At 72.3% G+C, this 220,871-nt stretch carries 231 protein-coding genes, 4 tRNA genes and 2 pseudogenes (1 of these 237 cut by a window edge); 179 read left to right on the top strand and 58 right to left on the bottom strand.

Annotation, left to right across the window (positions count from 1 at the left end; translation table 11 throughout):
* Positions 1-378 precede the first annotated feature (378 nt).
* From ABEB06_RS17095 to ABEB06_RS17080, 4 genes are all read left to right on the top strand, one after another.
* Positions 379-1,188, top strand: a complete 810-nt coding sequence (locus ABEB06_RS17095) for a sugar phosphate isomerase/epimerase family protein (protein WP_345701876.1) — start codon at positions 379-381, stop codon at positions 1,186-1,188.
* A gap of 55 nt (positions 1,189-1,243) precedes the next feature.
* Entirely contained in the window at positions 1,244-1,999 is a 756-nt protein-coding gene (locus ABEB06_RS17090) for a class I SAM-dependent methyltransferase (protein ID WP_345697724.1), read from the top strand.
* An 84-nt stretch (positions 2,000-2,083) separates the two neighbouring features.
* Entirely contained in the window at positions 2,084-3,928 is a 1,845-nt protein-coding gene (gene ilvD / locus ABEB06_RS17085) for a dihydroxy-acid dehydratase (protein WP_345697723.1), read from the top strand.
* 50 nt (positions 3,929-3,978) lie between these two features.
* Complete coding sequence (locus tag ABEB06_RS17080) at positions 3,979-4,488, top strand: hypothetical protein (protein WP_345697722.1); 510 nt, start codon at positions 3,979-3,981, stop codon at positions 4,486-4,488.
* Positions 4,489-4,495: 7 nt separating this feature from the next.
* Here ABEB06_RS17080 and ABEB06_RS17075 read toward each other — a convergent pair whose 3' ends face one another.
* Both ABEB06_RS17075 and ABEB06_RS17070 read right to left on the bottom strand, forming a co-directional pair.
* Complete coding sequence (locus tag ABEB06_RS17075) at positions 4,496-5,746, bottom strand: SCO2583/SCO2584 N-terminal domain-containing protein (RefSeq protein WP_345697721.1); 1,251 nt, start codon at positions 5,744-5,746, stop codon at positions 4,496-4,498.
* 116 nt (positions 5,747-5,862) lie between these two features.
* On the bottom strand, positions 5,863-6,294 hold the full coding sequence (locus ABEB06_RS17070) for a hypothetical protein (RefSeq protein WP_345697720.1): 432 nt from the start codon (positions 6,292-6,294) through the stop codon (positions 5,863-5,865).
* A gap of 190 nt (positions 6,295-6,484) precedes the next feature.
* Here ABEB06_RS17070 and proC point away from each other — a divergent pair, with 190 nt between their 5' ends.
* The 9 genes from proC to ABEB06_RS17025 all read left to right on the top strand — a co-directional run bounded on the left by proC (position 6,485) and on the right by ABEB06_RS17025 (position 14,216).
* Positions 6,485-7,306 (top strand): pyrroline-5-carboxylate reductase, encoded by an 822-nt coding sequence (gene proC, locus ABEB06_RS17065; protein ID WP_345697719.1) that lies wholly within the window; start codon positions 6,485-6,487, stop codon positions 7,304-7,306.
* Between the two features lie 48 nt (positions 7,307-7,354).
* Positions 7,355-8,008, top strand: a complete 654-nt coding sequence (locus ABEB06_RS17060; protein ID WP_345697718.1) for an HAD family hydrolase — start codon at positions 7,355-7,357, stop codon at positions 8,006-8,008.
* A gap of 97 nt (positions 8,009-8,105) precedes the next feature.
* Complete coding sequence (locus ABEB06_RS17055) at positions 8,106-9,317, top strand: MFS transporter (RefSeq protein WP_345697717.1); 1,212 nt, start codon at positions 8,106-8,108, stop codon at positions 9,315-9,317.
* A 17-nt stretch (positions 9,318-9,334) separates the two neighbouring features.
* Positions 9,335-10,522, top strand: a complete 1,188-nt coding sequence (locus ABEB06_RS17050) for an acetoin utilization protein AcuC (RefSeq protein ID WP_345697716.1) — start codon at positions 9,335-9,337, stop codon at positions 10,520-10,522.
* Positions 10,519-11,418, top strand: coding sequence for a phosphatase (locus ABEB06_RS17045; RefSeq protein ID WP_345697715.1), 900 nt, complete (start codon positions 10,519-10,521; stop codon positions 11,416-11,418). The genes ABEB06_RS17050 and ABEB06_RS17045 overlap by 4 nt, the downstream gene beginning before the upstream one ends.
* Before the next feature lie 127 nt (positions 11,419-11,545).
* Positions 11,546-11,755: a helix-turn-helix domain-containing protein gene (locus ABEB06_RS17040; RefSeq protein ID WP_253796863.1), complete on the top strand. Its 210-nt coding sequence runs from the start codon at positions 11,546-11,548 to the stop codon at positions 11,753-11,755.
* Positions 11,756-11,880: 125 nt separating this feature from the next.
* Positions 11,881-11,979, top strand: coding sequence for a 30S ribosomal protein bS22 (locus ABEB06_RS17035; protein WP_003948845.1), 99 nt, complete (start codon positions 11,881-11,883; stop codon positions 11,977-11,979).
* A 142-nt stretch (positions 11,980-12,121) separates the two neighbouring features.
* Positions 12,122-13,204, top strand: a complete 1,083-nt coding sequence (locus tag ABEB06_RS17030) for an NAD-dependent epimerase/dehydratase family protein (protein ID WP_345697714.1) — start codon at positions 12,122-12,124, stop codon at positions 13,202-13,204.
* 7 nt (positions 13,205-13,211) lie between these two features.
* Positions 13,212-14,216, top strand: coding sequence for a lysophospholipid acyltransferase family protein (locus ABEB06_RS17025; RefSeq protein WP_345697713.1), 1,005 nt, complete (start codon positions 13,212-13,214; stop codon positions 14,214-14,216).
* A gap of 49 nt (positions 14,217-14,265) precedes the next feature.
* Here ABEB06_RS17025 and ABEB06_RS17020 read toward each other — a convergent pair whose 3' ends face one another.
* The 3 genes from ABEB06_RS17020 to ABEB06_RS17010 form a co-directional block, all read right to left on the bottom strand.
* Positions 14,266-15,453, bottom strand: coding sequence for a DUF5667 domain-containing protein (locus ABEB06_RS17020; RefSeq protein WP_345697712.1), 1,188 nt, complete (start codon positions 15,451-15,453; stop codon positions 14,266-14,268).
* A 255-nt stretch (positions 15,454-15,708) separates the two neighbouring features.
* A complete protein-coding gene (locus ABEB06_RS17015; protein ID WP_345697711.1) occupies positions 15,709-16,587 on the bottom strand; it encodes an ECF subfamily RNA polymerase sigma factor, BldN family in 879 nt (292 codons plus the stop codon).
* A gap of 479 nt (positions 16,588-17,066) precedes the next feature.
* On the bottom strand, positions 17,067-18,005 hold the full coding sequence (locus ABEB06_RS17010) for an HAD family hydrolase (RefSeq protein WP_345697710.1): 939 nt from the start codon (positions 18,003-18,005) through the stop codon (positions 17,067-17,069).
* Positions 18,006-18,101: 96 nt separating this feature from the next.
* Here ABEB06_RS17010 and ABEB06_RS17005 point away from each other — a divergent pair, with 96 nt between their 5' ends.
* The 7 genes from ABEB06_RS17005 to hemB all read left to right on the top strand — a co-directional run bounded on the left by ABEB06_RS17005 (position 18,102) and on the right by hemB (position 25,302).
* The gene (locus ABEB06_RS17005; RefSeq protein ID WP_345697709.1) at positions 18,102-18,374 is read left to right on the top strand and encodes a glutaredoxin family protein; all 273 of its coding nucleotides are present in this window, start codon (positions 18,102-18,104) and stop codon (positions 18,372-18,374) included.
* A 124-nt stretch (positions 18,375-18,498) separates the two neighbouring features.
* Positions 18,499-19,176, top strand: coding sequence for a 3'-5' exonuclease (locus ABEB06_RS17000; protein WP_345697708.1), 678 nt, complete (start codon positions 18,499-18,501; stop codon positions 19,174-19,176).
* Positions 19,177-19,277: 101 nt separating this feature from the next.
* A complete protein-coding gene (locus tag ABEB06_RS16995; RefSeq protein WP_345697707.1) occupies positions 19,278-20,141 on the top strand; it encodes a redox-sensing transcriptional repressor Rex in 864 nt (287 codons plus the stop codon).
* A 106-nt stretch (positions 20,142-20,247) separates the two neighbouring features.
* Positions 20,248-21,648 (top strand): glutamyl-tRNA reductase, encoded by a 1,401-nt coding sequence (locus ABEB06_RS16990; RefSeq protein WP_345697706.1) that lies wholly within the window; start codon positions 20,248-20,250, stop codon positions 21,646-21,648.
* A gap of 41 nt (positions 21,649-21,689) precedes the next feature.
* Positions 21,690-22,664, top strand: a complete 975-nt coding sequence (gene hemC, locus ABEB06_RS16985) for a hydroxymethylbilane synthase (RefSeq protein ID WP_345697705.1) — start codon at positions 21,690-21,692, stop codon at positions 22,662-22,664.
* Positions 22,661-24,283, top strand: a complete 1,623-nt coding sequence (locus tag ABEB06_RS16980) for a bifunctional uroporphyrinogen-III C-methyltransferase/uroporphyrinogen-III synthase (protein WP_345697704.1) — start codon at positions 22,661-22,663, stop codon at positions 24,281-24,283. Before hemC ends, ABEB06_RS16980 begins: the two co-directional genes overlap by 4 nt.
* 38 nt (positions 24,284-24,321) lie before the next feature.
* A complete protein-coding gene (hemB, locus tag ABEB06_RS16975; RefSeq protein WP_345697703.1) occupies positions 24,322-25,302 on the top strand; it encodes a porphobilinogen synthase in 981 nt (326 codons plus the stop codon).
* A 72-nt stretch (positions 25,303-25,374) separates the two neighbouring features.
* Here the strand turns inward: hemB and ABEB06_RS16970 are convergent, their stop codons facing one another.
* The 3 genes from ABEB06_RS16970 to ABEB06_RS16960 form a co-directional block, all read right to left on the bottom strand.
* Complete coding sequence (locus tag ABEB06_RS16970) at positions 25,375-25,635, bottom strand: hypothetical protein (RefSeq protein WP_345697702.1); 261 nt, start codon at positions 25,633-25,635, stop codon at positions 25,375-25,377.
* Positions 25,636-25,843: 208 nt separating this feature from the next.
* Positions 25,844-26,188, bottom strand: a complete 345-nt coding sequence (locus ABEB06_RS16965) for a rodlet layer protein (protein ID WP_345697701.1) — start codon at positions 26,186-26,188, stop codon at positions 25,844-25,846.
* A 149-nt stretch (positions 26,189-26,337) separates the two neighbouring features.
* Complete coding sequence (locus ABEB06_RS16960; RefSeq protein WP_345697700.1) at positions 26,338-26,682, bottom strand: rodlet layer protein; 345 nt, start codon at positions 26,680-26,682, stop codon at positions 26,338-26,340.
* A gap of 300 nt (positions 26,683-26,982) precedes the next feature.
* On the opposite strand from ABEB06_RS16960, the gene ABEB06_RS16955 reads away from it, so the two are divergent.
* The gene (locus ABEB06_RS16955) at positions 26,983-27,693 is read left to right on the top strand and encodes a hypothetical protein (protein ID WP_345697699.1); all 711 of its coding nucleotides are present in this window, start codon (positions 26,983-26,985) and stop codon (positions 27,691-27,693) included.
* An 80-nt stretch (positions 27,694-27,773) separates the two neighbouring features.
* Here the strand turns inward: ABEB06_RS16955 and ABEB06_RS16950 are convergent, their stop codons facing one another.
* From ABEB06_RS16950 to ABEB06_RS16935, 4 genes are all read right to left on the bottom strand, one after another.
* On the bottom strand, positions 27,774-28,163 hold the full coding sequence (locus ABEB06_RS16950; protein WP_345697698.1) for a hypothetical protein: 390 nt from the start codon (positions 28,161-28,163) through the stop codon (positions 27,774-27,776).
* A 105-nt stretch (positions 28,164-28,268) separates the two neighbouring features.
* Complete coding sequence (locus ABEB06_RS16945) at positions 28,269-28,535, bottom strand: chaplin (protein ID WP_345697697.1); 267 nt, start codon at positions 28,533-28,535, stop codon at positions 28,269-28,271.
* Positions 28,536-28,617: 82 nt separating this feature from the next.
* Positions 28,618-28,860, bottom strand: a complete 243-nt coding sequence (locus ABEB06_RS16940) for a chaplin (protein ID WP_345697696.1) — start codon at positions 28,858-28,860, stop codon at positions 28,618-28,620.
* A gap of 311 nt (positions 28,861-29,171) precedes the next feature.
* The gene (locus ABEB06_RS16935; RefSeq protein ID WP_345697695.1) at positions 29,172-29,423 is read right to left on the bottom strand and encodes a chaplin; all 252 of its coding nucleotides are present in this window, start codon (positions 29,421-29,423) and stop codon (positions 29,172-29,174) included.
* A 244-nt stretch (positions 29,424-29,667) separates the two neighbouring features.
* Here ABEB06_RS16935 and ABEB06_RS16930 point away from each other — a divergent pair, with 244 nt between their 5' ends.
* The 3 genes from ABEB06_RS16930 (at position 29,668) to ABEB06_RS16920 (ending at position 32,601) form a co-directional block, all read left to right on the top strand.
* On the top strand, positions 29,668-29,907 hold the full coding sequence (locus tag ABEB06_RS16930; protein WP_345697694.1) for a chaplin: 240 nt from the start codon (positions 29,668-29,670) through the stop codon (positions 29,905-29,907).
* Positions 29,908-30,151: 244 nt separating this feature from the next.
* Positions 30,152-31,813 carry an RICIN domain-containing protein gene (locus tag ABEB06_RS16925; protein ID WP_345697693.1) on the top strand — a complete coding sequence of 554 codons (1,662 nt, stop codon included), beginning with the start codon at positions 30,152-30,154 and terminating at the stop codon, positions 31,811-31,813.
* A gap of 95 nt (positions 31,814-31,908) precedes the next feature.
* Positions 31,909-32,601 (top strand): hypothetical protein, encoded by a 693-nt coding sequence (locus ABEB06_RS16920; protein ID WP_345697692.1) that lies wholly within the window; start codon positions 31,909-31,911, stop codon positions 32,599-32,601.
* Between the two features lie 754 nt (positions 32,602-33,355).
* On the opposite strand, the gene ABEB06_RS16915 is transcribed toward ABEB06_RS16920, so the two are convergent.
* Positions 33,356-34,228, bottom strand: coding sequence for an aldo/keto reductase (locus tag ABEB06_RS16915; RefSeq protein WP_345697691.1), 873 nt, complete (start codon positions 34,226-34,228; stop codon positions 33,356-33,358).
* 11 nt (positions 34,229-34,239) lie between these two features.
* A complete protein-coding gene (locus ABEB06_RS16910) occupies positions 34,240-35,166 on the bottom strand; it encodes an NAD-dependent epimerase/dehydratase family protein (protein WP_345697690.1) in 927 nt (308 codons plus the stop codon).
* A 72-nt stretch (positions 35,167-35,238) separates the two neighbouring features.
* On the opposite strand from ABEB06_RS16910, the gene ABEB06_RS16905 reads away from it, so the two are divergent.
* The 5 genes from ABEB06_RS16905 to ABEB06_RS16885 all read left to right on the top strand — a co-directional run bounded on the left by ABEB06_RS16905 (position 35,239) and on the right by ABEB06_RS16885 (position 39,534).
* On the top strand, positions 35,239-35,757 hold the full coding sequence (locus ABEB06_RS16905) for an Lrp/AsnC family transcriptional regulator (RefSeq protein ID WP_345697689.1): 519 nt from the start codon (positions 35,239-35,241) through the stop codon (positions 35,755-35,757).
* A gap of 41 nt (positions 35,758-35,798) precedes the next feature.
* The gene (locus ABEB06_RS16900) at positions 35,799-36,326 is read left to right on the top strand and encodes a hypothetical protein (RefSeq protein WP_345697688.1); all 528 of its coding nucleotides are present in this window, start codon (positions 35,799-35,801) and stop codon (positions 36,324-36,326) included.
* A gap of 73 nt (positions 36,327-36,399) precedes the next feature.
* The gene (locus ABEB06_RS16895; protein ID WP_345697687.1) at positions 36,400-37,155 is read left to right on the top strand and encodes a sugar isomerase domain-containing protein; all 756 of its coding nucleotides are present in this window, start codon (positions 36,400-36,402) and stop codon (positions 37,153-37,155) included.
* Positions 37,152-38,120: an N-acetylglucosamine kinase gene (locus tag ABEB06_RS16890; protein ID WP_345697686.1), complete on the top strand. Its 969-nt coding sequence runs from the start codon at positions 37,152-37,154 to the stop codon at positions 38,118-38,120. Before ABEB06_RS16895 ends, ABEB06_RS16890 begins: the two co-directional genes overlap by 4 nt.
* Positions 38,121-38,310: 190 nt before the next feature.
* Positions 38,311-39,534 carry a serpin family protein gene (locus ABEB06_RS16885; RefSeq protein ID WP_345697685.1) on the top strand — a complete coding sequence of 408 codons (1,224 nt, stop codon included), beginning with the start codon at positions 38,311-38,313 and terminating at the stop codon, positions 39,532-39,534.
* Positions 39,535-39,538: 4 nt separating this feature from the next.
* Here the strand turns inward: ABEB06_RS16885 and ABEB06_RS16880 are convergent, their stop codons facing one another.
* Positions 39,539-41,011 carry an MFS transporter gene (locus ABEB06_RS16880; RefSeq protein WP_345697684.1) on the bottom strand — a complete coding sequence of 491 codons (1,473 nt, stop codon included), beginning with the start codon at positions 41,009-41,011 and terminating at the stop codon, positions 39,539-39,541.
* Positions 41,008-42,648 carry an FAD-dependent oxidoreductase gene (locus ABEB06_RS16875; protein WP_345697683.1) on the bottom strand — a complete coding sequence of 547 codons (1,641 nt, stop codon included), beginning with the start codon at positions 42,646-42,648 and terminating at the stop codon, positions 41,008-41,010. The genes ABEB06_RS16880 and ABEB06_RS16875 overlap by 4 nt, the downstream gene beginning before the upstream one ends.
* Positions 42,649-42,731: 83 nt before the next feature.
* On the opposite strand from ABEB06_RS16875, the gene ABEB06_RS16870 reads away from it, so the two are divergent.
* Positions 42,732-43,310: a helix-turn-helix domain-containing protein gene (locus ABEB06_RS16870; protein ID WP_345697682.1), complete on the top strand. Its 579-nt coding sequence runs from the start codon at positions 42,732-42,734 to the stop codon at positions 43,308-43,310.
* Between the two features lie 45 nt (positions 43,311-43,355).
* Here ABEB06_RS16870 and ABEB06_RS16865 read toward each other — a convergent pair whose 3' ends face one another.
* Together ABEB06_RS16865 and ABEB06_RS16860 are read right to left on the bottom strand one after the other, a co-directional pair.
* Positions 43,356-44,069, bottom strand: coding sequence for a DsbA family oxidoreductase (locus ABEB06_RS16865; RefSeq protein WP_345697681.1), 714 nt, complete (start codon positions 44,067-44,069; stop codon positions 43,356-43,358).
* Between the two features lie 85 nt (positions 44,070-44,154).
* A complete protein-coding gene (locus ABEB06_RS16860) occupies positions 44,155-44,796 on the bottom strand; it encodes a TetR/AcrR family transcriptional regulator (RefSeq protein WP_345697680.1) in 642 nt (213 codons plus the stop codon).
* Positions 44,797-44,925: 129 nt separating this feature from the next.
* Here ABEB06_RS16860 and ABEB06_RS16855 point away from each other — a divergent pair, with 129 nt between their 5' ends.
* Positions 44,926-45,360 carry a hypothetical protein gene (locus ABEB06_RS16855; RefSeq protein ID WP_345697679.1) on the top strand — a complete coding sequence of 145 codons (435 nt, stop codon included), beginning with the start codon at positions 44,926-44,928 and terminating at the stop codon, positions 45,358-45,360.
* 100 nt (positions 45,361-45,460) lie between these two features.
* Here the strand turns inward: ABEB06_RS16855 and ABEB06_RS16850 are convergent, their stop codons facing one another.
* The gene (locus ABEB06_RS16850; protein ID WP_345697678.1) at positions 45,461-46,021 is read right to left on the bottom strand and encodes a mycothiol transferase; all 561 of its coding nucleotides are present in this window, start codon (positions 46,019-46,021) and stop codon (positions 45,461-45,463) included.
* 159 nt (positions 46,022-46,180) lie between these two features.
* Between ABEB06_RS16850 and ABEB06_RS16845 the strand changes: the two genes are divergently transcribed.
* Positions 46,181-46,957, top strand: a complete 777-nt coding sequence (locus ABEB06_RS16845; RefSeq protein ID WP_345697677.1) for a hypothetical protein — start codon at positions 46,181-46,183, stop codon at positions 46,955-46,957.
* A gap of 53 nt (positions 46,958-47,010) precedes the next feature.
* Here the strand turns inward: ABEB06_RS16845 and ABEB06_RS16840 are convergent, their stop codons facing one another.
* Positions 47,011-47,655, bottom strand: coding sequence for a TetR/AcrR family transcriptional regulator (locus ABEB06_RS16840; protein ID WP_345697676.1), 645 nt, complete (start codon positions 47,653-47,655; stop codon positions 47,011-47,013).
* A gap of 57 nt (positions 47,656-47,712) precedes the next feature.
* On the opposite strand from ABEB06_RS16840, the gene ABEB06_RS16835 reads away from it, so the two are divergent.
* Entirely contained in the window at positions 47,713-49,110 is a 1,398-nt protein-coding gene (locus ABEB06_RS16835) for an aldehyde dehydrogenase family protein (RefSeq protein ID WP_345697675.1), read from the top strand.
* 73 nt (positions 49,111-49,183) lie between these two features.
* Positions 49,184-49,732: an LURP-one-related/scramblase family protein gene (locus tag ABEB06_RS16830; RefSeq protein WP_345697674.1), complete on the top strand. Its 549-nt coding sequence runs from the start codon at positions 49,184-49,186 to the stop codon at positions 49,730-49,732.
* Positions 49,733-49,793: 61 nt separating this feature from the next.
* On the opposite strand, the gene ABEB06_RS16825 is transcribed toward ABEB06_RS16830, so the two are convergent.
* On the bottom strand, positions 49,794-50,282 hold the full coding sequence (locus tag ABEB06_RS16825) for a hypothetical protein (RefSeq protein WP_345697673.1): 489 nt from the start codon (positions 50,280-50,282) through the stop codon (positions 49,794-49,796).
* 384 nt (positions 50,283-50,666) lie between these two features.
* On the opposite strand from ABEB06_RS16825, the gene hemL reads away from it, so the two are divergent.
* The 7 genes from hemL to ABEB06_RS16790 all read left to right on the top strand — a co-directional run bounded on the left by hemL (position 50,667) and on the right by ABEB06_RS16790 (position 57,558).
* On the top strand, positions 50,667-51,998 hold the full coding sequence (gene hemL, locus ABEB06_RS16820; RefSeq protein WP_345697672.1) for a glutamate-1-semialdehyde 2,1-aminomutase: 1,332 nt from the start codon (positions 50,667-50,669) through the stop codon (positions 51,996-51,998).
* Positions 51,999-52,066: 68 nt separating this feature from the next.
* Entirely contained in the window at positions 52,067-52,717 is a 651-nt protein-coding gene (locus ABEB06_RS16815) for a histidine phosphatase family protein (protein WP_345701875.1), read from the top strand.
* A 128-nt stretch (positions 52,718-52,845) separates the two neighbouring features.
* Positions 52,846-53,448 (top strand): TlpA family protein disulfide reductase, encoded by a 603-nt coding sequence (locus ABEB06_RS16810; RefSeq protein WP_345697671.1) that lies wholly within the window; start codon positions 52,846-52,848, stop codon positions 53,446-53,448.
* Positions 53,445-54,221, top strand: coding sequence for a cytochrome c biogenesis CcdA family protein (locus tag ABEB06_RS16805; protein WP_345697670.1), 777 nt, complete (start codon positions 53,445-53,447; stop codon positions 54,219-54,221). Before ABEB06_RS16810 ends, ABEB06_RS16805 begins: the two co-directional genes overlap by 4 nt.
* A gap of 2 nt (positions 54,222-54,223) precedes the next feature.
* Complete coding sequence (gene resB, locus ABEB06_RS16800) at positions 54,224-55,951, top strand: cytochrome c biogenesis protein ResB (RefSeq protein WP_345697669.1); 1,728 nt, start codon at positions 54,224-54,226, stop codon at positions 55,949-55,951.
* 3 nt (positions 55,952-55,954) lie between these two features.
* A complete protein-coding gene (gene ccsB / locus ABEB06_RS16795) occupies positions 55,955-57,076 on the top strand; it encodes a c-type cytochrome biogenesis protein CcsB (RefSeq protein WP_345697668.1) in 1,122 nt (373 codons plus the stop codon).
* A gap of 95 nt (positions 57,077-57,171) precedes the next feature.
* The gene (locus ABEB06_RS16790; protein WP_345697667.1) at positions 57,172-57,558 is read left to right on the top strand and encodes a hypothetical protein; all 387 of its coding nucleotides are present in this window, start codon (positions 57,172-57,174) and stop codon (positions 57,556-57,558) included.
* Between the two features lie 64 nt (positions 57,559-57,622).
* Here the strand turns inward: ABEB06_RS16790 and ABEB06_RS16785 are convergent, their stop codons facing one another.
* The 3 genes from ABEB06_RS16785 to ABEB06_RS16775 all read right to left on the bottom strand — a co-directional run bounded on the left by ABEB06_RS16785 (position 57,623) and on the right by ABEB06_RS16775 (position 60,263).
* The gene (locus ABEB06_RS16785) at positions 57,623-57,829 is read right to left on the bottom strand and encodes an acyl-CoA carboxylase epsilon subunit (RefSeq protein WP_345697666.1); all 207 of its coding nucleotides are present in this window, start codon (positions 57,827-57,829) and stop codon (positions 57,623-57,625) included.
* A gap of 58 nt (positions 57,830-57,887) precedes the next feature.
* Complete coding sequence (locus ABEB06_RS16780) at positions 57,888-59,489, bottom strand: acyl-CoA carboxylase subunit beta (RefSeq protein WP_345697665.1); 1,602 nt, start codon at positions 59,487-59,489, stop codon at positions 57,888-57,890.
* 354 nt (positions 59,490-59,843) lie between these two features.
* Positions 59,844-60,263 (bottom strand): PLD nuclease N-terminal domain-containing protein, encoded by a 420-nt coding sequence (locus ABEB06_RS16775; protein ID WP_345697664.1) that lies wholly within the window; start codon positions 60,261-60,263, stop codon positions 59,844-59,846.
* A gap of 83 nt (positions 60,264-60,346) precedes the next feature.
* Here ABEB06_RS16775 and ABEB06_RS16770 point away from each other — a divergent pair, with 83 nt between their 5' ends.
* From ABEB06_RS16770 to ABEB06_RS16755, 4 genes are read left to right on the top strand one after another with little or no spacing between them, the layout of a single operon-like run.
* Complete coding sequence (locus ABEB06_RS16770; protein ID WP_345697663.1) at positions 60,347-61,804, top strand: menaquinone biosynthesis decarboxylase; 1,458 nt, start codon at positions 60,347-60,349, stop codon at positions 61,802-61,804.
* Positions 61,801-62,703, top strand: coding sequence for a menaquinone biosynthesis prenyltransferase MqnP (gene mqnP / locus ABEB06_RS16765; protein WP_345697662.1), 903 nt, complete (start codon positions 61,801-61,803; stop codon positions 62,701-62,703). The genes ABEB06_RS16770 and mqnP overlap by 4 nt, the downstream gene beginning before the upstream one ends.
* 6 nt (positions 62,704-62,709) lie before the next feature.
* The gene (locus tag ABEB06_RS16760; RefSeq protein WP_345697661.1) at positions 62,710-63,204 is read left to right on the top strand and encodes a hypothetical protein; all 495 of its coding nucleotides are present in this window, start codon (positions 62,710-62,712) and stop codon (positions 63,202-63,204) included.
* Between the two features lie 43 nt (positions 63,205-63,247).
* The gene (locus ABEB06_RS16755) at positions 63,248-63,622 is read left to right on the top strand and encodes a VOC family protein (protein ID WP_345697660.1); all 375 of its coding nucleotides are present in this window, start codon (positions 63,248-63,250) and stop codon (positions 63,620-63,622) included.
* Positions 63,623-63,626: 4 nt separating this feature from the next.
* Here the strand turns inward: ABEB06_RS16755 and ABEB06_RS16750 are convergent, their stop codons facing one another.
* Both ABEB06_RS16750 and ABEB06_RS16745 read right to left on the bottom strand, forming a co-directional pair.
* Positions 63,627-64,337, bottom strand: coding sequence for an MOSC domain-containing protein (locus tag ABEB06_RS16750; protein WP_345697659.1), 711 nt, complete (start codon positions 64,335-64,337; stop codon positions 63,627-63,629).
* A 45-nt stretch (positions 64,338-64,382) separates the two neighbouring features.
* Positions 64,383-65,150 carry a cyclase family protein gene (locus ABEB06_RS16745; RefSeq protein ID WP_345697658.1) on the bottom strand — a complete coding sequence of 256 codons (768 nt, stop codon included), beginning with the start codon at positions 65,148-65,150 and terminating at the stop codon, positions 64,383-64,385.
* A gap of 47 nt (positions 65,151-65,197) precedes the next feature.
* On the opposite strand from ABEB06_RS16745, the gene ABEB06_RS16740 reads away from it, so the two are divergent.
* From ABEB06_RS16740 to ABEB06_RS16715, 6 genes are all read left to right on the top strand, one after another.
* Positions 65,198-65,833, top strand: a complete 636-nt coding sequence (locus ABEB06_RS16740; RefSeq protein ID WP_425559635.1) for a UbiX family flavin prenyltransferase — start codon at positions 65,198-65,200, stop codon at positions 65,831-65,833.
* Between the two features lie 120 nt (positions 65,834-65,953).
* Positions 65,954-66,415, top strand: a complete 462-nt coding sequence (locus tag ABEB06_RS16735) for an Lrp/AsnC family transcriptional regulator (protein WP_345697656.1) — start codon at positions 65,954-65,956, stop codon at positions 66,413-66,415.
* Between the two features lie 8 nt (positions 66,416-66,423).
* Positions 66,424-67,392, top strand: coding sequence for a threonine ammonia-lyase (locus tag ABEB06_RS16730; protein ID WP_345697655.1), 969 nt, complete (start codon positions 66,424-66,426; stop codon positions 67,390-67,392).
* 46 nt (positions 67,393-67,438) lie between these two features.
* Positions 67,439-68,602, top strand: a complete 1,164-nt coding sequence (gene mqnE, locus ABEB06_RS16725) for an aminofutalosine synthase MqnE (RefSeq protein WP_345697654.1) — start codon at positions 67,439-67,441, stop codon at positions 68,600-68,602.
* Positions 68,603-68,707: 105 nt separating this feature from the next.
* Positions 68,708-69,676 (top strand): L,D-transpeptidase family protein, encoded by a 969-nt coding sequence (locus tag ABEB06_RS16720; RefSeq protein WP_345697653.1) that lies wholly within the window; start codon positions 68,708-68,710, stop codon positions 69,674-69,676.
* 86 nt (positions 69,677-69,762) lie between these two features.
* Entirely contained in the window at positions 69,763-70,707 is a 945-nt protein-coding gene (locus ABEB06_RS16715; protein ID WP_345697652.1) for a beta-ketoacyl-ACP synthase III, read from the top strand.
* A 181-nt stretch (positions 70,708-70,888) separates the two neighbouring features.
* On the opposite strand, the gene ABEB06_RS16710 is transcribed toward ABEB06_RS16715, so the two are convergent.
* Positions 70,889-71,530, bottom strand: a complete 642-nt coding sequence (locus ABEB06_RS16710; RefSeq protein WP_345697651.1) for a TetR family transcriptional regulator — start codon at positions 71,528-71,530, stop codon at positions 70,889-70,891.
* A 359-nt stretch (positions 71,531-71,889) separates the two neighbouring features.
* On the opposite strand from ABEB06_RS16710, the gene ABEB06_RS16705 reads away from it, so the two are divergent.
* Positions 71,890-74,244, top strand: coding sequence for a serine/threonine-protein kinase (locus ABEB06_RS16705; protein ID WP_345697650.1), 2,355 nt, complete (start codon positions 71,890-71,892; stop codon positions 74,242-74,244).
* A gap of 97 nt (positions 74,245-74,341) precedes the next feature.
* On the opposite strand, the gene galE is transcribed toward ABEB06_RS16705, so the two are convergent.
* A complete protein-coding gene (gene galE, locus ABEB06_RS16700) occupies positions 74,342-75,331 on the bottom strand; it encodes a UDP-glucose 4-epimerase GalE (RefSeq protein ID WP_345697649.1) in 990 nt (329 codons plus the stop codon).
* A 107-nt stretch (positions 75,332-75,438) separates the two neighbouring features.
* On the opposite strand from galE, the gene ABEB06_RS16695 reads away from it, so the two are divergent.
* Positions 75,439-76,593 carry a S1C family serine protease gene (locus ABEB06_RS16695; protein WP_345697648.1) on the top strand — a complete coding sequence of 385 codons (1,155 nt, stop codon included), beginning with the start codon at positions 75,439-75,441 and terminating at the stop codon, positions 76,591-76,593.
* 143 nt (positions 76,594-76,736) lie between these two features.
* Here ABEB06_RS16695 and ABEB06_RS16690 read toward each other — a convergent pair whose 3' ends face one another.
* Positions 76,737-77,909 carry a sensor histidine kinase gene (locus ABEB06_RS16690; protein WP_345697647.1) on the bottom strand — a complete coding sequence of 391 codons (1,173 nt, stop codon included), beginning with the start codon at positions 77,907-77,909 and terminating at the stop codon, positions 76,737-76,739.
* 241 nt (positions 77,910-78,150) lie between these two features.
* Here ABEB06_RS16690 and ABEB06_RS16685 point away from each other — a divergent pair, with 241 nt between their 5' ends.
* The 12 genes from ABEB06_RS16685 to ctaD all read left to right on the top strand — a co-directional run bounded on the left by ABEB06_RS16685 (position 78,151) and on the right by ctaD (position 90,926).
* Positions 78,151-78,558: an NADH-quinone oxidoreductase subunit A gene (locus ABEB06_RS16685; protein ID WP_345697646.1), complete on the top strand. Its 408-nt coding sequence runs from the start codon at positions 78,151-78,153 to the stop codon at positions 78,556-78,558.
* Entirely contained in the window at positions 78,549-79,181 is a 633-nt protein-coding gene (locus ABEB06_RS16680; protein ID WP_393070311.1) for an NADH-quinone oxidoreductase subunit B, read from the top strand. Before ABEB06_RS16685 ends, ABEB06_RS16680 begins: the two co-directional genes overlap by 10 nt.
* Positions 79,178-80,506 (top strand): NADH-quinone oxidoreductase subunit C, encoded by a 1,329-nt coding sequence (locus ABEB06_RS16675; protein ID WP_425559634.1) that lies wholly within the window; start codon positions 79,178-79,180, stop codon positions 80,504-80,506. The genes ABEB06_RS16680 and ABEB06_RS16675 overlap by 4 nt, the downstream gene beginning before the upstream one ends.
* Complete coding sequence (nuoH, locus tag ABEB06_RS16670; protein WP_345697645.1) at positions 80,503-81,462, top strand: NADH-quinone oxidoreductase subunit NuoH; 960 nt, start codon at positions 80,503-80,505, stop codon at positions 81,460-81,462. The genes ABEB06_RS16675 and nuoH overlap by 4 nt, the downstream gene beginning before the upstream one ends.
* Positions 81,462-82,016, top strand: a complete 555-nt coding sequence (locus tag ABEB06_RS16665; protein WP_345697644.1) for a NuoI/complex I 23 kDa subunit family protein — start codon at positions 81,462-81,464, stop codon at positions 82,014-82,016. Before nuoH ends, ABEB06_RS16665 begins: the two co-directional genes overlap by 1 nt.
* Entirely contained in the window at positions 82,013-82,651 is a 639-nt protein-coding gene (locus ABEB06_RS16660; protein WP_345697643.1) for an NADH-quinone oxidoreductase subunit J family protein, read from the top strand. The genes ABEB06_RS16665 and ABEB06_RS16660 overlap by 4 nt, the downstream gene beginning before the upstream one ends.
* A gap of 2 nt (positions 82,652-82,653) precedes the next feature.
* Positions 82,654-83,013, top strand: coding sequence for an NADH-quinone oxidoreductase subunit NuoK (gene nuoK / locus ABEB06_RS16655; protein ID WP_345697642.1), 360 nt, complete (start codon positions 82,654-82,656; stop codon positions 83,011-83,013).
* The gene (locus tag ABEB06_RS16650) at positions 83,010-85,025 is read left to right on the top strand and encodes an NADH-quinone oxidoreductase subunit 5 family protein (RefSeq protein WP_345697641.1); all 2,016 of its coding nucleotides are present in this window, start codon (positions 83,010-83,012) and stop codon (positions 85,023-85,025) included. Before nuoK ends, ABEB06_RS16650 begins: the two co-directional genes overlap by 4 nt.
* Positions 85,026-85,068: 43 nt before the next feature.
* Entirely contained in the window at positions 85,069-86,604 is a 1,536-nt protein-coding gene (locus tag ABEB06_RS16645) for a complex I subunit 4 family protein (RefSeq protein ID WP_425559633.1), read from the top strand.
* Positions 86,605-86,638: 34 nt separating this feature from the next.
* A complete protein-coding gene (locus ABEB06_RS16640) occupies positions 86,639-88,147 on the top strand; it encodes an NADH-quinone oxidoreductase subunit N (protein ID WP_345701871.1) in 1,509 nt (502 codons plus the stop codon).
* Between the two features lie 108 nt (positions 88,148-88,255).
* Positions 88,256-89,113: a zinc metalloprotease HtpX gene (gene htpX / locus ABEB06_RS16635; RefSeq protein WP_345697640.1), complete on the top strand. Its 858-nt coding sequence runs from the start codon at positions 88,256-88,258 to the stop codon at positions 89,111-89,113.
* Between the two features lie 130 nt (positions 89,114-89,243).
* Positions 89,244-90,926, top strand: coding sequence for an aa3-type cytochrome oxidase subunit I (ctaD, locus tag ABEB06_RS16630; protein ID WP_345701870.1), 1,683 nt, complete (start codon positions 89,244-89,246; stop codon positions 90,924-90,926).
* A 65-nt stretch (positions 90,927-90,991) separates the two neighbouring features.
* On the opposite strand, the gene ABEB06_RS16625 is transcribed toward ctaD, so the two are convergent.
* Together ABEB06_RS16625 and ABEB06_RS16620 are read right to left on the bottom strand one after the other, a co-directional pair.
* On the bottom strand, positions 90,992-91,507 hold the full coding sequence (locus ABEB06_RS16625; protein ID WP_345697639.1) for a hypothetical protein: 516 nt from the start codon (positions 91,505-91,507) through the stop codon (positions 90,992-90,994).
* Positions 91,508-91,594: 87 nt separating this feature from the next.
* Positions 91,595-93,142, bottom strand: a complete 1,548-nt coding sequence (locus ABEB06_RS16620; protein ID WP_345697638.1) for an alkaline phosphatase — start codon at positions 93,140-93,142, stop codon at positions 91,595-91,597.
* A gap of 217 nt (positions 93,143-93,359) precedes the next feature.
* On the opposite strand from ABEB06_RS16620, the gene ABEB06_RS16615 reads away from it, so the two are divergent.
* From ABEB06_RS16615 to ABEB06_RS16605, 3 genes are all read left to right on the top strand, one after another.
* A complete protein-coding gene (locus ABEB06_RS16615; protein WP_345697637.1) occupies positions 93,360-93,596 on the top strand; it encodes a hypothetical protein in 237 nt (78 codons plus the stop codon).
* Positions 93,597-93,673: 77 nt separating this feature from the next.
* Complete coding sequence (locus tag ABEB06_RS16610) at positions 93,674-93,928, top strand: LapA family protein (protein ID WP_345697636.1); 255 nt, start codon at positions 93,674-93,676, stop codon at positions 93,926-93,928.
* Positions 93,929-93,970: 42 nt separating this feature from the next.
* Entirely contained in the window at positions 93,971-94,372 is a 402-nt protein-coding gene (locus ABEB06_RS16605; protein WP_345697635.1) for a YccF domain-containing protein, read from the top strand.
* Between the two features lie 24 nt (positions 94,373-94,396).
* Here ABEB06_RS16605 and ABEB06_RS16600 read toward each other — a convergent pair whose 3' ends face one another.
* Complete coding sequence (locus tag ABEB06_RS16600; protein WP_345697634.1) at positions 94,397-95,386, bottom strand: NADP-dependent oxidoreductase; 990 nt, start codon at positions 95,384-95,386, stop codon at positions 94,397-94,399.
* A 182-nt stretch (positions 95,387-95,568) separates the two neighbouring features.
* On the opposite strand from ABEB06_RS16600, the gene ABEB06_RS16595 reads away from it, so the two are divergent.
* Entirely contained in the window at positions 95,569-96,465 is an 897-nt protein-coding gene (locus ABEB06_RS16595; protein ID WP_425559632.1) for a LysR family transcriptional regulator, read from the top strand.
* A 90-nt stretch (positions 96,466-96,555) separates the two neighbouring features.
* Here the strand turns inward: ABEB06_RS16595 and mug are convergent, their stop codons facing one another.
* Positions 96,556-97,122: a G/U mismatch-specific DNA glycosylase gene (gene mug, locus ABEB06_RS16590; RefSeq protein WP_345697632.1), complete on the bottom strand. Its 567-nt coding sequence runs from the start codon at positions 97,120-97,122 to the stop codon at positions 96,556-96,558.
* A gap of 108 nt (positions 97,123-97,230) precedes the next feature.
* Here mug and ABEB06_RS16585 point away from each other — a divergent pair, with 108 nt between their 5' ends.
* Positions 97,231-97,701: a hypothetical protein gene (locus ABEB06_RS16585; protein ID WP_345697631.1), complete on the top strand. Its 471-nt coding sequence runs from the start codon at positions 97,231-97,233 to the stop codon at positions 97,699-97,701.
* A 184-nt stretch (positions 97,702-97,885) separates the two neighbouring features.
* Positions 97,886-98,377 (top strand): hypothetical protein, encoded by a 492-nt coding sequence (locus ABEB06_RS16580; RefSeq protein WP_345697630.1) that lies wholly within the window; start codon positions 97,886-97,888, stop codon positions 98,375-98,377.
* 529 nt (positions 98,378-98,906) lie between these two features.
* Here the strand turns inward: ABEB06_RS16580 and ABEB06_RS16575 are convergent.
* Positions 98,907-99,395: a YajQ family cyclic di-GMP-binding protein gene (locus tag ABEB06_RS16575; RefSeq protein WP_345697629.1), complete on the bottom strand. Its 489-nt coding sequence runs from the start codon at positions 99,393-99,395 to the stop codon at positions 98,907-98,909.
* Positions 99,396-99,610: 215 nt separating this feature from the next.
* Here ABEB06_RS16575 and ABEB06_RS16570 point away from each other — a divergent pair.
* A tRNA-Tyr gene (locus ABEB06_RS16570) sits at positions 99,611-99,691 on the top strand.
* Positions 99,692-99,797: 106 nt separating this feature from the next.
* Positions 99,798-100,184: a hypothetical protein gene (locus tag ABEB06_RS16565; RefSeq protein WP_345697628.1), complete on the top strand. Its 387-nt coding sequence runs from the start codon at positions 99,798-99,800 to the stop codon at positions 100,182-100,184.
* Positions 100,185-100,263: 79 nt separating this feature from the next.
* Here the strand turns inward: ABEB06_RS16565 and ABEB06_RS16560 are convergent, their stop codons facing one another.
* Positions 100,264-101,523: an amidohydrolase family protein gene (locus ABEB06_RS16560; protein ID WP_345697627.1), complete on the bottom strand. Its 1,260-nt coding sequence runs from the start codon at positions 101,521-101,523 to the stop codon at positions 100,264-100,266.
* A gap of 314 nt (positions 101,524-101,837) precedes the next feature.
* Between ABEB06_RS16560 and ABEB06_RS16555 the strand changes: the two genes are divergently transcribed.
* The 9 genes from ABEB06_RS16555 to ABEB06_RS16515 all read left to right on the top strand — a co-directional run bounded on the left by ABEB06_RS16555 (position 101,838) and on the right by ABEB06_RS16515 (position 107,184).
* A tRNA-Thr gene (locus tag ABEB06_RS16555) sits at positions 101,838-101,910 on the top strand.
* Between the two features lie 41 nt (positions 101,911-101,951).
* A tRNA-Met gene (locus ABEB06_RS16550) sits at positions 101,952-102,024 on the top strand.
* Between the two features lie 83 nt (positions 102,025-102,107).
* Complete coding sequence (gene rpmG / locus ABEB06_RS16545; RefSeq protein WP_006604855.1) at positions 102,108-102,272, top strand: 50S ribosomal protein L33; 165 nt, start codon at positions 102,108-102,110, stop codon at positions 102,270-102,272.
* A 122-nt stretch (positions 102,273-102,394) separates the two neighbouring features.
* Complete coding sequence (locus tag ABEB06_RS16540) at positions 102,395-102,853, top strand: FAS1-like dehydratase domain-containing protein (RefSeq protein WP_345697626.1); 459 nt, start codon at positions 102,395-102,397, stop codon at positions 102,851-102,853.
* Positions 102,854-102,858: 5 nt separating this feature from the next.
* On the top strand, positions 102,859-103,281 hold the full coding sequence (locus ABEB06_RS16535) for a MaoC family dehydratase (protein WP_345697625.1): 423 nt from the start codon (positions 102,859-102,861) through the stop codon (positions 103,279-103,281).
* 103 nt (positions 103,282-103,384) lie between these two features.
* Entirely contained in the window at positions 103,385-103,951 is a 567-nt protein-coding gene (locus ABEB06_RS16530) for a TetR/AcrR family transcriptional regulator (protein ID WP_345697624.1), read from the top strand.
* Between the two features lie 86 nt (positions 103,952-104,037).
* Positions 104,038-105,474, top strand: a complete 1,437-nt coding sequence (locus ABEB06_RS16525) for an MFS transporter (RefSeq protein WP_345697623.1) — start codon at positions 104,038-104,040, stop codon at positions 105,472-105,474.
* Positions 105,475-105,532: 58 nt separating this feature from the next.
* Complete coding sequence (locus ABEB06_RS16520) at positions 105,533-105,931, top strand: DUF3291 domain-containing protein (protein ID WP_345697622.1); 399 nt, start codon at positions 105,533-105,535, stop codon at positions 105,929-105,931.
* A 209-nt stretch (positions 105,932-106,140) separates the two neighbouring features.
* Positions 106,141-107,184, top strand: coding sequence for a UDP-N-acetylmuramate dehydrogenase (locus ABEB06_RS16515; RefSeq protein WP_345697621.1), 1,044 nt, complete (start codon positions 106,141-106,143; stop codon positions 107,182-107,184).
* Between the two features lie 17 nt (positions 107,185-107,201).
* On the opposite strand, the gene ABEB06_RS16510 is transcribed toward ABEB06_RS16515, so the two are convergent.
* Both ABEB06_RS16510 and ABEB06_RS16505 read right to left on the bottom strand, forming a co-directional pair.
* A complete protein-coding gene (locus ABEB06_RS16510) occupies positions 107,202-108,230 on the bottom strand; it encodes an adenosine deaminase (RefSeq protein WP_345697620.1) in 1,029 nt (342 codons plus the stop codon).
* A gap of 94 nt (positions 108,231-108,324) precedes the next feature.
* A complete protein-coding gene (locus ABEB06_RS16505; protein WP_345697619.1) occupies positions 108,325-109,560 on the bottom strand; it encodes a pyridoxal phosphate-dependent aminotransferase in 1,236 nt (411 codons plus the stop codon).
* A gap of 218 nt (positions 109,561-109,778) precedes the next feature.
* Between ABEB06_RS16505 and ABEB06_RS16500 the strand changes: the two genes are divergently transcribed.
* From ABEB06_RS16500 to ABEB06_RS16445, 12 genes are all read left to right on the top strand, one after another.
* Positions 109,779-109,851 (top strand) — tRNA-Trp (locus tag ABEB06_RS16500).
* A gap of 143 nt (positions 109,852-109,994) precedes the next feature.
* Positions 109,995-110,357, top strand: coding sequence for a preprotein translocase subunit SecE (gene secE, locus ABEB06_RS16495; protein ID WP_345697618.1), 363 nt, complete (start codon positions 109,995-109,997; stop codon positions 110,355-110,357).
* A 168-nt stretch (positions 110,358-110,525) separates the two neighbouring features.
* Positions 110,526-111,425, top strand: a complete 900-nt coding sequence (gene nusG / locus ABEB06_RS16490; protein ID WP_345697617.1) for a transcription termination/antitermination protein NusG — start codon at positions 110,526-110,528, stop codon at positions 111,423-111,425.
* Positions 111,426-111,594: 169 nt separating this feature from the next.
* A complete protein-coding gene (rplK, locus tag ABEB06_RS16485) occupies positions 111,595-112,029 on the top strand; it encodes a 50S ribosomal protein L11 (RefSeq protein ID WP_345697616.1) in 435 nt (144 codons plus the stop codon).
* Between the two features lie 110 nt (positions 112,030-112,139).
* Complete coding sequence (gene rplA / locus ABEB06_RS16480) at positions 112,140-112,862, top strand: 50S ribosomal protein L1 (RefSeq protein ID WP_345697615.1); 723 nt, start codon at positions 112,140-112,142, stop codon at positions 112,860-112,862.
* A gap of 122 nt (positions 112,863-112,984) precedes the next feature.
* Positions 112,985-113,890: an SCO4651 family lipoprotein gene (locus ABEB06_RS16475; RefSeq protein WP_345697614.1), complete on the top strand. Its 906-nt coding sequence runs from the start codon at positions 112,985-112,987 to the stop codon at positions 113,888-113,890.
* Positions 113,890-114,804: an SCO4651 family lipoprotein gene (locus ABEB06_RS16470; protein WP_345697613.1), complete on the top strand. Its 915-nt coding sequence runs from the start codon at positions 113,890-113,892 to the stop codon at positions 114,802-114,804. The genes ABEB06_RS16475 and ABEB06_RS16470 overlap by 1 nt, the downstream gene beginning before the upstream one ends.
* Before the next feature lie 55 nt (positions 114,805-114,859).
* Positions 114,860-115,657, top strand: coding sequence for an SCO4651 family lipoprotein (locus ABEB06_RS16465; RefSeq protein ID WP_345697612.1), 798 nt, complete (start codon positions 114,860-114,862; stop codon positions 115,655-115,657).
* A 353-nt stretch (positions 115,658-116,010) separates the two neighbouring features.
* Positions 116,011-116,574, top strand: a complete 564-nt coding sequence (gene rplJ / locus ABEB06_RS16460) for a 50S ribosomal protein L10 (protein WP_345697611.1) — start codon at positions 116,011-116,013, stop codon at positions 116,572-116,574.
* Positions 116,575-116,663: 89 nt separating this feature from the next.
* Positions 116,664-117,050, top strand: coding sequence for a 50S ribosomal protein L7/L12 (gene rplL / locus ABEB06_RS16455; protein WP_345697610.1), 387 nt, complete (start codon positions 116,664-116,666; stop codon positions 117,048-117,050).
* A gap of 575 nt (positions 117,051-117,625) precedes the next feature.
* Positions 117,626-121,102 carry a DNA-directed RNA polymerase subunit beta gene (gene rpoB / locus ABEB06_RS16450; RefSeq protein WP_345697609.1) on the top strand — a complete coding sequence of 1,159 codons (3,477 nt, stop codon included), beginning with the start codon at positions 117,626-117,628 and terminating at the stop codon, positions 121,100-121,102.
* Between the two features lie 102 nt (positions 121,103-121,204).
* Positions 121,205-125,098 carry a DNA-directed RNA polymerase subunit beta' gene (locus tag ABEB06_RS16445; RefSeq protein WP_345697608.1) on the top strand — a complete coding sequence of 1,298 codons (3,894 nt, stop codon included), beginning with the start codon at positions 121,205-121,207 and terminating at the stop codon, positions 125,096-125,098.
* A gap of 27 nt (positions 125,099-125,125) precedes the next feature.
* Here the strand turns inward: ABEB06_RS16445 and ABEB06_RS16440 are convergent, their stop codons facing one another.
* The 3 genes from ABEB06_RS16440 to ABEB06_RS16430 are packed head-to-tail and all read right to left on the bottom strand — an operon-like array spanning position 125,126 to position 128,837.
* Positions 125,126-127,351 carry a hypothetical protein gene (locus ABEB06_RS16440; RefSeq protein ID WP_345697607.1) on the bottom strand — a complete coding sequence of 742 codons (2,226 nt, stop codon included), beginning with the start codon at positions 127,349-127,351 and terminating at the stop codon, positions 125,126-125,128.
* Positions 127,348-128,208: a nucleotidyl cyclase domain-containing protein gene (locus ABEB06_RS16435; RefSeq protein ID WP_345697606.1), complete on the bottom strand. Its 861-nt coding sequence runs from the start codon at positions 128,206-128,208 to the stop codon at positions 127,348-127,350. Before ABEB06_RS16435 ends, ABEB06_RS16440 begins: the two co-directional genes overlap by 4 nt.
* A gap of 53 nt (positions 128,209-128,261) precedes the next feature.
* Entirely contained in the window at positions 128,262-128,837 is a 576-nt protein-coding gene (locus ABEB06_RS16430; protein ID WP_345697605.1) for a Pycsar system effector family protein, read from the bottom strand.
* Between the two features lie 132 nt (positions 128,838-128,969).
* Between ABEB06_RS16430 and ABEB06_RS16425 the strand changes: the two genes are divergently transcribed.
* From ABEB06_RS16425 to ABEB06_RS16405, 5 genes are all read left to right on the top strand, one after another.
* The gene (locus ABEB06_RS16425) at positions 128,970-129,662 is read left to right on the top strand and encodes a Crp/Fnr family transcriptional regulator (protein ID WP_345697604.1); all 693 of its coding nucleotides are present in this window, start codon (positions 128,970-128,972) and stop codon (positions 129,660-129,662) included.
* 127 nt (positions 129,663-129,789) lie between these two features.
* Positions 129,790-130,458 (top strand): DUF4097 family beta strand repeat-containing protein, encoded by a 669-nt coding sequence (locus ABEB06_RS16420; protein WP_345697603.1) that lies wholly within the window; start codon positions 129,790-129,792, stop codon positions 130,456-130,458.
* A 73-nt stretch (positions 130,459-130,531) separates the two neighbouring features.
* Positions 130,532-131,692, top strand: a complete 1,161-nt coding sequence (locus ABEB06_RS16415) for a sensor histidine kinase (protein ID WP_345697602.1) — start codon at positions 130,532-130,534, stop codon at positions 131,690-131,692.
* 29 nt (positions 131,693-131,721) lie between these two features.
* The gene (locus ABEB06_RS16410; protein ID WP_345697601.1) at positions 131,722-132,438 is read left to right on the top strand and encodes a response regulator; all 717 of its coding nucleotides are present in this window, start codon (positions 131,722-131,724) and stop codon (positions 132,436-132,438) included.
* A 105-nt stretch (positions 132,439-132,543) separates the two neighbouring features.
* Positions 132,544-133,143, top strand: a complete 600-nt coding sequence (locus tag ABEB06_RS16405) for a hypothetical protein (RefSeq protein WP_345697600.1) — start codon at positions 132,544-132,546, stop codon at positions 133,141-133,143.
* Here ABEB06_RS16405 and ABEB06_RS16400 read toward each other — a convergent pair.
* Together ABEB06_RS16400 and ABEB06_RS16395 are read right to left on the bottom strand one after the other, a co-directional pair.
* Positions 133,109-133,333: pseudogene (locus tag ABEB06_RS16400) on the bottom strand (DUF2201 family putative metallopeptidase); the annotation flags it as partial. The gene ABEB06_RS16405 and the pseudogene ABEB06_RS16400 overlap by 35 nt on opposite strands.
* A pseudogene (locus ABEB06_RS16395) lies at positions 133,307-133,515 on the bottom strand (AAA family ATPase); the annotation flags it as partial. The pseudogenes ABEB06_RS16395 and ABEB06_RS16400, both read right to left, overlap by 27 nt.
* A 112-nt stretch (positions 133,516-133,627) precedes the next feature.
* Between ABEB06_RS16395 and ABEB06_RS16390 the strand changes: the two are divergent.
* The 3 genes from ABEB06_RS16390 to ABEB06_RS16380 are packed head-to-tail and all read left to right on the top strand — an operon-like array spanning position 133,628 to position 136,621.
* Positions 133,628-134,392 carry an SIR2 family NAD-dependent protein deacylase gene (locus ABEB06_RS16390; protein WP_345697599.1) on the top strand — a complete coding sequence of 255 codons (765 nt, stop codon included), beginning with the start codon at positions 133,628-133,630 and terminating at the stop codon, positions 134,390-134,392.
* Positions 134,393-134,395: 3 nt separating this feature from the next.
* Positions 134,396-135,610, top strand: a complete 1,215-nt coding sequence (locus ABEB06_RS16385; protein ID WP_345697598.1) for a cytochrome P450 — start codon at positions 134,396-134,398, stop codon at positions 135,608-135,610.
* A 12-nt stretch (positions 135,611-135,622) separates the two neighbouring features.
* Positions 135,623-136,621, top strand: a complete 999-nt coding sequence (locus ABEB06_RS16380; RefSeq protein ID WP_345697597.1) for an ADP-ribosylglycohydrolase family protein — start codon at positions 135,623-135,625, stop codon at positions 136,619-136,621.
* 211 nt (positions 136,622-136,832) lie between these two features.
* On the opposite strand, the gene ABEB06_RS16375 is transcribed toward ABEB06_RS16380, so the two are convergent.
* The 4 genes from ABEB06_RS16375 to ABEB06_RS16360 all read right to left on the bottom strand — a co-directional run bounded on the left by ABEB06_RS16375 (position 136,833) and on the right by ABEB06_RS16360 (position 141,714).
* Complete coding sequence (locus ABEB06_RS16375; RefSeq protein WP_345697596.1) at positions 136,833-137,939, bottom strand: ADP-ribosylglycohydrolase family protein; 1,107 nt, start codon at positions 137,937-137,939, stop codon at positions 136,833-136,835.
* Between the two features lie 22 nt (positions 137,940-137,961).
* Positions 137,962-139,203, bottom strand: a complete 1,242-nt coding sequence (locus ABEB06_RS16370) for a DUF2786 domain-containing protein (RefSeq protein ID WP_425559779.1) — start codon at positions 139,201-139,203, stop codon at positions 137,962-137,964.
* 130 nt (positions 139,204-139,333) lie between these two features.
* Positions 139,334-140,935: a transporter gene (locus tag ABEB06_RS16365; protein WP_345697594.1), complete on the bottom strand. Its 1,602-nt coding sequence runs from the start codon at positions 140,933-140,935 to the stop codon at positions 139,334-139,336.
* The gene (locus ABEB06_RS16360) at positions 140,932-141,714 is read right to left on the bottom strand and encodes an ABC transporter ATP-binding protein (protein ID WP_345697593.1); all 783 of its coding nucleotides are present in this window, start codon (positions 141,712-141,714) and stop codon (positions 140,932-140,934) included. The genes ABEB06_RS16365 and ABEB06_RS16360 overlap by 4 nt, the downstream gene beginning before the upstream one ends.
* A 210-nt stretch (positions 141,715-141,924) precedes the next feature.
* Between ABEB06_RS16360 and ABEB06_RS16355 the strand changes: the two genes are divergently transcribed.
* From ABEB06_RS16355 to tuf, 5 genes are all read left to right on the top strand, one after another.
* Entirely contained in the window at positions 141,925-142,503 is a 579-nt protein-coding gene (locus tag ABEB06_RS16355) for a DUF1707 and DUF4190 domain-containing protein (protein WP_345697592.1), read from the top strand.
* A 280-nt stretch (positions 142,504-142,783) separates the two neighbouring features.
* Positions 142,784-143,155 (top strand): 30S ribosomal protein S12, encoded by a 372-nt coding sequence (gene rpsL / locus ABEB06_RS16350; RefSeq protein WP_014144289.1) that lies wholly within the window; start codon positions 142,784-142,786, stop codon positions 143,153-143,155.
* A 2-nt stretch (positions 143,156-143,157) separates the two neighbouring features.
* On the top strand, positions 143,158-143,628 hold the full coding sequence (gene rpsG / locus ABEB06_RS16345) for a 30S ribosomal protein S7 (protein WP_033822197.1): 471 nt from the start codon (positions 143,158-143,160) through the stop codon (positions 143,626-143,628).
* A gap of 39 nt (positions 143,629-143,667) precedes the next feature.
* On the top strand, positions 143,668-145,773 hold the full coding sequence (gene fusA, locus ABEB06_RS16340; RefSeq protein ID WP_345697591.1) for an elongation factor G: 2,106 nt from the start codon (positions 143,668-143,670) through the stop codon (positions 145,771-145,773).
* 151 nt (positions 145,774-145,924) lie between these two features.
* Positions 145,925-147,118, top strand: a complete 1,194-nt coding sequence (gene tuf, locus ABEB06_RS16335; protein ID WP_345697590.1) for an elongation factor Tu — start codon at positions 145,925-145,927, stop codon at positions 147,116-147,118.
* 316 nt (positions 147,119-147,434) lie between these two features.
* Here the strand turns inward: tuf and ABEB06_RS16330 are convergent, their stop codons facing one another.
* The 5 genes from ABEB06_RS16330 to rfbA are packed head-to-tail and all read right to left on the bottom strand — an operon-like array spanning position 147,435 to position 152,128.
* Complete coding sequence (locus tag ABEB06_RS16330) at positions 147,435-148,712, bottom strand: acyltransferase family protein (protein ID WP_345697589.1); 1,278 nt, start codon at positions 148,710-148,712, stop codon at positions 147,435-147,437.
* A gap of 53 nt (positions 148,713-148,765) precedes the next feature.
* Positions 148,766-149,722, bottom strand: a complete 957-nt coding sequence (locus ABEB06_RS16325; RefSeq protein WP_345697588.1) for an NAD-dependent epimerase/dehydratase family protein — start codon at positions 149,720-149,722, stop codon at positions 148,766-148,768.
* A gap of 29 nt (positions 149,723-149,751) precedes the next feature.
* A complete protein-coding gene (locus ABEB06_RS16320) occupies positions 149,752-150,654 on the bottom strand; it encodes a glycosyltransferase family 2 protein (RefSeq protein ID WP_345697587.1) in 903 nt (300 codons plus the stop codon).
* A 2-nt stretch (positions 150,655-150,656) separates the two neighbouring features.
* On the bottom strand, positions 150,657-151,256 hold the full coding sequence (locus ABEB06_RS16315; protein WP_345697586.1) for a dTDP-4-dehydrorhamnose 3,5-epimerase family protein: 600 nt from the start codon (positions 151,254-151,256) through the stop codon (positions 150,657-150,659).
* Positions 151,253-152,128 (bottom strand): glucose-1-phosphate thymidylyltransferase RfbA, encoded by an 876-nt coding sequence (rfbA, locus tag ABEB06_RS16310; protein WP_345697585.1) that lies wholly within the window; start codon positions 152,126-152,128, stop codon positions 151,253-151,255. Before rfbA ends, ABEB06_RS16315 begins: the two co-directional genes overlap by 4 nt.
* Before the next feature lie 82 nt (positions 152,129-152,210).
* Here rfbA and rfbB point away from each other — a divergent pair, with 82 nt between their 5' ends.
* The 50 genes from rfbB to ABEB06_RS16060 all read left to right on the top strand — a co-directional run bounded on the left by rfbB (position 152,211) and on the right by ABEB06_RS16060 (position 191,300).
* Positions 152,211-153,188: a dTDP-glucose 4,6-dehydratase gene (gene rfbB / locus ABEB06_RS16305; protein WP_345697584.1), complete on the top strand. Its 978-nt coding sequence runs from the start codon at positions 152,211-152,213 to the stop codon at positions 153,186-153,188.
* Between the two features lie 17 nt (positions 153,189-153,205).
* A complete protein-coding gene (locus tag ABEB06_RS16300) occupies positions 153,206-154,534 on the top strand; it encodes a lipopolysaccharide biosynthesis protein (RefSeq protein WP_345697583.1) in 1,329 nt (442 codons plus the stop codon).
* Between the two features lie 53 nt (positions 154,535-154,587).
* Positions 154,588-154,989, top strand: a complete 402-nt coding sequence (locus ABEB06_RS16295; protein ID WP_345697582.1) for a DUF2304 domain-containing protein — start codon at positions 154,588-154,590, stop codon at positions 154,987-154,989.
* Entirely contained in the window at positions 154,986-155,762 is a 777-nt protein-coding gene (locus tag ABEB06_RS16290) for a glycosyltransferase family 2 protein (protein WP_345697581.1), read from the top strand. The genes ABEB06_RS16295 and ABEB06_RS16290 overlap by 4 nt, the downstream gene beginning before the upstream one ends.
* A 10-nt stretch (positions 155,763-155,772) precedes the next feature.
* Positions 155,773-157,584: a hypothetical protein gene (locus ABEB06_RS16285; protein ID WP_345697580.1), complete on the top strand. Its 1,812-nt coding sequence runs from the start codon at positions 155,773-155,775 to the stop codon at positions 157,582-157,584.
* Between the two features lie 434 nt (positions 157,585-158,018).
* Positions 158,019-158,327 (top strand): 30S ribosomal protein S10, encoded by a 309-nt coding sequence (gene rpsJ, locus ABEB06_RS16280; protein WP_012785157.1) that lies wholly within the window; start codon positions 158,019-158,021, stop codon positions 158,325-158,327.
* A 14-nt stretch (positions 158,328-158,341) separates the two neighbouring features.
* A complete protein-coding gene (gene rplC, locus ABEB06_RS16275) occupies positions 158,342-158,989 on the top strand; it encodes a 50S ribosomal protein L3 (RefSeq protein ID WP_345697579.1) in 648 nt (215 codons plus the stop codon).
* A gap of 4 nt (positions 158,990-158,993) precedes the next feature.
* The gene (gene rplD, locus ABEB06_RS16270) at positions 158,994-159,671 is read left to right on the top strand and encodes a 50S ribosomal protein L4 (protein WP_345697578.1); all 678 of its coding nucleotides are present in this window, start codon (positions 158,994-158,996) and stop codon (positions 159,669-159,671) included.
* Complete coding sequence (gene rplW, locus ABEB06_RS16265) at positions 159,671-159,994, top strand: 50S ribosomal protein L23 (RefSeq protein WP_380230564.1); 324 nt, start codon at positions 159,671-159,673, stop codon at positions 159,992-159,994. Before rplD ends, rplW begins: the two co-directional genes overlap by 1 nt.
* 36 nt (positions 159,995-160,030) lie before the next feature.
* Positions 160,031-160,867: a 50S ribosomal protein L2 gene (rplB, locus tag ABEB06_RS16260; RefSeq protein WP_207810337.1), complete on the top strand. Its 837-nt coding sequence runs from the start codon at positions 160,031-160,033 to the stop codon at positions 160,865-160,867.
* 11 nt (positions 160,868-160,878) lie between these two features.
* Entirely contained in the window at positions 160,879-161,160 is a 282-nt protein-coding gene (rpsS, locus tag ABEB06_RS16255) for a 30S ribosomal protein S19 (protein ID WP_014136283.1), read from the top strand.
* 60 nt (positions 161,161-161,220) lie between these two features.
* Positions 161,221-161,568 (top strand): 50S ribosomal protein L22, encoded by a 348-nt coding sequence (rplV, locus tag ABEB06_RS16250; RefSeq protein ID WP_345697577.1) that lies wholly within the window; start codon positions 161,221-161,223, stop codon positions 161,566-161,568.
* Positions 161,568-162,392: a 30S ribosomal protein S3 gene (gene rpsC, locus ABEB06_RS16245; RefSeq protein ID WP_345697576.1), complete on the top strand. Its 825-nt coding sequence runs from the start codon at positions 161,568-161,570 to the stop codon at positions 162,390-162,392. The genes rplV and rpsC overlap by 1 nt, the downstream gene beginning before the upstream one ends.
* Before the next feature lie 5 nt (positions 162,393-162,397).
* Positions 162,398-162,817: a 50S ribosomal protein L16 gene (gene rplP, locus ABEB06_RS16240; RefSeq protein WP_014136280.1), complete on the top strand. Its 420-nt coding sequence runs from the start codon at positions 162,398-162,400 to the stop codon at positions 162,815-162,817.
* Positions 162,817-163,041, top strand: coding sequence for a 50S ribosomal protein L29 (gene rpmC, locus ABEB06_RS16235; protein ID WP_345697575.1), 225 nt, complete (start codon positions 162,817-162,819; stop codon positions 163,039-163,041). The genes rplP and rpmC overlap by 1 nt, the downstream gene beginning before the upstream one ends.
* Positions 163,041-163,313, top strand: coding sequence for a 30S ribosomal protein S17 (gene rpsQ / locus ABEB06_RS16230; RefSeq protein WP_253797170.1), 273 nt, complete (start codon positions 163,041-163,043; stop codon positions 163,311-163,313). Before rpmC ends, rpsQ begins: the two co-directional genes overlap by 1 nt.
* Before the next feature lie 99 nt (positions 163,314-163,412).
* Positions 163,413-163,784 carry a 50S ribosomal protein L14 gene (rplN, locus tag ABEB06_RS16225; RefSeq protein WP_345697574.1) on the top strand — a complete coding sequence of 124 codons (372 nt, stop codon included), beginning with the start codon at positions 163,413-163,415 and terminating at the stop codon, positions 163,782-163,784.
* 15 nt (positions 163,785-163,799) lie between these two features.
* Positions 163,800-164,111, top strand: coding sequence for a 50S ribosomal protein L24 (gene rplX / locus ABEB06_RS16220; RefSeq protein ID WP_033214113.1), 312 nt, complete (start codon positions 163,800-163,802; stop codon positions 164,109-164,111).
* Complete coding sequence (rplE, locus tag ABEB06_RS16215; RefSeq protein ID WP_345697573.1) at positions 164,111-164,680, top strand: 50S ribosomal protein L5; 570 nt, start codon at positions 164,111-164,113, stop codon at positions 164,678-164,680. The genes rplX and rplE overlap by 1 nt, the downstream gene beginning before the upstream one ends.
* A gap of 3 nt (positions 164,681-164,683) precedes the next feature.
* Positions 164,684-164,869: a type Z 30S ribosomal protein S14 gene (locus ABEB06_RS16210; RefSeq protein ID WP_008747480.1), complete on the top strand. Its 186-nt coding sequence runs from the start codon at positions 164,684-164,686 to the stop codon at positions 164,867-164,869.
* 267 nt (positions 164,870-165,136) lie between these two features.
* On the top strand, positions 165,137-165,544 hold the full coding sequence (gene rpsH / locus ABEB06_RS16205) for a 30S ribosomal protein S8 (RefSeq protein ID WP_030055831.1): 408 nt from the start codon (positions 165,137-165,139) through the stop codon (positions 165,542-165,544).
* 22 nt (positions 165,545-165,566) lie between these two features.
* Complete coding sequence (rplF, locus tag ABEB06_RS16200; protein ID WP_345697572.1) at positions 165,567-166,106, top strand: 50S ribosomal protein L6; 540 nt, start codon at positions 165,567-165,569, stop codon at positions 166,104-166,106.
* Between the two features lie 3 nt (positions 166,107-166,109).
* A complete protein-coding gene (gene rplR / locus ABEB06_RS16195) occupies positions 166,110-166,493 on the top strand; it encodes a 50S ribosomal protein L18 (RefSeq protein ID WP_253797177.1) in 384 nt (127 codons plus the stop codon).
* A gap of 48 nt (positions 166,494-166,541) precedes the next feature.
* Positions 166,542-167,162: a 30S ribosomal protein S5 gene (gene rpsE / locus ABEB06_RS16190; protein WP_030457410.1), complete on the top strand. Its 621-nt coding sequence runs from the start codon at positions 166,542-166,544 to the stop codon at positions 167,160-167,162.
* Entirely contained in the window at positions 167,162-167,344 is a 183-nt protein-coding gene (rpmD, locus tag ABEB06_RS16185) for a 50S ribosomal protein L30 (protein ID WP_014136270.1), read from the top strand. Before rpsE ends, rpmD begins: the two co-directional genes overlap by 1 nt.
* Before the next feature lies 1 nt (position 167,345).
* Positions 167,346-167,798 carry a 50S ribosomal protein L15 gene (gene rplO / locus ABEB06_RS16180; protein WP_345697571.1) on the top strand — a complete coding sequence of 151 codons (453 nt, stop codon included), beginning with the start codon at positions 167,346-167,348 and terminating at the stop codon, positions 167,796-167,798.
* A gap of 231 nt (positions 167,799-168,029) precedes the next feature.
* Positions 168,030-169,337 carry a preprotein translocase subunit SecY gene (gene secY / locus ABEB06_RS16175; RefSeq protein ID WP_345697570.1) on the top strand — a complete coding sequence of 436 codons (1,308 nt, stop codon included), beginning with the start codon at positions 168,030-168,032 and terminating at the stop codon, positions 169,335-169,337.
* Positions 169,337-169,990 carry an adenylate kinase gene (locus ABEB06_RS16170; protein ID WP_345697569.1) on the top strand — a complete coding sequence of 218 codons (654 nt, stop codon included), beginning with the start codon at positions 169,337-169,339 and terminating at the stop codon, positions 169,988-169,990. The genes secY and ABEB06_RS16170 overlap by 1 nt, the downstream gene beginning before the upstream one ends.
* A 109-nt stretch (positions 169,991-170,099) precedes the next feature.
* The gene (gene map / locus ABEB06_RS16165; protein ID WP_345697568.1) at positions 170,100-170,936 is read left to right on the top strand and encodes a type I methionyl aminopeptidase; all 837 of its coding nucleotides are present in this window, start codon (positions 170,100-170,102) and stop codon (positions 170,934-170,936) included.
* Positions 170,937-170,990: 54 nt separating this feature from the next.
* Positions 170,991-171,413 (top strand): large conductance mechanosensitive channel protein MscL, encoded by a 423-nt coding sequence (gene mscL, locus ABEB06_RS16160; protein ID WP_345697567.1) that lies wholly within the window; start codon positions 170,991-170,993, stop codon positions 171,411-171,413.
* Positions 171,414-171,549: 136 nt separating this feature from the next.
* On the top strand, positions 171,550-171,771 hold the full coding sequence (gene infA / locus ABEB06_RS16155) for a translation initiation factor IF-1 (protein WP_003956442.1): 222 nt from the start codon (positions 171,550-171,552) through the stop codon (positions 171,769-171,771).
* Positions 171,772-171,806: 35 nt separating this feature from the next.
* Complete coding sequence (gene rpmJ, locus ABEB06_RS16150) at positions 171,807-171,920, top strand: 50S ribosomal protein L36 (RefSeq protein ID WP_003956441.1); 114 nt, start codon at positions 171,807-171,809, stop codon at positions 171,918-171,920.
* 174 nt (positions 171,921-172,094) lie between these two features.
* A complete protein-coding gene (rpsM, locus tag ABEB06_RS16145) occupies positions 172,095-172,475 on the top strand; it encodes a 30S ribosomal protein S13 (RefSeq protein WP_345697566.1) in 381 nt (126 codons plus the stop codon).
* A 72-nt stretch (positions 172,476-172,547) separates the two neighbouring features.
* On the top strand, positions 172,548-172,955 hold the full coding sequence (gene rpsK / locus ABEB06_RS16140) for a 30S ribosomal protein S11 (RefSeq protein ID WP_345697565.1): 408 nt from the start codon (positions 172,548-172,550) through the stop codon (positions 172,953-172,955).
* A 116-nt stretch (positions 172,956-173,071) separates the two neighbouring features.
* Complete coding sequence (locus tag ABEB06_RS16135) at positions 173,072-174,094, top strand: DNA-directed RNA polymerase subunit alpha (protein WP_030457404.1); 1,023 nt, start codon at positions 173,072-173,074, stop codon at positions 174,092-174,094.
* A 129-nt stretch (positions 174,095-174,223) separates the two neighbouring features.
* Positions 174,224-174,688 carry a 50S ribosomal protein L17 gene (gene rplQ / locus ABEB06_RS16130; RefSeq protein WP_345697564.1) on the top strand — a complete coding sequence of 155 codons (465 nt, stop codon included), beginning with the start codon at positions 174,224-174,226 and terminating at the stop codon, positions 174,686-174,688.
* Positions 174,689-174,808: 120 nt separating this feature from the next.
* Complete coding sequence (gene truA, locus ABEB06_RS16125) at positions 174,809-175,675, top strand: tRNA pseudouridine(38-40) synthase TruA (RefSeq protein WP_345697563.1); 867 nt, start codon at positions 174,809-174,811, stop codon at positions 175,673-175,675.
* Between the two features lie 83 nt (positions 175,676-175,758).
* Positions 175,759-177,435: an ABC-F family ATP-binding cassette domain-containing protein gene (locus ABEB06_RS16120; protein ID WP_345697562.1), complete on the top strand. Its 1,677-nt coding sequence runs from the start codon at positions 175,759-175,761 to the stop codon at positions 177,433-177,435.
* A gap of 207 nt (positions 177,436-177,642) precedes the next feature.
* Entirely contained in the window at positions 177,643-178,086 is a 444-nt protein-coding gene (rplM, locus tag ABEB06_RS16115; protein WP_345697561.1) for a 50S ribosomal protein L13, read from the top strand.
* Positions 178,087-178,133: 47 nt separating this feature from the next.
* A complete protein-coding gene (gene rpsI / locus ABEB06_RS16110; RefSeq protein ID WP_345697560.1) occupies positions 178,134-178,637 on the top strand; it encodes a 30S ribosomal protein S9 in 504 nt (167 codons plus the stop codon).
* Between the two features lie 146 nt (positions 178,638-178,783).
* A complete protein-coding gene (glmM, locus tag ABEB06_RS16105; protein WP_345697559.1) occupies positions 178,784-180,148 on the top strand; it encodes a phosphoglucosamine mutase in 1,365 nt (454 codons plus the stop codon).
* A 130-nt stretch (positions 180,149-180,278) separates the two neighbouring features.
* The gene (locus ABEB06_RS16100; RefSeq protein WP_345697558.1) at positions 180,279-181,394 is read left to right on the top strand and encodes a LamG domain-containing protein; all 1,116 of its coding nucleotides are present in this window, start codon (positions 180,279-180,281) and stop codon (positions 181,392-181,394) included.
* 243 nt (positions 181,395-181,637) lie between these two features.
* The gene (locus ABEB06_RS16095) at positions 181,638-182,429 is read left to right on the top strand and encodes a glycosyltransferase family 2 protein (RefSeq protein ID WP_345697557.1); all 792 of its coding nucleotides are present in this window, start codon (positions 181,638-181,640) and stop codon (positions 182,427-182,429) included.
* Between the two features lie 4 nt (positions 182,430-182,433).
* Positions 182,434-182,964: a hypothetical protein gene (locus tag ABEB06_RS16090; RefSeq protein WP_345697556.1), complete on the top strand. Its 531-nt coding sequence runs from the start codon at positions 182,434-182,436 to the stop codon at positions 182,962-182,964.
* A gap of 35 nt (positions 182,965-182,999) precedes the next feature.
* Entirely contained in the window at positions 183,000-184,103 is a 1,104-nt protein-coding gene (locus ABEB06_RS16085; protein WP_345697555.1) for a glycosyltransferase family 4 protein, read from the top strand.
* Positions 184,100-186,400, top strand: coding sequence for a DUF2206 domain-containing protein (locus tag ABEB06_RS16080; RefSeq protein WP_345697554.1), 2,301 nt, complete (start codon positions 184,100-184,102; stop codon positions 186,398-186,400). The genes ABEB06_RS16085 and ABEB06_RS16080 overlap by 4 nt, the downstream gene beginning before the upstream one ends.
* A complete protein-coding gene (locus ABEB06_RS16075; RefSeq protein WP_345697553.1) occupies positions 186,397-187,551 on the top strand; it encodes a glycosyltransferase family 4 protein in 1,155 nt (384 codons plus the stop codon). The genes ABEB06_RS16080 and ABEB06_RS16075 overlap by 4 nt, the downstream gene beginning before the upstream one ends.
* The gene (locus ABEB06_RS16070) at positions 187,544-188,911 is read left to right on the top strand and encodes a lipopolysaccharide biosynthesis protein (protein WP_345697552.1); all 1,368 of its coding nucleotides are present in this window, start codon (positions 187,544-187,546) and stop codon (positions 188,909-188,911) included. Before ABEB06_RS16075 ends, ABEB06_RS16070 begins: the two co-directional genes overlap by 8 nt.
* Positions 188,911-190,158 (top strand): polysaccharide pyruvyl transferase family protein, encoded by a 1,248-nt coding sequence (locus ABEB06_RS16065; protein WP_345697551.1) that lies wholly within the window; start codon positions 188,911-188,913, stop codon positions 190,156-190,158. Before ABEB06_RS16070 ends, ABEB06_RS16065 begins: the two co-directional genes overlap by 1 nt.
* A complete protein-coding gene (locus ABEB06_RS16060) occupies positions 190,155-191,300 on the top strand; it encodes a glycosyltransferase family 4 protein (RefSeq protein ID WP_345697550.1) in 1,146 nt (381 codons plus the stop codon). Before ABEB06_RS16065 ends, ABEB06_RS16060 begins: the two co-directional genes overlap by 4 nt.
* A gap of 8 nt (positions 191,301-191,308) precedes the next feature.
* Here the strand turns inward: ABEB06_RS16060 and ABEB06_RS16055 are convergent, their stop codons facing one another.
* Both ABEB06_RS16055 and coaA read right to left on the bottom strand, forming a co-directional pair.
* Positions 191,309-192,532, bottom strand: a complete 1,224-nt coding sequence (locus ABEB06_RS16055; protein ID WP_345697549.1) for a cellulase family glycosylhydrolase — start codon at positions 192,530-192,532, stop codon at positions 191,309-191,311.
* Between the two features lie 58 nt (positions 192,533-192,590).
* Positions 192,591-193,580, bottom strand: a complete 990-nt coding sequence (gene coaA, locus ABEB06_RS16050; protein WP_345697548.1) for a type I pantothenate kinase — start codon at positions 193,578-193,580, stop codon at positions 192,591-192,593.
* A gap of 99 nt (positions 193,581-193,679) precedes the next feature.
* Between coaA and glmS the strand changes: the two genes are divergently transcribed.
* The 7 genes from glmS (at position 193,680) to ABEB06_RS16015 (ending at position 200,943) form a co-directional block, all read left to right on the top strand.
* Complete coding sequence (gene glmS / locus ABEB06_RS16045; RefSeq protein ID WP_345697547.1) at positions 193,680-195,536, top strand: glutamine--fructose-6-phosphate transaminase (isomerizing); 1,857 nt, start codon at positions 193,680-193,682, stop codon at positions 195,534-195,536.
* A gap of 132 nt (positions 195,537-195,668) precedes the next feature.
* Positions 195,669-196,037 carry a holo-ACP synthase gene (locus ABEB06_RS16040; RefSeq protein WP_345697546.1) on the top strand — a complete coding sequence of 123 codons (369 nt, stop codon included), beginning with the start codon at positions 195,669-195,671 and terminating at the stop codon, positions 196,035-196,037.
* Between the two features lie 17 nt (positions 196,038-196,054).
* Positions 196,055-197,479, top strand: coding sequence for an NAD(P)H-hydrate dehydratase (locus tag ABEB06_RS16035; RefSeq protein ID WP_345697545.1), 1,425 nt, complete (start codon positions 196,055-196,057; stop codon positions 197,477-197,479).
* Positions 197,480-197,609: 130 nt separating this feature from the next.
* Positions 197,610-198,794 (top strand): alanine racemase, encoded by a 1,185-nt coding sequence (alr, locus tag ABEB06_RS16030; protein WP_345697544.1) that lies wholly within the window; start codon positions 197,610-197,612, stop codon positions 198,792-198,794.
* Positions 198,791-200,146 carry an alpha/beta fold hydrolase gene (locus tag ABEB06_RS16025; protein WP_345697543.1) on the top strand — a complete coding sequence of 452 codons (1,356 nt, stop codon included), beginning with the start codon at positions 198,791-198,793 and terminating at the stop codon, positions 200,144-200,146. Before alr ends, ABEB06_RS16025 begins: the two co-directional genes overlap by 4 nt.
* Before the next feature lie 33 nt (positions 200,147-200,179).
* Positions 200,180-200,692, top strand: coding sequence for a tRNA (adenosine(37)-N6)-threonylcarbamoyltransferase complex ATPase subunit type 1 TsaE (tsaE, locus tag ABEB06_RS16020; protein WP_345697542.1), 513 nt, complete (start codon positions 200,180-200,182; stop codon positions 200,690-200,692).
* Between the two features lie 89 nt (positions 200,693-200,781).
* Entirely contained in the window at positions 200,782-200,943 is a 162-nt protein-coding gene (locus tag ABEB06_RS16015; protein WP_345697541.1) for a hypothetical protein, read from the top strand.
* 17 nt (positions 200,944-200,960) lie between these two features.
* On the opposite strand, the gene ABEB06_RS16010 is transcribed toward ABEB06_RS16015, so the two are convergent.
* Both ABEB06_RS16010 and ABEB06_RS16005 read right to left on the bottom strand, forming a co-directional pair.
* Positions 200,961-201,875: an IS982 family transposase gene (locus ABEB06_RS16010; RefSeq protein WP_345694694.1), complete on the bottom strand. Its 915-nt coding sequence runs from the start codon at positions 201,873-201,875 to the stop codon at positions 200,961-200,963.
* A gap of 81 nt (positions 201,876-201,956) precedes the next feature.
* Positions 201,957-202,526 carry a hypothetical protein gene (locus tag ABEB06_RS16005; protein WP_345697540.1) on the bottom strand — a complete coding sequence of 190 codons (570 nt, stop codon included), beginning with the start codon at positions 202,524-202,526 and terminating at the stop codon, positions 201,957-201,959.
* A gap of 138 nt (positions 202,527-202,664) precedes the next feature.
* On the opposite strand from ABEB06_RS16005, the gene tsaB reads away from it, so the two are divergent.
* From tsaB to ABEB06_RS15980, 5 genes are read left to right on the top strand one after another with little or no spacing between them, the layout of a single operon-like run.
* Complete coding sequence (gene tsaB, locus ABEB06_RS16000) at positions 202,665-203,312, top strand: tRNA (adenosine(37)-N6)-threonylcarbamoyltransferase complex dimerization subunit type 1 TsaB (protein ID WP_345697539.1); 648 nt, start codon at positions 202,665-202,667, stop codon at positions 203,310-203,312.
* 20 nt (positions 203,313-203,332) lie between these two features.
* Positions 203,333-203,812 carry a ribosomal protein S18-alanine N-acetyltransferase gene (gene rimI / locus ABEB06_RS15995; protein ID WP_345697538.1) on the top strand — a complete coding sequence of 160 codons (480 nt, stop codon included), beginning with the start codon at positions 203,333-203,335 and terminating at the stop codon, positions 203,810-203,812.
* Positions 203,805-204,902, top strand: a complete 1,098-nt coding sequence (gene tsaD / locus ABEB06_RS15990) for a tRNA (adenosine(37)-N6)-threonylcarbamoyltransferase complex transferase subunit TsaD (protein ID WP_345697537.1) — start codon at positions 203,805-203,807, stop codon at positions 204,900-204,902. The genes rimI and tsaD overlap by 8 nt, the downstream gene beginning before the upstream one ends.
* Complete coding sequence (locus tag ABEB06_RS15985) at positions 204,899-205,159, top strand: hypothetical protein (protein ID WP_345697536.1); 261 nt, start codon at positions 204,899-204,901, stop codon at positions 205,157-205,159. Before tsaD ends, ABEB06_RS15985 begins: the two co-directional genes overlap by 4 nt.
* A 45-nt stretch (positions 205,160-205,204) precedes the next feature.
* Positions 205,205-206,077 (top strand): polysaccharide deacetylase family protein, encoded by an 873-nt coding sequence (locus ABEB06_RS15980; protein WP_345697535.1) that lies wholly within the window; start codon positions 205,205-205,207, stop codon positions 206,075-206,077.
* Here the strand turns inward: ABEB06_RS15980 and ABEB06_RS15975 are convergent.
* The gene (locus ABEB06_RS15975) at positions 206,053-207,231 is read right to left on the bottom strand and encodes a class I SAM-dependent methyltransferase (protein ID WP_345697534.1); all 1,179 of its coding nucleotides are present in this window, start codon (positions 207,229-207,231) and stop codon (positions 206,053-206,055) included. The genes ABEB06_RS15980 and ABEB06_RS15975 overlap by 25 nt on opposite strands.
* Positions 207,232-207,445: 214 nt before the next feature.
* Here ABEB06_RS15975 and groES point away from each other — a divergent pair, with 214 nt between their 5' ends.
* The 3 genes from groES (at position 207,446) to ABEB06_RS15960 (ending at position 210,573) form a co-directional block, all read left to right on the top strand.
* Positions 207,446-207,751, top strand: coding sequence for a co-chaperone GroES (gene groES, locus ABEB06_RS15970; protein WP_014136232.1), 306 nt, complete (start codon positions 207,446-207,448; stop codon positions 207,749-207,751).
* 98 nt (positions 207,752-207,849) lie between these two features.
* Positions 207,850-209,484 (top strand): chaperonin GroEL, encoded by a 1,635-nt coding sequence (gene groL, locus ABEB06_RS15965; RefSeq protein WP_345697533.1) that lies wholly within the window; start codon positions 207,850-207,852, stop codon positions 209,482-209,484.
* A gap of 84 nt (positions 209,485-209,568) precedes the next feature.
* The gene (locus ABEB06_RS15960; RefSeq protein ID WP_345697532.1) at positions 209,569-210,573 is read left to right on the top strand and encodes a LysR family transcriptional regulator; all 1,005 of its coding nucleotides are present in this window, start codon (positions 209,569-209,571) and stop codon (positions 210,571-210,573) included.
* 34 nt (positions 210,574-210,607) lie between these two features.
* Here the strand turns inward: ABEB06_RS15960 and ABEB06_RS15955 are convergent, their stop codons facing one another.
* Positions 210,608-210,934 (bottom strand): WhiB family transcriptional regulator, encoded by a 327-nt coding sequence (locus ABEB06_RS15955; RefSeq protein WP_345697531.1) that lies wholly within the window; start codon positions 210,932-210,934, stop codon positions 210,608-210,610.
* A gap of 544 nt (positions 210,935-211,478) precedes the next feature.
* Here ABEB06_RS15955 and ABEB06_RS15950 point away from each other — a divergent pair.
* From ABEB06_RS15950 to guaB, 3 genes are all read left to right on the top strand, one after another.
* On the top strand, positions 211,479-212,090 hold the full coding sequence (locus tag ABEB06_RS15950; RefSeq protein WP_014136228.1) for a response regulator transcription factor: 612 nt from the start codon (positions 211,479-211,481) through the stop codon (positions 212,088-212,090).
* A 174-nt stretch (positions 212,091-212,264) separates the two neighbouring features.
* Positions 212,265-212,960 carry an RNA polymerase sigma factor ShbA gene (gene shbA / locus ABEB06_RS15945; RefSeq protein WP_345697530.1) on the top strand — a complete coding sequence of 232 codons (696 nt, stop codon included), beginning with the start codon at positions 212,265-212,267 and terminating at the stop codon, positions 212,958-212,960.
* Between the two features lie 273 nt (positions 212,961-213,233).
* On the top strand, positions 213,234-214,736 hold the full coding sequence (guaB, locus tag ABEB06_RS15940; protein ID WP_345697529.1) for an IMP dehydrogenase: 1,503 nt from the start codon (positions 213,234-213,236) through the stop codon (positions 214,734-214,736).
* A gap of 53 nt (positions 214,737-214,789) precedes the next feature.
* On the opposite strand, the gene ABEB06_RS15935 is transcribed toward guaB, so the two are convergent.
* Entirely contained in the window at positions 214,790-215,386 is a 597-nt protein-coding gene (locus tag ABEB06_RS15935; RefSeq protein ID WP_345697528.1) for a hypothetical protein, read from the bottom strand.
* Between the two features lie 118 nt (positions 215,387-215,504).
* Here ABEB06_RS15935 and ABEB06_RS15930 point away from each other — a divergent pair, with 118 nt between their 5' ends.
* The 4 genes from ABEB06_RS15930 to ABEB06_RS15915 form a co-directional block, all read left to right on the top strand.
* The gene (locus ABEB06_RS15930; RefSeq protein WP_345697527.1) at positions 215,505-216,632 is read left to right on the top strand and encodes a GuaB3 family IMP dehydrogenase-related protein; all 1,128 of its coding nucleotides are present in this window, start codon (positions 215,505-215,507) and stop codon (positions 216,630-216,632) included.
* 167 nt (positions 216,633-216,799) lie between these two features.
* Entirely contained in the window at positions 216,800-218,812 is a 2,013-nt protein-coding gene (locus ABEB06_RS15925; protein ID WP_345697526.1) for a serine/threonine-protein kinase, read from the top strand.
* Positions 218,813-218,924: 112 nt separating this feature from the next.
* Entirely contained in the window at positions 218,925-220,046 is a 1,122-nt protein-coding gene (locus ABEB06_RS15920) for a protein kinase (RefSeq protein ID WP_345697525.1), read from the top strand.
* Positions 220,047-220,214: 168 nt separating this feature from the next.
* Positions 220,215-220,871, top strand: partial view of a serine/threonine-protein kinase gene (locus tag ABEB06_RS15915; protein WP_345697524.1) — the beginning only. 1,101 nt of this gene lie beyond the right edge of the window; the window shows 657 of its 1,758 coding nt (coding positions 1-657); its start codon is at positions 220,215-220,217; the stop codon falls past the right edge of the window.

Below are 220,871 nucleotides of genomic sequence, written 5' to 3'. Positions count from 1 at the left end.
GAGGAGTCATCCGGAGCGGGCCGTGCTGCCGGGCGCCGGCAGGCACGGCCTCCGCGCCCGCGCCGCACGCCCCGGGCGACCGCCGCGCCCGGGCACGCCCCGTCGCCGCTCGCGGACGGCACGCAGGGCAACCCGGCCGTGCCCACCGTGCCCACCGTGCCCACCGCACCCACCGCGCCCCCGGCACCGGGCGCGCCGGGGGAGCAGGCCGCCGGCCGCGTGGCGAAGGCGGCGCGGTCGGTGAAGGCGGCGAAGAGCGCGCAGGTGAAGAAGGTCGCGAAGGCGGTGAAGACCGCCCGCACCGCCCGCAAGGCGCCCGCCCGCCGCGACCCGCTGCTGCGCACCACGGACCGCCTGGTGCTGCCCCCGCACCCGCAGCTGCACGTCCCGGACACCAAGGTCGCGCTGTCCACCGCCTCGGTGTACCCGGCGAACACCGCGATCGCCTTCGAGCTGGCGAGCCGCCTCGGCTACGACGGCGTCGAGGTGATGGTGTGGAACGACCCGGTCAGCCAGGACGTCGAGGCGCTGCGGCGGCTCTCCGACATGCACCGGATCCCGATCCTGGCGGTGCACGCCCCCTGCCTGCTGATCACCCAGCGGGTGTGGTCGACCGACCCGTGGACCAAGCTGGTGCGGGCCCGGGCGGCCGCGGAGAAGCTGGGCGCCGACACCGTGGTGGTCCACCCGCCGTTCCGCTGGCAGCGCCAGTACGCCCGGGACTTCGTGGAGGGCATCGCCAGGATGGCGGGGGAGACCCAGGTGCGCTTCGCGGTGGAGAACATGTACCCGTGGCGCTACCGGGACCGCGAGATGCTGGCGTACGCGCCGGGCTGGGACGTCACCGACGAGGACTACCGGCACTTCACCATCGACCTCTCCCACGCGGCGACCTCGCGGATCGACGCGCTGGGCATGGTCGACCGGATGGACGGCCGGCTGGCGCACGTGCACCTGGCGGACGGCAGCGGCTCCGGCAAGGACGAGCACCTGATCCCGGGCCGCGGCAAGCAGCCCTGCGCGGAGCTGCTGGAGCGGCTGGCCCGGTCGTCGTTCGACGGGCACGTGGTGCTGGAGGTCAACACCCGCCGTTCGGCCTCGCCCGCCGAACGGGAGGCCGACCTGGCGGAGGCGCTGGCCTTCACCCGGCTCCACCTGGCGACCCCGCACCGGCCGAAACGGCCCTGACATTCCGGCCGGCCTCGCCTAGGGTGGGCCCGAACCGACGGGGGGACCAGGGACCATGACCGACATTCAGCAGCACGCGCTCTCCTTCGGCCCGGTGGCCGCGCAGTACGAGGCGGCCCGGCCGTCCTACCCGGCGGAGCTGTTCGACGAGCTGGAGCGGCTGCTCGGCCGCCCGCTGAAGGACGCGGACGTGCTGGACGTCGGCGCCGGCACCGGCATCGCGACCCGGCTGCTGGCCGCCCGCGGCGCCCGGGTGGTGGCGCTGGAGCCGAGCCCGGGGATGGCGGCCCTGCTGCGGCGGGTCAGCCCGGGAATCCCGGTGGTCAAGGGCGTCGGCGACGAGCTGCCCTTCCACGACGCCTCGCTGGACCTGGTCGGCTACGCGCAGGCCTTCCACTGGACCGACCCGGCGAAGTCGATCCCGGAGGCCCTGCGGGTCCTCCGTCCGGGTGGAAAGCTCGCCCTGTGGTGGAACGTCAAGGACCGCGCCACCGGCTGGATCAAGGCCCAGGAGGACCGGCTGGTCGTCGCACTGCCCAACTACCACGCGTACGGCGGGGTGATCGCCGGCGCCGAGCAGCTGACCGAGGCCGGCCTGGCGGTGGAGCACGTCACCCTGCACTGGGAGCGGCAGGTCACGGTGGACAGCCACCTGACCGACCTGACCTCGCGCTCGTACTTCGCGGTGCTCACCGAGGAGCAGCGGGCGCCGGTGCTGGCCGCGGAGCGGGCGGCGCTGCTCGCCGAGTTCCCGGACGGGGTGCTGACCGAGCCGTACGTGCTGGACCTGTTCGTGGCGGGCCGGGCCTGACCGCATCGCGGACAGCGTGTCCGCCGGGCAGGACCGGGGGCGTAGGCTCGACTGACACGGATAGTCTCCGAAGGAGCGGTCGGAATGCCCCAGCTGAGGTCGAACACGGTCACCCAGGGTCGCAACATGGCGGGCGCGCGCGCCCTTCTGCGCGCGGCCGGCGTAGCCCGCGAGGACTTCGGCAAGCCGATCATCGCGGTGGCCAACTCCTTCACCGAGTTCGTGCCGGGCCACACCCACCTGCAGCCGGTCGGCCGGATCGTCTCCGAGGCGATCAAGCGCGCCGGCGGCATCCCGCGCGAGTTCAACACCATCGCGGTGGACGACGGCATCGCGATGGGCCACAACGGCATGCTCTACTCGCTGCCGTCCCGCGACCTGATCGCCGACAGCGTGGAGTACATGGTCAACGCGCACTGCGCGGACGCCCTGATCTGCATCTCCAACTGCGACAAGATCACCCCGGGCATGCTGATGGCCGCGCTGCGCCTGAACATCCCGACCGTGTTCGTCTCCGGCGGCCCGATGGAGGCCGGCAAGGCGGTGCTGGTCGACGGCACCGTCCGCAAGCTGGACCTGGTCGACGCGATCTCCCAGGCGGTCAACGAGAACGTCTCCGACGAGGACATCGCGATCATCGAGGAGAACGCCTGCCCGACCTGCGGCTCGTGTTCCGGCATGTTCACCGCCAACTCGATGAACTGCCTGACCGAGGCGATCGGCCTCTCGCTGCCCGGCAACGGCTCGGTGCTGGCCACCCACACCGCCCGCAAGGCGCTGTACGAGACCGCCGGCGAGACCGTCGTCGCGATCACCAAGCGCCACTACGAGCAGGACGACGCCTCGGTGCTGCCGCGCGCCGTCGCCTCCCGCGCCGCGTTCGAGAACGCCATGGCGCTGGACATCGCGATGGGCGGCTCCACCAACACCATCCTGCACCTGCTGGCCGCCGCCCAGGAGGCCGAGCTGGACTTCGACATGCGCGACATCGACGCCATCTCGCGCAAGGTCCCGTGCCTGTCCAAGGTCGCGCCGAACGGCTCGTACTACATGGAGGACGTGCACCGGGCCGGCGGCATCCCCGCCATCCTCGGCGAGCTGTACCGCGGCGGCCTGCTCAACGAGAACGTCTCCACCGTGCACTCCGCCTCGATGGAGGAGTGGCTGAAGACCTGGGACATCCGCGGCGGCTCGCCGTCCGCCGAGGCCGTCGAGCTGTGGCACGCCGCCCCCGGCTGCGTCCGCTCCGCCGAGGCGTTCAGCCAGTCCGAGCGCTGGGACACCCTGGACACCGACGCCGCCAAGGGCTGCATCCGCAGTGTCGAGCACGCCTACTCCGTCGAGGGCGGCCTCGCCGTGCTGTACGGCAACATCGCCGAGGACGGCTGCGTGGTGAAGACCGCCGGCGTGGACGAGTCGATCTGGCGCTTCCAGGGCAAGGCCGTGGTCTGCGAGTCGCAGGACGAGGCGGTCGAGAAGATCCTCGCCAAGCAGGTCCGCGAGGGCGACGTGGTGGTCATCCGCTACGAGGGCCCCAAGGGCGGCCCCGGCATGCAGGAGATGCTCTACCCGACCTCGTTCCTCAAGGGCCGGGGCCTCGGCAAGGCCTGCGCGCTGATCACCGACGGCCGGTTCTCCGGCGGCACCTCGGGCCTGTCCATCGGGCACGTGTCGCCCGAGGCGGCCTCCGGCGGCGCCATCGCCCTGGTCGAGGACGGCGATTCGATCACCATCGACATCCCGGCCCGCACCATCAACCTCGACGTCTCCTTCGAGGAGCTGCACGAGCGCCGGCTCAAGCTGGAGTCCGAGGGCGGCTACCGCCCGAAGAACCGCGACCGCCAGGTCAGCGCCGCGCTCAAGGCGTACGCCGCGATGGCCACCTCCGCCGACAAGGGCGCCGTCCGCGACGTCTCCAAGCTCGGCTGACGACGCGCCGCACGGGGGCTCTGCCCGCCCACCCGGCCATAATCGGACTCGTGGACGAGCAGAGCACCCCGACGACCGACCGCGACGGCGCCCCCGCACCCGAGCCGCTCCGCTGGTTCGGCACCAGCTGGGTCGACCGCGGCGCGGGCTACTGGCTGCGCCGGGCCGGCGTCTCGCTCGGCGCGCTGGCCGCCGCCGCCGGCGGGGCGCTGCTGCTGCGCTTCGCCGTGCAGGGCGTGCGGATGTCGGACGCCGGGTCGCTGGTCGGCGCGCTGCTGATCGGCGGCATCGCGGTCTGCTCGGCGATGTCCGGGCTGCGCACCTGGAAGCTGCTCACCGAGGGCCGGCAGTCGCTGAGCGGCTGGATGGCCGACCGGTCGCTGGGCGCGGTCTGGGCGATCGGCTTCGTCGGCGCGCTCGTCGCGTACTTCCTCCGCAGCCTGGTCGAGGCCCCCGGCGAGGGCCTGCGGCGCGCCACCCACGACCGGGCCACCGCGACCTGGGAGCGCCGCCGCTCCGCCCGGAACGGACGGAGCGGCGGGAAGAAGCACCGCAGCTGACCGGGGGTCAGCTACGGGTGATGGTGCCGCAGCCGTCGTGCTGCTCCAGCGACTTCGAGCGGTCGTACGGGTCGGTCGTGGACCCGTCCTTGGGCTGCGGGCTGCCCGTCGGCACGCTGGTGGGGAAGTCGGTCTCCAGGTAACCGCTGCCCATCGCGCACACGTTGTTGGCGAAGTCGCTGAAGCCGTGGCCCAGTACCAGCTTGCCGCGCTTCACCTGGTAGCGGGCCGGGTCGTAGAACCGGAAGTCCTGCTGCCGACGGACGATCTCCCGCTCGACCGTGGCCGTCGTCCCCTCGCGCAGCGACACCGGCTTGGTGTCGCCGCCCCCGCCCGACCCGCCGGTGGACGGCGCGGCGGACGGCGCGGACTGCTGCTTGCCGACCTCGGGGCCCGGGCGCAGCGCGTACACGTAGCTGACATCGGTGTGCACCAGGACGCCCTTGTCGCCGTCGCTCTCGAAGGTGATCCGTCCCTGCACCTTCACCCGGTCGGTGACCGGGACCGCCAGCTTCGGGTTGAAGCGGCTGATCCAGGAGGTCGGGTCATTCTCGTCGCTGGGGTGCGCGAGGTACTCCTCGACCATGTCCCGGTCCTTGCGGTCCAGCAGGGACAGCGCGGCCTCCGGGGTGCCGCCGTGCAGGGTGGCCGGGTCGATGTTGGCGGCGACCAGGAACGCCTTGACGTTCTTCAGCTGCTCGGCGACCTCGTCCTTGCCGAACACGCCCACCGCCTGCGCCTCGGGCAGCACCAGGGCGTCCGCGCCCTCCGGCCACGCCTCGGCCGGGGAGCCGGCCCACGGGTGCTCGGCGGTCGGCACGTCCGGGGCGACGCTCGGCGCGGCCGTGGTCGGCCTGGCGGTCTCGGGACCGACCGACGGCAGCGCGGAGGACACCGGGGTGTCGTCGTGGTGGTACCAGTCGCGCAGCTTGTCGATGTTGAGCGCGGCCGCGGTCACCGCGACGGCGAGCAGGACGAACACCGGCGCCTGCCAGTTGCGCCGCCGACGGCGCACCGGGTTGCCCCAGGCGTCCAGCCGGCGGGCCCGGCGGCCGAAGCGGCTGCGCCGGATCTCGGTCACCGGGCGCCACGGCTCCGCCTCCGGCGGCTGGCGCTTCCACTTCTCGGTGAGCATCCGGGCCCGCCCGGACGGCTCCTTCACGGACGCGCCCCGGACGAAGTCGTCGTCCAGGACGAGCCCGTCGAACGGGTCGTCTTCGGCGGCGGGGCGGGGTTCGGGGTCTTCGGCTATCGGCACGGGTCGGAAGTATGCCGACCGGTGCCGACAGACGCTCCACCGGGGAGGGGGGGCGGTGGACGAACAGTGCTCGGTGCGTGCGGAATTGGGATGCTTTGTCGTGCCCCGATCCGCCGTCAGCCCTTCCGGGAGCGCTTCACCGAGCCGACCACACCGGCCACCGCGAGCAGCATGCCGGCCGGCAGCAGCGAGGTGACCAGCGCCTCGAACAGCCCCGCGCTGCTCAGCACCCACAGCGCCACCGTGTTCAGCCCCCACAGCGCGCCGGCGGCCGGCAGCGCCGACTGCCACGGGTGCTCGGCCATCCAGCGGTGCAGCCGCCGGTCGCCCGAGTCCTTGCGCAGCCGGGCGCCGACCGTCCCCACCAGGAAGAAGAAGAACAGGCCGAGACCGGCCGGCCAGGCCAGCATGTCGAGCCCCCAGTCGAGCGTGACCACGTCCACCGCCAGCGCGGCGCCGCCCACCACCGCACCGACCGCGGTGGCCGTCCGCCACGGCCCGAGCGTCGCCGAGGCGACCGCGACCTGACGAGTCTCACGTCGTGACATCTCACCGTGTCCCATGACTCCACGGTGCGCCCCCGACGACCCCGGCACCAGAGCCCGGACCCCTGACTTTCCCCCTACGGGGAGCGCCGGGGTCGGCCCGGCGCGGCTGACCGCACCGTGGACGGATCCGCGCCGGGCGTCCCCCCGGTGCGAGGATGGCCGACAGGAACGGACGTGAGGAGAGCGGCTCATGAGCAGCACGAGCGGACAGAAGATCGCCTTTCTGGGCACCGGCAAGATCGGCGAGGCGCTGCTCTCCGGCCTGCTCCGGGCCGGCACGGCGCCCGCCGACGTGATGGTCACCGCCCGGCGGACCGAACGCGCCGAGGAGCTCACCGCCCGGTACGGCGTCACCGCGGTCACCAACGCCGACGCCGCCAAGCTCGCCGACACCCTGATCCTCGCCGTCAAGCCGCAGGACATGGGCGCCCTGCTCGACGAGCTCGCGCCGCACGTCGCCGCCGACAAGCTGGTCGTCTCCGCGGCCGCGGGCATCCCCACCACCTGGTTCGAGGCCCGCCTCGCGGCCGGCACGCCGGTCGTCCGCGTCATGCCCAACACCCCGGTCCTGGTCGACGAGGGCATGAGCGTGATCTCCGGCGGCTCGCACGCGGCCGAGGCGCACCTCGCCCGCACCGAGGAGATCTTCCGCTCGGTCGGCAAGGCGCTGCGCGTCCCCGAGAGCCAGCAGGACGCCGCCACCGCGCTGTCCGGCTCCGGGCCCGCGTACTTCTACTTCCTCGTCGAGGCGATGATCGACGCCGGCATCCTGCTCGGCCTGCCCCGGCAGGTCGCGCACGAGCTGATCGTCCAGTCCGCGGTCGGCGCCTCGATCATGCTCCGGGACTCCGGCGAACACCCCGTCAAGCTCCGCGAGGCGGTCACCTCCCCGGCCGGCACCACCATCGCCGCCATCCGCGAGCTGGAGAACCACGGCGTGCGCGCCGCGATGCTCGGCGCCCTCGAAGCCGCCCGCGACCGCTCCCGCGAGCTCGCCACCGGCGGCAAGTAGCCGCGCCCGACGGCACCCGGCCGAGAGCCCGCGGCTAGGCTCGGCCGGGTGAGCTACGAGCTGGTGGTCTTCGACAACGACGGCGTCCTGGTGGACAGCGAGCCCATCTCCAACCGGGTGCTGGCCGAGTACCTGACCGAGCTGGGGTACCCCACCACGGTCGAGGACTCCTACCGCGACTTCATGGGCTGCGCCGCGCACACCGTGCACGACGTGATCGGCGAGCGCTACGGCGCCACCCTGCCGGAGGGGTTCGACGAGCTGTTCCACGCCCGGGTGTTCGCCGCGTTCGAGGCGGAGCTGACGCCCGTCCGCGGGGCGGACACCCTGCTGAAGACGCTGCGCGAGCAGGGCGTCCGGTACTGCGTGGCGTCCTCCGCGCACCACGCGTGGATCCGCACCGCCCACCGCCTGACCGCCCTGGACCCGTACTTCACCGACGACCTGCTCTTCAGCGCCCAGGACGTGGGCGTCGGCAAGCCCGCCCCGGACCTGTTCCTGCACGCCGCGAGCACCATGGGCGTCGCCCCCGGGCGCTGCCTGGTGCTGGAGGACAGCCGCAACGGCGTGCTCGCCGCCCGCGCGGCCGGCATGGACGTGTACGGCTACGCGGCGCTCACCGACCCGGCCAGGCTGACCGGCGCGGGCGCGACCGGACTGTTCACCGACCTCGCCGACGTCCTGCGGCTGCTGGCGAACTGATCGCCCCGACCCCCTCCCGCCGGACGCACCGAACGCCTACGCTCGCGCCAACACTTTTCGTACCGGCGGGTAGCGCCGGTGGTGAGCGAGGTCGGCGATGCGGGCAGAGACCACCGGACGCCTGAAGCAGGCGCGCGCCGCCCTGGCGGTGAGCTTCCTGCTGCAGGGCACCACCTTCGCCCTGCTGGTCACCTGCATCCCGGAGATCCAGGACCGGTACGGGCTCAGCGACTCGCTGCTGCCGGTCTTCCTGGCGGCGGTGCCGATCCTGGCCGGCGTCGGCTCCATCACCTCCGAGTGGGTGGTGAAGCGGACCACCGCCCGCGGCGTGCTGCGGGTCGTGCAGCCCGCCGTCTGCGCCGCCCTCGCCCTGGCCGGCTTCGGCGACCGGCTGTGGGCGCTCGCCCTCGCGCTCGGCCTGTTCGGCCTGCTGGTCGGCGCCCTCGACGCCTCGATGAACATGCTCGGGGTCGGCCTGCAGCACCGCTACGGCCGCTCGATCATGCTGGGCTTCCACGCCGCGTTCAGCCTCGGCGGCATCCTCGGCGCCGCGGTCGCCGGCCTCGGCGCGCACTACCACCTGGGCCTGCCGACCCTGTTCGGCGGCGCGGCGGTGGTGCTGATCCCCGCCGCGCTGGTGGCCGGCCGCTGGTTCGCCGGGCCGGCCGAACTGGGCGACGCCGTCCGGGAGGCCGCCGAGGCCGCCGCCCGCTCGATCCCGTGGAAGCCGCTGCTGCCGCTCTGCCTGGCGATGGCGTTCGCGTACATCGCCGACGCCTCGGTCTCCAACTACAGCGTCAAGTACCTCACCGACGGGCTGAACAGCCCGGAGGACCTCGCCAAGCTGTCCTACCTGGGCTACATGGTGGCGATGCTGCTCGGCCGGGCGCTCGGCGACCGGGCGGTGCAGCGGTTCGGCGCGGTGCCGGTGGTCCGCGGCGGGGCGCTGCTGGCCGCCGCCGGCTTCGCGGTCGCGGCGGCCGCGCCCGGCACCTGGGCGGGCATCCTCGGCTTCACGCTGCTGGGCTTCGGCATCTGCGCGATCATCCCGCAGGTCTTCGCCGCGGGCGGGCGGCTCTTCCCGCACGACTCCGACGCCGCGGTGGCCCGCCTCAACCTGTTCAACTACGTCGGCTTCCTGATCGGCTCCCCGCTGGTCGGCGCGATCGCCGACGCGAGCTCCTACCGCTGGGCGTTCCTCGCGCCGATGGTGCTGATCCTGGCGATCGTCCCGCTGGGCGGGTACTTCGCCCCGGAGCCGACCGCGGCCGGGCGTGACGAGGAGCGCGCAGCGCAGAGCGTGGCCTGACCGATAGCGTGGTGCCCATGGTGGACACCCGCTGTGCCCTGCAACTGTTCTGGGACGAGGCCGCGACCGCGTACGACTTCGGTCCGGGCCACCCGATGGACCCGACCCGACTGGCCCTGACCATGCGGCTGGTGGAGTCCCTGGGCCTCGCCCGGGACCCGGCGGTCACCGTCCGGTCGGCACCGGCCGCCGGGGAGTCGACGCTGCGGCTGGTGCACAGCGCCGGGTACATCGAGGCGGTGAAGCGGGCCGCCGCCGACCCGACGGGCGAGGACGCCCCGCACGGCCTCGGCACCGACGACAACTGGACGTTCCCCGGCCTGCACACGGCCTCCGCGCTGATCGCCGGTCAGTCGGTCGCCGCCGCCGAGGCGGTCTGGCGCGGCGAGACCCCGCACGCGGTGAACTTCACCGGCGGCCTGCACCACGCCATGCCGGACACCGCGTCCGGCTTCTGCATCTACAACGACCCGGCGCTCGCCATCGCCCGCCTGCTGGAGCTCGGCGCCGAACGGGTCGCCTACGTCGACGTGGACGTCCACCACGGCGACGGCGTGCAGCAGGCGTTCTGGAACGACCCCCGGGTGCTCACCGTCTCGCTCCACGAGAGCCCCGCCACCCTCTTCCCGCAGACCGGCTGGTCCACCGAGACCGGCGGCCCGGACGCCCCCGGCACCGCCGCCAACCTGCCGCTCCCGGCCGGCACCGGCGACGCGGGCTGGCTGCGCGCCTTCCACGCGCTCGTGCCCGAACTGCTCGCCGCCTTCCGCCCCCAGGTCCTGGTCACCCAGCACGGCGCCGACACCCACGTCGAGGACCCGCTGGCCCACCTCGCGGTGTCGCTGGACGCCCAGCGGGTGATCGCCGAGTCGATCCACCACCTGGCCCACGAGCACGCCGAGGGCCGTTGGGTCGCCACCGGCGGCGGCGGGTACGCGGTGGTGGACGTCGTCCCCAGAGCCTGGACGCACCTGGTCGCCACCGCCGCCGGCCGCCCCGTCGACCCGGCCACCGAGACCCCCGAGGACTGGCGCGCCGAGGTCTTCCGGCTCACCCGGCAGCAGGCGCCGATGCGGATGACCGACGGCGCCACCCCCGACTGGAAGGACTTCCACGACGGCGGCTACGACCCCGGCGACCGCCTCGACCAGGCGATCCTGGCCGCCCGCCGGGCCGTCCTCCCGCACCACGGGCTGATGCCGTGACCGCCCCGGGCCGCACCCCGGCCGGCCGGCCGCCGGTCACCCGCGACGCGCTGCGCGACCACCTGCTGCGCACCCGGCTGGCCGGCCCGGAGGTCCCCACGCCCCGGCAGAACAACCTGCGCCACTACCGGCTGTTCGCGCAGGCCGACCCCAAGGCGCTGATGGGCCTCGACCCCGAGCGCCGCTGGGACGAGGCCGCCGTCCTCGCGATGATGGCGGCCAGGGTCGGCGTCGACCCCGACCCCCGGTACACCGAGGGGCCCGACACCATCGACCCCGAACGCACCCTGGACGCCCTGGACCGCCTCGCCGCGCTGCTCCGGGCCACCGCCGACGCCCGCGGCACCGTGCTGGCGGGCACCGGGCACCCGCAGAAGCTCCCCGGCTTCCACGGGGCGCTCGTGCGGGCGCTCGAAGCGGCCGGGTGCCGCGTGCACGCCCCGGTGCGCGGTCTGCGCTTCCGTGAGCCCACCCCCGAGGGCGAGCGCGGCCGGATCACCGACGCGGTCGGCGCGGTGACCGTGATCCGCGACCTGGACGGCTACCCGGAGTTCGCCGCAGGCCGGTCCGGCGGCGCCCGCGGCCGCGGCGGAACGGCGGCCGGGGAGCTGCGCCACACCCACTCCCCGCAGCCGGTCCGGCTCACCCTGGCCGCCCTCGCCGACGCCGGGCACCCCCCGCCCGACCTGGTGCTCGGCGACCACGGCTGGCTCTGCGGGGCCGGCCGCCTCGGCATCCCCGCGGGCGGCCTCGCCGACTGCAACGACGTCGCCCCGTTCGCCGCGGAGGAGGAGGGCACGGTCGCCGTGGTGGTGCCGGTGGACGACGGGTCCGCGCCCGCCTGCTACGGACCGCTGAGCGACTACGTACTGCAACGGGCGGATCTCGCATTGTAGAAGGACCCGCGGACACCCTCTTCCCACCCGTACCACGCATAACTACTCTGGGGATACGCGTGTGCCGGTGGAGTCACCGGAGGGGAAGCCGGTGCCTTGCACACACGGAAAAGGGTCGGGTGAGGTCATGAGTTCCGGCGAGCGCCCTCTGCAGGATGTCGTCTTTCTGACCGTGGCCGAAGTGGCCGCTGTCATGCGGGTGTCCAAGATGACGGTGTACCGACTGGTACACAGCGGCGAGCTTCCGGCCATCAGGGTCGGCCGCTCCTTCCGCGTGCCCGAGCAGAAGGTTCACGAGTACCTGGAGGAGTCCTACGTGAGGTTGCAGAGCGCGTAGGTCGGACACGTAACCGGGGGCACCGATTACGGCAAACGCGGCGTGGAGGGTAGGCTAAGGCCTCCGTCAGTCGTATGGACTCCCGTCTCTCACGGGCGCGGGTCCGAGTGAGCGAGGAATGTTCCGTGGGCTCTGTCATCAAGAAGCGTCGCAAGCGTATGGCCAAGAAGAAGCACCGCAAGCTTCTGAAGCGCACTCGCGTGCAGCGTCGCAACAAGAAGTAGCACCCACGGCGCCTCGCGTCCTAGGTGTCAGCGACTGCCCGTTCCGGAGAAACCTCCGGGGCGGGCAGTGGCGTTTCCACCGGCGAAACGGCGACGCGGTACGGTGCAGGTCGGGAGCCGAGCGCGAGGAGGATCCGGGAACGTGGGCAAGGTCGTGCTCGTCACCGGTGTGGCCCGGAACCTCGGGGCCCGGTTCGCCGCCGAGATCGCCGCCGACCCGGGCGTCGACCGGGTGGTCGGCGTCGACCTCCAACCGCCCGCCGCCGAACTGCCCGCCAAGGTGCACGTCGCCATGGTCGACCTGCGACGCCCCGCCGTCGCGCGGGTGATCGCCGAGCACGACGTCGACACCGTGGTCCACCTCAACGTGAGCGCCACCGGCCACGGCGGCCGCGCCGCGGTCAAGGAGACCAACGTCATCGGCACCATGCAGCTCCTCGGCGCCTGCCAGAAGGCCCCCGGGGTGCGGCGCCTGGTGGTGAAGTCCACCACCGCCGTGTACGGTTCCGCGCCGCGCGACCCCGCCGTGTTCGGCGAACGGATGCAGCCCAAGGACCTGCCCGCCGGCGGCTTCGCCAAGGACGCCGCCGAGGTCGAGGGCTACGTCCGCGGCTTCGCCCGCCGGCGCCCCGACGTCGCGGTGACCGTGCTGCGCTTCGCCAACATCGTCGGCCCGGCCGGCGACACCCCGCTCGCCGCGTACTTCGCGCTGCCGCTGCTGCCCACCGTGCTCGGCTTCGACCCCCGGCTGCAGTTCGTCCACGAGGACGACGCGGTCGAGGTGCTCCGCCGCTCCGCGCTCGACCCGCGGCCGGGCACCAGCAACACCGGGACCTTCAACGTCGCCGGGGACGGCGTCCTGCTGCTCTCCCAGTGCGCCCGCCGGCTCGGCCGGCCCACCGTCCCGCTGCTGCGGCCCGCGCTCGGCGTGGTGGCCGGGCTGGTCCGGCAGACCCGGCTCGCCGACATGTCCCACGAGCAGCTCCAACTGCTCACCCACGGACGGGTGGTGGACACCTCCCAGCTGCGCGGCACGTTCGGCTACACGCCGGCCTTCAGCACCGCCGAGGCCTTCGCGGACTTCGCCGCCGCGCAGCGCACCGGCCTGCTGCCGCCCGAGCGGCTGACCGCCGTCACCGACCGGATCGCCGGGCTGCTCGGCGACACCCCCCGCACCGACCCCCCGACCGACCGCCGTACCGGCCCTTCCCGGACCAGGAGTTGAGGACGCGATGACCGCCGCCAGGGAGCAGGCCGCCGGTGCGGCGAAGGTGATCCCGATCGAGTCCGCGCCCAGCTGGCACGCGCCCGGGCCCGACCTCGCCGACCGGATCGCCGACGCGGTCGGCGGCGCGCTCGCCGGCCGGCTCGGCGCGACCGCGGAGAAGGTGTTCGGCAAGGGCTGGGAGGACAGGGCCGCGAGCGGGCTCGGCTTCCTGCGCCGCCGCATCACCGGCGACTACGAGGTCGACGAGTTCGGCTTCGACCAGGAGCTGACCGAGGAGGTCTTCCTCTCGCTGCTGAGGCCGCTCGCCGAGAAGTACTTCCGGGTCGACGTGCAGGGCATCGAGAACATCCCCGCCGAGGGCGGCGTGCTGATCGTCGCCAACCACTCCGGGACCGTCCCGCTGGACGCCCTGATGACCCAGGTCGCCGTGCACGACCACCACCCCGCGCAGCGGCACCTGCGGATGCTCGCCGCCGACCTGGTCTTCCTGCTCCCGGTGGTCAACGAGCTGGCCCGCAAGGCCGGGCACACCCTGGCCTGCAACGAGGACGCGCAGGCGCTGCTGGAGCGCGGCGAGGTGGTCGGCGTCTGGCCGGAGGGCTTCAAGGGCATCGGGAAGCCGTTCAGCGAGCGGTACAAGCTGCAGCGCTTCGGCCGCGGCGGCTTCGTCGCCTCGGCGCTGCGGGCCGGGGTGCCGATCGTGCCCTGCTCGATCGTCGGGGCGGAGGAGACCTACCCGATGATCGGGAACCTCAAGTCGGTGGCCCGGCTGCTGGGCCTGCCGTACGTGCCGATCACGCCGACCTTCCCCTGGCTGGGGCCGCTCGGGGCCGTGCCGCTGCCGACGAAGTGGACCATCCGCTTCGGCGAGCCGATCCCGACCGACGGCTACCCGCCGGAGGCGGCGGACGACCCGATGCTGGTCTTCAACCTCGCCGACCAGGTCCGGGAGACGATCCAGCACACGCTCTACAAGCTGCTGGTGCAGCGCCGGTCCGTCTTCTTCTGAGACGGAGACGCCCCGCCGGGGGCGGGGCGTCTCCGTCTCGGGCGTTGCGCTAGCCCAGGGTGAGACCGGGCAGCAGGCCCGGGATCAGCGGCGGGATGCTCAGGCCCTGCTGGGGCTCCGGCGAGGCCGCGCCCGAGGGGCTGGAGCCCGCGTCCTGCGCGCCGGCCGAGGGGCTCGGCGTGGCACCGCCGCCGGTCAGCGGACCGGTCAGCGGGTTGAGGACCGAGCCGAGGCCCGGCGCGGTCGACGGCGCGGTGCCCGTCCCGGACGTGGTGCCGGTGCCGTGCGCGGTGGGCGCGGAGCCGGGGCCGCCGCGCTGGGTGCCCGTCCCCGCCGTGGTGCCGGCGCCGCCGGTGGTGCCGGGGGACTGCTGGGCGCCGCCCGTCCCCCCGCCGGAGCCGCCGGTCGTGCCGGTGGGCTGCTCCAGGCGGAGGGGCGCGACGTCCTCGCTTATGTCCTCGAAGAGGCGGTCGACCTTGCCGGCCTGGGTGGCCAGACCGGACGGGAGCCGGCTCTGCATCGCCGTCCAGCGCGAGTCCTGGCCGCCGGCGAAGCTGGCCAGCTTCTGCATCGGGGCGAGGGAGCCGTTGGACCGGTACACCGAGCGCAGCAGGTCGCGGCCGCGCAGCGCCTCGGCGTGCATGTCGTCGAGCGCGCGGCGGACCTGCTCCACGGTGCCGGGGCTGAGCGCGGTCGGCGAGCCGTCCCGGTTGAGCAGGGACTGCGCCTCGTCGAGCCGGGTGGAGGCCTGCTGCAGGAGCAGGGCGCCGCGCTCGGCGTCGGAGTCGGCCCAGTCCAGGCGGAGGCCTTCGAGGCCGCGCTTCATGCCGTACAGGGCGTCCCCGGGCAGCGCGTTGCCGGCCGCGGCGGCCGCGCCGGCGAAGCTGCCGACGGCGACGGCGCCGACCAGGCCGCCGATCACCAGGCGGCGGCCCCAACGGGTGCGGCGGGCCCGGGCGGCCCGGTGGCCGCGCTGCTTGGGCACGGCCGCCGCGGCCCCGCCGCCGGCCCACTCCTGCTCGAACGCGGCCATCAACTGGGCGCGTTGGACCGTCCGCACCTCGGGGCTCAGCTCGGGCTCGGGCAGTGCGCCGAGCGAGTCGGCGATGGCGAACAGCTCGGCCATCGCGGTGGAGCCGGCCCGGTGCGAGCCGGTGCTCCCGTTCTCAGCCTGGTGGGCCTCCAGCGCCTCGGCGAAGGACTTCGCCCGCCGGTGCTCCAGCACGTTTGCCGTCACGGGCCACACCTCCCTTCGTCGTGTTCGACACCGTGGCCGGCCGGACGGTTGCCCCGGCTGGCCGAAACCACACCATCGGGTGACAGGTCTGGATCCCACTTGACTGAAGACCCGGTGGCGGACTGCACGCTGGCCAACGAGCGGTGTCGGCGGTCGGTTACGCAGCTCTGATCATGTGACCGCCTCTTCACCCGCACGTGTGCGTGCCGGAAGGCCGGTGACGGTCCGTCGGATATCACGGCCCGGATCACGCGGTCACCGGGCGTCGGGCGGCAGCAGCCGGGCCAGGGTGCGGACGGCGCGGTACTGGAGGGTCTTGATGGCGCCCTCGTTCTTGCCCATGATCCGTGCCGTCTCGGCGACCGAGAGGCCCTGCAGGAAGCGGAGGGTGACGCACTCCTGCTGCTGCGGGTTGAGCCGCCGGACGGCCTCCAGCAGCGCGGCGTTGGACAGCGACTCCAGCACGGAGTCCTCCGGGCTGCGCTCGCACTCGTTGGAGTCGAGCATCTCGCCGGTGGTCACCTCCAGCCGGAAGCGGCTGGACTTGAAGTGGTCGGCGACCAGGTTGCGGGCGATGGTGACCAGCCAGGCGCCGAAGTCCCGGCCCTGCCAGGTGAAGGTGCCGATCCGGCGCAGCGCCCGCAGGAAGGTCTCGCTGGTCAGGTCCTCGGCGGTGGCCCGGCTGCCGACCCGGTAGTAGATGTACCGGTAGACGGTGTCGGCGTAGTGGTCGTAGAGCCGGCCGAAGGCCTCGCTCTCCCCGTTCTGGGCGCGCTCGACCAGGTCGACGATCGGGTTGTGCTCGGTCTCGGTGCCGGTGCCCGGCCCGGTGGGGGCCGTCCGGGCGCGGGTCCGCGGGGAGCCGACGGTGGTGGCGCGGCCGCGGCCCGTCGCGGAGCCGGCGGAGGTGCCGGAGGACGTGCCGGTGGCGGTGGAGCGCTGCAGGACGCCGGGGAGCTGCGGGCGGACGGTGACGGGGCGGACGAACGCGGCACCGGCCACGGCGGGTTGGGGGACCAGGAGTTCGAACTCGCGGATCGCGGCCCACAGCCGCTCCAGGCTCGCACCGCGGCGCAGGGTGGCGGTCGACGGGCGGGAGGTGGCTGGCGCGTCGTTCCGGACGGGTGGGTACACGGGACTCCCAGAGGCAGAACTGTGGACGGGATTCACCTCCGCCGGCGCGGAGAGCACACTCCCGACCCCTCGTCAGCGGGGACGCGCGGGTGGCGTGCGTCCAGGAGAGAATAACGCTTTGTGCAATGACAGCTACACCCTGTGGTCGAAGTGGTCGGATGAGGTCCACTTCTTGCGCATATTCACCTGTCACTGATCGAAATTGCCGCCATCCATCCGGCTCAACGTGATCGCCTGTGCGCACGGTGTGACCGATTTCGCTGCGGGGGCGCCGGTTTCCCAGCCTTGGCGCTTCGCAACCCCCGACTTTCCCGAGACGTCGAACGATCAGTTCCGGTCACCGGCGGTCTGATGCGAAGTACCCGCCGGGGTGTCCCGGTTCACGCCTGGGTGTGAGTCCGGATCACCGTCGGGGTGGATCGGATCGCCGCAGGTTGACGGGGGTCCGGGCGGCGGCCCGGCGGGTGGCCCGAGCGGGTTCAGGCGGCGGCCCGGCGGCGGCGCTGGGCGAGCAGCACGGCGGCCGCGCCGGCCGCCACACCGAGCCCGGCGGCGGCCGGCAGCCCGACCCGGGCCGCCTTGCGGCCGGTCCGGAAGTCCCGCACCCGCCAGCCCATCGCGCGGGCGTGCCGGCGCAGCGCCGCGTCCGGGTTGATCACGTACGGGTGGCCGACCAGGCCGAGCATCGGGATGTCGTTCGCCGAGTCGCTGAACGCCGCGCACCGGGCCAGGTCCAGCCGCTCGCGGCGGGCCAGCGCCTGCACCGCGGCCGCCTTGGCCGGGCCGTGCAGCAGCCCGCCGACCAGCCGGCCGGTGTACTCGCCGTCGGCGGTCTCCGCGACGGTGCCGAGCGCGCCGGTCATGCCGAGCCGGCGGGCGATGATCCGGGCCACCTCCTGCGGGGCGGCGGTGACCAGCCAGACCCGCTGGCCCGCGTCCTGGTGCATCTGCACCAGGGCGCGGGTGCCCGGCCAGATCTTCTCCGCCAGCACCGGCTCGAAGATCTCCTCGCAGATCCGCTCCAGGTCGGCGGTGCGCTTCCCGGCCACCAGCGAGAGCGCGGTGTCCTGCGCGTCGGCGATGTGCGCCGGGTCCTCCGAGCCGCGCAGCCGGAAGCAGGCCTGCTGCCAGACGAAGCGGGCGACGTCGCGGCGGGTGACGAACCGGCGGCGGTACAGGCCGACCCCGAGGTAGAAGATCGCGGCGCCGCGCAGGATGGTGTTGTCGCAGTCGAAGAACGCGGCGGCCCGCGGGTCGCCCGGGGTCGGCGTGTGGTCCTCGGCGGGCGCGCGCGGGGCCCTGGCGGCCGGTGCCGCCTCCAGGCCCGCCTCGGCCGCCTCGGCGGCGGCCTCGCCCGCCAGTGCGGTCCGTTCGTCGGGGGAACGCCTTGCCCGGGTGAGCCTTCGCAGCGCGGCCATGGCACCGAGCATAGCCAGCCGGGCGGGTGGATCCCGTGACGGCGGCGTGCAGGCGGGGTTAACGGTGCACGGCGGCCGGGCGGGCAGAATGGGGCGGTGAGCCTGCTGCGACGTGAGAAGAAGAACCCGGCCGAGTCCACCGTGACGCTGATCGGCAAGCCGGGCTGCCACCTGTGCGACGAGGCCCGTGCGGTGATCCTCAAGGTGACCGGGGAGCTGGGCGCCTCCTTCGAGGAGAAGGACATCCTGGCCGACGAGGAGCTGTACGAGAAGTACTGGGAGCAGATCCCGGTCACCCTGGTCGACGGCCGCCAGCACGACTTCTGGCGGGTCGACGAGAAGCGCCTGCGCACCGCCCTCGGCGCCTAGCCGGCCCGGCCCCCGGAGTGGGGTTGCTCACGAAGCTGACGGGATCCTTACGACTTCCTGAATGGTGGGCTTACGATCTAACCCGTTTGTTGTCCGCCGGGGGCTGCCTGCAGAGGAGGGCGCGATGCCCGGCTATGCCGTCGTCGACGTCGAGGCCACCGGCCGTAGCCCGTGGCGCCACCGGGTGGTCGAGATCGCCGTCGTCCTGCTGGACGCCGGGCTGCGGCCGGAGGGCGAGTTCTCCTCGCTGGTCGACCCGCTGGGGCCGGTGGGCCCGACCCACGTGCACCGGATAGCGCAGGAGGACGTGGTCGGCGCCCCGCGCTTCCGCGAGCTGGCCCCGGAGCTGCTGGACCTGCTGGCCGGCCGGGTGCTGGTCGGCCACCACGTGACCTGCGACCACGCCTTCCTGGACCGGGAGTTCGCCCGGATCGGGGTGGTGCTGCCCGCCGTCCCGCTGCTGTGCACCATGCGGCTGGCCCGCGAGCTGCTGCCCGAGGCGGGCGGCTGGGGCCTGGCCGCGTGCGTCCGGGCGGCCGGCCTGGGCTGGTACCCGGCGCACACCGCGCTCGGTGACGCGCGGGCCGCCGCGGGCCTGCTGCGGCACTGCCTGGACGCGCAGGCGGGCCCGCCCGCCGAACTGCCGGTGGCGGCCGCGGTGCCGTGGCCGCGGCTGGGCCGGGCCCGGTCGCTCGACGGCGAGGGGCAGGTCCCGGTGCTGAGCAGGGCGCTGCCGGCCGGGCCGTGGCTGCCCGGTGCCGGGCCGGCGGGCCGGCTGGCGAGCACGGCCGGTGGCGAGTGATGCGTGTCACTGTGCAGGGACAAATCGGACACCATCTTTGTGCACACGTTCACAAACGCATAGCCTGGCTGTCCAAGCCCAGCTTCACCCACAGGAGCACCGTGGCAATCGGCCGACCCTCACCCAGCTCTCCGCAGACGCCCGACTCGGGCGCCGCGCGCCGACCCTCGCGTGCCCGGGGCATCCCGGAGGCGACCGTGGCCCGGCTGCCGCTGTACCTCCGGGCGCTGACCGCCCTGTCGGAGCGCTCGGTGCCCACCGTCTCCTCCGAGGAGCTGGCCGCCGCCGCCGGCGTGAACTCCGCCAAGCTGCGCAAGGACTTCTCCTACCTCGGCTCGTACGGCACCCGCGGCGTCGGCTACGACGTCGAGTACCTCGTGTACCAGATCTCCCGCGAGCTCGGCCTCACCCAGGACTGGCCGGTCGTCATCGTCGGCATCGGGAACCTCGGCCACGCGCTCGCCAACTACGGCGGTTTCGCCTCCCGCGGCTTCCGGGTAGCCGCCCTGCTGGACGCCGACCCGGCCGTGGTCGGCAGCACCGCAGCCGGACTCCCGGTGCGGCACATGGACGAGCTGGAGGAGATCGTGGCCTCCCAGCACGTGTCGATCGGCGTGATCACCACGCCGCCCGGCGCCGCCCAGCAGGTCTGCGACCGCCTGGTGGAGGCCGGTGTGACCAGCATCCTGAACTTCGCCCCGACCGTCCTGACCGTCCCCGACGGCGTCGACGTGCGCAAGGTCGACCTGTCGATAGAGCTGCAGATCCTCGCCTTCCACGAGCAGCGCAAGGCCGGCGACGAGCCGACCTCCGGCGACTCCGTCCTCGACCGCGCCCCCGGCCCGGTCCGCGCCGCCGCGGCCAAACTGCGCCGCGCCGCGGGCGGTACGGCCAAGTCCGACGCGGGCAAGGGCAAGTCGGGCAAGGGACCGGACGGCGACATCTCCGCGGTGATGCCGGCGTGAAGCACAATTCCTGTATCGCAGCAGGGGGGCACGTGAGCGAGCGAAGCGAGCGAACCATCAGCGCTGTGAGTGGCGGAGCCACCACCGAGCGAAGCGAGGTGGGGGCATGAGTCTGCTCGTGGTCGGGCTGAGCCACCGGACCGCGCCGGTCGGCGTGCTGGAGCGCGCCGCGCTCACCGGCGAGACCCCGACGCGCCTGCTGCACGACGCCGCCGCCAGCGCGACGGTCGCCGAGGCCGCCCTGGTCAACACCTGCAACCGGATCGAGCTCTACGCGGACGTGGACAAGTTCCACGCCGGCGTCGCCGAGCTCTCCCAGCTGCTCGCCGCCCGCAGCGGCGTCGACCTGGAGGAGCTCACCCCGCACCTGTACGTCCACTACGAGGACCGCGCCGTCCACCACCTCTTCTCGGTGGCCTGCGGCCTGGACTCGATGGTCGTCGGCGAGGGCCAGATCCTCGGCCAGCTGCGCGACGCGCTCGCCAAGGCGCAGGACGAGCACACCGCCGGCCGCGGCCTCAACGAGCTGTTCCAGCAGGCCCTGCGGGTCGGCAAGCGCGCCCACAGCGAGACCGGCATCGACCGGGCCGGCCAGTCCCTGGTCACCTTCGGCCTGGAGCAGGTCGCCGCCGGGGCCGGCGAGATCGCCGGCAAGCGCGCCCTGGTGGTCGGCGCCGGCTCGATGAGCTCGCTGGCCGCCGCCACCCTGGCCCGGGCCGGCGTGCAGGACCTGCTGATCGCCAACCGGACGGCCGTCCGCGCCGAGCGGCTGGCCGAGATCCTCGGCGGCGGCGCCCGGACGCTGGACTTCGCGAAGGTCCCCGAGGCGCTCGCCGACGTCGACCTGGTGGTCTCCTGCACCGGCGCGGCCGGCACCGTGATCAGCGCCACCGAGGTGGCCGCCGCGATCGCCCAGCGCACCGCCCGGACCCCGCTTGCCTTCCTCGACCTCGCCATGCCGCGCGACGTCGACCACGCCGTCCACGGCCTGCCCGGCGCCCTGCTGGTCGACCTGGAGAGCCTCTCCCACGCGCACGCCGCCGCCCCCGGCGCCGGCGACGTGGACGCGGTCACCCGGATCGTCGCCGACGAGGTCACCGCCTTCGGCCAGGCCCAGCGCGCCGCCCGGATCGCCCCGACCGTGGTCGCGCTCCGCTCGATGGCCTCCGACGTGGTCGCCGGCGAGCTCGGCCGGCTCGAGTCCCGCCTCCCCGACCTGGACGAGCGCTCCCGCGCGGAGATCGCCCAGACCGTCCGGCGGGTGGTCGACAAGCTCCTCCACGCGCCGACCGTCAAGGTCAAGCAGCTCGCCGCCGAGCCCGGCGGAGCCTCCTACGCGGAGGCGCTGCGCGAACTGTTCGACTTGGACCCCGCGGCAGTGCAGGCTGTCTCCGGCACCCCGGTCGGCAGTCAGGCCGGGACGTCGATCCCGGCGGGGGCCCTTCCCGAAATGAGCAGGGGCCCCGCCGCCCAGTCCGGCGCCGTCCCCACCGGGGCAGCCAGATGAACCACCAGTCCGCCCACCAGCACGACCAGGACGATCCCCTCATGAACGGTCAAGAGTCAGTGACGCCCCTGCGGCTCGGCACGCGCCGCAGCGCACTCGCCATGGCCCAGTCCGGCATGGTCGCCCGGGAGGTGACCCGGCTCACCGGCCGCCCCGTCGAGCTGGTCGAGATCACCACCTACGGCGACACCTCCCGCGAGGCCCTCGCGCAGATCGGCGGCACCGGCGTCTTCGTCTCCGCCCTGCGCGACGCGCTCCTCGAAGGCCGGATCGACCTCGCCGTCCACTCGCTCAAGGACCTGCCCACCGCCGCCCCCGCCGGGCTGCTGCTGGCTGCCGTCCCCCAGCGCGAGGACGTCCGCGACGCCCTGGTCGCCCGCGACGGCCTCGCCCTGGAGCAGCTCGTCGAGAAGCTCGCCGGGCACCCCGCCCGGATCGGCACCGGCTCCCCGCGCCGGATGGCCCAGCTCAACGCCTGGGCCGCCGCCAACGGCGCCGCGATCGAGACCGTCCCGATCCGCGGCAACGTCGACACCCGGATCGGCTACGTCACCAAGGGCGAACTGGACGCGGTGGTGCTCGCCACCGCCGGCCTCAACCGCCTCGGCCGCTCCACCGAGATCACCGAGCACCTCGACCCCGAGCTGATGCTCCCGGCCCCCGGCCAGGGCGCCCTCGCCGTCGAGTGCGTCGACCCCGCGCTCGCCCGGCGGCTCGCCGCCCTCGACCACCTGCCCACCCGGGCCGCCGTGGTCGCCGAGCGGGCCCTGCTCGCCGCCCTGGAGGCCGGCTGCTCGGCGCCCGTCGCCGCGCTGGCCGGCTGGACCGGAACCGAGCTGCGGCTGGAGGGCGTGGTCGGCACCGTCGACGGCGCCACCCTGCTGAAGATGACCGCCAACGGCCCGATCGTCCAGGACGGGGCCGCCGAGGAGCAGGCCGCCGCCCTGGGCCGCGCCCTCGCCGCCCGGCTGCTCGCATCCGGCGCGGCCGACCTGATGGGGGAGCGAGTTCGATGACCGCTAATCCTGTTCCGGCTGCCGGCCGCTGCTCCTTCCTGGGTGCCGGTCCCGGCGACCCCGGGCTGCTCACCCTCCGCGCGGTCGACGTGCTCTCCACCGCGGACGTGCTGATCGCCGACCCGATGACCGCCGCCGCCGTGCGCACCCACTGCCCGGCCGGCGTGACCGTCCACCACCCCGCCGAGGACCCCGCCCTCGACGTCGCCGAGCTGGTCGCGGACGCCGTCCGGGCCGGCAAGCACGTGGTCCGCACCATCGACGGCGACCCCGGCCTGGACGGCTGCGCCGCCGACGAGATGCTCTGCTGCGCCTCGGCCGGCATCCCGTTCGAGCTGATCCCGGGCGTCGCCCAGTCGGTCGGCGTGCCCGCCTACGCGGGCGTCCCGCTGCGCGGCGGCCACGGCGCCGACCTGCGCTTCGTCGACGCGGGCGCGCTGCTGGCCGGCCAGCCGGTCGACCTCGGCGCCGCCGAGACCACCCTGGTCGTCCGCACCACCCTGGGCCAGCTGCCCGCCACCGCCAACGCGCTGGTGGCGTGCGGCCGCAAGCCCGACGCGGCGCTGTCGGCGACGCTCTCCGGCACCACCACCCGCCAGCGCACCTTCACCTCCACGCTGGCCACCATCGCCGCCGACCTCAAGGCCGCCCGGGTGCTGCCCTCGCCGGTCTCGGCCCCGGTCGACCCGGCGACGCCGGTGATAGCCGTGGTGGGCGAGCAGGTCGCCCACCGCGCCTCGCACTCGTGGTTCGAGACCAAGCCGCTGTTCGGCTGGAACGTCCTCGTCCCGCGCACCAAGGAGCAGGCCCACGGCCTGTCCGAGCAACTGCGCTCGTACGGCGCGGTGCCGCAGGAGGTGCCCACCATCGCGGTGGAGCCCCCGCGCACCCCGCAGCAGATGGAGCGCGCCATCAAGGGCCTGGTCACCGGCCGGTACGAGTGGATCGCCTTCACCTCGGTCAACGCCGTCAAGGCGGTCCGGGAGAAGTTCGAGGAGTACGGGCTCGACGCCCGCGCCTTCGCCGGCATCAAGGTCGCCGCGGTCGGCGAGACCACCGCGCAGGCCCTGGTCGACTTCGGCGTCAAGCCGGACCTGGTGCCCAGCGGCGAGCAGTCCGCCGCCGGCCTGCTGGAGGACTGGCCGCCGTACGACCCGGTCTTCGACCCGATCGACCGCGTCCTGCTGCCGCGCGCCGACATCGCCACCGAGACCCTGGTCGCCGGCCTGGTCGACCTCGGCTGGGAGGTCGACGACGTGACCGCGTACCGGACCGTGCGCGCCTCGCCGCCGCCGGCCGAGACCCGCGAGGCGATCAAGGGCGGCGGCTTCGACGCGGTGCTGTTCACCTCGTCGTCCACCGTGCGGAACCTGGTCGGCATCGCCGGCAAGCCGCACAACGTCACCGTGATCGCCTGCATCGGGCCGGCCACCGCGAAGACCGCCGAGGAGCACGGCCTGCGGGTCGACGTGATGGCCCCGGCCCCGTCGGCCTCGGCGCTCGCGCAGGCTCTGGCAGACTTCGGGGCCAAGCGCCGCGACACCGCGACCGCCGCCGGCGAACCGGTCTACCGTCCCAGCGAGCGCCGTCCCGGCTCCCGCCGCAAGGCCGCGAGGTAGCGCCCCGTCAGGGGCGTGACCGATCACTCGGAGATCCCATGCCTGCCGAATTCCCGTCCGTCCGTCCGCGCCGCCTGCGGACGACCCCCGCCGTGCGCCGGCTGGTCGCGGAGACCAGGGTGCACCCGGCGGAGCTGATCCTGCCCGCGTTCGTCCGGGAGGACATCAGCGAGCCGAACCCGATCGGCTCCATGCCGGGCGTGGTCCAGCACACCCGGGACAGCCTGCGGCGGGCCGCCGTCGAGGCGGCGGAGGCGGGGGTCGGCGGCATCATGCTGTTCGGGCTGCCCGAGCTCAAGGACGCGGTCGGCTCCGAGGGCACCAACCCCGACGGCATCCTGCAGCGGGCGATCCGCGACGTGGTCGCCGAGGTCGGCGACGAGCTCGTGGTGATGGCCGACCTGTGCCTGGACGAGTTCACCGACCACGGCCACTGCGGCGTGCTCGCCGAGGACGGCAGCGTCGACAACGACGCCACCCTGGCCCGCTACGCCGAGATGGCGGTCGTCCAGGCCGAGGCGGGCGTCCACATGGTCGGCCCGTCCGGCATGATGGACGGTCAGATCGGCGTGATCCGGCGGGCGTTGGAGGAGGCCGGCCACCAGGACGTCGCCGTCCTCGCGTACACCGCGAAGTACGCGTCGGCGCTGTACGGCCCGTTCCGCGAGGCGGTCAACTCCTCGCTCAAGGGCGACCGCAAGAGCTACCAGCAGGATCCGGCGAACGCCCGCGAGGCGCTCCGCGAGCTGGAGCTGGACCTCGCCGAGGGCGCAGACCTGGTGATGGTGAAGCCGGCCATGCTGTACCTGGACGTGCTGCGCCAGGTCGCCGACCGTTCGCCGGTCCCGGTGGCCGCGTACCAGATCTCCGGCGAGTACGCGATGGTCGAGGCGGCGGCCGCCAACGGCTGGATCGAGCGGGAGCGGACCATCCTGGAGACCCTCACCTCGATCCGCCGCGCGGGCGCCGAGCAGATCCTCACCTACTGGGCGGTCGAGGCCGCCCGGATGATCGGGTAGCACCCCCGCGTCGCACGGGGGAGGGCCGGGACACCGATCGGTGTCCCGGCCCTCCCCCGTGCGACGCGGGGATCAGTCGTCGATGACGACGATGCCCTCCTGGCCGCCACCGACCGCGGTGGAGGTCGCCCAGCCCCAGCCGTGGCCGGCCGCGAAGATGTGGCTGGTCTCGGCGAAGCCGGCCCAGTGGCCCGCGACGAAGGGCTCGTCCGCGGTGGCCACGCCCTCCTGCCCGCCGCCGGTCGCCACGTGGGCGTAGGCGGGAGCGGCGACGCCGATCGCCGCGAGCGCGACGACCGAGGTCAGAACGGCCTTGCCCAGCATGCTCTTCATCAGAATCAGTGATCCTCTCTGGTGAAAGACTGTCACTACACGTGATCACACGGCGGGCCCGCCGGAGCGGAGCACGCGCCGCCGCCGCGGCCTCTCACCCGAACGGACGGGATCGGGCGCGGACGTGAAAACCGCCGGGCCCGGGGAGTGGATCCCCCCGAACCCGGCGGCCGTCTGTGGAGCGTCGATCAGATCAACCGGTAGGTGATCAGCCGATCAGGTGGCTGACGCCACCGTCGCCGCTGCCCACGGTGTTCTGGCCGACGACGCAGGTCTGCTCCGGGTTGTTGTTCAGAGCCTTGACCTCGATCGGCACCGCGGCGCCGATGACGGCGACGGCGATGTTGTGGACCTCCGGCAGGCAGAGGTTCGGGTTGTCCAGGGTGTGGGTGTTGGGGCTGTGGTTGCCCTGGGTGCCGGTGGCGTTGGTGCCGCCGTTGCCCTGGAGCGAGGTGGCGGAGCCGTCGGAGTCGGCGATCGCCATCGCGGGAGAGGTGGCGAAGGTGAGGCCGGCGGCGGCGATACCGGCGGCGGCGAGAGCCTTCTTGATCATCTCTGGAGTTCCTTTTCGGATCTGATGGAGGTGGAGCGGGGGCCCGACTCGTGGCGCGAACCGGGCGGGTCGCCGTCCGGCCGGGGGGAGCGGCCGGACGGCGGGAGCCGTACGGAGCGGGGGCTCCGCGGGCTGGCAGTGACGGTGCGTCAGCCGACCAGGTGGGAGACGCCGCCGTCGCCGCTGCCGATGGTGCCCTGGCCGACCACGCAGGTCTGCTTGGGCTGGTTGTTGAGTGCGTCGACCTCGACCGGAACCGCCACGCCGAGGACCGCCACACCGATGTTGTGGATCTCGGGGAGGCAGATGTTCGGGTTGTCCGCGAAGTGGAAGTTCGGGCTGTGGTTGCCCCAGGTGCCGGTGGCGTTGGTGCCGCCGTTGCCCTGGATGGAACCGGCCGAGCCGTCCGAGTTCGCGATGGCGCCGGCGGGGGCGGACGCCGCGGCCAGCGCGGCGGCAGCCAGGCCGACGGACGCGAAAGTCTTCTTGAGCATGGGAGAAACCTCTCTGGAATTGCCGTCCACCGCACTCAACGAGAAGTCGGGCGGGTGGTTGCTAGCCCGTTGGAGCGGATTCGCGACCTGCCGCGCACCCCGTCGTGGCTGCGACGACCGGATCAAAGAATGGCGGGCGGGAAAGTTACGGGGCGGCGTGAAAAATTGCCGACGATCTCCATTCCGCCACGAAGTGCGGTCGGATTATTAGGCCGTTCCGGTTAACTCTTGCTTCTCGCCCGGCCCTGACTCGTTCCGCAGGATGCCCACGCAACAGCCACGCACAGAACGGTGAACAGCATGAAGCTCTCCAAGCGGGCGACCGGTGCCCTGCTGCTGGCGGTCGGCGCCGGCGTCGCGAGCACCCAGGGCCTCGCGCATGCGGCGGCCCCCAAGACCCCCGCTGAGGTGGCGGCGATCGAGAACGACCTCGGCCACCAGGAGGTGCCGTACACCATTCCGCTCGGCGCGGCGACCGACCCGATCCCGCTGCTGCCGGACGGCGGTGAGATCCACGGTTCCTTCCCCACCTCGCCGCTGATGCCGCCGACCGAGACCAACGCCGACCCCAAGCAGCCGATCCCGGACCACATCGTGCCCGCCCTGAACGGCGGCAAGGAGGGCCCGGCGCTCGGCGCCACCCTGCCGCTGCCGGTCGCCGACGAGTCGACCGACCTCGGCACCCTCGGCCTGGACGCGCCGGCGGCGCCGCTCAACCTGGCCGGTCCGGCGGTCGGCCTCGGCCGGCCGGTCACCTTCGTCGAGGGCCGCAGCGGTGAACTCACCGACGCGGCGCTCTCCCTGGACAAGGTGGACCCGCACCTGGTGACCGGCCCGGTGCAGGCCGTCCCGGGCGCCAAGGCGGAGCTGGGCGGCAACCCGGACGAGATCTCGGTGACCGACTCGGTGCAGAACCTCACCGCGACCACCACCGGCACGGTCGGCGGCATCCTCGCCCAGGCCGAGCCGGTGGAGACCGTCGGCTCGGCGATGGACCAGACGGACGTCTAGCTAGCCCGCTGCTCCTCGGCGTGCCGAAGGGCCCGGTACCGCCGGTACCGGGCCCTCCTCGCATGCCGACCGACGGGCCGTCAGAGCGGCAGCGCGCCCAGCAGGGCGCCGGCCACCGGCAGGTCCTTGGCACCGCCGCCGTTGGAGAGCGGACCGGTCACCGCGGAGGTGGCGACCGGCGGCATGCCGTTGTCCGGGGCCACCGCGACGCCGTTGTTCAGGAAGTCGGCCGAGGACCCGGCCCACGGGTCCAGTCGCAGCTCCTTCACCGGTGCGATCGCGTAGCCGAGGCCGCTGGTGGTGCCGCCCACGGCCTGCGCGGCGTCGGTGTTCTGCAGCTGGGTGGCGGGCAGCGGGAGGTCCGCGGGAAGGACCTGTTCGGCCTGCGCGGCGCCCGCGTTGGCGCCGCTCAGCAGCACGGCGGTGCCGATCGCGGCCAGGGCGCCGGCGCCGGTCCTGGTACGGGACATGGGGTTCCTCCGATGGGGGTGTGCGTGCGGGTACGCCTACTGCCCCTCGGCCCGGGTCGGCCGAGGGGCAGTGGACGTGCGGGGCTGTCGATCAGCGGTGGCCGATCAGCAGTCCTCCTCCATCGGAGGGGCGTCCACGTTGGCGCAGGAGTTGCCGAACGCGGGGTTCAGCAGGCCGACGACGTCGACGGAGTTGCCGCAGACGTTCACCGGAACGTGCACCGGCACCTGGATCAGGTTGCCGGAGAGCACGCCGGGAGAGTTGGTGGCGACGCCCTGGGCCTCGGCGCCGGCGTTGGCAACACCGGCGGCGGTCATCACCAGGCCGGCAGCGGCGGCCGAGAGGACGGCGGCCTTCTTCACGTTCTGCATGGGGGTTGATCTCCTAGATCACACACGGGGAGGGGTGCGGGGTGCCGCCGGAGGGCGGCACCCCGCGTCAGCTCTCGCTGAGTCAGCCGATGTTCGCGCAGTGGTTGCCGAACGCCGGGTTCAGCGCACCGATGACGCTGATGGTGTTGCCGCAGACGTTCACCGGGATGTGGACCGGCACCTGGATCAGGTTGCCGGACAGCACGCCCGGGGAGCCGGCGGCGACGCCCTCGGCGGTCGAGGACGCGGCGGCGACGCCGGCCGAGCCGAACGCGAGGCCGGCAGCGGCAATCGACAGGACGGCAGCCTTCTTGAAGTTGCGCATGGGGTTCTTCCTCCGATTTCTGCCCGACTGTTGGAAGGTCGGGAGCCGGGCGAATCAGCATCATCGCCCGGGGATTTCCGGTTGGGCCGTGATTGTCACTCACGCGGCTCAAGACCCGCGTGTCGCACGTGGATTGAGCGAAGCGGAATGCCGCATTGGGGTGCGCCAGGCGTCCGTTCCCCACGGCAGGGAGAGGAGCGCGCGACGGCGCGTCCAGGAGAGCGGTTGCGTCATCCTGGGGTCTGCGGAGCCGGCCCGTCGGGCCGCCGCACGCCGGTGACGGCGGGCGGCCGGACGGGCCCGTCCGGCCGTCAGGCGTTGACGCAGGAGTTGCCGAACGCCGGGTTCAGGAGACCGATGACGTTCACGGTGTTGCCGCAGACGTTCACCGGCACGTGCACCGGCACCTGGATCAGGTTGCCGGACAGCACGCCGGGGGAGCCGGCGGCCACGCCCTCGGCAGACGCGCCGTGGGCGCCGTGGGCCGAGGCCGCGCCGGCGGCACCGAGGAGCAGGGCCGCGGCGGCCGCGGAGCCGAACGCGCCGTAGGCGAGCTTGCGCATGATGCAGTCTCATTTCTTGTGCGGTGAAGCGGTTACGCAGGGAAGAACGACGCAGCGCGCGGAGGGAAACGGGCTGATTCCGCGATCACCCGAATGCGCCGGTTGCGCCGGACGGGTGATTGTCGGAGGCCGGGCGCAACCGAAGTGATCGGGTCTCGTTGCCCGTGGTGCACGCCCTGTGCGCTTCCGTGCTGAGCCTCCAGTGCGCGGCAATTGGAAGATCTGATTTATCGAGGAGACTCATATGAGCGTCAAGAAGGCTGCCGCGGTCGGCGCCGCCGTCGTCGGCATCGTCGCGGCCGGTGCCGGCACCGCCATGGCGAGCGCCGAGGCCGAGGGCGTCGCGGCGAACTCTCCCGGTGTCGCCTCCGGCAACGCCATCCAGGTTCCGGTGCACATCCCGGTCAACCTCTGCGGCAACTCCGTCGACATCATCGGCGTGCTGAACCCGGCGTTCGGCAACTCCTGCGCCAACGTCGGCTGACTCCGGCAGGTCGTCTGACCTGGCCGGTCGATTCCGCACAGCCGAGCCGCCGTCCCCCGCCTCCACCCCTCCTGAGGCGCGGGCGGCGGCTCGGTCGTCGTCCGGCCAACTCCTGCCCGGTGGGGCGGTCCTGACTCTTGTTGCGTTACCTGTCAGTACCTAGCATGTGAGCCTGGCTCATGTTCAACCCATGCTCCCCACCGCCGGCACCCGCCGGCGGACCCCCACCCTCCAGGAGTCATGAGTGACCAGGTCCCCACGGGTCGGCGTGCGCCGGTCCCGGCCACCCGCCCTGCTCGCCACCGCCGCCCTGCTGGCCGCCCTCGGCCTCGGCAGCGGCCTCACCGGCGCCACCGCCGCCGCTGCCGGCGGATCCCCCTCGGCCGGCAGGCCCGCCGCCATCGTCGCGCTCGGCGACAGCGCCATCTCCGGTGAGGGCGCCGGCACCGACACCGGCGACGACTACGTCCCGGGCACCGACACCCCCACCAACTACTGCCACCGCTCCACCAGGTCCGAGATCTTCCAGACCGGCCTGCCCGGCGTCACCCCGATCAACCTCGCCTGCTCCGGCGCCCAGACCGGCGACCTGGTCAGCGACCCCGAGCTGGCGAAGATCACCGGCGGCGGCAGCGGCGACTTCGGCGAGCCCAAACAGGACGTCCAACTCGCCTCGGTGGCGGGCCAGTACGACGTCAAGATGGTGGTCGTCACGATCGGTGCCAACGACGACTTCGACTTCGCCGGGATCATGATGAACTGCCTGGTGCAGTACTTCCCGATCCCCAAGGACAAGGGCTGCCGCGACACCATCGGCAGCGCCGAGATCGCCAGGCGCGCCGAGGGCGTCAAGCCCAAGGTGGTCGCCGCACTCACCAACATCCGCAACACCATGCGCAAGGCCGGCTACGACGACTCCGCGTACCAGCTGGTCTACCAGTCGTACTTCACCCCGATCACCCCGGACATCCGGCGCAACGACTACGCCGGCAAGGTCGCCGACGGCTGCCCGGCCTTCCCCGAGGACCTCGCCTGGGGCCACAACTGGGTGGTGCCCCGGCTCAGCGACGCCCTCCGCGAGTCCGCCGCCCGCGTCCCCGGAGTCCGCTACCTCGACCAGCGGCGGGTCTCCTACGGCCACGAGGTCTGCGCCGAGTGGACCAGCTCGCCGTACGAGTACACCAACGGCGACGTCATCGACCTCTCCGAGAAGACCCGCAACGGCTGCGACTCGGAGATCGGCATCCCCGGCGTCTGCATGAACATGGTGCGCCAGTCGTACCACCTGCGGGTCGCCGGCTACCGCGCCGAGGCCGCCTGCCTGGCGCAGTTCTACGCCCAGCCCGGCCAGCGGGAGGCGTTCTGCACGCTCAACCAGCAGAACACCACCTCGATCGAACCGCTCACCCCCGGCAAGCCCTTCCCCGACGGGCCCGAGGACGGCGCCTGGTACCAGCTCACCAACGCCGCCAACGGCAAGGCCCTCGACCTCAGCGGCGGCGGCACCTACGGCGACTCCACCAACGGGCGGGCCGCGATCACCTATCCGGCGACCGGCGGGCTCAACCAGTCCTTCGTCTTCGAGATCAAGTCCGGCGGCAGCTACGAGCTCGACTTCAGCGGCAACCGCGACATGTGCTTCGACGCCACCGGCGCCTCCACCGCCCCCGGCACCCGCCTGGAGCAGTGGCGCTGCAACGGCGGCGCCAACCAGCACTGGATCCTCAGCCCGGTCGGCGACGGCACCTGGAAGATCGCCGACTCCCAGGACCCGAGCAAGCTGGTCTCGCTCTCCGCCGCCACCGACGGCGGCGGCAACCCGTACGTCGAGCTCGCCAACGACACCGGCGCCGCCGGGCAGCACTGGCAGCTCACCAAGCTCGGCATCGTCTACCTGCACGGCTGAGCGCCCTCACCCGGGCGACGCCACCCCCCGAGCAGGGCGGCCGGGGCTGCTGGGGCCCCGGCCGCCCGCCCTCCCGGGCGGGATAGGGTCGGCGGGTGCCGTCCCCTCTCGCCGACCTGGTCCGCTACGCCGCCGCCCTGGAGCCCGCCGAACTCGCCTGGGCCCACCTCGCCGGACGCCTCGACGCCGAGGACACCCAGTTCCTCGCCTTCCTGCGCCGCTGCGACCTCGACACCCGGGGTCAGGACTTCGCGCTGCTGGAGAACTCCGAGCAGCTCGACGCCGACTGCCGCGCGCTCGCCGCCGGCCGGGACGGCCTCGACCGGGTCTGGGCCTACCTCTGCACCTGTGTCGCCGGCACCCCCGACCCGGCCGGCCGCCAGGAGTTCCTGCTCGACCGCGCCGCCGACGGCCGGGGCATGGACTGGAGCTCCACCACCGCGCTGATGGGCACCGACCGGCCCGAGGAGGTCGACGCGGCCCTCGACCGGTCCGACCCGCTGGCCGGCGTCGCCCTGATCGGCCTCGCCGTCACCCACCCCGACCCGGCCAACATCCTGCCCCGCGTCGCCCGGGCCCTGGCCTCCGACGACCCCGACCTGGTCCACCAGGCCACCGTCGCCCTCGCCCACACCGCCCGCCTCCACGGGACCGTCGACCGCGCCTGCCTCGACCTGCTGCGCCGCCTGCCCCGCGGCAACGAGGCCGACGACGACATCTGGGCCTTCGTCCCCCGCCACCGCCTCCCCTGGTGGCTCTGGCGCTCCCGCCTCCTCCCCGGCCGCTGAGCCCAGCCCCGGACAGGGAAAGCCGCCGGAGCCGAAGCCAGAGCCGTCGGCCGCAAGCCGAGCCGCCAGCAGGACGGCCCCCCGGACGCCGGGCCACCCGGCCGACCCTGGGCCTCGCAGGAATCCGCGCCTCCGAGCCGCCAGCGGGGCAGCCTTCCCGGGCGCCGGGCCGCCCGGCGGAGCCGGAGCCATCGGGCCGTAAGCCGGGCCGCAGGCAGGTTGGCCTCCCCGGGCGCCGGGCCACCCGGTGGACCCTGGAGCCTCGCAGGAACCTGTGCCTCCGGCAGGGTCCGAGCCGCAGGCAGGGTGGCCCTCCCGGGTGCCGGGCCACCCGGCGGAGCCGGAGCTGTCGGCCGTGAGCCGAGCCGCAGGCAGGTCGGCCCTCCTGGGCGCCGGGTCACCCGGCGGAGCCGGAGCCGTCGATCACAAGCCGAGCCATCGGCAGAGCGGCCCTCCGAGCACAGGCCATCCGACCGACCCCGGGCCTAGCAGGAATCCGCGCCTCCGAGCCGTCAGCAGGGGTGGCCCTCCCGGGCGCCGGGCCACCTGGCGGAGCCGAAGCCTTCGATCGCAAGCCGAGCTGCAGGCAGGTCGGCCTTCCCGGGCGTCGGGCCATCCGGCGGAGCCGGAGCTGCCCGCTGCGGGTTGGCCCCGGGCGGGGCCACGCTCCGCGGTGACGGGTGGCCCGGTAGCGCCTGATTCCCGTGGGGATCCCTGCCTCCGGGCGGAGCCCGAGCGGCCGGCGGGGCATCCGTCAGGCGGCGGGCTTGCCGTCCAGCAGGGCGAACTCCTCGGCGTCCAGGTGGAGTTCCGCCGCGGCGGCGGAGTCGCGGACGGTCTCCGGCCGACGTGCGCCGGGGATCGGCACGATGGCCGGCGACTTCGCCAGCAGCCAGGCCAGGCACACCCGTTGCGGGCTCACCCCGTGCCGCTCGGCGACCTCCCGGAACGCCGCGTGCTCCTGCCCGAGCCCGCCCGCGGCGCCGATCCCGCCGAGCGGTCCCCACGGCAGGTACGCCAGCCCGAGCTCCTCGCAGACCCGGATCTCGGCCTCCCCGCCGCGCACCGCGGGCGAGTACTCGTTCTGCACCGACACCAGCCGCCCCGGCCCGAGGATCCGGTGCGCCTCGCGGATCTGCCCGGCGTCCGCGTTGGAGATGCCCACCGCCCGGACCTTGCCCTCGTCCAGCAGCCCGGCGACGGCGCCGACCGACTCGGCCCACGGCACGTTCCGGTCCGGGTGGTGCAGCTGGTACAGCCCGATCGCCTCCACCCCCAGGCGTCGCAGCGAGCCCTCGCAGGCCCGCCGCAGGTGTTCCGGCCGCCCGTCGATCGTCCAGCTGCCGTCCCCGGGCCGTCCCCGTCCGCCCTTGGTCGCGACCAGCACCCGGGACCGGTCGGCGCCGTACCCGCGCAGTGCCCGGGCGAGCAGCTCCTCGTTGTGGCCGATCTCCTGGGCGTGCCAGTGGTACGAGTCGGCGGTGTCGAGCAGGGTGATCCCGGCGTCCAGCGCGGCGTGCACGGTGCTGATCGCCTGCGCCTCGTCCGGTCGGCCCTCGATGGACAGCGGCATCGCGCCGTACCCGATCGCGCCGACCTCGACCGTGCCGATGAACCTGGTGCGCATGGGGGGTGCTCCTATCGAGTGCCGGTGGTGGCGACGGCTTCGGCGACGGCTTCGGCGACGATCTGCGGCAGCCAGTCGGAGGTGTGCGAGAAGCGGTAACCGAGCTCGCGGGCTAGGGAGTTGTCCATACCGTAGTAGTGGCCGAAGGAGAACGGTGACGGCTCCGGCGCGGTCCGCAGCCGCAGTTCGCCGCCGTTCGTCCCGCCGATCGCCCGGCCGATCCGGTCCGCCAGTTGCGCGACCCCGAACTCGCCGTCGGAGCAGGCGTTGACCGGTCCGGTGAAGTCGGCGGCCGCCGTCCAGAGCAGGAAGTCGGCGATCTCCTCGTACTCGACGAAGGAGGACGGCCGGGCCTCGGCGTGCACCGCGATCGGCTCGCCCGCACGGATCCGCTCGACGTAGTGGGCCAGCCGGCCGGTGAAGTCCTCGGCCCCGCCGCCCAGGACGTGGGCGGTCCGCACCGCGACCGTCGGGAACGCCGGGTCGACCAGCAGCACCGCCTCCGCCTGGCGCTTCCCCTCGGCGTACCGGCCCTCGGCGAACTGCGGATCGCTCCAGGGGAGTTCCAGGTCGACCGCGACATCCGCCGGGTCCACCGCCGATTCGGCGAGCGGGGCGTCGGCGTGCAGCGACTGGTACACCTCGATCGTGGAGGTGAGCACGTACCGTCCGGTCCGGCCCGCGAACACCCGCTTGGCGACGGCCGCCTGCACGGGGGTGTAGCAGATCTGGTCGATCACCACGTCGAACCGGCGGTCGCCCAGCGCCGCCCGCAGTGCCGCCTCGTCGTCGCGGTCGGCGACCAGGTGCTCCACCCCGGGCGGCGGGGGAGTGGAGCCCCGGTTGATCACGGTGACCTTCGCTCCGGCGTCGCGGAGCCGCTCGATCAGCCGGCGGCCGAAGTAGCGGCTGCCGCCGATGACGCAGACCTCGTCCATGACGGTGCTCTCCTCTCGTTCCCGGACAGGTACTAGTCTCACGGTGAGTCACCGTCCGATGAAGGGGGATCCATGGGTGTTCCGGCACTTTCGCCAAAAGATCAGCGAGGTTTCCGCGGTTCGGCCGACGCTTCGTCAGCGGGCTTCGACGCGGTCGACCTGAAGCTCCTGGAGCTCGTCCAGACCGAGGGCCGGATCACCCTCAGCGAGCTCGGCCGCCGGGTGTCCATGAGCCCGGCCGCCGTCGGCGAGCGGATCCGCCGCCTGGAGGCCAACGGCACCATCACCGGCTACACCGCGAGGGTCTCCCCGGAACGCCTCGGCTACGGCATCCAGGCGTTCGTCCGGCTCTCCCCGCACGGCGGCATCACGCTGTGCCACTTCCGCACCCAGGAGCTGATCCACCGCCCGGAGATCCTGGAGGTCCACCACGTGATCGGCGAGGACTGCTGGATCCTCAAGATCGCCGTCCGCAACACCGGCCACCTCGAAGAACTCCTCGAGCAGCTCTCCTCCCTGGGCCGCACCACCACCTCGATCGTCCTCTCCTCCCCGGTCGAACGCAGCATCCTCCTCCCGCCCGCCCCGTAACCCCGTTGCCCCGCCCCCGCCCGGCGGCGACCACGGCGCCCATGGACGACAGGATCTGGAACGCGCTGCCCGCCCCCGTGCGAGCCCTGGTCGACGCCCACCTGCGCGACGACCGGATGATTCCGGCCGTCATGGCGGTCAGGGAGGCCTCGGCCGGCCCCGGGCCCGGGCTCCGCGCGACGGTGGACTTCCTGGTGGAACGCCAGGCGGCGCTCGCGGCCCCCGCGCCGACGGCCGCCCCCGACCCGGCGGAACTCGCCGCCCTGGCGGAGGCGCTGCCGTTCCGCCCGGAGGCGGTGGAGGCCGTGTGGCGCGAGCAGGGCGAGGCCTCGTTCGTGCTGCTGCTCGCGGTGGCCTCCGGGCCGTACGCGGAGGCGGAGCTGGCGGCGGTCCGGTCCGGTGCCGAGCTGCGGGGGTCGGGCGGGGTGCCGCCGGGCTCGGAGACCGGCGTGGCGCGTGAGCTGGGTCGGGCGGTGGCCGAGCGGCTGGGCGTGTCGTTCTGGTTCGGCGCGCCCGAGGGGCCCGGCGAGGGCGCGGTGCGGTGGTGGCAGCGCCCCCGGATGGTCTAGTCCACTCGTTGACAGTGGGTCGGGGGCGGTCGATAGTTGGGCAGCATCAGTGACCATGACGAGAGAGGTCCAGATGCCCACACCGTCAGCGGTGGACTTCGCGGCCGCGGCGCACGCCGCGATCGACCGCGTCACCAAGGAGCAGGCCGAGAACGTCGTCCGGGCCGCCGAATTGATCGTCGGTGCGTTGGCCGACGGCGGCATCGTGCAGGCCTTCGGCACCGGCCACTCCGAGGCGCTCGCGATGGAGATCGCCGGCCGGGCCGGCGGCCTGGTGCCGAGCAACCGGATCGCGCTGCGGGACACCGTGCTGTACGGCGGCCGGCCGCTGGAGTCGCTGGAGGGCCCGGACCTGGAGCGCGGCACCGAATCGGCGGCCCTGCTCTGGGAGCTGACCGCCCCGCACCCGGCGGACGTGTTCGTGCTGGCGTCCAACTCGGGCGTCAACGGCTGCGTGGTGGAGCTCGCCCGGCTCGCCAAGGAGAACGGTCACCCGCTGATCGTGATCACCTCCGCCGAGCACACCGCGCGGGTGGAGCCCAAGCACCCGTCCGGCCTGCGCCTGCGCGACTACGCCGACGTGGCGCTGGACAACGCAGCCCCGTACGGCGACGCGGTCCTGCCGATGGCCGGCGGCGGCCTGGCGTGCGGCATCTCCTCGATCACGGCCGCACTGCTCGCGCAGCAGATCGTCGCCGAGGTGATCCGCCGGATCGAGGAGTCGGGCGGGGTTCCGCCGGTCTACCTGTCGGCGAACATCCCCGGCGGCGACGCGCACAACCAGGAGCTGGAGGCGCGTTACGCCGGCCGGATCCGGCGGACGGCGTGACCGGCGGCCCGCTGGTGGTGGGCCTCGACGTCGGCGGCAGCACCACCCGGGTGCTGCTCGCCGATCTGGACGGCACCGTGCTGGGCGCCGCCCGGGGCGAGGGCGGCAACCCGGTCTCGCACGGGGCCGCGGCGGCCGTCCGCGCGGTCGGCGACACGGTCCGCCGGGCGCTCGCCGAGGCGGGCGCCGATCCGGCCCGGGTGGCGTCCGGGGTGATCGGCCTGGCGGGCGGTTCGGTCGCGGGCGGGGCGCTGGACGTGCTGTGGCCCGGGCTCGGCCTGGGTTGCCGCCCCGCGCTGGTGGGCGACGCTGAACTCGCCTACACGGCAGGCACGTTCGCACCGGACGGCTCGGTGCTGATCGCCGGTACGGGCGCGGTCGCCGCCGAGTGCCGGGCGCACACCCCGGTCCGGACGGCGGACGGCCACGGCTGGCTGCTCGGCGACCTGGGCTCCGGCTACTGGCTGGGCCGCGCGGCCGTCGCGGACGCCCTCACCGCGATCGACCGCGCGGACGGCGGCCCGCTCGCGGGCCTGGCCGCCGCCGTCGTGGAGGCACTGGCCGGCCCGCTGCCGGCCGCCGCCAACCTCCGGACCGCGGTGATCGCGGCCGCGCACGCGCACGCTCCGGTCCACCTGGCCAAGCTGGCACCGCTGGTGCTGCGCCGGGCCGCCGAGGGTGACCCGGACGCGACGGCGCTGGTCGAGCGGGCGGCCGGGCACCTGCTCGACACGCTGGCGACCGTCCGCGAACCGGACTCCCGCCGGCCGATCGTCCTGGCGGGCGGGGTGCTCACCCCCGACACACCGCTCACCGCGGCGGTCCGCACACGCATCACCGCCCGGTGGCCGGACGCCGCCCTGCGCCCGGCGGGCGACCCGGCCGGCGCCGCCGCCTGGCTCGCCGCCCGCGGACTCGGCCGCGCGGACGAGCGCCTGCACGCGGCCCTCACCCGGGCGCGCTGAGCGTCCGCCACCGGAACCGGCCGCCGGAACCGGCCGCCGAACCCCGTACGCCGAAGGGTCCGTGCGCCGAAGGGTCCGTACGCCAAAGGTCCTTACGCCGGGCCCGCGCGCCGCGATCGGGCGCGAAATCCGCTCGCCGCCGGTCCGCCCGCGCCCTACGCTCGGGCGGATCGTCCGGGGAGGGAGAACCATGGGCAGCAGCGCGACGGTCCGCGCGGTGAACCGGCTGGCGGCACGGTGGGCGGGTCCGGCGGAGGGCGACAGCACCGTCTTCATGCCGGCCGGGGTGTGGCCGCTGCTGGCCTTCCTGGCGACGGGCGCGCACGGCCCCGCGGTCGCCGAACTGGAGGACGCCCTCGGCATGCGCCGTGACGAAGCCGGGCGCCACGCAAGGGATTTGCTCACCACTCTGCGGACACTGCCCGGCTCCTCGGCCGCCGTCGGCCTGTGGACCTCCGACCTGATCCGCCTGGAGCCGTCCTGGCTGGCGGGCCTGCCCGCGGACGTGCACGGCGTCCTCACCGGCGTCGAGCCGGAGGACCGCCGACGGCTGGACGCCTGGGCGGCCCGGAACACCGACGGCCTGATCGAGTCGATGCCGGTCGCGGTCGAACCCGACACCCGGCTGGTCCTCGCCTCCGCGCTCAGCGTCAGCACCGACTGGATCCGCCCCTTCCACACGACGTACTACCGGCCCTCGGACGGCCCGTGGACCGCGGAAGGGTACGCGTTCCTGGCGCGGACCACCGGCCTGCTCGACCGGGTCGCGGTCGCCGCCACCCCGGCCGGTCAGCTGACCGAACTGCGGGTCCTCGGCGGCAACGGCATCGACGTCCACCTGCTGCTCGGCGAGGAGGGCGCGAAGCCCGGCGCCGTCCTCGACGCCGGTCTCGGCATCCTCGACCGCACCCACGCCCGGGTGACCGGCGACCTGCTGCCGACCGGCAGGCCCGGGCCCGGGCTGGAGGTCACCCGGATCCGGAGCGAGCACCGCGAGCACATGCTGCGGGTGGCGGTCCCGGCGTTCACGATCCGGGCGGACCACGACCTGCTGGCCCGGCCGGAGGTGTTCGGTCTCGCCACCGCCGCCTCCGCGGCGGCCCCGGCCGGCCACTTCCCCGGGATCACCACCGCGGAGCCGCTGTCCATCGGCTCCGGACGGCAGTCCGCGACCGCCGCCTTCGGCCCGGACGGCTTCCGGGCCGCCGCGGTCACCGCGTTCGGGGCGGTGGGGGCCGGCCTCCCGGACCTGCGGTACCGGGTGAAGTCGGTGGCGGTGGCGTTCGACCGCCCGTTCGGCTTCCTGGCCGTGCGCCGCACCTCGCGGCTGGTCCTGGCCGCCGGCTGGGTCGCCGAACCCCAGGCGGCCGTGGAGCCCGAATGGGACGACCCCGACGAGTTCGACGACTACTGACCGCTCACGTCCGCCGCCGGGCGAGCACCCGCCCGGCGGCCGTGACCGCCAGTGCCGCCAGGGTGAGGACCGCGGCGACCGCGAACGCGGCCCGGGTGCCGTCGGCCACCGCGCCCGCCGGAGCGTCGGCGAGGCCGGCGGTGCCGGCGGCCGCCGCGAAGACCGCGGCGAGCGCCGAACTGCCGGTCACCAGACCCAGGTTGCGGGCCAGGTTGAGCAGCCCGGAGACCACCCCGCGCCGGTCGGCGGGGACCTCCGCGAGGACCGCCGTGTTGTTGGCGGTCTGGAACAGGGCGTAACCCACGGTCAGGACGGTGATCGAGCCGATCCAGCCGGCCGCGCCGAACGACCCCGGCAGCGCCGCGAGCAGGACGCATCCGACGGTCATCGCGGTCAGCCCGCCGACCGTGATCCGCCCGGCGCCGAACCGGTCGACGATCCGCCCGGCCGGGATGCCGCTGAGCGCGGTGACCACCGGCCCGGCGGACATCACCAGTCCGACGGCGACGGCCGGCAGGCCGAGCGCCCGCGCCAGGTGGAACGGACCGACCACCAGGGTCGCCATCATCACCGTCGACACCAGGGCGTTGGTGACCAGCCCGGCGCTCAGTCCCGCGTCGCGGAACATCCCGACCCGCACCAGCGGTGCCACCCCGCGGACGTCCCCCCGCGCCGCCGCCGGGGCCCCCGCCCCCGCCCGGGCCTCGATCCGGGCCTCCGTGCGGACGAACAGCACGCCGCCGAGCAGCGCCCCGCCGAGCAGCACCAGGGCGGCCGGGCCGAAGCCGTGCCCCACGGTCATCGCCAGCGCGTACGCGGCGAGGGTCACCGCCAGCAGCAGGGTGCCCGTCCGGTCGAAGCCGGGGACGGCCCCCGGTGCCCGGCCGGTCGCCGGCACCTGGCGGCGGGCGAGCAGCAGCGCGCCCACGCCCAGCGGCACGTTCACCAGGAACACCGCCCGCCAACCGATGCCCGCGATCAGCAGCCCGCCCAGGGTCGGCCCGAGCGCCGTGCCGATCGCCGACACCGTCCCGAGCAGGCCCATCGCCCGCCCGGTCCGCTCCTTCGGCACGGTCTCGCCGACCAGGGCCATCGCGAGTGCGGTCATCGCGGCCGCGCCGAGGCCCTGGACCGCCCGGGCGGCGATCAGCAGCCACAGCGTCGGCGCGAGTCCGGCCGCCACCGAGGCGGCGGTGAAGAGCGCGATCCCGCCGAGCAGCAGCCGCCGACGGCCGTACAGGTCACCGAGCCGTCCGGCCCCGACGACCAGGGTGGTGATGGCCAACAGGTATCCGACCACCACCCACTGGACCTGCTGGAACGGGGCTCCGAACGCCGAACCCAGGGTCGGCAGGGCCACATTGGCGATGCTGGTGCCCAGCGAGGGCAGCAGGACGGCCAGGGCCAGGGCGGCCGTCGCCCACCCGGTCCGGCGGGTCCGCACCCGCGGGGGACCTTCGACGGCCAGGGTTCTCACGCGTCCTCCCGGCGGCGGGCCACCAGCACGGCGTCGCGGACCAGGACGGAGTTCCCGTCGCCGTCCACGACCTCCCGGGTGCGGGTCTCGGCCGCCGCGACCTGCCACCGGTCGGGGTCGAGCGCGGACGCCAACTCCCCGCCGGTGAACAGCGCGTCGGGCACCAGCGCGGACCGGGTCGCGACCCGCAGGTCGCTCGGGTCGTGGCCGACCAGCAACAGGGTGCCGCCGGGGGCGACGGCGTCGGCCAGCCGGGCGTACAGCTCGGTCCGGGCGGCGCCGGGCAGGTGCATGTACTGGGCGGTCACCAGGTCGTACCCGCCCTCGGCGGGCGGCTCCTCCCGCAGGTCGGCCCGGATCCAGCTGACGGACTCGGCGCCGGGGCGGCCGACGGCGTGCGCGGCGGCCCGCTCCAGGGCGGTGGCGGAGATGTCCACCGCGTCGACCTGCCAGCCGCGTTCGGCCAGCCAGAGCGCGTCGGCACCCTCGCCCGCACCCACCTCCAGCGCCCGTCCCGGCTCCAACGAATCCGCCTCGAGCACGAGTTGCGGGTTCGGTCGGCCGCTCCACAGCACCGGGCGCGAGCGGTAGCGCTCCTCCCACGCCTCCTGCTCGAACATCTCGCCGACCCGTGCGCGGTGCTCCGCCACCGCCGCGCGGGTGTCCTCGGCGGTCAGGTCGGCGTTGATCGCCGCACCCGCCTTCAGCCCGGCGGCCGCCGCCGTCACCACCTGCGCCTGGACGTCGGCGACGTTGCCCGCCACCCACACGCCGGGCACGGCGGTCGCCCCGACCGGGTCGGCGGCGATCTGGCTGCCCACCACCAGTCCGCCGAACTCCACCGGCTCCGGGGCCAGTCCGAGGGACTCCAGCAGTTCGGCGCGGGCGGTCACCCGGGCCGTCACCACCAGCGCGTCCAGCGCCACCCGCTCGCCGGAGGCCAGCCGGACACCGGTCAGCGCGTCGTCCGCCGTCTCCAGCTCCGCGACCGGACCGGTCACCACCGGGATGCCGCGGGCCGCCAGCCGCTCCGCCTGCTCGGGCGCGGGCCGCTCGGCCCCGTGCAGCAGGACGACCAGGTCCGGACTCCACTGCCGCCACATCTCGGCCTGGTGCCAGGCCAGCGGACCGGTCGCCAGGACGCCGATCCGCCGGTCGCGGACCTCCCAGCCGTGGCAGTACGGGCAGTGCAGCACGTCCCGGCCCCACCGCGCGGCCAGCCCCGGCACCTCGGGCAGCTCGTCGACCAGCCCGGTCGTCACCAGCAGCCGCCGCGCCCGGATCTCCCGCGAGGCGTCGGAGGCCGGGCCGGTGCCGTCGGCGGCGAGGGTGAGCCGGAATCCGTCCCCGTCGCGCTCCGCCCGGACGACCCGGCCGTCCGTCACCCGGCCGCCGTACCCGGCGACCTCGGCGCGCCCGGCCGCGAGCAGCTCCTCGGGAGGGGTTCCCTCCCTGGTCAGGAAGTTGTGCACGTGTCCGGCCGGTGCGTTGCGCGGCCGGCCGGAGTCCACCACCAGCACCGAGCGGCGCGCCCGGGCCAGCGCGAGCGCCCCGCTCAGCCCGGCCGCGCCACCGCCCACCACGACCACGTCGTACCGCTCCGTCCGCTCCGCCTGCCGCGCGTGTTCCGCCGTCATGAGTGCCCTCCGTGGGAAGCCGGTCGTCCGTCCGACCCCACAGTGCTCCCGCATCCCCGAGGCGGCAAAGTATTGTTGCCGATATGGCAAACAACGACGCGGAGGTGCTGGCCTCCGTCGGCCCGCGCCTGCGGGCCCTGCGGGCCAGGCACGAACTCACCCTCGCCGAGCTCGCCCGGACCACCGGGATCTCGGTCTCCACCCTCTCCCGGCTGGAGTCCGGCGAGCGCAAGCCCAACCTGGAGCTGCTGCTGCCGCTGGCCCGGGCCTACCGGGTGCCGCTCGACGAACTGGTCGGCGCGCCGCAGGTCGGCGACCCCCGGGTGCGGCTGAAGCCGATCACCCGGCACGGCGCGACGATCATCCCGCTCACCCAACTCCCGGGCGGGCCGCAGGCGTACAAGATGGTGATCCCGGTGACCCGGTGCGAGCCGGAGCTGCGCACGCACGAGGGCTACGAGTGGCTGTACGTGCTCAGCGGCAGGCTGCGGCTGATGCTGGCCGAGCACGACGTGGTCCTGAGGGCGGGGGAGGCGGCCGAGTTCGACACCCGGGTGCCGCACTGGTTCGGCTCCACCGGGGACGCCCCGGTGGAGATCCTCAGCCTCTTCGGCGCGCAGGGCGAACGGATCCACGTCCGCGCCAAGCCCCTCACGTCCTGAGCGCCCCGGGCGCCCCGGGCGCTCCTCGCGCCCCGGGTCCGCGGGTCAGGCCTGCGGCACCGCGCACCCGTCCGGACCGCACGCCTCGCCGCCGTCCGCGCCGAGCGTGACCAGCTGCGGGACGGGGCGGGTGGCCCAGGCCTGGTCCAAGGCGCCCGCGAAGGCGGCGGGCGGCTGGGCGCCGGAGACGCCGAGGCGCCGGTCGAAGACGAAGAACGGCACCCCGGTGGCGCCCAGCGCCGTCGCGGTCGCCTCGTCCTCCCGGACGGCCTCCGCGTACGCGTCCCGGTCGGCGATCACCCGGGCGGCGGCCGTCCCGTCCAGGCCGGCCTCGACCGCGAGCTCCAGCAGCCGCTCGTCGCCGAACGCGGAGCGCTCCTCGGCGAAGTTGGCCCGGTAGAGCAGGTCGAGCAGCTGCGCCTGGCGGCCGTGCTCGGCGGCGAAGTGCAGCAGGCGGTGCATGTCGAAGGTGTTCGCGTAGTCGCGCTCGCCGCCGTGGAACTCCAGGCCCTCGCCGTGCGCGTGCTCGCGCACCCGCTGCTCGGCGGCCCGGGCCTGCTCGAGGTCGATCCGGTACTTGGCGGCGATCGCCGGGACGACCGCCTTCGCCTCGCCGCCCAGGCGCGGGTCGAGCTCGAACGAGCGGTGCACCACCTCGACCTGGTCGCGGTGCGGGAACTGCGCCAGCGCGGCCTCGAAGCGGGCCTTGCCCACGTAGCACCACGGGCAGTTGATGTCGCTCCAGATCTCGACGCGCACGGTCTCTCCTCCAGCAGGGGCAAGCGGATGGTCCAGCTCCGGACAACATCCCGTGAGCAGGTGAATATTTCCGCTGGTGAAATGTTCAGCTCGGTGCGGTGAGCTCCAGGCTCGCCGGCACCGCCGCGAACGCCTCGCCGACCCGCTCCGCCAGCACCTCGACCCCGCCCGGCCCGCCCGCGTGGACCCAGCCCCGGGCGGCGATCCGCCACCCCGTGGTGGTCAGCTCGGCCAGCACCTGCGGCCGGATGTCCTCGGCGGGCAGCCCGAGCCGGTCGGCCAGCCGCTCCGCGAGCCGCTGCTCCACCTCGGCGCGGTAGCGGCCCGTGTACGCGAGCAGCGCCGGCTCGGCGAGCACCAGTCGGCGGGTGTCGACGTACCGGTGCGCCCACTCGGTGCCGAGCGCGCCGACCGTCTCGCGCAACACGTCCCGCAGCGCGTCGAGGACCGGGCCGGCGAGCGGCCGCTCCCCGAGCGCGGCCAGGACCGCCGTCCACAGCTCGACCTCGGCCTCGATCGCCGGGGCCTCCTTGGCCGGGAAGACCCGGAAGAAGGTGCTCCTGGAGACCTCTGCCCGGTCGACCAGGTCCTCCACGGTGGTGGCGTCCAGTCCGCGCTCGCTGAACATCTGCAGCGCGGCGGCGGCCAGGGCCTGACGGGTCCGCAGCTTCTTGCGCTCGCGCAGCGGGAGGGCGCGGTCGGTGGCGTGCCGGGGTTCGGGCGTCATGGCGGCAGCCTATCCGAGTCGCAGACCCAATCGACACCCGTTGCAAATTGAGACTCAGTCCCATTAGAGTCTGGGCATCAGAAAGCGGGCCGATCGTGCGGCCCGCAGCCGACTCAAGGGGGAACCGCCATGACCGTCCAGCCCTTCAACAGCCAGGTGATCGGCCAGGCCCACTACGCCGCCCGCGCACTGCTCCAGCGCGAGCTGGCCGGCACCGGCATCGGCTTCGAGCAGAACCTCGCGCTCAACGCGACCGCCGCCGGCGGCGGCACCATCGACCGGGCCGCCCTGGTGGCCCGGCTGACCGGCAGCCTGAAGATCGACAGCGGGGCCGCCGAGACAGCGCTCGCCGGCCTCGCCGACGCCGGCCTCCTGGCGCCCGCCGGCCAGGCCGGGCTCGCCCTCACCCGCGAGGGTGCCGCCCTCCAGGCCCGCACCGCCGAAGCCGCCGCCGCCATCGCGGGCCGCCTCTACGCCGGCATCCCGCCGGAGGAGGCCGCCGTCGCGGGCCGCCTGCTCGCCCTGATCGCCGAACGCGCCAACGCCGAACTCGCCGACGCCTGAGGCGTCCGGGCCTGACGCGTCCGGGCCCGGCCTGCCGACGCCTGACGCGTCCGGGCCCGAGGCGTCCAGGTCTGACGCGTCGGCGCCGGCCGTGCTCCCGCTACTGGCCCACCCGGCCGTCCACGCACTCGCGCAGCAGGTCCGCGTGCCCGCAGTGCCGGGCGTACTCCTCCACCCGGTGCACCAGCAGCTCCCGGATCGAGATCCCGTCCTTGCCGACCCGCCGGCCCAGGTCCTCGTACGCGGCCAGCGCGGCGTCGGTCGCCGCCTGCTCGCGCTCCAGGTCGCGGAACGCGCCCTCGACCACGGCCGGGTCCGCGACGGCACCGTCGAAGTCGCCGTCGCGCACCCCGTAGAGCTTGGGCAGCGGCTCGGGGTCGTCGAGCCAGGTCCGCCAGTCCCGTTCCACCTCGGCGAGGTGGCGCACCAGCCCGAGCAGCGACATCGTCGACGGCGGGACGGACCGGCGCGCCAACTGCTCGGCGTCCAGGCCCTCGCACTTCATCCGCAGGGTCAGGCGGAAGGTCGTCAGGTAGTCGGCCAGGGTCGCCGCCTCGCCCTCGGGGCCGGGCCCGTCGTTGTCGCGGGGGTCCTTGTCCGGGTCGACCCACATGTCGGGGTAGACGGTCGCCTCGGTCCATCGTTCGGGTCGGTCGCTCATGCGCGCATGCTCGCTCATCCGTACCCGCACCGCCACCGAGATTCGCGGCCCGTCCCGGAGCGCGCCACTGACCGTCAAGTGCCGGGACGTGCCCGCAACTTCACGCGCGTCGCGTAGCGTCCTCCGTGCAACGGGCGGAACGGTCGAACGGGGGCGGCGGTGGCGGGAATCAAGGACGTGGCCGGGGCGGTGACCCGCGCCGCGTCGGCGGCGCGGACGAAGGTCGGCGGCGACTGGGCCCGCCGCGCGATCGAGAACCACCCGCGTCCCGCGGTGCCGACCGCCGAGCCGTGGGAGATCTCACTCGCCGGGATGGTCGGCCGGCTCCCGCGCGTACCGGGCCCGGCGGTGAGGCTGCTGCACCTGCTGGACGGGCTCGGCCAGGTCTCGATCGGCCCGAAGCGCATCGGCTTCGACGGCGAGGAGGTCGACTGGGAGAGGGTGGTGGAGATCCGCCAGTACTCGGCGGTCGATCTCCTGCCGGACGTCGTGGTGGAGCGCGAGGTCGACCGGATCCGGGAGTTCCTGCCGCCCGTCCCGGGCCGCAAGTGGCTGGTCACCAAGGCGGCCGAAGGGCTGCTCACCGTCGCGCTCGCGGCGAGCGAGGCCGCCGAGCGGGGGGAGCGGCTGCTGCCCTGCGAGATCGTCCACAAGAACCTGCTCGGCCGGCCGCGGACCATGGCCGGCGGACTCTTCGCGGCGTCCGTCCTCACCACCGTCCCGGAGGCGGGGGAGAGCCTGGTCGCCGCCGCCCGTGCCCGCGGCATCCCGGTCACCATCGCCAAGTCCCCCCGCGCCGGCACCCACACCGAACGCGCCAAGCGCCTGCGGGCCACCTCCACCCGCCTCACCGACAACCTGCGCGCCCTCACCGCCCGCCCCGCCGCCGACCCGGGCGCCGCCCCTCCCGCCCTCGACCGGGCCGGTGACGCCTGACGCCGTCCCCGGCGGAGCCCGCCGCCGCCGGCGGCGCCACCCGGCCTCACAAGTCAGAACACCTGGCCGCCCAGGGCGCGGAGGGCGAAGGGGAGCAGGCGGTCGGCGGTCGCCTCGGCGGTGGCCGGGTCGACCTGGTCGGGGAGCCGGGCGGTCAGGAAGAAGTGGCTGACGATCGGGCCGACGACCACGTCGCCGAGGAGGTCGGTGTCCGCCGGGGGCGGGATCTCGCCGCGGGCGACGGCGCGGCGGACGATCCCGCCGATCCGCCGGTGCACCGGCGCGAGGACGGCGGCGGTGAGCGCCTCCGCGAGGGCGGTGTTGTGGGTGGCCTCGCCGATCAGGGCGCGCAGCACGCGGCCGCCCTCGCCGGTCAGCGCGGCGGCCTTGTCGCGGAGCAGGGCCCGCAGGTCGCCCTCGACGCCGCCGGTGTCGGTGTCGACGTCCAGGCCTTCGCTGTAGGTGGTGGCGGCGGCGATCACCAGGTCCTCCTTGGAGGACCAGCGGCGGTACAGCGTGGCGGTGGAGGTGCCCGCCCGGGCCGCGACGGCGGCGGTGGTCAGGGCCGCGTAGCCGCTCTCGCCCAGCACGGCCAGGGTCGCGTCGAGCAGGGCCCGGTCCCGGCCCGCGTCGCGCGGACGCCCCCGGCGGGGCACGGCGGCAGGAGTAGGCGCGGTGGTGGCGGTGGTGCGGGGCATGGAAATCAGCATACCTTTACGAAACGAAATGGCTTCGTTTCGTATATGCTCCACGGCATGAGCGCTCCCACGGACACCCCCCAGGTCCACGCGGCGGCGACCGTCGCCCGCCTGCACGGCACCTTCGCCACCGGCCGCACCAAGCCGCTCGCCTGGCGCAAGGCCCAACTGCGCGCACTGCGACGCCTCCTGGTCGACCAGGAGGCCGCCTTCGCGGCCGCGCTCCACGCCGACCTCGGCAAGAGCGCCACCGAGGCGTACACCACCGAGATCGGCTTCACGGTCAACGAGATCGACTACACCCTGCGCCACCTCGACCGCTGGCTGCGCCCGCGCCGCGTCCGCGTGCCGCTCTCGCTCCGGCCCGCCCGCGCCCGCGCCGTCCGCGAACCGCTCGGCACCGTCCTGATCGTCAGCCCCTGGAACTACCCGCTGCAGCTGGCCCTCGCCCCGTTCGTCGGCGCGATCGCCGCCGGCAACTGCGCGCTCGTCAAGCCCAGCGAACTCGCCCCCGCGACCTCCGCCGCGCTCGCCCACTGGCTGCCCCGGGTCCTCGACCGGGACGCCGTCGCCGTCGTCGAGGGCGGCGTACCGGAGACCACCGCACTGCTGGAACAGCGCTTCGACCACGTCTTCTACACCGGCAACGGCACCGTCGCGCGCGTCGTGATGGCCGCCGCGGCCCGCCACCTCACCCCGGTCACCCTGGAGCTGGGCGGCAAGAGCCCCGCCGTCGTCGAACCCGGCACCGACCTGGCGGCCGCCGCCCGCCGGATCGCCTGGGGCAAGTTCATGAACGCCGGCCAGACCTGCGTCGCACCCGACTACGTCCTCGCGATCGGCGACGCCGGGCCCGCGATCGAGCCGCACCTGGCCGCGGCGGTCCGCGAGATGTACGGCGACGACCCGGCCGCGGCCGGCGACTACGGACGCATCGTCAACGAGCGCCACTTCGACCGCCTGACCGCGCTCCTGCCCTCCGGCCGGACCGTCACCGGCGGCAGCCACGACCGGGCCGACCGCTACCTCGCCCCGACCGTCCTCGCCGACGTCGACCCCGACTCACCCGTGATGTGCGAGGAGATCTTCGGGCCGATCCTGCCGATCGTCCGCGTCCCCGACCTCGACGCGGCGATCGCCTTCATCACCGCCCGCGACAAGCCGCTCGCCCTGTACGCCTTCACCGCCTCCGCCCGCACCAAGCGACGCCTCGCCGCCGAGACCTCCTCCGGCGCCCTCGCCTTCGGCGTCCCCAACGCTCATCTCGCCGTGCCCGGCCTCCCCTTCGGCGGCGTCGGCGAGAGCGGTCAGGGCCGCTACCACGGCCACCACTCCCTGGAGACCTTCAGCCACCTCAAGGCCGTCCTCGACAAGCCCCTCCCGCTCGACACCCTGCGCCTCGCCTACCCGCCCCTCACCCCGGGCAAGTCCAGGCTCCTGCGCCGCTTCCTCTGACCGGCCCCGGGATGCGGGTGGGGGCCGTTCGGGGTACGAAGGGCGGGCGGGGTGCCGACGAGAGGAGGCCGGGATGTTCGGGGAGCGGCGGGAGCGCCGTCAGGCGAACAGGGCGTTCGAGCACGGCGAGGGGGTCACCCGGTACCGGATGCGGCAGAAGCTGTTCGCGATCGGGGACGACTACTGGATCGACGACGAGTCCGGCGACCACGTGTACAAGGTCGACGGGAAGGCGTTGCGGATGCGCAAGACCTTCCACATCGAGGACCGGGCGGGGCACCGGGTGGCGACCGTGCAGAGCCGGCCGTTGCGGATCCGGGAGTCGATGGAGATCGAGGGCGCGGACGGCCACCGGGTGGCGATGGTGAAGAAGGCGATGGTCGACCCGTTGCGCGAGCGCTGGCGGATCGAGCAGGAGGACGGCCCGGAGCTGACCGTCCAGGGCAACGTCGTCGACCACGAGTACACGATCGAACGCGACGGCTTCAAGGTCGCCGAGGTGTCCAAGAAGTGGTTCCGGGTCCGCGACACCTACGGCCTGGACATCGGTCCGGACACGGACCACGCCACGGTCCTGGCCGCCGCGATCGCCATCGACTCGATGGCCCACCCGGGGGACTGACCCGGGCGGGGTCGGCCGGCGGCGGCCGGCGGAGCAGAGCCGCGCTCGGCCGGGTCCGCCGCTACGGCCAGACCAGGCAGTACAGCTGGTGCCCGGCGTCGTGCAGGCGGTTGGCGAAGTCCTGCCACTCGTGGAGCATCTGGTAGATCACGAAGGCGTCCCGCGGGCCGCGCCGGTCGGGGACGGTGGACCAGATGAACGCGGCGGCGCCGAGCTCGGTCTCGTCGGCCTTGCGGAGCGGTTCGACGACGTTGTGCGGGAGCTGGACGACGGCGTAGTCGGGGTGGAGCACGACCAGTTCGAGCGGCGGCACCTGGTGCAGGGGCACACCGGTGATGCCGGTGAGGACCATGGCGCTCATGGTCTCCGGCTTGATCTTGGTGGAGAGGTGGCCGTTGGTCGAGCCGCTGGTCTCCATGAGGTCGCCGAGCCGGCCGAGCGCGCCGAGCTCGCCCGCGTCCAGTCCGAGGCCGCCGGGGCCCAGTGCGGTGGGGACTCTGGCGGCGGTGGCCCGGTCGGGTGCGCCGAAGTACTTGTAGGTGACCCCCACTCTGCCCTCGCCTCCCCGCCTGCCCCTGCCCGCACCCGCCGCACCCCCGCCAGCGGCCCCGGCAGGCCTGCGGGAACCACCCGCCGCCTCCTCGAAACCGTCCTGCGCCTCGGACACTCGGACCATCCTCACCGGAATTCGCCGGAATCGACAGACCCCCGCACGCTCGGTGTCCTCCGAACGTGCCCATTACCCGTCTTGCGCCGTCCTAGTCATCGCCGTAAGGACAGGCGTACCTCAGACCCTACCTTCGACACGGCCTGTAAAGGCACCAGCACACGGATCATCGTTCCAGATGATCGGGTCCGACATGCAGAACGCAAGGACACGATTTGAGAGCATGTCCGGGTAACCCTCCCGCGGACCCACGGATGAGCGAGCCCGATGAGCGTGCCGATGAGCTACCCGTACGAAGCCCCCCAGTCCCAGTCGCTGTTCGAGCGCGCCTCGGTCGTGACCCCCGGTGGCGTGAACTCGCCGGTGCGCGCGTTCCGCGCGGTGGGCGGCACCCCGCGCTTCATGGTGTCGGGCACCGGCCCGTACCTGACCGACGCGGACGGGCGCGAGTACGTCGACCTGGTCTGCTCCTGGGGCCCGATGATCCTGGGCCACGCGCACCCGGCCGTGGTGGAGGCGGTGCGGCAGGCGGTGTCGCGCGGCACGTCCTTCGGCACGCCCGGCCAGGGCGAGGTGGAGCTGGCCGAGGAGATCGTCTCCCGGATCGCGCCGGTCGAGCAGGTGCGCCTGGTGTCCTCGGGCACCGAGGCGACCATGTCGGCGATCCGGCTGGCCCGCGGCTTCACCGGCCGGGCCAAGATCGTGAAGTTCGCCGGTTGTTACCACGGTCACGTGGACGCGCTGCTGGCCGCCGCCGGTTCCGGCGTCGCGACCTTCGGCCTGCCGGACACCCCGGGCGTCACCGGTGCCCAGGCGGGCGACACCATCGTCCTGCCGTACAACGACCTGGCCGCCGTCGAGCAGGCGTTCAAGGCGCACCCCGGCGAGATCGCCTGCGTGATCACCGAGGCGTCCCCGGGCAACATGGGCGTCGTCCCGCCGCTGCCCGGCTTCAACAAGGGCCTGGCGGAGCTCTGCCGGGCCGACGGGGCGCTGTTCGTCTCGGACGAGGTGATGACCGGCTTCCGCGTCTCCCGGGCCGGCTGGTACGGCCTGGAGGCGGCCCACGAGGGCTGGGCGCCGGACCTGCTGACCTTCGGCAAGGTGATGGGCGGCGGCTTCCCGGCCGCGGCGTTCGGCGGCCGCGCGGACGTGATGGCGTACCTGGCCCCGGCCGGCCCGGTCTACCAGGCGGGCACCCTCTCCGGCAACCCGATCGCCACCGCCGCCGGCCTGGCCCAGCTGCGGCACTGCACCGACGAGGCGTACGCCACCGTGGACCGTGTCGCCGAGCAGGTCTCCGGCCTGGTCTCCGACGCCCTGGCCAAGGAGGGCGTGGTCCACCGGCTGCAGAAGGCGGGCAACATGTTCTCGGTGTTCTTCACCGACGAGCAGGTGACCGACTACGAGACGGCCAAGCGCCAGGAGGCGTTCCGCTTCAACGCCTTCTTCCACGCGATGCTGAGCCAGGGCGTCTACCTGCCGCCGTCGGCGTTCGAGTCCTGGTTCGTCTCGTCCGCCCACGACGAGCGGGCGATCGAGCGGATCGCCGCCGCGCTGCCGGCCGCCGCCCGCGCGGCCGCCGAAGCCACCGCCTGAGCAGTACCCCGAACGCACGGCGCCACCGAGGAGAGAACGTGAGCAAGGACACCACCGTCGTCCACCTGATGCGGCACGGCGAGGTGCACAACCCCGAGGGCCTCCTGTACGGCCGGCTGCCCGGCTACCACCTCTCGGAGCTGGGCCGGCAGATGGCCGACCGGGTGGCCGAGCACCTGGCGGACCGGGACATCACCTACGTGGTGGCCTCGCCGCTGGAGCGGGCGCAGGAGACCGCCGAGCCGATCGGCAAGGCGCACGGCCTGGAGGTCGCGGTCGACGAGCGGCTGATCGAGGCGGACAACATCTTCCAGGGCAAGACCTTCGGCGTCGGCGACGGCTCGCTGAAGAACCCGAGCCACTGGAAGTACCTGACCAACCCGTTCAAGCCGTCCTGGGGCGAGCCGTACATCGAGCAGGTGGTGCGGATGATGGGCGCGCTGGCCGCCGCCCGGGACGCCGCCCGCGGGCACGAGGCGGTCTGCGTCAGCCACCAGCTGCCGATCTGGATCGTCCGCTCCTTCGCCGAGCGCCGCCGGCTGTGGCACGACCCGCGCCGCCGCCAGTGCTCGCTCGCCTCGCTGACCAGCTTCACGTACGAGGGCGACCGGATCGTCTCGGTCGGCTACCGCGAGCCGGCCCGCGACCTGCTCCCGGCGCACCTGGTGGGCAAGGGCAAGAAGGGCGACGCGCCGGTCGCCAAGAGCTTCGGCGCGTAAGCCCGACCACGGTCCAAAATGCCCGGACTAAGTGGATCATAAGGGATGAAACCGCAGGTCATGGGGGGTTCGGCAGACAAGGCCGGACCCCCCTCAAACGGCCCGGAGTCCCATGCGAAACTTTTCACATGTCTGGGACGACCCACCGCCGCCTCCGCCTCGCCGCCGTCCTCGGCGCGGCCAGTGTCCTCGCCCTCGCCGGCTGTTCGAGCTCCGGTTCGACGAGCGGTGACGGGCAGACCGGCTTCATCACCGGCAAGGGCGGCATCGACACCGCCGCGGCCGGCCACCGCACCCCCGCCCCGGACATCTCCGGCACCGGACTGGACGGCTCCGGCACCCTCGCCCTCGCCGACTACAAGGGCAAGGTCGTGGTGCTCAACATCTGGGGCTCCTGGTGCAACCCCTGCCGGGCCGAGGCCAAGGGCCTGCAGGAGGTCGCCCAGAAGTACGCCGACCAGGGCGTCCAGTTCCTCGGCATCAACACCCGGGACACCGACCCGGCCAACGCGGTGAGCTTCGAGAAGAACTTCGGCATCACCTACCCGTCCATCTACGACCCGGACGGCACCCAGATCCTGAAGTTCCCCAAGGGCAGCCTCAACCCCCAGTCGATCCCCACCACCATCGTGGTCGACCGCGAGGGCAGGCTGGCCGCCCGCTCGATGCACGCGATCTCCGCCGAGGACCTCGAGTCGATGATCAAGCCGGTCGTGGCGGAGCCGAAGTGACCACCGACCTCGCGGCCGCCGTCGGGTACAACGACACGGTCGGCAGCGGCGCGCTGCTGCTCGCCCTCCCGATCGCGCTCGCCGCCGGCCTGGTCTCCTTCTTCTCGCCCTGCGTGCTGCCGCTCGTCCCCGGCTACCTCTCCTACGTCACCGGCTTCTCCGCCGCCGACCTCGCGGACGCCCGCGGCGGGCGGCGCGGCCGGATGCTGCTCGGCTCGGCGCTGTTCATCGCCGGGTTCGCGGCGGTCTTCGTCTCGATGGGCGCGCTGTTCGGCTCCTTCGGGCAGACCCTGCTGGACCACAAGCGGGCGATCAGCATCGTGATGGGCGTCCTGACCGTCGCCATGGGCCTGGCCTTCATGGGCCTGCTGCCCGGCTTCACCATGCGCGAGCTGCGCACCCACCGCCGCCCCGCGGTGGGCCTGGCCGGCGCGCCGCTGCTCGGCGTGGTCTTCGGCCTCGGCTGGACGCCGTGCATCGGCCCGACCATGGGCGCGATCCAGTCGCTGGCCTTCACCCAGGCCAGCGCCGGGCGCGGCGCGCTGCTGATGGCCGTCTACTGCCTGGGCCTGGGCGTACCGTTCGTGTTGGCCGCGCTCGCCTTCCGCAAGGCGCTCGGCGCGTTCGGCTGGATCAAGCAGCACTACCAGTGGGTCATGCGGATCGGTGGCGGCATGCTCGTCGCGGTCGGCCTGCTGCTGGTGACCGGGGCCTGGGACGCCATGGTCAACCAGCTCCAGTACCTCACCAGCGACTTCCCGATCGGAATCTGACCGTGAGCGACACCAAGACCGGCCCCGACACGGCGGACGCCGAGCGGCTGACCAGTGCCCCCGAGGAGTCGGACGGGCCGGTCGTCGGGATAGGGATCCGCGGCTGGATGCTGTGGATGTGGCGCCAGCTGACCTCGATGCGGGTCGCGCTGATCCTGCTCTTCCTGCTGTCGCTCGCCGCCATCCCCGGCTCGCTGATCCCGCAGACCGGGCAGAACGCGTTCAAGGTCGAGCAGTGGAAGGCGGCGCACAAGGGCGTCACGCCGGTCTACGAGAAGCTCCAGCTGTTCGACGTCTACAGCTCGGTCTGGTTCTCCGCGATCTACATCCTGCTGTTCGTCTCGCTGGCCGGCTGCATCGTGCCGCGCACCTGGCAGTTCGTCGGCGTGCTGCGCGCCCAGCCGCCGGCCGCCCCGCGCGTCCTGACCCGGATGCCGGTGTACGCCGCCTGGCACACCGGCGCCGACCCGAAGGCGGTCAACGCCGCCGCGTACCGGCTGCTGAAGAAGCGCGGCTTCCGGGCGAACCTGGCCGGCGGCGCGGTCTCCTCCGAGAAGGGCTACCTGCGCGAGGTCGGCAACCTGGCCTTCCACCTCTCGCTGTTCGCCCTGCTGGCCGGCTTCGCCTGGGCCAGCCTGGCCAGCGGCTCCGGCGGCAAGCTGGTGGTCGAGGGCCAGGGCTACTCCAACACCACCACCCAGCTGGACGACTTCACCGGCTCGGCGTTCTACACCGCCGAGGACCTGGACGCCTTCGGCTTCAAGCTGGACGGCTTCACCGCGAAGTACCAGACCAGCGGCGACCAGGCGGGCAGCGCCCGCGAGTTCACCGCGCACATCCGGTACTGGGAGGGGGCGGACGCCACCAGGCTGAAGACCTCCACCATCTCGGTCAACCACCCGCTGGAGATCGGCAGCTCCAAGGTCTTCCTGATCGGCCACGGCTACGCGCCGGTGGTCACCGTCCGCAACGCCAAGAACGAGATCGTCTACCGCGGCCCGACGGCCTTCCTCCCGCAGGACGGCAACCTCACCTCCACCGGTGTGATCAAGGTCAACGACTACGGCCAGGACGCCGGCGGCAAGAAGACCCAGCTCGGCTTCAGCGGGTACTTCCTGCCGACCGCGCCGGAGTCCTTCGAGAAGACCGGCCCGATCTCGATGTTCCCGGGCGCCGCCGACCCGATGCTGGTGCTCACCGCGTACGCGGGCGACCTGCGCTCGGACGCCGGCGTGCCGCAGAACGTGTACCAGCTCGACACCAAGGCGATGACCCAGCTCCAGCAGGACGGCACCATCGCCCGCGCCCGCCTCAAGCCCGGCCAGGGCTGGACCCTCCCGGACGGCTACGGGTCGATCACCTTCGACGGCTACCAGCAGTGGGCCAGCTTCAACGTCTCCCACCGCCCCGGCAACGCGGTCGCGCTGGCCGGCGCCGTCGCCGCCGTCCTCGGCCTGATCGGCTCGCTGTTCGTCCAGCGCCGCCGGATCTGGGTCCGCGCCACCGCCGGACCGGACGGCCGCACCCTCGTCGAGGTGGCGGGCCTGGCCCGCAGCGAGTCCGCGAAGACCGCCGAGGAGCTCGCCGACCTCGCCGTCGAGCTCCAGGACGACGCCCCGGCGATCGACGCACCCGAGCCCGCCACCGAGCCCGCCACCGAGCCCGCCACCGAGCTCTCCGACGGGCCCTCAGACCCGGTTACCCCCGCCGACCCGGACTCCAAGGAGTAGACGGTGCATCTCGCCTCGGTCGACCCGCAGCTGGCCGACCTCTCCAACAAGCTGATCTACTCGGCGATGGCCGTGTACACCCTGGCCATGTTCGCCCACCTCTTCGAGTGGACGTTCGGCGCCAAGGGCGCGGTCGCGGTCCGCTCCGCCGAGCAGTCCTCGCTGGCCGAGACCGTCGCCGCCGCGGACGACTCCGCCAAGGGCGTCCGCAAGGTCACCGTCACCGTCGCGTCCTCCGGCGGCGGCACCACCACGCTCACCCGCACCGCCCTCGCCGACGCCGGCGCCACCACGGTCACCAGCGGCCGCGGCGACGGCGCCCCGGTGGACGGCCCGGGCGCCGCCGGCGGCAGCGAGAAGGGCGACCTGGCGGGCCGGATCGCCGTCTCGCTCACCGTCCTCGGCGCCCTGCTGCACGCCGGCGGCGTGCTCACCCGCGGCCTGTCGGTCATGCGCTGGCCGTGGGGCAACATGTACGAGTTCTCCTGCGCCTTCGCGCTGATGATGATCACCGCGTACCTCGGCCTGCTGGCCGCGAAGAAGAACGTCCGCTGGCTCGGCCTGCCGGTGGTGATCGCCGCGCTGCTCACCCTCGGCATCGCGGTCACCGTGCTCTACACCGAGTCCGAGCAGCTCGTCCCCGCCCTGCACTCGTACTGGCTGGCGATCCACGTCTCCACCGCCATCATGTGCGGCGGCGCGTTCTACGCGGCGGCCGTGGCCACCGTGCTCTACCTCGGCAAGGACTCCTACGAGCGGCGCCTGGCCGCCGGCGCCACCCCGCGGGCCGGCTCCGTCTGGGGCCGCCTCCCGGCCTCCGCCACGCTCGACAAGCTCTCCTACCGGATCAACGCCCTGGTCTTCCCGCTGTGGACCTTCACCATCATCGCGGGCGCCATCTGGGCCGAGGCCGCCTGGGGCAAGTACTGGGAGTGGGACCCCAAGGAGACCTGGTCCTTCATCACCTGGGTCGCCTACGCCTGCTACCTGCACGCCCGCGCCACCGCCGGCTGGCGCGGCCGCAAGGCCGCCTACCTGGCCCTGCTGGCCTTCGCCTGCTGGCTCTTCAACTACTACGGCGTCAACATCTTCGTCACCGGCAAGCACTCGTACGCCGGCGTCTGACCAGAGCCGTGTCACACCGGGGGGCGCCGCGTCGTCTCCCCTGCAGAATCCGAACCAGCCGCGAGGAGGGCCGCACATTGGAGTGCGACGAGGTCATGCTGACCGTCCGAATCACCGCCGCGGAGAGAACACTGCTCCGGCATCTCGCCCAGGGCCACCACAGCGACGTCTCGGAGGTGGTCGCCGACGGCCTGCTGGACGTCCTGCCGGCCCTGCACTGCCCCGCAGACGCCCACCGGCTGCTCGCCGCGGTGGCCGTCCCGGCGCCGTGCGCGCTCACCGTCTGGCTGCCGGCCGCCCTGGCCGACCTGCTGGTGCTCGCCACCGCCCGGGTCGCCCAGTCCACCGGCGTCCGGCTCGGCTCGTCCTGCGCCATGCTCGGAGCCGCCCTCAGGCTCTGGCTGGCCCAGGACCCGCAGCGCCTGGCGGCCAACCTCTCCACCATGCACGCCGGAAGGCCGGCCGCACTCGTCGCCGCCTAGGGGCGAGAAGCGCAGGGGCGCGAGGAACCGCCCGGTTCCTCGCGCCCCTGTCGTGTGCCTGCGCCTACGCGGCCTGCTGCCAGCTGACCGGCGAGTAGTAGGCCGTGCGGCGCTCCAGGCGCTGCCAGTTGGCGATCGGCTCGACCACCGCGGTGGCGGTCGCGGCGGCGGCCTGCTGGGCGGCGGCGCGGGCGGCGAGCACCGCGGTGAGCGCGGCCAGCTCCTCGGCGTTCAGCGAGCCGCGGACGATGCGGACAAGAGGTTCGCTCATGATTCCTGATTCTTTCGCGGCTTGAAGTCTTCCGGGTTCCGATGCGCCGACGGGGGCGTTACATCGGGGGGTTGCCGTGCTTGCGGCTCGGCAGGTCGGCGTGCTTGGTGCGGAGCATCGCCAGCGAGGAGGCCAGCACCGCGCGGGTCTCGGCCGGGTCGATCACGTCGTCCACCAGGCCGCGCTCGGCCGCGTAGTACGGGTGCATCAGCTCGGTCTTGTACTCCTTGATCTTCTGCGCCCGCATCGCCTCGGGGTCCTCGGCCCCGGCGATGTCCCGGCGGAAGATCACGTTGGCCGCGCCCTCGGCGCCCATCACGGCGATCTCATTGGTGGGCCAGGCGAAGGACAGGTCCGCGCCGATGGAGCGGGAGTCCATCACGATGTAGGCGCCGCCGTAGGCCTTGCGCAGGATCAGCTGGATCCGCGGCACGGTGGCGTTGCAGTAGGCGTAGAGCAGCTTGGCGCCGTGCCGGATGATGCCGTCGTGCTCCTGGTCGACACCGGGGAGGAAGCCCGGCACGTCCAGCATGGTGACCAGCGGGATGTTGAAGGCGTCGCACATCTGTACGAAGCGCGCGGACTTCTCGCTGGCGTTGATGTCGAGCACGCCGGCCAGCGACTGCGGCTGGTTGGCGATGATGCCGACCACGTGGCCGTCGACCCGGGCCAGCGCGCAGATCACGTTGGTGGCCCAGCGCTCGTGGACCTCCAGGTACTCGCCGTGGTCGACGATCTCCTCGATGACCTTGCGCATGTCGTACGGGCGGTTGCCGTCGGCCGGGACGAGGTCGAGCAGCGACTCGTTGCGCCGCTCCACCGGGTCGTCGTTCGGCTGCACCGGCGGCATCTCGCGGTTGTTCTGCGGCAGCAGCGAGAGCAGGTAGCGCACCTCTTCGATGCAGGACTGCTCGTCGTCGTAGACGAAGTGCGAGACGCCCGAGACGCTGGAGTGGACGTCGGCGCCGCCGAGGCCGTTCTGGGTGATCTTCTCGCCGGTGACGGCCTGGACGACGTCCGGGCCGGTGATGAACATCTGCGAGGTCTCGCGGACCATGAAGACGAAGTCGGTCAGGGCCGGCGAGTACGCCGCGCCGCCGGCGCAGGGGCCGAGCATCACGGAGATCTGCGGGATGACGCCGGAGGCCCGGGTGTTGCGCTGGAAGATGCCGCCGTAGCCGGCGAGGGCGGTGACGCCCTCCTGGATGCGGGCGCCGGCGCCGTCGTTCAGCGAGACCAGCGGGGCACCGGCCGCGATGGCCATGTCCATGATCTTGTGGATCTTCTGGGCGTGGGCCTCGCCGAGGGCGCCGCCGAAGATCCGGAAGTCGTGGGCGTAGGTGAAGACGGTGCGGCCGTGCACGGTGCCCCAGCCGACCACCACGCCGTCGGTGTGCGGCTTCTTCGCCTCCAGGCCGAAGCCGGTGGCGCGGTGCCGGCGCAGCGGCTCCACCTCGTGGAACGAGCCCTCGTCCAGCAGCAGGTCGATCCGCTCGCGGGCGGTCAGCTTGCCCTTGGCGTGCTGGGCCTCGGTGGCCTTCTCGCTGGGCCCGCGCAGGACCCGCTCGCGGAGGCTGTGCAGCTCGGCCACCCGACCGCGCGCGTCGGCCGGGATCTCGGGGATCTCGTCACCGACCGGCGCATCGTGCAGAACCGTCATCTCGTACACACTCCAAGCTCGCGGGAAGCAGCGAACACTTCTTCACTTACGACACTACGAGGGAGGGCGGCCGCGTTTCGGCGTCGATTCCGTACAAGGTCGGGCGCCGATCGCTGTACAGGGCTGACAGAAGCCCTACGGGTCGATCGGCGGCCCGCGGCCCGCCCGCGGCTTGCCGCGCAGGCGCCGTCCGGGCGCCGAAATTCGCGCGGAGTCCCAGCTCAGGGTAGGTCCGAGGGCGTGGAAAAGGCTGCCGACACGCGCTCCGCCGGTGGCGGGCGGCGATATGTCGGCAGCCGATGACCCGGGTTGTCTGTCAGGTCTGATGGTAGAGATGCACCAAAAGCCGATTGCTCAGCCCTTGGCGCCTCCCTCCGGGTTCTCGTCGCGGCGCAGTTCCTCCTCGCGGCGGCGCAGGTCCGCCTCCCACTGCTTGAGCATGTCCTCGTGGCGGGCGTTGTCGCGCTTGAGGGAGGCGAGGAACTCGGGGTCGTCGTCCGGGGCGACCACCCGGCGCTGCTGCGGCCGCTCGTACTCGGGGTAGCCCGCGGTGGGGCCGGACGGCCACGCCACGTTGCGGCGGGAGCGGGCCCCGGCCCGGTCCTTGCCGGCCACCAGCCAGGCGATCGAGCCGACCAGCGGGAAGAACAGGACGATGATGATCCAGACCACCTTGGGCAGGTGGCGGATCTCGTCCTCGGGCGTGATCAGGCAGTCGATGAACGCCCACACCCACAGCGCCAGCAGCGCCACGGTGGGCAGAATCCTCAGCACGGCGTCGTACTCCCCCGAACGATGAGCAACAGATGGGACCCTCTTGGCGGGGCCAGGTTAGCCCGTACCCGATACTGACAGGTATGGCATACGACGATCTCCGTTCGTTCCTCCGGGCCCTGGAGCGGGAGGGCGACCTCAAGCGGATCAAGGCCGAGGTCGACCCGTATCTGGAGGTCGGCGAGATCGTCGACCGGGTGCAGAAGGCGAAGGGCCCCGCGCTGCTCTTCGAGAACGTCAAGGGCTCCTCGATGCCGCTGGCGATGAACGTCTTCGGCACCGAGCGCCGGCTCGCCAAGTCGCTCGGCCTGAAGTCGCCGGACGACATCGCCGAGAAGATCGCCGGGCTGCTGAAGCCGGAGCTGCCGCAGGGCTTCACCGGCTTCCGCGAGGCCTTCGGCAAGCTCGCCTCGATGGCGCACGTCCCGCCGAAGCACGTGAAGTCCGGCGACGCCCCGGTGCAGGAGGTGGTGCTCACCGGCGACGACGTCGACCTGGAGCAGCTGCCGGCGCTCTTCACCTGGCCGATGGACGGGGGCTCCTTCTTCAACCTGGGCCTGACCCACACCAAGGACCCGGACAGCGGGGTGCGCAACCTCGGCCTGTACCGGCTGCAGCGGCACGACCGGCGCACCATCGGCATGCACTGGCAGATCCACAAGGACAGCCGCAACCACGCCGCCGTCGCCGCCAGGCGCGGCGAGCGCCTGCCGGTCGCGATCGCCTTCGGCTGCCCGCCCGCCGTGACGTACGCGGCGACCGCGCCGCTGCCGGGTGACATCGACGAGTACCTGTTCGCCGGCTTCGTGGCGGGGGAGCGGGTGAAGATGGTCGACTGCAAGACCGTCCCGCTGCAGGTCCCGGCCGACGCCGAGGTGGTGCTGGAGGGCTGGCTGGAGCCCGGGAAGATGCTGCCCGAGGGCCCGTTCGGCGACCACACCGGCTTCTACACGCCGCAGGAGCCGTTCCCGGCGCTGACGATCGACTGCGTCACCATGCGCCGCCGCCCGATCCTGCAGTCCATCGTGGTCGGCCGTCCGCCGACCGAGGACGGCCCGCTCGGCAAGTTCACCGAGCGCTTCTTCCTGCCGCTGCTCAAGGTGATCATCCCGGACATCGTCGACTACGACCTGCCCGAGGCCGGCGGCTTCCACAACTGCGTGATCGTCTCGATCGACAAGAAGTACCCCAAGCACGCGCAGAAGGTCATGCACGCCATCTGGGGCGCCCACATGATGTCGCTGACCAAGCTGATCGTCGTGGTGGACGCCGACTGCGACGTGCACGACTACCAGGAGGTCGCCTGGCGGGCGCTCGGCAACGTCGACTACAGCCGCGACCTGTCCGTCGTCGAGGGCCCGGTCGACCACCTCGACCACGCCTCCTACCAGCAGTTCTGGGGCGGCAAGGCGGGCATCGACGCGACCCGCAAGCTCCCCGAGGAGGGCTACACCCGGGACGGCGGCTGGCCCGAGATGGTCACCTCCGACCCGGAGACGGCCGCCCTGGTCACCAAGCGCTGGAAGGAGTACGGGCTGTGACGACCGCCGCCCTCCCCGAGGTCCCGCAGAACCGGGTCAAGGCCTTCCTGCGGCTGGTGATGATCGAGCACTCGGTCTTCGCCCTCCCGTTCGCCTACATCGCCGCGCTCACCGCGATGTTCCTCGCCGACAAGCGGGTGCACTGGGGCGAGCTGCTGCTGGTCACCGTCTGCATGGTCGGCCTGCGGACCTTCGCGATGGCCGCCAACCGGATCATCGACCGCGAGGTCGACGCCCGGAACCCGCGCACCGCCGGCCGTGAGCTGGTCACCGGCGCCGTGTCCGTCCGCACCGCGTACGTCGGCTCGGCGGTCGCCCTGGTGGTCTTCCTCGCCGCCGCGGCGATGCTCAACCCGCTCTGCCTGGTGCTGGCCCCCGTCGCCGTGGTCCCGATGGTGGTCTACCCGTACGGCAAGCGGTTCACGAACTTCCCGCAGGCCATCCTGGGCCTGGCCCAGGCGATGGGCCCGATCGGCGCCTGGCTGGCGGTGACCGGCACCTGGTCCTGGGACGCGGTGGTGCTGGGCCTCGCCGTCGGCATCTGGATCGGCGGCTTCGACCTGATCTACGCCTGCCAGGACGTCGAGTCCGACCGGGCCGAGGGCGTCCGCTCGGTGCCCGCCCGCTACGGCGTCCCCGCCGCCGTCCGGGGCGCCCGCGCCTGCCACGCCGTCACCACCGCGCTGCTGGTCTGGTACGCCGTCCTCACCGACGCCGGCCCGGCCTTCTGGCTCGGCCTCGCGGTCGTCGCCGGCGCCTTCCTCTACGAGCACACCATCGTCAGGCCGAACGACCTCTCCCGCCTCAACCGGGCGTTCTTCTCCACCAACGGCTTCGTCGGCATCTCGCTCTTCGCCTTCGCCCTGCTCGACCTGATCACCCGGGGTCTCGGGATCTGACGCCCCGTGGCCGAGTACCGCCGTTTCGACCTCAACCTCTGGGCCGAGGCCCCGCCCGAACGGGCCGGGGTGCTCGCGGCCGAGCTGACCGCCGCCTTCACGCCGTACGGCACCGTGCGGGTCGAGGCGCGCGGACCGTACGGGAAGATCCCCGAACTGCTGGAGTTCGAGGTGGTCCTCACTCCGGACGCCGCCCTCGCCGACTGTGCGGCGGCCATCGGGATCGTCGTCGAGGGGGAGCAGGCCCTGTGGTCGCGCCAGTGGGGCGGCCGCCTCCTGCTTCCGAGCGTGCACACCGTCACCGGCTCCGCCGTCGAGTCCGCCCGGCCGCCGCGCTTCACCGAGGGCCAGGCGGTCCGCGGCCCCGACGGGCCGGCGGTGGTGGGCAGCGCGCACACCGACGGCGAGTCCTGGACGTACTGGGTCGAGCTGCCGGACGGCAGCCTCCGGTACCACCCGGAGGCGGACCTCGCGTCGGCGGGGACGCGGGCGCCGGCCTGAGGGATGCTGGGGGCGTGCTGTCGTTCCCGAGGAGTGGTGACCGATGATCGGCAAGCTGCAGTGCGTGGTGCTGGACTGCCACTACCCGAGGGGGTTGGCGCACTTCTACGCCGCGCTGCTCGGCGGCGAGGTCGACCGCCCGGACCCGCGCTGGTCGCTGGACGACGAGTGGTCGACCGTCCACGTCCCCGGCGGCATGGTGCTGGCCTTCCAGCGGGTCGAGGACTACCGCCCCCCGATGTGGCCCGACCCGGCGCACCCGCAGCAGTTCCACCTCGACATCGACGTCGAGGACCTCGACGCGGCCGAGGCCCGGGTGCTGGCCCTCGGCGCCGAGCTCAAGGACACCGAGACCGGCTGGCGGGTCTTCCTGGACCCGGCCGGCCACCCCTTCTGCCTGGTCGCGGCCACCGGCTGAGCGGTCAGCCGAGGGTCAGGGCGTCGCCCAGGCGCAGCCGGCCGGGGCGGGCGACGGTGGCGAGGGCGTCGAGGCGCGTGCCGTGGGCCCGGGTGATCGCCCTGAGGATCTCCGGCGCGTGGGGGAGTCCGGGCTGGGCGGTGCCGCTCATGGCGCAGCGCTCGCTGGCGCGGACGAAGGCGAGCCGGACGCCGCCGCCCAGCGTGCCCTCGCGGCCGAACCAGGCGTCCTCGGCGAACGGCGGGGTGCCGGGCGGGGTGCGCAGCAGGACGTTGGGCCGGAAGCGCCGTTCGTCGACGACGGCGGTGGGGACGGCCGCGCGCACCCAGTCGAGGGTGGCGGTGGTGAGCACGCTGACCGGCAGCTGGTCGAAGTGCGGGACGGCGTCCTCGCGGGCGAGTTCGACGTCGTCCTGTTCGAGGTAGGCGCGCAGGAAGGCGGTGGGGTCGGCGACGGGGGTGCCGAGCGGGTCGATCAGCTCGGGGGCGTCGATCCGGGCGCCGAGCCGGGAGCCGAGACGGAGCAGGCCGTCCATCCGGCGGAAGCGGCGGGTGTTCTTGCCGGAGCCGAGCTTCCCGGAGCCGTCCCGGACGGCGTACAGCCGGTCGCCGGCGAGCCCGCGCCCGTCCACCTCGACGGTGTCGAGCAGCTCGCCACCGGTGGACTTCACCGGGTAGCGCCAGAGCCGTTCGACGACTCCGATGATCTCAGCCATGGCGGGAGCCTAGCGGCGCCCCCGACCCTTGGTCTAGACCTATGGTTACCCTCCGGTCCGGTCGGCGTCCGGCCGGTCGATCCGGGCCACCGCCCGCACGGGGGCGCCGTCCGCCGCCGTCAGCCGCACCGGGAACAGCGAGACCTGCACCGGCAGTCCGGCCGCCTGGGCCTCGATCAGCGGGGTCAGGTCGGTGAGGTTCTCGGCGATCACCCCGCCGCCCTCGCGGCCGAGCAGGATCCGGTGCGCGGCCAGGCTCGGCGGCTCCGGCTCCGGGTCGTGTTCGTCCGTCAGTTCCGCGAGCAGCGCGGCGACCTCCGGATCGGCCGGGCCCGGGTCGGCGGTCGGGTCGACCGAGAGGGCGTCCACGGCGACCGTCCGCACGCCGGCCGCGACGATCGCCTCGGCCGCGGCCGGGGTCAGCCAGGGGTGCGCCAGGTAGTGCTCGGTGCCCCAGTGCCGGGGCCAGCCGGTGGCCAGCAGCAGGACCGTCCCGGCGCGGCAGGCTGCGAGCGCGGGGGCGAGCCGCTCGGCGGTGATCCCGCTGCGCGGGGCGAGCCCGCGCAGGTCGGCGACGACGGCCGGGCCGGTGAACAGCTCCAGCGGCAGGCCGTCCAGCGTGGGCCAGGTGACGTCCAGGTGGTACGGGGCGTCGACGTGCGTGCCGGACTGCGAACCCAGGTGCACGTCCAGCACGTTCACCCCGTCGGCCGCCACCGTGAGCGCGGGCCGCAGCACCACCTCCGGGTCCCCGGGGTACACCGGCATCCCGGAGGTCACCGGGTGCGTGAGGTCGATCAGCGAGGCAGCCATGGGGCGATTTTCGCGCAACCGGCCGGGCCCCTGGTTGCATGTCCCCTATGAGTGAATTGCGCGAGCCGTGGGTGGTCGGGGTCTCCGGTGCGTCGGGGACGCCGTACGCGGCGTCGGTGATCCGGGCGCTGCTGGCGGCGGGCGAGGCGGTCGACCTGGTGGTCAGCCGGGCGGCGCGGCTCACCATCCTGGACGAGACCGGCATCTCCTTCCGCGACGCGCACTGGCGCGAGGACCTGGCCGGCTGGATCGGCACCGACGACCTGGACGACGTCCGGTACTGGCCGGCCGGCGACTTCGCGGCCGGCCCGTCCTCCGGCTCGTACCCGGCGAAGGGCATGCTGGTCGTCCCGGCGACCACCGGCGCCGTCGCCGGCATCGCGCTGGGCCTCTCCAAGGACCTGCTGCAGCGGGTGGCGTCGGTGACCCTGAAGGAGCGCCGCCCGCTCGTGGTCTGCGTCCGCGAGACCCCGCTGAACGGCGTCACACTCCAGCACCTGGTGACCCTGGACGCGCAGGGCGCCGTGGTCCTGCCGGCCTCGCCGGGCTTCTACGCGGGCGGCTCGACCGTCCGCGAACTGGTGGATTTCGTGGCCGGGCGGGTACTGGACGCGGTGGGGGTCCGGCACGAGCTGTACCGCCGCTGGGACGGAGAACTCGGCGGTGCCGCCCGGGGCGCGTGAGAGCGCTCCGGCCGGGAGAGTATGTTCTCTGTGATATCCGGGTCGATCCGCGCACAGCGCCTTGGATTCCGGATAATGATCAGTGGGTCTGGAGAGTTTCGGAAGGACGCGGGCAGGCACATGGACTCTGTGGACAGACAGCTCATCCAGGCGCTCCGGGAGAACGGCCGCGCCTCGTACGCGGAGCTGGGCCGGTTGGTCGGCCTCTCCGGTCCGAGCGTCACCGACCGGATCAACCGGTTGGAGCAGGCGGGCGTGATCACCGGCTACCGGGCGACCGTCAACCCGGCGTCGCTCGGCTACGGCGTGACCGCGCTGATCGGTCTTCAGCTGACCGACGCCGCCGACCACGACGACGTCTCGCACCGGCTCAAGGACCTCCCCGAGGTGGAGGACTGCTGGTTCATCGCGGGTGACGACTCGTACATGCTGAAGGTCCGGGTGCCCGACGTGGAGGGCCTGGAGTCGGTCGTGAAGCGGCTCTCCGGCACCAAGGGTGTCGCGCGTACCCGTACCACCGTCGTACTCTCCACCAAGTGGGAGAACCGGGTGAGCGAACTGCCGTTGAACACGGGGGAGTGACGGGTCGGATGACGCTGGTCGGAGTGGAGGAGCTGCGCGCCGCGCAGCAGCGGATCGCGGGCGTCGCGGTCCGGACGCCCCTGCTGCCCTGCCCCTGGGCGGCGGACGGCACCCGCCGGCTGTACCTGAAGCCGGAGAGCCTCCAACCGACCGGGGCGTTCAAGATCCGCGGCGCCCACAACCGCCTCGCCGCGCTCACCGAGGAGGAGCGGGCCCGCGGGGTGGTCGCCCAGTCCAGCGGCAACCACGCGCAGGCGGTCGCCTACGCGGCCCGGGAGCTGGGCATCAAGGCCGTCATCGTGATGCCCGACACCTCACCCGCCGTCAAGGTGGAGAACACCCGCTCCTTCGGCGCCGAGGTGATCCTGGTGCCCCCGGGCGAGCGGGACACCCTCCCGGCCGAGCTGGCCGAGCGCCACGGGTACGTCTGGGTGCCGCCCTACGACGACCCGTACATCATCGCCGGCCAGGGCACGGTCGGCCTGGAGCTCGCCGAGGACGCCCCGGACGAGCTGGACACCGTGCTGGTGCCGGTCTCCGGCGGCGGGCTGATCTCCGGGACGGCGGCCGCGCTCAAGCTGACCTGCCCGGGCGTCCGGGTGGTCGGCGTCGAGCCCGAGCTGGCCGCTGACGCCCAGGCCAGCCTGCGCACCGGCGTGCACACCGCCTGGCCGGTCGCCGACACCTACCGCACCGTCGCGGACGGCCTGCGCACCCCGTCCGTCGGCACCCTGCCGTTCGCCCACCTGCAGGCGTACGTGGACGACATCGTGACGGTCAGCGAGGCGGAGATCCGCGCCACCGTGGCGCTGCTCGCCCGCCGCGGACGGCTGGTCGCCGAGCCGTCCGGCGCGGTCGCACCGGCCGCGTACTTCCACCGCGCCGAGGAGATCGGCGGCCGGGTGGTCGCGGCGGTGGTGAGCGGCGGCAACATCGAGCCGACCCTCCTCGCGGAACTGCTGGGTACCGAGGCGTAGGCTCGTTCCGGCAACGAATCGAAGTCGGATGGAGGCGGAGCGCCGCATGGACGCAGGGCTCAAGCGCGAGCTGGAGGCGAAGGTCTACGCCGGTGAGCGGCTGACCCGCGAGGACGGCATCGCGCTCTACGAGAGCGACGACCTGGCCTGGCTGGGCGGCCTGGCGCACCACGTGCGCACGCGGAAGAACGGCGACGTCGTCCACTTCAACGTCAACCGCCACCTCAACATGACCAACGTGTGCAGCGCCTCCTGCGCGTACTGCTCGTTCCAGCGCAAGCCGGGCGAGAAGGACGCGTACACGATGCGCATCGAGGAGGCCGTCCGGCTCGCCAAGGCGATGGAGTCGGAGTCCCTCACCGAGCTGCACATCGTCAACGGCCTGCACCCGACCCTGCCGTGGCGCTACTACCCGCGCTCGCTGCGGGAGCTGAAGGCCGCGCTGCCGAACGTCTCGCTGAAGGCCTTCACCGCCACCGAGATCCACTGGTTCGAGCGGATCAGCGGCCTGACCGCCTCGGAGATCCTGGACGAGCTGATCGACGCCGGCCTGGAGTCGCTGACCGGCGGCGGCGCGGAGATCTTCGACTGGGAGGTCCGCCAGCACATCGTCGACCACGAGACCCACTGGGAGGACTGGTCGCGGATCCACCGTCTGGCGCACGAGAAGGGTCTGAAGACCCCGTGCACCATGCTCTACGGCCACATCGAGGAGCCCCGGCACCGGGTCGACCACGTGCTGCGGCTGCGCGAACTGCAGGACGAGACCGGCGGCTTCCAGGTCTTCATCCCGCTGCGCTACCAGCACGACTTCCACGACTCCAAGGACGGCGTGGTCCGCAACCGCCTGATGGAGCGGACCGAGATGGCCACCGGTGCCGAGGCGCTGAAGACCTTCGCGGTCTCCCGGCTGCTCTTCGACAACGTGCCGCACGTCAAGGTCTTCTGGGTGATGCACGGCGTCACCACCGCCCAGCTGGCGCTCAGCCACGGCGCGGACGACATGGACGGCTCGGTGGTCGAGTACAAGATCACCCACGACGCGGACAACTTCGGCACGCCGAACAAGCTCGGCCGCGACGACCTGCTCGACCTGATCCGCGACGCCGGCTTCCGCCCGGTGGAGCGCAACACCCGGTACGAGGTCATCCGCGAGTACGACGGCCCGGACCTGCAGCGCCGCGAGACCCCGCAGGCCATGCGCCTCTGACCGCGCACCCGTGTGCGTCCGGTGGGCCTGGGGGCGCGTATGCTCACAGGCCCATCACACATCTCGGGTTCCGTTTCCGGACGGCGCTCTGGGAGGATCGTCCGCATGTCCGGTTCCCACCGCGCCGCCTCGCACCGCCGCTCGCGCTCCGCGCCGAGCCCGCGCACCGAGGGCCGCGGCGCCGGACGCGCGGCCGACCGGGCCGCCGCCGGGGCGTCCGCCCCCCGGGTCGCGGCCGAGGAGCCGGCCGTCGGCCGCGGGCGCCGGCGCAGGCCCAAGCCGCGCCGGGTGCGCAAGCTGACGGTCTCCACCGCGACACTGCTGGCGCTGGCCGCCGGCTGGTTCACCGTCGGGCCGGGCCGCACCTTCCCGCAGACCACGGCCGCCGCCCCGGACCGCAATCCGGACGACCAGGTGGTGCCGATGCGCGCCGCCGAGATACACACCGAGGCCCCGGCCGCCGACCGCTCCGACCGGACGAAGCTGACCTCGATACCCGGCCTCGGCCCGTCCTGGACGGCGAAGATCCCCGCCGAGACCCGCCAACTGCTGGTCGCCAGCGGCAAGGGCAAGGACTCCTCCGACACCACCGTCACGCTCTGGACCCGCGGCGCCGACGGCGTCTGGCAGGCCGGCCAGGCGTGGCCCGCGCACAACGCGTACAAGGGCTGGACCGCCGAGCACCGCTCCGGCGACCTGCGCAGCCCGATCGGCCTGTTCGCCCTCACCGACGCCGGCGGCCGCAAGGCGAACCCGGGCACCAAGCTCCCGTACGACCAGGACGCCGACTTCGTGATGGGCGGGCGGGGCTTCAACAACGAGCCGCTGGCCGGTTCCTTCGACTACGTGGTCGCGATCAACTACAACCGGGTGGCCGGCAGCTCGCCGCTGGACACCCGGACCCCCGAGGGCGCTGCCAAGGGCGGCGGCATCTGGCTGCACCTGGACCACGGCGGCCCGACCCACGGCTGCGTCTCGCTGACCGAGGACCACATGGTCGAACTGGTCCGCGCCCTCGACCCGGCCCTGCACCCGATGATCGCGATGGGCGACGCACAGTCCCTTTCCGGATGAGTTGTCCGTCCCCTACAGCAACCGGCGCCGGATCCTGTACCAGGGCGTCACCGGGTGACTCACCGGTAACGGGGTTGAGTGGCGGTATGACCGCCTCCCGTATCGTGGCGCTCGGCCACTACCAGCCGCCCAAGGTCCTCAGCAACGACGACCTGGAGAAGCTGGTCGACACCGACGACGAGTGGATCCGCTCCCGGGTCGGAATCCGCACCCGGCACATCGCGGAGGACGAGACCCTGGTCGACCTGGCCGCCGAGGCGGCCCAGAAGGCCCTGGCCCACGCCGGCCGCACCGCCGACCAGGTCGACCTGGTCGTGGTCGCCACCTGCACCGCCACCGAGCGCAGCCCCTACACCGCCGCCGCCGTCGCCGCCCGGCTCGGCATCCCCACGCCCGCCGCGTACGACGTGAACACGGTCTGCTCCGGCTTCTCGTACGCCCTCGCCACCGCCGACCACGCCATCCGGGCCGGCGCGGCCACCCGGGCGCTGGTGATCGGCGCCGAGCGGATGTCCGACACCCTCGACTGGACCGACCGCACCACCTGCGTGATCTTCGGCGACGGGGCGGGCGCCGCGCTGGTCGAGGCCGTCCCGGACGAGCAGGCCGGCATCGGCCCGGTGGTCTGGGGCACCGAGCCCGAGAAGGGCGACGCGGTCACCATCTCCGGCTGGGACCCGACCATCAGCCAGCAGGGCCAGACGGTCTTCCGCTGGGCCACCACCAAGATCGCCCCGCTGGCCCGGCAGGCCGCCCTGAAGGCCGGCCACGACCCGTCCGAGCTGCGCGGCTTCGTCGCCCACCAGGCCAACCTGCGGATCATCGACGCCATCGCCGGCAAGCTCGGCCTGGCCGAGGACGCGGTGGTCGCCCGCGACGTGGTCGACTCCGGCAACACCTCCGCCGCCTCCATCCCGCTGGCCCTCAGCAAGCTGGTCGAGCGCGGCGAGCTGAACAGCGGCGACCCGGTGCTGCTCTTCGGCTTCGGCGGCGGGCTGGCGTACGCCGGCCAGGTCGTGCGCTGCCCCTGACCCGCGGGCACCTTCGAGGACGACGCCGACGGGGCGGCAACCGGACAGGTCCGGTTGCCGCCCCACTGTCGTGTTCGGGCACGTCACGGTACGTCGGCGAACCTCCCCCGAGGACACGGCCGCCGTCCGACACACCCCGGAACAGGAGACCGGGGCCACGCGCCAATCGGCTGGGGAACGGTTACTTCGGCGGCTTCTTCCCGGTGACACCGAGGTACACCTGGAGGGCCAGATTGGGCTTGAGGTCCTTCACCTTGACGCCCCAGGAGGTGAAGGCCTTCTGGTGTTCGGCGGCGGAGGCCAGCAGCGAGACCAGCGCGCCGGCGATCGCCGCCGGATCCACGGTCTTGTCGGTCTTGCCCTGGTTGTTCCGAACCGCTTCGGTCAGCGGGGCGACGACCGAGTTGAGGACCTTCATGCGGATCTTGAAGAACCGCTTGTCCCCTTCGGCGGCACCGAGCGTGACGACTCGGAGAATGGCGTCATTCTTGCGCCAGAAGGCGAGGAATCCGTCCACCACTTCTTCGGAAGTGGTGAAGCCGGTCTTTCCCGCCCAGGACTTTCCATCGACGAGCTCTTTGAGCCCGACGCTGTCCTCGGCCATTTCCTCGGCGATCTCAAGGACGGCGCCCTCGACATCCGGGAAGTACTGGTAGAAGGTCGCGGGGGAGGTACCCGCCATACGGGCGACGTCGATGACCTTGACGTCCCGGTAAGGCGACGTGCTGAGCATCTCGCGGAGGCAGTCGAGCAGCTTCTGCCGCGTCTCCTGTCCGCGTCGCCCGGCGACGCGACCGTCGACGGTGCGAACTTGTCCTGTCATGCCGTCAGCTTACCGTGGCAAGATCTTGGCGCGATTCGGTGATGCGACTATTAGTCCGCATGGGGGTCGGCAATTCCAGGGCATCAGATCACGTTGTAGCCCCCCCGTGTACTGATGACCCCACAGCGTGACGACAAGTCGGCTGATTCGTGATCACTTCGATGCTTCCGGTCGCCGTCGGAGCCCCCGCCGTGACCCTCCGGAGCCCCGGAGGCCCTCCCGCGGGTGCCCCGAGTGGCCGGGAAGGGGCGGGTGTCCCGCGTGTTGGTGGCGGGGGAGATTGGATCCCGGGCGGTGCGCATTGGAGAATCGGTGCGGCGGCCCGACGGGTGGCGGCCCGACGGGGAGGTGGCTGCGGAGTGGACCAGCTGACGGCGCACGATCCGAGGCGGATCGGGCCCTTCGAGGTGCTCGGCCGGCTCGGAGCGGGCGGGATGGGCCTGGTCTACCTGGCGCGGTCCGCCTCCGGCCGCCGGGTCGCGATCAAGACCGTGCGCGCCGAGCTCGCCGAGGACGACCTGTTCCGGGTCCGCTTCGCCCGCGAGATCGAGGCCGCGAAGACGGTCGGCGGCTTCTACACCGCCGCCGTGGTGGACGCCGACGCCGACGCGGCGGTGCCCTGGCTGGCCACCGCGTACGTCCCGGCACCCTCGCTGGAGGACCTGGTCAACCAGTGCGGGCCGCTGCCGGTGGACGCGGTGCGCTGGCTGACCGCCGGCATCGCCGAGGCGCTGCAGTCCATCCACGCGGCCAACCTGGTGCACCGCGACCTCAAGCCGTCCAACGTGCTGGTGGTCGAGGACGGCCCCCGGGTGATCGACTTCGGCATCGCCGCCGGGGTCTCCAACACCCGGCTGACCATGACCAACGTGGCGGTCGGCACCCCCGCCTACATGTCGCCCGAGCAGGCCCGGGACAGCCGCAGCGTCACCGGCGCCAGCGACATCTTCTCGCTGGGCTCGCTGATCGTCTTCTGTGCCACCGGGCACGCCCCCTACCGGGGCGCCAACCCGGTGGAGACGGTGTTCCAGCTGCTGCGCGAGCAGCCCGACCTGTCCGGGCTCCCGGTGGACCTGGTGGACCTGGTGCGGGCCTGCATGAGACCGGCCCCCGAGCACCGCCCGACGCCCGCTCAGATCCAGGCCGAGCTGGCCCCCCACCTGTTCTCCAACGACGCCGCCGGGGAGGCGGGGGATTGGCTGCCGCCCGCCGCCCTCGACCTGATCGAGCGCAAGCGCGGCCGTCGGCCCGTACCGCCGCAGCCGCACCCCCAGCCGCACCCGCACCCGCTGCCGCTCCCTCAGCCCGGGCCGGTCCAGGGCGGTCCGGTGCGGCCCGGCCTCGTCCACGGCGGCCCCGCGCACGGCGGTCCCCACGGCGGCGCCCCCGGCTCCGACCACGTGGCCACCGAGCGGATGGGCGGGCGGCAGGTCCTGGGCCCGTCCGGGGCGGAGGTCCGGCTGCCCGGCGCCAGTGTGGCGATAGGGCCCGGTCCCCGGGCGGAGACCAGCGCGCACGTCGCGCCGTCCCCCGGTACCGACTGGGTGCGACGGACCGGCGCGCCCGGCACCACCGACCCCTCCGGGCGGCCCGGGACGGCCCCGGTGCCGCCGCAGCCCGCCCCGGCGCCGCGCTGGCGGCCCTGGCGGTTCCGGATGTCCAACGACGTCTGGGGCACCCCGGTGGTCGCCGACGGCACCCTGTTCGTCTCCAGCTTCGAGGTGCACGCCCTCGACATCGCCTCCGGACAGCGCCGCTACAAGACCCACGACGTGGCCTGGGCGCTCGCCGTGGACTCCGGCCGGGTGCACGCCGCCGACGGGCCGCACCTGTACACCGTGGACGCCGCCGACGGCACCTCCCGCTGGCGCAACTCGCTGGACGGCTGGATCTACTCGCTGGACGCCGCCGACGGCGTCCTGTGCTGCGGCATCCGGGGCGGCGGCGTGCAGCTGCGCTCCGCCGCCAACGGCGCCGAGCTGTGGCGGGCCGACGACGCCCAGCAGGAGTACGAGAACCCGCAGTCCGGACCGGCCCTGGTGGCCGGCGCGGTCTACTACCAGGGCGGCGGCCGGCTGCGCTGCGTCGACCCGCGCGGCGCCGGGCTGCGCTGGTCGGTGGCGATCGGCGGCGACGTCCCCTCCCGCCCGGTCGAGCGCGGCGGCGTGCTGTACCTGACCTCCGGTTCGCACGTGTACGCGCTGGACGCCGCCACCGGCGCCGAGCGCTGGCGCTTCGACGCGCCCGTGGTGCTGTTCACCCCGCCCGCGGTGGCGGACGGCGCGGTGTACGTCGCGGACTACCTCGGCACCCTGTACGCGCTGGACGCCGCCACCGGACGCGACCGCTGGCGCGGCTCCACCGCCGCCCGGCAGGGCGCCGAACCGGTGGTGCTGGCCGAGTCCACCGCGCTGCTCGGCTCCGGGGACACCCTGTTCGCCTTCGACACCGCCACCGGGCGGGAGCGCTGGCGGTACCAGGCGCGCGGCGAGATCGTCGGCTCCCCGGCGGTCGCCGACGGGCTGGTGCACCTCGGCAGCCGTGACCACTCGCTGCACACCGTGGAGCTCGGCACCGGCCGACTGCGCTGGGAGCTCGGCACCAAGGGCGAGCTCACCGGGTCCCCGGTGGCGGTCGGCGGCCGGGTGTTCGTCGGCTCCAAGGACCGCTGCGTCTACGCCCTGGACTCGTTCTACGGCACCGCGGTGCCGTAGCGGCCGGCGCGGTGCCCGGGCCCCGGCGGGCCCGGGTGCTGGTCCGGGCACTGGTCCGGACGCCGGCCCGGGTACTGGCCGGGGTTCCGGCCCGGGCTCAGTGGCCGGTCCGGGCCCGCGGGTTGTGGTGCAGCCAGGCCTGCCAGGCCGAGGCGACCATCGACTCCACGTCGTGCTCGGCGCTCCAGCCGAACTCCGCGCGGATCCGGTCGGCCGAGGCCACCACCTTGGCCGGGTCCCCGGGGCGGCGCGGGGCGGTCTCCGGGGTGAACCGGCGCCCCGTCACCCGGGCGATCACGTCCAGCATCTCCAGGACCGACACCCCCTCGCCGCGTCCGACGTTCAGGGTCAGCGCGCCGGGCTCCGGATCGGCGTCCAGGTGCCGGACGGCCGCCAGGTGGGCCGAGGCCACGTCCGCGACGTGGATGTAGTCCCGGACGCAGCTGCCGTCCGGGGTCGGGTAGTCGGTGCCGAACACCAGCGGCGCCCGCCCCTCGGTCAGCCGCTGGAAGACCATCGGGACCAGGTTGGCCGCGCCGCGGTCGGCCAGCCCGGCCGTCGCCGTCCCGGCCACGTTGAAGTACCGCAGCGAGACCCCGGAGATCCCGTACGCCCGCGCGCAGGCGGCCAGCAGCCACTCGCCGGCCAGCTTGGTCTCGCCGTACGGATTGAGCGGCGCGCACGGGGTGGACTCGGTGACCAGCTCGACGTCGTGGGGCATGCCGTAGACGGCGGCGGAGGAGGAGAACAGCACCCGCCGCACGCCGGCCGCCACGGCCGCGGACAGGACGGTCCGCATGCCCTCGACGTTCTCGCGGTAGTAGCGCAGCGGCTCGGCCACCGACTCGGCGGGCTGCTTCTTGGCGGCGATGTGCAGCACGCCGCGGACCGGATACCGGCTCAGCACCCGCTCGACGGCCGCCGGGTCGAGGGTGGAGCCGACCTCGAGCGGCACGCCGGCGGGCAGACGGTCCCGCCCGCCGCTGCTCAGGTCGTCCAGGACCACCACCGGCACACCCGCTCCGGTCAGCGAACGCACCACGTGGCCGCCGATGTAGCCCGCTCCTCCGGTGATCAGCCAGGTCATGCCGGGATCCTATGCCCGTCGGCGCAATGCCGGGCGCGCCTGCCGATTGATTCGGACATAAAGGTGAAATGCTGACAAAGTCATTTGAGATCCCGGAGGTTGTCCAGGTGCGCCCGAAGAAGGAACCGACCCGTCCGCTCCCGGCGGGCCCACGCCCCACCGGGCCCAAGCTGTGGCCGGCCCCGGTCGCCGCGCTGGCGCTGGCGCTGGTCGGACTGCTGGTCACCGGCTGCAGCAGTTCGACGTCCTCGTCCTCCTCGTCGCCCTCCGCCACCACGGCCTCGGCCACCACGGCCTCGGCCGGCGCGAGCGGCGCCCCCTCCGCCGCGTCGTCCGGCAGCAACCAGCTGCAGGACGACTACCAGCGGGTGATCGCCAACGTGCTGCCCTCGGTGGTGCAGATCACCGCCGGCGACAGCCTCGGCTCAGGGATCGTCTTCGACGACAAGGGCGACATCGTCACCAACGCCCACGTCGTCGGCACGGCGCAGAAGTTCACCGTGACCCTGGCCAACTCCACCACCGAGCTGGAGGCCACGCTGGTCGGCAGCTACCCGGAGTCCGACCTCGCGGTGATCAAGCTCAGCAGCCCGCCGAGCGGCCTCAGGCCGGCGGTCTTCGGCGACAGCAGCAAGGTCGAGGTCGGCCAGATCACCCTGGCGATGGGCAGCCCGCTGGGCCTGTCCAGCAGCGTGACCCAGGGCATCGTCTCGGCCACCGGACGCACCGTCAGCGAGCCCCAGACCGCGGGCTCGCCCGGCGCCACCATCGGCAACATGGTGCAGACCTCGGCCGCGATCAACCCCGGCAACTCCGGGGGCGCCCTCGCGAACCTCGCCAGCCAGGTGATCGGCATCAACACCCTGGCCGCCGTCGACCAGGAGCTCAACGGCAGTGCCGCCCCCGGCATCGGCTTCGCCATCCCGGCGGCCACCGTGACCAACATCGCCAACCAGCTGATCAAGGACGGCAAGGTCACCAACTCCGGCCGGGCCGCCCTCGGGGTCACCGCCCGGACCTACTTCAACGCCGAGTACCAGCCGGCCGGCGCCGTGCTCGTCTCGGTCACCGCGGGCGGCCCGGCCGCCTCGGCCGGCCTGCAGCCCGGCGACGTGATCACCAAGCTGGGCGACACCCAGATCACCACGCTCGCCTCGCTGACCACCGCCCTGGCCTCCCTGACACCCGGCGACAAGGTCACCGTCACCTACCAGCGCAGCGGCGCGACCAAGACCGCCGACATCACGCTCGGCTCGCTGTAGCCGCAACCGGCTCCACCGGCCCCGGGCCCGGAGCGCCGCCACCGCGCAAGGGCCGGCGGCACTCCGGGCCCGGTCACGTCGGGGCCCGGCTCGCTGCGGCCGGGGCCTGAGCCGGTCGGCAGGGGTCGGTCAGCCAGGATCGGTCAGGCGCGGGTGGCCCGGGTGCGCCAGGGGAGCTCCACGGTCACCGAGGTCGGGCCGCCGGCCGGGCTCTCCACCAGGAAGACACCGTCCACCGCGCCGACCCGCTCGGCCAGCCCGGCCAGGCCGCCGCCCGGCCGGGTGGTCGCCCCGCCGGCGCCGTCGTCCTGCACCAGCAGCATCAGCCGGTCGTCGTGGCGCCAGACGTCCACCGTCGCCGAGCGGGCACCGGAGTGCTTGGAGACATTGGTGAGCAGCTCGCTGACCGTGAAGTAGGCGATGCCCTCGACCGCGGAATCCGGCCGGGCGCCGTCCGGACCGAGCTCGACGTGGACCTTCACCCCGCCCGGGACGGTGCAGCGGGCCGCCACCGCGGAGAGCGCAGCGTCCAGCCCCCGGTCGGTGAGCACCGCGGGGTGGATGCCCCGGGCCAGATCCCGCAGCTCCTGCAGGGCCAGCTTCACCTCGCCGTGCGCCGCGTCGACCATCTTCGCGGCGGACGCCATGCTCTCGGGTGTCACCTCCTCGGTCAGCCGCTCCTTGGCCAGGCCGAGGTCCATCGCCAGCGCGACCAGCCGGGCCTGGGCGCCGTCGTGCAGGTCGCGCTCGATCCGGCGCAGGTCGGCGGCGGCGGTGTCGACCACCGCACCCCGGTCGTCCTCCAGCTCGCGGACCCGCTCGGCCAGCGCGTTCGGACTGACCAGGCTCTCCACCAGCACCCGGTCGACCAGAGCCAGCGCCCGCATCGCCCAGGGCAGCAGCGGCCATCCCACCACCAGCAGCACCAGCGTCAGCGCGAAGCCGAGCACCCCCCACGGCAGCAGCAGCACGCAGTAGATCACCGAGCGCCAGTTCAGCGAATCCGTCAGCGCCGCGATCACCCAGCCCGCCACCCCGGAGCGGGGCACCACCATCGGCCCCGGCTCGGGTATCCCGCTGCCCAGGTCCGCCCGGGCCCGGCCGCGCGCCAGGCGCCCGAACCAGCGGCAGCCCACCAGCCCGGCCGCCAGCAGCGGCAGACCCACCACCGTCACCGCCAGGCCCACACCCACCGAGAGCAGCACGACGGCGAAGACGAACCCGGCGATGCCGACCGGCAGATTCAGCAACTGGTGCCGCACCCGCCGCCACATCGGCGCCCCGTACGGCGACGGGGACTTCGCTTCTTCCGTCATGGCCTGCCTGCACCCACTTCCGGGCTCGATCCGTTCTTCCGTGATCAGCATCCCGGTTGCCGGTACCGCGCCGCCATGGTGCTGAGCTCCGTCTTGACCCTGGTGCTAGCCCCACCCCTCAACCTGGTGCGGTGTCCACCGACCGTCTTGCACAGCGGGCAGGTGGAGGAGTAGACGGACGGTGCACTTAGACTCACGCCCTAGCGATGGTTATGGGTGTGCAAAGAAGAGAGGCGAGCGCATGAAGTGGCAGCCGGTCGCTGCCGACCCTGCCGCGGGCAGTGGCTACTTCGACGCGTACGCGGCGGTGGGCCTGCTCGCCGTCGTCGGCGTGCTCTTCGTGGCCTTGGCGTTCACCGCCAACCGCCTGCTGCGCCCGGTCGTCCACTCGCCGGAGAAGCTGCTGGCGTACGAATGCGGCGTCGACCCGGTCGGCGAGGGCTGGGCGCACACCCAGGTCCGCTACTACGTCTATGCCTTCCTCTACGTGATCTTCGCGGTCGACGCGATCTACCTCTTCCCCTGGGCGACGGTCTTCGCCGCCGCGGGGTACGGGGCGACGACGCTGGTGGAGATGTTCGTCTTCATCGGCTTCCTCGCGGTCGGGCTGCTCTACGCCTGGAAGAAGGGCGTTCTGGAATGGACGTGACCCACAGCCACGCGCACGGCGACCAGGGCGGGCCGATCCCGCTCGGCATGCCGGACCCCGCGCACCCCGGCGCCGCCGTCGAGCAGCGCCGCCTCGGCCCGCTCGCCCGGCTCGCCCCGGACCCGGTCAAGGTCGTCCTCAACTGGGGGCGCCGCTACAGCCTCTGGTGCTTCAACTTCGGCCTCGCCTGCTGCGCGATCGAGTTCATCGCCGCGTCGATGGCCAAGCACGACTTCATCCGGATGGGTGTCATCCCGTTCGCGCCCGGCCCCCGCCAGGCCGACCTGATGATCGTCTCGGGCACCGTCACCGACAAGATGGCGCCCGCCGTCAAGCGCCTCTACGAGCAGATGCCCGAGCCCAAGTACGTCATCTCCTTCGGCGCCTGCTCCAACTCCGGCGGCCCCTACTGGGACTCCTACTCCGTCACCAAGGGCGTCGACCAGATCATCCCGGTCGACGTCTACGTGCCCGGCTGCCCGCCCCGGCCCGAGGCCCTGCTCCAGGGCATCCTCAAGCTCCAGGAGAAGATCGCCGCCGAGCAGCTGCCCGAGCGCTACGCCGCACCCGCGTCCGCGCTGCGCCGCCCGCTCGTCACCGGCCCCGGGGAGGCGGCCCAGTGACCACCCCCGAGCCGACCCCCGCCGAGCCGACCCCCGCGGAGCCGACCGCCGCCGAGCGGACCGCCGCCGCGATCGGCGCGTGGGCGACCGCCGCCGAGGCGTACGACCTGCTGACCGTCGACGTCCCCGCCGAGCACTGGATCGAGGCGCTGACCGCCGCCCGGGACGGGCTGGGACTCACCTACTTCGACTGGCTGAGCGCCGTCGACGAGCTGGCGGAAGGGTTCTCCGTCTCGGCGCACCTGGCGTCCGTCGGCGTCCCCGGCACCGTCCGCCACCTGCTGGTCCGCACCCGCGTGCCGCGCGACAAGGCCGTGCTGCCCACCGCGACCGGCGTGTACGCGGGGGCCGCGTGGCACGAGCGCGAGACCAACGAGATGTTCGGCATCGACTTCGCCGGACACCCGCACCTGATCACCCTGCTGCTGCCGGACGGCTTCGAGGGCCACCCGCTGCGCAAGGACTTCGTCCTCGCCGCACGCGTCGCCAAGGCCTGGCCCGGAGCGAAGGAACCCGGCGAGTCCGACCACGGCGACGGGCCCGCCCGCCGCAAGATGCAGCCCGCCGGAGTCCCCGACCCCAACGAGTGGGGGCCGCTCAAGGGCACCCTGCCGCCGATCGCGGAGCGGCCCGCGCGGGCCGCCCGGACGCCGCGAGCGGCTGCCGCCGGCGCCGCCGCGGGTGAAGGCGCGGCGGCGGTGCGGGCCGACCGTCCGCGACGCACCCGTTCCATCAGCGACGGCTCCGTCAGCCAGACCGAGGAGACCCCGGCCACGGGCGACGCCCCCGCGGTACGGGCCGACCGGCCCCGCCGCACCCGCAGCGTCGACGCCGGCTCCGTCAGCCAGACCCCCGCCGGCACCGAGCGCCCCGCGACCCCGCGCACCCGCTCCACCGACGCCCCCTGGCACACCCCGGTCCCCGCCCACGAACCTCCGGCTGCGAGCCCGGCTGCGCCGAGCGCGAAGCCGGAGGTTGCTGAGCCCGCTGTGCCGCAGGCCCCCGCCAGCGAGGAGTCGGCGAGGCCGGAGACTGCTGAACCCGCTGCGCCGGAGGCGGCCGAGCCGCAGGCCCCCGCTGGCGCGGGGACGTCTGCGCCTGCTTCCTCGGCTGCGCCGCAGGCCCCCGCTGACGCGGGGACGGCGAAGCCGGAGGCCGCTGCGTCCGAGGCTGCCGAGCCGCAGGCTCCCGCTGGCGCGGGGACGTCTGCGCCGGAAGCCCCCGCCGACGGGGAGCGGGAGGGCGCCGAGCCGCAGGCTCCCGCCGACGCGGAGCCGGGTGCGGATGTGGACGACGACGGTGCGCGGAACGGAGACGGCGCGTGAATCTTCTCGACACGCTGCTGCGCTGCGTCGCGACGCTGGTCGCGTTCCTGGTGCTGCCGCTGGTGGTCGGTCAGACCGAGCACAAGGTGATGGCGCACATGCAGGGCCGTCTCGGCCCGATGTACGCGGGTGGTTTCCACGGCTGGGCGCAGCTGGTCGCCGACGGCGTGAAGTTCGCGCAGAAGGAGGACATCGTCCCCTCCGGCGCGGACCGCCGGATCTTCCGGTACGCCCCGGCCGTCGCGCTGCTCCCGTACCTCCTGGTCCTGCTGGCGATCCCGGTCGGTCCGGGCGGGTTCGTCGGTCAGGCGATCGACGCGGGCATCTTCTTCGTCCTGGCCGTGATGGGCATCGGCGTGCTGGGCTCGCTGATGGCGGGCTGGGCGTCGGCGAACAAGTTCTCCCTCCTGGGCGGCCTGCGCACGGCCGCGCAGCTGATGTCGTACGAGCTGCCGATGCTGCTGGCCGCGGCGTCGGTGGCGATGGCGGCGGGGACGGTGTCGCTGCCGGGCATCGTGGACGCGTTCCACTGGTGGTGGCTGCCGTGGCAGGCGATCGGCGCGTTCGTGTTCTTCACGGCGGGCCTCGCCGAGCTGCAGCGCCCGCCGTTCGACATGCCGGTCGCCGACTCGGAGATCATCTTCGGCGCGTACACCGAGTACACCGGTCTGCGCTTCGCGCTGTTCCTGCTGTCGGAGTACGCGGGCATCGTGGTGGTCTCGGGCCTGACCACGGTGTTGTTCCTCGGCGGCTGGCACGGCCCGTTCCCGGACAGCCTCGGCTGGCTGTGGACCCTGCTCAAGACGTTCGCGCTGGCGTTCGTGGTGATCTGGCTGCGGGTCACCTATCCCCGGCTGCGCGAGGACCAGCTGATGCGCTTCGCGTGGACGGTGCTGATCCCGCTCGCGCTGGTCCAGCTGGCCCTGACCGGCATCATCAAGGTGGCGATCTCCTAATGCCCATTCCCGGTTCCGGTCTGGCCAAGGGCCTGGCCGTCACGCTGCGCACGATGACGCGCAGGAGCGTCACCGCGCAGTACCCGGACGTGCAGCCGGTGCTGCCGCCGCGCAGCCGCGGGGTGATCGCGCTGCTGGAGGAGAACTGCACGGTCTGCATGCTGTGCGCCCGCGAGTGCCCGGACTGGTGCATCTACATCGACTCCCACAAGGAGACGCTGCCCGCCGCCGATCCGAACGCCCGCGCCCGCACCCGCAACGTGCTGGACCGGTTCGCGATCGACTTCTCGCTCTGCATGTACTGCGGCATCTGCATCGAGGTGTGCCCGTTCGACGCGCTGTTCTGGTCGCCGGAGTTCGAGTACGCGGAGACCGACATCCTCGACCTCACCCACGAGCGGGAGCGGCTGCGCGAGTGGATGTGGACGGTGCCCGCGCCGCCCGCGCACGACCCGGGGGCCGAGGAGCCCAAGGAGATCGCCATGGCCCGCAAGGCGGCCGAGAAGCTGGCGGCGGCCGCCGAGGCCGCGGCCGCGGGAGGTGAGCAGGAGTGAGCGCGCTGCTGGCCGCCGCCGGTTCGCTGGAGCCGGCCGCCCGGTCCTTCCTGTCGCCGACCGGGCAGGAGGTCGTCTTCCTGCTGGTCGGTGTCGCGGTGCTCGGCGCCGCTGTCGTCTCGGTGACCACCAAGCAGCTGGTGCACGCCGCGCTGTGGCTGGTGGTGGCGCTGGGCGGCCTGGCCGTCGAGTTCCTGCTGCTGACGGCGGAGTTCATCGCCTGGGTGCAGGTGCTGATCTACCTCGGTTCGGTGGTCGTCCTCGTCCTGTTCGGCCTGATGCTGACCAGGGCGCCGATCGGACGTTCCCCGGACGCCGACTCGGGCAACCGGTGGGCCGCGCTGGCGGTCGGCCTGGCCTCGGCCGCGACCCTGGTCACCCTGGTCGTGGACGCGTTCCGCAGCTCGTGGATCGACCTGTCGGCCGGTGCCGGCTCGACCAGGGCCACCGGCGAGTACCTGTTCCGGTACTGGGTGCTGCCGTTCGAGGCGCTGTCCGTCCTGCTGCTGGCCGCGCTGGTCGGCGCGATCGTGCTCTCCCGGAACGGGAAGGGCCGGCTGCCGCGCCCCCGCGCCGGGCAGCTGCGCGCCGCCGTCCGCTCCGCCAAGGCTCCCGCCGCGTCGAAGGGGCGCTGACCGTGCACCTCGCCTACCCCGCCGTCCTCGCCGCGCTGCTGTTCAGCGTCGGCGTCTACGGCGTGCTCGCCCGGCGCAACGTCGTGCTGGTGCTGATGTCCGTCGAGCTGATGCTCAACGCGGTCAACCTCAACCTGGTGGCGTTCGACACCTGGCTGCGCGACGCGCTGCACGCCGGTCAGGCACTGACCCTGTTCACCATCACGATCGCGGCCGCCGAGATCGGCCTGGGCCTGGCGATCGTGCTGCTGGTGTTCCGCACCCGCCGCACCGCCGACGTGGACCGGATCACCGCCCTCGGCGACCCGTCCGAAGCCGCGGAGCCGTCCGCGGAGACCGAGGAAGCGCAGGCCGTCGCATGAACCTCGCCCTGCCGATCCTGGTCCCCGTGCTGCCCGCGCTCGGCGCGGCGGCCACCCTGGCCACCGGCCGCAAGGTGCCGGGCCTGGCCCGCCCGCTGGCGATCCTGCCGGTCGCGGTCTCGGCCGTGCTGGCCCTCCTGGTCGCCCTGCAGCTGGGCACCGGCACGCTGGACGCCGCCACCCGGCTGACCCCGACCGGCGGCCCGGACATCACCCTGGCCCTGCACCTGGACGGCTTCACCTCGGTGATCTCCGTCCTGGTCGGCCTGGTCGCCACCTGCGTGCAGGTGTACTCCACGGCCTACCTGAAGGACGACCCGCGCTACCCCTCGTACGCGGCCCTGGTCTCGCTCTTCACCGCGGCGATGTTCGTGGTCGTCTACTCCGGCGACCTGATCGTCCTGCTGGTCGGCTGGGAGGTCATGGGCATCTGCTCGTACTTCCTGATCGGCCACCACTGGGAGACCGCGGACGCCCGCTCGGCGTCGCTGAAGGCGTTCCTGGTCACCAAGCTCGGTGACGTGCCGTTCCTGTTCGGCCTCTTCCTGCTCGGCGCGGACGCCGGCACCTTCCGGATCGACGGGGTGCTGACCGCCGCCGCGGACGGGCGCCTCGGCCACCCGACGCTGATCGCGCTGCTGCTGCTCGCCGGCGTGGCCGGCAAGAGCGCGCAGTTCCCGCTGCACACCTGGCTCCCGGACGCGATGGCCGGTCCGACGCCGGTCTCCGCGCTGATCCACGCCGCCACCATGGTCGCGGCCGGCATCTACCTGGTCGCCCGGCTGCTGCCGGTCTTCCTGCTCTCCGCCGCCGCGCTGGTCGTCCTCTCCGTGATGGCGGCCGTCACCATGATCGGCTCGGCGCTGTGCGCGCTCGCCCAGGACGACCTGAAGCGGGTGCTCGCCTACTCGACGGTCGGCCAGCTCGGCTACATGGCCGGCGCCCTCGCCTCCGGCGACCGCGACGCTGCCGTGTTCCACCTGCTCACCCACGGCGCGTTCAAGGCGCTGCTGTTCCTGGCGGCCGGCGTGGTGATCCACGCCGCGCACACCAACTCCATCTCGGCGATGTCCCGGATGCCCGGCCTGCGCCGCCGCGTCCCGGACGCCTACTGGACGATGGGGATCGGCCTGGTCGCCCTGGTCGGCCTGCCGCCGTTCTCCGGGTTCTTCTCCAAGGAGGCGGTGCTGACCGCCGCCGAGCACGCCGCGACCGGCGAGGCGATCACCGGCGGCCTGGCCCCGGCCTCCGCGGTGCCGTCCGCCGCGGGCTGGATCGTGCTGGTGTCCGGCTCGCTGACCGCGCTGCTCACCGCCGCGTACGCGACCCGGCTGTGGCTGGTCGCCTTCCACGGCCGCGCGCTGACCGGCCTCCCGGCCGAGCCGCAGGCCGGCGCCCCCTACTCGCCGGAGATCGACGAGGCCGACCCGGCGAAGGCCGAGCCGGCCGCGATGCGCTGGCCGCTGTGGGTGCTGGCGGTCCCGACCATGGGCCTCGGCATCCTCGGGCTGCGCACCGACTGGCTGCCTGCCCTGCTCGGCGGCAGCTCGCTGCGCCCCTCGGTGGACACCGCCGTGATCGGCACCGGCCTCGCGGTGGCCGGCTTGCTGATCGCGTACGCCGCCTGGCGCTCCGCCGGCGCCCGGCAGGCCGCCCGCGCCCCGCAGGTCGAGGGCCGGGTGCCCGAGCAGGCCGGACCGCCGGCCGTCGAGCAGCTGCCCGCCGACCCCGGACGCAGCCTGCTCGGCCCGCTCTTCGGCCCCGCCCAGCACGGCTTCGGCGTGGACCGGCTGTACAGCGCGCTGTTCGTCCGCCCGACCGGGGCACTGGCCCGACTGGTGCAGTTCCTCGACCGCGAGGTGGTCGAGACGTACGTGCGCGGCGCCGGCAACGGGGCCACCGCGCTCGGCTGGCTGGTCCGCCGGGCACAGAGCGGCAACGCCCAGGCCTACCTGAGCGCGCTGCTCGCCGGAGCCGTCGTGCTCGCCGTCCTGGTGGCGGTCGGCTCATGATCCAGATTTCCCGTCCCGACCCGGCACGCCCTGGGAGCACCCGGTGAACGCAGTCCTCATCGCCCTCCTGGTGCTGCCGCTGCTCGGCGCCGCCCTCACCCTGGCGCCGATCGCCGACCGGCTCGCGCTGCGGCTCGGCGTCGCGGTCACCGGCGCGGCGCTGGCCCTGTCCGTTGTGCTCGCCGCGGGCTTCGACCACGACCGCCCGAGCCGGATGCAGGCGGTCACCGACGTCGCCTGGATCCCCGCCCTGAACGTCCGCCTCCACCTCGGGGTGGACGGCATCTCGCTGCCGCTGCTGGTGCTCACCGCCCTGCTCAGCCTGCTCTGCGCGGTGTACTCCACCAAGCGCCTGCCGAGCGGCGAGGGCGTCCCGGGCGCGCGGGCCTTCACCGGGCTGCTGCTCCTGCTGGAGGTCGGCATGCTCGCCACCTTCGCGGTGCTCGACCTGGTGCTGTTCTTCGTGGCGTTCGAGATCGTGCTGATCCCGATGTACTTCCTGATCGCCCGCTGGGGCAGCGGCGCGAAGGTGTTCGCCGCCAACCGCTTCATCCTCTACACGCTGCTCGGCTCCGCCGTGATGCTGCTCGGCTTCCTGCTGATCGGCCTGAACGCCGGCACCTTCGACATGACCCGGCTCGCCGAGGCGCACGGCAGCGGCCTGAGCCACACCACCCAGGTGGTCGCCGCGCTGGCCATCCTGGTCGGCCTGGCGGTCAAGGCCCCGGCCTGGCCGCTGCACAGCTGGCTGCCGGACGCGCACACCGCCGCCCCGACCGTCGGCTCGGTGCTGCTGGCCGGCGTGCTGCTGAAGATGGGCACCTACGGCCTGGTCCGGGTGCTGCTGCCGATCGTCCCGGACGGCACCGCCACCTTCGCCCCGTACCTGGGCGCGCTGGCCGCCGTCGGCATCCTCTACGGCTCGCTGGCCTGCCTGGCGCTGGCCAGGCCCGGCGCCGAGGGCGACCTCAAGCGGCTGATCGCGTACTCCTCGGTCGGCCACATGGGCTTCGTGCTGCTGGGCATCGCCTCGCTCACCCCGACCGGCGTCAACGGCGCGCTGTTCGCCAACATCGCCCACGGCCTGATCACCGGCCTGCTGTTCTTCCTGGTCGGCGCCGTCAAGGACCGCTACGGCACGGCCGACCTGGACACCCTGGCCGGCACCACCGGCGCCGCCCTCTACGGCCGCGCCCCGCGGATCGGCGCCCTGCTCGCCTTCGCCGCCGTCGCCAGCCTCGGCCTGCCCGGCCTGGCCGGCTTCTGGGGCGAGCTGCTCGCCATGTACGGCGCCTTCGACCCGGCCGCCGGCCTCTCCCGCCCGGCCTTCGTCACCTACATGGTGATGGCCGGCCTCGGCACCCTGCTCACCGCCGGCTACCTGCTGCTGGTCGTCAAGCGGGTCTGCATGGGCGACCCGAAGCAGCCCGCCCCGGTCGCCGGCCTGTCCGACCTGAAAGCGTACGAGGCGGTCAGCTGGACCCCGCTGGTCGCGCTCACCGTGGTCGCGGGCTTGTGGCCGGCCCTGCTGCTGAGCCTCTCCGACCCGGCCGTGAAGCACCTCCTCGGAGGTGGCTGAGATGACTCCCACTCCTCACCTGGGGCAGCCCGCCATGACCTCGCTCGCCGTCGCCGACCCCGGCGCGCTGATCCAGTCCGTCGACTGGCTGGCCGTCGCGCCGCCGCTGACCGCGGCCCTGGTCGCCCTGGCGGTGCTGCTCGCCGACCTCTTCCTGCCGGAGGCCCGCAAGCGCGTCCTCGGCTGGATCACGGTCGCCGGCCTGGCCGCCTCGCTGGCCCTGCTGCTCCCGCTCGCCACCGGCGGCACCCGCTCGACCTTCTGCCTGAAGGACGCCGGCTGCTCGTACGTCGCCGACCCGTTCGCGCTGGTCTTCCAGCTGCTGGCGCTCGGCGGCGCGCTGATCACCGCGCTGCTCTCGCTGCACACCGTGGAGGAGGAGAAGCTGCCGGGCGGCGAGTACTGGTTCCTGCTGCTCAGCAGCGCCGCCGGCGCCGCCCTGCTGCCCGCCTCCCGCGACCTGGCGACGCTGATCATCGCGCTGGAGGTGGCCTCGCTGCCGGCCTTCGCGCTGGTGGCGCTGCGCCGCGACGGCCGCGGCGCGGAGAGCGCGCTGAAGTTCTTCCTCTCCTCGGTCACCGCGACCGCCGTGATGCTGCTCGGCGTCAGCTTCGTCTACGCCGCCACCGGTTCGATCCACCTGGGCGCGGTCGCCGACGGCCTCGGACACGTCCAGCCGCAGCTGAAGCCGCTGGCCGAGGCCGGCGCGGTGCTCACCCTGGTCGGCTTCGCCTTCAAGGTGGCCGCCGTCCCCTTCCACTTCTGGGTGCCCGACACCTACACCGGCGCCCCGCTGCCGGTGGCGGGCTACCTCTCGGTCGTCGGCAAGGCCTCCGGCCTGGCCGGACTCGCCCTGGTCACCACCCTCGCCTTCCACCCGTACGGCCGCACCTGGGGTCTGGTGCTCGCGGTGCTGGCCGCGCTCACCATGACGGCCGGCAACGTCGGCGCGCTGCGCCAGCGCTCCGACACCCGGTTCGGCGCGCTGCGCCTGCTCGCCTGGTCCTCGGTCGGCCAGGCCGGCTACCTGCTGGTCCCGCTGGCCGCCGCCGGCTACCGGGGTTCGACCGAGCCGCTCGGTGCGACCGTGGCGTACGCGCTGATCTACGGTCTGGTCAACCTGGGCGCCTTCGGCGTGGTCGCGGTGGTGGCCCGCTCCGGCGCGAGCCGGCTGGACGACTTCCGCGGCCTGTACGCCCGCAACCGCTGGGCGGCGCTGGCGCTGGCGTTCTTCCTGCTCTGCCTGGCGGGTCTGCCGCCGGGCGTGGTCGGCCTGTTCGGCAAGGTCGTGGTCTTCCAGGCGGCGGTCGACGCCGGCCTGGGCTGGCTGGCCGTGGTGATGGCCGTCAATGTGGTGATCGCCCTGTACTACTACCTGCTGTGGACGGCGAAGCTCTTCGCCCCGGCGGGCCCCGACGCGGTGGAGAGCGGCCGGGTGCCCGGCCCGCTGGCCGCCACCCTCGGCCTCGCGGCGTCCGGCGCGGTGGTGCTCTCGGTCGCCCCGCAGCTGGTCCTCCAGGTGGTGGGCGGCACGCTGTTCTGAGCTGTGGAACAGTGCTGAGGGGAACGAACCCGCAGCTCTCCTCCGTTGACCCCGGCAGAGGATGAGTCGCAGAAGGCTTCCCATCGCACCACCACGGAGGGCCCTGCAGTGCACCGCCAGCACAACGGTTTGCGGACCGCCGTCCTTCTCGGCGGGCTGTCCGCGCTGATCCTGGTGATCGGCAGCTTCTTCGGCCGCACCGGTCTCCTGGTCGCCCTGCTGGTGGCCGTCGGCACCAACGCGTACGCGTACTGGAACAGCGACAAGCTGGCCCTGCGGGCCATGCGGGCCCGGCCGGTGAGCGAGATCGAGGCGCCGCAGCTGTACCGGATCGTCCGAGAGCTCTCCACCTCCGCCCGCCAGCCGATGCCCCGGCTGTACATCTCCCCCACCCCCGCGCCGAACGCCTTCGCCACCGGCCGCAACCCGCGCAACGCGGCGGTCTGCTGCACCGACGGCATCCTCCAACTGCTGGACGAGCGCGAGCTGCGCGGGGTCCTCGGCCACGAGCTCAGCCACGTCTACAACCGGGACATCCTGATCTCCTCGGTGGCCGGGGCGCTCGCCTCGGTGGTGATGTTCCTGGTCAACTTCGCCTGGCTGATCCCGATCGGCCGCAGCGACGACGACGACGGTCCGGGCCTGGTCGGGATGCTGATGATCATGATCCTCGGGCCGATCGCGGCCGGGCTGATCCAGCTCGCGGTCAGCCGCTCCCGCGAGTACCAGGCCGATGCCGACGGCGCCCGGATCACCGGCGACCCGCTGGCCCTCGCCGGCGCCCTGCGCAAGCTCGACGCCGGCACCCAGCGCCTCCCGCTCCGGCCCGAGCCGCAGCTCCAGACGGCCAGTCACATGATGATCGCGAACCCCTTCCGCCCCGGCGAGGCGGGCACCCGGCTGTTCTCCACCCACCCCCCGATGCGCGAACGCATCGCCCGCCTCGAACGCATGGCCGGCCACTGACCGCGCTGCGGCCGACCGGGTGACCCCCTAGGGCGCGCCACCGCACCCGACCACCCGTCACTGGTAGTGCTTGACCGACTACCCGGCGACGCTGAGGGGTGCTGCGGTGACGATCCTGCCGAGCGAATCCATGGGTGCGCCGCCCCGGCCGCCGAAGCCGCGCCGGTGGCCCGGCCGCCGGCGCCGGGGCGGCCGGGCGCTGGTGCGCTGGCTGACCACCACCGATCACAAGCAGATCGGCACCCTCTACATGGCGACCTCGTTCGCCTTCTTCCTGGTCGGCGGCGTCCTCGCCCTGGTCATGCGCGCCGAGCTGGCCCGTCCGGGGACGCAGATCCTCTCGAACGAGCAGTTCAACCAGGCGTTCACCATGCACGGCACGATCATGCTGCTGATGTTCGCGACCCCGCTCTTCGCGGGCTTCGCCAACTGGTTCATGCCGCTGCAGATCGGCGCCCCGGACGTCGCCTTCCCCCGGCTGAACGCCCTGGCCTACTGGTTCTACCTGTTCGGCAGCCTGATCGCGGTCGGCGGCTTCCTCACCCCGGACGGCGCCGCCGACTTCGGCTGGTTCGCCTACGCGCCGCTGAACAGCGAGGTCCACTCGCCGCTGGTCGGCGCCGACCTGTGGATCATGGGCCTGGCGTTCTCCGGCTTCGGCACCATCCTCGGCTCGGTCAACTTCATCACCACGATCGCCTGCCTGCGGGCGCCGGGGATGACCATGTTCCGGATGTCGATCTTCACCTGGAACATCCTGTTCACCAGCATCCTGGTGCTGTTCGCCTTCCCGGTGCTGGCCGCCGCACTGCTCTGCCTGGAGGCCGACCGCAAGTTCGGCGCGCACGTCTTCGACCCCGCGAACGGCGGGCCGATCCTCTGGCAGCACCTGTTCTGGTTCTTCGGCCACCCCGAGGTGTACATCATCGCGCTGCCGTTCTTCGGCATCGTCACCGAGATCATCCCGGTCTTCAGCCGCAAGCCGATCTTCGGCTACTCCGGCCTGATCGCCGCCACGATCGCGATCACCGGCCTGTCGGTGACGGTCTGGGCGCACCACATGTTCGTCACCGGCCAGGTGCTGCTGCCGTTCTTCTCCTTCATGACGCTGCTGATCGCCGTGCCCACCGGGGTGAAGTTCTTCAACTGGATCGGCACCATGTGGCAGGGCTCGCTGAGCTTCGAGTCACCGATGCTGTGGTCGATCGGCTTCCTGGTGACCTTCCTGTTCGGCGGCCTGACGGGCGTTCTGCTGGCCTCGCCGCCGATCGACTTCCACGTCTCCGACAGCTACTTCGTGGTGGCCCACTTCCACTACGTGGTCTTCGGCACGGTGGTCTTCGCGATGTTCGCGGGCTTCTACTTCTGGTGGCCGAAGATGACCGGCCGGATGCTCGACGAGCGGCTGGGCGCGGTCCACTTCTGGACGCTGTTCGTCGGCTTCCACACCACCTTCCTGGTGCAGCACTGGCTGGGCGCCGAGGGCATGCCCCGCCGGTACGCCGACTACCTCTCCACCGACGGCTTCACCACGCTCAACACCATCTCGACCATCGGCTCCTTCCTGCTCGGCCTGTCCACCCTGCCGTTCCTGTACAACGTCTGGCTGACCCGCCGCCGGGCGCCGCTGGTGACCGAGGACGACCCGTGGGGGTACGGCCGCTCGCTGGAGTGGGCGACCTCCTGCCCGCCGCCGCGCCACAACTTCCACACGCTGCCGCGGATCCGCTCCGAGTGCCCGGCGTTCGACCTGCACCACCCGGAGATCGCCGAGCTGGACCACCTGCAGAACGACACCGAGGCCATCCGCTAGCCGCCGCCCTCCCGGGCGCCGCCCGGCGCCCCGGGCCACCGGGGCCGTGCCGAACAGGCCGCCGTTCACTCGTTGACCAGCACCGGCAGGGTGAGCACCACGCCGACCGGCGTGCCGGTGAGCTTCTCGGCGGGCAGCGAGAAGTCGATGCCCCCGTCGGCGGCGCGCGGGCCGTCGTGCTCGCCGGTGGCGGCCTCCTCCTCCTGGTAGTGGAAGACACCACTGCCGACCAGGTGTCCGGCCGCGTCGTAGAAGCCGGCGCGCACCTCCAGCGCGAGCACGTCGCTGACGTCGGAGGTGATCGTCAGGTGCCCCTTCACGGTCGAGCCCTTGTCCAGGGCGAGCCCGGTGAAGGCCACCCGGTCGGTGAAGGGGCCCGGCTCGACCCGCACCTCGCCGGGCTTCGCCGGGGTGGCCAGCACGGAGGCGGGCGCGGCGATCTGCTTCGGCGCGGGCAGCGCGACGGCGCTCGGCGAGGCCGGGGGCGCCGGCTCGGCGGGCTCGCCGCCGTCGGAGCAGCCGGTGAGCAGGCCGAACGCCAAGGCGGCCAGCACGGTGGCGGTACGGACGGGGTGCTTCATGGCGGTGCTCTCCTGGGCAGGTGGCGGCGGGGCCGGGAGGACGGACGCCTCCCGGCCCCGGTCGGGCTTCGGGCCAGTGCCGGTGCGTCAGCGCTGCGGGGCCCGGTTGAAGAGCGCGCGGTACACCTTGCCGTACAGCTCGGTGTTGTCCTGGCTGGCGGCGAAGCGCTGGCCGCCGGGGCCGTACGCGAAGATCGGCACGTCGGCGCCGGTGTGGTTGCCGGACAGGTAGGTCAGCCAGAGGCTGGCCTCGGGCGAGCCGTCCTTGACGTCGGCCGCGTCGTCCGGGGTGCGGAAGGTGGCCGGGGCGAAGTTCTTCGGGTCCTTCGAGCCGGCGCCGTTGACCGGGCCGGTCGAGCGGAGCGCGTCCTTCACGTTGCCCGAGGTGCGGGCCGGCGAACCGTTGTTGGCCGGGTTGCCCGCGTCGGTGTTGGTGGGCGGGGCGGCCGCCTCGGCGTTGGTGAAGGTGCCCTTCTCGATGATGTTGAAGCCGGCGCACTCGTGGTCGGCCGTGACGATCACCAGGGTGTGGCCGTCCTTCTTGGCGAAGTCCACGGCCTTGGCCACCGCGTCGTCGAACGCCTTGATCTCGCCCAGGGTCTGGGTGGCGTCGTTGGCGTGCGAGCGCTTGTCGATCTGGGCGCCCTCGATCTGCAGGAAGAAGCCCTTCTTGTTCTTCTTCGACAGCAGGTCGATGGCCTTGGTGGTCATGTCCGAGAGGGTCGGCTCGGACTTCTCCGGGGCGCCGGCCGGCAGCGCGGCCTTGGCCGTCTCCACCGTCAGGTTGCCGCGGTTGAACAGGCCGACGACCTTCTTGCCCTTGGCCGCGTCGAGGTCGGCCTTGGTGGCGACCTTCTGGCTGGCGGCGGACTGGGCGGGCAGCGCGGCGTCGCCGAAGCTGCCGAGCACCTGGTAGCCCTGGGCCTCCAGCGCCTTCTGGTCGTCCGGCTCGAACCGGGCCAGGCCGCCGCCGAGGATCACGTCGGCCGTGCCGTTGCGGGCGATCTGCTCGGCGACCGGGGTGATCAGGGTGGAGTCGGCCGGCTTGGCCTCGAAGGTGCCGTCCGCGTTCTTCGGCAGGCAGGCCGCGTCCGAGTAGGACGGGCCCTGGCAGCCGCGCAGCAGCACGTGGCTGAACTCGCCGGCCGGGGTGGCGTCGGTGATCTCCGCGGTGGAGACGTTGCCGGTGGCGAAGCCCGCCGCCTTGGCCTGCTCCATCAGCGTGGCGACGCGCTTCTCGTACGCGTCCACGCCGAGCGCCGCGTTGTAGGTCTTCACGCCGGACGACCAGGCGGTCGCCGAGCTGGCCGAGTCGGTGACCAGGGCGGGCTTGTTGGTGCCCTTCTCCACCGCGAAGGTGGCGACCTGGCCGACGTACGGCAGGCGCTCCATGTTCAGGCGGCCGGAGGCGCCGTAGAAACGGTCGCGGCCCGCGGTGACGTGGGTGCGGCCCATGCCGTCGCCGAGCAGGTAGATGACGTTGCGGATCTCGCCGTGGCGGTCGCCCCGGTCGTCGCGCCCGTAGCTGTAGTCGTTCTGGTCCGAAGGCTCGGAATAGGCGGCGACGGCCGCACCCCCGACCATGGTGCTCGCCAGAGCGACCACCATGGCGGCCTTGAAGGCCTTGCGCTGCATGTCTGACGTCTCCTCGACGCTCGGCGCACCCGGCCTTGCCCACCGCGCGCGCACCCGGGGAACACCCGGGCGGTGCGACGCTAGGAGCGGCACGTGAACACGCTGCGGCCCGAGGGTGTCCTGCGGTCGAACAAGCGTCGGGCGCGAGGGACGCGTTCTGACGGACCCTAGGCCGAACAGCTTCGTGCATCTACTACAGGTCTGTAGAGTCGTTCGGGTGGGACACAACGAGGACTGGCAGGACTGGCAGCCACCGGAGACCGAGATCCGTCGGGTCTACCAACCGGTCGAGATCCACCGCGAGGACGGCACCTGGGCGCTCGGCCGGATCAACGCCTGGTGGCAGCCCGACGACGGCACCCCGTGGTGCCGCGTCCACGCCCTGCGCACCGGCGAGCACTGGATGCCGTACGACCCCGAGCGGCTGCTGCTGCTCCCCGGGGCCGGCACCTGAGCCCGGTTCCCGGCGGGGGTGCCTGAGCCCGGTCTCCCTGCCCTGCGAATCGGTGATATCGACCGATAATGGTAGGTATGGCTGACAAAACCACCGACTCGCAGCGTCGGTCGAGCGTCACCGTCGGCGGGCGCGAGTACCGGATGCGCACCGTCGGGATCGCGGTCCTGGCCGTGCTGGCGATCTGGTTCATCGCGGTGAACACGGACTCCGTGCAGATCACCCTGTGGGTCGCCAATGTGACCATGCCGCTCTGGGTGGTCCTGGCCGTCACCCTGGTGGTCGGCGCCGCCATCGGCTGGCTCGCCGCGAGGCGCCGCGCGAAGCGCTAGCGCGGCCGAGCGCCGGGACGCCCGGCATGGAAAGCTGATCCCATGAAGGTGATCGGTTTCGTCCTCAACGTGATCTGGCTGCTCTTCTGTGGCATCTGGATGGCCATCGCCTACGCGGTGGCGGGCATCATCTGCTGCATCCTGATCATCACCATCCCGTTCGGCATCGCGTCCTTCCGGATCGCGGGCTACGTGCTGTGGCCGTTCGGGCGGACGACGGTGGAGAAGCCGGACGCCGGCGCGCCGTCCTGCGTCGGCAACGTGATCTGGTTCGTCTTCGCCGGCTGGTGGCTGGCGATCGCGCACGTCGCCACCAGCATCCCGCTCTTCCTGTCGATCATCGGCATCCCGTTCGGCTGGGCGAACCTGAAGATGATCCCGATCTCGATCGCACCGCTGGGCCGCGAGATCGTCGCCAGCGACGAGGGCTTCGCCGGCCGCTGAGCCGCCGCGCGCCGTGCGCACCGGTCAGAGCCGGACCAGCATCTTGCCGGTGTTGGCCCCGCGCAGCACGCCCAGGAACGCCTCCACCACCCGGTCGAAGCCCTCCACCACGGTCTCGTCCGACACCACCGCCCCGGACCGCAGGTGCGGGGCCAGGAAGTCGTTCAACTCCTGCTGCGCGTCCAGGTGCTCGCGGACCAGGAAGCCCTCCAGTCGCAGGCTCTTGCCGACCACGTCGTAGAGGTTGCGCGGCGCGCTCGGCGGCTCGGTGCCGTTGTACTGGGCGACCGCGCCGCACCAGGCGATCCGGCCGTGGTCGCGCAGCACGTCGATCGCCGCCTCCAGGTGGTCGCCGCCGACGTTGTCCAGGTAGACGTCGAGCCCGTCCGGCGCGGCCCGGCGCAGCAGTCCGGTCACCGGGCCGTCGTGGTAGTCGAAGGCGGCGTCGAAGCCCAGGCGCTCGGTCAGGTGCTCCACCTTGGCGGCGCTGCCCGCGCTGCCGACCACCCGGCGGGCGCCCAGCAGCCGGGCGAGCTGCCCGGCGGCGGTGCCCACGCCGCCGGCCGCGGCGGAGACGAACAGGTCCTCGCCGGGCTGCAGCCGGGCGATCCGGGTCAGCCCGACCCAGGCCGACAGCCCGGTCCCGCCGAGGATCCCCAGGTGCGCGCTGAGCGGCACACCGGGCAGCTCCACCAGCGGGCGCGCCTCGGCGGGGGAGACCACCGCGTGGGTCCGCCAGCCCTTGCGGTGGAAGAGCAGCGCGCCGACCGGCAGTGCGTCCGAGCAGGACTCCACCACCCGGCCGATCGCCCGGCCCTCCAGCGGCGCGCCCAGCGCCCAGCCGCCGTCCATCTCCTCCCGCATGTACGGGTCGACCGACAGGTACAGGTTCTCGACCAGCGCGGTGCCCTCCACCAGGGCGGGCAGCCGCTCGGTGACGAATGCGAAGTGCTCGGCGCCGGGCATGCCCTGCGGGCGGGCGACCTGGTGGACGGCGTGGGCGGTGACGGGCATGACATGCCTCCGGGGGAGTGGTGGTGGGAGCGCCGGCGGGACCGGCGCCGCGATCGGTGCCGGGACCGGCGCCGGGGTCGGTGACCACCGTAGGAAGCCGTCGCGGCGCCGGGCAGCCCGCCGCGTCGATGGCTGCCGCCCTTCCATGAATCCTGCTCATGGATGCAGGTAGATTGCCGTCCGTGGCCACCGAACTCGCCCCGCAGGAACTCCGCGTCCTCGTCGCCGTCGCGCACGAGGGCGGCTTCACCGCCGCCGCCGCGAGCCTGGGCCTGACCCAGTCCGCGGTCTCGCACGCCGTCCGCGGCTGCGAACGCAAACTCGGCGCCGTCCTGTTCGAGCGCGGCCGTGGCGGCGCCACCCCGACCCCCGCCGGGGAGCGCGTGGTCGGACACGCCCGCCGGATCCTGCGGCTGCTGGAGCTGCTGCCCGCGGAGGCCCGCGCGACCGAATCCGCCCGGATCGCCGGCCCGCTGCGGATCGCGGCCTTCCGCAGCGTCGCCGCCCAGCTGCTGCCCGCCGTCCTGACCCGGCTCGCCGAACGGCACCCGCAGCTCACCCCCGAGGTGCGGATCGTCCGCGAGATCGGCCGCGGCACCGCCGGCGAGGTCGCCGACGGCCGGGCCGACCTCGGCCTCGCCACCCTCGACGCCGACACCGCCGCCGTCCCCGGCCTGCTCGCCGCCCCGCTCTTCACCGAGTCGTACGCACTCGCCCACCCGGCCGGACACCCCGACCCGCGCAGCCTCCCCCTCGTCGACTGGGACGAGAACTGCGGCTCCTACACCAGGAGTTGGTGGGGGAGGCAGGACTGGATCCCGTCCGCCACCATCAACGTCGCCGACGACACCGTGGTGCTCTCGCTGGCCGCCCAGGGCGTCGGCATGGCGATCATGCCGATGCTCACCCTCGCCAACCCGCCGCAGGGCCTCGCCGTCACCGACCTCGGCCCCCGGCCGCCCACCCGCCAGGTCGGCTACGTCACCACCCCCGAACTCGCCCGGACCGCGGCCGTCCGTGCCGCCATCCGTGAACTGCGCTCCGTCCCGCTGCCGCCGGGCCTCACCCGGGCCCGCTGAGCGTCCGGGCCGGCTGAGCGCCCGAGTCGGCTGGGCGTCCGGGTCGGCTGGGCGTCCGGGCAGGTGGCCGGCGCCCTCGCGGCGTCGCCCTCAGGAGTCGGCCGGGCCGACCGCCTCGCGCAGCTTCGCGAACTCCGCCGCGATCCCGTCCAGCGTGTAATGCGCGTTCAGGCCACTGGGGTTGGGCAGCACCCAGACCTCGCTGTCGCCGATCCGCTCCACCTGCCGGCCCACCGCCGCGTGCGGCCTGCCGAACGCCGCCCGGTACGCGCCGATGCCCAGCACCGCCAGCGCCCGCGGCGCCAGCCGGGTCACCCGCTCCACCAGCGCCTCGCCGCCCGACCGGTACTCCTCGGCGGTCAGTTCGGACGCCTTCGCGGTCGTCCGGGCCACCACATTGGTGATGCCCAGCCCCAGCGCCAGCAGCTCCTGCTGCTCCTCGGGCCGCAACTGCCTCGGCGTGAAGCCGGACCGGTGCAGCGCCGGCCAGAACCGGTTGCCCGGACGGGCGAAATGGTGCCCGGTCGCCCCCGACCACAGCCCCGGATTGATCCCGCAGAACAGCACCCGCAGCCCCGGCGCCGCCACGTCCGCGATGGTCGCGTCCTGCGCGGCGGCCAGCTGCTCGGCGGTCGGTCTCGCACGATCGGTCGTCATGGCACCACTCTGCCCTGTTCCGGCCGGACCAACGGCATTCGTTGACCCGATGGATACCAGTTCGAATAATCGCCTGTCGTCCGGCGCCGAGATGCGCAGAATATTGGGATGTCACACGAACTGAACGCGATGATCGCCACCGCCGACCTGCTCCGGGTGGTCGCCGCCGAGGTCCCGGCCGCCCGGGTCGTGGACCTCGCCCAGGGCCTCGCGCTCATTCCGATGACCGACCGGCTCCACGACGCCCTGCAGCAGCCCGACAGCGGCCCCGACCTCGGCTTCAAGCGCTTCCCCGGCGGCAACACCCTCCGCTTCGCCGCCTGGTCCAAGTCGGCGCCGATCGCCTACCTCGAAGCCGTCCTCCCCGACGGCCCCCAGCGCGCCGCCGTCTGGCACGACGGCCGGCTCGTCCTCACCCCCGACGGGCCCTCGCCGGACGCCGCCGACCGGGCCCTGCGCCTCCTCGGCACCGACCGCGCCGCCCACCCCGACGAGTCCACCGCCCTCGCCCTCGCCGCCCTCGCCGCGCACGCCCGTGCCGCCCACGACGGCCCCGAGCAGCAGGACGCCACCGGCTGACCGCCGCCCGGCCGTTCCCGGTCGCTCCCGGTCGCTCCCCGGCCGTTCCCCCCGGCCGCTCCCCGACCGGCCCTCGGCGGAGCCCGCACCATTCGGCGTACGAACGGTGGCCCCCGTCCCGGCGGTGGCTCAACGTGTGGTGCAGGCGAAAAGCCTGAACTCCGCTGAAAGGAACGGCTTTACCATGCGTGCCACCTGGGCGGCCGCCGCGCTCGCCGCGGCTCTGAGCCTCACCGCCGCCACTGCCGCCACCGCGGCCCCCGCCAACCCGTCGGCCGCGACCGACGCGTCCCACCCCCGCGCGACCTTCCCGATGTCAGGCGTCGCACCGCCGGCCTCGCTCTTCGCCGCCGGCCATCCGTACCGCCCGGCCCTCCCCGCCGCGCCGACCGCGCCCACCCACCTCACCGGCTCCCCGCCGACCGGCTCGCTCACGACCGGCTCGGCCACCGCAGGCTCGGTGTCGGCCGGCTCGGCACCGGTGGGCGCCACCCCCCAGGGCCTGGACCTCGGCGCCCTGCAGGACCTCATCAACCAGCTCCTCAGCGCCGCCACCCCACCGGCCGGCGGCACCCCGGACCCGGGTGACCTGCAGAAACTCGTCGACCAGCTGACCGGCCTGATCAACGACCTCCTCGGTCAGCTGCTCCCCGTCCTGCCGGCGCCGCCCGCCTGACCCACCCGACAGACCCGCGGGGCCGGTGCGGGAGTGCGTTCCGCCGCACTCCCGCACCGGCCCCGCCGGCCGTCCGCCGGACGCCTACTGCCCGTCGTAGCGGACGACGACGCCCTTGAGGCCCCGCGCGACCCGGTCTGCGAGCCCGTAGTCGCAGAGATCGATCGACCAGTTCGCGGACGTGGCGAGCGAGGCCGAGGGCCTGGGCGATCTGCGGCGCGTACGCAGGTTCGATCACGTTGATGTGCCGGTTCCCGGCGGCGACGAAGGTCTGGTGGAAGGCGGCGCGCCCCGCTGCGATTACCTCCCCGATGTCGTCCCGCAAGCCGCCCCCGCGGTGTCTCGTTGTCCAGCGATCTTGACGCTCCGCGGGGCGTGCCCTGCTCGACACCGGTTTCCGGCGGAAGGGGCCCGTCAATGAGGAGGAGAGCACACCGGGCGGCGCCGACCGTGAACGGTCGTCTGCGCGTGCCCGGCGCGCCCTCCTGGGCCCCCGGAAGCTAACGCCTCCGCACCTCGGTGCGGCGGGTCAGCGGTAGTTCACGAACTGGAGCGGGAAGTCCAGGTCCTTGCCCTTGAGCAGGGCCTGGATGGCCTGCAGGTCGTCGCGCGACTTCGAGCTGACGCGCAGTTCGTCGCCCTGCACCTGCGCCTTGACGCCCTTCGGGCCCTCGTCGCGGATGATCTTCGCGACCTTCTTGGCGTCGTCCTGGGTGATGCCTTCCTTCACGTTGGCATCGAGCTTGTACTCCTTGCCGGAGAGCCGCGGCTCCTCCGGGTCCAGAGCCTTCAGCGACAGCCCGCGCTTGACGAACTTCGTCTGCAGCACGTCCAGGATCGCCCGGACCCGCTCCTCGCCGTTGGCCTTCATCTCGATCTTCTCGCCGGACCGCTTGATCTCCGCGCCCACGTTCTTGAAGTCGAAGCGGGTCGCGATCTCACGAGAGGTCTGGTTGATCGCGTTGTCGACCTCCTGCCAATCGACCTTCGAGACGATGTCGAAACTGGAGTCGGCCATGGGTGTTGGTCTCCTTGAGCTACTGGCAACACGGTCACCGCCGCCCATCCCGGGCAGGCGACGCCCAAGCCTATCCAGCGCACCCCGCACCCCGCCCGCTGCGGCCGCGCGCCGCCCTTGATCATCACGTGACATTTCGAGTGGCAGACCACCCCCCTTCATCAGGTATCGTTTACGACGTCGAACGGGGCAGCCCCCTGTGAGACACCAATCCTGGCTGGTTGCCCGAGCGGCCAAAGGGAGCAGACTGTAAATCTGTCGCGCAAGCTACGCAGGTTCGAACCCTGCACCAGCCACAGGATAGAAAACAGCCCCTGATCTGCGGAAACGCAGATCAGGGGCTGTTTCGTCTGTCACGGGGCACGGGGGCACGGGGGCACGGGGTGGCGGAGGGGCGCAGTGGTGCGACGGCGATGGGTGTGGGGGCAGGCCGGGTACTGGCTGGTGGTCGCGGCGGGGGCCGGGGCGGTCGCGGCCGCGGTGGACACCGCGCCGCCGGGGGCCGTGGACGGGGACGACCTGCTGGGTCCTGCGTTGGCGCAGCTCGCGGCGGTGCTGTGCGCCGGGCTCGCGGTGCTCGTGGCGGTGTTCTGGTTGGTGGCGTGGTGGCGCCTGGGGGCGGGGCGGTGGTGGGCGCAGGCGGCGGCGCTGCTGGCGTTCCCGGTCGCTTTCCTGGTGGCGGCGGTGGCGCCGGGGGTGTGGGAGTTGCCGGCCTTGTTGGGGCTGATGGTGGTGCCCGTGCTCGGTCTGGTGGCCGCACTACGTCACGCCGGCCCGCCGTCCCGATAGTGGCCGGCCGGCGCCGGATCGAGCTGTGAGCGGCCCCCGAGCCGGGGAACGCGGGTCGGGGGCTGTGGTGCGTCCGGGGTCAGCCGGGGTGGTTCTGGCGGGGGAGGGCGAGGGCGACGGTGTCGGCGAACTCGCGGACGGCGCTGGTGCGGCTGACCACGCGCCCGCTGTGGATGACGAGGCGGCTGTGGCCGCCGGAGAGCGCGCCGGGGAGGCTGTCGCCGCGGACGGCGAGGAGTTCGGCGGGGAAGCCGGCGTCGACGCGGACGGGCGGCAGGCCGAGGGCGAGCCGGGCCTGGGTGGAGACGGCGTCGTAGGCGGCGTCGGGGCTGAGGGTGCCGGAGGCGGCGAGCAGGTGGGCGGCTTCGAGCGGGTCGGCGCGGCCGACCGGGTTGGCGGGGTCGCGGAGGGCGCCGCTGCCGGCGCTGAGTGGCACCCTGGCGTCGGCCAACTCCCTTACGAGGGAGGGGTTGAGGCCGGGCGCGGGGCCTTCGAGGCCGGTGCAGGAGCCGTTCTGCGGGAGGCAGACGACGCGCATGCCGGCGGTGGCGAGGACGGGGCCGCCGCCGGCGGCGAGGGTGCTGCACGGGCCGAGTGTGACGCGCGGCCGAAGGGGTGCCAGGGCGGCCGCGAGGCGGGCGAGTTGGGCCTGGTCGCGGCCGGCGGTGTGGAGGTCGACGGGGCAGTCGGCGTCGCGGGCGGCGTCGGCCAGGATCTGGACGTAGCCGATCGGGTCGGGGTCGAGGTCGGGGCAGCCGCCGGCGGCGTCGGCGCCGAGTTTGAGGGCGTCGCGGAGTTGGGCGCGGCCGTCGGCGCCGGCCCGGCCGGTGAGCAGGCGGGGCATGGCGACGGCCTGGAGTTCGGCGAGTCCGCGCAGGGCCTGGCGGGCGGTGAGGACGGCTTCGAGGCGGCGCAGGCCGTGCAGGTCGCCGATCCGGACGTGGGTGCGCTGGGCGGTGGCGCCGTAGCCGAGGGAGGTGAGGGCGGCTTCGGTGACCCGGCGGACGAGGTCGGCGGGGTGGTCCGGGGGCGGGCCGGGGAGGGCCGCGGAGAAGGCGTGGTCGTAGTGGGCGTGCGGTTCGGCCGGGGCGGGGAGCAGGAGGTAGCCGGACAGGTCGATCCGGGCGCCGGTGGTGACGGTGGGCTGGCCGGGGAGGGCGGGGAGCGGTCCGAGGCTGCCGGCGGTGCCGACGGCCTGGATGCGGTCGCCGCTGATCCGGACGTCGACGATGCGGCCGTCGGCGAGCCGGGCACCGGCGAGCAGGAGGACGGGGCCGTGCCCGAGCGGGTTGGCGGCCGGTCCGGGGTGCGGCCCTTCGGCCGGTGTGCTGTCCGTCATGCGACCCTCCTCGCTGCCCGCCGGTGCGCGTGCGGCGTGCGGGCCGCCGACGCGCCTGTCCGCGTGCCGGCCGCTGGGGGCCCGCGCGCGCTCGCAAGATCACTGACAGTCGAGCCTATTGCGGGCCCGGCCGGGACGCTCCTCGGACGCTCGCGGGCGGGCATAAGTCGTATCGGCCGGATCGGGCCGGGTTGCGGCGAGGTCGAACGGGGGTTCCTGGACGGGGTGTCAGTGCGACCCCGCCGACCTGCGACGTTCCGGCCGGGATACGGATTTCACCTCTGGCCGGGAAACGTGTAATCTCTTCCTCGTTCGCCCCTATAGCTCAGTCGGTAGAGCGTCTCCATGGTAAGGAGAAGGTCTGCGGTTCGATTCCGCATGGGGGCTCTGGTGAGAGGTGGTCCGCTTCGGCGGGTGCTGATCATCTAAGCGGTGTAGCTCAGTTGGTAGAGCAAGCGGCTCATAATCGCTGTGTCACCGGTTCAAGTCCGGTCACCGCTACTCCGCGTAGTCGATCGGGGGTTCTGCTCCCGATCGGCTACTCTTGTCTGTGTTCTTATTCGTTGTCCCAGGAAGGCACTCCCGTGGCTGCCACCGACGTCCGCCCGAAGATCACGCTGGCCTGCGTGGAGTGCAAGGAGCGGAACTACATCACCAAGAAGAACCGGCGCAACGACCCGGACCGTCTTGAGATGAAGAAGCACTGCCCGCGTTGCAACTCGCACACGGCGCACCGCGAGACCCGCTGACTTTGCCTCGACTCCAGGCCGCACCCCGTTCGGGGCGCGGCCTGGAGTCTTTTCTGCGTTCTCCGCGCCGGGCCGGTGCGGCGGGCGTGACGATCCATCAGAGGAATTCCGAGGAGTAGCCCATGCCGCTCGACCCCTCGTTCATCGGGCGGACCTACCCGCCCACCGAGCCGTACGAGGTCGGCCGCGAGAAGATCCGCGAGTTCGCCGTCGCCGTGGGCGACGCGAACCCGGCGTACACCGACCGGGAGGCGGCCAAGGCGCTGGGCCACCCGGACGTGATCGCGCCGCCGACCTTCCCGTTCGTGATCACGTACGAGGCCGCGGCGCAGGTGGTGAACGACCCGGAGCTGGGTCTGGACTACAGCCGGGTGGTGCACGGGGACCAGAAGTTCTCGTACACCCGGCCGGTGCGGGCGGGCGACCGGCTGGCGGTGACGGTGGCCATCGACGCGATCAAGTCGCTGGCCGGCAACGACGTCCTGACGGTGCGTGGCGAGGTGCACGACGCGAGCGGCGAGCACGTGGTGACGGCGGTCATGACGCTGGTGGCGCGGGCGGCCGACGAGGCGGGGGAGTGACGGGCATGGCGATCAGCTTCGACGAGGTCGAGGTCGGCACCGAGCTGCCGGCGCAGTCCTTCCCGGTGACCCGCGCCACGCTGGTGCGGTACGCGGGCGCGTCGGGTGACTTCAACCCGATCCACTGGAACGAGAAGTTCGCGCTGGAGGTGGGCCTGCCGGACGTCATCGCGCACGGCATGTTCACCATGGCCGAGGCGGTCCGCGTGGTGACCGACTGGGTCGGCGACCCGGGCGCGGTGGTCGAGTACGGGGTGCGCTTCACCCGTCCGGTGCCGGTGCCGAACGACGGGGTCGGCGCGGTGATCGAGGTCACCGGCAAGGTGGCGGCGCTGCTGGAGGACCGCAAGGTCCGGGTCGACCTGGTGGCGACCAGTGGTGGGCAGAAGGTGCTCGGCATGTCGCGGGCGGTCGTCCGGCTGGCCTGAGCCGTGTGTCGCGGAACGGAGGGGCGTGCCCGTCGGTGCGCCCCTCCGGCGTTCCCGATGCCCGCCCTTGCCAAAGTAGTGATTGGCCACTAACTTAGGGCCCATGGCAAGGATGACGGCGGAGGAGCGGCGGGAGAGCGTCGTGCGGGCCGCGATGATCGAGTTCGGTCGCGGCGGCTACCGGGGCACCTCCACCGAGGCGATCGCCAAGCGGGTCGGGGTCTCGCAGCCGTACCTGTTCCGGCTGTTCCCCGGCAAGGAGGCGATCTTCCGGGCGGCGTGCGAGCGCTGCATGGACGAGACCTGGCAGGCCTTCGACCGGGCGTCCGAGGGCCTGACCGGCGAGGCCGCGAAAGAGGCGATGTCGGCCGGCTACCTCGCGCTGATCGAGGACCGCGACAAGCTGATGATGCAGATGCAGATGTACGTGTCGGTGTTCGCCGCTGAGGCGGCCGGCGACACGGAGATCGGCGAGATCGCGCGGGCCGGCTGGCTGGACCTGTTCGACCGGGTCCGGATCAGGATCGGCGGCGACACCAGGGAGGCCACCGACTTCATGGCCTACGGCATGCTGATCAACACCCTGGTGGCGCTGGGCTATCCGGACGGCCACCGGATCTGGGAGGGCTTCGGAACTCCTCCCGGGCGCGAGCCCGGCCGCGGCGACTGAGGGAGCGGGCGCGTCCGTGCGGCGTGCCCTTTTCTCGGCCCGTGAAAGTTATTGAGCAATAACTACCAGAGACCCCGGGGGGCCTCGTGAAGGACAGAACAGCACTCTGGACGCTGGTCGTCGCCAGCACGGCCGGCTTCATGGCCAGCCTCGACAACCTGGTCGTCACCACCGCGCTGCCCGCCATCCGGGAGGAGCTCGGCGGCGGCCTCTCCGACCTGGAGTGGACGGTCAGCGCGTTCACCCTGAGCTTCGCCGTCCTGCTGATGCTCGGCTCCGCCCTCGGTGACCGCTTCGGGCGCCGCCGGATGTTCACGCTCGGCCTGACCGTGTTCACCCTCGGCTCGGCCGGAGCCGCGCTCGCCCCGAACATCGGCGCGCTGATCGCCGCGCGCGCCGTCCAGGGTGCCGGCGCCGCGGTGATGATGCCGCTCACCCTCACCCTGCTCACCGCCGCCACCCCGCCCGCCCGGCGCCCGCTCGCCTTCGGCATCTGGTCCGGTGTCAACGGCCTCGGCGTGGCCGTCGGGCCGCTGGTCGGCGGCGTCCTCACCGAGCACCTCTCCTGGCAGTGGATCTTCTGGCTGAACGTCCCGATCGGCCTGCTGCTGTTCCCCGTCGTCCGGTTCGGCCTGGTCGAGAGCCGCGGCGTCAACCCCCGCCTGGACGTCCCCGGCGCCGCCCTGGCCAGCGTCGGCATGTTCGGCCTCGTCCTCGGCCTGATCCGCGGCAACCCCGACGGCTGGACCAGCCCGCTGGTCCTCGGCTCGCTGATCGGCGGCGTCGCCCTGCTGGCCGCCTTCGTCCGGTACGAGCTGCGCGTCGCGGCCGCGCCGATGCTGCCGATGCGCCTGTTCCGCAGCCGGGCCTTCTCGGCGGTGAACGTCGCCGGTCTGCTGATGTTCCTCGGCATGTTCGGCTCGATCTTCCTGATCAGCCAGTACCTGCAGAACGTCGGCGGCTACAGCCCGCAGCAGGCCGGCGTCCGGATGCTGCCCTGGACCGGCATGCCGCTGATCGTCGCCCCGATCGCCGGCGCCCTGGCCGGCCGGATCGGCGGACGGCCGATCGTGGTCACCGGCCTCGTCCTGCAGGCGGTCGGACTGGCCTCCTTCGCGCTGGTCGAGCGCAGCGGCGGCTACTCGTACGCCGCCCAGGTGCCGGTGCTGGTGATCTGCGGGATCGGCATGGCGCTGTTCTTCGCCCCGATGGCCGCCCTGGTGATGTCCAGCGTCCGGCCCGAGGAACAGGGCATCGCCTCCGGCGCCAGCAACGCCATGCGCGAGGTCGGCGGAGCGCTCGGCGTCGCCGTGCTCGCCGCGGTCTTCTCCTCCCGCGGCGGCTACGGCTCCGCCCAGCAGTTCCACGACGGACTGCTGCCCGCGCTGTACGTCGGTGCCGCCGCGGTCGGCGCGGCCGCCGTCGCCGCCGCCCTGATCCCGCGCCGCCGCACCGCACCCGCCGCCGACCCGGGCACCGCGCCCGCCGCGCCGCTCGAAACGGTCGCAACCGCACAGCACTGAGCCCGGACAGGACCCACCGACACCCCGTCCACCCCGTCAGAGAGCGAAGGAGACAGCGATGCCCACCATCCCCTGGACCGCCGGGCCGGCTGCCGGACACAGCGGCGAAGTCACCGTGATGGCCTCCGAGTTCAAGCTCCGTCGACTCAGCCAGGTGCCCGGCTTCCTGCGCGCCTCGCTGGTGATCCGCAAGCAGGCCCTGGCCACCGCCGGCGCCGTCGGGACGAGCCTGCGGGCCGCCCCGCTGCGCCGGACCTTCTGGACGCTCTCGGCCTGGGAGAGCCGTCCCGCGCTGGAGGCCCTGGTCGGCGCCGAGCCCCACCGCTCCACCATGAAGCGGATGCGCCCCGCCATGGAGGCCTCGGTCTTCACCTTCTGGACCACCACCGGCGACCGGCTCCCCGACTGGGCCGAGGCGGACCGCCGGATCGAGGCCCGACGGAACGGGACGGCCTGACGCGGGCCGGGTGGCCGGACACCACGACGGGCGGTGGCCCCCGGCGTCTGCCGGGGGCCACCACCCGTCGCGCACCGGGAAGGCTCAGCCCGCGAGCGGGGCCGTGGTGCGGGCGGTGGTCGGGCCGCGCCGAAGTCCGTGGGCACCGTGTCACGGCGGTCGGTCGCGGGCAAGCGGTTTCCGCCGGGGCGACCCCGTACGCTGGGGGCGTGCTTGTCGACAACGATGCCCCGCTCGCCCCGCTGACCACGCTCCGACTCGGTGGGCCGGCACGGCGCCTGGTGACCGCCGTCACCGACGCCGAGGTCGTCGAGACCGTCCGGGCCGCGGACGCGGCGGGGGAGCCGCTGCTGGTGATCGGCGGCGGCTCCAACCTGGTGATCGGCGACGCCGGGTTCGACGGGACCGTGCTGCGGATCGCCACCGAGGGCTTCGCCCTCGACGGCACGCTGCTGGAGCTGGCGGCCGGCGAGGTGTGGACCGACGCGGTCGCCCGGGCCGTCGACGCGGGCCTGGCGGGCATCGAGTTCCTGGCCGGCATCCCCGGCTCGGCCGGCGCCACCCCGGTGCAGAACGTCGGCGCGTACGGCCAGGAGGTCGCCGAGACGATCACCGAGGTGGTCGCCTACGACCGGCTGCTGCACGAGACGGTCACCCTGACCGGCGAGGACTGCGCCTTCTCCTACCGGCACAGCCGCTTCAAGGCCGACCCCGACCGGTACGTGGTGCTGCGGGTCCGCTTCCGGCTCGCCGACGAGGGCGGGATGTCCTCCCCGGTGAAGTACGCGGAGGTGGCCCGCACCCTCGGTGTCGAGGCCGGGCAGCGGGTGGAGCTGCGGACCGCGTACGAGACGGTGCTGAAGCTGCGGGCGGGCAAGGGCATGGTGCTCGACCCGGAGGACCACGACACCTGGTCGGCCGGCTCGTTCTTCACCAACCCGGTGCTGACGGACGACCAGTACGCCGCCTTCCTGCGCCGCCTGGACGGGCTGGCCGCCCCCGCCTACCCGGCGGGCGAGGGCCGCACCAAGACCAGCGCGGCCTGGCTGATCGACAACGCTGGTTTCCGCAAGGGCCACGGCACGGGCCGCCCGGCGACGCTCTCCACCAAGCACACGCTGGCCCTGACCAACCGCGGCGGCGCCACCACCGAGGACCTGCTGGCCCTCGCCCGCGAGGTCCGGGACGGCGTCCGCGCCGCCTTCGGCGTGGAGCTGGTGAACGAGCCGGTGATGGTGGGCGTCACCCTCTAGGGCCCCCGCCCGGCGGGTCAGGCGGTCAGCCAGGCGTCGATGTCGGCGAGCAGCTCCTTGCGGGTGGCCTCCGGCGCGCGCGAGGAGCGCACCGACTGGCGGGCCAGCTCGGCCAGTTCGGCGTCGGTGAAGTGGTGGACGTCGCGGGCGAGCTCGTACTGCGCGGCCAGCCGGGAGCCGAAGAGCAGCGGGTCGTCGGCGCCGAGCGCGAGCGGGACCCCGGCGTCGAAGAGCCGGCGCAGCGGGACGTCCTCGGGCTTCTCGTAGACCCCGAGCGCCACGTTGGACGCGGGGCACACCTCGCAGGTGACCTGCCGGTCGGCGAGCCGCTGGAGCAGCCGCTCGTCCTCGGCGGCGCGCACGCCGTGCCCGATCCGCCCGGCCCCCAGGTCGTCCAGGCAGTCCCGGACGGACTCCGGCCCGGCCAGCTCCCCGCCGTGCGGGGCGGCGAGCAGCCCGCCGTCCCGGGCGATCGCGAAGGCGCGGTCGAAGTCGCGGGCCAGGCCCCGCCGTTCGTCGTTGGACAGGCCGAAGCCGACCACCCCCCGGTCGGCGTAGCGGACGGCGAGCCGGGCCAGCGTGCGGGCGTCCATCGGGGACTTCATCCGGTTGGCGGCGACCAGCACCCGCATCCCCACGCCGGTGGCCGCGGAGGCCTCCCGGACGGCGTCCAGGATCAGCTCCAGGGTGGGGGTGAGCCCGCCGAGGCGGGGCGCGTACGAGGTCGGGTCGACCTGGATCTCCAGCCAGCGCGAGCCGTCCGCCGCCTCGTCCTCGGCGACCTCGCGGACCAGCCGCCGGATGTCGGCCTCGTCGCGGAGGCAGGACCGCGCGGTGTCGTACAGCCGCTGGAACCGGAACCAGCCGCGCTCGTCGGTGGCCCGCAGCTTCGGCGGCTCGTCCGAGATCAGCGCCTCGGGCAGGCGGACGCCGTGCTTGTCGGCCAGTTCGAGCAGGGTCGCGGGGCGCATCGCACCGGTGAAGTGCAGGTGCAGGTGGGCCTTCGGCAGGCCCCGGACATCACGGGCGTCAGGCTGCTCATCCATTCACGAATCCTGCCGCATCCGGCCCGCAAACGGGAACCGCCCCCGGCACATCCCTCGAAGGGGTGACGGGGGCGGCTCCGGGGGCGCGCGGCGGTCAGCTCGCCTCGGCCAGCAGCTTCTGCAGGCGGCTGATGCCCTCGACCAGGTCGGCGTCGCCGAGTGCGTAGGAGAGCCGCAGGTAGCCGGGGGTGCCGAAGGCCTCGCCGGGGACGACCGCGACCTCGGCCTCGTCCAGGATCAGCGCGGCCAGCTCCGCGGAGGTCTGCGGGCGCTTGCCGCGGATCTCCTTGCCGAGCAGCTCCTTGACCGACGGGTAGGCGTAGAACGCGCCCTCCGGCTCGGGGCAGAACACGCCCTCGATCTCGTTGAGCATCTTCACGATGGTCTTGCGGCGACGGTCGAACGCGGTCTTCATCTCGTCCACCGCGGACAGGTCGCCGGCGACCGCGGCGACGGCCGCGCGCTGCGCCACGTTGGAGACGTTGGAGGTGGCGTGCGACTGCAGGTTGGCCGCGGCGTTGACGACGTCCTTGGGGCCGATCATCCAGCCCACCCGCCAGCCGGTCATGGCGTAGGTCTTGGCCACGCCGTTGACCACGATGCACTTGTCGGCGAGCTCGGGCAGCAGGGCCGGCAGCGAGGTGAAGGTCGCGTCGCCGTAGACCAGGTGCTCGTAGATCTCGTCGGTGAGCACCCACAGGCCGTGCTCGAGCGCCCAGCGGCCGATCGCCTCGGCCTCGGCGCGGGTGTACACCGCGCCGGTCGGGTTGGACGGCGAGACGAAGAGGACGACCTTGCTGTTCTCGGTGCGGGCGGCCTCCAGCTGCTCGACCGAGACCTTGTAGCCGGTGGTCTCGTCGGCGACCACCTCGACCGGGGTGCCGCCGGCCAGCTTCACGGCCTCCGGGTAGGTGGTCCAGTACGGCGCGGGGATGATCACCTCGTCGCCCGGGTCGAGGATCGCGGCGAAGGCGTTGTAGATCGCCTGCTTGCCGCCGTTGGTGACCAGCACCTGCGAGGGGTCCACCTGGTAGCCGGAGTCGCGCAGCGTCTTGGCGGCGATCGCGGCCTTGAGCTCGGGCAGGCCGCCGGCCGGGGTGTACCGGTGGTTGGCCGGGTCCTGGCAGGCGGCGACGGCGGCGTCGACGATGTAGCCGGGGGTCGGGAAGTCCGGCTCGCCGGCGCCGAAGCCGATCACGGGGCGGCCGGCCGCCTTGAGGGCCTTCGCCTTGGCGTCGACGGCGAGGGTGGCGGACTCGGCGATGGCGCCGACCCGGGCGGAGACCCGGCGGTCGGCGGGGCGGACGTTCTCGGGGGTGGGTGCGCTCATGACTGCATGGTCCCAGAAGCGCGTGCGCTGGAGCACGGTGGTTTCACCATGTGTACGCCGCCGTGGACGGTCCGCGTGAATGAGGTTCGACCAATCGGCGAAGGATCCCGTACACTCACTGCTCGACGGCTTCCGAACTGCGGATCCTTCCGCCGCGTACACCACGCGGCGGCTCGGATGCGGTAGGTTGGGGGCCACCCGGAGCCGCGAGGTTCCGTAGGGCACTAGCTCAATTGGTAGAGCACCGGTCTCCAAAACCGGCGGTTGGGGGTTCGAGTCCCTCGTGCCCTGCTGCTTGACCCGTACCGAGCCCGTTCGCTCCGCTGAGCGAGCGGGCTTGACGCGGAGAGGGCCCCACCCAAGCACTGCTTTCGCCGGATCGCCCGTGCAACTCGGCACGGACCTCGGCAGGACCCGGATTCAGGTGAGGACGAGTGACGGAGACCACGGGCTCCACCGCAACGCCTGAGAGCGGCAACCCCGAGGGTGCCGACGGCGCGGACGACACCGCTGCCGCGGACGCCAAGCTCTCCCGGCGCGAGCGCCGGCGTGCCAACAAGGCCGCCGGTGGCGAGGGCGGCAAGAAGTCCGGCAAGCGGGCCAAGAAGGGCCTGTTCGCCCGGATCGCGATCTTCTATCGCCAGATCATCGCCGAGCTGCGCAAGGTCGTCTGGCCGACCCGCAACGAGCTGATGCAGTACACCACCGTCGTGGTGGTCTTCGTCATCGTGATGATGCTGCTGGTGGCCGGCCTCGACTGGGGCTTCTCCAAGCTCAGCTTCTGGGTCTTCGGCTGACGCCGGATCCTCCACAGAACCACTCTCCGACCCGGGTCGAATTCTTCGGCCCGGGTCGAGCTGTCGGCGCGAACCGGACGAGGCGGCTACCGTTGACTGGGTACTGTTGAGGTATCCGTTCCACAACGTTCTCCACAACGTTCCACAACCAGGAAAGAAGCAGCGACCGTGTCCGATTCCCCCCTGTACGACGCCGACGAGACCGTCCGCGAGGCGGATGTCGCCGCCGAGCTGGACGCGGCCGAGGCTGCCGATGCCGAGGCTGACCAGGAGATCGTCGACGCCGCGGACGCCGAGCTGGACGAGGTCGAGGCCGCCGAGGAGGAGGCCGGCGAGCCCGCCGAGGCCGCCGCGCTGCACGAGGCCGGTGAGGACGACGGGGCCGCCGCCGACGAGGCGTTCGCCGAGGCCGTCGCCGAGGTCGAGGCCGACGCCGACGCCGAGGCCGCCCCGGCGGAGGAGAGCGACCCGGTCGCCGAGTTCCGCGAGCAGCTCCGGATCGCCCCGGGCGAGTGGTACGTCATCCACACCTACGCGGGCTACGAGAACCGGGTGAAGCAGAACCTGGAGCAGCGGGCCGTCTCGCTGAACGTCGAGGACTACATCTTCGAGTCCCAGGTTCCGCAGGAGGAGGTCGTCCAGATCAAGAACGGCGACCGCAAGACGATCCGGCAGAACAAGCTCCCCGGCTACGTCCTGGTGCGCATGGACCTGACCCCGGAGTCCTGGGGCGTGGTGCGCAACACCCCCGGCGTCACCGGCTTCGTCGGCAACGCCTACGACCCGTACCCGCTGACCCTGGACGAGGTCGTCAAGATGCTCGCCCCGGACGTGGAGCGCGCCGCCGCCAAGGAGGCCGGCAAGCCGTCGCCGGTCAAGCCGAGCGAGATCCAGGTGCTGGACTTCGAGGTCGGCGACTCGGTCACCGTCACCGACGGTCCGTTCGCCACCCTGCAGGCGACCATCAACGAGATCAACCCGGACTCGAAGAAGGTCAAGGGCCTGGTCGAGATCTTCGGCCGGGAGACCCCGGTCGAGCTCTCCTTCGACCAGATCACCAAGAACTGACCACCCACGGTCTTCGGTTCCGGGGCGGGGCCTGGTGGCCCCGCCCCGGAACCGTTTTGGTCCAGGACCGCCTCAGCGGTTAGCCTGGTCCGATGTGTGTGCTGGCAGCCGCATGTCGCTGCGGCGGTGCACACACCAGCAATCACCTCTCGGAAGGACCCGGAGAGAAATGCCTCCCAAGAAGAAGAAGATCACGGGGCTTATCAAGCTCCAGATCAACGCCGGTGCTGCCAACCCGGCCCCGCCGGTCGGCCCCGCGCTGGGTCAGCACGGCGTCAACATCATGGAGTTCTGCAAGGCCTACAACGCGGCCACCGAGTCGCAGCGCGGCATGATCGTGCCGGTGGAGATCACGGTCTACGAGGACCGCTCCTTCACCTTCATCACGAAGACCCCGCCGGCCGCGCGCCTCATCCTGAAGGCCGCCGGTGTCGACAAGGGCTCCGCCGAGCCGCACAAGACCAAGGTCGCCAAGCTGACCTCGGCCCAGGTGCGCGAGATCGCCACGGTGAAGCTCCCCGACCTGAACGCCAACGACCTGGACGCGGCGGAGAAGATCATCGCCGGCACCGCCCGGTCGATGGGCATCACCGTCGAGGGCTGATCACCCCCTTCTCGTCCCCCGTGGTAGGGCCCAGCGCGGCCCGCACACACCACGACTCCTCCCTCCTCGCCCGCCAGCGTGCAGGAGGGGCCCGAAATTCAGGAGCAGCAGTGAAGCGCAGCAAGGCCCTCAAGGCCGCGGACGCCCAGGTCGACCGCAGCCGCATCTACGCCCCGCTCGAGGCGATCCGCCTCGCCAAGGCGACCTCCACCACCAAGTTCGACGGCACCGTCGAGGTCGCCATGCGTCTGGGCGTCGACCCGCGCAAGGCCGACCAGATGGTCCGCAGCACCGTCATCCTCCCGCACGGCACCGGTAAGACCGCTCGGGTCCTGGTCTTCGCGACCGGTGACCGTGCCGAGGCCGCGCGTGCTGCGGGCGCCGACATCGTCGGCTCGGACGAGCTGATCGACGAGGTCGCCAAGGGCCGCCTGGACTTCGACGCCGTCGTCGCCACCCCGGACCTCATGGGCAAGGTCGGCCGCCTCGGCCGCGTGCTCGGTCCCCGTGGCCTGATGCCGAACCCGAAGACCGGCACCGTCACCCCCGATGTCGCCAAGGCTGTCAACGACATCAAGGGCGGCAAGATCGAGTTCCGCGTCGACAAGCACTCGAACCTGCACCTGATCATCGGTAAGGCCTCCTTCACCGACGAGCAGCTGGTCGAGAACTACGGCGCCGCGCTGGACGAGGTCCTCCGGGCCAAGCCCGCCGCCGCCAAGGGCCGCTACATCAAGAAGATCGCCTTCTCGACCACCATCGGCCCCGGCATCCAGGTGGACCCGAACCGCACCCGCAACCTCCTCGTCGAGGAGGACCCGGCCGCGGTCTGATCCGTACCAGGTCTGAAACAGCCTGCCCGCACCCCCTCGGGGTGCGGGCAGGCTGTCGTTCCGGGCGGGTAGAGTCCGCACCTGGCTCTTGTATGAGAATTGACTTAGAGGGGGACCCTTCGATGCGTACTTCCCTGCGGATCGCCTCCGCCGTCGCCGTCTCGGCCGTACTGGTCGGCGGCCTGACGGCGTGCGGTGGCAGCAAGGCCGGCACCGGCTCGGACGCCAAGGGCGGCTCGTCCGCCGCGGCCTCGGCGGGCGCCTCCGCCTCGGCCGGCGCCTCCGGAGGCCCCGGCTCGGCGGCCGGCGGCTCGGTCAAGGACCTCGCGCCGAAGGAGGCGCTGCTGGCCTCCGCCGCCGTGATGGACAAGGCGGGCAGCGCGAAGATCACCGCGAAGGGCGCCACCGCAGACGACGGCGGCACCGGCGTGATCGTCTGGAAGAGCCCGGGCGCCTTCGAGATGACCACCAAGAACGAGGGCAAGGACTACAAGGTCCTGCTGATCGGCGACATGATGTACGTCGGCGCGCCCGAGCAGCTGGCCGTGCTGGCCGGCGGCAAGCAGTGGATGAAGATCGACCTGAAGGCCGCCAACAAGGCCGCGGGCTCCGAGGACACCGGCTCCGTCGCCACCATGGCGCAGATGATGAACCCGGCGATCCAGCTGGCCGCCGCCGCGCCCACCGCCACCAAGGTCGGCAGCGAGAAGGTCGACGGCGTCGACACCGTGCACTACCGCAGCGTCGTGCCGGTGGAGACGCTGGTCGCCGGGATGAACCTGACCGCCGAGGTCAAGGCCAAGGTGCTGGAGCAGCTGAAGAAGGGCGGCAGCAGCACCACCGTCGAGCTGTGGATCAACGCCAAGGGCGAGCTGGTCCAGCTCTCCGGCAACCAGCTCGGCGTCGGCGACGGCAGCGGCACCAGCACCGCCAAGTACAGCGAGCTGGGCACCGTGGCCGCGCCCAAGGCGCCCGCCGCCGACCAGGTCTTCGACCTCGCCGAGGTGCTCGCCAAGGCGGGCCAGTGATGCGCACCCGCACCCGTGGCGTCCGTCCGGCCCGGGCGCTGCTCGCCGCCGCGGCGGCCGGCCTCGCGCTGACCCTGGCCGGCTGCTCCGGCGGCGGCGCCGCCCCGATCGCCCAGAACGCCGTCGAGAAGGCCGCCGAGCTCGCCCCCGAGGCGCTGCTCAAGGCGGTCGGCGACCGCACCAGCGCGGCCAAGAGCGCCAAGGTCGAGTCGGACATCAAGGCCGGCGACGGCGTGATGCACTTCCAGGGCGCGATCTCCTGGCAGGACGGCCTGCAGGGCGAGCTCAAGGGCAGCGCCACCGGCGGCAAGATGGGCCAGGCGCTCTCGCAGGTCGGCGGCGACGGCACCTTCACCGCCCGCTACCTCTCCGACGCCTACTACGTGAACATGGGCGACGCGATGGCCCGTCAGCTGCAGGGCAAGCACTGGCTGCGCTACGGCTACGAGGACATGGCCACCCTGATGGGTGCCAGCGGCGACGCGCTGCGCAGCCAGTTCAAGTCCGCCGACCCGGTGGCCGCGGTGCGGACGCTGATCGCCAGCGGCAAGGTCGCCAAGGTCGGCGAGGAGTCGGTCAACGGCACCAAGGCCACCAAGTACCAGGGCGACTTCACCGCGGCCGACCTGGACCGGATGGCCACCAACGGCCTGACGGCCGATCAGGTCAAGGCGCTGAAGACGCAGTTCGAGCAGACCGTGGTCGGCGCCGACCACGTCGAGGTCTGGGTCGGCGCGGACCAGCTGCTGCTGAAGAAGGTCGAGAGCTTCGAGACCAAGGCCGGCCACTTCGAGGCCGCCTCGGTCTACTCCGGCTACGGCACCCCGGTCGAGACCAAGGCCCCGGCCAAGGCGGACACCGTGGACTTCGCCGAGCTCCTCAAGGCCGCGCAGCAGGGCGCCGCCACCGGCTGACCCCCGGCCGGGGCATGGCAAGGTGGACGGAACGGACGGCACGGGAGGACGAGGCATGGCGGTACGGCGGTGGCGGGCGGCGGCAGTCGTGCTGCTCGCCTCGGCGCTGGCCGCCGGCTGCGGGGGCGGGAACGGGGCGGACAAGCCCACCGCCCCCAGCAGCGCGCCGCCGAGCACCGGGCCGGCCACCCCCACCGACCGCTCCCCGCACGGCGTGCTGCTGGCCGCGCAGCTCGCCGCGCACGACGCCCGCCGGGTCGAGTTCCGCTCCTCGCTCGGCGGGGAGCGGGCCCGCGGCATGCTCTTCTGGGCGCCCAAGACGGTGCTCCAGCTGAAGCCGGAGGGCGGTACCCGGCAGCTGATCGTGCTGGACACCTCCGCCTACCTCGGCGGCGACCAGGAGACCGCGGCCCGGCTCGGCGGGCGGCACTGGGAGAAGTACGCCGGCGACCGGGAGGTCCCGTACGCGGGGCTGATCGACCGGCTCAACCCGCTGGTCGCCGCCACCGCGGCGGCCGCCGCCGACGGCCCCGAGCTGGTCGGCGAGGAGAAGCTGCTGGACTCCACGGTCGACCACTACCGGGTGACCGTCGGCGCGGACCGCTACGCGGCGGCGCAGACCCAGCTCGGCCCCGCCCGCCGGCAGGCCCTGGAGCAGGCGCTCGGCAGCGCCCCGGTGGTGCTGGACCTGTGGCTGAACGACAAGGACCAGCCGGTGCAGATCCGCCGCTCCTCCGGCGGCGGGGTCGACCTGATCGGGTACACCGAGTACGCCGGGCCGCTCTCGGTCCAGGCCCCGGCCGAGGCGGACACCGCCGACGCGGGCGACCGCAGCCTCCCGCCGGCCCCGTAGCCGGGCCCGCGACCGACCCCGCGGAGGACCTGCGGCCGGCCCGTGGCCGTCCCCGCGGAGGGCGGATTTTGTCCTGCGCGGTCGGCCGGGTACCGTGGTGACTGCCAAAGACCGCTGGTTGTCGCCATGCGCCCGCAAGGGAGCTGGCACCGAAGGTCCCGCGCTTGCGCGGGCGGCCCGCGCAGGTGTGTCTGGTGCTTATGACTTCCGGCCCTTCGGGGCTGTCGAGGTCTGCCGAGCCCCGTGCGCCCTGCGCATGGGGCTCTTTCGTTTGCTCGCGGTCAGCGGCCCCCGAATGGTCGACTTCTCGAAGGTCGGCCGGACTTCGACATCACGGAAGGAGGCGTAAGCCTATGGCCAGGCCCGACAAGGCTGCTGCCGTCGCCGAGATCACGGAGCTTTTCCGTGGCTCGAACGCGGCCGTGCTGACCGAGTACCGCGGTCTCTCGGTGAAGCAGGTCAAGAACCTGCGTCGCTCGCTGGGTGGGAACGCCCAGTACGCCGTGGTGAAGAACACGCTGACCAAGATTGCGGCCAACGAGGCCGGGATCTCTTCGCTCGACGACCTGTTCGCGGGTCCGACGGCTGTCGCCTTCGTCACCGGTGACCCGGTGGAGTCGGCGAAGGCTCTGCGTGACTTCGCCAAGGAGAACCCCGCCCTGATCATCAAGGGCGGTGTCCTTGACGGCAAGGCGCTGTCGGCTGACGAGATCAAGAAGCTCGCGGACCTCGAGTCCCGCGAGGTTCTGCTCTCCAAGCTGGCCGGTGCCATGAAGGGCAAGCAGTCCCAGGCTGCCGCGCTCTTCCAGGCTCTGCCGTCGAAGCTCGTCCGGACCGTGGAGGCCCTCCGCGTCAAGGTCGAGGAGGGCGGTGCCGGTACGCCGGCTCCCGCCGCCGAGGAAGCGGCCGCGGAGTAGTTCCGCAGGCTGTTGCCTCGCTGTGGGCCGTGCGCCCGCCTAACCCGTACATCCGGCACCACCTGCCGATTTAGTGGAAGGACGCCATCATGGCGAAGCTGTCCCAGGACGACCTGCTCGCGCAGTTCGAGGAGATGACCCTCATCGAGCTCTCCGAGTTCGTGAAGGCCTTCGAGGAGAAGTTCGACGTCACCGCTGCCGCCCCGGCCGCTGCCGTCGTCGTTGCCGGCGGTGCCGGTGGCGCCGAGGCCGCTGTCGAGGAGCAGGACGAGTTCGACGTCATCCTCGACGGCGCCGGCGACAAGAAGATCCAGGTCATCAAGGAGGTGCGCGCCCTCACCTCCCTCGGCCTGAAGGAGGCCAAGGACCTCGTCGACACCGCCGGTGCGAAGGTTCTCGAGAAGGTCGCCAAGGACGTTGCCGAGAAGGCCAAGGCGCAGCTCGAGGGCGCTGGCGCCAAGGTCACCGTCAAGTGACTCCTCGCCCTCTCTGAGAGGGCTCACGGGCCGGGCCGGCCACCCTTCGGGGTGGCCGGCCCGGCCTGCTTCGTCTCCCGGCGGCCGAGCGTGGGCTCCGCCACTGTCCGTGGGGGCGAGTATGGTGATCGCTGTCGTCGGAGAGCCCCCGCGGGCACGGCCGGTGTAACGCCGGTCGGGGTCCGAGCGATGGGCAGTGCGAGGTCCACACCCTGGTGCGGGCCTTGACGAACAGCACGCGGCGCGCGATTCTCGTGGCGCGTGCCCAAAGCGAACCGGCGCCGGATGCATATTCGGCGGCGGCACTGGGAACTTGTCCAGTGACTCGTTGTGAGTGCGGTGGCCCGGGGTGTCCCGGGCTGTCGGTTGTACGGGAGGAGCGTCCGATTCGGTCTCCGAATCAGGGCTTGTCAACAGTGTCGCCTTTGGCTACACTGTCCCTTTGCGCTGCCTGTTAGCTGTTCCGTGACTCGTCGCCCGGAGCAGTCCCAGTCCTGACCTGGGGTTTTAGCCCTTGGCTAAGGTCCGGCCGGTATGCGCGTAGTGAGCTCCGAGCCCTCGGAAGGACCCCCCTCTTGGCCGCGCCGCGCAACGCCTCGAACAATTCCGCCGCATCCACCGCCCCGCTCCGCGTCTCGTTCGCGAAGATCAAGGAGCCCCTCGAGGTCCCGAACCTCCTCGCCCTGCAGACCGAGAGCTTTGACTGGCTGCTCGGCAACGCGGCCTGGAAGTCCCGGGTCGAGGAGGCGCTGGAGAGTGGTCAGGACGTCCCCACGACCTCTGGTCTGGAGGAGATCTTCGAGGAGATCTCCCCGATCGAGGACTTCAGCGGGTCGATGTCGCTGACCTTCCGCGACCACCGTTTCGAGCCGCCGAAGAACTCCATCGACGAGTGCAAGGACCGCGACTTCACCTACGCGGCCCCGCTCTTCGTCACCGCGGAGTTCACCAACAACGAGACCGGTGAGATCAAGTCCCAGACGGTCTTCATGGGCGACTTCCCGCTCATGACCAACAAGGGCACCTTCGTCATCAACGGCACCGAGCGTGTCGTCGTGTCTCAGCTGGTGCGCTCCCCCGGCGTCTACTTCGACTCCACCCTGGACAAGGTGTCCGACAAGGACATCTACTCCTGCAAGGTCATCCCCTCGCGCGGTGCCTGGCTGGAGATGGAGATCGACAAGCGCGACATGGTCGGTGTCCGCATCGACCGCAAGCGCAAGCAGTCGGTCACCGTGCTGCTCAAGGCCCTCGGCTGGACCAACGAGATGATTCTCGAGGAGTTCGGCGAGTACGAGTCGATGCGCGCCACCCTGGAGAAGGACCACACCCAGGGCCAGGACGACGCCCTCCTCGACATCTACCGCAAGCTGCGCCCGGGCGAGCCGCCCACGCGTGAGGCCGCGCAGACGCTGCTGGAGAACCTGTACTTCAACCCGAAGCGCTACGACCTCGCGAAGGTCGGCCGCTACAAGGTGAACCGCAAGCTGGGCAACGCCGAGTCCCTGGACTCCGGCGTGCTCACCGAGCCGGACATCATCGGCGCGATCAAGTACCTGGTGAAGCTGCACGCCGGCGAGACCGAGTGGCGCGACGGCGACGGCCGCGACATCGTCATCGAGGTCGACGACATCGACCACTTCGGCAACCGTCGTCTCCGCAACGTCGGCGAGCTGATCCAGAACCAGGTCCGTACGGGTCTCGCCCGCATGGAGCGCGTCGTGCGCGAGCGCATGACCACCCAGGACGTCGAGGCGATCACGCCGCAGACCCTGATCAACATCCGGCCGGTCGTCGCCTCCATCAAGGAGTTCTTCGGCACCAGCCAGCTGTCGCAGTTCATGGACCAGACGAACCCGCTGTCGGGCCTGACCCACAAGCGTCGTCTGTCCGCGCTCGGCCCCGGTGGTCTGTCCCGTGAGCGGGCCGGCTTCGAGGTCCGAGACGTGCACCCCTCGCACTACGGCCGCATGTGTCCGATCGAGACCCCCGAAGGCCCGAACATCGGTCTGATCGGCTCGCTCGCCTCCTACGGCCGGGTCAACGCGTTCGGCTTCATCGAGACCCCGTACCGCAAGGTCGTCGACGGTGTGGTCACCGAGCAGGTGGACTACCTCACCGCCGACGAGGAGGACCGTTACGTCATCGCGCAGGCCAACGCCCCGCTGACGAACGACCTGCACTTCGCGGAGCCCCGCGTCCTGGTCCGCCGCCGCGGCGGCGAGATCGACTACATCCCGGGCACCGAGATCGACTACATGGACGTCTCGCCGCGCCAGATGGTGTCGGTCGCGACCGCCATGATCCCCTTCCTCGAGCACGACGACGCCAACCGCGCGCTCATGGGCTCGAACATGATGCGCCAGGCGGTGCCGCTGCTGAAGAGCGAGGCCCCGCTGGTCGGCACCGGCATGGAGTACCGCTGCGCGGTCGACGCCGGCGACGTGATCACCGCCGACAAGGCCGGTGTGGTGCAGGAGGTCTCGGCCGACTACATCACCGTGGCCAACGACGACGGCACCTACACCACGTACCGTGCCGCCAAGTTCACCCGTTCCAACCAGGGCACCTCCTTCAACCAGAAGGTGCTCGTCGACGAGGGCTCCCGCGTCGAGGTCAACCAGGTGCTGGCCGACGGCCCCTGCACCGACGAGGGCGAGATGGCCCTCGGCAAGAACCTCCTCGTGGCGTTCATGTCGTGGGAGGGTCACAACTACGAGGACGCGATCATCCTGTCGCAGCGCCTCGTCCAGGACGACGTCCTCTCCTCGATCCACATCGAGGAGCACGAGGTCGACGCCCGTGACACCAAGCTGGGCCCCGAGGAGATCACCCGGGACATCCCGAACGTCTCCGAGGAGGTCCTCGCCGACCTCGACGAGCGCGGCATCATCCGGATCGGCGCCGACGTCGTCACCGGCGACATCCTGGTCGGCAAGGTCACCCCGAAGGGTGAGACCGAGCTGACCCCGGAGGAGCGCCTGCTCCGCGCGATCTTCGGTGAGAAGGCGCGCGAGGTCCGCGACACCTCGCTGAAGGTGCCGCACGGCGAGTCCGGCAAGGTCATCGGCGTCCGCGTCTTCGACCGCGAGGAGGGGGACGAGCTTCCCCCGGGCGTGAACCAGCTGGTCCGCGTCTACGTCGCCCAGAAGCGCAAGATCACCAACGGTGACAAGCTCGCCGGCCGTCACGGCAACAAGGGCGTCATCTCCAAGATCCTGCCGGTCGAGGACATGCCGTTCCTGGAGGACGGCACCCCGGTCGACATCATCCTCAACCCGCTGGGTGTCCCGTCCCGAATGAACCCGGGACAGGTCCTGGAGATCCACCTCGGGTGGCTCGCCAAGCAGGGCTGGGACGTCTCCGGCCTCGCCGACGAGTGGGCCCAGCGCCTGCAGGCGATCGGCGCCGACCAGGTCCAGGGCGGCACCAACCTCGCCACCCCGGTCTTCGACGGCGCCCGCGAGGACGAGATCACCGGCATGCTGGACAACACCACCCTCACCCGTGACGGTGAGCGCCTGGTGAACTCCACCGGCAAGGCCCGGCTGTTCGACGGCCGCTCCGGCGAGCCGTTCCCGATGCCGGTCTCGGTCGGCTACATGTACATCCTCAAGCTGCACCACCTGGTCGACGACAAGCTGCACGCCCGCTCGACCGGCCCGTACTCGATGATCACCCAGCAGCCGCTCGGTGGTAAGGCGCAGTTCGGTGGTCAGCGCTTCGGTGAGATGGAGGTGTGGGCCCTGGAGGCGTACGGCGCCGCGTACGCACTGCAGGAGCTCCTCACCATCAAGTCCGACGACGTCCTCGGCCGCGTCAAGGTCTACGAGGCCATCGTCAAGGGCGAGAACATCCCCGAGCCCGGCATTCCCGAGTCCTTCAAGGTCCTCATCAAGGAAATGCAGTCGCTCTGCCTCAACGTGGAGGTGCTGTCCTCGGACGGCCAGTCCATCGAGATGCGTGACTCCGACGAAGACGTGTTCCGCGCCGCCGAGGAGCTCGGCATTGACCTGTCCCGGCGCGAGCCGAGCAGCGTCGAAGAGGTCTGACGGAGGTCGGGCCGGCCATCCGTCCGGGTAGCCGGCCCGCCCCCAGGCCCCCCTCAGACCAACAGACAGACTCTCGATTCACGAAAGAGGGCTTGACGACCAGTGCTTGACGTCAACTTCTTCGACGAGCTCCGCATCGGCCTGGCCACCGCCGACGACATCCGCCAGTGGTCCCACGGCGAGGTCAAGAAGCCGGAGACCATCAACTACCGCACCCTGAAGCCCGAAAAGGACGGCCTCTTCTGCGAGAAGATCTTCGGCCCGACCCGGGACTGGGAGTGCTACTGCGGTAAGTACAAGCGCGTCCGCTTCAAGGGCATCATCTGCGAGCGCTGCGGCGTCGAGGTCACTCGCGCCAAGGTCCGCCGCGAGCGGATGGGCCACATCGAGCTGGCCGCCCCGGTCACCCACATCTGGTACTTCAAGGGTGTCCCGTCCCGCCTGGGCTACCTGCTCGACCTGGCGCCGAAGGACCTCGAGAAGGTCATCTACTTCGCCGCCTACATGATCACCTGGGTGGACGACGAGCGCCGTCAGCGCGACCTGCCGTCCCTCGAGGCGCACATCTCGGTCGAGCGCCAGCAGATCGAGAACCGCCGCGACGCCGACCTCGAGGCCCGCGCCAAGAAGGCCGAGACCGACCTGGCCGAGCTGGAGGCGGAGGGCGCCAAGGCCGACGTCCGCCGCAAGGTCCGCGAGGGCGCCGAGCGCGAGATGAAGCAGCTCCGCGACCGCACCCAGCGCGAGATCGACCGCCTGGACGAGGTCTGGGCGCGCTTCAAGAACCTCAAGGTCCAGGACCTGGAGGGCGACGAGCTCCTCTACCGCGAGCTGCGTGACCGTTTCGGCACGTACTTCTCGGGCTCCATGGGTGCCGCCGCGCTCAAGGACCGCCTGGAGAGCTTCGACCTCGCCGAGGAGGCCGAGCGCCTCCGCGAGATCATCCGCACCGGCAAGGGCCAGAAGAAGACCCGTGCGCTCAAGCGCCTCAAGGTCGTCTCCGCCTTCCTGCAGACCAGCAACAAGCCCAAGGGCATGGTGCTCGACTGCGTCCCGGTGATCCCGCCGGACCTGCGTCCGATGGTGCAGCTGGACGGTGGCCGCTTCGCGACCTCCGACCTGAACGACCTGTACCGCCGCGTGATCAACCGCAACAACCGCCTGAAGCGCCTCCTCGACCTCGGTGCCCCCGAGATCATCGTGAACAACGAGAAGCGCATGCTCCAGGAGGCCGTTGACGCGCTCTTCGACAACGGCCGTCGTGGTCGCCCGGTCACGGGCCCCGGCAACCGTCCGCTGAAGTCGCTGTCCGACATGCTCAAGGGCAAGCAGGGCCGTTTCCGTCAGAACCTGCTCGGCAAGCGAGTCGACTACTCGGCCCGTTCGGTCATCGTCGTCGGCCCGCAGCTCAAGCTGCACCAGTGCGGCCTGCCCAAGGCGATGGCGCTGGAGCTCTTCAAGCCGTTCGTGATGAAGCGCCTGGTCGACCTGAACCACGCGCAGAACATCAAGTCGGCCAAGCGCATGGTCGAGCGCGCCCGTCCGGTCGTGTGGGACGTCCTCGAAGAGGTCATCGCCGAGCACCCGGTCCTGCTGAACCGTGCGCCCACCCTGCACCGCCTCGGCATCCAGGCCTTCGAGCCGCAGCTGGTCGAGGGCAAGGCCATCCAGATCCACCCGCTCGTCTGCACCGCGTTCAACGCGGACTTCGACGGTGACCAGATGGCCGTCCACCTGCCGCTCTCCGCGGAGGCGCAGGCCGAGGCCCGCATCCTGATGCTGTCCTCGAACAACATCCTCAAGCCGGCCGACGGCCGTCCGGTCACCATGCCGACCCAGGACATGGTGCTCGGTCTGTTCTTCCTCACCTCGGACCGCGAGGAGGTGAAGGGCGGTGGCCGCTCCTTCTCCTCCACCGCCGAGGCGATCATGGCCTTCGACGCCCGCGAGCTGGACGTCCAGGCCCCGATCGACCTGCGGATGCCGGCCGGCACCGTGCCGCCGCGCGGCTGGGTCGCCCCGGTCGACGAGGACGGGCAGCCGACCTGGTTCGAGGGTGAGCCCTTCCGCATCACCACGACCCTGGGCCGCGCGCTCTTCAACGAGCTGCTGCCCGAGGACTACCCGTTCGTCGACTACGAGGTCGGCAAGAAGCAGCTCTCGGCCATCGTCAACGACCTGGCCGAGCGCTACCCCAAGGTCGTCGTCGCCGCGACGCTGGACAACCTGAAGGCGGCCGGCTTCCACTGGTCGACCCGTTCCGGCGTCACCGTCTCGATCTCGGACGTCATCGTCCCGCCGAGCAAGCCCGCGATCCTCGAGGGCTACGAGGCGCAGGCCGAGAAGGTCCAGAAGCAGTACGAGCGCGGTCTGATCACGGACAACGAGCGCAAGTCCGAGCTGGTCGGCATCTGGACCCGCGCGACCAACGAGGTCGCCGAGGCCATGGCCGCGAACTTCCCGAAGACCAACCCCATCTTCATGATGGTCGACTCGGGTGCTCGTGGAAACATGATGCAGATGCGTCAGATCGCCGGTATGCGCGGTCTGGTGTCGAACGCGAAGAACGAGACCATCGCGCGCCCCATCAAGGCGTCGTTCCGTGAGGGTCTCTCCGTGCTGGAGTACTTCATCTCCACCCACGGTGCCCGTAAGGGTCTCGCCGACACCGCCCTGCGCACCGCCGACTCCGGCTACCTCACCCGTCGTCTGGTCGACGTCTCCCAGGACGTCATCATTCGCGAGGAGGACTGCGGCACCGAGCGCGGCCTCAAGCTGTCGATCGGCTCCGTGGGCGCCGACGGCGTGCTGCGCAAGGCCGACGACGTCGAGACCAGCGTCTACGCCCGCATGCTCGCCGAGGACATCACGGTGGACGGCAAGCTCCTCGCCACCGCCAACACCGACCTCGGTGACGTGCTGATCGACGAGCTGATCCGGCACGACATCAGCGAGGTCAAGACCCGCTCGATCCTCACCTGTGAGTCGGCGGTCGGCACCTGCGCCATGTGCTACGGCCGCTCGCTGGCCACCGGCAAGCTGGTCGACATCGGTGAGGCGGTCGGCATCATCGCCGCCCAGTCCATCGGTGAGCCCGGCACCCAGCTCACCATGCGCACCTTCCACACCGGTGGTGTGGCCGGTGACGACATCACCCAGGGTCTGCCCCGTGTCGTCGAGCTCTTCGAGGCCCGTACCCCCAAGGGTGTGGCCCCGATCTCGGAGGCCCAGGGCCGCGTCCGGATCGAGGACACCGAGAAGACCCGCAAGCTCGTCGTCACCCCCGACGACGGCAGCGACGAGATCGCCTACCCGGTCTCCAAGCGCGTCAAGCTGCTCGTCAGCGAGGGCGAGGCGGTCGAGGTCGGCCAGAAGCTGACCGTCGGTGCGACCAACCCGCACGACGTCCTGCGCATCATGGGCCAGCGTGCCGTCCAGATCCACCTGGTGGCCGAGGTCCAGAAGGTCTACAACTCGCAGGGCGTGTCGATCCACGACAAGCACATCGAGATCATCATCCGGCAGATGCTCCGCCGCGTGACGATCATCGAGTCGGGCGACGCCGAGCTGCTCCCGGGCGAGCTCGTCGAGCGCGGCCGCTTCGAGACCGAGAACCGTCGCGTGGTCTCCGAGGGCGGTCACCCCGCCTCCGGCCGTCCGCAGCTGATGGGTATCACCAAGGCCTCGCTGGCCACCGAGTCCTGGCTGTCGGCCGCCTCCTTCCAGGAGACGACCCGGGTCCTCACCGACGCGGCGATCCACGCCAAGTCGGACCCGCTGCTGGGCCTCAAGGAGAACGTCATCCTCGGTAAGCTCATCCCGGCCGGTACGGGTCTGCCCCGCTACCGCAACATCCGGGTCGAGCCGACCGAGGAGGCCAAGGCCGCCATGTACTCGGCCGTCGGCTACGACGACTACGACCTGTCGCCCTTCGGCGCCGGCTCCGGCCAGGCGGTCCCGCTGGACGACTACGACTACGGCCCGTACACCGGCTGAGTCGGACGCTCCTGAACCGCAGGGCGGTCACCCCACACGGGGTGGCCGCCCTGCGGCGTTCCCGCGTCCGATGTGGTCGAGCAGACGGTCCGAGGCGCGGCAGCTGTCCGGAAGGTACAGGTCGCGTACGGCTTGGAGAAGCTCCAGGGCGGCATGGCCCTGGGCTTCTCCGCGCAGTGCGGATGCCAGCCCGTCCAGGACGAGCTCGGCGGTCGCGCTGTCCTCAACGGAAGCGCGCAGCCATCCGGCCGCCCGCTCGACCCCCTCCGCCCGCTGGGCCTTGGAGCTGAACAACTCCCGCAGGCCTTCCTGGACCCGGGCGTGCGGGAGGGGGCAGGACGGCGTGTACAGCCACGGGTGGCCGGCCTCCGTACAGGGCATCAGCGCGAGCAGCGCCAGCCGGCCGGCGGCTGGCGACCCTTCGCGGACCAGCCAGTTCTCGACCTCACGCACCAGCAGAAGCCGGCTCTCGGGCCGCTTCGCCAAGGCGTCGTACACCGGAAGGACCTGGTGATCGACGACGGTGCTCTCCGTGCGGGCCAGGCTGCGAAGCCGGGTCATCGCCATCCGCCGCTCGGCCTGGGAACTGCTGTCGTCCGTCAGGACCGAGCGGCAGATGTCTGCGACCACCGCGCGGACCGGCGTGAGCAGCTTCGCCCACCTCCCGAGCAACTGCCAGGTGCCGCTGCTCATGTGTCCGTCGCCAAGCGCTCGTTCGGTGACGGCGGCCAGGACCTGCCCTCGGCCGGCTTTCAGGGTCCGCTCCCGGAGGTCGTCCAGGTGCTTCGGATCCTTGTGGCGCAGGATCAGGGCCGAGAGGGCCCGCACGGCTGGGTCACCGCCCGAGTACTCGCGCACAGGGAGGTTGACCAGCCAGTCGAGCAGCACGGTGCGCATCGGTGGGAAGTTGTCCCAGACGTAGACGAGTGCAGCTTCCGCATATCCGGGGCGGTCGTAGACGACCTGGTCCTGCAGATCGACCTCGGCGCCGAGAGCGGTCAGCCGGGGACGCAGGCCCTGCCCGGCGAAGATGGCGGCGACACCGGCCGGGCCGGTCGCGCCGGAGCTGCCGGGCGGGCCCCCGACGGCTGCTTCCAGGGCCTGTGCGTCGCTGCCGATCCAGGCGGCAGGGCCCGCCTGATGGACGGCGAGGCTGAGGAGCAGGCAGCGATTCGGCAGCGAGAGGGGCCGCTCCTTCGCGGCTGTCGTGAGGCCGGGTTCGTTGAACAGAACGTCGAAGCTCTCCCTCCAGTCCGTCAGGGCCTGCTCGATCCTGGTCTGAAGGTCGTCGACGGGCTGGTCTGCGAGGGCCGAGTTCTCCAGGCGGTACGGACGACTGAGCTGACCCGGAACGACCGTGACCTGACGGTCCGATGTTCCTTTCTGGTGATCGACCCACTGCCGGATGACCGTCTCCACGGACCGCATGGCTTCGACGGCGTTGCGCCCGCGGATGGAGGCCCGCGCCGTTGGCGACTGGACGTAGGGGATCAGCGATGCCAGGCCTCTGGCTTTCAGGTGGTGCTCGACGAGTTGCTGCGCATCGGGTGCCGCGGGAAGGCGAACCACGGTGACGCCCGCACCGGCCCAGTTGTGGTGTCCCTTCCACAGGATGTCGGTGACGGTTGCCACCAGCCGTGAGTCAGCCTGACGGAGCCTGGACGAGAAGTCGGACAGCCGTTCGAGGAAAGTGCTGTCGATCCGGTCGTTGTCGGGGTCCTTCAGCTCCAGCAGATAGGTGTGCCCACGGCCGAGCGGAAACCGTCCGACGGACGGCTTCTCCCAGTCCGTCTCCAGATCCAGCAAGGTGGACCCGCGGGAAGCGTGGCGGGCACTCAGGTGCCGCGCGAACGTTGTGACGCCATGGCCTCGACGTCCGACGATCAGCAGGATGCGCCGATCCTCCGCTCGGAGTGCGTCACGACCGTCGGCCCAGGACTGACGCCACTCCTCCGGTTCGACGAAGTACTGCCAATCCTCCAGCTCACGGCGGTTCAGGAGCGTCCCTTCCAGGGTGTCCCGCCTGCGGGTCTCCTGGTGGAGGTTCTCGACGGTATTGGCGAGTACGTCGATATTGACCTGCGAAGGGACGGCGTTCGCCTGGGGAGGAAGTCGCACCCGGGGGTCGATCGGAGGCGGGAGGAACCAGCGGGACGGTTCGGCGGGATCGACCGTGGGCGGACGGGACCGCACAGGGACCTGAGCGAGCAGGAACTCCAGGTCGTCCGGAGTGGAGTCGTCGGCGGTGGTCACGGGAGGTGCTGCCCTCCGGGCTGCGGCAGGCGGCGGATCCCTGTGTCCGCACCGATCGACTGGGGCGCGTGGTTGATCTGGTGGGTCCGAAGGTTCTCGATGCGGTCCGCCATGGTGTTGATGCTGACGTTGCCCGACACCTGGATCCCCCGAGGGGCGATCGACGACGGCGGTGCCTCCTGCGGGCCGGGGTCCTGCGTACGAGGTACGTCCGGCTGAGGCAGGAACTGGGCGATCACAGCGGGACTGAGCCGAGGTACGTGGATCCACGCCTGCCGTCGGAACGCCTTGCCCGTAACGGCGGCCTGCCAGGGCAGGAAGTCGCTGTCCGGCAGCAGCTTGCTCCGCCCGGCGAGGACGGTCCGGCGGTACATGTCGTCGGAGAGCACGAGCGCCGCGTAGCTGCCGTGGGCGGCCGCCGCGGCGATGCCCACACGTGCGGCGTCGCTGTCGACGAACCGGGCCGCGTCGTTGACGGCATCCGCGAGGTTGCTGGTAGGCATGGGTCCGACGTGCACGCTCACCCGCACGCGCAGGGGCGGATCGTCCTTTGCCCGGTGCTCCTCGTGGCTGCGCAACTCATCGTCGAGCAGTCGGATCAGCGGATCCACCAATCGCCAGGTACGGGCCGGCGGAAGGACCATGATGAAGCCGTCACCTCGGTCGTGCCGGGCGGTGATGTCCCACTCCGTTGCCAGCCCGCTTCGGACGAACGCGGCTTCCACCGCTCTGTCCATGGCCAGCCGGAGCCGGGGCTGGCGGTGCTCCTGCACCTTGCTGAAGTCCTTGATGTCGACGACGAATAACGTCTGCTCGGGGGGAATGTCCCACAAGTGCGGAGGCGCGGCAGGCGGCATGGACCGGATCCTTCTCTGGGCTCTTGAGGCGGGCGACAGGGTGTCAGGAATGGTCAACCCAGGGTCTCCATCATCATCGGTGCGGTCGCGGTGACGATGCCGATTCCGGCCAGAACCAGGGAGGCACGGACACAGCGGTGTTTCGCCCAGGCTATGTGCGAGAGCTCGATCAGCTGCCGGCTGAGAGCGGGCAGAAGATCCTGTTCGGACAGCTCGCGGACCAACTGCTCGGCATCACCGTGGCGCAGGTGACCGAAGTACACGATGTTGGACCGCCAGTCGCCCGGCTGCACCGGTGAACCGGTACGAGGGAGGACCGCCGCGATCGCGAGGACCAGCGCCGTCACGATCGCGACTGCTCCGGCCCAGGCCGCCACCGTGGCGGCCGTCTGCTGCAGCCTCGGATGCGAACCGGTTGCCTGGGTGAGGGTAGTGATGGCCACGAGGGCTGCGGATTCGAGACTCAGCGCGAGTGAGGCCTTGCTGTCGACCCGGCCGATCAACTCCGAGACAGCGCCGTGGATCTGCCAGGCGGCGCCAAGTGCGTCGCCGTTGGATCCCCGGTCCTGGTGGATTTCTGCCGGGGCGGTTGTCGTCGCATCGCTGTTCATGGCGCCCTTGGCTCCCATGGGTACTGGCTGCCGAACCGGCTTCGGCTGCCGCCTGGTCACCTTGGTACCGGAGCCGTGTCGGGCAGTCTGCGTCAAACGGCGCAGAGTGAGGTCGGTCGGGCTACGGTGACGTCCCGAAGGGGGCTGAGCGTGGACGGATCGACGGTGCCCGCACGGTGGGTGCACATCATCAGGGCTGCCGGGCACAAGAGCTCCTGGCAGCGTGGAGAGCTGCTCATGCGGCAGGGGGAGGCAGCTGAGCGGGTCATCCTTCTGGACCGCGGGCTGGTGAAGGTCACCACGGAGTCGGCCACCGGCTACACCAGCCTGCTGGCCTTGCGGGGTGCGGGTGAACTGCTCGGCGAACTGTCCTGTGTGGACGGTGGGCCACGATCGGCCACGGCCAGCGCGATGGGGGCGGTCTCCGGAGTTTCGGTCCCCGCGCGCACGTTCACCGGGCTCCTCGAGGTGCACCCCGGGCTGGCACTGGCGGTGCTGCGTTGTGTCGCCCTCCGGCTCCGGGAATCCGACATCGAGCGGGGAGACCTCGGGGCCCTGCCGGTCGGTACTCGTACGGCCGTCGTGCTCGCACGGCTCTCCCGGCGCTACGGCGAAACCCTCGGGTCGCCGGAGTGCGCCACGGCCCGCCGGCTGTCGATCACCCAGCACGAGTTGGCCGGAGCGGTGGGAGCCTCTCGCGAGTCGGTGGTGCGGGCGTTGAGCGACCTGGTGGGCGACGGCCTGATCCGGGTCGGTCGTGGACGGGTCGTGGTGAGCGACCCGACGGTCCTCGCGGAGTGGAGGTCCGGGGCTGTGGGGTCGGGTGGTGGATCAGAGCCGTGACGGTCGCTGATCCCCCGCACGGGGGAGGAGATCGGATGGCTCCGGCGGGGGATCCGGGGCGGGGCGGGTGCGGAGGAGCCTGCTGAGGTGGGCACGGAGGGGCCGGGCCCGGGTGGGAGCAGGCGCAATGAGGCGGACATCGGTGTGGGTCGCGGCGGGTACGGTGGCGGTGGGGGTGCTGGCTGGGTGCTCGATCGGGCCCGAGCAGCGCCGTGAGATCGCGTACGGGGTCGACGGGCCGGTAAGGGCCCTGGTGGTGGAGGGGGCGACCGGCGACGTCGAGGTCGTCAGCGGAGGCAGCGCGCTGACGGTGGTGGAGCGCCACCGGTACCGGGGCCGCGCCCCGGAGGCCGTCCACCAGGTCGTGGACGGCACGCTGACCGTGTCCTACCGCTGCTCGGACTGCTCGGTGGGCTACCGGGTGGAGGTGCCCGAGGCCACCGCGGTGACGGTGCACAACTCGACCGGTGACGTGCGGATCACCGGGCCGGCGGGCCGGGTGGAGGCACGGAGCTCGACCGGGAGGGTGGTGGCGCGGGGGCTGACGGCGTCGGCGGTCCGGCTGGAGAGCAGTACCGGTGAGGTCAGGGCCTCGTTCGAGGACGCTCCCGCCGAGGTGACGGCGACCAGTGCGACCGGCAGTGTGGAGGTCACCCTGCCCACCGGCCGGACGTACGACGTGGACGCCAGGTCCGGCACCGGCGAGGTGCGGGTGGGGGTGGAGCGCTCGACCTCCGCCCCGCGCCGGGTCACCGCCCGCAGCGGGACCGGTGACGTCACGGTCACCCGTGGCTGACCCCGGCCGGAGGACGTGCCGGGCGCCGGTGGTACGGCATGATCGTCCCCCGGAGCTCTGGGGAGGGGCGGACATGGAGCGTGCGGTGCGGGCGCGAGCGTGGCTCTCGGACCGGCTGGGCCGAGTGGATCCGATGGTGGCCGATGCCCTGCTGGCGCTGTTCTCGGCGGGCGTCTCGCTGTGGTCGGTGTACGACGACACACCGGCGTGGTCGTGGTGGGTGTACCTGTTGGCGGCCTCCTCGTCCTTCGCACTGCCGTGGCGGCGGCGCTTCCCCGGTGCGGTGCTGCTTGCCAGCACCGTTCCCGCCGCGGCGCTGTCGGTGGTGGCCCACTCGGTGATGCCCCAGGTGCAGGTCTTCGCCGTGGTCGCGATATACACGCTGGCCGACCGCGGCCGGGACTGGCAGCGGCTGCTGACCCTGGCGGTCCTGGTGGTCGGCAACATCGTGGGCACCCGATCGCCGAGCGGCGCGCTGTTCAGCCTGCTGGTCTCGGTCGGCAGCTTCGTCTTCGGCTCGCTGGTGCGCGAGCTGCGCCGGCTCGCCAGCGTGGAGGCGGAGCGGGCGCACCAGGTCGAACTGCGCGCGGCCAGCGACGCGGCCCGGGCGGTCGCCGAGGAGCGGGCCAGGATCGCCCGGGAGATGCACGACATCCTGGCGCACGCCGTCTCGCTGATGGTGATCCAGGCGGAGGCCGGTCCGCTGGTGGTCCGCAGCGATCCGGACCGGGCGGTGCGGACCTTCGACACCATCGCCGACTCGGGTCGCGACGCGATGGTGCAGCTGCGCAGGGTGCTCGGGGTGCTGAAGGAGGACGGGGCCGGGCCGCTGCTCGCCCCGCAGCCCCGGCTGGCCGAACTGCCCGCCGTGGTCGAGCGGGTGCGCGCGTCCGGAGTCCGGGTGGACGCCCGGATCGAGGAGTGCGGGCCGGCGGACGTGCAGGCGGCGGCGTACCGGATCGTCCAGGAGGCGCTGACCAACACGGTCAAGCACGCGGAGGCCTCCCGGGTGACCGTCCGGGTGGCCAGGGCGGGTGCGGAGCTGGCGGTGGAGGTCAGTGACGACGGCCGCGGGGCGGTCGGCCCGACGGACGCGGTCAGCGGGTGGTCGGGCGGCCGCGGACTGGTGTCGATCAGGGAGCGGGCCGCGGCCTGCGGCGGCAGCGCGCAGGCGGGCCCCGGCCCGAGCGGGCGCGGGTTCAGGGTGGCGGCGCGGCTGCCCCTGCAGGCGTAGTGGCAACGGGCGTGGAGAGAGGGCGGGAGATGCCGATTCGGGTGGTCGTCGCGGACGACCAGGAGCTGGTGCGGGCCGGGTTCGGCATGATCCTGGACGCGCAGCCGGACATCGAGGTGGTGGCCGAGGCCGCCGACGGGGAGCAGGCGATCGAGGCGGTCCGCGCGCACGCCCCGGACGTGCTGCTGCTCGACGTCCGGATGCCGGTGATGGACGGGCTGGAGGCGGCCCGGCGGGTCTGCGCGGAGTTCCCGGACTGCAAGGTGATCATGCTGACCACGTTCGACATCGACGACTACGTCTACGACGCGCTGTACGCGGGGGCCAGCGGCTTCCTGCTGAAGGACGTCCGGCGGGACGACCTGGCGCACGGCGTCAGGATGGTCGCCTCCGGCGAGGCGCTGCTGGCGCCGTCCGTCACCCGGCGGCTGATCGGTGAGTTCACCGCCCGGCGGGGGGCGGCCGGCGGCGGCCCGGCGCAGCCCTCGCGGGCGCCCTCGCGGCTGCTGGAGCAGCTGACGGCCCGTGAGGCGGAGACCCTGCGGCTGCTCGCCCGGGGCCTGTCCAACGCCGAGATCGCCGCCGACCTGGTGGTCAGCGAGCACACCGTGAAGACCCATGTCAGCAACGTGCTGGCCAAGTTGCAGTTGCGCGACCGGGTGCACGCGGTGGTCTTCGCGTACGAGTCGGGGGCGGTGGTGGCGGGCTCGGCGGATGGGGGAGAACCCCTCCGGGAGATCCCCTAGCTCGCACGGGGGAGGGGCGGGGATCACCGGCACCGGCGATCCGGAGGGTGCCCCGGCGGCGGCAGGCTGGGCAGCGAACCAGACACCGCACCGGAGGAGTTCACGATGAACCCGGGTACCAAGGCACTGCTGTCCGCGCCCCTTCTGCTCACCCTGTACGGCACGGTCCGACTGGTCCCGGGCTCCCGGCAGCCGGGCCCGGGTTGGACGATCGGGCACCTCGCCCTGTTCGCAGGGCTGCTGCTGCTCGGCATCGGCCTGGCCGAGGTGCACCGCCGCATCCGGCCGCGCACCGCCGTGGGACGGACCGCCGCCGGGGCCGGGCTGGGCGCGACCGTGCTCGGCGTGGCCTGCTCGCTCGGCCAGGCCGGCATCGACCTGTACGTCGGCGCGGCGGCCGCCGACAAGGCCGAGCAGCACGCGATGTTCGACCGGATCCAGTCGCACGCCGGGGTGGTGCCGGCGTTCTACTCGGCGGGCCCGCTGCTGCTGTACGTCGGCCTGCTGGCACTGGCCGTCGGCGCCGCCGTGGTCCGCCGGCTGCCCTGGTGGAGCCCGGTGCTGGTGTTCCTGGCGAGCGCGCTGCCCGCCGTCACGCTGGACCTGCTGCCGGTCGGCGGCCTGCTCTACCTGGCCGCCTTCGCCCCGCTGGCCCGCCCGGCCGGCCGGGTCAGCGCATCCGGAACACCGGCCCGCGCGGCGTGAAGGGCAGGCCGGCGGCCTGCGGCACCAGGTACGCGTGCTCGCGCCGGATCCGCAGCACGTCGCACTCGCCGTCGGTGATCACCAGGACGGGTGCGCCGGGCGGGAAGTCCTCGGCCCGTTCCAGCAGGTCGACGCCGGGCTGCAGCACGGTGCCGCCCCGCCCGCGGACCCGGTCCCGTCCGGCGATCTCCTCCGGCCCAGCTGGGTGCCGATCAGGCTGACGCACTCCAGGCCCAGCGAGTCGGCGAACTCCCGGACCAGCGAGGACTTCCCGATGCCGGGCGCGCCCCACAGGAAGACCGGCCGGACGGTGGCCAGACCCAGCAGCAACTCCGGTACCTGGGACGGCGACACGGTGACGGCACCCTGCAAGTGGGGCTCCTTCGGTTCGGGGGGACGCCCGGTCAGTGTGCGCCCGGCCGGCGCCCGCCGCACCGGGTTTTTCCGGTGGCGTCCGGCGGCCGGAGCGCCGTACGGTCCGGGCATGACCCAGAAGCGTCCGCTGATCGCCGTGATGACCGGCGCCGGCATCTCCACCGACTCAGGCATCCCCGACTACCGTGGCCCGCAGGGGCTCTGGCAGCGCGACCCGAGCGCGCAGGAGCTGGTCACCATCGGCCCGTACCTGGCCGACCCGGACGTGCGCCGCCGCTCCTGGCTGATGCGCCGGGACATCGGTGCGGCCGCCGCCGAGCCCAACGCCGGCCACCGCGCGCTGGTCGACCTGGAACGCTCCGGGGTGCCGATGCGGGTGCTCACCCAGAACGTCGACGGCCTGCACCAGCGGGCCGGACTGCCGGCCCGCAAGGTGATCGAACTGCACGGCACCGCCACCGAGGTGCAGTGCGTGAAGTGCCGGGTGCGCAGCGGTATGGACGCGGCGCTGGCCCGGGTCGCCGCCGGCGAGGACGACCCGGCCTGCGAGGCCTGCGGCGGCGTGCTCAAGCCGTGCACCGTGATGTTCGGCGAGATGCTCGACCCCGTGGTGATCGACAAGGCGGACGCCGTCGCCAAGGCCTGCGACCTGTTCGTCGCGGTCGGCAGCAGCCTGCAGGTGAACCCGGCGGCCGCACTGCCGCGGATCGCCCTGGAGCACGGCGCCCGGCTGATCGTCGTCAACGGCGAACCCACGCCGTACGACGCGGACGCCGTCGAGGTGATCCGCCAACCGATCTCCACCGCGCTGCCCGCCCTGGTCGGGAGGATCGTCGCCGGTGCCTACGATGGCACCCCGACGAGCAGGGAGTGATCGATGGCGACCGGTACGTTCGACCCGTGGTCGGCCGAGTTCGTGGCGCACCCGTACGACGCCTACGCCGACCTGCGGGCGAACGCACCGGTCAGCTGGTACGAGCCCAGCGGCCAGTGGCTGGTCTCCCGGTACGCCGACGTCAGCGCGCTGCTCCGGGACCGCCGGCTCGGCCGCACCTACACCCACCGCTTCACCCACGAGGAGTTCGGCCGGCCCGCGCCCGACCCCGCGCACGAGCCCTTCCACACCCTCAACGACCACGGGCTGCTCGACCTGGAGGCCCCCGACCACACCCGGATCCGCCGGCTGGTCTCCAAGGCCTTCACCCCGCGCATGGTCGAATCCCTGCGGCCCACCGTCGCCCGGCTCGCCGACGAGCTGGTCGGCGGGCTGCTGGCGGACGGCGGCGGCGACCTGATCGCCGAGGTCGCCGAACCGCTGCCGGTCGCGGTGATCGCCGAGATGCTCGGCGTCCCCGAATCCGACCGGCACCTGCTGAGGCCCTGGTCCGCCGACATCACCGGGATGTTCGAGCTGAACCCGGGCCCGGAGACCGCCGAGCGGGCCGTCCGGGCCAGTGTCGAGTTCTCCGACTACCTGCGCGCACTGATCCGCGAACGCCGTGCCGCTCCCGGCGAGGACCTGATCAGCCGGCTCGCCCAGGTCGCCGACGAGGGTGACGTGCTCAGCGAGCAGGAGACGGTCTCCACCTGCGTCCTGCTGCTCAACGCCGGCCACGAGGCCACCGTCAACACCACCGGCAACGGCTGGTGGGCGCTCTTCCGCAACCCCGGCGAACTCGCCCGGCTGCGCGGCTCCGTCGACGCGCTCCTGCCCACCGCCGTCGAGGAACTGATGCGCTGGGACACCCCGCTGCAGATGTTCGAACGCTGGGTGCTGGAGGACATCGAGGTGGCCGGCGTGACGATCCCGCGCGGGTCGGAGGTCGCCCTGCTCTTCGGCTCCGCCAACCGCGACCCCGCCCGCTTCGCCGACCCCGACCGCCTCGACCTCGGCCGCGCCGACAACCCGCACATCACCTTCGGTGCCGGAATCCACTTCTGCCTGGGCGCGCCGCTCGCCAGAATGGAGCTCACCGAGTCGTACGGCGCACTGCTGCGCCGGGCCCCCGGGCTCTCGCTGGTCAGCGAACCCGTCTGGCGCCCGGGCTACGTGATCCGCGGCCTGGAGGAACTGATCGTCGAGATCCGGTGAGGGCGGCGGGACATGAAGCGGGCGACCGGAGCGATGCTGGGCCTGGCGATCGGCGACGCCCTCGGCAAGCCCACCGAGTTCACCCCCTGGGACGAGCTCACCCGGAGCACCCCCGACTGGCGCGAACTCCCGCTCCCCGAGAAGGCGCTGGTCACCGACGACACCCAGATGACGCTCGCCCTCGCCCGCGCCCTCAAGGCCGCCCTCGCGGCCGGCCCGCTCGTCCCGCTGCGCCTGGAGCGGCCGCTGCGCGAGGAGTTCGTGGAGTGGTGGCGCTCCCCGGAGAACAACCGGGCGCCCGGCATGACCTGCATGAAGTCCTGCTGGCGGCTCAGCAGGCCGGGGCGGCCCTGGCAGGAGGCCAGTGACATCGGCTCCAAGGGCTGCGGCGCCAACATGCGGGTCGCCCCGCTCGGCCTGGTCCGCGAGCTGACCGACCGCCAGGTCGCCGGGGCGGCCCAGCTGCAGTCCGGGCTGACCCACGGCCACCCGACCGCGCTGGCCGCCAGTGAACTCACCGCGTTCACCGTCCGCCGGCTCGCCGAGGGCGTCGCCCCGGCCGAGCTGCCCGCCCGACTGCGCGAGCACGCCCTCGCCAACCGCACCCGTTACGACGCGTTCTGGCTCGGCGACCTGGCCGCGCGCGCCCAGGACCACTCCGCCGAGGAGTTCATCGCCCGCGGATGGGACGACTGCCTGGCCGTCCTCGACCGGCTCGACGCGGCGCTGGCCCGGCCCGCGCGGGACGGCGACCCGTGCGAGATCACCGGCGAGGGGTGGATCGCCGAAGAGGCCTTCGCCACCGCCCTGCTGTGCTTCCTGCTGTTCCCCGACGACCCGGTCGCGGCGGTCCGGCGCGGCGCCTGCTCCTCCGGCGACTCCGACTCGATCGCCTGCCTGGCCGGCGCCTTCGCCGGCGCCCACCACGGCGCCGCCGCCTGGCCGGCCGACTGGGTCGAGCGGATCGAGCACCGCGACGAACTCCTCGCCCTCGGCGCCCTCTGGGACTGAGCCGCGGCAACACGCCCCGGCACGCCACCGGATCCTGCGGCCTCCGGCGCAGCTGCTGCCGCAGGCCGAGGCGCACCGGCGGCGGAGCGGCCCACCGGCGCGGCGTCGCGGCGGCCCGGCGGCTCGGCGCAGCCGTCTCCCGGCCCGCGACCGCGGCGATCCGCGGCCGGGGAACGTCCCGTGCCGCCGCCCCGGCCGGCGGGGCCGGGTGTCAGGGGCGGCTGCGGAAGCGGGGCTTGGCCGGCGGGGCGGGCTCGGCGGCCGGGGCGGCGGCGGCCGTGGCGGCGGGCGGGTAGCGGTCGGCGATGCGGGCCGGATCACCGTAGGTGTGGGCTATCAGCAGGTCGTCGGCGACCTGGCGGACGACCTCGCGGCCCTCGACCACGGCGAGCCAGTCGGCCGGCAGCCCGGCGGTGCCGTACATCGCGCCGACCAGGTTGCCGCACACGGCCCCCGCGGAGTCGCTGTCCCCGGAGTGGTTGACCGACAGGACCAGCGCGGCCCGCGCGTCCGCCCCCGCCAGCGCGCAGTACACCGCGATCGCCAGGCACTCCTCGGCGATCCAGCCGAGGCCGACCCGCTCGACCGCCTCCGCCGACGGCGCGCCCTCGTCGACGATCCGCAGCGCCCGCAGCAGGGCCTCCACGGTCTCCTCCGAGGAGGGGTGCCGCGCGGTCTGGACGGCGGTCTCCTCGACCGCCCGCCGCGGCTCGACGCCCGCGCAGACCCGCTCCAGCAGCGCGGCGAAGGCGCCCGCGGCCAGGTACCCGGTCGGGTGGCCGTGGGTCTGCTGCGCGCACCGCGCGGCCAGTTCGAAGGCGGGCCCGGGGCCCAGCCCGATCAGCCCGAACGGCGCCGAGCGCATCACCGTCCCGCAGCCCTTGGAGTCCGGGTTGACCGGCCCGGGAGTGCCGAAGGCGACGGCGGGCCGGTACGGGTAGCCGGCCAGCCCGCTCAGGCAGGCGTTGCCGGGCGCCCGGGAGGCGTACAGGAACGGCTGGGCGAGCAGCCAGCCGTCCGGCCGCCGCTCGGGGCCGGGGAGGCGCTGGGTGAGGAACCACCGCCCGTACGCCTCGCGGACGGCCTCGGGCGTGCCGCCGCGCAGCAGGCCCTCGGCGGTGAACAGGGTCATCTGGGTGTCGTCGGTGACCTCCGCCTCCCCGCCCCGCAGGAGCAGCGAGGTGATCCCGGCGGGCCCGAACCGGTCCCGGATCGCGTCCAGCCGCAGGAACTCCACCGGCCAGCCCAGCGCGTCGCCGAGCGACCCGCCCAGCAGCGAGCCCCGCACCCGGTCCGCGTAGTCGACGTACTGCCCCACCCGACAACCCCCTCCTGAAGGGTCAGCGCCCGATCGCGCCCGACCGTCCGTTCAGCGCGGCCCGGTCGGCGGCGGCCCGGCCGGCCGCCCACCCCTCGCCGTCGCTCACCCGCACCCGCTGCGAGACCAGCTTCGGGAACATCCGCCCGACCGCGTCCTCGACGGCCTCCTCGCGGGCCTTGAGCACCGGCAGCAGCCGCTCCGCGTCGGCGACCCGCTCCACGGTGCCGTCCTCGCGCAGCCGCCGGCCGGCGGCCGCGTCGGAGGTCGCCTGCTCGGTGGCGGCGGTCAGCCGCTCCCGGATCCGCGCAGCGTACGCGATCAGGAAGGACTGCCGGAACGCCTTGGTGCGCGGGGCGCCGTCGCGGTGCTTCCGGCCGCCCTCGCGGCTCATCGCGGCGGTGGCCTGCACCAGCAGCGAGGTGTACAGCAGCTCGACCGCGTCCAGGTCGGCGTCGAAGCCGACGATGGTGCAGAAGCCGAACTCCTTCGCCCACACGACCTTGCAGCGGTTCGCCGCCGCCACCGCGTCCAGCAGCATCGCCTTGGGGCCCTCGTACGGGCTGTCGATGCCGATCCGCAGCGCGGCCGGCGCGTCCGGGGCGGGCGCCCCGGCGGCCAGCAGCGCCTCGTCGATGGAGTGCTGGGCCATCAGCTGCTGGGCCTTCTCGCTGAGCGCCTCGGCCTCCTCCGGGTACTCGGTGGACTCGGCCTTCGCCAGCAGGGCCCGGATCCGGCCGAGCATCCGCGGCTCGCCCGCCACCGGCGCGCCCGCCCGGGGCGCCGACCCGCCGGGCACCGGCCCGACCGGGTTGACCGGGGGCAGCAGCGCCCAGCAGCGCAGCAGCTCCAGCGCGGTGGTGGCGAGCGCGAACCGGTCCTGCCGGTGCCGTTCGGCGAAGGCGCCCAGGTACTGCTCGTCGCTCTCCCACCACACCTCGACGGCGAGTTCGCGCAACTGCTCGTGCCAGCGCCGGTCCAGCGCGGCGGCGGGGTGCCGGCGGCCCTCGGCGGCGATCAGGTCGACGGCCAGCGCCAGGTGCGCCGCACCCAGCTCGCGCCGCACCACCCGGACCAGGTCGGCGGGCCGCCAGCCGGCCGTCCAGCAGCGGCCGACGGCGCGCTCGGCGTACCCGAGCAGGGCCCGGCTGACGGCGGGCCAGCGCTCGGCGGACGCGGCGAGCAGCGAGGCCCCGCCGTCCAGCACCCAGTCCAGCGTCTCCGGCCGCGCCGCGACGGCCTCGTGCACGGCCCGCTCCAGCAGCCCGTCGATGTCCTCGGCGCCCCCGGCCCTCGCCGAGCCTCCGGCCTTCGCCGAGCCGCTGCCCTTCGCCACGTCGCCTCTTCCGTCCGCAGATCCCCGTCCATGATGCAGCACCCCGGGGAACGACGGCTCAGCGCTCGATCGCGGCCGCCAGGATCTCCGGCAGCCGACCGGGCAGCAGCCGGGCCGCGTACCGCACCCCGAGCACCGCCGACAGCGCGCCGTAGCCGAGGCCCACCGGCAGCAGCGGCCAGGTCGGCAGGCCGGCCGGCAGCAACGCCGCCAGCAGCCCGCCGAGCGGCAGGGTCAGCAGCGCCACACCGGCCATCGAGCCGAAGCCGTTCAGCAGCACCAGCCCGGACTGGCCGGGCGCCGCGTTGCGCATCGGGCTGCTGTCCACCGGCATCGCGTACGGCGCCCGCACGCTCAGCACGCCGCCCAGACCCAGGCCGACGCCGAGCGCGCCCAGGGTCAGGCCGAGCGCGGACGGCAGCGCCGCCCACTGCCCGGTGGCCGCGCCGAGGACCGGCGCCAGCACCAGCACCGAGGGCACCGCGAACACCAGCACCGCCAGCGCCCGGCCGCGCAGCTCGGCCCGGGCGTCGCGTTCGTCGGCGATCGTCTGCGCGACCATCCAGAACGCCGAGCCGTCCATGCCGAACAGGTTGACCGTCTGCAGGCCCAGCATCAGCCCGCCCAGCGCCAGCACGTACACCGAGGACCAGCCCTGGACCAGCGAGAGCGCGGTGAACACCCCGGTCATCCCGATGCTGGTGAAGATCGCCGCCTTGGCCCGCGGCTCCCGCCAGGCGTAGCGCAGGTGACGCTGCATCGCCGCACCCGCCCGGCCGGCCGGCAGCAGCCGCCACAGCCGCGAGCCGCCCCGGCCCCGGGTGGCGACCAGGGTGGACGCGTCGGTGGTGACCATCAGCGTCTCCAGGCTGCGCAGCCACCAGCGCACCAGCAGCACCAGCAGCCCGCCGGTCAGGGCCAGCTGCGCGAGGGCGGCCGGGTACGCGCCGTCGGCGGCGCTGCGCACCGAGTCCACGGCGGAGACCGGCGGCACCCAGCGCAGCACCGCCGCGTACGGCCGCAGCGGCGCCAGGTCCAGCTGCGAACCGGGGTGGCCGACCACGCTCTGCACGCCCAGGTTGCCGACCTGGGTGAGCACCGCGAACAGCAGCCCGCCGAAGATCGCGAAGTCCTTGCCGCGCCGGCTGGACAGCATCCGCGCGTTGGCCGAGGCCACCGCGCGGGAGAGCACCAGCATGGTGACGGTGGCCAGCGGCACCCCGAGCACCGCCGCGGCCACCGCCGCCGGGCCGGTGGCCGAGGCCACCGCGCAGCCGGTGAGCAGCAGCAGCGCCAGTACCGGTCCGGGGCCGATCAGCGCGCCCAGCAGGGTGCCGCGCATCAGCGGCGCCGGGCGCAGCGGCAGCATGGTCAGCCGGGTCGGGTCGGCGCTCTCGTCCCCGGAGAACAGGAACAGCGGCGCCGCCGCCCACATCACGGTGAGCGCCGCGGCCAGCACCGTCGCCGCGTCGGCGGCCGAGCGGTCCGGCAGCAGGAACAGGCCGGCCGAGATCCCGAACACCACGACCAGCCCGACCAGCGAGCCGATCACGTACCCGGCCATCCGTTCGGAGCTGCGCCGCAGGCCGTTGGCCAGCAGCCGCAGCTTGAGCCGGACCAGCGTCCGCACCACGGTCCGGTCGTCGGCGAAGGTGCTCACCGGGACGCACCGCCCAGCCAGCCGAGCGCCTCGCCGCCGCCGTCCTCGCGGACGCCGACCAGGTCCAGGAAGGCCTGGTGCAGCGAGCGGTCGCCGCGTACCGCGTCCAGCGGCCCGCGGGCCACCACCTGGCCGGCGTTGACCACCGCGACCCAGTCGCACAGCGACTCCACCAGCTCCATCACGTGGCTGGAGAAGACCACGGTGGAGCCGGAGGCGGCGTACCGGGTCAGCACGCCCCGGATGGTCTGCGCGGAGACCGGGTCGACGCCCTCGAACGGCTCGTCCAGGAACAGCACGTCCGGGTTGTGCAGCAGGGCGGCGGCCAGGCCGATCTTCTTGCGCATGCCGGTGGAGTAGTCGGCGACCAGCTTGTCGGCCGAGCCGGCCAGGTCGAGGACGGCCAGCAGCTCCTCGGCCCGCCGGTTCACCTCGGCGCCGGGCAGGCCGCGCAGCCGGCCGTTGTACTGCAGCAGCTCGCGGCCGCTGAGCCGCTCGAACATCCGCAGGCCCTCGGGCAGGATGCCGATCCGCGCCTTGACCGCGACCGGGTCCTGCCAGACGTCGGCGCCGTGCACCAGCACCGTGCCCCGGTCGGGCCGGAGCAGGCCGGTGACCATCGACAGGGTGGTGGTCTTGCCCGCGCCGTTGGGGCCGACCAGGCCGATGAACGAGCCGGCCGGCAGGTCGAGGGTCAGGCCGGCGACGGCGGTCTGCGGGCCGAAGCTCTTCCACAGGTCGTGGACGGAGACGGCGGGCGGCGGCGTGGGCGCCTGCATGGCGGGATTCCCTCCGATGGAGCAACGGGGCGGGGTCGAACCGACCCTATGGCGCGCCCCCGGACGGCGGAATCCCCCGATCGGCCGGTCGTGACGGGCGGGCTGACATTGCGTCCGGCGTGTCGGCAACTACTCGGGCCCCCCGTTCGTCCTGCATCCTGGAGGCCGGCAGTGGGATCGGGGTCGGACCGGGGTCGGGAGGAGGCCGCAATGGCCGTACAGCCGTGGGGGCAGCAGCCGTCCCCCTTCGGGCAGTCGCCGTCGCCCTACGGGCAGCCCTGGCAGCCCGCGCACACCCCGCAGTCCGCGATGCGGGCCGCGCACACCGACCGCGAGCGCGCGGTGGACGTGCTGAAGGCCGCGTACGCCGAGGGCCGGCTGAGTGCCCAGGAGTACTCCCAGCGCTTCGACGCGGCGCACCGCGCGCAGACGTACGGCGAGCTGGGCGCCCTGGTCGCCGACCTGCCGGCCGGCCCGATGGTGGCGCCGTTCGGCGCCCCGGTGCCGGTGGTGCCGCCGACCTTCCTGCCGCCGCCGATGCCGGTCCGCCGCCGGATGAACCCGGTCGCGGTGACCTCGCTGGTGCTCGGTGTGAGCTGCTTCGCCACCGGCGGTCTGACCGGCCTGCCCGCCGTGATCACCGGGCACATCGCGCGCTCGCAGATCCGCGTCCGGGGCGAGGACGGGGACGGCCTGGCCATGGCGGGTCTGATCATCGGCTGGCTGTCGGTCGCGGGCTGGGCGTTGCTGCTGACCCTGATGCTGTTCGCCGCCGCTGCGGGCAGCTGACGCGTCCGGCCGTGTCCCATTTGTTTTGACCGGCGGCTATGCGCTAGGTACGCTCTGACCTTGTGCCTGGGGTGTGCCCGGGTCCTTGTGCGTGCCAGCAGACCGGCCGCCGCCGCCGAGTGGGTCCGCCCGTTCGGCCGCGCCGACGCTGCACATCAGCTGGGATTCCGCGATTCCTCCCTCGAAGAGGCCCAACACGCCCGACCGCGTGGGTCGGAGCGTGACGGGAAACACCGCAGGTTAGTTTCACCCGCCTTGGCACACAGAAAACGGAGAAACGGTGCCTACGATCCAGCAGCTGGTCCGAAAGGGCCGGCAGGACAAGGTCGAGAAGAACAAGACGCCCGCACTGAAGGGTTCGCCCCAGCGCCGCGGCGTCTGCACGCGTGTGTACACGACCACCCCGAAGAAGCCGAACTCGGCGCTTCGTAAGGTCGCCCGTGTGCGCCTCACCAGCGGGATCGAGGTCACCGCTTACATCCCGGGCGAGGGCCACAACCTGCAGGAGCACTCCATCGTGCTGGTCCGCGGTGGCCGTGTGAAGGACCTTCCTGGTGTCCGCTACAAGATCATCCGCGGTTCCCTCGACACCCAGGGTGTCAAGAACCGCAAGCAGGCTCGCAGCCGCTACGGCGCCAAGAAGGAGAAGTAAGAATGCCTCGTAAGGGCCCCGCCCCGAAGCGCCCGGTCATCATCGACCCGGTTTACGGCTCCCCGCTGGTGACCTCGCTGGTCAACAAGATCCTGCTGCACGGCAAGCGCTCCACCGCCGAGCGGATCGTCTACGGCGCCCTCGAGGGCGTCCGTGAGAAGACCGGCGCCGACCCGGTGATCGCGCTCAAGCGCGCGCTGGAGAACGTCAAGCCGACCCTCGAGGTCAAGTCCCGCCGCGTCGGTGGCGCCACCTACCAGGTGCCGGTCGAGGTCCGCCCGGGCCGCGCCAACACCCTGGCGCTGCGCTGGCTGGTCGGCTACTCCCGCGCCCGTCGCGAGAAGACCATGACCGAGCGTCTGCTCAACGAGATCCTCGACGCCAGCAACGGCCTGGGCGCTTCCGTGAAGCGTCGCGAGGACACCCACAAGATGGCCGAGTCCAACAAGGCCTTCGCGCACTACCGCTGGTAGTCCGAACCCCGTCACTAGACAGAGAGAGAACGAGCCACCATGGCTGCAACCTCCCTTGACCTCGCCAAGGTCCGCAACATCGGGATCATGGCGCACATCGACGCGGGCAAGACCACCACCACCGAGCGGATCCTGTTCTACACCGGCGTGTCGTACAAGATCGGTGAGGTCCACGATGGCGCTGCCACCATGGACTGGATGGAGCAGGAGCAGGAGCGCGGCATCACCATCACGTCCGCCGCGACGACCTGTCACTGGACCCTCGACGGTTCCGACCACACCATCAACATCATCGACACCCCGGGCCACGTCGACTTCACCGTCGAGGTGGAGCGTTCGCTGCGCGTGCTCGACGGTGGCGTGACGGTGTTCGACGGCGTCGCCGGTGTCGAGCCCCAGTCCGAGACCGTGTGGCGGCAGGCTGACCGCTACGGCGTCCCGCGCATCTGCTTCATCAACAAGCTGGACCGCACGGGCGCGAACTTCTACTTCTGCGTGCAGACCATCGTGGACCGCCTCGGCGCCACCCCGCTGGTCATGCAGCTGCCGATCGGCGCCGAGGGCGACTTCGCCGGCGTCGTCGACCTGGTGAAGATGAAGGCCCTGGTCTGGTCCGCCGACGCGCCCAAGGGCGAGATGTACGACACCGTCGACATCCCGGCCGACCTGGCGGAGAAGGCGGCCGAGTACCGCGAGGCCCTGATCGACACCGTGTCGAACGTCAGCGACGAGGTGATGGAGCTCGCCCTGGAGGGCGAGGACATCCCCGAGGAGCTGCTGATCGCCGCGATCCGCAAGGGCACGCTGAACTCGGACTTCACCCCGATCTTCTGCGGCTCCGCGTTCAAGAACAAGGGCGTCCAGCCCCTGCTCGACGCGGTCGTGAAGTACCTGCCGTCGCCCCTCGACATCGAGGGCATCGAGGGCACCAAGCCGGGCAACGACGAGGAGAAGATCGTCCGTCAGGCCTCTGACGACGAGCCCCTCGCCGCTCTCGCGTTCAAGATCATGTCTGACCCGCACCTGGGCAAGCTGACCTTCGTTCGCGTGTACTCCGGCCGCCTGGAGTCCGGCACCTCGGTGCTGAACTCCGTGAAGGGCAAGAAGGAGCGCATCGGCAAGATCTACCGCATGCACGCGAACAAGCGTGAGGAGATCGACTCGGTGGGCGCCGGCGACATCATCGCCGTGATGGGCCTCAAGCAGACCACCACCGGTGAGACGCTGTGCGACGAGAAGAACGCGGTCATCCTGGAGTCCATGGACTTCCCGGCCCCGGTCATCCGCGTCGCCATCGAGCCCAAGTCCAAGGGTGACCAGGAGAAGCTGGGTGTCGCCATCCAGCGTCTCGCCGAGGAGGACCCGTCCTTCCAGGTCAACACGGACGAGGAGACCGGCCAGACCATCATCGCGGGTATGGGCGAGCTGCACCTCGAGGTGCTCGTCGACCGTATGCGCCGTGAGTTCAAGGTCGAGGCCAACGTCGGCAAGCCGCAGGTCGCGTACCGCGAGACGATCCGCAAGGCCGTCGAGCGTATCGACTACACGCACAAGAAGCAGACCGGTGGTTCCGGCCAGTTCGCGAAGATCCAGATCGCGATCGAGCCGCTCGAGTCCGGTGACGGCTACGAGTTCGTGAACAAGGTCACCGGTGGCCGCGTGCCGCGGGAGTACATCCCGTCGGTCGACGCCGGTTGCCAGGAGGCCATGGAGTTCGGTGTTCTCGCCGGCTACCCGCTGCAGGGTGTCCGCGTGACGCTGCTCGACGGTGCGGCGCACGACGTCGACTCGTCCGAGCTCGCGTTCAAGATCGCCGGTTCCATGGCGTTCAAGGAGGGTGCTCGCAAGGCGTCTCCGGCTCTGCTCGAGCCGATGATGGCCGTCGAGGTCACCACCCCCGAGGACTACATGGGCGAGGTCATCGGCGACATCAACTCTCGCCGTGGCCAGATCCGGTCCATGGACGAGCGTCACGGCGCCCGCGTGGTCAACGCGCTGGTGCCGCTCTCCGAGATGTTCGGCTACGTCGGTGACCTGCGCAGCAAGACCTCTGGTCGCGCGAGCTACTCGATGCAGTTCGACTCGTACGCCGAGGTTCCGCGGAACGTGGCGGACGACATCATCGCCAAGGCCAAGGGCGAGTGACGTCCCGGCATTCGGGATGAATCAGACCCTTTAGGCTAGAAGGAGGCCTGCTTGGGGGGATCGGTCCCCGGTCCCCCCAAGCCCTCCGGCACCCCAATCAAAGACCAACTGACGTCGTACGGCGTACAGAACTGTCCCCAGGAGGACTGCAGTGGCGAAGGCGAAGTTCGAGCGGACGAAGCCCCACGTCAACATCGGCACCATCGGTCACATCGACCACGGTAAGACCACGCTGACCGCGGCGATCACCAAGGTGCTGCACGACGCGTACCCGGAGATCAACCCCTTCACGCCGTTCGACCAGATCGACAAGGCGCCGGAGGAGCGGCAGCGCGGTATCACCATCTCGATCGCGCACGTCGAGTACCAGACCGAGGCGCGTCACTACGCCCACGTCGACTGCCCGGGTCACGCCGACTACATCAAGAACATGATCACCGGTGCGGCTCAGATGGACGGCGCGATCCTCGTCGTCGCCGCCACCGACGGCCCGATGCCGCAGACCAAGGAGCACGTCCTCCTGGCCCGCCAGGTCGGCGTCCCCTACATCGTCGTCGCCCTGAACAAGGCCGACATGGTGGACGACGAGGAGATCCTGGAGCTCGTCGAGCTCGAGGTCCGTGAGCTCCTCTCCGAGTACGAGTTCCCGGGCGACGACCTGCCGGTCGTGCGCGTCTCGGCGCTGAAGGCGCTCGAGGGCGACGCCGAGTGGGGCCAGAAGCTCCTCGGCCTCATGGAGGCCGTGGACGAGGCCATCCCGACCCCGGCCCGTCTCACCGACCAGCCGTTCCTGATGCCGATCGAGGACGTCTTCACGATCACCGGTCGTGGCACCGTCGTCACCGGTCGTATCGAGCGTGGCATCCTCAAGGTCAACGAGACCGTCGACATCATCGGCATCAAGACCACCAAGACCACCACCACGGTCACCGGTATCGAGATGTTCCGCAAGCTGCTCGACGAGGGCCAGGCCGGTGAGAACGTCGGTCTGCTCCTCCGTGGCATCAAGCGCGAGGACGTCGAGCGCGGCCAGGTCATCATCAAGCCGGGTTCGGTCACCCCGCACACCGACTTCGAGGCCCAGGCCTACATCCTGTCGAAGGACGAGGGTGGCCGCCACACCCCGTTCTTCAACAACTACCGCCCGCAGTTCTACTTCCGTACCACTGACGTGACCGGCGTCGTGACCCTCCCCGAGGGCACCGAGATGGTCATGCCGGGCGACAACACCGCCATGACGGTCGCGCTGATCCAGCCGGTCGCCATGGAGGAGGGCCTGAAGTTCGCCATCCGTGAGGGTGGCCGCACCGTCGGCGCCGGCCAGGTCACCAAGATCGTCAAGTAATTCTCGACGCTCTGACCTGCCTGTGACGAACAGGTTCGTCTGAGAGAGGCCCCCAGCACCTCGCGGTGCTGGGGGCCTCTCCGCGTCTGCGGGCCCGTCCTGCGGCGCGGGACGCACGGCGGCGGCAGGACGGCGCCCCCAGCAGGATGCGCGACAGGGCGTGCTGGGACAGGACGTGTCGCGGCAGGACGTGCGGCGGCAGGACGTGTCGCGGCGGGGCGTGTCGCGGCAGGACGGCGAAGGGCCCCGGCCCGGGTGGTGAACCCGGGCCGGGGCCCTCGTCGTTCGTGCGTGCTCTGCGGAGCCGGCCGGGAGGTCAGGCCCGGACGCTGGAGCGGGTGGCCTCGGCGGCGCCCTTGGCGGTCTCCGCGGCCGCCTGGGCCGGGTCGCCGGCCGCCTCGCCGCGGCCCGCCGCGCGGCGGGCCTTCAGCCGGGCGATCGGCCGCGGCGTCCAGTCCTTCAGGCGCATCGCCGGGGACTCGATGGCGTACCAGGAGAACGCCGCCAGCACCACGGTGCACGCCAGCGCGGTCGCCAGGTAGACCGGCTTGCCGTACTTCACGAAGCCGAGCATGGCCAGCGCCTGCTCGACGGTGAAGCCGTAGATGTAGATGCCGTACGAGAAGTCCCGCTTGCGGCCGACCGTCTGGAACGGCCGGGGCAGCCGGATGGCCAGCCAGAACAGCAGGTACGCGAAGGCCGGGTAGCCGATCACGAAGAGGCCGCCCCAGCGCATCGTCACCGCGAGGGTGAGCAGCGCGACCAGCGCCAGGCCGTCGTGCACCGGGACCTTCTCCCGGTACAGCTGGACCGCGGCGCCGAGCAGGAACACGAAGCCCAGGTGGACCAGGAAGTGCACCGACATGCCGCCCAGCAGCGGCACGGCGACGTAGGTGCCCATGTCGCCGGGGATGCCCCGCCAACCGGGGGCGTTGAGCCAGTCGTTGAGGATGAGGATCCAGAGCGCGAAGGCGGCGAGCGGGATGAAGCGGCGAGCCCGGGTGAGGACGCCGCCGGCCGCCAGCAGGCCGACCATCACGTAGCAGAGCAGCTCGTACTTGAGCGACCACAGGGCGCCGTTGACGCTCTGGTCGTGGTTGGTGCCGCGCCGGATGCCCTCGTGGATGGTGCCGGAGACGTCCCAGCCGCCCGAGAGCGAGGTGTTCCAGGTGCCCTTGAGGTAGTTCAGCGGGCCCTGGGGGTGGTTCCAGAAGCCCGCCAGCGAGCCGTGCGCGTAGTGGTACAGGAACGGGATGATGACCAGCGTCGAGATCAGCAGCGAGCCCCAGAGGCCGGGCAGGATGCGCAGCGCGCGGTGCCAGCTGTAGCGGCCGATGGAGGTCCGTCGGCCGCTGCCGGTGATCATGAATCCGGAGAGCACGAAGAAGCCGACCACGGACATCTTGCCGAGGTCGGTCTGCTGGCCGCTGCGCATCCACAGGGGGTCGAGGGGCCCGTACCCCAGCGGGTAGAGGTGCGAGACCACCACGGCGGTGGCCAGCGCCAGTCGCAGCAGGCCGAAGCTGTTGGCGCGGCTCGAGAACAGCTCTGCCAGCGTCCCTCGCGAGTGCAGCAGACCGTTGAGGCGTCTCATGGGTTCCTCGGATGTGGGGATGAGCGGGGAGGGGAGGAAACGGTGCGCGCCGGTCAGCTGGTCGCGGACGCGATACGGGCCTGCCAGAGCGAGTCCACAGCCTGACGCAGGGACCGCCCCGGGGTCCAGCCCAGCTGCTCGGCCGCCAGCGCGGTGTCCATCTGCTGCCACTCGGTCTCGGGGCCGCTGCCGGCCGGGGCGGGCACCTCGGTGACCTCCACCGGGACGCCGCTGACCTCGATCAGCAGGTCGACCAGCACCCGGGCGGCGGTGGCGCTGCCGGTGCCGACGTTGATCACCGGGGCGGTGGTCGGGGTGGCGATCGCCGCGAGCACCGCGTCCACGGTGTCCGTGAGGTCGACGAAGTCGCGCTGGGCGGTCAGCGGCTGCAGGTCGAGCCGGGCGGGCTCGCCGGCGAGGCGGGCGCCGTCCAGCTTGGCGGCCATCACGCCGAGCAGGCTGTGGCCGGGCTGACCGGCGCCGACCACGTTGCCCAGGCGCAGCGTGACGCCCCGGACCAGGCCGGCCTCGACGGCCCGGGTGACCGACTCGGTGGCGGCGAGCTTGAGCTTGCCGTACTCCATCACCGGCGCGGGGGCGTCGGACTCGCGCTGGCTGGTGCCGATCGGTGCCATGCCGTACTCGTGCACGGTGCCGAGGTGGACCAGCCGGGCCGGCGCGGTCATCGCCGCGACGGCTTCGACCAGCCGGCCGACCAGGACGACGTTGGCCTCGTACATCTGCTCGTCGGTCAGGCCCCACATGCCGCCGGCCGCGTTGACCACGGCGTCGATCCGCTCCTCGTCGAGCAGCCGGGCGAGCTCGACCGGGGCGGTGGTGCTGAGGTCGACGCTGGTGAACCGGCCGGCCGGCGGGTCGGCGGGGACGCTGCGGGCCAGCGAGAGGACCTCGTGGCCCTGCTCGACCAGGCGGGCGCAGAGCACCCGTCCGATGAAGCCGGTTCCGCCCAGGACGGCCACGCGCAGCGGCGCGGCGAGGGGTGCGGTCATGGGGGCGACACTCCTGGAGGAGGACGGGGTCAGCGGGGCTGGCCGGAGGTGGACGTGGCGTTCTTCAGGAGCGACTTGGCGCCGTTCCACTGCTTGGCCCGCAGCGCGCCGGGCACCAGGGTCAGGGCGTGGATGCGCGCGGAGATGTGCAGCCGGGAGGCCCTGGCGGCGCGGTGCCAGCCCTGCCGGTCGAGCCGGTCCGCGACATCGAGGAAGTAGCGGCGGGCCTCCTCGAACCGCGCCCCGGAGAACGCCGAGGTCGAGGAGACCGAGACGGCGTGCCGGCGGTACTGGAAGCACCGGACGTCGTCGATCGCCATCTGCTCGCCCGCCTGCAGCAGGTCGATCACCAGCGCCAGGTCCTGGATGATCTCGACGTCGTCCCGGAAGCCGGTGTTCTTGACCACCTCGGTGCGCCAGCAGATCGACGGGAAGTACAGCCAGTTGCCCTTGAGCAGGCTGGTCGCCAGCTCCTCGCCGCCCATCAGGAAGCGGCCGCGCTGCTTCGGCGCGTACAGCCGGCGCTTGGACTCGTCGGCGAGCGTGCTGCTCGGCCGGCCGTCGCTGCCGATCACCTCGACGCCGGGCTGGATCATCGCGACGCCCGGGTAGGCGGCCATCGAGGCCCGCACGTTGGCGATGTAGTTGGGCAGCATGATGTCGTCGGTGCCCATGAACACCAGGTACTCGTGCTCCGCCAGGCCCAGGCACTTGCGGTAGTTGCCGGTCACGCCGAGGTTCTGCTCGTTGCGGAAGTAGCGCACCCGGGGGTCGCCGAGCTCCGCGAACCACTCCGGGACGCCGGGCTCCTTGCCGTCGTCCACCACGGTCAGCCGCCAGTCCCCGTCGGTCTGGGCGAGCACGCTGCGGACCGCGGCCTGCATCAGGGCGACGTCGCCGTAGTACGGCAGCAGGATGTCAAGCGTGCTCATGCTCAGCCCGTCTTCAGAGTGCGGTAGAAGGCCTGGCAGGCCTCGTAGTCGGGGAGCAGGCCGGTGGCCAGCGCCTCGGCCAGGGTGGGCGCGGCGGCGTCCCGGGCGGAGAGCTGCGGGGCCTCGGCGGGCCACTCGATCGCCAGGTCCGGGTCGAGCGGGTGGACCGCGTGCTCGCCGGTCGGGTTGTAGGTCTCGGAGCAGACGTACGACAGCGTGGCGTCGTCGGTCAGCGCGCAGAAGCCGTGGCCGAGGCCCTCGGCGATGTACACCGAGCGGCGCTCCACGTCGTCCAGGCGGACGAACTCCCACTGCTTGAACGTGGGGGAGCCGACCCGCAGGTCGACGATCACGTCCAGCACCGCGCCGCGCACGCAGCTGACGTACTTGGCCTGGCCGGGCGGCACGTCGGCGAAGTGGATGCCGCGCACCACGTCCTTGGCCGACACCGACAGGTTGCCCTGGGCGAGGCGCAGCGGGTGGCCCACCGCCTCGGCCAGCCGGTCGTGGCGGTACCACTCCATGAACAGGCCGCGCGGGTCGCCGTGCTGCTGCGGGGTGACCTCGAAGGCCCCCTGGATCGACAGCTCGCGGATCTTCATCGACCGGTCTCCTCGTCGAGCAGGGCCAGCAGGTACTCGCCGTAACCGCTCTTGGTGAGCGGCTCGGCCAGGGCGCGCAGCTGCGCGTCGTCGATCAGCCCGGCCCGCCACGCGGTCTCCTCCAGGCAGCCGATCTTGAAGCCCTGGCGCTCCTCGATGACCCGGACGAACTCGGAGGCCTGCACCATCGAGACGAAGGTGCCGGTGTCCAACCACGCGGTGCCCCGGTCGAGCGTGGTGACCTGGAGCTCACCCCGCTGCAGGTAGGCGTCGTTGACGGCGGTGATCTCCAGCTCGCCGCGGGCGCTGGGCTTCAGCCCGGCGGCGATCTCGACCACCTGGTTGTCGTAGAAGTACAGGCCGGGGACGGCGTAGCGGGACTTCGGCTTCACCGGCTTCTCCTCGATGGAGATGACCTTGCCGTCCTCGTCGAACTCGACCACGCCGTACGCCGTCGGGTCGGCCACCGGGTACGCGAAGACCCGCCCGCCGACCGGCTCGGTGTGCTGGGCGAGCCGGGTGCCCAGGCCGCTGCCGTGGAAGATGTTGTCGCCGAGGATCAGCGCGACCGGCTCGTCGCCGATGAACTCGCGGCCCAGCACGAAGGCCTGGGCGATGCCCTCGGGGCGCTCCTGGACGGCGTACTCCAGCTTCAGGCCGAACTGCGAGCCGTCGCCCAGCAGCCGGACGAACTGGTCCTGGTCCTGCGGGGTGGTGATGATCAGGATCTCGCGGATGCCCGCCATGACCAGGGTCGAGAGCGGGTAGTAGATCATGGGCTTGTCGAAGACCGGGAGCAGCTGCTTAGAGACTGCCCGGGTCAGCGGCCAGAGTCGCGAGCCGGTGCCGCCCGCCAGGAGGATTCCACGCATGACCGGCAGCTTATTCGAGGCTGCCGGGGCGCCGCTGACTCAGGGTGGGGCGGCCGGGCCCGGCAGGTAGACTGCGGCCACTATGCGCATCCTCGTAACCGGCGGCGCCGGATTCATCGGTTCAGAGTTCGTCCGTCAGCTGCTGGGCGCGGACCCGACGGCCCGGATCACCGTCCTCGACAAGCTCACCTACTCGGGAGTCGAGGCGAACCTCGCCCCGGTGGCGGACCACCCCGGCTACGCCTTCGTGCAGGGTGACATCTGCGACGTCGACGCCGTCGACCGCGTGATGGCCGGCCACGACGTGGTCGTGCACTTCGCCGCCGAGTCGCACGTCGACCGCTCGATCGAGGGCGCCGGCCCGTTCGTGCTGACCAACGTGGTGGGCACCCAGGTGCTGCTGGACGCCGCCCGCAAGCACGGCGTCGCCCGCTTCGTCCACGTCTCCACCGACGAGGTCTACGGCTCGATCTCCGAGGGCTCCTGGACCGAGACCTGGCCGCTGGCCCCGAACTCCCCGTACTCCGCCTCCAAGGCCGGCTCCGACCTGCTGGCGCTGGCGTACCACCGCACCCACGGCATGGACGTGGTGGTCACCCGCTGCTCCAACAACTACGGGCACTACCAGTTCCCGGAGAAGGTCATCCCGCTCTTCACCACCAACCTGCTGGACGGCAAGAAGGTCCCGCTGTACGGCGAGGGCGGCAACATCCGCGACTGGCTGCACGTCTCCGACCACTGCCGCGGCATCGAGCTGGCCATGCGCAAGGGCCGGGCCGGCGAGGTCTACAACATCGGCGGCGGCACCGAGCTGACCAACAAGGAGCTCACCGGCCTGCTGCTGGAGGCCGCCGGCGCCGACTGGGACATGGTCGAGCGGGTCGCCGACCGCAAGGGCCACGACCTGCGCTACTCGCTGGACATCAGCAAGATCAGCGAGGAGCTGGGCTACGCCCCGCAGGTGCGGTTCGAGGACGGCCTCGCCGCCACCATCGCCTGGTACCGCGAGAACCGCGCCTGGTGGGAGCCGCTCAAGGCCCGCACCGGCCTCACCGGCTGAGACGGGGGACCGCGGCCGTGGCCAACCCGATCGCGAAGGTGTTCGCCGCACTCCCCCCGGGGGTGCGGCTGATCCTCGGCGGCACCGTCGTGCTGGGCGCCTCCTCGTACATCTACCTGGCGCTCGCCGGATACAGCCTGGACGCCACCGACGTGGCCGGGGTCTCGGTGCTGTGGACCGTCGTCATGTCGGTCGGCTACGGCCTGTTCACCCCGGTGGAGCTCGAACTCAACCGGATCGTCTCCGCCCGTGACGTCGAGGGCCACGGCCCGCTGCCGGCGGTCCGCCGGGTCGCGCTCTTCACCGCCGGGGTGCTCGCCCTGGTGCTCGCGCTCGTCGCCGCCTTCGCCCGGCCGCTGGCCGACCGGCTGTTCTCCGGGGACCTCGGCCTGGTGCTCGGCCTCGGCGGCGCCATGGTCGGCCTCGCGGTCAGCTCGGTGGTCCGCGGCGTGCTGGCCGGCCTCGGCCTGTTCCGCCCGTACGGCGCCCAGCTGGCGGTCGACGGCGGCCTGCGGATCGGCCTGGCCGCGCTGCTGCCGCTGGCCGGCCTGCACTCGGCGCTGGCGTTCAGCCTGATCCTGGTGGTCGCCCCGCTCGCCGCCTCGCTGATCGGCCTGCGCCAGGTGCTGGCGGACCGCCGCGGCGGACCCGCCCCCGCCTGGGGCGGGGTGTCCCGCGGCGTCGGACTGCTGATCGGCTCCACCCTGCTCTCCCAGCTGATGGTGAACGCCGCGGTGGTCAGTGTGAAGTTGCTCTCGCCCGACGACGTGGTCCTGGTCGGCGCGCTGCTCAGCGCCGTCGTGCTGGCCCGGGTGCCGCTCTTCGCCTACGCGGCCATCCAGGCCTCCCTGGTCTCCACCCTGTCCGGCAGTGCCGCGGCCGGCGACCACGGCGAGTTCCGCCGGACGCTGCTGCGCACCACCGCCGTGGTCGGCCTGATGTGCACGGCCGCCGGCGTGCCCACCGTGGTGCTCGGCCCGTGGCTGATCCAGCTGCTGTTCAACGCCGGCCCGGCGCTCGGCTGCCTGGACTTCCTCTGGCTGGTCCTCGGCACCCTCTGTTTTATGCTGGCCACGGTCTTCGGTCAGGCTCTGCTCTCGCTCGGTCGCCACCAGCAGCAGCTGCTCTCCTGGCTCGCCGGCACCGCGGTGCTGGTGCTCGTCACCCTCGGTCCCGGGGACGTCGGCACCCGCGCGGAACTGGGATACCTGGCTGGTGCTGCCGTGAGCGCGGCTGGCATGCTGTGGTCGCTGTTCCGCTCCCTCCCGGCAGGACGGCCGTCCGCCGTGGCCGCGCCCGCCCCCGCTGAGGGACCGAGCTCCGCAGCGGCAGTACCCGGATCCTGATCCCCTTATTCGTGGCAGCCACGCCCAGCTGCCGCTGAAAGGCGCGAACCGTCGTGCGACTAACGATCATCACCTCGATCACCGGCGTGCTGGTGCTCGTGTACATCTTGGAGCTGCTGCGGCGCCAGCAGCTCCGTGAGAAGTACGCGGCGATCTGGCTCGTGATCGGCCTGGTTGTCGCTCCGCTGGGCTTCTTCCCGTCGATCCTGGACTCCACCGCCCGCCGGCTCGGCATCGCTTCCGGCGTCAGCCTGGTCCTGTTCGCCGGCATCATCCTGATTTTCCTGGTCAGCCTGCACCTCAGCTGGGAGGCCAGCCGCCTGGAGGCCGAAACCAGGAGCCTGGCCGAGGAGGTCGCGCTGCTGCGCTCTCACCTGGTCGAGCACCACGGCTACCCGGTGCGCAAGGACGGGACGGCGGCGACGCCGGCCCAGGACACCGAGGTGTACTCATGATCGACGGCAAGCGCGTCCTCATCATCCTCCCGGCCTGGAACGAGGCCGAGGGCCTGCCCGGCGTCCTCAAGGAGATCCAGACCGAGCTGCCCGGGGTCGACACCCTGGTCGTGGACGACGGCTCCACCGATCGCACCGCCGCGGTCGCCACCGAGAACGGCTCCCCGGTCGCCCAGCTGCCGTACAACCTGGGCGTCGGCGGCGCGATGCGGCTCGGCTACCGCTACGCGCACCTGCACGGCTACGACGTGGCGATCCAGGTGGACTCGGACGGCCAGCACAACCCGTCCTACGTCCCGCAGTTGCTGGCGAAGCTCGAGGAGGCCGACCTGGTGATCGGCGCCCGTTTCGCCGGCCAGGGCGACTACACGGTCCGCGGGCCGCGAAAGTGGGCGATGAAGCTGCTGTCCGTGGTCCTCTCCCGGATCACCCGGACCCGGCTGACCGACACCACCTCGGGCTTCCGTGCCTGCAACAAGCAGATGATCGAGTTCTTCGCGCAGTGGTACCCCGTGGAGTACCTGGGCGACACCATCGAGAGCATGGTCGGTGCCGCCCGCTGCGGCTTCACCGTCCGGCAGGTCCCGGTGGCGATGCGCGAGCGCACCACCGGCACCCCGAGCGCTTCGCCGATCAAGGCGACCGTCTACCTCACCCGGGCCGGGCTGGTCCTGCTGCTGGCGATGATCCGGCGGATGCCCCCGCACCTGAAGAACCTCGCCCACGCCGCGCCCGCCCGGCAGCCCCAGCGGCAGCTGGTCGGCGGCAACTGAGAGGGATGACATGACGGATCTGGTTACCGACCCGGTCGGCGGCGCGGACGGCGCCGCCGAACGGCGCCGCCCGCGGCTCGGCGCGTCGGCCTCCGCCGTGGGCGACCGCATCCTCCGGTTGAAGCCCTGGCAACTGCGTGCCCTGGAGGCCGTGGTCGCCGTGGTCGCCGCGTTGGTGTTTCTGCGCCTCGGCCAGCACATCAGCGTCAACCCGCTCAACCGGGTCGGCCAGGTCAGCGGCCTGGCCAAGGTGCAGCAGTACGGCGCCTTCCTCGGCCTGCCGGTCCTCGCGCTGCTGCTGTACACCGCCTACCGGGGTGCGCCGGCCCGCTACCAGGTGATCCAGCGCCTGGTCTGCGCCGCGCTCGCGGGCCTGTCCACCGGTGCGGTGGCGGCCGGCATCGCCGTCGCCCTGAACGGGACGCCCTTCGGCCTCGGCGGCCAGGAGGGCGACCCCGGCAACGTCATGGGCATGGCCAACGACATGATGAACGGCAAGGGCCTGCTCCCGGGCGTCTACCCGCCGCTGTTCCCCGCCGTCCTCGCGCTGACCGCCAAGTGGTTCCACAACGGTGTCGTCGGCGTCGGGTACGCCATGCAGGACCTCCAGCTGCTGTGCACCGCGCTGGCCGGACCGCTGGCCTACCTGGCCTGGCGCCTGATGCTGCGCCCGTTCTGGGCGCTGCTGATCGCCGCGCCCTCCGCGGTGCTCTTCATGGACCCGATCCGGCCGTACAGTCACGCCACCATGATCGTGCTGGTCCCGATGGTGGCCGGCTGCCTGCGCGAGCTGGGCCGCGTGCACGAGCTGTCGCTGCGCTCCCGGCTGCTGCGCGGGGTGGGCTTCGGCGCCGTCTTCGGCGTGCTGTTCCTCTGGTACTCCGGCTGGTTCATCTGGACCGCGCCCGGTGTCCTGGTGCTCGCGCTCTTCCTGGTGCCGTGGCGCGGCGGCGCGGCGCGGCTCAAGGCGGCGCTGACCTACCTCGGCGCCACCCTGCTGGCGGCCGGCGTGGTCGGCTCGCCGCTGCTGATCCAGATCGTCCGGCTCGGCGCGACCACCAAGGACCGCTACGCCTACGTCATGACCTACATCGACCCCGCCTACGTGATGGGCTGGGTCTCAGACCGGCAGGGCCACGAGAATTACCACGTGTTCCCCCCGCAGGGGGAGTTCGCCGGTCAGAGCGCCTTCACCCTGCTGCTGCTGGCCGCGGTCGGCCTGGCGCTGGCCCTCGGCCTGCGCAGCATCGCGGTGCGCACCGCCGCGGCCGGTCTGATCAGCGCCTGGCTGCTGCGCTTCTGGTTCGCTTCGCACATGGAGCACGACCAGGCGGTCCAGCTCTACCCGCGGACCACCTGGATCATCATGTACAGCCTCATCGTGCTGGCGGTGCTGGGCCTGATGTTCACCAGCGGCCGGATCGCCAATTGGGTCCGCGGCCTCGACGAGGCGCGCGAGGATCGGACCTCGCGCCCCACGGTGGCTCGGATCACCCCCGGCGTGGCGAAGCTCACGGCGGGCGCGCTCTGCGTGCTGGCGCTGTTCACCACCATGGGCGCCTCCTGGTCGGCCAACCGCTACATGCCGAGCACCGAGAAGGGCGTCGAGGACCTGGGCCTGGACGCCTACCGGGCGCACTTCATCAAGCAGCAGAACGGCCAGTGCCCCAAGTACTCCGGCGGCAAGTGCTCGCCGATCAACACGGAGCTCTCCGAGTACACCTTCGGTCCGGACAGCGGGAAGCTGTTCTGCGGCAACGCGACGAAGACCGAGAAGGAGGACGAGTGGTGGGCGATCTGCGGCCGGGCCCGTCCCTGGTGACGAGCGGGTGAACCTCCGGTCGGGGCCGGCGTGGCGCGTGCCACGCCGGCCCCGATTGGCTTTCCGCTCCACGCCTGTGGCAGTATGTCCAAGTTGCTCGGTTGAGTGCCGATGCTGCGCGCCTCCCGCCGGGAGGACCGGAAGCGAGTCCCATGTACTCGTCGTTCCCGTGATGGCCGTTCATGTGTTCACGTGCTGTATGTGAATGCAGTGGTGTGAAGTCGACACCGCGGCAGCTGCGGGGCGGACGTACGGGAATCTTCCGGGAAGCGTGTGCGGGGCCTCGACCCGGAGCTTCACCAAACCCCGGCAGTTCCAAACCGACGAGATGTCTTCGCCGGTTTTTTTGCAAGCGCAAGGGCGACACGCCCGAGCGCGGGGGTCGGAGAAGCGGTCGTGAAGCAACGGACGACACAAAGGACTACTGAGTAGCCATGGCGGGACAGAAGATCCGCATCCGGCTCAAGGCCTACGACCACGAGGTCATCGACTCCTCGGCGAAGAAGATCGTCGAGACGGTGATCCGTACTGGTGCGCAGGTCGCGGGCCCGGTGCCGCTGCCCACTGAGAAGAACGTGTACTGCGTCATCCGCTCGCCGCACAAGTACAAGGACTCGCGCGAGCACTTCGAGATGCGTACTCACAAGCGTCTGATCGACATCCTCGACCCCACGCCGAAGACGGTTGACTCGCTGATGCGTCTCGACCTGCCGGCGGGCGTCGACATCGAGATCAAGCTCTGAGAGGCGCACCGAAGATGGCTAAGCAGATTAAGGGCATCCTGGGCGAGAAGCTCGGCATGACCCAGGTCTGGGACGAGAACAACCGGGTCGTCCCGGTGACCGTCGTCAAGGCTGGGCCCAATGTCGTGACCCAGGTCCACACCGCCGACAGCCCGGCCGGCTACGACGCCGTCCAGATCGGCTTCGGCGAGATCGACCCCCGCAAGGTGAACAAGCCCCTCCAGGGCCACTTCGCCAAGGCCGGTGTCACCCCCCGCCGCCACCTGGTCGAGCTCCGTACCTCGGACGCGTCCGAGTACACCCTGGGCCAGGAGATCACCGCCGAGCTGTTCGAGGCGGGTGTCAAGGTCGACGTGACCGGCACCTCCAAGGGCAAGGGCTTCGCCGGTGTCATGAAGCGCCACAACTTCCGGGGCCTCGGCGCCGGTCACGGCGTGCAGCGCAAGCACCGTTCGCCCGGCTCGATCGGTGGCTGCGCCACCCCGGGTCGCGTGTTCAAGGGCATGAAGATGGCCGGCCGGATGGGCCACGAGCGCGTGACCACCCAGAACCTGACCATCCACGCCGTTGACGCGGAGAAGGGGCTGCTCCTCATCAAGGGCGCAATCCCGGGCCCGAATGGCGGCCTCGTCCTCGTCCGCACCGCGGCGAAGGGGCTGTGAGGATATGAGCACCATTGACATCCTGTCGCCCTCGGGCGACAAGGCCGGCAGCCTCGAGCTGCCCGCGGAGATCTTCGACGCCAAGGTCAGCGTTCCGCTGATGCACCAGGTCGTCGTGGCTCAGCTGGCCGCGGCCCGTCAGGGCACGCACAAGGTCAAGTCCCGCGGCGAGGTCCGAGGCGGCGGCCGCAAGCCGTACCGCCAGAAGGGCACCGGCCGCGCCCGTCAGGGCTCGACCCGCGCGCCGCAGTTCGTCGGCGGTGGCGTCGTGCACGGCCCCGTGCCGCGCGACTACTCGCAGCGGACCCCGAAGAAGATGATCGCCGCCGCCCTGCGCAGCGCGCTCACCGACCGGGCCCGCCACAACCGCATCCACGTCGTCACCGGCGTGACCGCGACCGAGGCGCCGTCGACCAAGGCCGCCAAGGCCCTGTTCGCCAAGATCTCCGAGCGCAAGAGCCTCCTCCTGGTGGTCGAGCGCGAGGACGAGCTGGGTCTGCTGTCCGCTCGCAACCTGGCGCACGTGCACATCCTGGACGCGGGCCAGCTGAACACCTACGACGTGCTCGTCTCCGACGATGTGGTCTTCACTCAGGCCGCCTTCGAGCGTTTCGTGGCCGGTCCGGCCGCGTCCGCCAAGGCCGTTGCCGCTGAGGGCGAGCTCGAAGGGAGCGCCGCCTGATGGCTGCAGAGATCACGAGCAAGACGTACTCGGACCCCCGTGACGTCCTGATCAAGCCGGTCATCTCGGAGAAGAGCTACTCGCTCCTCGACGAGAACAAGTACACGTTCGTCGTGGCTCCCGGTGCCAACAAGACCCAGATCAAGCAGGCCGTCGAGGCGGTCTTCTCGGTCAAGGTCGAGGCCGTCAACACGCTGAACCGTCAGGGCAAGCGCAAGCGCTCCAAGACGGGTTTCGGTAAGCGCAAGGACACCAAGCGCGCCATCGTGACGCTGGCCGAGGGCAACCGCATCGACATCTTCGGTGGTCCGGTCTCCGCCTGACGGGGATCGTGATCGTCGATTAGGACGAGGACTAAAATGGGTATCCGCAAGTACAAGCCGACTACGCCGGGCCGCCGTGGCTCCAGCGTGGCCGACTTCGTCGAAATCACGCGGTCCACGCCGGAGAAGTCGCTGGTTCGCCCCCTGCACAGCAAGGGCGGCCGTAACAACGCCGGTCGTGTCACTGCTCGCCACCAGGGTGGCGGTCACAAGCGCGCCTACCGCGTGATCGACTTCCGTCGTCACGACAAGGACGGCGTGCCGGCCAAGGTCGCGCACATCGAGTACGACCCGAACCGCACCGCGCGCATCGCGCTCCTGCACTACGCGGACGGCGAGAAGCGCTACATCATCGCCCCGCGCGGCATCACCCAGGGTGACCGGATCGAGAACGGCGCTGGCGCCGACATCAAGCCGGGCAACAACCTGCCGCTGCGCAACATCCCGGTCGGTACCACCATCCACGCGGTGGAGCTCCGTCCCGGCGGTGGCGCCAAGCTGGCCCGCTCCGCGGGTTCCGGCATTCAGCTGCTGGCTCGTGAGGGCAAGATGGCGCACCTGCGCATGCCCTCCGGTGAGATCCGCCTGGTGGACGCGCGCTGCCGCGCGACCGTCGGCGAGGTCGGCAACGCCGAGCAGTCGAACATCAACTGGGGCAAGGCCGGCCGTATGCGCTGGAAGGGCGTCCGCCCGACCGTGCGTGGTGTGGCCATGAACCCGATCGACCACCCGCACGGTGGTGGTGAGGGTAAGACCTCCGGTGGTCGCCACCCGGTCTCGCCGTGGGGCAAGCCCGAGGGCCGCACCCGTCGCCCGAACAAGGCGTCGGACAAGCTCATCGTGCGCCGCCGCAAGACCAACAAGAAGCGCTAGGAGCAGGTCAGATGCCGCGCAGTCTCAAGAAGGGCCCCTTCATCGACGACCACCTTCAGAAGAAGGTGGACGTGCAGAACGAGGCGGGCACGCAGAACGTCATCAAGACCTGGTCCCGTCGTTCCGTGATCTCCCCGGCCATGCTGGGCCACACGATCGCGGTCCACGATGGCCGCAAGCACGTCCCGGTGTTCGTCACCGAGTCGATGGTCGGCCACAAGCTCGGCGAGTTCGCTCCCACGCGCACCTTCAAGGGGCACGTGAAGGAAGACCGCAAGTCGAAGCGTCGCTAGTCGCTCCGCGAGCTTTAGCGCCAGAACGACTCAATGACTTACTCCATTAAGGGGACAACCATGGAAGCCAGGGCCCAGGCGCGGTACATCCGCGTCACGCCCATGAAGGCCCGCCGCGTGGTGGACCTCATCCGTGGCCTCAACGCCACGGAGGCCCAGGCCGTCCTGCGTTTCGCTCCGCAGGCCGCCACCGTGCCGGTCGGCAAGGTGCTCGACAGCGCCATTGCCAACGCCGCGCACAACTACAACCACAGCGACGTGAACAGCCTCTACATCTCCGAGGCCTACGTCGACGAGGGTCCGACCCTGAAGCGGTTCCGTCCGCGCGCCCAGGGCCGCGCCTACCGGATCCGCAAGCGGACCAGCCACATCACCGTGGTCGTCAGCAGCAAGGAAGGGACCCGGTAATGGGCCAGAAGGTTAACCCGCACGGGTTCCGCCTCGGCATCAGCACGGACTTCAAGTCCCGCTGGTACGCCGACAAGCTGTACAAGGACTACGTCAAGGAAGACGTCGCCATCCGGCGTCTCATGACGAAGGGCATGGAGCGCGCCGGCATCTCCAAGGTCGAGATCGAGCGCACCCGTGACCGCGTCCGCGTGGACATCCACACCGCCCGCCCGGGCATCGTGATCGGCCGCCGTGGTGCGGAGGCCGACAAGATCCGCGGCAACCTCGAGAAGCTGACCGGCAAGCAGGTCCAGCTGAACATCCTCGAGGTCAAGAACCCCGAGCTGGACGCCCAGCTCGTGGCTCAGGGTGTTGCTGAGCAGCTGTCCTCCCGCGTCTCCTTCCGTCGCGCCATGCGCAAGAGCATGCAGTCGACGATGAAGGCCGGTGCCAAGGGCATCAAGGTTCAGTGCTCCGGTCGTCTCGGCGGCGCCGAGATGAGCCGTTCGGAGTTCTACCGCGAGGGCCGTGTGCCGCTGCACACCCTGCGCGCGAACGTCGACTACGGCTTCTTCGAGGCCAAGACCACCTTCGGCCGCATCGGCGTGAAGGTCTGGATCTACAAGGGCGACGTCAAGAACATCGCCGAGGTCCGCGCTGAGAACGCCGCTGCCCGCTCGGGCAACCGCCCGGCCCGTCCCGAGGGTGGTCGTCCCGCCCGCGGTGGCGAGCGCCGCGGTGGCGAGCGCGGTGGCCGTGGCCGCCGTCCCGCCGCTGCCGAGGCCCCCGCGGCCCCGGCCGTCGAGGCGCCGGCTGCTGAGAACACCGGAACGGAGGCCTGACCGACATGCTGATCCCCCGTCGGGTCAAGCACCGCAAGCAGCACCACCCGAAGCGCCGCGGCGCCTCGAAGGGTGGCACCGAGCTGGCGTTCGGCCAGTTCGGCATCCAGGCCGTGACCCCGGCCTACGTGACGAACCGTCAGATCGAGTCCGCTCGTATCGCGATCACCCGTCACATCCGTCGTGGCGGCAAGGTCTGGATCAACATCTACCCGGACCGCCCGCTGACCAAGAAGCCGGCCGAGACCCGCATGGGTTCCGGTAAGGGTTCGCCGGAGTGGTGGATCGCGAACGTGCACCCGGGTCGGGTCATGTTCGAACTGTCGTACCCGAACGAGAAGATTGCCCGCGAGGCGCTCACGCGTGCCGCGCACAAGCTTCCGATGAAGTGCCGGATCGTTCGGCGCGAGGACGGTGAGAGCTGATGTCGGCCGCTACCAAGGCTGCTGAGCTTCGCCAGCTGGACAACGAGGGTCTCGTTGCCAAGCTGCGTGAGGCCAAGGAGGAGCTGTTCAACCTCCGCTTCCAGGCGGCGACCGGGCAGCTCGACAACCACGGCCGGCTCCGGCTGGTCCGTAAGGACATCGCGCGGATCTACACCCTGATGCGCGAGCGCGAGCTGGGCATCGAGACGGTGGAGAACGCCTGATGACTGAGAACACCAACGAGACGCGCGGTTTCCGCAAGACCCGCGAGGGTCTCGTCGTCAGCGACAAGATGGACAAGACCGTCGTCGTCGCCGTCGAGGACCGCGTCAAGCACGCGCTGTACGGCAAGGTCATCCGCCGTACCAGCAAGCTGAAGGCGCACGACGAGCAGAACGCGTGCGGCATCGGCGACCGTGTCCTCCTCATGGAGACCCGGCCGCTGTCCGCGACGAAGCGCTGGCGCGTCGTCGAGATCCTCGAGAAGGCCAAGTAACGAAGCCGATGAGGTACGGCCGTATGTGCACCAGGTCCACGGATGCTGGTGTGAGCAGCGGCCGGCCCGTCGACTCTCGTTGACGATCAGGAGAAAGCTGTGATCCAGCAGGAGTCGCGACTGCGTGTCGCCGACAACACGGGTGCCAAGGAGATTCTCTGCATCCGCGTTCTCGGCGGCTCCGGTCGTCGCTACGCCGGTATCGGGGACGTCATCGTCGCGACCGTCAAGGACGCGATCCCCGGTGGTTCGGTGAAGAAGGGTGACGTCGTCAAGTGCGTCGTCGTCCGCACCGTCAAGTCGCGTCGTCGTCCGGATGGCTCGTACATCCGCTTCGACGAGAACGCCGCCGTCGTCATCAAGAACGCTGATGGCGACCCCCGCGGTACCCGCATCTTCGGCCCGGTGGGCCGCGAGCTGCGCGACAAGAAGTTCATGAAGATCATCTCGCTTGCGCCGGAGGTGCTCTAACCCATGGCGAACAGCATGAAGATCAAGAAGGGTGACCTGGTCCAGGTCATCACCGGCAAGGACAAGGGCAAGCAGGGCAAGGTCATCCAGGCCATCCCCGCTGAGAACAAGGTCCTCGTCGAGGGTGTCAACCGGGTCAAGAAGCACACCAAGCCGGGCCCCGGCACCCAGGGTGGCATCGTGACCGTCGAGGCCCCGGTGCACGTCTCCAACGTCCAGCTGGTCGTGGAGAAGGACGGCAAGAAGGTCGTCACCCGGGTCGGCTACCGCTTTGACGACCAGGGCAACAAGATCCGCGTTGCCAAGCGGACCGGTGAGGACATCTGATGTCTGAGACGACTGTTGAGAAGGTGACCCCCCGTCTCAAGGAGCGTTACAACTCCGAGATCAAGGGTCAGCTGCACGAGCAGTTCTCGTACGAGAACGTCATGCTGATCCCCGGCCTGGTCAAGGTCGTGGTCAACATGGGTGTCGGCGAGGCCGCCCGTGACAGCAAGCTGATCGAGGGTGCCATCAAGGACCTGACCGCGATCACCGGTCAGAAGCCGGCCGTCACCAAGGCCCGCAAGTCCATCGCGCAGTTCAAGCTGCGCGAGGGCCAGCCGATCGGTGCCCACGTCACCCTCCGTGGTGACCGCATGTGGGAGTTCGTGGACCGTCTGGTGTCGCTGGCCCTGCCGCGTATCCGTGACTTCCGCGGCCTCTCGCCGAAGCAGTTCGACGGCCGTGGCAACTACACCTTCGGTCTCACCGAGCAGGTCATGTTCCACGAGATCGACCAGGACAAGGTCGACCGTCAGCGCGGTATGGACATCACCGTCGTGACCACCGCTCAGACCGACGATGAGGGCCGGGCGCTGCTGCGCGCTCTGGGCTTCCCGTTCAAGGAGGCGTGAGCCATGGCGAAGAAGGCCCTTATCGCTAAGTCCGAGCGCAAGCCGAAGTTCGGCGTCCGGGCGTACACCCGGTGCCAGCGCTGCGGCCGTCCGCACTCGGTGTACCGCAAGTTCGGCCTGTGCCGTGTGTGCCTCCGTGAGATGGCGCACCGCGGCGAGCTGCCGGGCGTGACCAAGAGCTCCTGGTAATCCAGCAGCCCTAGGCACCGCACACGCGAAGCAGGCGTGCCCGGCTCCACCGCTTTTGGGTTCCCGCCAGGGATCCCGTAAGGTAGTGGGGTCGGGCCCCCTGCCGCGGCATCTCCATGGATGCTCGCGGCTCTCCTTTGAGGGCTCGCACCCATGTCTTACTACGTCGTAGGTCCCCTGCGCTTGTGCCCCTTTCGCACTCTTGTCCGAGTGCGCGGAGGGGGACCTGGTGCGGAGAAACCACGGCGGGAGAGGCCTGAGGCCACCATGACCATGACCGACCCCATCGCAGACATGCTCACGCGTCTGCGTAACGCGAACTCGGCGTACCACGACTCCGTGGCGATGCCGGCCAGCAAGATCAAGGCGCACGTCGCCGAGATCCTGCAGCAGGAGGGGTACATCTCCTCCTACAAGGTTGAGGAGCCCGTCGAGGGCGAGGTCGGCAAGAAGCTGACCATCGAGCTCAAGTTCGGCCCCAACCGTGAGCGCTCCATCGCCGGCATCAAGCGCATCAGCAAGCCGGGTCTGCGCGTTTACGCAAAGTCCACCAACCTGCCGAAGGTCCTCGGCGGCCTGGGCGTGGCGATCATCTCCACGTCCTCGGGTCTCCTCACGGACAAGCAGGCCGCCAAGAAGGGCGTAGGCGGAGAAGTTCTCGCCTACGTCTGGTAATTCGGGAAACGGAGGTACAGCAATGTCTCGCATTGGACGGCTGCCCATCTCGGTTCCCGCCGGCGTGGACGTCACCATCGATGGCCGCGAGGTGTCGGTGAAGGGCCCCAAGGGCACCCTCACCCACGTCGTTGCCGCGCCGATCGAGGTCGGCAAGGGCGAGGACGGCACCCTGCTCGTCTCCCGCCCCAACGACGAGCGGCAGTCGAAGGCCCTGCACGGCCTGACCCGCACGCTGGTGGCGAACATGATCACCGGCGTGACCGCGGGCTACCGCAAGTCGCTGGAGATCAGCGGTGTTGGTTACCGAGTCACGGCGAAGGGCTCCGACATGGAGTTCGCGCTGGGCTACAGCCACCCGATCCTGGTCCCCGCGCCGGAGGGCATCTCCTTCGTCGTCGAGTCGCCGACCAAGTTCCACGTGGACGGCATCGACAAGCAGAAGGTCGGCGAGGTCGCCGCTAAGATCCGCAAGCTGCGCAAGCCCGACCCGTACAAGGCCAAGGGCGTCAAGTACGCGGGCGAGGTCATCCGCCGCAAGGTCGGAAAGAGTGGTAAGTAAGCGATGAGCGTCTCTGTCAAGATCGGCAAGGGCAACGCCTACAAGAGCGCCGCTCGCAAGCGCCGCGCGATCCGCGTTCGCAAGCGCGTCGTCGGCACCGAGGTGCGTCCGCGCCTCGTCGTGACGCGTTCGAACCGCCACATGGTCGCCCAGGTCATCGACGACGCCAAGGGTCACACCCTGGCGTCGGCGTCCACCCTCGACGTGTCCATCAAGGGCACCGAGGGCGACAAGACCGAGCTGGCCAAGAAGGTCGGAAGCCTGGTCGCCGAGCGTGCCAAGGCCGCCGGCGTCGAGTCGGTCGTCTTCGACCGCGCGGGCAACCGGTACGCCGGCCGCATCGCCGCCCTGGCGGACGCGGCCCGTGAGGCCGGGCTCGACTTCTAAGCCGCTCGTCGACTCTGTCGACGGACGTAAACGAGAGAGGTAATTCCAATGGCTGGACCCCAGCGCCGCGGTAGCGGCGCCGGCGGCGGCACGGGTGGCGAGCGGCGCGACCGTAAGCGCGACGAGCGGGGCGGCGCCCCGGTCGCCGAGAAGACCGCTTACGTCGAGCGCGTTGTCGCCATCAACCGTGTGGCCAAGGTTGTCAAGGGTGGTCGTCGTTTCAGCTTCACCGCGCTGGTCGTGGTGGGCGACGGTGACGGCACCGTGGGTGTCGGTTACGGGAAGGCGAAGGAGGTTCCGGCCGCCATCGCCAAGGGCGTTGAGGAGGCCAAGAAGAACTTCTTCAAGGTTCCCCGTATCCAGGGCACCATCCCGCACCCGATCCAGGGCGAGAAGGCCGCTGGCGTCGTGCTCCTGAAGCCGGCTTCCCCCGGTACCGGTGTTATCGCCGGTGGCCCGGTGCGTGCCGTCCTGGAGTGCGCCGGCGTTCACGACATCCTGTCGAAGTCGCTCGGCTCGGACAACGCGATCAACATCGTGCACGCCACCGTGGCCGCTCTGAAGGGTCTCGTGCGCCCCGAGGAGATCGCTGCCCGTCGTGGCCTGCCCCTGGAGGACGTGGCCCCGGCCGCGCTGCTCCGGGCCCGTGCGGCTGGGGTGAGCGCCTGATGGCTCGCCTGAAGGTCACCCAGACCAAGTCGTACATCGGTAGCAAGCAGAACCACCGTGACACCCTCCGTTCGCTCGGCCTCAAGCGGCTGAACGACACCGTGGTGAAGGAGGACCGCCCGGAGATCCGCGGCATGGTCCACACCGTTCGTCACCTCGTCACGGTCGAGGAGGTGGACTGACATGGGCGACAACCCGATCAAGATCCACAACCTGCGCCCGGCCCCCGGCGCCAAGACCGAGAAGATCCGCGTCGGTCGTGGTGAGGGTTCCAAGGGTAAGACCGCAGGTCGTGGTACCAAGGGCACCAAGGCCCGTTACCAGGTTCCGGAGCGCTTCCAGGGTGGCGCCATGCCGCTCCACATGCGCCTCCCGAAGCTGAAGGGCTTCAAGAACCCGGCCCACAAGCAGTTCCAGGTCGTGAACCTGGACAAGCTGGCCGAGCTCTACCCGAACGGTGGCGAGGTCACCGTGGCCGACCTGGTCGCCAAGGGCGCCGTTCGCAAGAACGAGCTCGTCAAGGTGCTGGGCCAGGGCGAGGTCTCCGTGGCGCTGCAGGTGACGGTCGACGCCGTCTCCGGCTCCGCCGCCGAGAAGATCGCCGCAGCCGGCGGCTCGGTCACCGAGCTGCTCTGACGCCAAGCGCAGACACCGGGCCCCGCGCCCTCCTTCCAGGGGGTGCGGGGCCCGGTGTCGTATGCGCGTGATTCTCGTGTCAAATCCGGGCAAGCCGTACCCCGTCAGTGGGGGAGCGGGCGTCCACGCTTCTGTGGACAGGCCGGGCACTGTTAGAGTCCGTGAAGTTCACTATCCCCACATCAGGACCGACCCTTCCGCCGACGACGCGCGGGAGGCGCAGGAGGCACCGTGCTCAGTGCGTTCGCGCGGGCGTTCCAGACGCCCGACCTGCGCAAGAAGCTGCTGTTCACGCTGGGCATCATGGTGCTGTTCCGGCTGGGCGCCCACATCCCCGTACCCGGCGTCAACTTCACCGCGGTCAACGCGTGCGTGAAGGACACCAAGCAGGGGCTGTTCGGGCTCGTCAACCTGTTCAGCGGCGGCGCGCTGCTGCAGTTGACGATCTTCGCCCTCGGCATCATGCCGTACATCACGGCCAGCATCATCCTCCAGCTCCTCACCGTGGTCATCCCGCGGCTCGAGGCGCTGAAGAAGGAGGGCCAGGCCGGTACCGCGAAGATCACCCAGTACACCCGCTACCTGACCATCGCGCTCGCGGTGCTCCAGGGCACCGGCATCCTCGCGACCGCGTCCAGCGGCGCGCTGTTCTCCGGCTGCCAGTACGCGAGCGACATCGTGCCGGACACCTCGGTCTTCCGGATCGCCACCATGGTGATCATCATGACCGCCGGCACCACCGTGATCATGTGGCTGGGCGAGCTGATCACCGACCGCGGTATCGGCAACGGCATGTCCATCCTGATCTTCACCTCGATCGCGGCGGGCTTCCCCGGTTCGATGTGGGCGATCAAGCAGTCCGGCAAGCTGCTGGACGGCTGGGGCGAGTTCTTCGCGGTCGTCGCGGTCGGCATCATCGTCGTCTGCCTGGTCATCTTCGTGGAGCAGGCACAGCGTCGGATCCCGGTCCAGTACGCGAAGCGCATGATCGGCCGCCGTGCGTTCGGCGGCACCTCGACCTACATCCCGCTCAAGGTGAACCAGGCCGGTGTGATTCCGGTCATCTTCGCCTCGTCGCTGCTGTACATCCCTGCGCTGGTCGTACAGCTGACCAACTCCCAGGCCGGTTGGGCCACCTGGATCCGGACCAACTTCGTCCGCGGTGACCACCCGATCTACATGCTCACGTACTTCGTGCTGATCGTGTTCTTCGCCTTCTTCTACGTCGCCATCTCCTTCAACCCCGAAGAAGTTGCCGACAATATGAAGAAGTATGGTGGGTTCATCCCGGGCATCCGGGCCGGCCGCCCCACGGCCGAGTACCTGAACTACGTGCTCACCCGCATCACGTGGCCGGGTTCGCTCTACCTGGGCCTGATCGCCCTCATCCCGATGATCGCCCTGGTCGCCTTCGGACAGCAGACCAACTTCCCGTTCGGCGGCACCTCCGTCCTCATCGTCGTAGGCGTTGGACTCGAAACTGTGAAGCAGATCGAGAGCCAGCTCCAGCAGCGCAATTACGAAGGGTTCCTCCGCTGATGCGAATCGTCCTCGTCGGACCCCCCGGGGCCGGGAAGGGTACTCAGGCGCACGTTCTGGCCAAGACCCTGTCCATTCCCCACATCTCCACCGGAGACCTGTTCCGCGCCAACATCAGCCAGGGCACCAAGCTGGGCCTTGAGGCGAAGGCGTACATGGACGCGGGTCGCCTGGTGCCGGATGAGGTCACCATCGGGATGGCCAAGGACCGGATGCTCCAGGAGGACGCCGCGAACGGCTTCCTGCTGGACGGCTTCCCCCGCAACCTCGGCCAGGCCAAGGCCCTGGACGAGATCCTGGCCACCGAGGGCATCGCCCTCGACGGTGTGCTCGACCTGGAGGTCCCCGAGGACGAGGTCGTCAAGCGGATCGCCGGCCGCCGGCTCTGCCGCACCAACGGCGCCCACGTCTTCCACGTGGACTACAACGCGCCGAAGACCGAGGGCGTCTGCGACGAGTGCGGCGGCGAGCTGTACCAGCGCTCGGACGACACCGAGGAGGCCGTGCGGGTCCGGCTGGAGGAGTACCACTCCAAGACCGAGCCGATCATCGGCTACTACCAGGAGCAGGGCCTCCTGGTGACCATCTCCGCCCTGGGGAAGGTCGACGAGGTGACCGAGCGCGCGGTCGCCGCCCTCAAGAAGAACGACTGACGCACGACGTCGCCGGACGGCCGGGAAGCCCAGTGGGGCTTCCCGGCCGTCCGTGCGTCGTACCGTTGGTAGCGAAGCAGACGAGAAGCAGACGGAAGGCGTTGACCAGATGGTGGAGATCAAGACCCCCGAGCAGATCGCGAAGATGCGGGCGGCCGGGCTGGTCGTCGCCGAGGCGCTGAAGGCGTGCCGGGAGGCGGTGGCCCCGGGCATCACCACCCAGGACCTGAACGACATCGCCGACAAGGTCATCACCGACCACGGCGCCACCTCGAACTTCCGCGCCGACCACGGCGGCCTGTGGTTCCCGGGCGTGATCTGCGCCTCGGTGAACGAGGAGGTCGTCCACGGCATCCCCGGCGAGCGGGTGCTCCGCGAGGGCGACCTGATCTCGATCGACTGCGGCGCGATCCTGGACGGCTGGCACGGCGACGCGGCGATCACGGTCGCGGTCGGCGCCACCGCCCAGGAGAACGAGATGCTCTCCCGGGTCACCGAGGGCTCCATGTGGGCCGGCATCGCCCAGATGAAGAAGGGCAACCGGCTGGTCGACGTCTCCCGGGCGATCGAGGGCTTCATCCGCCGCCAGCCGCTGCCGCCCAAGGGCAAGTGGGGCATCACCGAGGGGTACGGCGGCCACGGCATCGGCACCGCGATGCACATGGAGCCGCACGTGCTGAACTACGTCGCCGGCCGCGGCAAGGGCATGAAGCTGGTGCCCGGCACCGTGCTGGCGATCGAGCCGATGGTGAGCCTCGGCACTCCGCACACCACCGTGCTGGAGGACGACTGGACGGTCGTCACCGACGACGGCACCTGGGCCTCGCACTGGGAGCACTCGGTGGCCGTCACCGAGCAGGGCCCGCTGGTGCTGACCGCCTTCGACGGCGGGAAGGCGGAGCTGGCCAAGCTCGGCGTGCAGGCGGCTCCTGACCCGCTCGGCTAGCCGGTATCGTCTCTGGTTCGAAGACCAGGGACGAATCAGGCAGGGGAGCGAGCAGTGCTCAAGGGTTTCCGCGACTTCATGATGCGCGGCAACGTGATCGACATGGCCGTCGGTGTGGTGATCGGTGCGGCCTTCACCGCCGTCGTCACCGGCTTCGTCTCGGCCTTCCTCACCCCCCTCGTGGGTGTGGTGGTCGGGGCGGCCGGCGACTTCAGCTCGTACAAGTTCACGGTGGCGAGCGTCACGTTCCCGTACGGACAGTTCCTGAACGTGCTGATCGCGTTCACGATGACCGCCGCGGTGCTCTACTTCTGCGTGGTGCTGCCGGTGACCAAGGCCACCGAGCGCTACCTGCCGAAGAAGCCGAAGACCCCCAAGCGCCCGTGCCCCGAGTGCCTGACCGAGATACCGCAGGCCGCCCGCCGCTGCTCGGCCTGCACCGCGCACGTGGAGCCGGTGGCAGCGACCGCTCTCTGAGCGTGTAGCATGGACTGTCGGCTCTCTCGTAGCGTGTTTCGGCACGCCCTCATCCCTGCCGGGACGAGGTGAAGCCTGGTTCGCACGAGCGTTCCGCATACGGTAGCCGGACCCCGAAGGGTGGATCTCGCAGTTCATGGCTAAGAAGCAAGGCGCCATTGAGATCGAGGGCACCGTGATCGAGTCTCTTCCGAACGCGATGTTCAAGGTCGAGCTGCAGAACGGTCACAAGGTCCTCGCGCACATCAGCGGCAAGATGCGCATGCACTACATCCGCATCCTCCCGGATGACCGGGTCGTCGTGGAGCTCTCTCCCTACGACCTGACCCGCGGCCGGATCGTCTACCGATACAAGTAAATCGCTCCAGATCTAGACCCCGGAGAACCTGAATCATGAAGGTCAAGCCGAGCGTCAAGAAGATCTGCGACAAGTGCAAGGTGATCCGCCGCCACGGCCGGGTCATGGTGATCTGCGACAACCTGCGCCACAAGCAGCGCCAGGGCTGATCCTCGCCCCAGCATTTCTCGTAGTACTTCGCGCGACGCGCACAACGTCATAAGCGGGCCGCCCGATCCGTTCCCCGAACGGACTGCCACCCCCGGTCAGAGGCCGGGGCTCCTTGTCGAGAGACATCGAGTAGGCGGCACGCAAGACCTCTGAAAGAACCACAGGAGCCATGAATGGCACGCCTTTCCGGCGTTGATCTCCCCCGCGAGAAGCGGATCGAGATCGCCCTCACCTACGTCTACGGCATCGGCAAGACCCGCGCGCAGCTGGCGCTGGCCGAGACCGGCGTGAACCCGGACATCCGCGTCCGTGACATCACCGAGGACGACCTCGTCAAGCTGCAGAAGTTCGTGGACGCGAACTTCGAGGTCGAGGGTGACCTCCGCCGTGCCGTCGCCGCCGACATCCGCCGCAAGGTCGAGATCGGCTGCTACGAGGGTCTGCGTCACCGTCGCGGCCTGCCGGTCCGCGGTCAGCGCACCCACACCAACGCGCGTACCCGCAAGGGCCCGCGTCGCGCGATCGCCGGCAAGAAGAAGCCGGGCAAGAAGTAGTCCGTCCCGTAACCGGACATCCCTCCGGCCCGCGGGTTAGCGGACCGACCACCTCAGTAGGAGAACAGACTTATGCCCCCCAAGGGTCGTCAGGCTGCCGGCGCGAAGAAGATCCGCCGCAAGGAGAAGAAGAACGTCGCTCACGGGCACGCCCACATCAAGAGCACGTTCAACAACACCATCGTTTCGATCACCGACCCGCAGGGCAACGTGATCTCCTGGGCCTCGGCCGGCCACGTCGGTTTCAAGGGCTCGCGCAAGTCCACCCCGTTCGCCGCGCAGATGGCCGCCGAGGCCGCTGCCCGTCGCGCGATGGAGCACGGCATGCGCAAGGTCGACGTCTTCGTCAAGGGCCCGGGTTCCGGCCGCGAGACCGCGATCCGTTCGCTGTCCGCCACCGGCATCGAGGTCGGCTCGATCCAGGACGTCACCCCCACCCCGCACAACGGCTGCCGTCCGCCGAAGCGCCGCCGCGTCTGACGCCGTAGCGCCGCGTTGAAACCTCGTACGGGGTCCTGTTTCCCACAGGACCCCGTACGCTTGAGTCCATCGGCATCAAATAGTGGGTGCCGAAGACAACTGGAGGATCCAGAAACATGCTGATCGCTCAGCGTCCCTCGCTGACCGAAGAGGTCGTCGACGAGTTCCGCTCGCGGTTCGTGATCGAGCCGCTCGAGCCGGGCTTCGGCTACACCCTCGGCAACTCCCTGCGTCGCACCCTGCTGTCGTCGATCCCCGGTGCCGCCGTCACCAGCATCCGGATCGACGGCGTCCTGCACGAGTTCACCACCGTGCCGGGCGTCAAGGAGGACGTGACCGACCTCATCCTCAACATCAAGCAGCTGGTCGTCTCCTCTGAGCACGACGAGCCGGTCGTGATGTACCTGCGCAAGCAGGGCCCGGGTGTGGTCACCGCCGCCGACATCGCGCCCCCGGCCGGTGTCGAGGTGCACAACCCCGAGCTGGTCCTCGCCACGCTGAACGGCAAGGGCAAGCTGGAGATGGAGCTGACCGTCGAGCGCGGTCGCGGCTACGTCTCCGCCGTGCAGAACAAGGCTTCCGGCCAGGAGATCGGCCGCATCCCGGTCGACTCGATCTACAGCCCCGTGCTGAAGGTCACCTACAAGGTCGAGGCCACCCGTGTCGAGCAGCGGACCGACTTCGACAAGCTCATCGTCGACGTCGAGACCAAGCCCGCCATGCGCCCCCGTGACGCCATGGCCTCGGCCGGCAAGACCCTCGTCGAGCTGTTCGGCCTCGCCCGCGAGCTGAACGTCGACGCCGAGGGCATCGACATGGGCCCGTCCCCGACGGACGCCGCCCTGGCCGCCGACCTGGCGCTGCCGATCGAGGAGCTGGAGCTCACCGTTCGGTCGTACAACTGCCTCAAGCGCGAGGGCATCCACACCGTGGGTGAGCTCGTCGCCCGCTCCGAGGCCGACCTGCTCGACATCCGCAACTTCGGTGCGAAGTCGATCGACGAGGTCAAGGCGAAGCTGGCCGGCATGGGCCTGGCCCTCAAGGACAGCCCGCCCGGGTTCGACCCGACCGCCGCCGCCGACGCCTTCGGCGCCGACGACCTGGACGACCAGGGTTACGCGGAGACCGAGCAGTACTGAGTTTGAACCGTCGGAACGGCCGCTTCGGCGGCCGTTCCCGCGGGTCGATGCAAGTCCTGGGAGCACAGTGCGCCCAGGCCCGCTGCGGTACCTGGTACGGCCGCAGTAGGAGATCCAAGGAGTAATTCCATGCCGCGTCCCACCAAGGGTGCCCGCCTCGGCGGCGGCCCGCACCACGAGCCGCTGCTGCTCGCCGGTCTGTGCCGGGAGCTCTTCCAGTACGGCCGCATCACCACGACCGAGGCCAAGGCCCGTCGGATGCGCCCGCTGGCGGAGAAGCTGATCACCAAGGCGAAGAAGGGCGACATCCACAACCGTCGCCTGGTGCGCAAGACCATCACCGACGTGTCGGTGCTGCACACCCTCTTCACCGAGATCGCGCCGCGCTTCGAGAACCGCCCGGGTGGCTACACCCGCATCACCAAGATCGGCACCCGTCGTGGCGACAACGCCTCGATGGCCGTGATCGAGCTGGTCGAGGGCGAGATCGCCACCAAGGCGACCGTTGCCGAGGCCGAGGCCGCCGCCAAGCGCGCGGTCAAGGAGGCCGAGCAGGCCGAGGCCACCGAGGCCACCGAGGCCGAGCAGGCCTGACGCCTTCGGGCGTCGCCGCTTTGGGCGTTGCTGCGGGCCCGTTCTCCCATCCGTGGGGGAGCGGGCCCGTTCCTTCTCTCTGGAGTAGATGTGGTCACTGATTGCGCCGAGCAGCCCCCCGTGAAGGACGGCCCCGCCGACGGGTACGTCCGGATCCGGCTGGACCTCGCCTACCACGGGGCCGAGTTCTCCGGCTGGGCGCGGCAGCGCGGGCGGCGCACCGTCCAGGAGGAGATCGAGAGCGCGCTGCAGGTCGTCACCCGCAGCTCCGAGTCCTTCCCGCTGACCGTGGCCGGCCGCACCGACGCCGGCGTGCACGCCCGCGGCCAGGTCGCGCACGTCGACCTGCCGGTCGAGCTGTGGGCCGCGCACGGCGAGAAGCTGCTGCGCCGGCTCGCCGGACGGCTGCCCGGCGACGTCCGGATCTACCGGGTCGCCGAGGCGCCGCACGGCTTCGACGCCCGCTTCTCGGCGATCTGGCGGCGGTACGCCTACCGGGTCGCCGATCACCCCGGCGGGGTCGACCCGCTGCTGCGCGGGCACGTGCTGTGGCACGACCGGCCGCTGGACGTCGAGAAGATGAACGCCGCGGCGAAGCTGCTGCTCGGCGAGCACGACTTCGCCGCGTACTGCAAGAAGCGCGAGGGCGCGACCACCATCCGCACCCTGCTGGAGCTGCACTGGGACCGGGTGCCGGTCGACCCGTACGCGGCGCAGGAGGGCTCGCTGGCGGTGGCCACCGTCCGGGCGGACGCCTTCTGCCACAACATGGTGCGGGCGCTGGTCGGCGCGATGCTGCTGGTCGGCGACGGGCACCGGCCGGTGGAGTTCCCCGGCGAGGTGCTGGCCGGCGGGGTGCGCAACTCCGCGGTCAACGTGATCCGGCCGTACGGGCTGACCCTGGAGGAGGTCGGCTACCCGGCCGACGACCAGCTGGCCGCCCGCAACAGGGCGGCCCGCCGGCTGCGCACCCTGCCCGGGAGCTGACCGGCGTGTGAGGTGCCTCACTCCTGCGGGTGGCGGGAAAAGCCGTTTGGAGCCGCCGCGGGGGTCCGGGCACAATCGCGACCATGGGACACGTCGAGATTTCGCACCTTGAGTACTACCTGCCGGACGGGCGGGTGCTGTTCGACGACGCGTCCTTCCGGGTCGGCGAGGGCTCCGCGGTCGCCCTGGTGGGCGCCAACGGCGCGGGCAAGACCACGCTGCTGCGCATGATCGCCGGCGACGTGCAGCCGCACGGCGGGTCGGTGACGGTCACCGGCGGGCTCGGCGTGATGCGCCAGTTCGTCGGCACCACCGGCCGGGAGGACACCAGGGCCGCGGCCGACGGCGAGGGCGGCCCGGGCGCGCTGCCCGCCGACGCCTCGGTGCGCGACCTGCTGGTCTCGGTCGCCCCGGCCCGGATCGCCGCCGCCGCCCGCACGGTCGACGCGGCCGAGCTGGCGATGATGGCGCAGGACGACGAGAAGACGCAGATGGCCTACGCCCAGGCGCTCTCCGACTGGTCCGACGCCGGTGGCTACGAGTACGAGGCCGACTGGGACGTGTGCACCATGGCCGCGCTCGGCATCCCCTTCGACAAGGCGCAGTGGCGCGGGCTGAACACCCTCTCCGGCGGCGAGCAGAAGCGGCTGGTGCTGGAGGCGCTGCTGCGCGGCCCGGACGAGGTGCTGCTGCTCGACGAGCCGGACAACTACCTGGACGTACCGGGCAAGCGCTGGCTGGAGCAGGCCATCAAGGCGACCTCCAAGACGGTGCTGTTCATCTCGCACGACCGCGAGCTGCTCTCCACCACCGCAGACAAGATCATCAGCGTGGAGTCCGGCGCGGCCGGCTCCAGCGTCTGGGTGCACGGCGGCGGCTTCGACTCCTTCCACGACGCCCGCCGGGCCCGCTTCGAGCGCTTCGAGGAGCTGCGCCGCCGCTGGGACGAGGAGCACGCCAAGCTGAAGAAGCTGGTGCTCACCCTGCGGCAGGCGGCCGCGGTCAGCCACGAGATGGCCTCGCGGTACGCGGCCGCGCAGACCCGGCTGAAGAAGTTCGAGGCGGCGGGCCCGCCGGAGGCTCCGCCGCGCGAGCAGTCGATCTCCATGCGCCTGAAGGGCGGCCGCACCGGCGTGCGGGCCTTCACCATGGAGCAGCTGGAGCTGACCGGCCTGATGAAGCCCTTCGACCTGGAGGTCTTCTACGGCGAGCGGGTCGCGGTGCTGGGCTCCAACGGCTCCGGCAAGTCGCACTTCCTGCGGCTGCTGGCCGGCGACGAGAGCGTGAGGCACGGCGGCAGCTGGAAGCTCGGCGCCCGCGTGGTGCCGGGCCACTTCCGGCAGTCCCACGCCCATCCGGAGCTGCTGGGACGCACGGTGCGCTCGATCGTGGAGGAGGAGCACGCGCTCAGCCGGGGCGCCGCGATGGGGGCGCTGCGCCGCTACGAGCTGGACCGGCAGGAGGAGCAGAAGTTCGAGTCGCTCTCCGGCGGCCAGCAGGCCCGGCTGATGATCCTCAAGCTGGAGCTGTCCGGCTCGACCGCGCTGCTGCTGGACGAGCCGACCGACAACCTGGACCTGGAGAGCGCCGAGGCGCTGCAGCAGGGCCTGGAGGCCTTCGACGGCACGGTGCTGTGCGTGACCCACGACCGCTGGTTCGCCCGGAGCTTCGACCGCTTCCTGGTCTTCGGCGAGGACGGCCGGGTGTACGAGGCTCCCGAGCCGGTCTGGGACGTGACCCGCGTGGTCCGTGACCGCTGAGTTTGGATTCAGCCCCCTCGCCCCGGTATCGTGGGCCCTTGTTGTGCGTATTGGCTCGCTCCATCTCACGTGAGAGGTCGGTACGCCGGAGACACCAAGGCCGATGACCAGCGGCCCAACCCGATTGCGTCCGGGGCGGGCAAGGCTGATCCCTCGGTCCAGGGAGCTCCTGTCAGACACACTCACTGAAAAGCGAAGGCTACGACCGTGCGTACGTACAGCCCCAAGCCCGGCGACGTCCAGCGTCAGTGGCACGTCATCGACGCGACCGACGTCGTGCTCGGCCGCCTGGCCTCCCAGGCCGCCAGCCTGCTCCGCGGCAAGCACAAGGCGATCTACGCGCCGCACGTTGACACCGGCGACTTCGTCGTCATCATCAACGCTGACAAGGTGCACCTGTCGGGTAACAAGAAGACCCAGAAGATGGCGTACCGCCACAGCGGCTTCCCGGGCGGTCTCCGCTCGGTCCGCTACGACGAGCTGCTCGACAAGAACCCCGAGAAGGCCGTCGAGAAGGCCATCAAGGGCATGCTCCCCAAGAACACCCTGGGCCGTCAGATGCTCTCGAAGCTGAAGGTCTACTCGGGCGACCAGCACCCGCACGCTGCGCAGCAGCCGGTGCCGTTCGAGATCACCCAGGTCGCGCAGTAATTCCGGCCACCAACCCCATCACTGAAAAGCAGGAGCTGAGGAACACCGTGGCCGAGACTGCCATCGAGAGCACCCTCGAGGTCGACTTCGACGAGAACGTCGAGGAGTACACCACCGAGACCGAGTACACCACCGAGTCGCTGGCCGGCCGCTTCGGCGAGGCCGTCCCCGGCGCCGGCCTCGGCCGCCGCAAGGAGGCGATCGCCCGCGTGCGCATCGTCCCCGGCACCGGCCAGTGGAAGATCAACGGTCGCACCCTGGAGAACTACTTCCCCAACAAGGTGCACCAGCAGACCGTCAACGAGCCGTTCAAGCTCCTCGAGCTCGACGGCCGTTACGACGTCATCGCCCGCATCTCGGGCGGCGGCGTCTCCGGTCAGGCCTACGCGCTGCGCCTCGGCGTGGCCCGCGCCCTGAACGAGGCGGACGTGGACAACAACCGCGGCCCGCTCAAGAAGGCCGGCTTCCTGACCCGTGACGCCCGCGCCGTCGAGCGCAAGAAGGCCGGTCTCAAGAAGGCCCGCAAGGCGCCGCAGTACAGCAAGCGCTAATCGCATCCCGCGAGTGCGACTCGTACGCCCCGGAGTACCCCGTGTACTCCGGGGCGTCGTGCTCCCGGCCTTGTGCGGAGGTCGTGGAGTGATTCGATGGAAAGCCGGTCGACGACGGCTGGAACGCTGAGGACAGGACGACAAGCATGGGACGACTCTTCGGAACCGACGGGGTGCGCGGTGTGGCCAACGAGGGCCTGACCGCCGAACTAGCCCTCGGCCTGTCGGTCGCGGCGGCTCACGTGCTCGGCGACGCCGGCGCCTTCGACGGACACCGTCCGGTCGCCGTGGTCGGACGTGACCCGCGCGCCTCCGGAGAGTTCCTGGAGGCCGCCGTGATCGCCGGCCTGGCCAGCGCGGGCGTGGACGTCCTGCGGGTCGGCGTGCTGCCCACCCCGGCCGTGGCGTACCTCACCGGCGCGCTCGGCGCCGACTTCGGCGTGATGCTCTCCGCCAGCCACAACGCCATGCCGGACAACGGCATCAAGTTCCTCGCCCGTGGCGGCCACAAGCTGGACGACGCGATCGAGGACGCGATCGAGGCCCACTACCGGCGCTACGGCGTCGGCGACGACGAGTGGAAGCGCCCCACCGGCGCCGACGTCGGCCGGGTCCGCAGCTACAACGAGGGCTTCGACAAGTACGTCGCCCACCTGGTCGCCGTCCTGCCGAACCGCCTGGACGGCGTCAAGGTCGTCATCGACGGCGCGCACGGCGCCGCCGCCCGGGTCGCCCCGGAGGCCTTCGCCCGGGCCGGCGCGGAGGTCGTCTACACCCTCGGCGCCGAGCCCACCGGCCTCAACATCAACGACGGCGTCGGCTCCACCCACCTGGACAAGCTGCGCGTCGCGATGAAGGAGCACGCCGCGGACCTCGGCATCGCCCTCGACGGCGACGCCGACCGCTGCCTGGCCGCCGACGCGGACGGCAACGAGGTCGACGGCGACCAGATCATCGCGATCCTCGCGGTCGCCATGAAGGAGGCCGGCACGCTGCGCCGCGGCACCGCCGTCGCCACCGTGATGTCCAACCTGGGCTTCAAGCTGGCGATGGAGCGCGAGGGCATCGAGCTGGTGCAGACCGCGGTCGGCGACCGGTACGTGCTGGAGGAGATGAAGCAGCACGGCTTCGCGCTCGGCGGCGAGCAGTCCGGCCACGTGATCCTGCTCGACCACGCGACCACCGGCGACGGCACCCTCACCGGCCTGATGCTGGGCGCCCGGCTGGCGGCCACCAAGCAGTCGCTGGCCGACCTGGCGTCGGTGATGACCCGGCTGCCGCAGGTGCTGATCAACGTCAAGGGCGTGGACAAGAACCGGGTCGAGAGCTGCGAGGAGCTGCAGGCCGCGGTCCGCGAGGCGGAGGCCGAGCTCGGCGCCACCGGGCGGGTGCTGCTGCGCAAGTCCGGCACCGAGCCGCTGGTCCGCGTGATGGTCGAGGCGGCGGACGAGGCCCAGGCGAACGCCGTCTGCGGGCGCCTCGCCGACGCCGTCCGCACCCACCTGGGCTGACGGGCCGACGGTCCCGGCGGTGGCCTGACCGATGGTCAGGCCACCGTAAAGACCCGGAAATGTTTCGATGAAGGGTCTTCACCGGCATCCGCCGTTGGGATGAACGACCGGATGTTCTAGCATCCGGTCTATGACTGACGGTACCCACCAGCCCGACGGGGCTGCCGCGCCCGGCCCGGGCCCCAGTGCCACGCCCCCGGAGCCCTTCCCGGGCGGGCAGCCGCCCGTGCCGCAGCCCGGGTACGGATACCCGCCCCAGCAGGGCGGATACGGGTACCCGTACGAGACCGGCGGCTACGGGTACCCGCAGGGTCAGTACGGTCCGCCGCCCGCGTTCCCGATGCAGTCCGGCCCGCCGACCGAGCCCGACTGGTCGGCGCTGGCGGACGAGGCGGAGGCGGACGCGAAGCGCAAGCGGCGGCGGCTGACCGCCGCGGTGGTGGCCGTCGCGGTGCTGCTCGGTGTGGGCGCCGGTGTGGTGGTGGTGAAGACCCGTCACAGCGGCACCCCGGTCGCCGACCCGAGCTCCTCGGCGAGTGCGAGCGCCTCGGCGTCCGCCGGCGGCGGCGGATCCGCGGCCACCGTGCCGGGCGACGAGAACCTGCTCGCCGACCGGGCCGGCCAGGCACACCTGGCGATGGGCCCGGACGCCCAGGTGGGCAAGGACAAGAACGGGAACGTGCTGCGCCTGCGGAGCAACGGCAACTCCTTCGCGCAGTCCGCCGACCGGCTGGTCGACGTCACCAAGAGCTTCAGCATCTCGGCGTGGGTCTACTGCGAGGCGCCGGCCGGCGCCCGGATGGCCATCAGCGAGGGCGACGGCGTCTCCTACTCCTTCGAGCTGGGCCGCGACGACACCAATGGCAAGAAGGGCTGGGTCTTCCGGGTCCAGACCGCCGACAAGGGCGCTGACAGCACCGCCGTCGAGGTGATGTCGGCGAGTGACACCACGTCGGGTCAGTGGGCGCTGCTCACCGGCACCTATGACGCCTCGTCCAAGACGGTCGCGCTGTACGTCAACGGCGCCCCGGCCGGCACCGCGACGGTGCCCGGCATCTGGGCGGGCCCGGGCCCGCTCCAGCTCGGACGCAGCCGCCACCACGGGATCTGGGGCAACTACTGGGCCGGTGTGCTCGCCAACGTCAAGGTCTGGGACAAGGCGCTGAGCCCCGCTCAGGTGGCAAGCCTGAAGGACGGAAAGGCCGATGCGGGTGCCAAGCCCACCAACGCCTGGTTGGTGGGCTGAGCGAAAAACTCCAGTCTAGCCAATGGCCCGTCAGCCCGCCGTCACAATGTGATCACGCGCGCGTCGAGTGGTGCCCGGAAATGGACTAGGCTTGCCCGCGGTTCGAGTCCAGCGCTCCGTCGTACGCGGTCGTCCACACCGCAGCCCGGTCCGGGACGGAGCGATTGTCGTGGGCGGACGGCATCCGAGGTGGGGACCACCCGGAGCCGGAAACGCCAAGCATCCGCTCCAGGGGGGAGCCACGTGAGTCGTCTGTCGATCGTCATCCCGGCGCTCAACGAAGCCGAGAACCTGCCAACGGTCTTCGACACCATCCCGGTGGCGGAGCTGGAGGCGGCCGGCTGGCAGACCGAGGTGGTCGTGGTGGACAACGCCTCCACCGACGGGACCGCGGACGTTGCCCGGGCCCTCGGCGCCACCGTGGTGTCGCAGCCCCGGCGCGGCTACGGCAACGCCTACCAGGCCGGGTTCGACCGGGCGACCGGTGACGTCATATCCACCGGCGACGCGGACTGCACCTACCCGTTCGACTCGCTGCCCGAGCTGCTGGGCGTCCTGGTCGACCAGGACGTGGAGTTCATGACGACCAATCGGCTCGGCCGCGAGAACCGCTCGGCGATGAAGCGCACCCACACCATCGCCAACCACGCGCTCAGCGCACTCAGCCGCGGGCTCTTCCGCAACGGCCTGCGGGATTCCCAGTCGGGCATGTGGGTGTTCCGGCGCTACGTCTGGGACGGGCTGGACGTCCGCTCGCCCGGCATGGCCTTCTCGCAGGAGATCAAGAACGCGGCGACCCGGGCCGGGTACCGCTACCTCGAAGTGCCGATCGAGTACCGCCCGCGCGGCGGCGAGGTGAAGCTGAAGGCGCTCCCGGACGGGATGGCCAACCTCCGGCAGCTCTTCGAGCACCGGCTCCGGAAGGAGGCCGGGCGACGCACCGAGTCCCCGGGAGCCCTCACCCCGAGGCCGGCCGCGCCGGTGGTCGAGCCCGCTCCGGACAGCACGCTGACCGCGCATTACGAGGCGGTCTGAGCACGTGAGCGAGTCCGCCCGGACCGTCGAGCGGTCTGCGGACCTGCCCGCCGACCCGCCCGCACCGCGGACGGCGGCCCGGCCGCGACGCCGACGGCCGACCGGGAACGGGAGACGCCTGCGCCTGGCGGCCGCCGTCCTGGCCGCCGCGGTCGCGGTGGTCGGGGTGTGCTCGCTGGAGCCCGTGCGAACCGTGCTGGAGCAGTCCTTCACCAAGCAGCAGACCCCTTTCGCGGAGCTGTACTTCACCGCCTCGCCGACCTTCGAGGGCGCCACCGTGGTGGTGCCGCTGGCGCTCAACGACCACGGCACGGGCGCGAAGTCGTACGAGGTGAAGGTGACGCTAGAATCGGCCGACGGCAAGGCGGTGGCCACCACCAGCGTGCCGCTGGTACCGCACGAGGGGGCTCCGGTGCCGATCGTCGTCCGCCTCGACGCCAAGGGCGAGGTGTCGGTGGTGCGCGTCTCTCTGCCCGGTCACCCGCAGAAGCTGCACTACAGGTTCGGAAGCGCCCAGATCAAGGGCAAGCCGTGACCTCCGGACCGCGAACCCTCCGCCCAGGAACCCCGATGCGTACCGTCCTGCAGGTCACCCCCTACTACCCGCCGCACCTGGGCGGGCTGGAACGGGTCGTCGAGCACCTCTCCCAGCAGCTGTCCCACCGGCACGACGTGCGCGTCGTCACCACCGTGCTCGGCGCCGCGGGCGCGGAACGGCGCGAGCAGCGGGGCCGGCTGGGCGTGCGCCGGCACCGGGCGGTCGAGGTCGCCCACACCGCCGTCGCTCCCGGGCTCCCGCTCTCCCTGCTCCGGGCCCCCCGCGACTCGGTGGTCCACCTGCACTGCGCCCACGCGCTGCTGCCGGAACTGGTGGCGCTCACCAGCCTGGTGCGCCGCGGGCGGTTCCTGGTCCACTTCCACCTCGACGTGGACTCCTCCGGTCCGCTCGGCCGGCTGCTGCCGCTGTACAAGAAGCACGTCTTCGGCCGGGTGCTGCGCGCGGCGGCCGGCGTGATCGTCCTGACCCCGTCCCAGGCCGACTTCGTTCGCGACCGGTACCGCGTTCCCGCGGAGCGGGTGTTCGTGGTGCCCAACGGGGTCGGCCGGGAGTTCTTCCGGCCCGTCCGGGAGCCGCGGCAGCGTCCGCTCGAGCTGCTGTACGTCGGCCGGCTCAGCGCGCAGAAGAACGTCGCCCGCCTGCTGGAGGCGATGGCTCTGGTCCGGCAGCCCGTCAGGCTCCGTCTGGTCGGCGACGGCGAGCTGCGGGAGCGGCTGGAGGCCCGGGCGGCGGAGCTGCGCCTCGGCTCGGTCGAGTTCGCGGGCGGCCTGCACGGGGCGGACCTGGTGGCGGCCTACGAGGCGGCGGACGCCTTCGTGCTGCCCTCCGACCGGGAGGGGATGCCGCTGGTCGCGCTGGAGGCCATGGCGGCGGCACTGCCGGTCCTGGCCACCGCCGTCCCCGGCAACACCGAACTGCTCGGCGAGGTGGGCCTGCTCGCGGCGCCCGAGCCGGCCGCGCTGGCCGCCGCGATCGACCGGCTGGCCGCCGACCCCGCCCTGCGCGGGGCGCTGTCGGCGCGGAGCGCCGAGGCCGCCCGCGGCTACTCCTGGGAGGCGGTCGCCGCCCGGGTCGAAGAGGTCTACGGCGCGCTCTACCCGGCGGTGGCGGCATGACCGTGCCCGCCGTCCTGCGGGGGCGGCTCGGCGTGATGGTGGGCGTCAGCCTGGCCTGCGTGCTGGAGGCGGTGCCGGGGATGCCGGCCGTTCCGCGCACCCTGGCCGGCCTGTGGCTGCTCCTCGGTGCGCCGGTGGCGCTCTGGCGCGGTACGGCGAGCCGGGTGGTCTCCACCCGCGACGCCTCGCTGATGCTGGCGGTCGGCTTCGCCGTGGTGACCGACATCCTGGTGGCCCTCGGACTGAACACGGTGCTGCCGCTGTTCGGGGACGACCGCCCGCTCGGCCGCCTGGACCTGTCGGCGGCGACCATGACGGTGCTGCTGGTGATCGGTGTCCTCGCACCCGAGGAGGAGCGCGAGGAGCCGCCGGCGGGCTCGGGCCCGCCGGCGGGGGCGGCGGCCGTCGGCGGCCTCGGGGCCCTCGCCCTGCTGCTCTCGGTCGCCGGACCGATCCGGCTCAACAACGGCTTCAGCGGCGCGGTCAGCACGGTGGCGCTGGTGACGGTCGCCGCCCTGCTGGTGCTCCTGGTGGTCCGGCGGCGGCGCTATCCGGCGTCCCTGCTGGAGACCGGGCTGTACGTCGCCGCCACCGCGCTGCTGCTGCTCAACTCCCTGCGCGGCTGGTACATCACCGGCCACGACATCCAGCGCGAGTACAAGTACTTCCGGCTCACCCTCGGCGGCTCGCTGTGGGATCCCTCGACCTACGTCGACGCCTACAACGCCTGCCTGAGCGTCACCCTGCTGCCGGTCAGCGTGGTCCGGCTGACCGCCGTTCCGGACCTGTACGTCTTCAAGGCGCTGCTCCCGCTGCTGTTCGCCCTCACCCCGGTGCTGGTCTACCGCTCGGTGCGCAACGTGGCACCGCAGTTCGTGGCGCTGCTCTCGGCCGTCTACTTCATGGTCTTCCCGACCTTCTTCAGCGACATGACCTTCCTGGGCCGCCAGGAGGTCGCGTTCCTGCTGCTCGGCTGTTCGATGGTGGTGCTGACCGACCCCGGCCGGCCACTGGCACGACGGCGCTGGACGTTCAGCGTGCTGATGGCCGGCGTGGTCCTCTCGCACTACTCCACGACCTACGTGGTCGTGGCGACCCTAGGCATCGCCTTCGCGGTGGACAAGGTCTGGCGGCTGGCCGCGCGGTCGCGGGAGCCCCGGCCCCGCCGGCGCAGTCAGAACGACCAGTCCACCTCGTTCGTGACCTGGTGGATGGTGCTCCTGCCGGCGGTCCTCGCGCTGCTCTGGGCCGGGCCGGTCACCGGGACCTCGGGACAGCTGCAGAGCACGCTGCGGATCGTGGCGCAGAACGTGTTGCACCCGGGTCAGGCGCAGAGCGGTTCGTCCGACACCTCGTACAGCCTGCTCGGCGGCACCAAGGCGAGCCCGGAGGAACTGCTCGCCGAATTCCGCGAGGAGTCCATCGAACAGACCGAGAGCCAGCGTGCCGCCGGCGCCTACATGCCGCTCACCAAGCTGAAGTCCACCCCCACGCCCGTGGTGGCGCAGGCGGACCTGCCGGTGACCGGGCTCGGCAAGGCCCTGGAGGCGGTCGGCATCCCGGTCCCGGCGCTCAACGGGGCGCTGCGGCAGGGGGCGGCGCTGCTCCTCCAACTGCTGGTGCTGGTCGGCTTCGTGGTGGTCTTCCGCAGCCGCAGCCGCTCTTTCCGGCCGGCCCGCGACCAGGTCACGCTGACCGCCGGGGCACTCGCCGTCGTGGCGCTGTTCACGCTGCTGCCCCAGCTGTCGGTGGACTACAGCGTGCTCCGCGCCTTCCAGCAGGGGCTCTTCTTCTTCGCGCCGTTCGTGGCGGCCGGCACCCTGTGGGCGCTGCGCTGGGCGAACCGGCGTACCGTGCCGCTGGCCTGCGTGCTGACCACGGCGCTGTTCCTCGACCTGACCGGTGTGGTGCCCAAGGTGCTGGGCGGGTACCCGGCGCAGCTCCAGCTGAGCAACGCCGGCCGCTACTACGACATCTACTACCCGCACGCCGAGGAGCGCCAGGCGGCGTTCTGGCTGGCCCAGCGGACCGCCAACGACAAGGGCCAACTGGTCCAGACGGACCGCTACGGCTTCAGCCGGCTGCAGACCCTGCTCACCGGCAAGAGCCAGGGCGAGATCTTCCCGACCTTCATGCGCACGCACTCCTACGTGCTGCTCGGCACGACCGCGGCCAGGAAGGACGAGGTGACCGTCTTCTACCGCGGAGACCTGATCACCTACCGTTACCCGATGGGTCTGCTGGACGCCACCAAGAACCAGATCTACAGCAGCGAGGGAGCGAGGATCTACCGATGAGCAGCGCCAGCGGGCCGCAACGGGTACTGCTCGTCAGCCACTACTACCCCCCGCACCTGGGCGGCATCGAGAACGTCGTGCGGCAGGAGGCGGTCAACCTGGTCGCCGCGGGCGCCGAGGTCACGGTGCTCACCAGTGGTGAGCGCAGCGCCGTCGGCGAGGAGGACGGCGTCCGCGTGGTGCGGGTGGCGGCCTGGAACGGCGCGGAGCGGGCCGGCGTGCCCTTCCCGGTGCTGTCGCCGGCCGCGCTCCCGGTCGCGCTCCGCTGGGCGCGCTGGGCCGACGTCGTGCACGTGCACGACTGCCTCTACCTGACCTCGTGGACGGCCGGCCTCGCCGCCGTCCTCACCCGCACCCCGCACGTCCTCACCCAGCACGTCGCCATGGTGGAGCACCCGTCCGCGGTGGTCCGCGCGGTGCAGCGGGCGGTGTACGCGGTGGCCGGGCGGGCGCTGCTGCGCCGCGCCGCGAACGTGTTCACCCTCAACGCCTCGGTCGCCGCTTTCGTCCTCGGCCTCGGCGCCCGCCCCGAGCGCGCCCGCCATCTCGCCAACGGCGTCGACACCGCGCTGTTCCGGCCCGCCGGGTCGGCGGAGGAGCGGCTGCTGGCCCGCAAGCGCCTCGGGCTGCCGGCCGACCGGGTCCTGGTGCTGTTCGCGGGCCGGCTGGTCCCCAAGAAGGGGTACGACCTGCTGCTGGCCGCCCACCGGGGCACCGCCGGTTACGACCTGGTGTTCGCCGGGGACGGCGACTCGGCGGCGCTGGCGGGCCGGCCCGGGGTGCACCACCTCGGCACCCTCCGGCCCGAGGAGCTCGCCGAGGCCTACCGGGCGTGCGACCTGTTCGCGTTGCCGTCCACGGCCGAGGGCTTCCCGCTGACGGTGCAGGAGGCGATGGCCTCGGGCCTCCCGGTGGTGACCACCGACGATCCCGGCTACGCCCCGTACGACTTGGACCGCTCCCTGGTCGCGCTGGTGCGGCGCGAGGTCGAGACGCTCGGCGCCACCCTGGACGAACTGGCCGCCGACGCGCCGCGCCGTGAGCGGATGGGGCGTCACTCCCGGGAGCACGCGGTCGCCGCCTTCACCTGGGAGGAGCACGTGCGTTCGCTGCTCCGCCACTACCGGCAGGCTCGGACCGGGCGTGGCTAGGCACAGCGGACAGCGCGGCTCCAGACGGCCGGCCGCGGCCGGCCGGCCGGCCCGGCACGCCCGACCGACCGACCAGGTCTACCGCAGCTCCTTCTTCCTGCTGGCCTCGACCGTGATAACGGCGGCGCTCGGCTTCCTGTTCTGGGTGGTCGTCGCCCGGTACTACTCGATCGAGCAGGTCGGCCTGGCCACCTCGCTGGTCTCGGCGAGCGTGCTGCTGGCCAACCTCAGCCTGTTCGGCCTGAACAACACGCTGATCCGATTCCCCGCGCCGGCCTTCGCCCGCAACGGCCAGATCACCCAGTCGATCGTGGTGGTGGCGGCGACGGCCTGCCTGGCCGCCGTGGTCTACCTGCTGGGCCTGCCGCTGTACGGCAGCAAGCTGCTGTTCTTCCGGGACGAGCCGCTGGGAGCCGCCGCCTTCGTGGTGTGCTGCGCGCTGGCCGCGGTCAACCTGCTGACCAAGTCGGTCTTCGTCGGGGCCAGGGTGCCGCAGTACAACGTGGTCATCGACGGGCTGCTCCAGGGCGTGGTCAAGCTCGTCACGCCGACCGTCCTGGTGGTGTTCGGCACCGCCGGCATCGTCGGGGCGACCGGGGCCGGCTACGCAGTGGCCGTGGTCGGGGCGCTGTTCGCGATGCGCCGACGGCTCGGCTTCCGGTTCGACGTGCGGACCCGGCGCACCAGGCTCCGCGAGCAGCTCCGCTACTCGTTCGCCAGCCACGTCTCCGGGCTGCTCGGCATGGTGCCGATGATGGTGCTCCCGCTGACCGTGCTGCACCGGCTGGGCGCGGCCGCGGCGGGCTGCTTCTTCGTCGCGTTCCAGATAGCGGCGCTGCTCAACGCGGTGTCCTCGGCGGTGGGGGAGGCCATGTTCGCCGAGGCCTCCTCGGACCTGTCCCGGCTCGGCGAACTGCTGCGCCGCTCCGCCCGGATCATCGCGGTGGTGCAGATCCCGGCGGTCGCCGCGGTGGTGCTCGGCAGCGGCCTGCTCCTGCACGTCTTCGGCGGCGACTACCGGAACCGGGCACAGGGCCTGCTGGTGGTCCTCGCCGTGGGCGCCCTGGCCGTCGCGCTGAGGACCTGGGCCAACTCCGCGCTCAAGGTGACCCAGCGGATGCGCCACCTGGTCCTCAGCAACGTCCTCGGTGCCGTCCTCACCATCGGGCTCGCCCAGCTCTGGGCGCCGCGCGGCCTGGTGTGGGTCGGGTGGGCCTGGGGCGTCGGCAACCTGATCTCCGGGCTGTACGCGGCCGGTGCCCTGCTCGGGCGCCGTCCGGCCGTCCCGCAGCCGCCGCAGCAGCCGCCGCGGCCGGCCGCGCCCGCCGCCATGATTCCTGCCGAGGGGTACCCCCACTGATGAAGACCGTGGTCGTCAACGCCTACGTCCGGGAGAACGCGGGCGACGCCGCGCTGCTCTCGGTCTGCCTCCGCCACGTCCGGGAGGCCTTCCCGGACGCCCGGACGGACATCGCCGGCATGGAGAGCCCGGCCGTCCACGGCGACTTCGAGGGCGTCGCCAACCTGGGCTCGATCCGTCGGTACGTCGCGGACGGCGGGGCCGCGTTCGCGGTGCGCCTGGTCCGCCGCCTGATGGTGGCCGCGCTGTGCACCGTGGCCCTCCTGCTGCCGAAGCCCGCCGCCCGGGCGCTGCTGCGGCTGCTGCCCGCCGAGGCGAGGCGGGAGGCGCTGGCCGTCGCCGAGGCCGACCTGGTGGTCTCCATGGGCGGCGGCTACCTGCTCGCCCGCGGCGGCCTGGACGGCTACCAGAACGTCTACTTCGTGCTGCTGCCGGCGCTGATCGCGCAGAAGTTCGGCGTCCCGGTGGTGTGGGCGCCGCAGTCCTTCGGCCCGTTCCCGGCCGCGCTGCAGCGCCGACTGGTCGCCCACGTGCTGAAGCGCTCGCCGCTGGTCCTCGCCCGCGAGGACGTCAGCGTGGAGCTGTTGACGGAGTGCGGGATGCCCGCCGACCGGATCCGCCGCGCGGTGGACGCCGGGTTCGCGTTCGCCCCGCCCGTGACCTCCGACTGGCGGGCCCGGCTCGGGGTCGACCCGGGGCAGCCGCTGATCGGCATCACCGCGCGCCGCTGGCTCCCCCCGGCGGCCCAGGAACGGTACGAGCGGGCGCTGGCCCGGACCGTCGACCGGCTCCAGGCCGAGGGCGCCCGGGTGGTGCTGATACCCCAGGTCAGCACCGACTACCTCGGCGACGACGACCGGGTGGTCGAGCGCCGGATCGCCCAGTACTGCGCCGACGCGCCGATCCTGGTCGAGGACCGGGTCGACTACCGCGACCTCAAGGGCGTCTACGGCGAGTGCTCGATGCTGATCGGCACCCGGTTCCACTCGGTGATCTTCTCGCTGACCAGCGGCGTGCCGTGCGTCGCCATCGAGTACGAGCACAAGACCCGCGGCATCATGGCGGACCTCGGTCTCGGCCAGTGGGTGCTGCCCATCGAGGACGTGACCTTCGAACGGCTGTGGCCGCTGGCGGCCGGCCTGCGCGACGACCCGGCCGCGTACCGCTCCGCACTGCGCGACCGGCTCCCCGAGTACGTGGCGGACGCGGAGAACTTCCCCGAGCTGCTGCGCCGGGTGGTCCGGTGAGCGGCCGGCGGACCGTGGCGGTCGTCGCCCCGTACTACCCGCCCAAGATCGGGGGAGTGGAGAACTACGCGGCCCGGGTCGCCCGGGCGGTCGCGGACAGCCCGGACCTGCGGGCGGTCGTGATCACCAGCCGGCTCTCCGGCTTGCGGACCTCGGTCACCGACGAGGACGGCATCCGGGTGATCCGGCTCGGTACCTGGCTCCGGCTGTCGAACACCCCGCTGAGCCCGCTGTGGCCCGTCCAGCTCCGCCGCTGGCTGCGCCGCAGCGGGGCCGAGGTGGTGAACGCCCACGCCCCGGTCCCCGGCATGGCCGACCTGGCCGTCGCGGTGGCCGGCAACCGGCCCACCGTGCTGACGTACCACGCGGGTTCGATGCACAAGGGCGAGCCGGGCAGCGGACTCGCGGACCGGCTGATCGGCGCGTACGAACGCCGGGTGCTGCCCCGGGTCTTCCGGCGGGCGCGGACGCTGGTCGCGGTCTCGCCGGTGTCGCTGGCGGCCGGCCGGCCGCACGCGGTGGAGATCACACCGGGCGTCGACACCGCGCGGTTCACGCCGGGCGCCGCGGCCTCGCAACGGCCCCGCACCCTGGTCTACGCGGGCCGGATGGACCGCTCCTCGGCCTGGAAGGGCGTGGACGTCCTGGTCCGCGCCTTCGCCGAGCTGGCGCCGGCCGTGCCCGGGGCCCGGCTGCGCCTGGTCGGTGGCGGGGACGCCCTGCCCGGTCTGCTGGACCTCGCCGCCGAGCTGGGTGTGGCCGACCGGGTCGAGTCCGTCGGCGAGCTGACCGGGGACGACCTGGTCGAGTCGCTGCGGACCGCCGCGGCGCTGGTCCTGCCGTCGCGGACCGAGGCCGAGTCCTTCGGGATGGCGCTGGTGGAGGCGATGGCCTGCGGCACGCCCGTGATCGGTTCGGCGGTCGGCGGCATCCCGTACGTCCTGGCCGGCGGGGAGAGCGGCCTGCTGGTACCGCCGGGCGAGGTGGCAGCGCTGGCCGCGGCGTGCACGCGCGTGCTGTCGGACGGGCAACTGGCCGACCGCCTCGGCGCCGCCGGACGTCGACGGGTCGAACAGCACTACGCGTGGTCCGGACTGACCGCCCGCTACCTCGACCTCTTCCGCTCCTTCGGGGGCTCCTGAGGCCGGCGCTACTGGGTCTTGCGCTGGTAGGCCGCGATCGCGTCCCGCAGGGCGTTGAACGCGGGCTTCGCCGTCCCGTCGTACCGCCGCAGGCCGTAGAACATCGACCGGCGCTGCTTGTCCTTGGCCGTGCCGGTGTCCTGGTGGGCGAACCAGAAGACCGCGCCGACGTGCTTGTTCGCCGCGGCGGCCGGCACCGTGTCCGCGGCGATGGCGGCCTGGAAGTCCTCGGTGACGTGGGTGGCGCCGTCCGGGATCGTGTTGGCGTCGGCGGCGGCGCCGGGCCCGTTGGTGGCGGCGCCGGTCTCGGTCAGCCAGATCGGGAGGTCGGGCGTGCCGTACTTGTCCAGGACCGCGACCAGGTTGTCCTTCGAGCTGCTGATCTGCTCGAAGGCGGTGCCGAAGTCGGTCTTCGCGCTCGGCAGGTGCGGATAGGTGTAGGGGTGGTAGGCGATCGCGTCCACCAGCTTGTTGGCCCCCAGCTTGGAGACCTGGTCGAGGAACTCGGTGTGCGACACGAAGCCCTTGGCCGGGTCGGTGCCGACCGCGGCCAGACCGCCCATCAGCAGGTACGCCTTGGGATCGGCGGCGCGCATCGCCTTCGTGGTGAGCTTCAGCAGGTTGGTGTACGCGGCCGCGTCGGGCTTGGGGGCCCAGAACGGGATGTTCGGCTCGTTCCAGATCTCCCAGGTGTGCACGCCCATCGGCGCGTAGCGCTTGGCGGCGTCCTTGGCGAAGTTCGCGAAGTCCTCCGGCTTGGCCGGGGCGCAGGAGGGGTCGTCGCCGGGGCAGTTGGACTTCCGGGCCCACTTCGGGGTGTAGCTGATCGTCGGCAGCACCTCCAGCCCGCGCTGCTGAGCGGCCTTCAGCACCCGGTCGAACCGCTGCCAGTTGAAGTTCTTCGGGTTGTCCGGCTGGATGTTGTTCCAGGACAGGTCGACCCGGATCCACTTCGTGCCGAGCGCGGTGGCGTCGTCCAGCGCCGAGGCCAGCGCGTGGTCGGACTTCCAGGTCAGGGTGTCGCCGTAGGCCAGGCCGAGCCGCAGGCGGTTGCCGTCCTGCGCCGGGGTCACGGGGGACGGCGACACCGTCGGATCGGCCAAGGTGCTGGAGTTGTCCGCCGCCGAGGAGTTCGACGAGGTCTCGGCGGCCAGGATCGTCGCCGTGGCGGCCACGGCGAACGAGACCAGTGCGACGATCAGCCGCTGACGCTTCCCCGTGTGCGCAAACATGCGCAACAGAGTAAGCCAGCGGAGGCGGCCGTGTGTTCGGGAGCCCCCGCTGGGCCGGTCAGAGCTTGCGCAGCAGGGCGCGGCGGACCTTGTGGTCCTGGCCCTTCTGCAGGATCAGGGTGGCCCGGCCGCGGGTGGGCAGCACGTTCTCCAGCAGGTTGGGCTTGTTGATGGTGCGCCAGACCTGCCGGCCGTAGTCCATCGCCTCCTCCTCCGGCACCTCGGTGAACCGGCGGAAGTAGGAGTTGGGGTCCTGGAAGGCGGTCTGCCGCAGCTTCCGGAAGCGGTCCAGGTACCAGCGTTCGATGTCGTCGGTGCGCGCGTCGACGTAGATGGAGAAGTCGAAGTAGTCGGCGACGGCCAGCCGGGTCCGGCCGTCGGTGCCGGGCAGTGCGGGCTGGAGGACGTTCAGGCCCTCGACGATCAGGATGTCCGGGCGCTCCACGGTCAGCCGCTCGTCCGGGACGATGTCGTAGACGAGGTGCGAGTAGACGGGCGCGGAGACGCGGTCCTTGCCGGCCTTCACGTCGGCGACGAAGCGCATCAGCGCCCGCCGGTCGTACGACTCGGGGAAGCCCTTGCGGGCCATCAGGCCGCGGCGGCGCAGCTCCGCGTTGGGGAGCAGGAAGCCGTCGGTGGTGACCAGCTCGACCCGGGGGTGCTCGGGCCAGCGGGCCAGCAGTGCCTGCAGCAGGCGGGCGGTGGTGGACTTGCCGACGGCCACCGAACCGGCCACGCCGATGATGAACGGCGTGCGGGTGCGCTCGGTGTCGGGGGTGTCCAGGAACGTCCCGAGGGCGCCGCGCAGCTCGTGGGTGGCGTGGATGTACAGGTTCAGCAGCCGGGAGAGCGGCAGGTAGACGTCCCGGACCTCGTCGAGGTCGAGGGCGGTGCCCAGGCCGCGCAGCCGCTCGACCTCTTCCGCGGTCAGCGGCAGCGGGGTGCGCTCGCGCAGCGCGCTCCACTCGGCGCGGTCCAGATCCACGTACGGGGAGGGAGTGGGCGTGGCGGCGCCCCGCGTACAGAGTTCGGTCAGCACATCGTCCATTGTGGGCCGTGCGGTGGAGGACGGGTGGTGTGGTGTCGGTCACCCGGTGTCGCCACCGGCGCGGCGTGAGCCCTTCGCGAGCCGCATATGCTGGCGCGCATGTGCGGAATTGTTGGATATGTGGGCCCCCAGTCGGCCCTTGACGTGGTGATCGCCGGTCTTCGGCGACTCGAGTACCGAGGGTACGACTCGGCCGGTGTGGCCGTGCAGACGCAGGGGGCCTCCGGGCAGTGGTCCCTCGCGACGGACAAGCGGGCGGGCAAGCTCGCCAACCTGGAGAAGTCGCTGGCCGAAACCCCTCTGCCGGCCGGCACGACGGGCATCGGGCACACCCGGTGGGCCACCCACGGCGGCCCGACCGACGCCAACGCCCACCCCCACCTGGACGACCACCGCAAGGTGGCGGTCGTCCACAACGGCATCATCGAGAACTTCGCCCAGCTGCGGGCCGAGATCGCCGAGCGCGGGCACACCCTGCGCTCGGAGACCGACACCGAGGTGGTCGCCCACCTGCTGGCCGAGGCGTACGACGGTGACCTGGCCGAGGCCATGCGGGCCGTCTGCCGGCAGCTCGACGGCGCCTTCACGCTGGTGGCGGTGCACGCGGACGCCCCCGACGTGGTGGTCGGCGCGCGCCGGAACTCGCCGCTGGTGGTCGGTGTCGGCGAGGGCGAGAACTTCCTCGCCTCGGACGTCGCCGCGTTCATCGCGCACACCCGTGAGGCGATCGAGCTCGGCCAGGACCAGGTCGTCGAGCTGCGCCGCTCCGGCGTGACCGTGACCGACTTCGACGGCACCCCCGCCGAGGTCCGCGAGTACCACGTCGACTGGGACGCCTCCGCCGCCGAGAAGGGCGGCTACGACTACTTCATGCTCAAGGAGATCGCCGAGCAGCCGAAGGCCGTCGCCGACACCCTCCTCGGCCGGATCGGCACCGACGGCCGGCTCACCCTCGACGAGCTGCGCATCCCGGACCAGGTGCTGCGGGAGATCGACAAGGTCGTCATCGTGGCGTGCGGCACCGCCTTCCACGCCGGCATGATCGCCAAGTACGCGATCGAGCACTGGACCCGCATCCCCTGCGAGGTCGAGGTCGCCTCGGAGTTCCGCTACCGCGACCCGATCATGGACGACCGCACCCTGGTCGTCGCCATCTCGCAGTCCGGCGAGACCATGGACACCCTGATGGCGCTGCGGCACGCCCGCGAGCAGGGCGCCAAGGTGCTGGCCATCTGCAACACCAACGGCTCGACCATCCCGCGCGAGTCCGACGCGGTGCTCTACACCCACGCCGGCCCCGAGGTCGCCGTCGCCTCCACCAAGGCGTTCCTGACCCAGCTGGTGGCCTGCTACCTGGTCGCGCTCTACCTGGGCCAGGTCCGCGGCACCAAGTGGGGCGACGAGATCTTCGGCATCATCCGCGAGCTCGGTGACATGCCGAAGCACGTCGAGGAGGTGCTGGGGACCATGGAGCCGGTCCGCGAGCTGGCCCGCTCGCTGGCCGACGCCCGCTCGGTGCTCTTCCTCGGCCGCCACGTGGGCTTCCCGGTCGCCCTGGAGGGCGCGCTGAAGCTCAAGGAGCTCGCCTACATGCACGCCGAGGGCTTCGCCGCCGGCGAGCTCAAGCACGGCCCGATCGCGCTGATCGAGGACGGCCTGCCGGTCGTCGTCGTGGTGCCCTCGCCGCGCGGCCGCTCGATCCTGCACGACAAGATCGTCTCCAACATCCAGGAGATCCGCGCCCGCGGTGCCCGCACCATCGTCATCGCCGAGGAGGGCGACGAGGCCGTCGTGCCGTACGCGGACCACCTGATCCGCATCCCGGCCACCCCGACCCTGCTCCAGCCGCTGGTCTCCACCGTGCCGCTGCAGGTCTTCGCCTGCGAGCTGGCCACCGCCAAGGGCCACGAGGTCGACCAGCCGCGCAACCTGGCCAAGTCGGTCACCGTCGAGTAGCCGCTCACGACGGTTCGGTGCCCCTGCGGTGGCTGCGCTCTGCCGCAGGGGCGCCGTGCCGGGCGTGGGCGGGCCCGGCGCCGCAGGTGCCGTAAGGTCCCCCGGCAGGAGCGGAAGTCAGGGAGCGCGCAGGTGATCATCGGGGTCGGCATCGACGTGGCGGAGATCGAGCGGTTCGGGGCGACCCTGGAGCGCACGCCCGGGACGGCGGAGCGGCTGTTCACGGCGGGGGAGCTGGTGCTGCCGTCCGGGGCGCGGCGCGGGACGGCGTCGCTGGCCGCGCGGTTCGCGGCGAAGGAGGCGCTGGCCAAGGCGCTGGGCGCGCCCGCCGGGCTGCGCTGGACGGACGCCGAGGTGCTGGTCGAGGAGTCCGGCCGGCCGGTGCTGCGGGTCACCGGGACGGTGGCGGCGCGCGCGGCGGAGCTCGGCGTGAAGTCGTGGCACGTGTCGCTGAGCCACGACGCGGGCGTAGCGTCGGCCGTGGTGATTGCCGAGGGCTGACCGTTCGGGAGGTACGGATGCGGCACGCGCACGCGGTCGAGCAGGTACGGGCGGCGGAGGCCGCGCTGATGGCCCGGCTGCCGGAGGGGACGCTGATGCAGCGGGCCGCCGCCGGACTGGCCGCGGTGTGCGTGCGGCTGCTGCCCCGGGTGTACGGCAGCCGGGTGCTGGTCCTGGCGGGCAGCGGCGACAACGGCGGCGACGCGCTGTACGCGGGCGCCCGCCTCGCCCGGCGCGGCGCGTCGGTGCGGGTGGTGCTGCTGACGCCGGAGCGGGCGCACGCCGACGGGCTGGCCGAGCTGCTGGCCGCGGGCGGGCGGGTGACGGCCGACCCGGCCGAGTTCGAGCGGGCCGACCTGGTGCTCGACGGCATCGTCGGGATCGGCGGGCGGGGCGGGCTGCGCCCCGCGGCCGCGCCGTACGCCGGGATGCGGCGGAGCGGCCCGGTGGTCGCGGTGGACGTGCCGAGCGGGGTGGACGCCGACACCGGCGAGGTCGACGGCGTCGCGCTGCGGGCGGACGTGACGGTGTGCTTCGGCACGTACAAGCCGGGTCTGCTGATCGACCCGGGGGCGTCGTACGCGGGCGTGCTGCACCTGGTCGGCATCGGGCTGGAGCTGCCGCCCGCGCCGGTGACGGCGCTGCAGGAGCAGGACGTGGCCGGGCTGCTGCCGCGGCCCGCGGCCGAGAGCGACAAGTACCGGCGCGGCGTGGTGGGCGTCGCGGCCGGGTCGGCGCGCTACCCGGGGGCGGCGGTGCTGGCCGTCGCGGGCGCGCTGCGCGGCGGCGCCGGCGCGGTGCGGTACGCCGGGACGGCCGCCGAGGAGGTGGTGCGGCGCTTCCCGGAGGTGCTGGTCACCGAGGGGACGCCGGGCGGCGCGGGCCGGGTGCAGGCCTGGGTGGTCGGCCCCGGCGGCGGCGAGGGCGCGGGCGCGGCCCTCGCCGAGGCGCTGGCCTCCGACGTCCCGGTGCTGGTCGACGCGGACGGGCTGACCGAGCTGGCCCGGCTCGGCCCGGACGCGCTGCGCGACCGGACCGCGCCGACCGTGCTCACCCCGCACGCCGGGGAGGCGGCGCGGCTGCTGGCCGGCGCCCTGGGCGGGCCGCCGCCGCCCGCCGACGCGGCGGCCGCGGCGCGGCTGGCGACCGCCCGGCGGCTGGCGGCGGCGTACCGGGCGACCGTGCTGCTCAAGGGTTCGACCACGGTGGTCGCCGACCCCGGCGGCGGCGTCCGGGTGAACGCGACGGGCACGCCGTGGCTGGCCACCGCGGGCAGCGGCGACGTGCTGTCCGGGCTCACCGGTTCGCTGCTCGCCGCCGGCCTGGCGCCGCTGGACGCGGCCTCGGTGGGGGCGTACCTGCACGGCATGGCGGGACGGGACGCGGCGGAGCGGCGGACGCCGATCACGGCGATGGAGGTCGCGGAGCACGTGCGGTTCTGACGGGGAGCCGGGGGACGGGTCGCGGGCCGGCCCGTCGCACGGTCGGTGTCGCCCGCGCGGCGGAGCCGCGAATCGACGGCGGTCGAGCCCCTAGCGGGACTCGGGCCTTCCGTCTGGGAGACTGAGGGTGATGACGACTGCGAACACCACCGGGACGGCGGCCCTCACCACGGGGGCCCGCGCCGAGGCGACGATCGACCTGGGTGCGCTGCGCGACAACCTCGCGGCGCTCCGTGAGCGGGTGGCGGGGCCGGAGCTGATGGCGGTGGTCAAGGCGGACGCCTACGGCCACGGCGCGGTCCGGTGCGCGCGGGAGGCGGTCGCGGCGGGCGCCCGCTGGCTGGGCACGGCCACGCCGGAGGAGGCACTGGCGCTGCGCGCCGCCGGGATCGGCCCCGACCGGGCCCGGATCCTGTGCTGGCTGTGGACGCCGGGCGGCCCCTGGCAGGAGGCCCTGCGGCAGCGGATCGACGTCTCGGTGAGCGGCCGCTGGGCGCTGGCCGAGCTGCTGGCGGCGGTCCGGGAGACCGGGGTGTCCGCCCGGGTGCACCTGAAGGTGGACACCGGCCTGGGTCGCAACGGCTGCCAGCCGCACGACTGGCCGGACCTGGTGGACGAGGCGCTGCGCGCCCAGGCGGAGGGCCTGCTGGAGGTGGTCGGCCTGTGGTCGCACTTCGCGGCCGCCGACGAGCCGGGCCACCCCTCGATCCAGGCCCAGCTGGACTCCTTCGCGGCGGCGCTGGCCTTCGCCGAGGGCGCCGGGGTGCGTCCGGAGGTGCGGCACCTGGCGAACTCGCCGGCCACCCTGACGCTCCCGCAGTCGCACTACGACCTGGTCCGGCCGGGTCTGGCGATGTACGGGCTGTCGCCGGTGCCGGACCTCGGCGGGCCGGCCGACTACGGGCTGCGCCCGGTGATGTCGCTGACGGCGCGCCTGGCGCTGGTGAAGAGCGCGCCGGGCGGCCACGGGGTCAGCTACGGGCACCACTACACGACGCCGGGCCCCACCACGCTGGGCCTGGTGCCGGTCGGCTACGCGGACGGCGTGCCGCGGCACGCGAGCAACACCGGCCCGGTCCAGATCGGCGGCAAGTGGTACCGGGTCGCCGGCCGGGTGGCGATGGACCAGTTCGTGGTGGACCTCGGGGGCGACACGCCCGGGGTCGGCACCGAGGTGCTGCTGTTCGGCTCCGGCGAGCACGGCGAGCCGACCGCCGAGGACTGGGGCCGGGCCTGCGGCACCATCAGCTACGAGATCATCACCCGGATCGGCTCGCGGGTGCCGCGCCGGTACGTCGGCGGGGTCACCGCGTGACCGAGCCGGACGCCTCGAATCCGGTCGCGCAGGTCGCCAGGGCGGCCGGGGCCGCGACCGGGGTGAGCCGTGCCGGGCTGATCGGCATCTCGCTGGGCGTGGTGGCGGCGGGCGCCGCCGCCGGTGTGGCGATCGAGCGGCTGACGATGGGCCGGGCGATGCGCCGGGCCCGCGAGGAGCTGGACGCCGCCGCGCCGTTCGGCTCGCTCCGCGGCCGCCCGCGGACCGTCCCCGCCCCGGACGGCACCGAGCTGTACGTGGAGCTGGACGGCACCGGCTGGCCGGACCCGGTGCAGGTGCACCCGGAGGAGGACGGCTCGCGGCGCGGCTGGTTCCCGCGCCGGCGCGGCGAGGCGCCGGTGGACCGCAGCGGGCTGCCCGGGGTGCTGGGCGGTTCCGGCGCGCTGGTCCGGGCGGCCGGCCGGCCGCTCTTCGGCGCGGCGCGGCGCACCGCCGGCGGCGAGCCGCTGACCGTGGTGTTCTGCCACGGCTACTGCCTGAACCAGGACAGCTGGCACTTCCAGCGGGCCGCCCTGCGCGAGGGCCTGCGGCTGGTCTTCTGGGACCAGCGCAGCCACGGCCGCTCCGAGCGCTCGCGCTCGTACCTGGCCGGGGACCCGGCCTCGATCGACCAGCTGGGCGCCGACCTGAAGGCCGTGGTGGACACCGTGGCGCCGACCGGCCCGCTGGTGCTGGTCGGCCACTCGATGGGCGGCATGACGGTGATGGCGCTGGCCGACCGGCACCCGGAGCTGTTCCGCGAGCGGGTCGCCGGGGTCGCGCTGATCGGCACCCTGGCGAGCGACTGGGACTCGGTGACGCTGGGCCTGCCCGCGGCCGGCGCCCGGCTGTTCAAGCGGGTGGCGCCGGGCGTGGTGCGGATGCTGGGGCGCCAGGTCGAGCTGGTGGAGGCCACCCGGCGGTTCGGCGCGGACGTCAGCGCGGTGTTCTACCGGCGCTTCTCGTTCGGCACCAAGGACGTCGACCCGGCCGTCGTGCGGTTCGCCGAGCAGCTGCTGGACGCCACCCCGATCGACGTGGTCGCCGAGTTCTACCCGGCGTTCTCCGCGCACGACAAGCAGGCGGCCCTGGCCGTCCTGAAGGACATCCCCACCCTGGTGCTGGCCGGCACCAGGGACCTGCTCACCCCGCCCGGGCACAGCGAGGCGATCGCCCGGGCGCTGCCCGGCGTCGAGCCGGTCCTGGTCCCGGACGCCGGGCACCTGGTGATGCTGGAGCGCCCCGGGACCGTCGACCGGCAGCTCGCCGCGCTGCTGGTGGCCGCCGCCGCGCACGCCCACGCCGCGCCGCTCCCGCCGTCCGTCCAGGACCTGGCGGACGGCCCGGACTGACCGCGAACACTGAGGGAAGGACACCGCCCCCCGATGGGAAACCGGACCACTCTGACCGTCGACTCCGCCGCCCGGATGAACCGCCTCGGCCGGGAGCTGGCCGCGCTGCTGCGCCCGGGCGACCTGGTGCTGCTCTCCGGCGAGCTCGGTGCGGGCAAGACCACGCTGACCCGGGGCCTCGGCGAGGGGCTCGGGGTGCGCGGCGCGGTCACCTCGCCGACCTTCGTGATCGCCCGGGTGCACCCCCCGCTCGGCGACGGCCCGGCGCTGGTGCACGTGGACGCGTACCGGCTCGGCGGCGGCCTCGACGAGATGGAGGACCTCGACCTGGACGTCTCGCTGCCCGAGTCGGTGGTGGTCGTGGAGTGGGGCGAGGGCAAGGTCGAGCAGCTGTCCGAGGACCGGCTGGAGGTCCGGATCGAGCGGGCGATCGGCGCGGAGGCCACCGACGACAGCGATCCGCGCACGGTCACCCTCACGGGTCTGGGCGGGCGCTGGGCCGGCGTGGATCTCACCGAAATGGGTGAGCGGCCGGTCGGTTCGTAACCGGTCCGCCCCCGGGGTGTTGCGGCGGGGCGCGCGCCCGTGATGGGATGGCCGTCACAGGTTAGGTATGCCTAACTGGGAGGCGCCCCATGTCGAGCACCACCCCGGCCGCCGAGCGGCCCCGACCCGTCGAGCAGCCCGCCCGGCCCGAGCAGGCCCCGGCCGAGGTGCCGATGAGCGCGCTGCTGGCCGCCTGCCGGGCGGCCGCCGCCGTCTCCACCCCGCCGGAGCGCGCCCCCAGGGCCGCCTAGATGAATGATGCGAAGGGTTAGTGGTCATAGGCGGTCAGCGAGCGCATGATGGGCTGGCCGGTGCGGTCGTTGTGCCAGATCGCGCAGGTCAGGGCGAGGATGCGTTGTAGGACGCGGGCCATGACACCGCCCGGGGTGCGGCCTTGGTGGCGTTCGAGGTCGAGTTGGGCCTTGAAGGTCTGGTTGACGGACTCGATGACCTGTCGGAGCGGTTTGAACAGGGCGGATCCGGCTCGTGGGGGTTCGCCCCTGCGGGCCGGCCGCAGCAGGTGGACGCCCCACTCAGCCAGTTCGTGTTCGAAGGCGCGGCCGTAGTAGTGCCGGTCGGCGATGAGGGTCTGGCCCGGGCGGGCGGCGACGAGGCCGGGTTCGGTGTGGAGCATGCCGAGCAGGGTCTGCCGCTCGTCGGCCTTCGCTCCGGTGAGAGTGAAGGCGACGGGCAGGCCCTGCAGGGTGCACACCAGGTGCAGGCGCAGGCCCCAGAAGTACCGGGAGTGGCTGGCGCAGTAGCCGTACTCGGCCCATCCGGCCAGGTCCGAGCGCTTTGCGGTCTCGCGGGAGCGCCCGCACTCCACCGGCGTGGAGTCGACGACCCACACGGTGTCGGTCCACAGGGAGGTGTCCGTCGCGAGGAGGCGGTTGACCTGGGCGATCAGGTCGGCGGCCTTGCGCAGCCGCCGGTTGTAGCCGGACTGCCCGGGCAGGTAGGGGAACAGGTGCCGCAGATGGGACGAGGCGTGGCGGATCCAGCGGCGTTCGGAGGTGAAGCCGAGGAGTGCCTGCATCACCGCGAGGGTGACCAGTTCCGCGTCCGTGAGCCGGGGTGCGATGCCGACAGCGGGGCGCCACGGCGCCAGGTACGGCGATTCCTTCAGCAGGTCGTCGGTCTTCACGTAGAGTGCGGTCGCGAGGGAGTCCAGGTTAGGCGTCACAACCGACCTTTGGACTCCCTCGCTTCATGTCATGCGTGCCAGCGAGCCCTTGGCATCAATCATCTAGCGCGCGACCGGCCGTCACGGGAGCACGACCACCCGGGTGCCGGTCGGGGCGAAGTCCCACAGCGTCTGGCCGTCGGCCCGGGAGGCCCGGATGCCGCCGGTCTTCAGGCCCGCGGCGGCGGACGGCGCCGGCGCCTTCTCGTCGACCAGCGCGCTGAAGCCGAAGACCGTCTCGCCCTGCTTGGCGAACCGCACCACGTGCTCGATCGGCCGCTGGTCGGTGCCCGTGCCGGAGGCCGTCCGGCCGTACACCGTGTAGGTGCCCACCGCCGGGTCCACCGAGCCCGGGGAGACCTTGAACGCGGCCACCACCTGCGGCGTCTTCTTCGGGTCGACCAGCCACACCTGGTGGTCCTTCACGGCGTACACCACCCGCAGCCCGGTGCCCGACTCGGCGGGCAGCGCGGGCCCCGCGACGGTCGCGGAGGGCGACGGCGAAGCGGAGGCGGAGGCGGAGGCCGGGGCGCTCGGCGCGGCCGCGGCCCGGCCCGGCGCGCCGCTCGCCTGGAAGGCCAGCACGCCCACCACGGCCAGCGCACCCGCGGTCAGACCGCCGACCACCACACCAGGACCCAGCTTCGCCACGTCAGCTCCCACCGTCGGCTCGTGCCCGCATCAGCTCTCCGCGCCCATCGTGCCAGCTCCGCACCGCGCAGCCCGACTCATCGGATGGTGTTCCCGGGTGGTCCTGCGCCCCGCCCGGCACCCTCTAACCTTGGAGCCGTGCTGCTGCTCGCGTTCGACACCGCAACCCCCGCCGTCACCGCCGCCGTCCACGACGGCACGGCCGTCCTCGCCGAAGCGTTCCAGGTGGACGCCAGACGCCACGGCGAACTGCTGCTGCCCACCGTCGACCGGGTGCTGCGCGAGGCGGGCGTCGACAAGCGCGACCTGACCGGGATCGCGGTCGGCGTCGGCCCCGGCCCGTACACCGGCCTGCGGGTCGGCCTGGTCACCGCCGCCGCGCTCGGCGACGCGCTCGGCCTGCCCGTGCACGGCGTCTGCACCCTGGACGCGATCGCCCACCAGGCCCGCCGCGAGGGCGTCGAGGGGCCGATCACGGTCGCCACCGACGCCCGGCGCAAGGAGGTCTACTGGGCCGCCTACGACGCCGAGGGCCGCCGCACCGCCGGCCCCGCCGTCGACCGCCCGGCCGAACTCCCGCCGGTCGAGCGGTCGGTCGGCGCCGGCGCGCTGCTGTACGGCCTCGGCGGGGCGAGCGGCCCCGAGCACGTCTCGGCCGGCGCGCTCGCCGACTTCGCCGCGGCCGAGCTGGCCGCCGGCCGCGAACTGCTCGCCAACGCGCCGCTCTACCTGCGCCGCCCGGACGCCCAGGTGCCGGCCGGCTACAAGGCGGTGCTCCCGCAATGACCGCGGTCACCCTGCGACCCATGCGGTGGTGGGACATCGAGCCGGTCATGGAACTCGAACTGCGCCTCTTCCCCGAGGACGCCTGGTCGCGCGGCATGTACTGGTCCGAGCTGGCCGAGGCGCACGACGGCGGCACCCGGCACTACACCGTCGCCACCGACCCGGACGGCGCGATCCTCGGCTACGCCGGGCTGATGGCGGTCGGTGGGGAGAGCGACGTCCAGACCATCGCCGTCGACACCGAACGACAGGGCCGCGGCCTCGGCGGCGCCCTGCTCACCGACCTGATCGAGGAGTCGCGCCGCCGCGGCTGCGCCGAACTGCTGCTGGAGGTGCGGGTCGACAACGCCCGCGCCCAGCAGCTGTACGAGCGCCACGGGTTCCGGCCGGTCGGCATCCGCCGCGGCTACTACCAGCCGGCCAACGTGGACGCGCTGGTGATGCGCCTCGACCACCCCACGCACGAAGCTCACGAATCCAAGGACCCTGACCATGGCTGACGAACCCCTCGTCCTCGGCATCGAGACCTCCTGCGACGAGACCGGCGTCGGCATCGTCCGCGGCACCACCCTGCTCGCCGACGCGGTCGCCTCCAGCGTCAACGACCACGCCCGCTACGGCGGCGTCGTCCCGGAGATCGCCAGCCGCGCGCACCTGGAGGCGATGGTCCCCACCATCCGGCGCGCCCTGGACACCGCCGGGGTCAAGGCGAGCGACCTGGACGGCATCGCGGTCACCGCCGGCCCCGGCCTGGCCGGCGCCCTGCTGGTCGGCGTCAGCGCCGCCAAGGCCTACGCCTGGGCGCTCGACAAGCCGCTGTACGGCGTCAACCACCTCGCCTCGCACATCTGCGTCGACCAGCTGGAGCACGGCCGGCTGCCCGAGCCGACCATGGCGCTGCTGGTCTCCGGCGGCCACTCCTCGCTGCTGCTGTCCTCCGACATCACCAGCGACGTCCGCCCGCTCGGCGCCACCATCGACGACGCCGCCGGCGAGGCCTTCGACAAGGTCGCCCGGGTGCTCGGCCTCGGCTTCCCCGGCGGCCCGGTGGTCGACCGGATGGCCCGCGAGGGCGACGGGAAGGCCATCGCCTTCCCGCGCGGCCTGAGCAACGCCGGCGACCCGGCGTACGACTTCTCCTTCTCCGGCCTGAAGACCGCCGTCGCCCGCTGGGTGGAGGCCAGGCGCCGGGCCGGCGAGGAGGTGCCGGTCGCCGACGTCGCCGCGTCCTTCCAGGAGGCCGTCACCGACGTGCTCACCCGCAAGGCGGTCCGCGCCTGCAAGGACAACGGCGTCGACCACCTGATGATCGGCGGCGGCGTGGCCGCCAACTCCCGGCTGCGCGAGATGGCCCAGCAGCGCTGCGACAAGGCCGGCATCGTGCTGCGGGTGCCCCGGCCGGGCCTGTGCACCGACAACGGCGCGATGGTCGCCGCGCTCGGCTCCGAGATGGTCTGGCGGAACCGCGCCGCGTCCTCCTTCGACCTGTCCGCGGACTCCTCGCTGCCGGTCACCGAGACGCACGTGCCGGGCACCCCGGCCGAGCACGGCGACGTCCACGCGCACGCCCACCGGGCGCTCTCCTCGTGACCCTGGCCCGGATGTGGGAGGCCCGCGCCGCCGACGGGCGCGGGCCCGAACTGCACGCCTGGGTCCGGGAGGTCGCGCTGCCCGCGCTGCGCGGCACGCCCGGCCTGGAGCGCGCCGAGGTGCTCACCGCGCCGGGCGAGCGGGTGCTGCTGATCACCTGGTGGACGGGCGAGGCCGCGGACGCGCCCGAGACCCCCGCCGATCTGCTGGCAAGACCCGTCCACAGGTGGACATTCAGCCGCACCCACGTCGAGTAGCGTTCCCTGAGACGTCGCTGGGCGATTCCGGGGAGAGCGGTAACGGTGAAGAAGACGTACGGCGCGGTGGCCGTGCTGGCCCTGCTGGCGACCGCCACCGGCTGCGGGGGATCCGCGCCGAGCTCCGCCAACAACCTCCCCGTACCCGCCTCTTCGGCCCCCGCGGCCGCGCCCTCGGCGTCCGGTCCTGCCGCCGCGTCAGCGGCCGCCGGCTCGGGCGCCGGGTGGGCCAAGTGGGGTCTGCAGCCGCTCGCCGCCGCCCCGGCCGCGCCCGCCGACAAGCCGATCAAGCTGGCCGGGTCCGGTGCCGTGCCGGTGTTCAGCGAGGTGCCGACCAAGGACAGGGTCGTCTTCATCACCATCGACGACGGCGCCGAGAAGGACCCGAGGTTCGTCGAGATGATGACCGACCTCAAGGTCCCCGTCTCGATGTTCCTGACCCGCGACATCGTCAAGGACGACTACGGCTACTTCAAGCCGCTCCAGGCGCTCGGCAACCACATCCACAACCACACCGTGGACCACGCGATCATGAGCAAGGTCCCGGCCGAGAAGCAGCACTCCGAGATCTGCGACGCCCAGACCGCCCTCACCGGGCAGTACGGCACCGCCCCGCTGCTGTTCCGCCCGCCCTACGGCGACGGCGCCAACACGGCGGCCCTCAACACCGCGGTGCAGCAGTGCGGTCCGCGCGCGATCGTGCTCTGGCGCGAGTCCATGCAGATCCACGACATGCAGTACCAGGCCGCCGACAAGAAGCTGAAGCCCGGCGACATCATCCTCGCCCACTTCCGCGGCCCCAAGGACCTCAAGGGCGAGACCATGACCGAGATGTTCGCCGAGATGCTGCGCCGCATCCACGAGCAGGGCTTCGCGGTCGCCCGCCTGGAGGACTACATCCAGGCCCCGACCGGCTGACCCAGCATCATCAGCGGCCCGTGGTCGGTGCGGGAGAGGATCACCGTCGCCGTGTTCGGCCCGGAGGGCTTCAGTTGGCGGCGCAGCTCCTCCGGGGTGACCGACATGCCGCGCTTCTTGATCACCACGGTGCCGACCTTCCGTTCGCGCAGCAGCGCCTTGAGCTTCTTGACGTTGTACGGCAGGACGTCGGTCAGCTCGAAGGCGTGCGCGAACGGGGTGGGCACCAGTCGGTCGGAGGTGACGTACGCGATCATCGGGTCGATCAGCCGGCCCCCGACCTGCGCGGCCACCTCGGCGACCATGTGGGCGCGGATCACCGCGCCGTCCGGCTCGTACAGGTAGCGGCCGACCGGGCCGGCCTCCGGATCCGGGAGGTCGCCGCCGGTGAGCGTCCGGTCGCCCGGGAGCAGGGTGGCGCGGTGCGGGGCGGCCGCCCCCGTGCCGAACCAGATCACCGCCTCCTTCACGTCGCCGTGGTCGGAGACCCATTCCGCCTCCGCACCGTCCGGGACCAGCTCGTGCGGGATGCCCGGGGCGACCTTCAGCGCGCCGTACGGGGTGCGCCGGGCCGCCTCGACCGCCCAGGACAGCGGCGGCGAGTACGCCTCCGGGTCGAACACCCGGCCCCGCGAGGTGCGCCGCGCCGGGTCGGTGAAGACCGCGTCGTACCCGGTGGTGTCGACCTCGGAGACGTCCGCGCAGCGCACCTCGACGAGCTCGGCCAGGCCCAGCGCCGCCGCGTTCGCCTCGGCGACCGCGCAGGTCAGCGGGTCGCGGTCGACCGCCAGCACCGCCACCCCGGCGCGGGCCAGGGCGATCGCGTCGCCGCCGATCCCGCAGCACAGGTCGGCGAGGCGCGCCACGCCGAGCCCGGCGAAGCGCCGGGCCCGCCAGTCGGCGACGCTGCGCCGGGTCGCCTGCTCGACGCCGTCCGGGGTGAAGAACATCGCCTCGGCGTCCGCGCCGAACTTGTCCCGGGCCCGCTGTCGCAGCCGGGCCTGCTCGAACGCGGCCCGGACCAGTTCGGCCGGGTGGTCCCGGCGCAGCCGGGTGGCCAGCGCCAGCTCCTCGGACGGCGTGAACTCCCGCAGCTCGGCCAGCAGGTCGCGGCCCTGACCGGTCAGCAGCGCCCGGAACGATTCGATCTCCACGGGACCATTCTCCCCCGGGTCCGCGCGAGTTCCGCGCGACGCTGTTGGCACTCTGGTTGACTGAGTGCTAACGGCGTCCTAAGGTCGTTCCTGGCACTCCCCCCAGGGAGAGTGCTAACGCGATGGAGCGTGTCTGACCCCCGCGACGGCAGACGTGCGGTCATCGCCCCCTACCTGTTAGACAACCCCGTAATCTCCGAAGGGGAGCTCGGACGTGACCACCAGCAGCAAGGTTGCCATCAAGCCGCTCGAGGACCGCATCGTGGTCCAGCCGCTCGACGCCGAGACCACCACGGCCTCCGGCCTGGTTATCCCGGACACCGCCAAGGAGAAGCCCCAGGAGGGCGTCGTCCTGGCCGTCGGCCCGGGCCGCTTCGAGGACGGCCAGCGCCTGCCGCTCGACGTCGCCGTCGGTGACATCGTCCTGTACTCGAAGTACGGCGGCACCGAGGTGAAGTACCAGGGCGAGGAGTACCTGGTCCTCTCGGCTCGCGACGTCCTCGCGATCATCGAGAAGTAAGTCGTTCCAGCCCGCCCCGGATCCGTGTCAGTACTGACAGGGGCCCGGGGCGCGGTTGTTGGTTCACGTAGGCAGCACAACCCTAGGGAAACGGGATCATGGCGAAGACCCTGCAGTTCGACGAGGACGCCCGCCGCTCGCTGGAGCGCGGCGTCAACAAGCTGGCCGACACCGTCAAGGTGACCATCGGCCCCAAGGGCCGCAACGTCGTCATCGACAAGAAGTTCGGCGCCCCCACCATCACCAACGACGGTGTGACCATCGCCCGCGAGGTCGAGCTCGACGACCCGTACGAGAACCTCGGCGCGCAGCTGGTCAAGGAGGTCGCCACCAAGACCAACGACGTCGCGGGCGACGGCACCACCACCGCCACCGTGCTCGCCCAGGCCCTGGTCAACGAGGGCCTGCGCAACGTCGCCGCCGGCGCCGGCCCGGCCGCCCTGAAGAAGGGCATCGACAAGGCCGTCGCCGCCGTCTCCGAGCACCTGCTCTCCATCGCCCGCGAGATCGAGGGCCAGGAGGACGTCGCCGCCGTCGCCGCCCTCTCCGCGCAGGACCCGCAGGTCGGCGAGCTGATCGGCGAGGCCATCGCCAAGGTCGGCAAGGACGGTGTGATCACCGTCGAGGAGTCCAACACCTTCGGCGTGGAGCTGGACTTCACCGAGGGCATGCAGTTCGACAAGGGCTACCTGTCGCCGTACTTCGTCACCGACGCGGAGCGCCAGGAAGCCGTCCTCGAGGACCCGTACATCCTGATCAACCAGGGCAAGATCTCCTCCATCCAGGAGCTGCTGCCGCTGCTGGAGAAGGTCCTGCAGGCCGGCGCCTCCAAGCCGCTGCTGATCATCGCCGAGGACGTGGACGGCGAGGCGCTCTCCACCCTGGTGGTCAACAAGATCCGCGGCACCTTCAACGCGGTCGCGGTCAAGGCCCCGGGCTTCGGCGACCGCCGCAAGGCCATCCTCGGCGACATCGCCACCCTCACCGGCGGCCAGGTCGTCTCCGAGGAGGTCGGCCTCAAGCTCGACCAGGTCGGCCTGGAGGTGCTCGGCACCGCCCGCCGCGTGACCGTCACCAAGGACGAGACCATCGTCGTCGACGGCGCCGGTGCCTCCGAGGAGGTCGCCGGCCGGGTCAACCAGATCAAGGCCGAGATCGCCAACACCGACTCCGACTGGGACCGCGAGAAGCTGCAGGAGCGCCTGGCCAAGCTGGCCGGCGGCGTCTGCGTCATCAAGGTCGGCGCGGCCACCGAGGTCGAGCTCAAGGAGCGCAAGCACCGCCTGGAGGACGCCATCTCCGCGACCCGCGCCGCGGTCGAGGAGGGCATCGTCGCCGGTGGTGGCGCCTCCCTCGTGCACGCCCAGAAGGTGCTGGCCGACGGCCTCGGCCTGACCGGCGACGAGGCGACCGGTGTCGCGGTCGTCCGCAAGGCGCTCGCCGAGCCGCTGCGCTGGATCGCCCAGAACGCCGGCCTCGAGGGCTACGTCATCACCCACAAGGTCGCGGAGCTGGAGGCCGGCCACGGCTTCAACGCCGCCACCGGCGAGTACGGCGACCTGCTGAAGGCCGGCGTCATCGACCCGGTCAAGGTCACCCGCTCCGCCCTGGAGAACGCCGCCTCCATCGCCTCCCTGCTGCTCACCACCGAGACCCTCGTGGTGGAGAAGAAGGAGGAGGAGGCCGACAACGGGCACGGCCACTCGCACGGCGGCCACGGCCACAGCCACTGAGGCACGCGGCACGGCTTGAACAGCTGACCAGGGGCGCGAGGAACCATTCCTCGCGCCCCTGGCGCTTTCCGTATCGTTGACCCCGTGATCGAAGCCCGCCATCTGCGTGTCCTGCGTGCCGTCTCCAGGACCGGGTCCTACTCCGCCGCCGCCCGGGAGCTGGGCTGCACCCAGCCGGCGGTGAGCCAGCAGATGAAGGCGCTGGAGAAGTCGGTGGCCACCCCGCTGGTGGTGCGCTCGGGCAAGGGCATGCAGCTGAGCGAGGCCGGCCGGGTGCTGCTGAAGCACGCCACGGGGATCCTCGCGGGCCTGTCCGCCGCCGAGGAGGAGGTCGCGGCGATCGCCGGACTGAGGGCCGGACGGGTGCGGTTGGTGTCGTTCCCGACCGCGAGTTCCACCCTGGTGCCGCGTTCCGTCGCCCGGTTGCGTGCCGCCCGTCCGGGGGTGCGCGTGTCGCTGGTGGAGGCGGAGCCGCCGGAGTCGCTGACGATGCTGCGCGGCGGCGAGTGCGAGGTGGCGCTGGCGTTCCGCTACCCGGACTCGCAGGGCGGCGCCGCCTTCCGCCCGTCGCCGCACGCCACGCCGCGCGAGGCGCGGGCCGAGGCGGCGCTGGAGGCGGCCGCCTCGGCGGCGGCGAACGACTGGTCGGACCTGGTGGTGCGCCCGCTGCTGGACGACCCGCTGGTGGGCGTGGTGCCGGAGGGGCACCCGCTGGCGGACCGCGGCGCCGACCGCCCGGTGGAGCTGGCGGAGCTCTCCGGCGAGCAGTGGATCGCGGGCTGCCCGCAGTGCCGGGGGCACCTGGTGGAGCTGTGCGCGGACGCCGGCTTCGAGCCCCGGATCGACTTCGCGACCGACGACTACCCCGCGGTGGTCGGCCTGGTGGCGGCCGGGCTGGGAGTGGCGGTGCTGCCGGGGCTGGCGCTGGAGTCGGTGCGCCACACCGGGGTGGTCGCGGTACCGGTGCGGGCGGCGGTCGGCGGGCCGGCCCGCCGTCAGGTGGTGGCGCTGACCCTGCCGGACCTGGCGGAGGTCCCGGCGGTGGCGCTGATGCTGGATCAGCTGGAGGCGGCGGCGGCCCCGCGCTGAGCGCCGCCCGGCACGGCCGGCACGGCCGGCGCGGTCAGCGCCGGATGGTGCTCGGCATGGCCAGCGGCACCTCGGCCAGCCGGTTGCGGGCCCGGCCCAGCAACTCCTCGCGCTCGTCCTCGGTCAGTCCGCCCCAGACGCCGTAGGGCTCGCGCACCGCCAGGGCGTGGGCGGCGCACTGGGCGCGTACCGGGCAGCGCATGCACACCTCTTTGGCGCTCGCCTCGCGCGAGCTCCGGGCGGCCCCGCGCTCGCCCTCCGGGTGGAAGAAGAGCGAGCTGTCCACGCCGCGGCAGGCGGCGGACAGCTGCCAGTCCCACAGGTCGGCGTTGGGGCCGGGGAGGCGGGAGAAATCTGCCATGGCTCATACCCTTCGAGGACTCGGGACCTGACAGCTCGGCGAGGATGGTGCGGCGAGGCTGCACGGGGCCGGTAGGGACACCTGGAAATATGACTTACGCCAACCAACAGGACAAGTCACCCACAGACCGGCACAACAGTCAATGACCCCACAGAAGCTATAAAAACGGACAAACGGGGCAATAGGTTTGGACGGGTGTGCTGCGGCAACCGGGTGGCGCGCCGGGCGCGGAAGGCCGTCGGACGGCGTGCAGGACGCGGGCACCGCGCGCGAGCAGCACAAAAGTGCGGCGTGTGCACCGCGAGGTGCCTGATCCGTGATGGGTTGGCCACGTACAGTGGTGGAGATGGCCCTGAAGGCCGTAACTCATTCGGGTGACGGTCGTTGGATGTGCGGAGGCGGTTAGCGGGCGTGGGAGCCCGGGAACGATCGCGGTGGCATCGGCGATCAATTCCGGGGTCCGTCGTCGGCCGGCCGTGTCGGAGAGGTTCGTACCAGCCAGGAGGCTCAACGTGACGCGGATCAGCTGCGGAGGACGACGGTCATGACATCCGTACTCGTCTGCGACGATTCCCCGCTCGCCCGGGAGGCGCTTCGCCGTGCGGTCGCGACCGTGCCCGGCGTCGACCGGGTGACCACTGCGACGAACGGTGAGGAGGTCCTCCGCCGCTGGGTGGCCGACCGCTCCGATCTCGTTCTGATGGACGTCCGGATGCCCGGCCTCGGCGGGGTGGAGACGGTCCGCCGACTGCTCTCGGCCGACCCGGGCGCCCGCATCATCATGCTCACCGTCGCCGAGGACCTGGACGGCGTGGCGCTCGCGGTCGCCGCCGGCGCCCGCGGGTACCTGCACAAGGACGCCTCGCGCGCCGAACTGCGGGCCACCGTCACCCAGGCGCTCGCCGACCCGACCTGGCGGCTCGCGCCGCGCCGGCTGCGCAGCCCCGACATGGGTGCCGCGCCGACGTTGACGGCGCGTGAGATCCAGGTGCTGGAGGGCATGAGCCACGGCCGCAGCAACGCCGAGATCGGTCGCGAGCTGTTCCTCTCCGAGGACACCGTGAAGACCCACGCCCGGCGGCTGTTCAAGAAGCTCGGCGCCTCGGACCGCGCGCACGCGGTGGCGCTCGGCTTCCGCTGGGGCCTGGTCCGCTGAGCGCGGACGTGTGACGTTGCGGTCCCGAGGCTGCACCATGGAGGAGTGGAGCACCTCGGGGACCAGCGGACAGGCAGGGGAGGCGGCACGGTGCACCCGGCGACGCATAACGTTCCGATGCACAAGTCCGGACGCGGTGCCGCGTTTTCCGCGCCGAGCAGGCACCATGGACCGATGCGCGACGACGAGGCAGCCGCCCCGAGTGCGGCCCGGCCCGAGCCGGCCCGGCCCGAGCCCGAGGGCCCGGCCGCCGATCCGTCGTACGCGTCGGACCGTCGTGCCGAGCAGCCGGCCGGCTCCACCTCGCCGGAGATCGCCGAACTGGTCGCGGCCGCGGTGCGCGGCGAGGGTCCGGCGATCGAGGCGCTGCTGGGCTACGTCCTCCCGCTGGCGCTGCGCTACTGCCGGGGCCGGCTGGTCCGGCTGCCCGGCAACGCGAGGCACCACGTGGACGACGTCGCGCAGGAGGTCTGCGTCGCCGTGTTCGTGGCGCTGCCGCGCTACCGCGACACCGGGCGTCCCTTCGAGGCCTTCGTGTACGGGATCGCAGCGCACAAGGTCGCCGATCTGCAGCGGGCCGCGATGCGCGGGCCAGGCTCGACGGTGATCCCGCCGGACGACCTGCCGGAGACGCCGGACGAGTCGCTCGGCCCGGAGGAGCGGGCGCTGCTGAGCAGTGACGCCGCCTGGATCAAGGAGCTGCTGTCCAACCTGCCGGCCCGCCAGCGCGAGCTGGTGCTGCTGCGGGTGGCGGACGGGCTGTCGGCCGAGGAGACCGGCGAGGTGCTGGGGATGTCGCCGGGCGCCGTCCGGGTGGCCCAGCACCGGGCGCTGAGCCGGCTCCGCGCGCTCGCGGAAGAGTCCTCGTAGCTCCGGTGTTGTCAAGAAGGCGCGACGGGGACACCCCCGGACACCAGTACCATGGGGTATCGGCGCCTGGTCGGGTCGCCAAAGTTTCGTGGGTGTGAGCGGGGTTTCCTCGGAGGTTCCTCCAAACACCGGGCGTCTTGGCGGCCGAGGCCGATGCCGGTGCGCGCGGGTGGTCGCCGCGACCGCGGCCGTCCACCCAGCAGAGAGACGTGCCCGGAAACCCTCGCTGGGCGCGACAGAGATCGACGGCCCGCCACGGAAGGTCCCCTTCACATGTCTTACAACGCCGCAGGCGTACCCGAGAAGTTCGCGATGCTCGGACTCACGTACGACGACGTCCTGCTGCTGCCCGGGGCCTCCGAGGTGCTCCCCAACCAGGTCGACACCTCCTCGCGGGTCTCGCGCAACGTTCGGGTCAACATCCCCCTGCTGTCCGCGGCGATGGACAAGGTCACCGAGTCGCGGATGGCGATCGCGATGGCCCGTCAGGGCGGCGTCGGCGTGCTGCACCGCAACCTGTCGATCGAGGACCAGGTCAACCAGGTCGACCTGGTGAAGCGCTCCGAGTCCGGCATGGTCACCGACCCGATCACCGTCGGCCCGGAGGCCACCCTGGCCGAGGCGGACGCGCTGTGCGCCCGCTTCCGGATCTCCGGCGTGCCGGTCGCCTCGCCCGACGGCAAGCTGCTGGGCATCGTGACCAACCGTGACATGGCCTTCGAGAGCGACCGCAGCCGCCGGGTCTCCGAGATCATGACGCCGATGCCGCTGATCACCGGCAAGGTCGGGATCTCCGGCGAGGACGCGATGGCGCTGCTGCGCCGCCACAAGATCGAGAAGCTGCCGCTGGTCGACGACGAGGGCCGGATCAAGGGCCTGATCACCGTCAAGGACTTCGTCAAGGCTGAGAAGTACCCCAACGCCGCCAAGGACGCCGAGGGCCGTCTGCTGGTCGGCGCCGCCGTGGGCGCCTCCGCCGAGGCCTTCGACCGGGCCCAGGCCCTGGTCGGCGCCGGCGTGGACTTCCTGGTCGTCGACACCTCGCACGGCCACTCGCACAACGCGCTGGCCTGGATCGCCAAGATCAAGGCCGCGGTCGGCGTCGACGTGGTCGGCGGCAACGTCGCCACCCGCGACGGCGCCCAGGCGCTGATCGACGCCGGCGTGGACGGCGTCAAGGTCGGCGTCGGCCCGGGCTCCATCTGCACCACCCGCGTGGTCGCCGGCATCGGCGTCCCGCAGGTCACCGCGATCTACGAGGCCGCGCTCGCCTGCCAGGCGGCCGGCGTGCCGGTGATCGGCGACGGCGGCCTGCAGTACTCCGGCGACATCGGCAAGGCGCTGGCCGCCGGCGCCGACACCGTGATGCTCGGCTCGCTGCTGGCCGGCTGCGAGGAGTCGCCGGGCGAGCTGCTGTTCATCAACGGCAAGCAGTTCAAGTCCTACCGCGGCATGGGCTCGCTGGGCGCCATGCAGTCCCGCGGCCAGGCGAAGTCCTTCTCCAAGGACCGCTACTTCCAGGCCGACGTCTCCTCCGACGAGAAGCTGATCGCCGAGGGCATCGAGGGCCAGGTCCCCTACCGCGGCCCGCTCTCCGCGGTGCTGTACCAGCTGGTCGGCGGCCTGCGCCAGACCATGGGCTACGTGGGCGCCGCCACCGTCGCCGAGATGGAGTCCAAGGGCCGGTTCGTGCGGATCACCTCCGCGGGCCTCAAGGAGAGCCACCCGCACGACATCCAGATGACCGTCGAGGCGCCGAACTACACCAGCCGCTGACGGTACGACCTTCGAAGGGGCGCGGGGTTCCACCCCGCGCCCCTTCGCGCGCTCTAGCCCAGGTCCAGGTGGATCGGGGTGCCCGGCGGGAGGTCGCGGACCTGGACGGCGATCTGGGTGAACAGGGTGCGGTGCACGTCCTTGTCGCTCAGCTCCAGGTTGTCCACCTCGTCCGCGCCGCCCAGGAAGAGCGGGTGGCGGTGGCACACCACCTGGTCGAAGGCGAGCGGGCCGGTCTGCGGGTTGGCGGCGCGCCACTCCAGGTACTGGGCGAGCAGCAGCAGGTCGTCGGCCTCGGCGGCGACCACGTCGTGCCACTCGTCCAGGCTCAGCTCGCTCTCCAGGAACTCGTCCGAGCCGAAGTCCACCGCGGCCACCGTGCCGTCCTCGGTGTTCACCGCGAACTCGCGGCCCAGCCAGTCGAAGGCGAACACCCCGTACCGCTCGGCGAAGCCCGGGACCAGCTCGGCGCAGGCGGCGTTCGCCGAGGCGGCGCTGTCGGCGGTGTGGAACCGGTACAGGCCGTCGGCCAGGGTCGACCCGCCCATCGGGCCGAGCACGCGGCGGACGGGATCGGGGTACCCGGACAGGTCCCCGGGCCGCGCTTCCCGTGCCGTGACGGGAAACGCGTCGGTGAGAGCAGCGAACATGGGCGAACCCTAAGCGTCCGCCACTCGGCCGGGCGCGGCAGGGGGCCGGACGGTGCGGGATACTGGTGGGCGGCCGGGGTGACCCGGTCGGGAGATGAAAGCTGCAGAAGGGCTCGAAGTGACTGAGATCGAGATCGGGCGAGGCAAGCGCGGCCGACGGGCGTACGCCTTCGACGACATCGCCGTCGTCCCCAGCCGCCGTACCCGGGACCCGAAGGAGGTCTCGATCGCCTGGCAGATCGACGCCTACCGCTTCGAGCTGCCGTTCCTCGCGGCCCCGATGGACAGCGTGGTCTCGCCCGCCCAGGCGATCGCCATCGGCCAGCTCGGCGGCCTCGGCGTGCTGAACCTCGAGGGCCTGTGGACCCGCTACGAGGACCCGCAGCCGCTGTTCGACGAGATCGCCTCGATCTCCGACGAGGTGGCCGCCACCCGTCGCCTGCAGGAGATCTACGCCGAGCCGATCAAGGCCGAGCTGATCAAGGAGCGGATCAAGCAGGTCCGCGACTCCGGCGTGGTCACCGCCGCCGCGCTCTCGCCGCAGCGCACCGCCGAGTTCTCCAAGGCCGTCGTCGACGCCGGGGTGGACGTCTTCGTCATCCGCGGCACCACGGTCTCCGCCGAGCACGTCTCCGGCGCGGCCGAGCCGCTCAACCTCAAGCAGTTCATCTACGAGCTCGACGTGCCGGTGATCGTCGGCGGCTGCGCCACGTACACCGCCGCGCTGCACCTGATGCGCACCGGCGCGGCCGGCGTGCTGGTCGGCTTCGGCGGCGGCGCTGCGCACACCACCCGGGGCGTGCTGGGCATCCAGGTGCCGATGGCGACCGCGGTGGCCGACGTGGCCGCCGCCCGCCGCGACTACATGGACGAGTCCGGCGGCCGCTACGTGCACGTCATCGCGGACGGCGGCGTCGGCTACAGCGGCGACATCCCGAAGGCCGTCGCCTGCGGCGCGGACGCGGTGATGATCGGTGCCGCGCTGGCCCGGGCCACCGACGCGCCCGGCAAGGGCTACCACTGGGGCATGGAGGCGGTCCACGAGGAGCTGCCGCGCGGCAAGCGCGTGGACCTCGGCACCGTCGGCACCACCGAGGAGATCCTCACCGGCCCCTCGCACACCCCGGACGGCACCATGAACCTGTTCGGCGCGCTGCGCCGGGCCATGGCGACCACCGGCTACACCGAGCTGAAGGAGTTCCAGCGGGTCGAGGTGACCGTCAACCCGGCGCTCAACCACCGCTGACGATCCGTCAGTTGACGATCAGGGCCCCCGCCGCCGGCGGGGGCCCCTCGTATTTCCCCGACCCGGCCGGCCGGGCGGCGGCGAAGGGTGGGGCCGGTTGGCCAGCGGGTGCCCCGGCAGGGGATGATGGAACCTCTGGCCGGTAACACACGGGGGAGAGCGCACCGATGACGCAGCCGCAGAAGTCCACCGGCCGTCTGTTGGCGGGGCGTTACCGGCTCAACGACGTGCTCGGCCGGGGCGGCATGGGCACGGTCTGGCGGGCCGAGGACGAGATGCTCGGCCGGATCGTCGCGGTCAAGGAACTGCGGATGACCGGCGCCGTCGACGAGGACGAGAAGCACCGCCTGATCGTCCGCACGCTGCGCGAGGCCAAGGCCACCGCCCGGATCCGGCACACCGCCGCCGTCACCGTCTTCGACGTGGTCGAGGAGGACGAGCGGCCCTGGATCGTGATGGAGCTGGTGGAGTCCCGCTCGCTCGCCGAGGTGATCAAGGACGACGGCACCCTCACGCCGGTCCGGGCCGCGGAGATCGCGCTCGACCTGCTGGGCGTGCTCGGCGCCGCGCACGCCCAGGGCGTGCTGCACCGCGACGTGAAGCCGTCCAACGTGCTGATCGGCGAGGACGGGCGGGTGGTCCTCACCGACTTCGGCATCGCCAGCGTCGAGGGCGACACCTCCATCACCTCCACCGGCATGCTGGTCGGCGCCCCCTCGTACATCTCGCCCGAGCGGGCGCGCGGCCAGAAGCCCGGCCCGCCCGCCGACCTCTGGTCGCTCGGCGGCACGCTGTACGCGATGGTCGAGGGCAAGCCGCCGTACGACCGCGGCTCCGCGCTGGCCACGCTGACCGCCGTGATGACCGAGGAGCTGGAGACGCCGGCGAACGCCGGCCCGCTGGCACCGGTGATCGAGGGCCTGCTGGCCAAGGACCCGGCCGAGCGCCTCGACGCGGCGGCCGCCCGGGCGATGCTCAAGCGGATCGTCGCGGACGGCGCGGCCCGCGCGGAGGCGACCACGCAGCAGGCGGTGCCGGCCCCGGTGGCGGCCGCGGCGGGGGCGTCGTCGGCGGCGTCCGGGTCGGCTGCGAAGGCCGACGGCACGGCGAAGGCCGACGGCGCGGCGAAGGCCGGTGCCGAGCAGGGCTCCCGGGCCCCGCAGGGCGCCGCGCGGCCCGCGACCGCCTCGCGCGGCGTGAGCGTCCGGCGTGCTCCGGGCACGGTCCGGGGCGGGAGCGCCGCCGGCGGTGCGGTGGCCGCGGCGGGCGGCGCCGGCGTTCCGCGCGGCGCGGACGCCGTGAGCGGCGCGCCCGCTCCTGCGGCCGGTGCCGGGACGCCCGGCGCGGCGAACGCCGCGGTGGAGCCCGCCGAGGCGGAGACCGGGCTGCTCGCCACGGTCGGCGCCCGGCTGACCCCGGACCGGCGGCGGACCGCGCTGCTCGCCGCCGCGGCCCTGGTCGCGGTCCTGGCGCTGGTCGCCGGGCTGGTCGCGCTGGTGCGGGACGGCGATCCGGACGGCAGGACCTCCGCCGACGGGGCGTCGGCCCCGGCCTCGGCCCAGGCGTCGGCCGGCGGTACCGGCGGGACGGGCGCCTCGGGTGCCCCGGCGAGCCCGGCGGCCTCGACCCCGGCCCCGGCGGCCTCGCCGCAGGGCGGCGGCTCGCCGCAGGGCGGCGGCTCGTCGCAGGGCGGCGGGGCGGCGTCCGCGGGCACCTCGGCGGGCGGCACGCTGCCGGCCGGGTTCGCCACCTTCAAGGACGCCTCGGGCTTCTCCATAGCCCTGCCGGACTGGCTCGCCGACAAGGGCCCGGACTACGACGACACCAGCCGGCGCTTCGAGGGCCGCGGCGTGCGCCTGGTGATCGACTGGCAGAGCCCGGCGGGCGGCAGCGCCCTGAAGGACTGGCAGGACTCCGACCGGTCGGCCAACTTCAGCAACTACCGGCGGATCCGGGTCGAGGGCATGACCTTCCGGACCTGGACCAACGCGGCCGACTGGGAGTGGACGTACTCCGGCAAGAGCGGCGCCACCCAGCACTCGCTCAACCGGGGCTTCGTGACCGGCGGCGGCAAGTACGGCTACGCGATCTACTGGACCATGCCCGAGTCGGACTGGAGCCTTCCGGCCAACTCGCAGGCGCGGCAGGTCTCGTACGACACCTTCGAACCGGCGCCGTAGCGCCGGTGCGGCCGGCCCGGGGGTGCGGGCGCGGCGGTGCGGCGGCGGATGACGGCCGCTTCGGCGGCGGGCGCCGTACCCTGGCCCGAGAGGGCGGCGGGGAGGGATGGGAATGCGAGCGGTCCCGGGGCAGGTGGTGGGCGGGCGGTACCGGGTGACGGACCGTCCGGCCGAGGTGCCGGCGCACCCGTCGGCGGGCGTTCCCGCGCGGGACGCGGTGAGCGGCGCGCTGGTGACGCTGTCCGCGCTGGAGCTCCCCGAGTTCCTCGACCCGCTGCGGCCCGAGGTGGAGGAGCAGCCCGGTCAGGGCCCGCGGGTGGCCGAGCGGGTGGCCGCGGTGGCGGCTGCCGCGCCGGACCATCCGCGACTGCTGCGGGGCCTGGGGGCGGTGCCGGAGGGCGGGCTGCTGTGGGTCGCGGAGGAGCGGCTGCCGGGTGAGCCGCTCTCCCGGCTGGCCGGCAACGGGCCGGTCTCCCCGTACCGGGTGGCGGAGATCGCCGCGGACCTGGCGGGCGCGCTGGAGGCGCTGCACCGCACCGGTCTGACGCACGGCAACCTGACCGCCGAGGCGGTGGTGGTGTGCGAGGACGGCGCGGCGGTGCTCGGCGGGCTGCTGCGCGGCGCCGCGGAGGAGGAGCTCTGCCAGGCGGTCGGCGGCCCGGTGCCGCGCCGGGTGTACGAGGCCCGGGCGCTGCTGGTGGGGGCGCGGGCGGAGCGGTGGCCGATCGACGCGGGCGCGCCGGCCGACTGCTGGGCGCTCGGAGTGCTGCTCTACCGGCTGCTGTCCGGGTACGGGCCCTACCCGGAGCAGGACCTGCCGACGCTGCTCGGCGCGGTGCGCGACGGCCGGTTCCGTCCGGCGGACGGCTGCGGGGTGCTGCGGCCGCTGGTCGAGCGGTTGCTGCAGCCGGAGGCGGGGCTGCGGCCGGACGCGGCGGCGGTGCGGCAGGAGCTGCGGACGGTGCTGGCGGGTGCGCCCGAGCCGTTCGGCGCGGGGGCGGTGCAGGCGCCGCTGCTGCCGGTGCTGCGGCCGCCGGCCGGTCCGCTGGTGCCCCGGCCGCGCGGGGCCCGGGCTTTGCGGCGGACGGATCGTCAGGGTGCGGAGCGAAGTCCCGGGGTGGAGCCCCGGCGGCCGCCGCGGGTGCCGCCGGCGCTGCTCGGCCCGCTGCTGGTGGGCGGGGTGGTGCTGGCACTGGTCGCGGCGCTGGCGGCGGTGGTGGCGTTCGCGGGCTGAGCCGGGTGCGGTCACGCCGCGGCCACGGTTGCGGGACGGGGCCGGGGCGACCGTACGGGCGTGTGATGTGCCGCATAGGCTGGGCCCGGAAAGAGACGTTGCGGTGACTGCGGTGCACCGGCCCTCCGCCGGAGCGGCGGCGGGGTGATGAGGGGGAACGGTCGCCAGATGGGTGTTCAGGACCAGTCGACGGGCCGGGTGCTCGCGGGCCGGTACGCGTTGGGGGAGCGGCTGGGCCGGGGCGGGATGGGGACCGTCTGGCGGGCCCGGGACGAGATGCTGGACCGGGAGGTGGCGGTCAAGGAGCTGACCGTCAGCCACCTGTCGGAGGAGGACCTGGAGATCCTCCAGTCCCGGATGAAGCGCGAGGCGAGAGCCGCCGCGCGGATCAAGCACCCGGGGGTGATCACCATCCACGACGTGGTGGAGCAGGACGGCCGCCCGTGGATCGTGATGGAGCTGGTGGACGGCCGCCCGCTGTCCGCGGTGGTCTCCGAGGACGGCGCGCTGAGTCCGCGCGAGGCCGCCGAGGTCGGGGTGCAGGTGCTGGCCGCGCTGCACCGGGGGCACCAGCTCGGCGTGCTGCACCGGGACGTGAAGCCGGCCAACGTGCTGCTGGAGCACGGCACCGGGCGGGTGGTGCTGCTGGACTTCGGCATCGCCAAGTTCGAGGACGCGGGCATCGAGCTGACCCGGCCGGGCGACCTGGTCGGCTCCCCGGACTACCTCGCGCCGGAGCGGGCCCAGGGCCACCGGCCGGGCCCGGCCTCGGACCTGTGGGCGCTCGGCGCGACGCTGTACACCGCGGTGGAGGGGACGTCCCCG

Origin of the sequence: Kitasatospora terrestris (assembly GCF_039542905.1) — a bacterium.
GTDB classification, from domain to species: Bacteria; Actinomycetota; Actinomycetes; order Streptomycetales; family Streptomycetaceae; genus Kitasatospora; species Kitasatospora terrestris.
Note: the sequence above shows the minus strand (reverse complement) of the source record. Positions and strands in the feature narration are given on the sequence as shown.

Bases quoted from the DNA above. Each gene is read 5' to 3' on its own strand.
- rpsJ (WP_012785157.1), top strand. From the start codon at position 158,019: ATGGCGGGACAGAAGATCCGCATCCGGCTCAAGGCCTACGACCACGAG.
- ABEB06_RS16980 (WP_345697704.1), top strand. From the start codon at position 22,661: ATGACCGCTAATCCTGTTCCGGCTGCCGGCCGCTGCTCCTTCCTGGGT.
- ABEB06_RS16135 (WP_030457404.1), top strand. From the start codon at position 173,072: ATGCTGATCGCTCAGCGTCCCTCGCTGACCGAAGAGGTCGTCGACGAG.
- mqnE (WP_345697654.1), top strand. From the start codon at position 67,439: ATGGACGCAGGGCTCAAGCGCGAGCTGGAGGCGAAGGTCTACGCCGGT.
- ABEB06_RS16035 (WP_345697545.1), top strand. From the start codon at position 196,055: ATGCGGCACGCGCACGCGGTCGAGCAGGTACGGGCGGCGGAGGCCGCG.
- ABEB06_RS16170 (WP_345697569.1), top strand. From the start codon at position 169,337: ATGCGAATCGTCCTCGTCGGACCCCCCGGGGCCGGGAAGGGTACTCAG.
- ABEB06_RS16935 (WP_345697695.1), bottom strand. From the start codon at position 29,423: ATGCGCAAGCTCGCCTACGGCGCGTTCGGCTCCGCGGCCGCCGCGGCC.
- ABEB06_RS16075 (WP_345697553.1), top strand. From the start codon at position 186,397: ATGAGCAGCGCCAGCGGGCCGCAACGGGTACTGCTCGTCAGCCACTAC.
- ABEB06_RS16355 (WP_345697592.1), top strand. From the start codon at position 141,925: ATGGCCGTACAGCCGTGGGGGCAGCAGCCGTCCCCCTTCGGGCAGTCG.
- rpsG (WP_033822197.1), top strand. From the start codon at position 143,158: ATGCCTCGTAAGGGCCCCGCCCCGAAGCGCCCGGTCATCATCGACCCG.
- ABEB06_RS16715 (WP_345697652.1), top strand. From the start codon at position 69,763: ATGACCGCCTCCCGTATCGTGGCGCTCGGCCACTACCAGCCGCCCAAG.
- ABEB06_RS16535 (WP_345697625.1), top strand. From the start codon at position 102,859: ATGGCGATCAGCTTCGACGAGGTCGAGGTCGGCACCGAGCTGCCGGCG.
- rplV (WP_345697577.1), top strand. From the start codon at position 161,221: ATGGAAGCCAGGGCCCAGGCGCGGTACATCCGCGTCACGCCCATGAAG.
- ABEB06_RS16415 (WP_345697602.1), top strand. From the start codon at position 130,532: ATGGAGCGTGCGGTGCGGGCGCGAGCGTGGCTCTCGGACCGGCTGGGC.
- hemL (WP_345697672.1), top strand. From the start codon at position 50,667: ATGAGCGTGCCGATGAGCTACCCGTACGAAGCCCCCCAGTCCCAGTCG.
- ABEB06_RS16065 (WP_345697551.1), top strand. From the start codon at position 188,911: ATGAAGACCGTGGTCGTCAACGCCTACGTCCGGGAGAACGCGGGCGAC.
- ABEB06_RS16815 (WP_345701875.1), top strand. From the start codon at position 52,067: ATGCGGCACGGCGAGGTGCACAACCCCGAGGGCCTCCTGTACGGCCGG.
- ABEB06_RS16320 (WP_345697587.1), bottom strand. From the start codon at position 150,654: ATGAGCACGCTTGACATCCTGCTGCCGTACTACGGCGACGTCGCCCTG.
- ABEB06_RS16625 (WP_345697639.1), bottom strand. From the start codon at position 91,507: ATGAAGCACCCCGTCCGTACCGCCACCGTGCTGGCCGCCTTGGCGTTC.
- ABEB06_RS17010 (WP_345697710.1), bottom strand. From the start codon at position 18,005: ATGGCCGCGCTGCGAAGGCTCACCCGGGCAAGGCGTTCCCCCGACGAA.
- ABEB06_RS16850 (WP_345697678.1), bottom strand. From the start codon at position 46,021: ATGAGCGACCGACCCGAACGATGGACCGAGGCGACCGTCTACCCCGAC.
- ABEB06_RS15950 (WP_014136228.1), top strand. From the start codon at position 211,479: ATGACATCCGTACTCGTCTGCGACGATTCCCCGCTCGCCCGGGAGGCG.
- infA (WP_003956442.1), top strand. From the start codon at position 171,550: ATGGCTAAGAAGCAAGGCGCCATTGAGATCGAGGGCACCGTGATCGAG.
- ABEB06_RS15935 (WP_345697528.1), bottom strand. From the start codon at position 215,386: ATGTTCGCTGCTCTCACCGACGCGTTTCCCGTCACGGCACGGGAAGCG.
- rplD (WP_345697578.1), top strand. From the start codon at position 158,994: ATGAGCACCATTGACATCCTGTCGCCCTCGGGCGACAAGGCCGGCAGC.
- ABEB06_RS16770 (WP_345697663.1), top strand. From the start codon at position 60,347: ATGGCATACGACGATCTCCGTTCGTTCCTCCGGGCCCTGGAGCGGGAG.
- ABEB06_RS16945 (WP_345697697.1), bottom strand. From the start codon at position 28,535: ATGCAGAACGTGAAGAAGGCCGCCGTCCTCTCGGCCGCCGCTGCCGGC.
- coaA (WP_345697548.1), bottom strand. From the start codon at position 193,580: ATGGACGATGTGCTGACCGAACTCTGTACGCGGGGCGCCGCCACGCCC.
- ABEB06_RS16080 (WP_345697554.1), top strand. From the start codon at position 184,100: ATGACCGTGCCCGCCGTCCTGCGGGGGCGGCTCGGCGTGATGGTGGGC.
- rplW (WP_380230564.1), top strand. From the start codon at position 159,671: ATGGCTGCAGAGATCACGAGCAAGACGTACTCGGACCCCCGTGACGTC.
- proC (WP_345697719.1), top strand. From the start codon at position 6,485: ATGAGCAGCACGAGCGGACAGAAGATCGCCTTTCTGGGCACCGGCAAG.
- rplB (WP_207810337.1), top strand. From the start codon at position 160,031: ATGGGTATCCGCAAGTACAAGCCGACTACGCCGGGCCGCCGTGGCTCC.
- ABEB06_RS16585 (WP_345697631.1), top strand. From the start codon at position 97,231: ATGTCACACGAACTGAACGCGATGATCGCCACCGCCGACCTGCTCCGG.
- ABEB06_RS16905 (WP_345697689.1), top strand. From the start codon at position 35,239: ATGGGTGTTCCGGCACTTTCGCCAAAAGATCAGCGAGGTTTCCGCGGT.
- ABEB06_RS16505 (WP_345697619.1), bottom strand. From the start codon at position 109,560: ATGAGCGCACCCACCCCCGAGAACGTCCGCCCCGCCGACCGCCGGGTC.
- ABEB06_RS16955 (WP_345697699.1), top strand. From the start codon at position 26,983: ATGAAGCTCTCCAAGCGGGCGACCGGTGCCCTGCTGCTGGCGGTCGGC.
- ABEB06_RS16745 (WP_345697658.1), bottom strand. From the start codon at position 65,150: ATGGCTGCCTCGCTGATCGACCTCACGCACCCGGTGACCTCCGGGATG.
- ABEB06_RS15955 (WP_345697531.1), bottom strand. From the start codon at position 210,934: ATGGCAGATTTCTCCCGCCTCCCCGGCCCCAACGCCGACCTGTGGGAC.
- rpsE (WP_030457410.1), top strand. From the start codon at position 166,542: ATGGCTGGACCCCAGCGCCGCGGTAGCGGCGCCGGCGGCGGCACGGGT.
- ABEB06_RS16380 (WP_345697597.1), top strand. From the start codon at position 135,623: ATGAAGCGGGCGACCGGAGCGATGCTGGGCCTGGCGATCGGCGACGCC.
- ABEB06_RS16665 (WP_345697644.1), top strand. From the start codon at position 81,462: ATGCCCATTCCCGGTTCCGGTCTGGCCAAGGGCCTGGCCGTCACGCTG.
- ABEB06_RS17050 (WP_345697716.1), top strand. From the start codon at position 9,335: ATGGTGGACACCCGCTGTGCCCTGCAACTGTTCTGGGACGAGGCCGCG.
- ABEB06_RS16475 (WP_345697614.1), top strand. From the start codon at position 112,985: ATGCGTACTTCCCTGCGGATCGCCTCCGCCGTCGCCGTCTCGGCCGTA.
- ABEB06_RS16610 (WP_345697636.1), top strand. From the start codon at position 93,674: ATGGCTGACAAAACCACCGACTCGCAGCGTCGGTCGAGCGTCACCGTC.
- rplC (WP_345697579.1), top strand. From the start codon at position 158,342: ATGGCTAAGCAGATTAAGGGCATCCTGGGCGAGAAGCTCGGCATGACC.
- map (WP_345697568.1), top strand. From the start codon at position 170,100: ATGGTGGAGATCAAGACCCCCGAGCAGATCGCGAAGATGCGGGCGGCC.
- ABEB06_RS17055 (WP_345697717.1), top strand. From the start codon at position 8,106: ATGCGGGCAGAGACCACCGGACGCCTGAAGCAGGCGCGCGCCGCCCTG.
- ABEB06_RS16830 (WP_345697674.1), top strand. From the start codon at position 49,184: ATGTTCGGGGAGCGGCGGGAGCGCCGTCAGGCGAACAGGGCGTTCGAG.
- ABEB06_RS16965 (WP_345697701.1), bottom strand. From the start codon at position 26,188: ATGATCAAGAAGGCTCTCGCCGCCGCCGGTATCGCCGCCGCCGGCCTC.
- ABEB06_RS16740 (WP_425559635.1), top strand. From the start codon at position 65,198: ATGAGTGAATTGCGCGAGCCGTGGGTGGTCGGGGTCTCCGGTGCGTCG.
- ABEB06_RS16530 (WP_345697624.1), top strand. From the start codon at position 103,385: ATGGCAAGGATGACGGCGGAGGAGCGGCGGGAGAGCGTCGTGCGGGCC.
- ABEB06_RS16855 (WP_345697679.1), top strand. From the start codon at position 44,926: ATGACCGTCCAGCCCTTCAACAGCCAGGTGATCGGCCAGGCCCACTAC.
- ABEB06_RS16710 (WP_345697651.1), bottom strand. From the start codon at position 71,530: ATGACAGGACAAGTTCGCACCGTCGACGGTCGCGTCGCCGGGCGACGC.
- ABEB06_RS17000 (WP_345697708.1), top strand. From the start codon at position 18,499: ATGCCCGGCTATGCCGTCGTCGACGTCGAGGCCACCGGCCGTAGCCCG.
- rplF (WP_345697572.1), top strand. From the start codon at position 165,567: ATGTCTCGCATTGGACGGCTGCCCATCTCGGTTCCCGCCGGCGTGGAC.
- rplE (WP_345697573.1), top strand. From the start codon at position 164,111: ATGTCTGAGACGACTGTTGAGAAGGTGACCCCCCGTCTCAAGGAGCGT.
- ABEB06_RS16470 (WP_345697613.1), top strand. From the start codon at position 113,890: ATGCGCACCCGCACCCGTGGCGTCCGTCCGGCCCGGGCGCTGCTCGCC.
- ABEB06_RS16875 (WP_345697683.1), bottom strand. From the start codon at position 42,648: ATGACGGCGGAACACGCGCGGCAGGCGGAGCGGACGGAGCGGTACGAC.
- rplJ (WP_345697611.1), top strand. From the start codon at position 116,011: ATGGCCAGGCCCGACAAGGCTGCTGCCGTCGCCGAGATCACGGAGCTT.
- rpsC (WP_345697576.1), top strand. From the start codon at position 161,568: ATGGGCCAGAAGGTTAACCCGCACGGGTTCCGCCTCGGCATCAGCACG.
- rpsK (WP_345697565.1), top strand. From the start codon at position 172,548: ATGCCCCCCAAGGGTCGTCAGGCTGCCGGCGCGAAGAAGATCCGCCGC.
- ABEB06_RS16580 (WP_345697630.1), top strand. From the start codon at position 97,886: ATGCGTGCCACCTGGGCGGCCGCCGCGCTCGCCGCGGCTCTGAGCCTC.
- rplO (WP_345697571.1), top strand. From the start codon at position 167,346: ATGGGCGACAACCCGATCAAGATCCACAACCTGCGCCCGGCCCCCGGC.
- ABEB06_RS16930 (WP_345697694.1), top strand. From the start codon at position 29,668: ATGAGCGTCAAGAAGGCTGCCGCGGTCGGCGCCGCCGTCGTCGGCATC.
- ABEB06_RS16085 (WP_345697555.1), top strand. From the start codon at position 183,000: ATGCGTACCGTCCTGCAGGTCACCCCCTACTACCCGCCGCACCTGGGC.
- ABEB06_RS16560 (WP_345697627.1), bottom strand. From the start codon at position 101,523: ATGACGGACAGCACACCGGCCGAAGGGCCGCACCCCGGACCGGCCGCC.
- ABEB06_RS16915 (WP_345697691.1), bottom strand. From the start codon at position 34,228: ATGCGCACCAGGTTCATCGGCACGGTCGAGGTCGGCGCGATCGGGTAC.
- ABEB06_RS16650 (WP_345697641.1), top strand. From the start codon at position 83,010: ATGAACCTCGCCCTGCCGATCCTGGTCCCCGTGCTGCCCGCGCTCGGC.
- ABEB06_RS16860 (WP_345697680.1), bottom strand. From the start codon at position 44,796: ATGACGCCCGAACCCCGGCACGCCACCGACCGCGCCCTCCCGCTGCGC.
- ctaD (WP_345701870.1), top strand. From the start codon at position 89,244: ATGGGTGCGCCGCCCCGGCCGCCGAAGCCGCGCCGGTGGCCCGGCCGC.
- rpmJ (WP_003956441.1), top strand. From the start codon at position 171,807: ATGAAGGTCAAGCCGAGCGTCAAGAAGATCTGCGACAAGTGCAAGGTG.
- rfbB (WP_345697584.1), top strand. From the start codon at position 152,211: ATGCGCATCCTCGTAACCGGCGGCGCCGGATTCATCGGTTCAGAGTTC.
- ABEB06_RS16835 (WP_345697675.1), top strand. From the start codon at position 47,713: ATGAGCGCTCCCACGGACACCCCCCAGGTCCACGCGGCGGCGACCGTC.
- rpsQ (WP_253797170.1), top strand. From the start codon at position 163,041: ATGACTGAGAACACCAACGAGACGCGCGGTTTCCGCAAGACCCGCGAG.
- ABEB06_RS16910 (WP_345697690.1), bottom strand. From the start codon at position 35,166: ATGGACGAGGTCTGCGTCATCGGCGGCAGCCGCTACTTCGGCCGCCGG.
- hemB (WP_345697703.1), top strand. From the start codon at position 24,322: ATGCCTGCCGAATTCCCGTCCGTCCGTCCGCGCCGCCTGCGGACGACC.
- ABEB06_RS16785 (WP_345697666.1), bottom strand. From the start codon at position 57,829: ATGAGCGAACCTCTTGTCCGCATCGTCCGCGGCTCGCTGAACGCCGAG.
- ABEB06_RS16780 (WP_345697665.1), bottom strand. From the start codon at position 59,489: ATGACGGTTCTGCACGATGCGCCGGTCGGTGACGAGATCCCCGAGATC.
- ABEB06_RS16960 (WP_345697700.1), bottom strand. From the start codon at position 26,682: ATGCTCAAGAAGACTTTCGCGTCCGTCGGCCTGGCTGCCGCCGCGCTG.
- ABEB06_RS16950 (WP_345697698.1), bottom strand. From the start codon at position 28,163: ATGTCCCGTACCAGGACCGGCGCCGGCGCCCTGGCCGCGATCGGCACC.
- ABEB06_RS16120 (WP_345697562.1), top strand. From the start codon at position 175,759: ATGGGACACGTCGAGATTTCGCACCTTGAGTACTACCTGCCGGACGGG.
- ABEB06_RS16690 (WP_345697647.1), bottom strand. From the start codon at position 77,909: ATGACGGAAGAAGCGAAGTCCCCGTCGCCGTACGGGGCGCCGATGTGG.
- ABEB06_RS16885 (WP_345697685.1), top strand. From the start codon at position 38,311: ATGGGCAGCAGCGCGACGGTCCGCGCGGTGAACCGGCTGGCGGCACGG.
- ABEB06_RS16900 (WP_345697688.1), top strand. From the start codon at position 35,799: ATGGACGACAGGATCTGGAACGCGCTGCCCGCCCCCGTGCGAGCCCTG.
- ABEB06_RS15920 (WP_345697525.1), top strand. From the start codon at position 218,925: ATGCGAGCGGTCCCGGGGCAGGTGGTGGGCGGGCGGTACCGGGTGACG.
- ABEB06_RS15925 (WP_345697526.1), top strand. From the start codon at position 216,800: ATGACGCAGCCGCAGAAGTCCACCGGCCGTCTGTTGGCGGGGCGTTAC.
- ABEB06_RS16290 (WP_345697581.1), top strand. From the start codon at position 154,986: ATGATCGACGGCAAGCGCGTCCTCATCATCCTCCCGGCCTGGAACGAG.
- ABEB06_RS16605 (WP_345697635.1), top strand. From the start codon at position 93,971: ATGAAGGTGATCGGTTTCGTCCTCAACGTGATCTGGCTGCTCTTCTGT.
- hemC (WP_345697705.1), top strand. From the start codon at position 21,690: ATGAACGGTCAAGAGTCAGTGACGCCCCTGCGGCTCGGCACGCGCCGC.
- ABEB06_RS16385 (WP_345697598.1), top strand. From the start codon at position 134,396: ATGGCGACCGGTACGTTCGACCCGTGGTCGGCCGAGTTCGTGGCGCAC.
- ABEB06_RS16720 (WP_345697653.1), top strand. From the start codon at position 68,708: ATGTCCGGTTCCCACCGCGCCGCCTCGCACCGCCGCTCGCGCTCCGCG.
- ABEB06_RS16600 (WP_345697634.1), bottom strand. From the start codon at position 95,386: ATGCCCGTCACCGCCCACGCCGTCCACCAGGTCGCCCGCCCGCAGGGC.
- ABEB06_RS16790 (WP_345697667.1), top strand. From the start codon at position 57,172: ATGCTGACCGTCCGAATCACCGCCGCGGAGAGAACACTGCTCCGGCAT.
- ABEB06_RS16750 (WP_345697659.1), bottom strand. From the start codon at position 64,337: ATGGCTGAGATCATCGGAGTCGTCGAACGGCTCTGGCGCTACCCGGTG.
- ABEB06_RS16970 (WP_345697702.1), bottom strand. From the start codon at position 25,635: ATGAAGAGCATGCTGGGCAAGGCCGTTCTGACCTCGGTCGTCGCGCTC.
- ABEB06_RS16520 (WP_345697622.1), top strand. From the start codon at position 105,533: ATGCCCACCATCCCCTGGACCGCCGGGCCGGCTGCCGGACACAGCGGC.
- ABEB06_RS16325 (WP_345697588.1), bottom strand. From the start codon at position 149,722: ATGACCGCACCCCTCGCCGCGCCGCTGCGCGTGGCCGTCCTGGGCGGA.
- ABEB06_RS16100 (WP_345697558.1), top strand. From the start codon at position 180,279: ATGACTGACGGTACCCACCAGCCCGACGGGGCTGCCGCGCCCGGCCCG.
- ABEB06_RS16510 (WP_345697620.1), bottom strand. From the start codon at position 108,230: ATGGATGAGCAGCCTGACGCCCGTGATGTCCGGGGCCTGCCGAAGGCC.
- rplK (WP_345697616.1), top strand. From the start codon at position 111,595: ATGCCTCCCAAGAAGAAGAAGATCACGGGGCTTATCAAGCTCCAGATC.
- ABEB06_RS16360 (WP_345697593.1), bottom strand. From the start codon at position 141,714: ATGCAGGCGCCCACGCCGCCGCCCGCCGTCTCCGTCCACGACCTGTGG.
- ABEB06_RS16755 (WP_345697660.1), top strand. From the start codon at position 63,248: ATGATCGGCAAGCTGCAGTGCGTGGTGCTGGACTGCCACTACCCGAGG.
- ABEB06_RS16840 (WP_345697676.1), bottom strand. From the start codon at position 47,655: ATGCCCCGCACCACCGCCACCACCGCGCCTACTCCTGCCGCCGTGCCC.
- rpmD (WP_014136270.1), top strand. From the start codon at position 167,162: ATGGCTCGCCTGAAGGTCACCCAGACCAAGTCGTACATCGGTAGCAAG.
- ABEB06_RS16055 (WP_345697549.1), bottom strand. From the start codon at position 192,532: ATGTTTGCGCACACGGGGAAGCGTCAGCGGCTGATCGTCGCACTGGTC.
- glmM (WP_345697559.1), top strand. From the start codon at position 178,784: ATGGGACGACTCTTCGGAACCGACGGGGTGCGCGGTGTGGCCAACGAG.
- ABEB06_RS16940 (WP_345697696.1), bottom strand. From the start codon at position 28,860: ATGCGCAACTTCAAGAAGGCTGCCGTCCTGTCGATTGCCGCTGCCGGC.
- ABEB06_RS17040 (WP_253796863.1), top strand. From the start codon at position 11,546: ATGAGTTCCGGCGAGCGCCCTCTGCAGGATGTCGTCTTTCTGACCGTG.
- ABEB06_RS16990 (WP_345697706.1), top strand. From the start codon at position 20,248: ATGAGTCTGCTCGTGGTCGGGCTGAGCCACCGGACCGCGCCGGTCGGC.
- rpsH (WP_030055831.1), top strand. From the start codon at position 165,137: ATGACCATGACCGACCCCATCGCAGACATGCTCACGCGTCTGCGTAAC.
- ABEB06_RS16435 (WP_345697606.1), bottom strand. From the start codon at position 128,208: ATGCCGCCTGCCGCGCCTCCGCACTTGTGGGACATTCCCCCCGAGCAG.
- fusA (WP_345697591.1), top strand. From the start codon at position 143,668: ATGGCTGCAACCTCCCTTGACCTCGCCAAGGTCCGCAACATCGGGATC.
- ABEB06_RS16640 (WP_345701871.1), top strand. From the start codon at position 86,639: ATGACCTCGCTCGCCGTCGCCGACCCCGGCGCGCTGATCCAGTCCGTC.
- ABEB06_RS16410 (WP_345697601.1), top strand. From the start codon at position 131,722: ATGCCGATTCGGGTGGTCGTCGCGGACGACCAGGAGCTGGTGCGGGCC.
- ABEB06_RS16895 (WP_345697687.1), top strand. From the start codon at position 36,400: ATGCCCACACCGTCAGCGGTGGACTTCGCGGCCGCGGCGCACGCCGCG.
- ABEB06_RS16465 (WP_345697612.1), top strand. From the start codon at position 114,860: ATGGCGGTACGGCGGTGGCGGGCGGCGGCAGTCGTGCTGCTCGCCTCG.
- guaB (WP_345697529.1), top strand. From the start codon at position 213,234: ATGTCTTACAACGCCGCAGGCGTACCCGAGAAGTTCGCGATGCTCGGA.
- ilvD (WP_345697723.1), top strand. From the start codon at position 2,084: ATGCCCCAGCTGAGGTCGAACACGGTCACCCAGGGTCGCAACATGGCG.
- ABEB06_RS16405 (WP_345697600.1), top strand. From the start codon at position 132,544: ATGAACCCGGGTACCAAGGCACTGCTGTCCGCGCCCCTTCTGCTCACC.
- ABEB06_RS16810 (WP_345697671.1), top strand. From the start codon at position 52,846: ATGTCTGGGACGACCCACCGCCGCCTCCGCCTCGCCGCCGTCCTCGGC.
- ABEB06_RS16575 (WP_345697629.1), bottom strand. From the start codon at position 99,395: ATGGCCGACTCCAGTTTCGACATCGTCTCGAAGGTCGATTGGCAGGAG.
- ABEB06_RS16285 (WP_345697580.1), top strand. From the start codon at position 155,773: ATGACGGATCTGGTTACCGACCCGGTCGGCGGCGCGGACGGCGCCGCC.
- tsaD (WP_345697537.1), top strand. From the start codon at position 203,805: ATGGCTGACGAACCCCTCGTCCTCGGCATCGAGACCTCCTGCGACGAG.
- ABEB06_RS16015 (WP_345697541.1), top strand. From the start codon at position 200,782: ATGTCGAGCACCACCCCGGCCGCCGAGCGGCCCCGACCCGTCGAGCAG.
- rplP (WP_014136280.1), top strand. From the start codon at position 162,398: ATGCTGATCCCCCGTCGGGTCAAGCACCGCAAGCAGCACCACCCGAAG.
- ABEB06_RS17025 (WP_345697713.1), top strand. From the start codon at position 13,212: ATGACCGCCGCCAGGGAGCAGGCCGCCGGTGCGGCGAAGGTGATCCCG.
- ABEB06_RS17070 (WP_345697720.1), bottom strand. From the start codon at position 6,294: ATGTCACGACGTGAGACTCGTCAGGTCGCGGTCGCCTCGGCGACGCTC.
- ABEB06_RS16730 (WP_345697655.1), top strand. From the start codon at position 66,424: ATGACGCTGGTCGGAGTGGAGGAGCTGCGCGCCGCGCAGCAGCGGATC.
- ABEB06_RS16315 (WP_345697586.1), bottom strand. From the start codon at position 151,256: ATGAAGATCCGCGAGCTGTCGATCCAGGGGGCCTTCGAGGTCACCCCG.
- ABEB06_RS16330 (WP_345697589.1), bottom strand. From the start codon at position 148,712: ATGAGACGCCTCAACGGTCTGCTGCACTCGCGAGGGACGCTGGCAGAG.
- ABEB06_RS16420 (WP_345697603.1), top strand. From the start codon at position 129,790: ATGAGGCGGACATCGGTGTGGGTCGCGGCGGGTACGGTGGCGGTGGGG.
- tsaE (WP_345697542.1), top strand. From the start codon at position 200,180: ATGGGAAACCGGACCACTCTGACCGTCGACTCCGCCGCCCGGATGAAC.
- ABEB06_RS16210 (WP_008747480.1), top strand. From the start codon at position 164,684: ATGGCGAAGAAGGCCCTTATCGCTAAGTCCGAGCGCAAGCCGAAGTTC.
- shbA (WP_345697530.1), top strand. From the start codon at position 212,265: ATGCGCGACGACGAGGCAGCCGCCCCGAGTGCGGCCCGGCCCGAGCCG.
- groL (WP_345697533.1), top strand. From the start codon at position 207,850: ATGGCGAAGACCCTGCAGTTCGACGAGGACGCCCGCCGCTCGCTGGAG.
- rimI (WP_345697538.1), top strand. From the start codon at position 203,333: ATGCGGTGGTGGGACATCGAGCCGGTCATGGAACTCGAACTGCGCCTC.
- ABEB06_RS16685 (WP_345697646.1), top strand. From the start codon at position 78,151: ATGAAGTGGCAGCCGGTCGCTGCCGACCCTGCCGCGGGCAGTGGCTAC.
- glmS (WP_345697547.1), top strand. From the start codon at position 193,680: ATGTGCGGAATTGTTGGATATGTGGGCCCCCAGTCGGCCCTTGACGTG.
- rplR (WP_253797177.1), top strand. From the start codon at position 166,110: ATGAGCGTCTCTGTCAAGATCGGCAAGGGCAACGCCTACAAGAGCGCC.
- rplX (WP_033214113.1), top strand. From the start codon at position 163,800: ATGAAGATCAAGAAGGGTGACCTGGTCCAGGTCATCACCGGCAAGGAC.
- rfbA (WP_345697585.1), bottom strand. From the start codon at position 152,128: ATGCGTGGAATCCTCCTGGCGGGCGGCACCGGCTCGCGACTCTGGCCG.
- ABEB06_RS16680 (WP_393070311.1), top strand. From the start codon at position 78,549: ATGGACGTGACCCACAGCCACGCGCACGGCGACCAGGGCGGGCCGATC.
- ABEB06_RS16735 (WP_345697656.1), top strand. From the start codon at position 65,954: ATGGACTCTGTGGACAGACAGCTCATCCAGGCGCTCCGGGAGAACGGC.
- rpsS (WP_014136283.1), top strand. From the start codon at position 160,879: ATGCCGCGCAGTCTCAAGAAGGGCCCCTTCATCGACGACCACCTTCAG.
- ABEB06_RS17090 (WP_345697724.1), top strand. From the start codon at position 1,244: ATGACCGACATTCAGCAGCACGCGCTCTCCTTCGGCCCGGTGGCCGCG.
- ABEB06_RS16870 (WP_345697682.1), top strand. From the start codon at position 42,732: ATGGCAAACAACGACGCGGAGGTGCTGGCCTCCGTCGGCCCGCGCCTG.
- ABEB06_RS16390 (WP_345697599.1), top strand. From the start codon at position 133,628: ATGACCCAGAAGCGTCCGCTGATCGCCGTGATGACCGGCGCCGGCATC.
- ABEB06_RS16620 (WP_345697638.1), bottom strand. From the start codon at position 93,142: ATGCAGCGCAAGGCCTTCAAGGCCGCCATGGTGGTCGCTCTGGCGAGC.
- galE (WP_345697649.1), bottom strand. From the start codon at position 75,331: ATGACCTGGCTGATCACCGGAGGAGCGGGCTACATCGGCGGCCACGTG.
- mug (WP_345697632.1), bottom strand. From the start codon at position 97,122: ATGACGACCGATCGTGCGAGACCGACCGCCGAGCAGCTGGCCGCCGCG.
- ABEB06_RS16430 (WP_345697605.1), bottom strand. From the start codon at position 128,837: ATGGGAGCCAAGGGCGCCATGAACAGCGATGCGACGACAACCGCCCCG.
- rpmC (WP_345697575.1), top strand. From the start codon at position 162,817: ATGTCGGCCGCTACCAAGGCTGCTGAGCTTCGCCAGCTGGACAACGAG.
- rpsM (WP_345697566.1), top strand. From the start codon at position 172,095: ATGGCACGCCTTTCCGGCGTTGATCTCCCCCGCGAGAAGCGGATCGAG.
- alr (WP_345697544.1), top strand. From the start codon at position 197,610: ATGACGACTGCGAACACCACCGGGACGGCGGCCCTCACCACGGGGGCC.
- ABEB06_RS16540 (WP_345697626.1), top strand. From the start codon at position 102,395: ATGCCGCTCGACCCCTCGTTCATCGGGCGGACCTACCCGCCCACCGAG.
- rplQ (WP_345697564.1), top strand. From the start codon at position 174,224: ATGCCGCGTCCCACCAAGGGTGCCCGCCTCGGCGGCGGCCCGCACCAC.
- rplL (WP_345697610.1), top strand. From the start codon at position 116,664: ATGGCGAAGCTGTCCCAGGACGACCTGCTCGCGCAGTTCGAGGAGATG.